The sequence below is a fragment of the Flavobacterium chilense genome, assembly GCF_001602525.1.
Lineage (GTDB): Bacteria > Bacteroidota > Bacteroidia > Flavobacteriales > Flavobacteriaceae > Flavobacterium > Flavobacterium chilense.
Genome location: NZ_LSYT01000002.1, coordinates 288357 through 519042, shown reverse-complemented (window position 1 = coordinate 519042; position 230686 = coordinate 288357). Strand labels below are relative to the sequence as shown.

Annotated in this window: 196 protein-coding genes, 1 tRNA gene and 1 pseudogene (1 of these 198 running past the window's edge); 110 read left to right on the top strand and 88 right to left on the bottom strand. The window is 33.7% G+C overall.

The genetic code is table 11. The features are described 5' to 3' along the window. Positions 1–143 precede the first annotated feature (143 nt). The 9 genes from mgtE to A4F88_RS07315 form a co-directional block, all read right to left on the bottom strand. On the bottom strand, positions 144–1550 hold the full coding sequence (gene mgtE, locus A4F88_RS07360) for a magnesium transporter (RefSeq protein WP_068841931.1): 1407 nt from the start codon (positions 1548–1550) through the stop codon (positions 144–146). Continuing rightward, complete coding sequence (gene rsmA / locus A4F88_RS07355; protein WP_068842319.1) at positions 1540–2319, bottom strand: 16S rRNA (adenine(1518)-N(6)/adenine(1519)-N(6))-dimethyltransferase RsmA; 780 nt, start codon at positions 2317–2319, stop codon at positions 1540–1542. The genes mgtE and rsmA overlap by 11 nt, the downstream gene beginning before the upstream one ends. Positions 2320–2975: 656 nt before the next feature. Then, positions 2976–3287: a DUF4286 family protein gene (locus tag A4F88_RS07345; RefSeq protein WP_068841929.1), complete on the bottom strand. Its 312-nt coding sequence runs from the start codon at positions 3285–3287 to the stop codon at positions 2976–2978. Between the two features lie 86 nt (positions 3288–3373). Next, positions 3374–5155, bottom strand: a complete 1782-nt coding sequence (locus A4F88_RS07340) for a tetratricopeptide repeat protein (RefSeq protein WP_068841928.1) — start codon at positions 5153–5155, stop codon at positions 3374–3376. A 101-nt stretch (positions 5156–5256) separates the two neighbouring features. Further along, positions 5257–6090, bottom strand: coding sequence for a prolipoprotein diacylglyceryl transferase (gene lgt, locus A4F88_RS07335; RefSeq protein WP_068841927.1), 834 nt, complete (start codon positions 6088–6090; stop codon positions 5257–5259). A 76-nt stretch (positions 6091–6166) separates the two neighbouring features. Further along, complete coding sequence (serS, locus tag A4F88_RS07330; protein ID WP_068841926.1) at positions 6167–7438, bottom strand: serine--tRNA ligase; 1272 nt, start codon at positions 7436–7438, stop codon at positions 6167–6169. Between the two features lie 237 nt (positions 7439–7675). Further along, positions 7676–9085, bottom strand: a complete 1410-nt coding sequence (locus A4F88_RS07325; RefSeq protein WP_068841925.1) for a T9SS type A sorting domain-containing protein — start codon at positions 9083–9085, stop codon at positions 7676–7678. 54 nt (positions 9086–9139) lie between these two features. Beyond that, complete coding sequence (locus A4F88_RS07320) at positions 9140–10684, bottom strand: patatin-like phospholipase family protein (protein WP_068841924.1); 1545 nt, start codon at positions 10682–10684, stop codon at positions 9140–9142. A 198-nt stretch (positions 10685–10882) separates the two neighbouring features. Next, on the bottom strand, positions 10883–11425 hold the full coding sequence (locus tag A4F88_RS07315; protein ID WP_068841923.1) for a DMP19 family protein: 543 nt from the start codon (positions 11423–11425) through the stop codon (positions 10883–10885). A gap of 281 nt (positions 11426–11706) precedes the next feature. Between A4F88_RS07315 and A4F88_RS07310 the strand changes: the two genes are divergently transcribed. Then, on the top strand, positions 11707–12729 hold the full coding sequence (locus A4F88_RS07310) for a ComEC/Rec2 family competence protein (protein ID WP_068841922.1): 1023 nt from the start codon (positions 11707–11709) through the stop codon (positions 12727–12729). Between the two features lie 10 nt (positions 12730–12739). Beyond that, positions 12740–13318 carry a hypothetical protein gene (locus A4F88_RS25660; protein ID WP_068841921.1) on the top strand — a complete coding sequence of 193 codons (579 nt, stop codon included), beginning with the start codon at positions 12740–12742 and terminating at the stop codon, positions 13316–13318. 13 nt (positions 13319–13331) lie between these two features. Here A4F88_RS25660 and A4F88_RS07300 read toward each other — a convergent pair whose 3' ends face one another. Further along, complete coding sequence (locus A4F88_RS07300; RefSeq protein WP_068841920.1) at positions 13332–13667, bottom strand: hypothetical protein; 336 nt, start codon at positions 13665–13667, stop codon at positions 13332–13334. 174 nt (positions 13668–13841) lie between these two features. Between A4F88_RS07300 and A4F88_RS07295 the strand changes: the two genes are divergently transcribed. The 5 genes from A4F88_RS07295 (at position 13842) to A4F88_RS07275 (ending at position 16543) form a co-directional block, all read left to right on the top strand. Beyond that, the gene (locus A4F88_RS07295) at positions 13842–14237 is read left to right on the top strand and encodes a helix-turn-helix domain-containing protein (protein ID WP_068841919.1); all 396 of its coding nucleotides are present in this window, start codon (positions 13842–13844) and stop codon (positions 14235–14237) included. Between the two features lie 84 nt (positions 14238–14321). Next, entirely contained in the window at positions 14322–15089 is a 768-nt protein-coding gene (locus tag A4F88_RS07290; RefSeq protein ID WP_068841918.1) for an MBL fold metallo-hydrolase, read from the top strand. A gap of 173 nt (positions 15090–15262) precedes the next feature. Then, positions 15263–15715 carry a protease complex subunit PrcB family protein gene (locus A4F88_RS07285; protein ID WP_068841917.1) on the top strand — a complete coding sequence of 151 codons (453 nt, stop codon included), beginning with the start codon at positions 15263–15265 and terminating at the stop codon, positions 15713–15715. A 10-nt stretch (positions 15716–15725) separates the two neighbouring features. Beyond that, on the top strand, positions 15726–16007 hold the full coding sequence (locus A4F88_RS07280) for a hypothetical protein (RefSeq protein WP_068841916.1): 282 nt from the start codon (positions 15726–15728) through the stop codon (positions 16005–16007). A 65-nt stretch (positions 16008–16072) separates the two neighbouring features. After that, on the top strand, positions 16073–16543 hold the full coding sequence (locus tag A4F88_RS07275) for a hypothetical protein (RefSeq protein ID WP_245179053.1): 471 nt from the start codon (positions 16073–16075) through the stop codon (positions 16541–16543). Between the two features lie 16 nt (positions 16544–16559). On the opposite strand, the gene A4F88_RS25610 is transcribed toward A4F88_RS07275, so the two are convergent. Together A4F88_RS25610 and A4F88_RS07270 are read right to left on the bottom strand one after the other, a co-directional pair. Beyond that, positions 16560–16730 (bottom strand): hypothetical protein, encoded by a 171-nt coding sequence (locus A4F88_RS25610; protein ID WP_167349257.1) that lies wholly within the window; start codon positions 16728–16730, stop codon positions 16560–16562. A 285-nt stretch (positions 16731–17015) separates the two neighbouring features. After that, positions 17016–17210: a hypothetical protein gene (locus tag A4F88_RS07270; protein ID WP_068841914.1), complete on the bottom strand. Its 195-nt coding sequence runs from the start codon at positions 17208–17210 to the stop codon at positions 17016–17018. Positions 17211–17496: 286 nt separating this feature from the next. Between A4F88_RS07270 and A4F88_RS07265 the strand changes: the two genes are divergently transcribed. The 3 genes from A4F88_RS07265 to A4F88_RS07255 are packed head-to-tail and all read left to right on the top strand — an operon-like array spanning position 17497 to position 19894. Further along, the gene (locus A4F88_RS07265; protein WP_068841913.1) at positions 17497–18054 is read left to right on the top strand and encodes a YdeI/OmpD-associated family protein; all 558 of its coding nucleotides are present in this window, start codon (positions 17497–17499) and stop codon (positions 18052–18054) included. 51 nt (positions 18055–18105) lie between these two features. After that, complete coding sequence (locus A4F88_RS07260; RefSeq protein WP_245179052.1) at positions 18106–19032, top strand: PhzF family phenazine biosynthesis protein; 927 nt, start codon at positions 18106–18108, stop codon at positions 19030–19032. 43 nt (positions 19033–19075) lie between these two features. Beyond that, entirely contained in the window at positions 19076–19894 is an 819-nt protein-coding gene (locus A4F88_RS07255) for a hypothetical protein (protein WP_068841912.1), read from the top strand. Positions 19895–19930: 36 nt separating this feature from the next. On the opposite strand, the gene A4F88_RS07250 is transcribed toward A4F88_RS07255, so the two are convergent. After that, positions 19931–21061, bottom strand: a complete 1131-nt coding sequence (locus tag A4F88_RS07250; RefSeq protein ID WP_068841911.1) for a DinB family protein — start codon at positions 21059–21061, stop codon at positions 19931–19933. A gap of 130 nt (positions 21062–21191) precedes the next feature. Beyond that, entirely contained in the window at positions 21192–21419 is a 228-nt protein-coding gene (locus A4F88_RS07245) for a CDGSH iron-sulfur domain-containing protein (RefSeq protein ID WP_068841910.1), read from the bottom strand. Positions 21420–21937: 518 nt separating this feature from the next. On the opposite strand from A4F88_RS07245, the gene metG reads away from it, so the two are divergent. The 9 genes from metG to A4F88_RS07200 all read left to right on the top strand — a co-directional run bounded on the left by metG (position 21938) and on the right by A4F88_RS07200 (position 31111). Next, the gene (gene metG / locus A4F88_RS07240) at positions 21938–23995 is read left to right on the top strand and encodes a methionine--tRNA ligase (protein WP_068841909.1); all 2058 of its coding nucleotides are present in this window, start codon (positions 21938–21940) and stop codon (positions 23993–23995) included. A 126-nt stretch (positions 23996–24121) separates the two neighbouring features. Next, positions 24122–25009 carry a DMT family transporter gene (locus A4F88_RS07235; RefSeq protein WP_068841908.1) on the top strand — a complete coding sequence of 296 codons (888 nt, stop codon included), beginning with the start codon at positions 24122–24124 and terminating at the stop codon, positions 25007–25009. A 258-nt stretch (positions 25010–25267) separates the two neighbouring features. Continuing rightward, on the top strand, positions 25268–25975 hold the full coding sequence (locus A4F88_RS07230) for an HAD family hydrolase (protein ID WP_068841907.1): 708 nt from the start codon (positions 25268–25270) through the stop codon (positions 25973–25975). Further along, positions 25975–26604: a chloramphenicol acetyltransferase gene (locus A4F88_RS07225; protein WP_068841906.1), complete on the top strand. Its 630-nt coding sequence runs from the start codon at positions 25975–25977 to the stop codon at positions 26602–26604. The genes A4F88_RS07230 and A4F88_RS07225 overlap by 1 nt, the downstream gene beginning before the upstream one ends. 114 nt (positions 26605–26718) lie before the next feature. Next, positions 26719–27852 (top strand): OmpA family protein, encoded by a 1134-nt coding sequence (locus A4F88_RS07220; protein ID WP_068842317.1) that lies wholly within the window; start codon positions 26719–26721, stop codon positions 27850–27852. 137 nt (positions 27853–27989) lie between these two features. Next, positions 27990–29444, top strand: coding sequence for a hypothetical protein (locus A4F88_RS07215; RefSeq protein ID WP_068841905.1), 1455 nt, complete (start codon positions 27990–27992; stop codon positions 29442–29444). 94 nt (positions 29445–29538) lie between these two features. Further along, the gene (locus A4F88_RS07210; RefSeq protein WP_026727442.1) at positions 29539–30057 is read left to right on the top strand and encodes a ferritin; all 519 of its coding nucleotides are present in this window, start codon (positions 29539–29541) and stop codon (positions 30055–30057) included. A gap of 82 nt (positions 30058–30139) precedes the next feature. Continuing rightward, positions 30140–30325, top strand: a complete 186-nt coding sequence (locus A4F88_RS07205) for a hypothetical protein (RefSeq protein ID WP_068841904.1) — start codon at positions 30140–30142, stop codon at positions 30323–30325. Positions 30326–30418: 93 nt separating this feature from the next. Further along, entirely contained in the window at positions 30419–31111 is a 693-nt protein-coding gene (locus A4F88_RS07200) for a DUF2461 domain-containing protein (protein WP_068841903.1), read from the top strand. Positions 31112–31185: 74 nt separating this feature from the next. Here A4F88_RS07200 and A4F88_RS07195 read toward each other — a convergent pair whose 3' ends face one another. Next, positions 31186–31518 carry a single-stranded DNA-binding protein gene (locus tag A4F88_RS07195; protein WP_068841902.1) on the bottom strand — a complete coding sequence of 111 codons (333 nt, stop codon included), beginning with the start codon at positions 31516–31518 and terminating at the stop codon, positions 31186–31188. 175 nt (positions 31519–31693) lie between these two features. On the opposite strand from A4F88_RS07195, the gene A4F88_RS07190 reads away from it, so the two are divergent. Genes A4F88_RS07190 through A4F88_RS07170 form a run of 5 tightly spaced genes read left to right on the top strand, consistent with a single transcriptional unit; the run spans position 31694 to position 37303 of the window. After that, positions 31694–33223: a carbon-nitrogen hydrolase family protein gene (locus A4F88_RS07190; protein WP_068841901.1), complete on the top strand. Its 1530-nt coding sequence runs from the start codon at positions 31694–31696 to the stop codon at positions 33221–33223. After that, positions 33220–33567 carry a hypothetical protein gene (locus A4F88_RS07185; RefSeq protein WP_068841900.1) on the top strand — a complete coding sequence of 116 codons (348 nt, stop codon included), beginning with the start codon at positions 33220–33222 and terminating at the stop codon, positions 33565–33567. Before A4F88_RS07190 ends, A4F88_RS07185 begins: the two co-directional genes overlap by 4 nt. A 12-nt stretch (positions 33568–33579) precedes the next feature. Next, positions 33580–35973: a M28 family peptidase gene (locus tag A4F88_RS07180; RefSeq protein ID WP_082815716.1), complete on the top strand. Its 2394-nt coding sequence runs from the start codon at positions 33580–33582 to the stop codon at positions 35971–35973. A 42-nt stretch (positions 35974–36015) separates the two neighbouring features. Beyond that, positions 36016–36882: a tetratricopeptide repeat protein gene (locus tag A4F88_RS07175; protein ID WP_068841899.1), complete on the top strand. Its 867-nt coding sequence runs from the start codon at positions 36016–36018 to the stop codon at positions 36880–36882. Between the two features lies 1 nt (position 36883). After that, positions 36884–37303, top strand: coding sequence for an SRPBCC family protein (locus A4F88_RS07170; protein WP_068841898.1), 420 nt, complete (start codon positions 36884–36886; stop codon positions 37301–37303). Positions 37304–37349: 46 nt separating this feature from the next. Here A4F88_RS07170 and A4F88_RS07165 read toward each other — a convergent pair whose 3' ends face one another. Further along, entirely contained in the window at positions 37350–37745 is a 396-nt protein-coding gene (locus tag A4F88_RS07165; RefSeq protein WP_068841897.1) for a rhodanese-like domain-containing protein, read from the bottom strand. Positions 37746–37894: 149 nt separating this feature from the next. On the opposite strand from A4F88_RS07165, the gene A4F88_RS07160 reads away from it, so the two are divergent. The 10 genes from A4F88_RS07160 to A4F88_RS07115 all read left to right on the top strand — a co-directional run bounded on the left by A4F88_RS07160 (position 37895) and on the right by A4F88_RS07115 (position 47509). Further along, positions 37895–38797 carry a LysR family transcriptional regulator gene (locus tag A4F88_RS07160; protein WP_068841896.1) on the top strand — a complete coding sequence of 301 codons (903 nt, stop codon included), beginning with the start codon at positions 37895–37897 and terminating at the stop codon, positions 38795–38797. Then, complete coding sequence (locus A4F88_RS07155) at positions 38782–39231, top strand: GNAT family N-acetyltransferase (protein ID WP_068841895.1); 450 nt, start codon at positions 38782–38784, stop codon at positions 39229–39231. Before A4F88_RS07160 ends, A4F88_RS07155 begins: the two co-directional genes overlap by 16 nt. Positions 39232–39336: 105 nt before the next feature. Then, positions 39337–40173, top strand: coding sequence for an NAD-dependent epimerase/dehydratase family protein (locus tag A4F88_RS07150; RefSeq protein ID WP_068841894.1), 837 nt, complete (start codon positions 39337–39339; stop codon positions 40171–40173). A gap of 167 nt (positions 40174–40340) precedes the next feature. Then, entirely contained in the window at positions 40341–40817 is a 477-nt protein-coding gene (locus A4F88_RS07145; protein WP_068841893.1) for a methylated-DNA--[protein]-cysteine S-methyltransferase, read from the top strand. A 129-nt stretch (positions 40818–40946) separates the two neighbouring features. After that, a complete protein-coding gene (locus tag A4F88_RS07140; protein ID WP_068841892.1) occupies positions 40947–41660 on the top strand; it encodes a 3'-5' exonuclease in 714 nt (237 codons plus the stop codon). A gap of 105 nt (positions 41661–41765) precedes the next feature. After that, complete coding sequence (locus tag A4F88_RS07135; RefSeq protein WP_068841891.1) at positions 41766–42839, top strand: winged helix DNA-binding domain-containing protein; 1074 nt, start codon at positions 41766–41768, stop codon at positions 42837–42839. A 109-nt stretch (positions 42840–42948) separates the two neighbouring features. Continuing rightward, positions 42949–44388 carry a nucleoside recognition domain-containing protein gene (locus tag A4F88_RS07130; RefSeq protein ID WP_068841890.1) on the top strand — a complete coding sequence of 480 codons (1440 nt, stop codon included), beginning with the start codon at positions 42949–42951 and terminating at the stop codon, positions 44386–44388. 27 nt (positions 44389–44415) lie between these two features. After that, on the top strand, positions 44416–45090 hold the full coding sequence (locus A4F88_RS07125) for a hypothetical protein (protein WP_068841889.1): 675 nt from the start codon (positions 44416–44418) through the stop codon (positions 45088–45090). 15 nt (positions 45091–45105) lie between these two features. Further along, positions 45106–45834: a hypothetical protein gene (locus A4F88_RS07120; RefSeq protein ID WP_068841888.1), complete on the top strand. Its 729-nt coding sequence runs from the start codon at positions 45106–45108 to the stop codon at positions 45832–45834. 70 nt (positions 45835–45904) lie between these two features. Next, the gene (locus A4F88_RS07115; protein ID WP_068841887.1) at positions 45905–47509 is read left to right on the top strand and encodes a fumarate hydratase; all 1605 of its coding nucleotides are present in this window, start codon (positions 45905–45907) and stop codon (positions 47507–47509) included. Positions 47510–47646: 137 nt separating this feature from the next. On the opposite strand, the gene A4F88_RS07110 is transcribed toward A4F88_RS07115, so the two are convergent. Continuing rightward, complete coding sequence (locus tag A4F88_RS07110; protein ID WP_068841886.1) at positions 47647–48144, bottom strand: PAS domain-containing protein; 498 nt, start codon at positions 48142–48144, stop codon at positions 47647–47649. Between the two features lie 92 nt (positions 48145–48236). Further along, positions 48237–49319: a DNA polymerase IV gene (dinB, locus tag A4F88_RS07105; RefSeq protein ID WP_068841885.1), complete on the bottom strand. Its 1083-nt coding sequence runs from the start codon at positions 49317–49319 to the stop codon at positions 48237–48239. A gap of 141 nt (positions 49320–49460) precedes the next feature. Between dinB and A4F88_RS07100 the strand changes: the two genes are divergently transcribed. Both A4F88_RS07100 and A4F88_RS07095 read left to right on the top strand, forming a co-directional pair. Beyond that, the gene (locus tag A4F88_RS07100; protein WP_068841884.1) at positions 49461–50195 is read left to right on the top strand and encodes a metallophosphoesterase family protein; all 735 of its coding nucleotides are present in this window, start codon (positions 49461–49463) and stop codon (positions 50193–50195) included. A 48-nt stretch (positions 50196–50243) separates the two neighbouring features. Next, positions 50244–50765, top strand: coding sequence for a DUF6646 family protein (locus tag A4F88_RS07095; RefSeq protein WP_068841883.1), 522 nt, complete (start codon positions 50244–50246; stop codon positions 50763–50765). Positions 50766–50862: 97 nt separating this feature from the next. On the opposite strand, the gene A4F88_RS07090 is transcribed toward A4F88_RS07095, so the two are convergent. The 6 genes from A4F88_RS07090 to A4F88_RS07065 all read right to left on the bottom strand — a co-directional run bounded on the left by A4F88_RS07090 (position 50863) and on the right by A4F88_RS07065 (position 59887). Beyond that, positions 50863–53637 carry a M4 family metallopeptidase gene (locus A4F88_RS07090; RefSeq protein ID WP_068841882.1) on the bottom strand — a complete coding sequence of 925 codons (2775 nt, stop codon included), beginning with the start codon at positions 53635–53637 and terminating at the stop codon, positions 50863–50865. 369 nt (positions 53638–54006) lie between these two features. Then, positions 54007–54666: a 3-oxoacid CoA-transferase subunit B gene (locus A4F88_RS07085; RefSeq protein ID WP_068841881.1), complete on the bottom strand. Its 660-nt coding sequence runs from the start codon at positions 54664–54666 to the stop codon at positions 54007–54009. An 80-nt stretch (positions 54667–54746) separates the two neighbouring features. Further along, positions 54747–55448, bottom strand: a complete 702-nt coding sequence (locus A4F88_RS07080) for a CoA transferase subunit A (protein WP_068841880.1) — start codon at positions 55446–55448, stop codon at positions 54747–54749. Positions 55449–55754: 306 nt separating this feature from the next. After that, on the bottom strand, positions 55755–58061 hold the full coding sequence (locus A4F88_RS07075) for a penicillin-binding protein 1A (protein WP_068841879.1): 2307 nt from the start codon (positions 58059–58061) through the stop codon (positions 55755–55757). A gap of 10 nt (positions 58062–58071) precedes the next feature. Continuing rightward, positions 58072–58551 (bottom strand): gliding motility lipoprotein GldH, encoded by a 480-nt coding sequence (locus A4F88_RS07070; protein WP_068841878.1) that lies wholly within the window; start codon positions 58549–58551, stop codon positions 58072–58074. After that, positions 58535–59887 carry a PSP1 domain-containing protein gene (locus A4F88_RS07065; protein WP_068841877.1) on the bottom strand — a complete coding sequence of 451 codons (1353 nt, stop codon included), beginning with the start codon at positions 59885–59887 and terminating at the stop codon, positions 58535–58537. The genes A4F88_RS07070 and A4F88_RS07065 overlap by 17 nt, the downstream gene beginning before the upstream one ends. Positions 59888–60260: 373 nt before the next feature. On the opposite strand from A4F88_RS07065, the gene A4F88_RS07060 reads away from it, so the two are divergent. The 33 genes from A4F88_RS07060 (at position 60261) to A4F88_RS06900 (ending at position 90526) form a co-directional block, all read left to right on the top strand. Then, the gene (locus A4F88_RS07060) at positions 60261–61442 is read left to right on the top strand and encodes an ankyrin repeat domain-containing protein (RefSeq protein WP_068841876.1); all 1182 of its coding nucleotides are present in this window, start codon (positions 60261–60263) and stop codon (positions 61440–61442) included. 29 nt (positions 61443–61471) lie between these two features. Continuing rightward, the gene (locus A4F88_RS07055; protein WP_068841875.1) at positions 61472–62824 is read left to right on the top strand and encodes an ankyrin repeat domain-containing protein; all 1353 of its coding nucleotides are present in this window, start codon (positions 61472–61474) and stop codon (positions 62822–62824) included. Positions 62825–62978: 154 nt separating this feature from the next. After that, entirely contained in the window at positions 62979–63707 is a 729-nt protein-coding gene (locus tag A4F88_RS07050; protein ID WP_068841874.1) for a hypothetical protein, read from the top strand. Between the two features lie 176 nt (positions 63708–63883). Further along, positions 63884–64756 carry a hypothetical protein gene (locus tag A4F88_RS07045; protein ID WP_068841873.1) on the top strand — a complete coding sequence of 291 codons (873 nt, stop codon included), beginning with the start codon at positions 63884–63886 and terminating at the stop codon, positions 64754–64756. Between the two features lie 209 nt (positions 64757–64965). Further along, positions 64966–65412 (top strand): hypothetical protein, encoded by a 447-nt coding sequence (locus A4F88_RS25655; protein ID WP_068841872.1) that lies wholly within the window; start codon positions 64966–64968, stop codon positions 65410–65412. Positions 65413–65631: 219 nt separating this feature from the next. After that, positions 65632–66219, top strand: coding sequence for a hypothetical protein (locus tag A4F88_RS07035; RefSeq protein WP_068841871.1), 588 nt, complete (start codon positions 65632–65634; stop codon positions 66217–66219). A 504-nt stretch (positions 66220–66723) separates the two neighbouring features. Continuing rightward, positions 66724–67020: an Imm17 family immunity protein gene (locus A4F88_RS07030; protein ID WP_209442820.1), complete on the top strand. Its 297-nt coding sequence runs from the start codon at positions 66724–66726 to the stop codon at positions 67018–67020. Between the two features lie 252 nt (positions 67021–67272). Continuing rightward, entirely contained in the window at positions 67273–67938 is a 666-nt protein-coding gene (locus tag A4F88_RS07025) for a hypothetical protein (protein ID WP_068841870.1), read from the top strand. Positions 67939–68149: 211 nt separating this feature from the next. Continuing rightward, on the top strand, positions 68150–68698 hold the full coding sequence (locus A4F88_RS07020; RefSeq protein ID WP_068841869.1) for a T6SS immunity protein Tdi1 domain-containing protein: 549 nt from the start codon (positions 68150–68152) through the stop codon (positions 68696–68698). A 268-nt stretch (positions 68699–68966) separates the two neighbouring features. Continuing rightward, positions 68967–69854 carry a hypothetical protein gene (locus tag A4F88_RS07015; RefSeq protein WP_156062655.1) on the top strand — a complete coding sequence of 296 codons (888 nt, stop codon included), beginning with the start codon at positions 68967–68969 and terminating at the stop codon, positions 69852–69854. 220 nt (positions 69855–70074) lie between these two features. Continuing rightward, complete coding sequence (locus A4F88_RS07010) at positions 70075–71448, top strand: WG repeat-containing protein (protein ID WP_068841867.1); 1374 nt, start codon at positions 70075–70077, stop codon at positions 71446–71448. Positions 71449–71680: 232 nt separating this feature from the next. Next, positions 71681–72481: a hypothetical protein gene (locus tag A4F88_RS07005; RefSeq protein ID WP_068841866.1), complete on the top strand. Its 801-nt coding sequence runs from the start codon at positions 71681–71683 to the stop codon at positions 72479–72481. Between the two features lie 218 nt (positions 72482–72699). Beyond that, the gene (locus A4F88_RS07000) at positions 72700–73227 is read left to right on the top strand and encodes a hypothetical protein (protein ID WP_068841865.1); all 528 of its coding nucleotides are present in this window, start codon (positions 72700–72702) and stop codon (positions 73225–73227) included. Between the two features lie 12 nt (positions 73228–73239). Further along, the gene (locus A4F88_RS06995) at positions 73240–73887 is read left to right on the top strand and encodes a hypothetical protein (protein WP_068841864.1); all 648 of its coding nucleotides are present in this window, start codon (positions 73240–73242) and stop codon (positions 73885–73887) included. A gap of 122 nt (positions 73888–74009) precedes the next feature. Beyond that, positions 74010–74654: a hypothetical protein gene (locus tag A4F88_RS06990; RefSeq protein WP_068841863.1), complete on the top strand. Its 645-nt coding sequence runs from the start codon at positions 74010–74012 to the stop codon at positions 74652–74654. A 203-nt stretch (positions 74655–74857) separates the two neighbouring features. Further along, positions 74858–75355 (top strand): hypothetical protein, encoded by a 498-nt coding sequence (locus A4F88_RS06985; RefSeq protein WP_068841862.1) that lies wholly within the window; start codon positions 74858–74860, stop codon positions 75353–75355. 62 nt (positions 75356–75417) lie between these two features. Then, entirely contained in the window at positions 75418–76416 is a 999-nt protein-coding gene (locus A4F88_RS06980) for a hypothetical protein (protein ID WP_068841861.1), read from the top strand. Positions 76417–76739: 323 nt separating this feature from the next. Beyond that, complete coding sequence (locus tag A4F88_RS06975) at positions 76740–78446, top strand: hypothetical protein (RefSeq protein WP_068841860.1); 1707 nt, start codon at positions 76740–76742, stop codon at positions 78444–78446. A 232-nt stretch (positions 78447–78678) separates the two neighbouring features. Continuing rightward, positions 78679–79806 (top strand): hypothetical protein, encoded by a 1128-nt coding sequence (locus A4F88_RS06970; protein ID WP_068841859.1) that lies wholly within the window; start codon positions 78679–78681, stop codon positions 79804–79806. A 149-nt stretch (positions 79807–79955) separates the two neighbouring features. Continuing rightward, complete coding sequence (locus A4F88_RS06965) at positions 79956–80456, top strand: hypothetical protein (protein ID WP_143155010.1); 501 nt, start codon at positions 79956–79958, stop codon at positions 80454–80456. Between the two features lie 19 nt (positions 80457–80475). Further along, positions 80476–80835, top strand: coding sequence for a DUF3592 domain-containing protein (locus A4F88_RS06960; protein WP_068841857.1), 360 nt, complete (start codon positions 80476–80478; stop codon positions 80833–80835). Between the two features lie 126 nt (positions 80836–80961). Then, positions 80962–81717 carry a hypothetical protein gene (locus A4F88_RS06955; RefSeq protein ID WP_245179051.1) on the top strand — a complete coding sequence of 252 codons (756 nt, stop codon included), beginning with the start codon at positions 80962–80964 and terminating at the stop codon, positions 81715–81717. A gap of 68 nt (positions 81718–81785) precedes the next feature. Further along, positions 81786–82700 carry a hypothetical protein gene (locus A4F88_RS06950; protein ID WP_068841855.1) on the top strand — a complete coding sequence of 305 codons (915 nt, stop codon included), beginning with the start codon at positions 81786–81788 and terminating at the stop codon, positions 82698–82700. 37 nt (positions 82701–82737) lie between these two features. Beyond that, positions 82738–83781, top strand: a complete 1044-nt coding sequence (locus A4F88_RS06945; protein WP_068841854.1) for an XAC2610-related protein — start codon at positions 82738–82740, stop codon at positions 83779–83781. A gap of 118 nt (positions 83782–83899) precedes the next feature. Continuing rightward, the gene (locus A4F88_RS06940; RefSeq protein WP_068841853.1) at positions 83900–84166 is read left to right on the top strand and encodes a hypothetical protein; all 267 of its coding nucleotides are present in this window, start codon (positions 83900–83902) and stop codon (positions 84164–84166) included. Between the two features lie 59 nt (positions 84167–84225). Next, the gene (locus tag A4F88_RS06935; RefSeq protein ID WP_068841852.1) at positions 84226–84687 is read left to right on the top strand and encodes a hypothetical protein; all 462 of its coding nucleotides are present in this window, start codon (positions 84226–84228) and stop codon (positions 84685–84687) included. Between the two features lie 31 nt (positions 84688–84718). Next, positions 84719–85294 carry a DUF4240 domain-containing protein gene (locus tag A4F88_RS06930; RefSeq protein WP_068841851.1) on the top strand — a complete coding sequence of 192 codons (576 nt, stop codon included), beginning with the start codon at positions 84719–84721 and terminating at the stop codon, positions 85292–85294. Between the two features lie 115 nt (positions 85295–85409). After that, on the top strand, positions 85410–86348 hold the full coding sequence (locus tag A4F88_RS06925; protein ID WP_068841850.1) for a BatD family protein: 939 nt from the start codon (positions 85410–85412) through the stop codon (positions 86346–86348). 158 nt (positions 86349–86506) lie between these two features. Next, positions 86507–87067, top strand: a complete 561-nt coding sequence (locus A4F88_RS06920; RefSeq protein ID WP_068841849.1) for a hypothetical protein — start codon at positions 86507–86509, stop codon at positions 87065–87067. Positions 87068–87363: 296 nt separating this feature from the next. Further along, positions 87364–88425, top strand: a complete 1062-nt coding sequence (locus tag A4F88_RS06915) for a hypothetical protein (RefSeq protein WP_068841848.1) — start codon at positions 87364–87366, stop codon at positions 88423–88425. 220 nt (positions 88426–88645) lie between these two features. After that, positions 88646–88918, top strand: coding sequence for a hypothetical protein (locus A4F88_RS06910; protein ID WP_068841847.1), 273 nt, complete (start codon positions 88646–88648; stop codon positions 88916–88918). Between the two features lie 91 nt (positions 88919–89009). Further along, complete coding sequence (locus A4F88_RS06905; protein ID WP_143155009.1) at positions 89010–89720, top strand: hypothetical protein; 711 nt, start codon at positions 89010–89012, stop codon at positions 89718–89720. A gap of 335 nt (positions 89721–90055) precedes the next feature. Further along, positions 90056–90526, top strand: coding sequence for a DUF3995 domain-containing protein (locus tag A4F88_RS06900; RefSeq protein WP_068841845.1), 471 nt, complete (start codon positions 90056–90058; stop codon positions 90524–90526). Between the two features lie 89 nt (positions 90527–90615). On the opposite strand, the gene A4F88_RS06895 is transcribed toward A4F88_RS06900, so the two are convergent. The 10 genes and pseudogenes from A4F88_RS06895 to A4F88_RS06850 form a co-directional block, all read right to left on the bottom strand. Next, the gene (locus tag A4F88_RS06895) at positions 90616–90846 is read right to left on the bottom strand and encodes a ferredoxin (protein ID WP_042563582.1); all 231 of its coding nucleotides are present in this window, start codon (positions 90844–90846) and stop codon (positions 90616–90618) included. Further along, positions 90846–92087: a peptidase U32 family protein gene (locus tag A4F88_RS06890; protein WP_068841844.1), complete on the bottom strand. Its 1242-nt coding sequence runs from the start codon at positions 92085–92087 to the stop codon at positions 90846–90848. The genes A4F88_RS06895 and A4F88_RS06890 overlap by 1 nt, the downstream gene beginning before the upstream one ends. A gap of 217 nt (positions 92088–92304) precedes the next feature. Continuing rightward, complete coding sequence (gene trhO / locus A4F88_RS06885; protein WP_068841843.1) at positions 92305–93690, bottom strand: oxygen-dependent tRNA uridine(34) hydroxylase TrhO; 1386 nt, start codon at positions 93688–93690, stop codon at positions 92305–92307. Positions 93691–93934: 244 nt separating this feature from the next. Then, complete coding sequence (locus A4F88_RS06880) at positions 93935–94345, bottom strand: BrxA/BrxB family bacilliredoxin (protein WP_068841842.1); 411 nt, start codon at positions 94343–94345, stop codon at positions 93935–93937. Positions 94346–94496: 151 nt separating this feature from the next. Further along, the gene (locus A4F88_RS06875) at positions 94497–95669 is read right to left on the bottom strand and encodes a lycopene cyclase family protein (protein ID WP_068841841.1); all 1173 of its coding nucleotides are present in this window, start codon (positions 95667–95669) and stop codon (positions 94497–94499) included. Positions 95670–95687: 18 nt separating this feature from the next. After that, the gene (locus A4F88_RS06870) at positions 95688–96152 is read right to left on the bottom strand and encodes a thioredoxin family protein (RefSeq protein WP_068841840.1); all 465 of its coding nucleotides are present in this window, start codon (positions 96150–96152) and stop codon (positions 95688–95690) included. 217 nt (positions 96153–96369) lie between these two features. Next, positions 96370–98622: a TonB-dependent receptor gene (locus A4F88_RS06865; RefSeq protein WP_068841839.1), complete on the bottom strand. Its 2253-nt coding sequence runs from the start codon at positions 98620–98622 to the stop codon at positions 96370–96372. 254 nt (positions 98623–98876) lie between these two features. After that, entirely contained in the window at positions 98877–99794 is a 918-nt protein-coding gene (locus A4F88_RS06860) for an NAD(P)/FAD-dependent oxidoreductase (protein WP_068841838.1), read from the bottom strand. Between the two features lie 12 nt (positions 99795–99806). Continuing rightward, positions 99807–101012: pseudogene (locus tag A4F88_RS06855) on the bottom strand (GTP-binding protein). Next, positions 101009–101362: a MerC family mercury resistance protein gene (locus A4F88_RS06850; RefSeq protein ID WP_068841837.1), complete on the bottom strand. Its 354-nt coding sequence runs from the start codon at positions 101360–101362 to the stop codon at positions 101009–101011. Before A4F88_RS06850 ends, A4F88_RS06855 begins: the two are co-directional and overlap by 4 nt. 95 nt (positions 101363–101457) lie before the next feature. Between A4F88_RS06850 and A4F88_RS06845 the strand changes: the two genes are divergently transcribed. The 3 genes from A4F88_RS06845 (at position 101458) to A4F88_RS06835 (ending at position 104545) form a co-directional block, all read left to right on the top strand. Beyond that, positions 101458–101850 carry a Fur family transcriptional regulator gene (locus A4F88_RS06845; RefSeq protein ID WP_068841836.1) on the top strand — a complete coding sequence of 131 codons (393 nt, stop codon included), beginning with the start codon at positions 101458–101460 and terminating at the stop codon, positions 101848–101850. A 74-nt stretch (positions 101851–101924) separates the two neighbouring features. Then, positions 101925–103796 carry an Nramp family divalent metal transporter gene (locus A4F88_RS06840; protein WP_068841835.1) on the top strand — a complete coding sequence of 624 codons (1872 nt, stop codon included), beginning with the start codon at positions 101925–101927 and terminating at the stop codon, positions 103794–103796. Between the two features lie 95 nt (positions 103797–103891). Beyond that, positions 103892–104545, top strand: a complete 654-nt coding sequence (locus tag A4F88_RS06835) for a metal-dependent transcriptional regulator (protein WP_068841834.1) — start codon at positions 103892–103894, stop codon at positions 104543–104545. A gap of 174 nt (positions 104546–104719) precedes the next feature. Here A4F88_RS06835 and A4F88_RS06830 read toward each other — a convergent pair whose 3' ends face one another. The 6 genes from A4F88_RS06830 to A4F88_RS06805 all read right to left on the bottom strand — a co-directional run bounded on the left by A4F88_RS06830 (position 104720) and on the right by A4F88_RS06805 (position 110300). Continuing rightward, entirely contained in the window at positions 104720–105118 is a 399-nt protein-coding gene (locus A4F88_RS06830; protein ID WP_068842314.1) for a hypothetical protein, read from the bottom strand. Between the two features lie 142 nt (positions 105119–105260). Then, positions 105261–106043, bottom strand: coding sequence for an enoyl-CoA hydratase/isomerase family protein (locus A4F88_RS06825; RefSeq protein ID WP_068841833.1), 783 nt, complete (start codon positions 106041–106043; stop codon positions 105261–105263). 10 nt (positions 106044–106053) lie between these two features. Beyond that, on the bottom strand, positions 106054–107469 hold the full coding sequence (locus tag A4F88_RS06820; RefSeq protein WP_082815714.1) for a sensor histidine kinase: 1416 nt from the start codon (positions 107467–107469) through the stop codon (positions 106054–106056). A 130-nt stretch (positions 107470–107599) separates the two neighbouring features. Further along, positions 107600–108148 carry a CopD family protein gene (locus A4F88_RS06815; RefSeq protein WP_068841831.1) on the bottom strand — a complete coding sequence of 183 codons (549 nt, stop codon included), beginning with the start codon at positions 108146–108148 and terminating at the stop codon, positions 107600–107602. Positions 108149–108185: 37 nt separating this feature from the next. Then, entirely contained in the window at positions 108186–109199 is a 1014-nt protein-coding gene (hemH, locus tag A4F88_RS06810; RefSeq protein ID WP_068841830.1) for a ferrochelatase, read from the bottom strand. A gap of 228 nt (positions 109200–109427) precedes the next feature. Next, positions 109428–110300, bottom strand: coding sequence for an AraC family transcriptional regulator (locus tag A4F88_RS06805; protein WP_068841829.1), 873 nt, complete (start codon positions 110298–110300; stop codon positions 109428–109430). A gap of 227 nt (positions 110301–110527) precedes the next feature. Here A4F88_RS06805 and hemA point away from each other — a divergent pair, with 227 nt between their 5' ends. From hemA to A4F88_RS06750, 11 genes are all read left to right on the top strand, one after another. Then, complete coding sequence (hemA, locus tag A4F88_RS06800; protein ID WP_068841828.1) at positions 110528–111778, top strand: glutamyl-tRNA reductase; 1251 nt, start codon at positions 110528–110530, stop codon at positions 111776–111778. A 132-nt stretch (positions 111779–111910) separates the two neighbouring features. Continuing rightward, complete coding sequence (locus tag A4F88_RS06795) at positions 111911–112315, top strand: GxxExxY protein (RefSeq protein WP_068842313.1); 405 nt, start codon at positions 111911–111913, stop codon at positions 112313–112315. Positions 112316–112464: 149 nt separating this feature from the next. Further along, positions 112465–113391 (top strand): hydroxymethylbilane synthase, encoded by a 927-nt coding sequence (hemC, locus tag A4F88_RS06790; RefSeq protein ID WP_068841827.1) that lies wholly within the window; start codon positions 112465–112467, stop codon positions 113389–113391. Next, entirely contained in the window at positions 113391–114056 is a 666-nt protein-coding gene (locus A4F88_RS06785) for a uroporphyrinogen-III synthase (protein WP_068841826.1), read from the top strand. Before hemC ends, A4F88_RS06785 begins: the two co-directional genes overlap by 1 nt. Before the next feature lie 90 nt (positions 114057–114146). Then, on the top strand, positions 114147–115172 hold the full coding sequence (gene hemE / locus A4F88_RS06780; RefSeq protein WP_068841825.1) for a uroporphyrinogen decarboxylase: 1026 nt from the start codon (positions 114147–114149) through the stop codon (positions 115170–115172). A 76-nt stretch (positions 115173–115248) separates the two neighbouring features. Then, positions 115249–115953 (top strand): hypothetical protein, encoded by a 705-nt coding sequence (locus A4F88_RS06775; RefSeq protein ID WP_068841824.1) that lies wholly within the window; start codon positions 115249–115251, stop codon positions 115951–115953. Between the two features lie 6 nt (positions 115954–115959). After that, a complete protein-coding gene (locus A4F88_RS06770; protein WP_068841823.1) occupies positions 115960–116334 on the top strand; it encodes a hypothetical protein in 375 nt (124 codons plus the stop codon). A gap of 10 nt (positions 116335–116344) precedes the next feature. Beyond that, entirely contained in the window at positions 116345–117268 is a 924-nt protein-coding gene (gene hemF, locus A4F88_RS06765; RefSeq protein WP_068841822.1) for an oxygen-dependent coproporphyrinogen oxidase, read from the top strand. A 916-nt stretch (positions 117269–118184) separates the two neighbouring features. Then, the gene (tnpA, locus tag A4F88_RS06760) at positions 118185–118643 is read left to right on the top strand and encodes an IS200/IS605 family transposase (protein ID WP_068841821.1); all 459 of its coding nucleotides are present in this window, start codon (positions 118185–118187) and stop codon (positions 118641–118643) included. 96 nt (positions 118644–118739) lie between these two features. Next, the gene (locus A4F88_RS06755; protein ID WP_068841820.1) at positions 118740–119678 is read left to right on the top strand and encodes a DUF4421 family protein; all 939 of its coding nucleotides are present in this window, start codon (positions 118740–118742) and stop codon (positions 119676–119678) included. A gap of 81 nt (positions 119679–119759) precedes the next feature. Further along, positions 119760–120656 carry a fructose bisphosphate aldolase gene (locus tag A4F88_RS06750; protein WP_068841819.1) on the top strand — a complete coding sequence of 299 codons (897 nt, stop codon included), beginning with the start codon at positions 119760–119762 and terminating at the stop codon, positions 120654–120656. A gap of 74 nt (positions 120657–120730) precedes the next feature. Here A4F88_RS06750 and A4F88_RS06745 read toward each other — a convergent pair whose 3' ends face one another. Together A4F88_RS06745 and A4F88_RS06740 are read right to left on the bottom strand one after the other, a co-directional pair. Further along, a complete protein-coding gene (locus tag A4F88_RS06745) occupies positions 120731–122587 on the bottom strand; it encodes a hypothetical protein (protein WP_068841818.1) in 1857 nt (618 codons plus the stop codon). Positions 122588–122590: 3 nt separating this feature from the next. Beyond that, positions 122591–123223 (bottom strand): hypothetical protein, encoded by a 633-nt coding sequence (locus A4F88_RS06740; RefSeq protein ID WP_068841817.1) that lies wholly within the window; start codon positions 123221–123223, stop codon positions 122591–122593. 284 nt (positions 123224–123507) lie between these two features. On the opposite strand from A4F88_RS06740, the gene hemB reads away from it, so the two are divergent. The 3 genes from hemB to A4F88_RS06725 all read left to right on the top strand — a co-directional run bounded on the left by hemB (position 123508) and on the right by A4F88_RS06725 (position 125436). Continuing rightward, the gene (gene hemB, locus A4F88_RS06735; RefSeq protein WP_068841816.1) at positions 123508–124500 is read left to right on the top strand and encodes a porphobilinogen synthase; all 993 of its coding nucleotides are present in this window, start codon (positions 123508–123510) and stop codon (positions 124498–124500) included. 1 nt (position 124501) lies between these two features. Continuing rightward, positions 124502–124903, top strand: a complete 402-nt coding sequence (locus A4F88_RS06730) for a c-type cytochrome (RefSeq protein WP_068841815.1) — start codon at positions 124502–124504, stop codon at positions 124901–124903. A gap of 83 nt (positions 124904–124986) precedes the next feature. After that, a complete protein-coding gene (locus A4F88_RS06725; protein WP_068841814.1) occupies positions 124987–125436 on the top strand; it encodes a GyrI-like domain-containing protein in 450 nt (149 codons plus the stop codon). Positions 125437–125490: 54 nt separating this feature from the next. On the opposite strand, the gene A4F88_RS06720 is transcribed toward A4F88_RS06725, so the two are convergent. Then, entirely contained in the window at positions 125491–127551 is a 2061-nt protein-coding gene (locus A4F88_RS06720; RefSeq protein WP_068841813.1) for a M13 family metallopeptidase, read from the bottom strand. Between the two features lie 201 nt (positions 127552–127752). Beyond that, positions 127753–129813: a M13 family metallopeptidase gene (locus tag A4F88_RS06715; RefSeq protein WP_068841812.1), complete on the bottom strand. Its 2061-nt coding sequence runs from the start codon at positions 129811–129813 to the stop codon at positions 127753–127755. A gap of 202 nt (positions 129814–130015) precedes the next feature. Here A4F88_RS06715 and A4F88_RS06710 point away from each other — a divergent pair, with 202 nt between their 5' ends. From A4F88_RS06710 to A4F88_RS06690, 6 genes are all read left to right on the top strand, one after another. Further along, a complete protein-coding gene (locus A4F88_RS06710; RefSeq protein WP_068841811.1) occupies positions 130016–130939 on the top strand; it encodes a DMT family transporter in 924 nt (307 codons plus the stop codon). A 184-nt stretch (positions 130940–131123) separates the two neighbouring features. After that, entirely contained in the window at positions 131124–131789 is a 666-nt protein-coding gene (locus A4F88_RS06705; RefSeq protein ID WP_068841810.1) for an SCO family protein, read from the top strand. Between the two features lie 103 nt (positions 131790–131892). After that, a complete protein-coding gene (locus A4F88_RS06700; protein WP_068841809.1) occupies positions 131893–132132 on the top strand; it encodes a FeoA family protein in 240 nt (79 codons plus the stop codon). Continuing rightward, complete coding sequence (feoB, locus tag A4F88_RS06695) at positions 132132–134231, top strand: ferrous iron transport protein B (RefSeq protein ID WP_068841808.1); 2100 nt, start codon at positions 132132–132134, stop codon at positions 134229–134231. The genes A4F88_RS06700 and feoB overlap by 1 nt, the downstream gene beginning before the upstream one ends. Positions 134232–134237: 6 nt before the next feature. Then, entirely contained in the window at positions 134238–134360 is a 123-nt protein-coding gene (locus tag A4F88_RS25140) for a FeoB-associated Cys-rich membrane protein (protein ID WP_073075422.1), read from the top strand. A gap of 281 nt (positions 134361–134641) precedes the next feature. Then, entirely contained in the window at positions 134642–139336 is a 4695-nt protein-coding gene (locus tag A4F88_RS06690; protein ID WP_068841807.1) for a tail fiber domain-containing protein, read from the top strand. Positions 139337–139714: 378 nt separating this feature from the next. Here A4F88_RS06690 and A4F88_RS06685 read toward each other — a convergent pair whose 3' ends face one another. From A4F88_RS06685 to A4F88_RS06675, 3 genes are all read right to left on the bottom strand, one after another. After that, complete coding sequence (locus A4F88_RS06685) at positions 139715–140368, bottom strand: HD domain-containing protein (protein WP_068841806.1); 654 nt, start codon at positions 140366–140368, stop codon at positions 139715–139717. Positions 140369–140504: 136 nt separating this feature from the next. Further along, entirely contained in the window at positions 140505–141497 is a 993-nt protein-coding gene (locus A4F88_RS06680) for an acyl-ACP desaturase (protein ID WP_068841805.1), read from the bottom strand. A gap of 56 nt (positions 141498–141553) precedes the next feature. Further along, positions 141554–142294, bottom strand: a complete 741-nt coding sequence (locus tag A4F88_RS06675) for a lysophospholipid acyltransferase family protein (RefSeq protein ID WP_068841804.1) — start codon at positions 142292–142294, stop codon at positions 141554–141556. 125 nt (positions 142295–142419) lie between these two features. On the opposite strand from A4F88_RS06675, the gene rnpA reads away from it, so the two are divergent. From rnpA to A4F88_RS25880, 5 genes are all read left to right on the top strand, one after another. Beyond that, positions 142420–142824 (top strand): ribonuclease P protein component, encoded by a 405-nt coding sequence (rnpA, locus tag A4F88_RS06670; protein WP_068841803.1) that lies wholly within the window; start codon positions 142420–142422, stop codon positions 142822–142824. A gap of 80 nt (positions 142825–142904) precedes the next feature. Continuing rightward, the gene (locus tag A4F88_RS06665) at positions 142905–143702 is read left to right on the top strand and encodes a DUF4349 domain-containing protein (protein ID WP_068841802.1); all 798 of its coding nucleotides are present in this window, start codon (positions 142905–142907) and stop codon (positions 143700–143702) included. Between the two features lie 2 nt (positions 143703–143704). Further along, entirely contained in the window at positions 143705–145342 is a 1638-nt protein-coding gene (locus tag A4F88_RS06660; protein ID WP_068841801.1) for a S41 family peptidase, read from the top strand. 5 nt (positions 145343–145347) lie between these two features. Next, the gene (locus tag A4F88_RS25885) at positions 145348–145836 is read left to right on the top strand and encodes an OmpA family protein (protein WP_317041606.1); all 489 of its coding nucleotides are present in this window, start codon (positions 145348–145350) and stop codon (positions 145834–145836) included. Continuing rightward, a complete protein-coding gene (locus tag A4F88_RS25880) occupies positions 145764–146150 on the top strand; it encodes an OmpA family protein (RefSeq protein ID WP_317041608.1) in 387 nt (128 codons plus the stop codon). Before A4F88_RS25885 ends, A4F88_RS25880 begins: the two co-directional genes overlap by 73 nt. Before the next feature lie 154 nt (positions 146151–146304). On the opposite strand, the gene A4F88_RS06650 is transcribed toward A4F88_RS25880, so the two are convergent. The 12 genes from A4F88_RS06650 to A4F88_RS06595 all read right to left on the bottom strand — a co-directional run bounded on the left by A4F88_RS06650 (position 146305) and on the right by A4F88_RS06595 (position 179077). Further along, positions 146305–146751: a GNAT family N-acetyltransferase gene (locus A4F88_RS06650; protein WP_068842312.1), complete on the bottom strand. Its 447-nt coding sequence runs from the start codon at positions 146749–146751 to the stop codon at positions 146305–146307. Between the two features lie 130 nt (positions 146752–146881). Then, positions 146882–147523: a DUF1579 domain-containing protein gene (locus tag A4F88_RS06645; protein ID WP_068841800.1), complete on the bottom strand. Its 642-nt coding sequence runs from the start codon at positions 147521–147523 to the stop codon at positions 146882–146884. A gap of 120 nt (positions 147524–147643) precedes the next feature. Continuing rightward, entirely contained in the window at positions 147644–148612 is a 969-nt protein-coding gene (locus tag A4F88_RS06640) for a DUF4837 family protein (protein ID WP_068841799.1), read from the bottom strand. Between the two features lie 46 nt (positions 148613–148658). After that, positions 148659–150497, bottom strand: coding sequence for a LysM peptidoglycan-binding domain-containing protein (locus A4F88_RS06635; protein ID WP_068841798.1), 1839 nt, complete (start codon positions 150495–150497; stop codon positions 148659–148661). Between the two features lie 110 nt (positions 150498–150607). Beyond that, positions 150608–151795 carry a phosphoglycerate kinase gene (locus tag A4F88_RS06630; protein ID WP_068841797.1) on the bottom strand — a complete coding sequence of 396 codons (1188 nt, stop codon included), beginning with the start codon at positions 151793–151795 and terminating at the stop codon, positions 150608–150610. Between the two features lie 160 nt (positions 151796–151955). Next, positions 151956–152930 carry a PorP/SprF family type IX secretion system membrane protein gene (locus A4F88_RS06625; protein ID WP_068842311.1) on the bottom strand — a complete coding sequence of 325 codons (975 nt, stop codon included), beginning with the start codon at positions 152928–152930 and terminating at the stop codon, positions 151956–151958. A 44-nt stretch (positions 152931–152974) separates the two neighbouring features. Beyond that, positions 152975–170458, bottom strand: coding sequence for a T9SS type B sorting domain-containing protein (locus A4F88_RS06620; protein WP_073075421.1), 17484 nt, complete (start codon positions 170456–170458; stop codon positions 152975–152977). A gap of 130 nt (positions 170459–170588) precedes the next feature. Then, the gene (locus A4F88_RS06615; protein ID WP_068841795.1) at positions 170589–175169 is read right to left on the bottom strand and encodes a PorP/SprF family type IX secretion system membrane protein; all 4581 of its coding nucleotides are present in this window, start codon (positions 175167–175169) and stop codon (positions 170589–170591) included. A gap of 1 nt (position 175170) precedes the next feature. Continuing rightward, positions 175171–176553, bottom strand: a complete 1383-nt coding sequence (sprC, locus tag A4F88_RS06610; protein ID WP_280653964.1) for a gliding motility protein SprC — start codon at positions 176551–176553, stop codon at positions 175171–175173. A 71-nt stretch (positions 176554–176624) separates the two neighbouring features. Further along, a complete protein-coding gene (locus A4F88_RS06605) occupies positions 176625–177032 on the bottom strand; it encodes a hypothetical protein (RefSeq protein WP_068841793.1) in 408 nt (135 codons plus the stop codon). Between the two features lie 107 nt (positions 177033–177139). Continuing rightward, positions 177140–178432, bottom strand: a complete 1293-nt coding sequence (locus A4F88_RS06600; RefSeq protein ID WP_068841792.1) for a hypothetical protein — start codon at positions 178430–178432, stop codon at positions 177140–177142. A 192-nt stretch (positions 178433–178624) separates the two neighbouring features. After that, on the bottom strand, positions 178625–179077 hold the full coding sequence (locus A4F88_RS06595; RefSeq protein ID WP_068841791.1) for a hypothetical protein: 453 nt from the start codon (positions 179075–179077) through the stop codon (positions 178625–178627). A gap of 434 nt (positions 179078–179511) precedes the next feature. On the opposite strand from A4F88_RS06595, the gene A4F88_RS06590 reads away from it, so the two are divergent. From A4F88_RS06590 to recA, 4 genes are all read left to right on the top strand, one after another. Beyond that, a complete protein-coding gene (locus tag A4F88_RS06590; RefSeq protein ID WP_068841790.1) occupies positions 179512–180660 on the top strand; it encodes a DNA polymerase III subunit in 1149 nt (382 codons plus the stop codon). 7 nt (positions 180661–180667) lie between these two features. Continuing rightward, positions 180668–181051: a DoxX family protein gene (locus A4F88_RS06585; RefSeq protein ID WP_068841789.1), complete on the top strand. Its 384-nt coding sequence runs from the start codon at positions 180668–180670 to the stop codon at positions 181049–181051. A 106-nt stretch (positions 181052–181157) separates the two neighbouring features. After that, a complete protein-coding gene (locus A4F88_RS06580; RefSeq protein ID WP_068841788.1) occupies positions 181158–181670 on the top strand; it encodes an acyl-CoA thioesterase in 513 nt (170 codons plus the stop codon). Positions 181671–181830: 160 nt separating this feature from the next. After that, positions 181831–182838, top strand: coding sequence for a recombinase RecA (recA, locus tag A4F88_RS06575; protein ID WP_068841787.1), 1008 nt, complete (start codon positions 181831–181833; stop codon positions 182836–182838). 562 nt (positions 182839–183400) lie between these two features. Here the strand turns inward: recA and A4F88_RS06570 are convergent. After that, the gene (locus tag A4F88_RS06570) at positions 183401–184147 is read right to left on the bottom strand and encodes a lysophospholipid acyltransferase family protein (protein ID WP_068841786.1); all 747 of its coding nucleotides are present in this window, start codon (positions 184145–184147) and stop codon (positions 183401–183403) included. 199 nt (positions 184148–184346) lie between these two features. Between A4F88_RS06570 and trpS the strand changes: the two genes are divergently transcribed. Next, positions 184347–185321, top strand: a complete 975-nt coding sequence (trpS, locus tag A4F88_RS06565; protein WP_068841785.1) for a tryptophan--tRNA ligase — start codon at positions 184347–184349, stop codon at positions 185319–185321. A gap of 137 nt (positions 185322–185458) precedes the next feature. Here trpS and dprA read toward each other — a convergent pair whose 3' ends face one another. Beyond that, positions 185459–186559: a DNA-processing protein DprA gene (gene dprA / locus A4F88_RS06560; RefSeq protein WP_068841784.1), complete on the bottom strand. Its 1101-nt coding sequence runs from the start codon at positions 186557–186559 to the stop codon at positions 185459–185461. A 450-nt stretch (positions 186560–187009) separates the two neighbouring features. Here dprA and A4F88_RS06555 point away from each other — a divergent pair, with 450 nt between their 5' ends. Beyond that, positions 187010–187978, top strand: coding sequence for an HU domain-containing protein (locus A4F88_RS06555; RefSeq protein ID WP_068841783.1), 969 nt, complete (start codon positions 187010–187012; stop codon positions 187976–187978). Between the two features lie 41 nt (positions 187979–188019). Here A4F88_RS06555 and A4F88_RS06550 read toward each other — a convergent pair whose 3' ends face one another. The 9 genes from A4F88_RS06550 to A4F88_RS06510 form a co-directional block, all read right to left on the bottom strand. Continuing rightward, complete coding sequence (locus A4F88_RS06550; RefSeq protein WP_068841782.1) at positions 188020–188781, bottom strand: hypothetical protein; 762 nt, start codon at positions 188779–188781, stop codon at positions 188020–188022. Between the two features lie 178 nt (positions 188782–188959). Continuing rightward, entirely contained in the window at positions 188960–189718 is a 759-nt protein-coding gene (locus A4F88_RS06545; protein ID WP_068841781.1) for a hypothetical protein, read from the bottom strand. A gap of 72 nt (positions 189719–189790) precedes the next feature. Beyond that, on the bottom strand, positions 189791–192070 hold the full coding sequence (locus A4F88_RS06540; protein WP_068841780.1) for a helix-turn-helix domain-containing protein: 2280 nt from the start codon (positions 192068–192070) through the stop codon (positions 189791–189793). A gap of 100 nt (positions 192071–192170) precedes the next feature. Next, positions 192171–192746: an OmpH/Skp family outer membrane protein gene (locus tag A4F88_RS06535; RefSeq protein WP_068842310.1), complete on the bottom strand. Its 576-nt coding sequence runs from the start codon at positions 192744–192746 to the stop codon at positions 192171–192173. A gap of 246 nt (positions 192747–192992) precedes the next feature. Further along, the gene (locus A4F88_RS06530; RefSeq protein ID WP_068841778.1) at positions 192993–193841 is read right to left on the bottom strand and encodes a class I SAM-dependent methyltransferase; all 849 of its coding nucleotides are present in this window, start codon (positions 193839–193841) and stop codon (positions 192993–192995) included. A 97-nt stretch (positions 193842–193938) separates the two neighbouring features. Then, a complete protein-coding gene (locus A4F88_RS06525) occupies positions 193939–194400 on the bottom strand; it encodes a hypothetical protein (protein ID WP_068841776.1) in 462 nt (153 codons plus the stop codon). A 192-nt stretch (positions 194401–194592) separates the two neighbouring features. After that, positions 194593–196464, bottom strand: coding sequence for a tRNA uridine-5-carboxymethylaminomethyl(34) synthesis enzyme MnmG (gene mnmG / locus A4F88_RS06520; protein WP_068841775.1), 1872 nt, complete (start codon positions 196462–196464; stop codon positions 194593–194595). Between the two features lie 715 nt (positions 196465–197179). After that, positions 197180–197599: an rRNA maturation RNase YbeY gene (gene ybeY / locus A4F88_RS06515; protein WP_068841774.1), complete on the bottom strand. Its 420-nt coding sequence runs from the start codon at positions 197597–197599 to the stop codon at positions 197180–197182. After that, a complete protein-coding gene (locus A4F88_RS06510; RefSeq protein ID WP_068841773.1) occupies positions 197596–200979 on the bottom strand; it encodes a DUF4175 family protein in 3384 nt (1127 codons plus the stop codon). Before A4F88_RS06510 ends, ybeY begins: the two co-directional genes overlap by 4 nt. Before the next feature lie 163 nt (positions 200980–201142). On the opposite strand from A4F88_RS06510, the gene gltX reads away from it, so the two are divergent. After that, positions 201143–202648 (top strand): glutamate--tRNA ligase, encoded by a 1506-nt coding sequence (gene gltX / locus A4F88_RS06505; RefSeq protein ID WP_068841772.1) that lies wholly within the window; start codon positions 201143–201145, stop codon positions 202646–202648. Positions 202649–202844: 196 nt separating this feature from the next. Further along, positions 202845–203825 (top strand): SPFH domain-containing protein, encoded by a 981-nt coding sequence (locus A4F88_RS06500; RefSeq protein WP_068841771.1) that lies wholly within the window; start codon positions 202845–202847, stop codon positions 203823–203825. Between the two features lie 23 nt (positions 203826–203848). On the opposite strand, the gene A4F88_RS06495 is transcribed toward A4F88_RS06500, so the two are convergent. The 5 genes from A4F88_RS06495 to A4F88_RS06475 all read right to left on the bottom strand — a co-directional run bounded on the left by A4F88_RS06495 (position 203849) and on the right by A4F88_RS06475 (position 208777). After that, positions 203849–204103: a DUF6327 family protein gene (locus A4F88_RS06495; RefSeq protein ID WP_068841770.1), complete on the bottom strand. Its 255-nt coding sequence runs from the start codon at positions 204101–204103 to the stop codon at positions 203849–203851. Positions 204104–204105: 2 nt separating this feature from the next. Continuing rightward, a complete protein-coding gene (locus tag A4F88_RS06490; protein WP_068841768.1) occupies positions 204106–204456 on the bottom strand; it encodes a competence protein in 351 nt (116 codons plus the stop codon). A gap of 114 nt (positions 204457–204570) precedes the next feature. Then, positions 204571–204897: a YtxH domain-containing protein gene (locus A4F88_RS06485; protein WP_068841766.1), complete on the bottom strand. Its 327-nt coding sequence runs from the start codon at positions 204895–204897 to the stop codon at positions 204571–204573. A 91-nt stretch (positions 204898–204988) separates the two neighbouring features. Beyond that, positions 204989–205468 carry a hypothetical protein gene (locus A4F88_RS06480; protein ID WP_068841764.1) on the bottom strand — a complete coding sequence of 160 codons (480 nt, stop codon included), beginning with the start codon at positions 205466–205468 and terminating at the stop codon, positions 204989–204991. A gap of 1191 nt (positions 205469–206659) precedes the next feature. Then, positions 206660–208777 carry a glutamine--tRNA ligase/YqeY domain fusion protein gene (locus A4F88_RS06475; protein ID WP_068841762.1) on the bottom strand — a complete coding sequence of 706 codons (2118 nt, stop codon included), beginning with the start codon at positions 208775–208777 and terminating at the stop codon, positions 206660–206662. 107 nt (positions 208778–208884) lie between these two features. On the opposite strand from A4F88_RS06475, the gene folB reads away from it, so the two are divergent. Both folB and A4F88_RS25380 read left to right on the top strand, forming a co-directional pair. Beyond that, entirely contained in the window at positions 208885–209244 is a 360-nt protein-coding gene (folB, locus tag A4F88_RS06470) for a dihydroneopterin aldolase (protein WP_068841760.1), read from the top strand. Positions 209245–209339: 95 nt separating this feature from the next. Beyond that, positions 209340–209410, top strand: a tRNA-Cys gene (locus A4F88_RS25380). Between the two features lie 646 nt (positions 209411–210056). On the opposite strand, the gene A4F88_RS06460 is transcribed toward A4F88_RS25380, so the two are convergent. From A4F88_RS06460 to rnr, 3 genes are read right to left on the bottom strand one after another with little or no spacing between them, the layout of a single operon-like run. Then, complete coding sequence (locus tag A4F88_RS06460) at positions 210057–210734, bottom strand: LysE family translocator (protein WP_068841756.1); 678 nt, start codon at positions 210732–210734, stop codon at positions 210057–210059. Positions 210735–210748: 14 nt separating this feature from the next. Further along, on the bottom strand, positions 210749–211417 hold the full coding sequence (locus tag A4F88_RS06455; protein ID WP_068841754.1) for a head GIN domain-containing protein: 669 nt from the start codon (positions 211415–211417) through the stop codon (positions 210749–210751). A gap of 24 nt (positions 211418–211441) precedes the next feature. After that, complete coding sequence (gene rnr / locus A4F88_RS06450) at positions 211442–213622, bottom strand: ribonuclease R (protein WP_068841752.1); 2181 nt, start codon at positions 213620–213622, stop codon at positions 211442–211444. A 110-nt stretch (positions 213623–213732) separates the two neighbouring features. On the opposite strand from rnr, the gene A4F88_RS06445 reads away from it, so the two are divergent. Then, a complete protein-coding gene (locus A4F88_RS06445) occupies positions 213733–213966 on the top strand; it encodes a putative signal transducing protein (RefSeq protein ID WP_068841750.1) in 234 nt (77 codons plus the stop codon). Positions 213967–214724: 758 nt separating this feature from the next. On the opposite strand, the gene A4F88_RS06440 is transcribed toward A4F88_RS06445, so the two are convergent. The 3 genes from A4F88_RS06440 to A4F88_RS06430 all read right to left on the bottom strand — a co-directional run bounded on the left by A4F88_RS06440 (position 214725) and on the right by A4F88_RS06430 (position 218132). Beyond that, on the bottom strand, positions 214725–215561 hold the full coding sequence (locus A4F88_RS06440) for a thioredoxin family protein (protein ID WP_068841748.1): 837 nt from the start codon (positions 215559–215561) through the stop codon (positions 214725–214727). A gap of 151 nt (positions 215562–215712) precedes the next feature. Further along, positions 215713–216168, bottom strand: coding sequence for a hypothetical protein (locus A4F88_RS06435; RefSeq protein WP_068841746.1), 456 nt, complete (start codon positions 216166–216168; stop codon positions 215713–215715). Further along, a complete protein-coding gene (locus A4F88_RS06430) occupies positions 216156–218132 on the bottom strand; it encodes a hypothetical protein (protein WP_068841744.1) in 1977 nt (658 codons plus the stop codon). Before A4F88_RS06430 ends, A4F88_RS06435 begins: the two co-directional genes overlap by 13 nt. Before the next feature lie 169 nt (positions 218133–218301). Here A4F88_RS06430 and rpiB point away from each other — a divergent pair, with 169 nt between their 5' ends. Next, complete coding sequence (gene rpiB / locus A4F88_RS06425; protein WP_068841742.1) at positions 218302–218733, top strand: ribose 5-phosphate isomerase B; 432 nt, start codon at positions 218302–218304, stop codon at positions 218731–218733. 152 nt (positions 218734–218885) lie between these two features. Here rpiB and A4F88_RS06420 read toward each other — a convergent pair whose 3' ends face one another. Next, on the bottom strand, positions 218886–219155 hold the full coding sequence (locus tag A4F88_RS06420; RefSeq protein WP_068841740.1) for a DUF1294 domain-containing protein: 270 nt from the start codon (positions 219153–219155) through the stop codon (positions 218886–218888). Between the two features lie 112 nt (positions 219156–219267). Between A4F88_RS06420 and A4F88_RS06415 the strand changes: the two genes are divergently transcribed. Next, positions 219268–221391, top strand: coding sequence for a Tex family protein (locus tag A4F88_RS06415; RefSeq protein WP_068841738.1), 2124 nt, complete (start codon positions 219268–219270; stop codon positions 221389–221391). 85 nt (positions 221392–221476) lie between these two features. On the opposite strand, the gene A4F88_RS06410 is transcribed toward A4F88_RS06415, so the two are convergent. From A4F88_RS06410 to A4F88_RS06385, 6 genes are all read right to left on the bottom strand, one after another. Next, positions 221477–224065, bottom strand: a complete 2589-nt coding sequence (locus A4F88_RS06410) for a T9SS type A sorting domain-containing protein (RefSeq protein ID WP_068841736.1) — start codon at positions 224063–224065, stop codon at positions 221477–221479. A gap of 114 nt (positions 224066–224179) precedes the next feature. Further along, entirely contained in the window at positions 224180–225577 is a 1398-nt protein-coding gene (locus tag A4F88_RS06405) for a glycosyl hydrolase family 8 (protein WP_068841734.1), read from the bottom strand. Positions 225578–225700: 123 nt separating this feature from the next. Next, a complete protein-coding gene (locus A4F88_RS06400; RefSeq protein WP_068841732.1) occupies positions 225701–229723 on the bottom strand; it encodes a beta strand repeat-containing protein in 4023 nt (1340 codons plus the stop codon). Between the two features lie 26 nt (positions 229724–229749). After that, a complete protein-coding gene (locus tag A4F88_RS06395) occupies positions 229750–230049 on the bottom strand; it encodes a DUF6916 family protein (protein WP_068841730.1) in 300 nt (99 codons plus the stop codon). A 26-nt stretch (positions 230050–230075) separates the two neighbouring features. After that, complete coding sequence (locus tag A4F88_RS06390; RefSeq protein ID WP_082815712.1) at positions 230076–230570, bottom strand: GNAT family N-acetyltransferase; 495 nt, start codon at positions 230568–230570, stop codon at positions 230076–230078. 12 nt (positions 230571–230582) lie between these two features. After that, on the bottom strand, positions 230583–230686 hold the 3' end of the coding sequence (locus tag A4F88_RS06385; RefSeq protein WP_209442819.1) for a phage tail protein. 412 nt of this gene lie beyond the right edge of the window; the window shows 104 of its 516 coding nt (coding positions 413–516); its start codon lies beyond the right edge, outside the window; its stop codon occupies positions 230583–230585.

The following is a 230686-nucleotide window of genomic DNA, read 5'->3' as shown; positions in this document are numbered from 1 at the left end:
AGATTTTACAGATTTTAAATCACTGTAATCTATCAATTTGTGCCAAAAATTTAAAAGCCAAGAATCATCCCGGCTTTTTCAAAATTATTATTCGTTGTTACAATAAACAGATTTGCTGTAACAATTTGTAAGTTCGGTTTATTTTAAAGCAGTTTTCCTTTTAACAATAAAGAAGCAATGGTAAAATAAATAACTAATCCCGTTACGTCTACTAAAGTAGCAACAAAAGGTGCTGATGAAGTCGCGGGGTCCAGTCTAAGCTTTTTTAATAAAAATGGTATCATAGATCCTGAAAGTGTACCCCATAATACAATAAATACTAACGAAAGTGAAACAGTCATTCCAATTGCAAGCCAATGTTCTCCATATTCATAAAGTCCGCTTTGCTGCCATATTAAAATCCTGATAAAACCAACAATACCTAAAATAGCACCTAATAAAAATCCTGATGCGATTTCTTTTTTCATTACATACCACCAGTCTTTTAGTGTAAGCTCTTTTAATGCCATGGCACGGATGATAAGTGTCGCTGCTTGTGATCCTGAATTTCCTCCACTGGAAATAATAAGTGGAACAAATAAAGCCAAGACAACTGCTTTCTCAATTTCACCTTCAAAAAATCCCATTGCCGAAGCAGTAAACATTTCTCCAATAAATAAAACAACAAGCCAGGTTGCTCTTTTTTTAACCATTTCCAGAAGACGCGTCTGAACATACGGTAATTCAAGAGCTTCTAATCCCCCGAATTTCTGAATATCCTCAGTATCTCTCTTCTCTATCTCGTCTTTAATAACGTCGATAATATCATCAATGGTAATACGCCCTACCAAACGTCCTAATTCATCTACAACCGGAATGGCTTCCAGGTCATATTTATCCATAACTCTGGCTACCTCGACATCGGGAGTTTCGACATTTACATAGTTTAATTTTCTAATGTAGATATCTGAAATGTGGGTTTTGGTTGATGTGGTCAATAAATCTTTTAGTGATAATCTTCCTTTTAATCGGTTCTCATCATCAACAACATAAATAGAATGTACTCTGGAAACATTTTCAGCCTGAATTCTCATTTCTTTCACACAGGTAAGTACATTCCAGTTTTCGTTAACCTTCACTAACTCTTTATGCATGATACCTCCGGCAGTATCTTCATCATAACGCAATAAATCAACGATTCCTTTTGCGTGCTCAACATCCTGAAGTTCTGAGATAACTTCTGCTTTTCTGTCTTTTGAAAGTTCACCAATAATATCTGCCGCATCATTGGTTTCCAGCTCATCCAGCTCTTCTGCGATTTCTTTAGGAGAAAGTCGGTTTAATATTTTTTCACGCAGGTCATCCTCTAATTCCAAGAGAATTTCGGCTGTTTTTTCGCTATCTAAAACCTTAAAAATATAAGTAGCATCATCAATGTCAACTTCATCAAGGATTTCAGCAAAATCGGCATGATGCATGTCATTTAATAAAATTTCCAGCTCCTTATTATTTTTAGCTTGAATGAGTTGAGCAATTTGTTTAATTAGCTCTTTACTGATTTTAAACTCCATCGGCTTCTATTTTTTGAGTCAAAACAATAAATTCGTCAACACTTAGCTGTTCGGGACGTTTATCAAAGATAGTGTCTTCTCGCAATTGATCTGATAAATTTAATGTTTTCAAACTGTTACGTAATGTTTTTCGTCTTTGCTGAAAAGCGGTTTTTACAACTGTAAAAAACAACTTTTCTCCGCATGGAAGGCTATAATCTTCCTTTCGGGTCATTCTCATCACACCCGACTTGACCTTGGGCGGAGGAATAAAAACATTTTCATCTACTGTAAACAGGTACTCAGTATCATAGAAAGCCTGGGCTAATACGGATAAAATTCCGTAAGCTTTTGAACCTTTTTTCTCGCAGATTCGTTCTGCAACTTCTTTTTGAAACATTCCCGAAAATTCCGGGATCTGATGTTTAAATTCTAAAGTTCTAAAAACGATCTGAGTTGATATATTATATGGGAAGTTTCCAATAATCGCGAATTGTTTATTTTCATAAACCTCGTTGATATTGTATTTCAGAAAATCCTGAGAGATAATTTTATCTTTTAATTTTGGATAATTTTCACCCAAATACACCACTGATTCACCGTCGATCTCGATCACGTGTGTATTAATAGGCTTGTCAAGCAAATACTTAGTCAACACACCCATCCCTGGTCCTATTTCTAAAACCTCATCATATCCCTTTAAGCTTAAAGTATCTGCAATTGCTTTGGCGATACTTTCGTCTTTCAGGAAATGTTGTCCTAAATGTTTTTTGGCTTTTACTTTTTCCATTTTTTTTCTTGTTTTGCCTCGCGGGCGCAAAAGTATTCTTTTTGCCATGAAGGCTCAAAGCTTATTTTACTTTTTTTTGCCACAAAGGCTCAAAGGCACAAAGCTTTAGTTTTTCTTTTTTCACTTCTTCTGTCACAAAGACTCAAAGTACATGAAGAATTATTTTTTATTGATTTCGCGAAGTTGTGAATATCTAATAAATCTTTTGCCCTATTAGCTTTAATTTTACTTGTGATCAGATCTTCTAATGATAAGACATTCCATTTTAAAAATATTTTATCTTTAACTGTTATTTCTTCAATCTGCCGAATTTCTGATAACCATCAAAATTAACAGCTCCTCCACCAACCATAAGCTTTCGAACATCATACTTCATTACTAAAGCAATAAACTGATCAATGTTTTGGTATATTACTCTGATTTTATAATAATTACAAAATTGTCTTTATTTTGATCGACTTTGTTCTTTACAGGAAATTTACTGATTCTCTCACTTAAACGTAAAAAACTATAAAACCTTTCTGTTTTTGACAACTTTAGAAAATCTTCTTGTTGTTGTTTATTACTTTCTTCTTTCGTTTGAAATCGAATTTCCATATTTTTAGATTATAGAAAAAGTCTAATAATCCAAGTAGTCCAAAAATCTAACAATCTCTTTAATGTTCCGAGATCACTTCTAATTCTGTCCTGAACGAAAGCATTTTATCTGCGAATAATCCCAAAGCTTCTCTGTGAAATTCCGGTTCATCTTCTATATAATACTTTTCCAGCGTTTCTTTACTATCAGTAATATATTGTACAGAATAGGTAATTCCGCCCATTTCTTCTTCTACTAAAACTTTTACAATTCGTGCCGAAGAGAATTTTTGTGTTGCCAGAATTTCCGGTATGTGTTTTTCCTGCATCCATTTTAACCACTGGTCGTGAACGCTTTCATGTATATTGGTGGTAACGTTGTAAATAATCATTTTTTTTTAGATTGTTAGATTATTAGACTACTTAGATTGTTAGACTTTTCGAATAATCTAACGATCTAAAAATCCAATAATCTGAATTATAAATTCTTGTCTCCTCTTAATTCCCGGTATTTTTTTCTGGCATCAACAAAGTAAATACTGTCCTGATGATTAAAAATTACCTTTTCATATAAAGGCTTTGCCTTTTCTGTATCTTTCAATTCGTCATTGTAAATTTCTGCTGAAAAAAACAGTGCTTCATCTACATAAATTCCGTCGCCATGGTTATCTATAATCTGTTGATACTGGCTTAAAGCCGAATTATAATCTTTCAGATTTTCGTAAATTTTCCCTAATCGCAACAATGTTACAGCTTCAATTTCCTGTCCTTTAAATGTTTTTAAAATACTTTGAAACTGTGCAATTGCTTCTGGTTTCTTATTCTGATAGATTAAAAAATCACCTCTGGCAAACTGCTTTAATGCTGTTTGTGTCGAATCGGCAACGGTATTGTCATTAATCAGTAAAAAATATTCTAATGCATCATTGGCTATTAATTGTGTATTTGCTGCTTTCAGTTCTTTAAACTGTTTTAGAGCCCACTCAAAATCTCCTTTGTAATAACTTGTTTTTGCTGCTTTTAAACTTGCTTCATGTGCCATTACATCATTCTTTAAATCCAATTGAATTTGTGAATAGTAAATTAGCGCCTGATTGAATTTTTCTTCTAAAAGCAAAATATCAGCCAACTCCATTTTTGCATCTGCCTGCTGATAATCATTTAAATTTAATTCCAGCGCTTTTTTAATAATTGCCTTAGCTTCTTCTGTTTTTTTCAGATTAAAAGCCAGGAAATGCGCCTGAATTATTTGCAAAGATAAGGTAAAAGGAGTTATTTCATAGGTGGTGAGCAATTGTTGCAGCTCTGTATTGATAACAGGATAGTCTTTTTCCTGAGCTTTGTCAATTTTTATCTGCATTAAATACGCATTAGTCTGAATGAGTAAATCCAGATTTTTGGTATTTTGAAGTATAAAATTCAGAATTTCTTCTGCTGTATCGGTATCATCTTCATTCAGGGCAAACTGACTTAAATTTACAATACTGGAAAGCGATTCCGGTTCGCGTTTGTAAATCGCTTTTTCCTGAATAAAAGCTTTTCCGAATTCTTTTTGCTGTACATAAAACCAACTTAAATAATGGTTCCAGAATACATCCTGATCTTTTTGGGTTTTTAAAATCAGGGCTTTACGCATGGCATCTTTAAAAGCGGTATTATCTGTTTCGCCATTCATGAAACGAGACAATTGTGTCTGGATCAAATTAGCATTTTGCTGATTATTGTAGGATTCTGTCAATAACAAATCAATCATTAAATCTGTTTTCCCTAATTGTCCGTACAACATTCCAATCTGAAAATTAAAATTGTAATTGGGTTGTACCTGCATTGCTGTTTGGTAGGCTTTTAAAGCATATTCCAGCAATACTTTTTTCTCGAAAGAATTTCCAATTCCGTAAACATCATTAGGACTGGTTTTAATTTTCTCGATTGCCTGTTCGTAATAGCTTTTGGCTTTTGCATCGTTTTTCTGCAATTGAAAATTATATCCCAATTCAACTAAAAAAACGCCTTGCTTGTATCTGTTATAACGATCCTGAATAACTTTTTGTGCCAAATCAAATTGTTGCAATTGCTGATAACAGTCGATCGTTCTTAAAAAATACTGTGTGTTAGACGGTGAACCATTTAAAAGCTGTTCATAGCTGATTTTAGCTTTTTCAAAATCTCCTTTATCGTAGTAATATTGAGCGAGCTGCTCATTTTGTGCTAATGCAAGAGTAGACCACAACAAAACGATATAGAGGATGATGTTTTTCATATTTCAGTTTTTTTAAAGTTGTTGTTAGTCAAAGCACGATATACAGTATTTAGTAAGAGGATTTAATAGCAATTACAATCGTACAACTGTAAACCATAAAGTTATGAATGCATTTCGACATTTCCTTTCGATTTCCAGATAATCAGTACCAAACCAATTAAAATAAAAGGAATACTTAGTATTTGCCCCATATTAATAAGCATATTATTCTCGAAGCTTTCCTGATTTTCTTTAAAGAATTCAATTATAAATCTGGCTACAAACATTAACGTCAGGAAAGACCCAAAGATCAGTCCGTCTGTTTTTCTGATAGATTCTGATTTATACATGTAATATACAATTCCGAAGATCAGTAAATAGGCAAATGCTTCATACAATTGTGTTGGATGTCTTGGGATCATGTCGTCTCTTTGAAAAACAACACCCCAATTTCCGTTGGTTGGTTTTCCGTAGATTTCAGAATTCATAAAATTCCCGAATCTGATAAAGGCTCCCGTAACCGGAACTCCAATCGCCATTTTATCTAACAACCATAAGAACTTAACTTTATATTTTCTACAGTACAGAATCATCGCAATCAGCACACCTATTGATCCGCCGTGACTTGCGAGCCCCTGATATCCAACAAATTTATAAACTCCGGCTACTTTTTGAATTGGTAAAAGAATTTCTATTGGATGACTAAGAAAATAAGAGGGTTCGTAAAAAAAACAATGTCCGAGTCTTGCTCCTAAAATTGTTCCCACAATTACATATACGAGCAAACTATCCAGATTGTCCAGCGAAAGATTTTCTTTTTTATAAATATTTCGCACAATAAAATACCCTAACAAAAGTCCGCAGGCAAAAAGCGCTCCATAATATTTTAGAGGAAAACTATCTGTTATCATAAAAATAACAGGATCTACATTCCAATTTAATACTCCATTCATCATATTCAGTCGCAGTTTTTTTTAGTATTCAGTCGCAGTTCAGCTCTAATATAAACTGAAACTGCGACTGTAAACTAAATTAATTTATAATATCAAATCCACAGTAAGGACGTAAAACCTCTGGTATTACGATTCCTTCCGGAGTTTGGTAATTTTCTAATATTCCGGCCAATACTCTTGGCAAAGCCAATGAGCTTCCGTTTAGAGTATGTGCCAGTTGATTTTTTCCGTCTTTGTCTTTAAAACGTAATTTCAAACGGTTTGCCTGGAAAGTTTCAAAGTTAGAAACTGAACTAATTTCTAACCAACGATCCTGAGCTGTTGAAAACACTTCGAAATCATAAGTCAAAGCCGATGTGAAACCCATATCACCACCACAAAGTCGTAAAACTCTGTATGGCAATTTTAATTCCTGTAGAATATTTTTCACGTGTTCTACCATTCCGTCAAGTGCTTCGTAAGACTTATCAGGATGTTCAACACGTACAATTTCTACTTTATCAAACTGGTGCAAACGGTTTAATCCGCGAACATGCGCACCGTAAGAACCTGCTTCACGACGGAAACATGGTGTATAAGCAGTGTATAAAACCGGCAATTCAGTTTCAGTTAAAAGAACATCACGGAATAAATTTGTAACCGGAACCTCAGCAGTTGGAATCAAATATAAATCATCAATTGTTGAGTGATACATTTGCCCTTCTTTATCCGGCAATTGTCCTGTTCCGTAACCTGAAGCTTCATTTACCAAATGCGGCACTTGCACTTCATTATATCCTGCAGCAGTATTTTTATCTAAAAAGTAATTGATCAAAGCACGCTGTAAACGAGCTCCTTTTCCTTTATAAACCGGAAATCCTGCACCTGTAATTTTTACACCCAATTCGAAATCTATGATATCGTATTTTTTTACCAGTTCCCAGTGTGGTTGTGCACCTTCATGCAGAACCGGAATATCTCCTTCCTGAAAAACATTCAAATTGTCATCTGGTGTTTTTCCTTCAGGGACAATATCAGCCGGTAAGTTTGGTAATGTGTATAATTTATTGTTTAATTCAGCTGCCAAAGCTTCTGCTTTTTCGCCCAATTCTTTACTTTTCTCTTTTAATGAAACTGTTTTTTCTTTTAAGATTGCCGCTTTAGACTTTTCTCCGGCTTTCATTAATTCTCCAATATCTTTGGATAATTTATTAGATTCAGATAAAGTGTTGTCTAATTCAACTTGTGTTGCACGACGGTTTTCGTCTAATTGCACGACTTCTTCAACAACGCTTTTAGCATCGATATTTCGTTTTGCTAAAGCCTTGATTACTTTCTCCTGATTTTCTCTAATAAATGCGATTTGTAACATAGCTTGATTTTTATAACTATTGTATTTTTTTATAACGGAAGCAAATTTAAGGAAATGTTTTATAAGATCACGACAAAGTTGATTCTAAAGTTATTTCGGAGGTTATTCCGCAGAGATATGAGAAGGACTTAAGAGATGCTCAAAGTATTTAAGGTACTCTTCACTTTTCACTCTTCACTTTTCACTTTTCACTCTTTACTTTTCACTCTTTACTTTTCACTCTTTACTTTTCACTTTTCACTCTTTAATCACCCTAAAATTTTCTGTTGAATCCTTTGCAGTCACTTTCAGCACATAAAATCCAGGAGATAAAGTCGAAACATCTATTTTTCTATCTGTACTTTTTCCTTTTAAAACAGAAGCCGATTCGAAATTAAAAAACTCGTAATCAAAACTTTCAGCATCAAAATCTTTAATTGTAATTATAGTTGTTGCAGGATTTGGAAAAACATAAGATTTTTTTTGATTTACAATTGCAGGCTGAACACTATTGCAGGCACTTTCTAATAATGCAGATAAATCTGTTTCATCATAAACTAAAGCATAATTAAGATCTTTTGCTTTTTGAAATAATTCACAGGCTTTTTTGTATTTATGCTGATCTAAATAAATGATTCCGAGATTTTTCATTGCATACGAATTGTTTTTATCCGTTTCTAATGCGGCTTTCAAATCAGCAATTCCTTTGTCTGATTCTCCCAATTTATGGTAAATTAAACCTCGGGTAGTTCTTAAATCCCTTCCTCCATAAGCTGGATTTTTATCTGTAATTGTTTTTTCGTTTTTAAAAGCGACCAAAATATTTTCCATCGCTTTTTGATAATCTCCCGTATCACTATACAATCTTGCAAGTGCCCATCTGGCATAAACATGTTCAGGATTTCCCGCTATGATTTTTTCCAGATAAAAACATGCCAGATCATCCGATTTTCGCTGTTGCAAAAACAAAGCAAAGTTGTACAAAATGCGATAATCATCCGGAGCTTCAGTAATTGCTTTATAATAATAATGAAAAGCAAAAGATTCCATTTCGCGTGAAGCGTAAATACTGGCCAGTCTGTCGTAAAGTTTGCTTCGAAAAATATCTTTCTTTTTCTCTAAGGAATCCGCCAGGACTATATTCTTGTTTTTAGGATCTTTATCAATCGAATATTCTACTTTTTTCAGGTCTTCCAGCGCCAGAGTGGTATTGCCAAGACTAATACTCAATACGCCGCGATTGTACAAATCATTGACTTTAGTCGGGTTATAATTTGTTTTAATATTAATTTCGGTAAGCAGTTTGAGGACTTTTTTTACTGTTTCTTCTCTGTCTTTGCCAAAAGGCAATTTATGATCGGTTCTGCTGAGCAGTTTTCCATGCGAAAAATTCCAGGTTACCAGTTTTTCTCCTTGTGGATTGTACTGAAAACAATCTGAATCTTTTAATCCTTTTTCATCATAATAAAAAACCTCGTTTAGTTTTCCGTTCGAATAGTAGGTTTTGGTACTGTCCGGATTTTTATCAGCTCCGTACCAAATTTGTACCGAAACTACATGATCGTCATAATAATAACGGGTAACATTACCAGCTGTTTCTGTGTTTTTTACCTGAGCCAATAGCATTACAGGCAAAAGCAACAAGACAAAAGCTATTTTTTTAGACATGGAAATTTGTTCTTTCAAAGTTGTATTGATTCAGAAATGCAATTTGAGGTAAAATTACTTGTTTTCTACCAATAACTCTTTCAATTGATCGGTTTTCAAATAAGCTGCATAACGACCTGAAAGTAACAATACTTCTCTTTCTTCGGGAGTAATTCTTAATTTGGTTTCAACATGCGAAGCATATTCGTACAGCAATAAAATTTGTCTGGGCGTTAAATTCCTGAACTTTTCCTTGTCTAAAGTTGCCACAATAATTTCGCCATCTTTATCTTTTTTAAAGGAATCTTCGCCAAACTTGTCGATCAGATCCTGTTTAAAACCAGCAAAAAGTTTCACCCAGCTACTCGATTCGTCGTTTGTGTTTTTTAATTCGGCAACCAGATCTTCGTAATCTTTATCTTTTTCCAGCTTTTGTAAATGATCCCGAATAGTGGTAAAACCAATAATCTGATAATTGGTCACCGGAATTTTATAACGTTCAAAAGTATTTTCGACATCCTTGTCAAAAGTCATATATCGGGTTTGAACGGTATATAGAGAAGCCGTTTCAAATAACGAAATCAGTCTGATTTTTGCATCGGTTATGTAAGGTGTCTTTTTTCCTTGTCCAAGGCAATCAATAAAAAGTGCTTTTTTATTGACATCTTTTACTCTAGTGTCATCATGAAGTAATTCTACCAGGGTTTTATATCCCATATTGTCTGAAGCACCACCATCGACAATACACAAAATCTTATCCTGATTTTTTACTCCAAACTTTACTTTTGGAAGCACGCCCGGAAAAGCCGAACTCGCCGTGATAGCATATGTAACCGGAAAATTATAACCGTCATTGACCTTATTTTCATTCAATGCAATCGATGCTTTATTGGGCGCCAAAGACGAGTTTAGATTTAAACCCCGAATAATATGCGGCATAAACGGTATACGTTCGCCATTATTAAAAGCGGTTCCGTTTGCTACAAACATGGGTAAAGACGGGATTTGTTTACTGTCTTTGGGAAGAAAAAAATCAGACAACAGCATTTGAGAACTGAACTTATTCGTATTCTCCGGATTTGTAGCGTCATATTGCAAAATATCCGAATCTATTCGCTGTGTCATCGATATTTTATCGCCTTTTTCGTTTCGGCTGTTGTTTAACAATGACAAAATATTTGCCGATTTATCGACATAATCCTTGTAAGCATCTGCCTTTGAAAAGTAAAACTCGTTGAAAGAGCAATTTTCACTGTATAATTTATTCTTGAGGATCGTTAAATAATATCCTGCCGAAAAACAGCCTCCGGAAACGGTAGAAAAATAATCGATTTCTTTTAGAAAATTACGTTCTGTATTTCCTTCCTGAATTTCTTCGAGTCCTAAAAGCACGCCCATGCTAAAAAACTGTGCTCTCGAACCTCCGCCCGAAATGCCAATTCCTAAAGCAATATTGGGATTCTGATACCTTTTATCACGCTCCTGAACTGATTTGTAATCGCTTAATGAAACAGAAGGAATCGAACTGTAATTGATTTCTGAAAAAAGGTTTATTTTATTTTGAGAAAACCCTGTCTGAAGATACAGAAAAAGCAATACCAGGCAGTATCTATGTCTCATTTTTTGGATTTTTTAATCTACAAATTACTGATAGCTAAAATAATAAAGTTATTTCATAAAGTAATACGAAGACCTCACAAAGATTATTTAATAAAATGTGAATTGATATCATGAAATTTTAAAGTTCCCATTGAAAACCACAGATTAAAATAATTTTGCGGGCTTCGACTTCGCTCAACCTCACATTCTCATAAAACCTTAAGCGCGTTTTATCTCATGCCCTACATATTCTTCTAAAGTTGCAAACATATCATCGACAGACAGCACTTCGAAATCAGGATGGTTTTTTAAGAAATTAGCATTTAGTGTAACCAGATTTTCTTCTAATTCATAAAACATATCATTGTTCAGTAAATCACGTGTTGGGTTTACGCCTTCTAGTTTTCCGCTTACAAATTTATTCAGTTTTACACTGCTCATTAATCTCACCTTTTTGCTTTGTTGCTGAAATAATTCTAAATGTTTTTCGGCACCAATTAAAGCCAAGCCTTCTTCGATAAGTTCGTTTAATTCTTTGTTCCAACCCGATTTATAAACAAACTGGGCAAAATTCCCTTCGGCATATTGCGAATAGTAATAATCTAAGTAATAACTCATCAATGCATCTTCATGAATAAATTCGTCATCGACACCTTCTTCACGCATTAAATTAATTACCGAAATATTTGAGTGAATCACATCCTGAAGATTTTCACTGTTCATTGCCGTTTCAGAAACTATTATTCTACCAAATTCCTCCATTTTGATTTTTTTAGATTGATTTGCAAATTTCGGCGAAATAATAATAAGAATGAGAATAATTTTTTGATCTGCTTTTTAACAAAACAGGTATAAGTACTTATTGTTGAATTTTTATTTATTATTAATCTTGTTTAAAAAATAATTAGTTGAAATACGGTTATCCATAAAAAGCATAAGTATTTAATAATAATATTTGCCCATATAAATAATAAAAACTCAATCAATTGTAATCATTAAAGAATCAATAATAACTTTATTTAAAAATTAAACAACCAAAAACCATGTCCATAATCCATTTTTTAAACGTTTTAGAAGGCGATTGTAATATTATTCAACATGACTCAGGAAGAGTTTCTGTTATTGATGTAAGTAATGCTTATAATGATTTTGATACAGATGAAGAAATTGCTGTAAAAGAATCACAAATGAGGAAAGATATGCATGAAAGAACTCAAGTTCCTACCGACAAAAAAGACTATGGACAAAAAAAGACACCAGATAACCCAATTCTTTATTTAAAAAAGTTAGGAGTAAATGATATTTTTAGATTTATCATTACACATCCTGACATGGATCATTTAGATGGTATACAAGATTTATTTACAGAATTCAATATTACCAATTTATGGGATACAGACAATAAAAAGGAAATATCAGATAAAGCAGGTTCTGGTGGCTATAATATGCAAGATTGGGAATTTTACAAAAGTATTAGAGATTGCAAACATGTTCCTTGTAAAAGACTTACTTATTTCTCTAATGATTCAAATCAATACTACAATGAAGATTATATGGAAATATTATCTCCAACTTCAAAAACTTTAGACGAATGTAATAAAAGCTCAAACTGGAATGATTCATCATATGTCATTTTATACACACCTCCAAAGAAAAACGGTGGAAATTGGAAAATTTTATTCTCAGGAGATAGTGAAGATTTAACTTGGCAACATATTTTAGAAAATCACAGTGAAAAAATAAAAGATGTTGATGTATTATTGGCACCACATCATGGTAGAAATTCTGGAAGAAATTTTGATTTTTTAAGCACAGTAAATCCCAAAACAACCCTTTTTGGAAATGCGAACTCTAAACACCTAGCTTATGATAGATATAAGAGTGGTGTAAAAATAACTAACAATCAAGCTGGTTATGTAATTTTAGATATAACTGAAAATTATTTACGCATTTATGTTAAAAATCTTGAGTTCGCTAGAGATTTTAGACATAAAAGAGATTGGGAAGGAGAACCTACTTTTGCTGAAAGTCTTGACGCCTATTTCTTATGTAGGTATGATGCTTAAATAATCTTATATGAATTTTAAATCGTACGATATCTTATCTTCATTAATTCCAGGTTTTATTATGCTTTTAGCATATTTACCTTTCTTAGGATTTGAATATAACAAAGATTATATAATTGGATATACAACAATCGCGTTTGGACTCGGTTACTTAATCAATACAGTAGGTAGTTGGCTAGAGGACTTCTATTTTTTTACTTGGGGAGGAAGACCTTCTTCTAATTTACTAGATGGAAAAGGAATATGGAAGATAAGGTTATACAATCATACTGAAATTAAAAATAATCTTAAATCTAAATCACAAAATTCAAATCCTTGTAATAAAGAGCTTTTTAGTATTGCCATGAGGTATGTATGCACATCTAAAGACAATAGAATGGAAGACTTTAGCAATAATTATGCATTTTCGAGAACTATGTTAACATGTTCTGTTTTAAGTTCTATAACAATTTTCGCAAATTATTATTATGACTGGAGAGCTTATTTGTCAATTCCAATCATTATAATTTTTTGGTACAGAGTTAAACAAAGAGCCTATTATTTTTCTAAAGAAATATTTCAAATATATTCTAAAATTGAAAACATTTAAAATAATTCATTTATTAGCCCTTTTTAGAACCCGCTCCAACCATTTTACTAATTTCACTGAGCATTTCGAATTCATCAATTGGAAACATCCGGAGTACAGTTTCTAAAATAAGGCTCACATTTATAGAAGAATTTTTAATAGAATTTGAGATTCCATGCAAATCCTGATCTAATGTCACAATGCACAATTTTATCAGGTTGGTAATAATAGAGGCAAGTTCATTATAATCTATCAACTCAATTTGGGCAGTGTAAAACTCCTTTTTATCTGTAGAAGGATTTAAAGTAGTGCAATATTGGGCAGATAATTTTTTGAGATAGTCTAAATTTTTAATTTCGTTTGTTTCCATTATAATTTGAGTTTTTCAATTGTAATTATGCGAAAAATATTACTTTTGATGATTGAGCCGCAAGAAAGCAATAGATTGTTTTGTAACGAACCATTATCAATCGTATTTTACAAATGCCGTCTTGTATTTTACCAAAACAGAAAAAATTAAAAGAATTTTAAATATCTTTGAACTATGAGCACAGCGACAAAACCAAAACATATTGGCAGAAATATTAGCCGAATCAGAGAGCTTAGAGGAATGAAGCAAGAAGCTCTTGCTTTTGCCATTGGAGTAAGCCAGCAAACTGTTTCTAATATTGAAGGAAGCGAAAATGTTGATGAAGAAAAATTAAATGCAATTGCTGAAGTTTTAGGAGTTTCTGCCGAAGCAATTAAAAATTATAGTGACGAAACGGTTCTTAATAATATTCAAAATAATTATGAAGGATCAACTATTCACAGTGGACCAACCGTAAATCATAATTGTAACTTTAATCCTCTGGATAAAGTAGTTGAATTATACGAACGTTTGGTTGAAGCCGAAAAACAAAAAGTCGAATATTTAGAAAAATTATTCAAAAGCAAATAGCTTTTATTCAAAGTATATTAACTAAAAAGAGACTCGTGAGTCTCTTTTTAGTTTTAAAACAAGTTCAATCAAAAATAAATCATCATGATCCAAATACATCACTTAAACTGCGTAAAAATTGTTTCACCTGTTAATGACAATGTTTGCGGACATTGCCTTTTAATTCAGGAAAACGACAAACTCATTTTAATCGATACAGGAATTGGACTTTTAGACATTCAAGAACCATTAGAAAGAATTGGTCAGCAGCTTATCGATATGGTGGGTTATCGTTTTGATGAAAATCAAACTGCCATTAGACAAATAGAAAAACTCGGACTTGATCCTAAAAAAGTTACCGATTGTGTTATTTCGCATCTGGATAATGATCATATTGGTGGTTTGGCAGATTTTCCAAATGCCACTGTTCATGTTGGAATCGAAGAATATGAAAGTTTCCTTTCCGGAAATCCGAGATATTTAAAAATACCTTTATCGCATAATCCAACAATCAAAACTTATAACAAATCAGCTCTAAACTGGTTTGGATTTGAGGCCAGAAAAGTTAATACAAACACCGAAACTGAGATTTTTCTAATTCCGCTTTTCGGACATACTTTAGGACAATGTGGTGTTGCTTTTAAAACCGAAAATAAGTGGTTGTTTTATATCGCAGATGCTTATTATATGAGAGTTGAACTTACAAACAGTGATCACCCTGTAAATCAACTGGCTAAAATGAGGGCAGAAAACAATGATTTAAGATTAATAAACCTGGATAAAATTAGAAATTTAATAGCTGAGCATCCAGAAATTGAAGTTTTTGGATATCATGATATTGAGGAATTTAACTTTTATAAAAAGCAAGTTTAGACAATAAACACTTATGCTTTTTTCACAAAAACAAGATTAACAACAAACTAAACCACATTTTATTTTTCATAATATTTAGTAAATCAACGCAACCTTTTACAAAAAGCACAATCTGTTAACAAGGAGAATAGTACATGTACTAAAACCAATTCTCATAATTTAAAACTAAAACCATGAAACAGATTATTACCTTTTTTAGTATTATTATTTTGTTGACAGGTTGCAGCAATGACAACAATTCAAATCAGTCTAACATAACTTTTTCAGTAATTGCTCAAAAGGATCTTAGTCCGTCTGAGCAAAAACCTATTTCAGAAACAAAAGTTACAATCAAAGACGCCCAAAGCTGGAATGCTTTTACAACCAAATTAAATGTAGTTAATGAAGAAACTAAGTTTTTTAGTGAAACCAATATCGATTTTACAAAATACCAGATTATTGCCGTAATAGATCAAAAATATGGAAATGGCGGGCACAGCATTGATATTACCCAAATTATCGAAACCCGAAATAAAATATTTGTGAACGTTGAAAAACTACACACAGGAAACCTAACCTCGGTAATTACACAGCCTTACCATATTGTTAAAATAGCTAAGTCAGAAAAAAAAGTAGTTTTCAATTAAAATTAATTTTATGAATGACTTACCCAAAAACCTAACGTTGTTCTACGTTTTAGGTATATTTACCATTATAACCGGAATGGTTTATGCCATAATGCTCCTGGACGAAAATTCGGCATCAGACGGATTAATGGGAATTTATATTTTATTTTGTTTGCTTCCAATCACTGTTATTGTTATCGTTGATCGTTTTCTGGTCAGGAAGTTTGGCAACCAAAAAGTAAATAAAGTTCAATTCTCTTTTCTGGGATTTATTATAGTTTTATGGAGTCTAAGGGCGATTGCAAATTTGTGATTTCGTTTCTGGTTGTATATTAGACCAACATTTTTACATCAAAAGAAATTCACAAAAAAATTAAATTGAAACGAACAACTAACTCTGAATTTGAAAAAGCTTTTTCTGATTTGAAAAAAGTGGGAAAAATAATCCCGAGTGCAGCAACTACTTTCGAATTATTAAAAGGATTCAATTCTGAAACCACAGATGTACAATCAAATATACTAATAGATGAATTGAATAAAATTCAGTTTCCATCTAATACTAATAGCGTTTTTTACTTCTATTTTCCGCTAGTTAGTCATATTCTCTATTATAAACCTGAGTACGAAAAAGATCTTTTAAGATATTTAATAGGTCCAAACTTTGCCAACGGAACATCTGAAATTGGTGAAATGATTGCAATGATCAAAGGAGCAATGGAATTTAAACTCAAAGAAAATGAGTTTTATTTAACTCCGGAAAGTCAGTTTTGGGTTGTAAATGAACTTCCGAAATTAGAAAGTGAAATTCAGCGGGAAATAGATTTTTGCTGGAAAGAACTAGAGGAATAAAGAGCTATGATACAAATTACACAACATCAGGTTCGTCATTACTCTTTTTTTCATTCATTTTAGCAACCAAAGCTTTCAAACGTAATGCCTGCGCTTTTTTTTCTTCCTGAACTTTAGCCTTTTTTCGTTTTAGCAATTTGGTGTGCAAAGCCTTGTTTTTGCCGTTTTTTTCAGGTCCTTTTGCCATGATTTACAGTCTTCTTAATTTGTATCTGCAAAGATAAGAAAGTGGTCGTAAGTAAGAATTAAAAATTGTTCTGTTAAAAAATGCTTTAAAAATAAATTGATGTTGGTTTTCGTAAAACTGTAGTGATCTGTTAAAAAAATGGAATAATGATTGATAATCAATAAATAACGAGAAAATAAATTCTCATAACTAAAATACGATCAAAGCCATGAAAGAGACAATTTACAAGAGTTTAGTATTGTCATTACTTCTAACCAATATTTGGAGCGTAATTACATTTTTCATTTACTTTTTTGAAAGTCCGGGACTGTTTAGTGGTTTTAAAACGCTTGGCTTTTTCTTATACTCTTGCTGGATTTCTGCAGGTTTAGGATTGGCAATCATATTGCTTTCATTTATAAAAAGGTTTAAAATTAAATTTAAAATCTTTTCGCTTGCATTGATTTCCTGGGTTAATTTGTTCTTTTTTATTCTTCTCATTATTACACTAACATTAGAAATAATTCAATCAGAGGCATTTTTTGAAATCTTGTTTTACGCCAATATCATTGTTGCACCAATATCATTATTGATGATTAAGAAAATTATAAAACAACATAATAATCAATTAAATGAATAACTGGCCCTAAAAAACTGAACTTATTTTTTGGTTCGAAAGTTTATAAATCAAATAAGGTATAGAGTTCAATTCCTTCTTATTATTTATTATACTTTTATGGATTATTAGAGCCATTGCAAATTTGTAATTGATTTTTATTTCAAAAAAATGACACCAACTTTCTTCCCGACCCAAGAAAAATTCAGAACATGGTTAGATCAGCATCACCAAAAAGAAACTGAACTTTTGGTAGGTTTTTATAAAGTGAATAGTAAAAAACCATCTATGTCCTGGTCAGAATCTGTCGATCAGGCACTTTGTTTTGGCTGGATTGATGGTGTTCGAAGATCGATCGACGAAGAAAGCTATTCGATACGGTTTACACCCAGAAAAAAATCCAGTATCTGGAGTGCGATCAACATCAGGAAAATAGAAGAACTTACCAAATCCGGATTGATGAAAGAAGCAGGCATAAAAGCTTTTGCACTAAGATCTGAAGAACGTTCCGGAATTTACTCTCACGAAAAAGAACCTGCCGTACTCGATCCCGATTTCGAAAAACAATTTAAAGCAAACCCATTGGCCTGGAAATATTTTAATGAACAGGCACCATCCTACAAAAAAGTAATGATTCATTGGATTATGAGCGCCAAGCAGGAAAAAACGAGAATATCAAGACTGGAGAAAACAATACATATAAGCGCAGAACAAAAACGAATGTTGTAGTAACTATTGCTTTAATATACTAGAAATAGTAACTTTATTCCGTCTAAAAAAGTGTCAGCTAAAAAAGAAAAAGGAATGAATGGAAGAAAAGCATTAGAATATTACGTTTTAGATGTATTCTCAAACGAAAGCTATAAAGGAAATCCACTTTCTGTAGTTTTTACAGACGGTAATTTAAATCTGGAAACTTATCAGGATATTTCTAAAGAATTTGGCTACTCTGAAACCTCTTTTGTTTATTATTCCACTAAGGAAAAAGCACTAACCGTTCGTTCGTTTACCCCAACGGGAATCGAGATCGATGGCGCAGGGCATAATTTATTAGGTGCAGTCTGCGGTGCTCTGCTAAAAGGAATGCCCATTTTTGATGAGCAAAACGAAAGCGAGCCTTTTGTCATTATGAAACATTCGGCCATTCCGTTAACCGTAAGTTTTGATCCGGTTACTTTTTATCCTGTTGTTCAAATGCATCAAAAATCGGCAGTTATTAAACAAGAAATCCCAACTTATAGAATTGCGGTTGCACTTGGTTTAAAAATTGAAGATTTAGATGTAAATGCATTTGTTCCAACAATCGTTAAAACAGAAGTTGCCCACACCATGGTTCCTATAAAAAACAGCCAGTTACTCAATAGTTGTGTTCCGGACAATCAACTCCTGATCGAAATTTCAAAAGAATATAAATTTGAGGGATTCTATTGTTTCGCTCTCGCTGATGAAAATCAGGAACATATAGTCGAAACGAGATTCTTCAACCCGATAATCGGGATATATGAAGATCCTGCTACAGGAACCGCTGCGGGTCCTTTAATTGGTTTTTTAACACAAAAGAAATTCACTAAATCCGACAAAGAATACAAAATTCTTCAGGGTGTAAAATTAAAACAGGCGTCAATGATTGAAGTTATGAATCGCGAACAAGATATTCTGGTTGGCGGCTCTTCGATTATAACCATGAAAGGAGAACTGTACTTATAAAATCTTATTTTATAAATTATCTAAATCCTATAGAAAATCAAATATGAAGAAATTAATCGCCATTTTAATTCTACTTAGTGTAAACTGTTATTCACAAAAAAAATTAAATGATAAAATAGCTGAGCTTGTAACTGAAGGTAAAAAATTATACAGATCAGAAATGGCTTCCTGGTATGGAACAGATTTATTTCTTGAAAAATATAAAGAACGAGAAAAAATTGGCGGCTATTTTTCTTATTCTGAAAATGACGTTTCTAAATGTATCTTTTTCTCTAAAGACAGTAATCCTAAAGTCATTGGCACAATAATTTTTGATGCTACTTATGATATTAAAACTGCCCAAGTAGAGACAGAAGAACGAAGTTTTTCTAAAAATGAAAACGATCTGTATATCATACGTACAAAGGCATTAAACGCTATTAAAACCGATACTGTTTTCAAACATTATCCAAATTCCAGCCTGAATTTAATTCCTATAATATCTAATAATGAAAAAAAAGTATACGTTTTAACAGGACCTACTAACAATGGAGTTGTAATATATGGAAATGATTATCTTTTAAACTTTGATGAAAAAAATAATTTAAAAAACACCAAAAGATTACATGCGAACATTATTCCTGTGAATTTTGGAAACGAAGAAAACATTACTTTAGCCTCAATTCATAGCCATTTACCTCAAACAGGAGATTTAATTACAGCAACAGATATCTGTACAACAATGCTCTACGAAAAATTCACTAACTGGTCAACTGTATATGTAACTTCTCAAAAGTATGTTTCAATATGGAACTGTAAAACCGATGAATTAACAGTAATGAATACTGATGAGTTTGAGAAAATAAAAAATGATAAAAAATAAAAAAGCTGCATTTTCATGCAGCTTTTTTTAATCATTCTATTTCTTAATTTCAGGATTCAGGGTTTGTTTTTGCTGAGGCGGAATTCTCTTTTTCAAAAACAAAATCTGACCTAAATGACTCGACTGATGCTCCATAACATGAAACCAGCAATATTGGTTGGTCCAGTCATAACTTTTTTGAACTTCGGCAAACCAGGCATCGTCTCTCTTTTTTAATTCAGAAATGGTTTTGGCTCTTACTTCATTATAAATATCCAGATAATACTGAATATCATGACCTTTAAACTCATCACGCCCTGCCTGATCCAGATTTAAAGCGGCATTCCATTTTTTCTTTTCCTCTTCGTTAAAACCTCTGTTTTCGAAAGTAAAAACCTGATAGTACTTTTCGGCTGCAGCCAAATGCATGACTAAGGCTCCAATTCGGTTTGCTTCTTCATCATGAAGATAATCGATTTCATATTGATTCATATTTTTAACCGTTCTTTCAACACGATCTTTAAGATCTTCAAGCATAGAAATCATGTCTGCAATTTTTGGTGAAGCACCATCCACATTTCCAATTTTAGCTTCTAATCTTGGTTTTATTCCATTTCCTTCTAATAGTACACTATTTTTTCCGTCAACACTCGATTTATCAGAAGTGATTTTATACTCTTTCACTTTTACAATCGCATCTTTTGAAATCCCAAAATTCCATTTCGGAATTTCCCCATCCTTTACAGGAGTTTCAAAACTTGAATTTAAAATGGTAACAGGCTCAAAAACACCTTTGCTATTTTCAATCCATAATTCAAATTTATCAAAATAGAATTTTCCGTTATACAAACATAAACCTCCAAAACTTAATGATTTACTATTTGCATCTATTGTTCCTTCTACCGTATATGAATTCCATTCTTTTGATTTTACTGGCCTGTCACGCATATTATCAAAAAAACCATCTTCATCATTTTTAGTATCAACTCTTGCCCAGACTCCAGCCCATGCTTTGGGTTCTGTAGTTTCTACTTTAACAGAGGCAATTACCTTAAATTTTTTCTTTACAGAAGTTTGTAAATCAATTGTCTGATTGAAAGAAGTCCAATCACTGGAAACTGTTTTTTGTGTTTGAGCATTACTTATACTAAAAAACAAAAACAATAGTGGCATTATTAGTTTTTTCATTTTTTGGAAAATTAAAGTTAGAGTAAATGTAATATTGTTTTTTAGGTAATAACTTACTTTCACAAAAAAAACTGCACAAAAAAACTGCACCTTAAAAAATGCAGTTTTTATATCTAAACCAAAAAGAATCTTAGTTTGTTTTCATTGGAGGTAAATCAAATGCAACAGAATCATGTTCGAAATTATTACGGTGCCCGCCATCGCAAAATGGTTTATTTGCAGATAATCCGCAACGGCAAAGTCCAAGTGCAGATCTTCCTTGTAGTCCGTAAACTGTTCCTTCGGCATCCATGATTTCAAAATCGCCTTCTATTTTTATCGATCCGTTTTTGTTGATGATTAATTTTGTCTTGCTCATAAAATTTGTTTTTTCGAGTGCAAAGATTGCGAAATATATTCTGAAGATTTTGCTTGTGATGCTAGTTTAAACTGGTTCTATTTTAGGTTATTTCACAGAGATGTACGGAGGTTTTTGCAAAGATTCGCAAAAAATGTCAGACTAAGCGAAGTCGAAGTCCCGCAAAGTGATTTAGCATATGTGGCTTCGACTTCGCTCAGCCTGACAAACCGCGTGTTTTTTAGCCCCGATAGAAGTGAAAATCCTTTTGTGCCGGGGTTCGGCACAAAAGATTGTAACGGATAGCGGGATTAGCTCCTGAAAAAATGCATCCCCAAAGTCTGAATTAGGCTCTCGCAAAGTCGCAAAAGCGCAAAGTTTTTTAAAAAATTTACTTCTTTGACTTTGCGACTCGGCGCCTTTGCGAGATTAATTCACATTCTTTAAAACAAAAACTCGGCGCTTTTTCTCTGTGAAACTCCGTGAAACAACAAAATCTCAATTCTATTGCTTATTTTTGCACTCAATAAAATTGAGTTATGACACAGAATCCAAAGAGATATACGATTACGGCGGCATTACCTTACACCAACGGACCTATTCATATTGGGCATTTGGCGGGAGTTTATGTGCCTGCAGATATTTATTCGAGATATTTACGTTTGCAAGGAAAAGATGTTGCTTTTATTTGCGGAAGTGATGAACACGGCGTTGCTATTTCGATGAAAGCCAAAAAAGAAGGAGTTACACCACAAGAAGTTATTGATAAATACGACGGAATCATTAGAAAATCATTTGCTGATTTTGGAATTTCGTTTGATAATTATTCCAGAACTTCGGCTAAAGTTCATCATGATACGGCTTCGGAATTCTTTAGAACCTTGTATGATAAAGGCGATTTTATTGAAGAAGTTACGGAGCAATTGTACGATGCAAAAGCAAATCAGTTTTTGGCTGACCGTTTTGTAGTAGGAACCTGCCCTAAATGTGGTAACGAAGAAGCTTATGGAGATCAGTGCGAAAAATGCGGATCGACTCTAAATGCTACGGATTTAATTAACCCAAAATCGACGATTACCGGAGAGACTCCAATTTTAAAAGAAACAAAACACTGGTTTTTGCCTCTTGACCGATATACTGAGTTTTTGACCGAGTGGATTTTAGTTGGACATAAAAATGACTGGAAACCTAATGTATACGGACAGGTAAAATCATGGATTGATGGGGGACTTGAACCTCGTGCGGTAACTCGTGACCTTGACTGGGGAATTGATGTTCCGGTTGAAGGTGCCGAAGGAAAAAAATTATATGTTTGGTTTGATGCACCAATTGGATATATTTCGTCTACTAAAGAATGGGCTGCCCGTGAAGGAAAAGACTGGGAACCATATTGGAAAGATGAAGACACAAAACTGGTTCATTTTATTGGGAAAGACAATATTGTTTTTCACTGTATTATTTTCCCTGCAATGTTAAAAGCCGAAGGAAGTTACATTTTGCCGGATAATGTTCCTGCAAATGAGTTTTTGAATCTGGAAGGAAACAAACTTTCGACTTCTAAAAACTGGGCAGTTTGGTTACACGAATATTTAGAAGAATTTCCGGAGAAACAAGACGTTTTGCGTTATGCCTTAACATCAAACGCACCGGAAACTAAGGATAATGATTTTACCTGGAAAGATTTTCAGGCAAGAAACAACAATGAATTAGTAGCGATTTTTGGAAATTTCATCAACCGTGTGGTGGTTTTAACCAACAAATATTATGATGGTTTTATTCCGAAACCAAGCGAATTTACAGAAGTTGACGAAGCTGTTTTAACTGAATTAAAGGCATATCCTGCTGTAATTTCAAGTTCAGTAGAACGTTACAGATTCCGTGAAGCTTTGGGAGAATTGATGAATGTTGCCCGTTTAGGAAACAAATATCTTGCTGACGAAGAGCCTTGGAAAGTAATGAAAGACAATCCGGAACGTGTAAAAACTCAAATGTATGTGGCGTTACAAATCGCTGCTGCTTTGAGCATTCTTGCTGAACCATTTTTACCGTTTACCGCAGCTAAATTATCAAGAATACTGAAAAATGAAGGTAAACTAAACTGGAATGATGTTGCTGAAGATTCAGAATTAATTCCTGACGGACACCAAATTGGCGAAGCAGAATTGCTTTTTGCAAAAATCGAAGACGAAGAAATACAAAAACAAATAGACAAATTGGAAGCTACAAAAACCGCTAATATCGCCGAAAACAAAAAAGCAGAACCTCAAAAAGATTTAATTCAATATGAGGATTTTGCCAAAATGGATTTACGTGTTGGAACTATTATTGAAGCCGAAAAAATGCCAAAAGCAAACAAACTATTGGTATTAAAAATCGATACTGGAATTGACGTTCGTACCATAGTTTCGGGAATTGCTGAAAGCTTTTCGCCAGAAGAAATTATTGGTAAACGCGTTACCGTTTTAGCAAACTTAGCACCAAGAGCTTTACGTGGCGTTGAAAGCCAAGGAATGATCTTAATGACTACAAATGCCGAAGGAAAATTGGTTTTTGTAAATCCTGATACTGACGCACCAAACGGCGAGACGATAAACTAGCATTTTATAAATGCAATAAAATGGCGTGAATCGATTAATATCTTTAATTGATTCACGTTTTTTGCTTTCAAAGTATTCTCTTTGTGAAGTATCTTTGAAAAAATAATATAAGATTAAATACGTCCAATGAAAATCACCAAACCAAGATTAGCCTTAATCTGCGGCATACTTTGTATTTCGATATTTCCAATATTGGTTAAATTGAAACTAACCCCGGGATTAATCTCGGCTTTTTACCGAATGTTTTTCGCTGTTATTTTACTTTTGCCTTATGTTCTTTTAAGTAAAAGTTTTAAACTTCCAACGCTAAAATTTACACTTTTGGCAGCACTATGCGGTATTTTATTTGCCTCAGATGTTGCTGTTTGGAATATTGCCATTCAGGATTCGAGTGCTACACAAGCTTCGTTGCTAACCAATTTATCGCCGCTTTGGGTGGGTATTGGTTCTTTTTTCTTTTTAAAATCAAAACCTGCAACCAATTTCTGGATTGGAACTGTTGTTTCTCTTTTCGGAATGATAACTTTAGTTGGTTTTGAGTTTTTTATTGATCTGAATTTCAATCAGGCATTTCTGTTTGCTGTTTTATCCGGAATCCTATATTCGATTTATCTTTTAGTAAGTAAAAATGTCCTTTCGCAAGTTGATGTTTTATCTTTTATGACGATTAATCTAATTGCTTCAAGTATCTATTTAGGCATACTTTGTTATGTTTTAAATGAACCTTTTACAGGATTTTCAGATACAGGCTGGTTTGTATTGGTTCTTCAGGCAGTTATGTGTCAGTTATGTGCCTGGCTTTCGATTAGTTATGCCACACAACACATGCGCGCCACGAGAGTTTCGTTAAGTTTATTGAGTCAGGCTGTAATTACATCCATATTAGCTTGGTTGTTTTTGGAAGAACAAATAACTTTACAAATGGTTTTTGGCGGAATCATTTTACTCTTCGGAATCCGAATTACGTTTTACGATAAAACGATTTCTTTGAAAAGGCTTTTTTCTAAAAACTGAGATTAGAAAGTTTCCGCTCCGATAGCTATTGGGATGGCAGATTGAGTAGATTTTAAAATCATTTTAGTCTCAATAATCTGTGGCAAAAAAATTAGTATAATTCGTGGCTAAAAAAAATATCACGCAGATTCAGCAGATTTGAGCAGATTTTAAAATCATTTTATCTCAATAATCTGTGACAAAAAAATTAGTTTAATTCGTGAATTCGTGGCTAAAAAACCTGAAACAAAAAAACTTCAAACCTGAAATAAAAACATCATGTTACATAAAAACAAAATACCCAATTTAAAAGTAATCGCATTTGATGCCGATGACACTTTGTTTGTCAACGAACCCTATTTTCAGGAAACTGAACATAAATTTTGTGCTTTGATGGAAGATTATCTTTCGCATCAGGGTATTTCACAGGAATTATTCAAAATCGAAATCGAGAACCTGCCTTTATACGGTTACGGAATCAAAGGCTATATTCTTTCAATGATCGAAGCGGCGATGAACATTTCGAATAAAACTATTCCAATAGAAGTCATCGAAAAAATCATTCAATACGGAAAAGAATTACTCGAAAAACCAATCGAACTTCTGGACGGAGTTGAAGAAACCCTGAAATCTTTACACGGAAAATATAAATTGGTTGTTGCCACAAAAGGCGATCTAAAAGATCAGCACAGCAAATTACACCGTTCCGGTTTAGGGCATTATTTTCACCATATCGAAGTAATGTCAGACAAACAGGAAATTGATTATGGGAAATTATTAGGTCGTTTAGACATTCAGGCACACGAATTTTTAATGATCGGAAATTCCTTAAAATCTGATGTTTTACCTGTTTTAGGAATTGGCGGTTATGCCGTTCACATTCCGTTTCATACGACCTGGGAACATGAAAAAATCAATCATAAAGTAGAACACGAACATTTTAGTTCGTTTGAAAATATTACCGAAGTACTTCAGAACTTATCATAATGAAAACACTTTTAGACTTAGAAAACTGGAATAGAAAAGAACATTTTCTGCACTTTAGCCAGATGGAAGAACCATTTTTTGGCGCAACGGTAGAAATCGATTGTACAAAAGCGTATCAAACGGCTAAAGAACTGAATGTTTCTTTTTTCATTTTTTACTTACACAAAACATTAGTTGCCGTAAATTCGATCGAAAATTTTAAATATAGAATTTCAGAAAACAGCATTTATATCAACAATCGTGTCGATGTTTCGGCTACAATTGGTCGTGAGGATGGTACTTTTGGCTTTTCTTTAATCGAATATAGTCCTGATTTTGATGTTTTTGTACAAAATGCACAGGCAGAAATCAAACGTGTTCAAAGCACAACAGGTCTCTTTACAAGGTCTTTTGATGATGATAATGTTATCCATTTTTCGGCCATTCCGTGGTTAAATTTCACTTCGCTTTCGCATGCAAGAAGTTATTCGTATCCAGATAGTTGCCCTAAAATTTCATTTGGAAAAATGATGACTTCTGAAACCGGAAAAAGAACCATTGCCATGTCTGTTCACGTACACCATGGTTTAATGGATGGTTTACATGTTGGGCAGTTTGTAGACTGTTTTCAGGACTTGTTAAATAAATAGCATTTCTTTTACACATAAAATTTAATCTTATTCTGTTACTTAAATGTCCTTTTCTGGGTAAGCTTAGCTACAATAAATTCGTTGGTTTGGATAAAATTTAAAATTCAAATTGTAATGAAAAAAATTGTCATGACTTTGGCGTTTGCTTTAGCGCTGGCCAATGCAAATGCACAAACAGAAAAAAGTTCAACAGATTACAACAAATGGTCTGTAGAATTAGCCGGAGGAGTAAACAAACCTCAACGACCAATGACCTCCAATTATGCTACCAGCACTCCAAGTCCGTGGGTTGGTGATTTAGGAGTTCGTTATATGTTTAATAACAAATTTGGTTTAAAAGCTGACTTTGGCTATAACAGCTTTACCGGAAACAACAGTTCGGTAGATTTTGATTCAAAATATTACAGAGCCGATTTACAAGCTGTAGCCAATCTGGGACGAATCATGAATTTTGAAACCTGGACTAATACATTTGGTTTATTAGGACACGCAGGTTTTGGTTTGGCTCAGTTAGAAAACAAAGATTTACATGTTAAAGACAGGATGGGTAATTTTATTGCCGGTGTAACAGGTCAGATCAGATTATCAAACAGACTTGCCTTAACTGGTGATTTTACTACTATTTTAAATGCTTCTCAACAAGCTACTTTTGATGGTGCTACTGTTGGAGATTCAAGAGGTTTTACCGGAATTTTGTTTAACGGAACAGTTGGTTTACAAGTGTATTTAGGTAAAAATGCAAAACATGCTGACTGGACTGTTACTCCAATTGCAGACAATACTGATCTTTCGGCATTAGAAAGCAAAGTAGCAGATCTTGAAGCTCAGATTAAAAAAACTCCTGAGAAGCAAGTTATCGTAGAAAAACCTGTTACAACAACAATAGTAAATGACAAAGATGTTGTAAAAGAAATGATCAACGACAGATACTACAGTGTTTATTTCAACTTCAACAAATCGACACCAATAGCAAACTCAACAGGAGCAATTGATGTTGTTTTAAGTTATTTAAGAAAAAACCCTTCGGCTTCTCTTGATATAATTGGCCATGCTGATCAGGTTGGAACTTCTAAGTACAATGATAAGTTGTCAAGCAGCAGAGCAAATAGTGTAAAAACTATTTTAGAAAAAGCCGGAATTGCATCTTCAAGATTAAATGTAATTCCTGAAGGAGCAGATACTTCTATCCAAAAAGACTCAGACGAAGCGAGACGATTAGCGAGAAGAGTTACTTTTAAAGTAAAATAATTAAACCTCAAAAAAGGTGAAGCCCAAAAGGAATTTCTTTTGGGCTTTTTTTTATGATTTTACCCTTTACAATTGTTATTTCACTTTTATATAGTAACTTTAATAAAATTTGGAATAATATTTGTGCCCGTTAACTCATGAAAAAACTGTTACTTTTTTTTCTTTTAGCCTCTCCATCTGTATTGTTAAGTCAAACGATATTAAATACTTATCCGTTAGATTTAAAAACAACTGATGTAAACAATCAAATCCTGAATGCAGAAGATGCAAAAACTCACGATGTATATGTTTTTGCCGTTGATTCTAAAAACATCAACATTTTAAAATACAATAAAAACTTTTTCTTAACGACTCAGTTTACCGATTCTATAAACGATGCTTCAAATAGATGGTTAATTGGCAGCAGTATCAGTGATGATGGAAACCCATCACTTTACTGGAGTACAGGAAAATCAAATACGATTCTAATTACAAAGTATTATCTGGAGAATAAAACTTCTAAAACTCTAAACTTTACTTTTCCTGAAAATATTGAATCTGTCATAACAACATTTCAAAACAATAATACTTTTTACATTCTTGGAAAAGAAAAGAGCAATCAGCATCTTCTTCTTTATGAATTTAAAAATGGAAAATGTGAAATAAAAATGTTTGACTTCTCTACATTTTTGTTCCAAAATGAAAGAGGATTAAAATTTAGCTTAAGTTCATTACTCCGTTATTTTCCTATCCAAAAAATAGAGTCTGACGATTTTAATCCTCTGAGTAAAACCAGCAGTATAAACAAAATGTATGTCCTGGATAACCGAATCATTCTAACATTTGATTACAACTTAAAAAAGACACAGGTTTTTGATCTAGACATGGAAACTTCTGAGGTTACAGAAAAAAACTTTGATCAGCCTGTCTCTAAAACACCAACCAGAACATCAAATTCTTTTTACAACGAAAACAAACTCTTTCAAATCAAGGCGAGCAAAGATGAGTTTTTACTTAATATAAAAGATTTTGATTCCGGAAAAACGATTAAAAATATTGCTCTGTCAAAAAATGATACAATTCGTTTTAAAAATTCGCCTTTATATCTTCAGATAAACGACAACAAGCCACAAGAATTAAAAACTACGGGTAAGTTTTTAAAGCAATTATCTAATTTAAGTGCCGGAATTTCTGTTTTGAAAAGCAAAAATACAAACCTGATAACATTTGGCGGCTATATAGAATATATCGTTTCCGATTTTAATTACGGGCTAAATAATGCTTATGATGATTTTGGAAGACAAGGGCAGTATAGTCAAAGCAAAATGGTCTATTTTGATTCTGTACTAAACTCTGATTTAGAATTCATAACCGGTGAAAAGTCTGAACCTTTGGCTATTGACAACATTTTCTATTTCTTAAGCCTCAATAAAGATGTATCGTTTCAGAATATCCTGAAATTAAAAGACTATTCTGTCCTGACTTATTATGATACTGTTTTAAAACAATATACTATTCGAAAATTTACAGATGGTTTTATGAGAGAAGACAGCGGAAATCCGATTAGTAATAAGGCTGTTTTTTCAAAATCTTTCCCTTTAAAAAGGCCTTAAATTTATTGAGAATTAATCCAAATGTGTAATGTTTTCGCGGTTTCCAAAAAACGGAATGGATTATTTTTTCTAACTTTACCAAAAAGACATCATTATGCTATCAAAAAATATTGAAACGGCTTTAAATAAGCAAATACGCATAGAAGCAGAATCTTCGCAAACTTATCTTTCTATGGCTTGTTGGGCTGAAGTACACGGATTAGAGGGAATCGCTCAATTCATGTATACACAATCAGATGAAGAGCGTGCACACATGCTTAAATTGGTTAAGTATGTAAATGAACGCGGAGGACACGCTCACGTTACCGACCTAAAAGCACCAAAAACATCTTATTCTACATTTAAAGAAATGTTTGAGGAACTTTATAATCATGAACTTTTTGTTTCGAAATCTATCAACGAATTGGTACATATTACTTTTGAGGAAAAAGATTATGCAACTCATAATTTCCTGCAATGGTACGTTTCTGAACAAATTGAAGAAGAAGCTACTGCTAAATCTATTTTGGATAAAATTAATCTGATTGGAGATGACAAAGGAGGGCTTTATTTGTTTGATCGTGATATTCAGCAATTAACAGTAACTAGTTCGATTGCTATTAATCCAAAATAAAAAAAGTTAAAGTTTATTTAGAATATTTAAAAATAACTTTTTTGGTTTATATTTGCCTCTGTTTTTATAATACAGAGGAAAATTGGGCAAGAAAGAAAAAGACAAGGAGAAAAAAAAGGATAAAAAGAAAAAGAAAAACGCTGTTATCCTTGATAAGATTAAAAAGTTGGAAAACTGCAAATCTTCATGTTGTGAGAAATATAAAAAAAGCGAGAAGAAACGCTGTTCACGCTGTCCTATGTTTGATTTATTCAAAAAAACTGCTTAAAAATATATACATAAAACCCACCAAAAAATTGGTGGGTTTTTTAGTTTAAATTGCAGTCGTTTTAAAAACTTAAAAAAGCCTCAACGTTTTACTATGGAAAACAATGTTATTATACCCAAGTCTAGTCTTGACTTTTTAGTTCAGCTCAAAGAAAACAACAACAAACCCTGGTTTGATGAAAATAAACCCAAATATTTAATCGAATTAAATCACATTGAAAATTTCGCAGGAGCCTTGCTTCAGGAACTTTCTAAAACTGATGTTCTGGAAACCTCTTCGGGTAAAAAAAGTGTTTATAGAATTTACCGTGACATTCGTTTTTCTAAAGACAAAACGCCTTTTAAAATTTTTTGGGGCGGTAGTTATACACGGGCAACAAGTGCCAGACGTGGTGGTTATTATTTTCACCTGGAAAAAGGCAACAGTTTTTTTGCCGGTGGCTTCTGGGGACCAAACGCTGCCGATTTAAAACGCATAAGAAGTGAATTTGCCCACGATCCTGAATCATTCCAGAAAATATTACGTTCAAAATCTTTTATCAGCACATTTGGAACCCTGCAAGGCGAACAGCTTAAAACAGCCCCAAAAGGTTTTGACATTAATCATGAAACCATCGATTTGCTGCGTTACAAACAATTTTTGATTATTAAACGTTTTACAGACGAGGAAGTATTAAGTCCTGATTTTTTAGAACAGGCTTTAGACACATTCAAAAAAATGAGACCTTTTTTTGATTATATGAGCGAAGTTCTTTCAACCGATATAAATGGTGCTTCTGTTTTATAGTGGCATCTTACTTCAAAACATAAAACCCGATAGTTAAATCAAAAACTATCGGGTATATTAAATCTGTTCGAACCTTATTTACTTAGCAGCAAAATCTCGTTGATTACAACTTCGGTAACGTATCTTTTTTCACCGTTTTTATCATCGTAACTTCTGTGGGTTAATTTTCCTTCTACGGCAACTTCTTTGCCTTTTACCACATATTTTTCAATAATTTCGGCAGTTTTGCCCCAGGCAGTTACACGATGCCATTCGGTTTGTTCTATTTTCTCGCCTTTATCGTTTTTATAAGATTCATTTGTGGCGATACTTAAGTAAGCAAGCTTTCTTCCGTTTTCTAATGTTTTAACTTCCGGGTCACTTCCTGCGTTACCAATTAGTTGTACTCTGTTTTTCATTGCATTCATGGCGTATACTATTTAAATGTTCATATAAAGAATTCGTTCGTCAAATTCAACATTGCAAAGATGCGGGAGTCGGCAGAAAATATTCGGTTACCAACTGTTTACTTTCGGTTGTAATTATTTGTAAGCGTTTGTAAATGGATAAGTTATTTTGTATATTTGAGATAAACCTTACGATATGCAGACACAAATTAAAAAAGTTGAGTTACGAAATTTAGAGTTCGATGATTATCAACAATTGAAAAATTCAATGGTCGAATCGTATCCTGAAATGGCGAACTCGTATTGGAGATCTAATGATATTAAAAGATTACTTTCTATATTTCCCGAAGGACAATTGGTCATTCTCGTTGATGGTGTAGTTGTTGGCTCAGCATTATCCCTTATTGTCGACGAAAAATTAGTAGACAAAAGACATAATTACAAACAAATTATTGGTGATTATACGTTTTCAACTCACAACCCTGATGGTGAAATCCTGTACGGAATAGATGTTTTTATACATCCTAATTATCGCGGACTACGTTTAGGCCGACGTTTGTACGATGCCCGAAAAGAATTGTGCGAACAATTAAACCTGAAAGCCATTGTATTTGCAGGAAGGATTCCTAATTACAATCAACATGCTAAAAAGCTGACCCCAAAAAATTATATTGAAAAAGTAAAACACAAAGAATTACACGATCCTGTACTCTCTTTTCAGTTAAGCAATGATTTTCATGTATTGCGAATCATCAAGAATTATCTGGAAGGTGACGAAGAATCAAAAGAATTTGCCGTTCTCTTAGAATGGAACAATGTATATTATGATGAAAGCCCGAAGCTTATTAATCTCGAAAAAAGCGTTATACGTCTCGGATTGATACAATGGCAAATGCGTCAATTAAACAATCTGGAAGAATTTTTTGAGCAGGCAGAGTTTTTTATTGATGTTGTTTCCGGTTACGGAAGTGATTTTGCTCTATTTCCGGAGCTTTTCATTGCTCCTTTAATGGCCGATTACAATCATTTGTCTGAAGCAGAAGCCATTCGTGAACTTGCCAGATATTCTGATCCAATTCGAAACCGCTTTCAGGAATTCGCCATTTCCTATAACATCAACATTATTACCGGAAGTATGCCACTTTTAGAAAATGGTAATTTATACAATGTTGGCTTTTTATGCAAAAGAGACGGAACTTCAGAAATGTATACCAAAATTCACGTTACGCCAAACGAAGTACAGCATTGGGGAATGAAAGGCGGTTCACAGTTTAAGACTTTTGATACTGATTGTGGCAAAATTGGAATTCTAATATGCTATGATGTCGAATTTCCGGAACTATCCCGAATTCTGGCCAACGAAGGAATGAATATTCTATTTGTTCCGTTTTTGACCGACACTCAAAATGCTTACACCAGAGTAAAACACTGTTCGCAGGCGCGTGCCATCGAAAACGAGTGTTACGTTGCCATTGCAGGTTGTGTAGGTAACTTGCCAAAAGTAAACAACATGGACATTCAGTATGCACAGGCTTCTGTTTTTACTCCTTCAGATTTTGCTTTTCCAAGTAATGGCATCAAGGCTGAGGCAACGCCAAATACTGAGATGACCCTGATTGTTGATGTTGACCTGAATTTACTAAAACAACTTCACGAACATGGAAGTGTTCGAATACTAAAAGACAGAAGAACTGATTTATATGAAATTAAAAAGTTTGAATCATGAAAACATGCCTCGAGTGTTCTGAAAGAATTGTAGGACGAGAAGATAAAAAGTTTTGTTCGGATAGTTGCAGAAATGCCTACAACAATAAAATAAACAAGGATAGTAACAATTTCATGAGAAATGTAAACAACAAATTACGAAAAAATTACCGTATTTTGTCGGAACTAAACACAGATGGAAAATCTAAAGCAACACGGGATAAAATGATAAATAAAGGTTTTGATTTCGATTTCTTTACCAATATCTTGCACACCAAAACAGGAAACACCTACTATTTCCTGTATGATCAAGGATATCGATCTTTAGACAATGATTATTTTATGCTTGTGAAAAAAGAAATTTAGTACTTATTTATCATGAAAAAAAACCAGACCTCAATTCTAGCCATCGTATGCGTTTTAGCCATTCTTGGTATTATCTATGCCACCATGATGCCGCAATGGATTTCAAAAGATGAAGAGGCTCTTGCTGAATTCTCAACAGAAAGAGCCCTAAATCAAGTTGAAATTATTGCCCAAAAACCGCACTATGTTGGTTCACTTAACCATGAACTCGTAGCCAACTATCTTAAACTTGAACTCAACCGCATTGGATTAGAAACTTCGACACAGGAAGGTTTTACACTAAATGATAAAGGTCTTCTGGTAAAATCAAAAAACATTCTCGCCCGAATAAAAGGTACTAACAATACAAAAGCGCTTTTATTACTTTCTCATTACGACAGCGCACCGCATTCTTTTTCTAAAGGTGCCAGCGACGATGCTTCAGGAGTTGCTACTATTCTGGAAGGAATTCGTGCTTTTTTATATGCTAAACAACCGCATAAAAACGATATTATAATTCTGTTTTCAGATGCCGAAGAATTAGGTTTAAACGGTGCAGCACTCTTTGTCAATAAACATCCGTGGGCAAAAGATGTTGGTTTGGTTATTAATTTTGAAGCCAGAGGTTCTTCAGGCCCAAGTTATATGCTGATGGAAACCAATAAAGGAAATGAAGCACTAGTAAAAGAATTTTCGAAAGCAAAAACGACCTATCCTGTTTCAAATTCATTAATGTACAGCATTTACAAAATGCTTCCAAATGATACTGATCTTACTGTTTTTAGAAAACAAGGCAATATTCAGGGATTTAATTTCGCCTTTATTGATGGTCATTACAACTATCACACTCAGCAGGACGATGTCCAGCATTTAAACAAAACAACACTCGCGCATCAGGGAACCTATTTGATGCCTTTATTAAAATACTTCTCGAATACAGATTTAAATGCGACCAATTCTACAGAAGATGATGTTTATTTTAGCGCTCCGTTCTCCTTCATAAGCTATCCATTTTCCTGGGTTCTCCCAATGACTATTATCGCTTTAGGTTTATTGATTCTTTTTATCTTTATCGGAAAAGCCAAACGTGTTATCACATTCAGGGAAATTTTCAGAGGCTTTGTTCCGCTTTTGGGCTCACTGATCATTTCAGGATTGGTTACTTTTTTAGGATGGAAAATCGTTCTGCAGATCTATCCACAATATTCAGACTTACTTAACGGATTTACTTATAATGGTCATGCCTACATTGGTGCTTTTGTGGCTTTAAGTATTGCAATTTCTTTTGCCTTCTACCATCATTTTTCGGATGCAAAAATCACGATGAACCACTTTGTTGCTCCTTTATTGCTTTGGATCATCATTAATGCTTTTATTGCCAATAGCCTTACCGGCGCAGGATTCCTGATTATTCCGGTTTATTTCGGAGTTCTCTTATTTGGTGTTTTTGTACTCACACAACATTACAGCTTAGGTTTAAATCTATTATTTAGCATTCCCGCTTTAGCTATTATAGCGCCATTTATTGTTATGTTCCCAATAGGATTAGGACTTAAAATTCTTTTTGGAAGTGCTATCCTAACCGTTTTACTTTTTGGATTATTACTCCCAATATTTGGAAACTTCTTTAAAAAAGGGGCCTGGACAATGTTCTTTTTTGCTGTATCAATTGGCTTTTTTATTTATGCAGGTTATCATTCAGGTTACGAACACGGTAAAGCAAAATCAAACAGTTTATTATATGTTTATAATGCCAACACCAATTCTGCAGTCTGGACCACTTACGACGTAAACTTAGACGAGTGGACTAAAACATATTTAGGAGAAAAAAATCAAAAAGCTGTTGGATTAAATGCGCTGCCAATTGCCAGTAAATACAATTCCGCATTTACTTACAGTGCTATCGCTCCTGTAGTCGATATTCCAAGACCAACAATTGCCTTCCTGAAAGACAGTGTTGTAGGTAATAACAGATACCTGAAAATAAAAATCACCCCAAACAGAAAAGTAAACCGTTATGATATTTATGCCAATCCAAAAATGACGTTCTTTAACTTTAAAGCCAATGGAGTTTCAACTTCGGGACAAAAAGGGAATCAATTAGAACGTGAGGGCATGAAAATCTTATGCTATTATGTTGTGGCCAATGAACCACTTGTAATGGAATTTTACATCAACAAATCCTCAGTTTTTGATATGGATTTAATAGAAAGCTCTTTCGATTTAATGTCAAATCCTTTACTTAAAGTAAAACCACGAAGCGACTGGATGATGCCAACTCCTTTTGTTTTGAATGACGCTGTTTTAATTCAGGAAAAAATAAAAAGATATACGGCACCAGCAGCTGCCTTAACACCTGCAACGATAGTAAAAGATACTGCTACTGTTGTAAAAGACAGTTTAAAACCGGCTGTTAAACCAGAATAACAACATTTCAAAAAAGACCCGTTCTAACCAGACCAACTCATTATGAAAAAAACATTTCTGCTTTTAACCATTGTAAGCTTTTTCAATGCTAATAGTCAAACCTTAGAAGAAAAAATAGCAAAGAAAACTTGCGGTTGCCTGCAAAAAAGTAAAGACATAACCGAAACGATATATAGAGATTGCCTCACCAATTCTATGACTGAGGTTATTATGACTGATAAAGATGCCAAGGTTAGAGAAGGAATTAATACGGTTGAAGGAATAAAAAGCCTGCTTCAAAAATCAGACGAAGCAGTGAGCAAAACCTGCCCGCAGGTTCTGCCTAAAGCACCAGAAAGCAGATCAGATGTTTTTTATGCCGATTCTAAAAATAAAAATGCGCAAAACTCTTATATAATTGCAAAAGATTTTATGCGTGATAAAAAGTACAAACTCGCTATCGAAGGCTTGCAATTGTCATTAAACCAAGACCCAAACTTTGTTTTGGCACTTGATGATATTGCTGTTTGTTACAGACAACTGGAAGATTATGATAACGCGATAAAATTTTATAAAAAATCTTTGGATGTATATCCGGAAGGCGAATATGCCTTAATGAATATTGGCGTGGTTTACACCCTAAAATCAGATTATAAAACAGCGATTGAATATTATGAGAAACTCATAAAATATCAGCCTAATAATGCCGAAGGCTATTTTGGAGTCGGAAAAAATTACATGGCTCTCAACGAAGATGAAAAAGCACTGGATCAGATTTTTAAGGCACACCGAATTTATACCATTGACAAATCAGATTATGCAAAAGATACTGAAACCTTAATGGGCGCTATTTATCAAAAAATGAAGAAAGAAAACAAAGAAGAAATCTTCAGAAAAATTGCAGCAGAGAACAATATAAATATAGAATAAAATGGCAACAAATATTTCTACCGTATTATTGAACGCTCCAATAGAAAAAGTTTGGAACACACTAACACAACCAGAATTAGTCAAACAATGGCAATATGGAAGTGATTTAATTACAAATTGGAAAACCGGCAGTGAAATACGGTTTCGAAATGAATGGGAAGGTCAGGTTTTTGAACAATGGGGAACTGTACTTGAAGTTATTCCGAACCAGAAAGTCAAATATTCATTGTTTTTTCCAAGACCGGAATTAGAAGACAAACCTGAGAATTATTTCATTATGAGTTATGTTTTATCTGAAGAAAATAACAAAGTTAAACTGGAAATAATTCAGGAAGATAATCGTCCGGGAGCAGTTCAGGAAGAACCTCAAGGCGAAGAAAATCCAATTATACAGGCTTTAAAAACCCTGATTGAATCTTAAAATATAATTTAGGGCAAACTTTTGTATTAAAGTTTGCCCTTTTTCTTTAACAGGCACATTCAATTTTCAATCCTGCTTTTATTCCGTTTGTCCCTTCGGTTGCATAACCATCAAACTTCCACCACTCGATTCCTCCAATTAATTCTTTCACCTTAAATCCAAGTTTCGTCATATTCAGCGCACCTTTTGTTGAGGCATTACAACCAATTCCGTCACAATAGGTAACATACAAAACCTCTTTGTCCAAATGTTGGGTACTTTCTGATGTCATTTCACGATGCGGAATATTAATCGCTGTCGGGATATGTTCTGCTTCAAAACCAAATGCTTTTCGGGCATCAATTACGATCACTTTTTCTCCGTTGTTCAGTGCATCAAACAAATCAGACGGATCCATTTCGAAGGCTAATTTATTTTCATAGTATTTAATCTGTGCTTCCATTTTAATTCCGGTTTTAAAGTTTTATTTTCCAAAAGTAATTCAACACCATTTCGCATAAAAACGAAAAGAATTCATCAATCCGATTACTTTTTTTCATAGAAAAACCATTCTAAAATGTTGTTACTTTGTATTTCTAATTCCCAGAAAAAATGGAAATACGTCATTTACGATTAATAAAAGCAATTGTTGAAGAAGGAAGCATCACCAAAGCGATAGACAAATTGCATTTGACACAATCAGCATTGAGCCACCAGCTCAAAGAAGCCGAATACCAATTGGGAACTGCCATTTTTCTGAGAACAAACAAAAAACTGATTCTGACGAAAGCCGGAGAAAAAATCTATGAACTTGCTAATGAAATTCTGGATAAACTTACACAAACCCAATCTCAGATTAAACAAATGGTTTATGGAGAACACGGCGAAATCAGAATTAGTACAGAATGTTTCTCGAGTTATCACTGGCTGCCACCGGTTTTAAAACAATTTCATCTTTTATATCCCAATGTCGAGTTGAAAATTATGACCGAAGCCACTCATATTCCGTTACAAAAATTACTCGAAAATGTAATTGATATTGCGATTATCAGCGATCAGATCAAAGACAATAACATCAAGTATATTGAACTTTTTCAGGATGAAATGGTTATGGTGGTCTCTGAAAATCATGCCTGGGCAAATAAAAAATATGTTGTTGCCGAAGATTTTGTCAACGAACATTTACTGATTCATTCTCTTCCGATGGAAACAGTTACGATTCATCAGTTTCTTTTGGCTCCAGCCAAAGTAACACCCAAAAAAATTACGCCATTACCTTTAACAGAAGCTTCTCTCGAAATGGTCAAAGCCGATATGGGCGTAATGTCGATGGCAAAATGGGCATTATTACCACATTTGAAAACCAGTCCTATTAAAGCCATTAAAATTGGGAAAAACGGATTGAAAAGAAAACATTTTATCGCCATTCGCGAGAATCAGACCTATCCCGATTACTTTTATCATTTTATCACTTTTTTACAAAACGAAATCAACCTGCAATGGAATATTCAATAAGAAATTGCGAAATAACCGACTTGCCTAAACTGGTTGTTTTATGTGAGAAACATGCCGAATTTGAAAAAGCTGATTATTCTCCTATCGGAAAAGAAGAAGCACTTAAAAAAGCATTATTTAATGAAAATCCAAAATTGTACTGTTTAGTAGTTGCCACAAAAGAAACTATCATAGGTTATGTTTCTTATACTTTTGATTTTTCGACCTGGGATGCAGCAACATTTATCTATATGGATTGTTTGTTTCTGGAGGAAGAAGCCAGAAGTTTTGGAATTGGTGAGATCTTAATCGAAAAACTGAAACAAATTGGAAAAGAGCAAAACTGCATTAACATTCAATGGCAGACGCCACAGTTTAACGAAAGAGCCATTAAATTCTACAACAGAATTGGCGGAAAAGGGAAAGACAAAGTTCGATTTACATTAGATTTGTAAATAATTTAATCTCGCAAAGTCACGAAGAAGCAAAGAAAAAGTTTTATTAAGTATAACTTTCCCTTTGTCACTTTGAGCCTTTGCTTCTCTGAACCTTAAAAACAAATGACTCAAATAAGCATATTAGGTTGTGGATGGCTTGGATTTCCTTTGGCGAAAAAATTAATCCAAAAAGGATATTCAATAAACGGCTCAACAACTTCACAAAACAAACTTTCCACTTTAGAAAATAGCGGAATAAATCCGTTTATTGTCATCCTGAGCGAAGTCGAAGGAATGTTTGAAAGCGAAAGTGTTTCAGAAAGTATAAACTCCTTTTTACAGGAAAGCGAAATCCTCATCATTGATATTCCGCCTAAACTGCGAGGTGATAATGGAGATTCTTTAAGAAAAATTTTCGTCGAAAAAATTGAAAATCTAATTCCGTTTATAGAAAAATCAACGGTAAAGAAAGTTCTTTTTGCGAGTTCAACTTCTGTTTACGGTGATGAAAACGGAACGATTACGGAAGAAACACTTCCAAATCCTGAAACAGAAAGTGGTAAACAATTGCTTTTAGCGGAAGCTGTTTTACAAAAAAACCAAAATTTCGAAACGACAATTTTACGTTTCGGCGGATTGATTGGTGAAGATCGTCATCCGATAAAGTTTCTGGCCGGAAAAGAAAACCTCGAAAATCCGGATGCTCCCATAAACTTAATTCATCAAAACGATTGTATCGAAATAATTCAGGAAATAATTAGTCAATCAAAATGGAACGAAGTTTTTAATGCTGTTGCCCCTTTTCATCCAACCAGAGAGGAATATTATACACAAAAAGCCAATGAACTGAATTTAATTTTACCAAGATTCAGTATTGAGAAGTCGAATATTAAAAAGGTAATTTCAGGCGAAAAGATTGAAAACTTTTTAAATTACACGTTTAATCTGAAAGATTACTAATATTTTAAAAATCAAAGATTAAACGACGTTCTTTTCGTTTTTATAAGCCTTCGACTTCACTCAGGGTGACAATAACGTTAGCAAAGTAAAAACTTAAATTACTGATATGGTTTAAATAAAATTGCGAACTTTGCGATAAACCTTTACGCTTTTGCGGTTAAAAAACTATGGAAACAGTATTCATTAATTCACCTTTAGGAATCACCAAAATTGTTGGAGACGAAGATGGTATTGCAGTAATTTCAGTTTCTGATGTTGGTACCAATGAAGTTTCTTCAATAGTTCCGGAAGTTTTAAAAGAAGCTGTTTTGCAACTTGAAGAATATTTTGAAGGAAAACGAACCGATTTCGATTTAAAGCTAAATCCAAAAGGAACTGAATTTCAGCAAAAAGTATGGAAATCTTTACTCGAAATTCCATACGGAAAAACAGTTAGCTATATGGATCAAACCAAAAAACTGGGCGATATCAAAGCAATTCGTGCTGTAGCATCTGCAAATGGTAAAAATCCGTTATGGATTGTGGTTCCCTGTCATCGCGTTATTGGCACAAATGGTTCTTTAACTGGTTATGCCGGAGGCTTATCCCGAAAGAAATGGTTAATCGAACACGAAAATCCAACCACACAGCAGAGTTTGTTTTGAAAAAATAAAAAGTTTGCTACCAATTTAACGAATTAAAATCATAGTTTTATAAAACAAAATCATAAGTAATTACTTATGATTTATTCTTTATAAATATTTGCAAGTCTAAAAATCTAAGACGTCTAAATAATGATTGAAAAAATAAACTTAAATAACATTCTCTTTCTTGATATAGAAACTGTTCCTGAAGAAGAGAATTTTAACTTGCTTGATACAGAAATGCAATCGCTGTGGGATTTAAAAACCAAATATCAGCGAAAAGACGATTTTACACCGGAAGAGTTTTATGACCGTGCCGGAATCTGGGCTGAATTTGGAAAGATTATTTGTATTTCTGTAGGCTATTTTACCATAAAAGGTGATGTTCGAAATTTTAGGGTGACATCTTTTTTTGGAGAAGAAAAAAAGATTCTGAAAGACTTTAACAACCTGCTAAACAATCATTTTAATCAGCCACAACATCTTTTGTGCGGACATAACGCAAAAGAATTTGATATTCCGTTTATCGCACGCCGAATGATTATCAATCAGATTGCGATTCCGGATAAACTGAATCTATTTGGCAAAAAGCCCTGGGAAATTGCACATCTGGATACTCTGGAATTATGGAAGTTTGGGGATTACAAACATTTTACTTCTTTAAAATTACTAACAAAAATCCTGGGTGTTCCTTCTCCAAAAGGTGATATCGACGGCAGTCAGGTGGCGCATGTTTTTTATGTCGAGAAAGATATTGACCGGATTATAACCTATTGCGAGAAAGACACGATTGCTGTCGCACAGATTTTCCTGCGTTTACGCCGTGAAGATTTATTGATCGAAGAGGAAATCATTCATGTTTAATTTTGAGGTGCAAAGGTGCAAAGGTACAGAGTTGCAAAGCTTCTTCTTTGAGATCTGGCAGACAGAGTTTAACTGTACTTATATAACTCATATGGTTTAATAATTATGACACATCAGGAAATTTCACATCATCGTCTTGTTTCACAAAAATTGTACAAACCCAACCCTGCTTCGCCACAAGAAATTGTTCAGCATCTTGGTGCAATGCAGGCTCAGGATTATGCCATGGCAAAGTGGGCAGTTGGTTCACGTTGTGATGCGCCTGAAACTATGATTGAAGAAGCTGTTAATTCGGCAGAAATCATCCGGACACATATTTTGCGGCCAACCTGGCATTTTGTTTCGGCTGAAGATATTTATTGGATGTTGGATCTTTCGGCACCTCAGGTAAAAAAATTCACTTCTTCTGCCGCCAAAAAATATGGCTATGATGCCAAAAAACTGGATGAGCTGAATATTGCTATCGAAAAACTCCTGTCCGGAAATCAGCATTTAACACGTGATGAAATCATGCAGGAACTCAACATAAAAAAAACATCGGGCGAAGATTTCCTGAGTGCCGCCATTATGATGAATGCTGAGTTGGATGGTTTAGTTTGTAACGGGAAAATGAAAGGCAAACAAATAACTTATGCTTTACTTGAAGAACGCGTTGCTAAACCTAAAACAAAACTAACTAAAGAAGAAGCATTAGCAAAATTAGCGAAGCGTTATTTCGAAAGCCACGGCCCTGCAACGTTACCTGACTTTTCGTGGTGGTCCGGTTTTCCTCCAACTATCTGCAAAATTGCTATTAATGCAATTGAGTTGCAATTGAGCTCTATTGAAATTAATGATCAGAAATATTGGTTTGGAAATGAGTTGACTAATGAAAATAACTTCCGCGAAAGCGTACATTTTCTTCCCGCATTTGATGAGATTTTAATTTCATACAAAACACGTGAAGCTTCGATTTTACCAGAACATCAACCTAAAGCTTTTACCAATAATGGAATTTTTAAACCCATTATTCTGGAAAACGGAAAAGTAATCGGAACCTGGAAACGGACCATTAAAAAAGATCATGCTAAAATCGAAACACAGTTTTTTAATGAAACCGAAAGTGCTAAAAAAGAAATTCTGTTTGAGGGTATCACCGCTTTTCAGAACTATTTAGAAACTAAAGTGATTATTGAATAGCTTAAATTTCAATGAAAAATTACATTTTCTAAGAAATACTTCTCGTTTCAATAGCAAAATCTTTGTGCATATTATGGCTAAATAATTACATTTACAAAAAAATAGTATTATGGTATTAAGCAGATTTTGGTTAGTTATTTTTATTTCTTCAATTTTCTTTATTGTAGTCAGTTTGTTTACTGCCAACACTTACACTATTGATTCTATTTTGAATGGTAAGAAAGATGATCCTGTTTTAGTATCTGAAAAATATATCGAACAACTTCCGGCTTTTATCAAGGACAGTATTAAAAAAGCGCCTAACCAAACCATGATTATCAATCGTGACACACTAAATGCTGATACAACTTATGTTTACAAAAACAAAACAGTAAAAGTTTTTAGTGGTGTACAAAAATCGGATGGTTTATTGCCTACTTGCAAAACTACTTTACTCGATTTAATTTTGCCGCTTATGGCTTATCTGGCTTTCTTTTGCGGATTAATGGAGCTTTTAATTATTTCAGGCGCATCAGGAAATCTGGCCAAAGCATTGAGTCCGGTATTTGTAAAGGTGTTTCCTAGTATTCCTAAAAATCACCCTTCTATATCGTATATGACTTTAAATTTTGCGGCCAATTTTCTGGGATTAGATTCGGCTGCAACCCCTTTTGGTCTTAAAGCCATGGAAAGCTTACAGGAAATAAACCCTGACAAAGACAAAGCCAGTGATGCCCAAATCATGTTTATGTGTCTTCACGCTTCAGGTTTAACCTTAATTGCAACTTCTATTATTGGTTATAGAGCTGCTGCAAATGCCAGCAATCCTGCTGATGTTATGCTGCCTTGTATTATTACTTCTTTCATTGGTACAATTGCAGCTTTTTTAATCGTGGGAATTAAACAAAAAATCAATTTTAAAAGTGCTTCTCTTCTTATTGCCCTGATGGTATTAATCGCTGCAATTGTTGGTTTATTGATGTACGTGAATCATTTGGATTTAATTGGAAAAAACTACTTCACCTCTAACCTTTCGGGATTAATATTAATAGCTATTATTGCTTTTACACTGATTTTTTCATTCATACACGAGAAAAAATTCACAGATGCCAATACAACTGTTTTTGAAACTTTTGTAGTAGGTGCCAATAATGGTGTCAAAACAGGTGTTACTATTTTTCCTTATGTATTGGGAATGTTAGTCGCTATTTCTTTGTTCAGAAACAGTGGTTTGTTTGAAATTATAAGCGACGGAATTGCCTTTGTTTTCTCTAATATGGGAGTAAGTAAAGAAATCACAAATGCGTTACCTGTAGCAATGCTTCGTCCTTTTAGTTCTGCAGGATCCCGAGGATTTTTAATTGATTCTATGAATACCTTCGGAGCAGATTCTTTAACAGCTAGACTGAGCAGTATTTTTCAGTGTAGTGCCGAAAGTACTTTTTATGTAATTGCTGTTTACTTTGGTTCTGTAAACATCAAAAACACCCGTTATGCTTTGGGCACCATGCTTTTGGTTGACTTAATTTGTGTTATTACGGCGATTTTTGTGGCTACATGGTTTTTTTAATCCTCATCTAATCAAATTAATATAATTATGTTTAAAAGATTCTTCAGTAAAAAAAAGGAAACAGAAACTATTGAAAAAATTCAGTCTGAAGAGAAAAATCAGTTTAGTGAAGAAGTTGAAACTATTGAGGAAGTTAAAACAGAAGAAAATAAATTCGAACCCAACAAAATAGATTGGTTAATAAACGATTCTATCCTGACTTTTTTGCCTCGTGAATTGTATATGCATTATTGGGATAGCAATACTGAAAAAAACCTCCAGGATCCGTCCTGGCAAAATCAGGGTATCTTTTTTTGGGATAACAACGAGCCTTTTGAAAAAAAATCCTTACCTGATTTTTTTGAGAATTTTGAAAAAAAGCTATTTGTCTTTAATCAGTTTCCAGACTATATTTCGATGGTATCTGCAAAAGCAATTCCCTGGTTTGGAATGCCCGGTGGAGGTGATAAACTTTCTCTAAGATATGAGGACAACTCCATAACACTGGAAGAAGCTCAAAAACTGAATATTATAAATTATGTTGAAATTATAGATTTAAATTATGAAAATCTGAGCGTTCTGACCGATCGTGATAATTATTATTTTCTAATTGACCCTAATGAAGTTAAATTTCAAAATCAGCTTTTTTATCTTGACGGAGAAAGTATTTCGTTAGCTGAACTTTATCAAAAAAAGAAACTATTCGTTATAGCATTAAAATAATATCTATTTAAAATAATGAAACCACAAACCCTTTTATTTTTATTGCTTTTAATTGGCTGTCAGAAACCAAAATCTGAACCTCAAATTACAAGTACCACTCCGGAACCTAAAACAGAAACAGCTGTAATAAAAGAACATTTTTTAAAAACAGATACCATTTCGATTTCTGAAGATGAAACCATATCCAAAAATGCTTTTATACTGGCTCATTTGGTTGATCAAAAAGCAGATAAAGACAGTATTGTAACCGCAAAATACCGTCTCGATTTTTATTTGAACAAAACTAAAACTGCCGATTCAAAAATTACAATAAAAGGTATTCAAAAAGGTTCAGAATGGTCCGCTTCTTATGGGTTGACTTCGGCTACAGCCAAAAATTCGAATTTTATTCAGGTTAGTTTTGGATATCCTGCTTGTGGTTATGCCCAAAACAACTATTTATATTATTTAAAAAACAGCGATTTACAACTTGTTCATGAATGGGATTCTATGATTGACAGCGGCTGGGGAAGTTGGGTTGAGTTTGAAAATTCAACATCAAAAGCAAATCCGGAATCTTTTTATTGCAAAACAGTTTCTTTTGAACCGGATGATGACGATGAAAATATGGGTACTGTCTCACATTCAGATTCCATTGTTTTTCGCCTGAACGGAAATCAGTGGAAAAAGCAATTGGCTTCAACGAAAAACAAGACTTATTTTGAGAAAAAAATGTCTTTTGATGCCTTTCACGGGATAAAATAAACTCCCAAAACAGCCCTTATTCAAATTCTTTCTTAGGTAAATAATTTCTAACTTTGTAAAAAACAAAGCAATGATTGATTTTATATACCAAGACCCTTATCCTATTTTAAAGGATGATACACAGTACCGCAAAATTACTTCTGATTTTGTGAAAGTAGAACAATTTGGAGAACGTGAAGTTTTAACCGTTGATCCAAAAGGATTAGAATTACTGGCTGAAGAAGCTTTAACAGATGTTTCGTTCATGTTAAGAACAACACATTTGCAGAAATTAAGAAAAATTCTTGACGATCCTGAAGCTACAGATAACGATCGTTTTGTGGCTTATAATTTATTGCAAAATGCTTCTGTTGCTGCCGAAGGTCAGTTACCAAGCTGTCAGGATACCGGAACAGCAATTGTAATGGCCAAAAAAGGAGAAAGCATCTTTACGGGTGTTGATGATGCAGAATGGCTAAGCAAAGGAATTTTTAATACGTACCAAAAACGTAACTTACGTTATTCACAGATTGTACCGATCTCGATGTTTGAAGAAAAGAATTCTGGTTCTAATCTTCCGGCGCAGGTTGATATTTATGCCAAAAAAGGAGCTTCGTACGAGTTTTTATTTATGGCTAAAGGTGGTGGATCTGCTAATAAAACCTACTTATATCAACAAACAAAATCTTTGTTGAATGAGAAATCTCTGGATGCTTTTATTCGTGCCAAAATTAAAGATTTAGGAACGTCTGCCTGTCCTCCATATCACTTAGCTTTAGTTATTGGCGGAACTTCTGCCGAAGCGAACTTAAGTGCCGTTAAAAAAGCATCTGCAGGATATTATGATCACTTGCCAACTTCAGGAAACATGGCTGGTCAGGCTTTTCGTGATTTGGAATGGGAACAAAAAGTACAGCAAATTTGCCAGGAAAGTGCTATTGGTGCTCAGTTTGGCGGTAAATATTTCACACATGATGTTCGTGTAATCCGTTTGCCACGTCACGCAGCTTCATGTCCGGTTGGATTAGGGGTTTCTTGTTCTGCTGATAGAAATATTAAAGGAAAAATTACAAAAGACGGAATCTTTGTTGAACAATTAGAAGTAAATCCAAAACAGTTTTTACCGGAAACAGCACCACATTTAGAAGCACCTGTAGAAATCGACCTAAACCAGCCAATGGCTGATATGTTGGCGAAATTATCACAATACCCAATTAAAACACGTTTGAAATTAAACGGAACTGTAATTGTTGCCCGTGATATTGCGCATGCAAAAATCATGGAAATGCTTGAAGCAGGAAAACCAATGCCGGAATACTTTAAAAATCATCCTGTTTATTATGCAGGTCCTGCTAAAACTCCGGAAGGAATGCCTTCAGGAAGTTTTGGACCAACAACTGCAGGACGTATGGACGTTTATGTAGATGAGTTTCAAAAACATGGCGGAAGTATGATTATGCTTGCCAAAGGAAACCGTACTAAACAGGTTACTGATGCCTGCAAGAAATACGGCGGATTCTATTTAGGATCTATTGGCGGACCGGCTGCAATTTTAGCACAGGATAATATCCTGAAAGTTGAAGTGGTTGATTTTGAAGAATTAGGAATGGAAGCTGTTCGTAAAATAACCGTAAAAGATTTCCCTGCTTTTATCATTACTGATGATAAAGGAAATGATTTCTTTGAGAATTTATAAGTTTTTAGACTTAACGTTTTTTGCCACAAAGGCACTAAGACGCAAAGTAATTATAGTTGTAAAAAAATGAAACCGCCAAACAGGCGGTTTTTTTTATTATTAAAAGACTTTGCGTCTTAGTGCCTTTGTGGCAAATATCAGGCGCTTAAATCTCTTTCAAAGGCTATAAAATGTGTGATTTGCCCTTTTAGATTAAAAACAGGAGAACTTGTGATTTTACATTGGTATGTTCTGCCGTCTTTTCTGTAATTTTCGATTGTTTTCTCAAAGGGTACTTGTAGTTTGATCGCTTCTCTGATTTCTTTGAGAACGGTTTTGGATGTTGCCGGTCCCTGAAACATCTTGGGTGTTTTGCCCAGAATTTCTTCTTCTGCGTATCCTGTCATTCTTTTGATTCCGTTAGAAGCAAAAACAATTTTTAAGTCTAAATCTGTTACCAGAACCACTTCATTCTTTAGTCGTTCTTCAATTGCCAGATTTTTTTCGTTCCAGGTAAACTGATTCGAAATTTTTTTTACTTTCTTTAAATCTGTCAAAGCTGCTTTTAATTCCCGTACATATTCACAATGAAAATCCCAAGCTAAAATTGGAACTGAATTACGATTAGAAATCTCGTCAGATTTATTAGTTTTCATTATGCGTGATATTATATTCTTTTCTCTCAAAGGTAGAAAGAAAATTCATCACAAAAACAGAATTCTTGTGATTTAACCATAGTTTAATCAAATTAAAAGGAAAATTTTAGTTGTACAACAACTGTCTTTTTCTCTTCGGTATTTAAATTATTGAGAGAAATTCCGAGTAATCGAACTGAATCTTTCATTTTTTCCTGATACAATAATTCTTCTACTGTTTCAAGAATCAGGCTTTTATCAGAAATAAAATAAGCCAATGTTTTACTTCGCGTTTGCTGGGTAAAGTCGCTGTATTTGATTTTGAGTGTGACTGTTTTTCCTGAGATATTATGTCGTTTTAATCGTTTTTCTAACGAAGTTGCAATCCTGTCTAATTGTTCCAGCATAAAAATCTCTGAAGACAAATTGACATCAAACGTATGTTCTGCCGCTACTGACTTGGTTATACGATGTGATTTTACTTCGCTATTGTGAATTCCGCGAACTACATTATAATAAAAAGCGCCTGATTTTCCGAAATGTTTCTCTAAAAACTCTAATGATTTACTTTTAAGATCTGTTCCGGTAAAAATGCCCAATTGGTACATTTTCTCTGTTGTTACTTTTCCAACTCCGTAAAACTTACGAATAGGTAATTCTTCCAGAAAAGCCAGTACTTCATCAGGGTTTACTGTTTTTTGTCCGTTTGGTTTATTGTAATCACTCGCAATTTTTGCTACAAATTTATTGATCGAAATTCCCGCCGAAGCTGTAAGTCCAACCTCAGTAAAAATTCGGGATCGGATTTCCTGAGCCAGTAAACTTGCGCTTGGATTTCCTTTTTTATTTTGGGTAACGTCAAGATAAGCTTCGTCAAGCGAAAGTGGTTCAACTAAGTCTGTGTAATCGTGAAAAATTTTATGAATTTTACTGGAAATTTCTTTATACCGATCAAATCTCGGGCGTACAAAAATAATTTCGGGACAGTATTTTTTAGCCAAAACACCACTAATGGCACTACGAACACCAAACTTTCTGGCCTCGTAACTTGCTGCCGAAACTACTCCTCTGTTTTCTGAACCACCAACAGCAACAGGTTTTCCGCGCAAAGCAGGATTATCCATCTGCTCTACCGAAGCATAAAAAGCATCCATATCAATATGGATAATTTTTCGATATGTTGGTGCATCTGACATTATGCAAATTTAAACAGGAAACCAATAACTAGAACGCTTCTAATAGTTATAAATAGTATCAATTTTTAAAGATTAACAACTAAATGATTCCAGACAAATCATTTTATTTATTTTTGTAGTTACTACCCGAAATATTTAAAAATGCGAACATTTGTTATAGGCGACATACACGGAGGATTACTCGCACTTGAACAAGTGCTGAAAAAAGCGGAAGTTACCACACAAGATACTCTTATATTTTTAGGCGATTATGTTGATGGCTGGAGTCATTCGGCAGAAGTAATCGACTATCTGATTGACTTAAAACTCAAACAAAACTGCATTTGCATTAGAGGAAATCATGATCAGTTAACTTTAGACTGGCTCGAAAACAGACATGAAGATTTTGATGAGGAAATGTGGTACAAACATGGCGGAAAAGCAACTGTTGAAGGATATTCCAGACTTTCTGATGAGAGAAAAAAAGAGCATATTGCTTTTTTCGAATCGTTGAAAGACTATTATCTTGATGATGAAAACCGTCTTTTTGTTCACGCCGGATTTACTAATTTAAACGGCGTGGTTTGGGAATATTTTCCGAAATTATTTTACTGGGACAGAACGCTTTGGGAGTCTGCACTTGCATTAGATCCAAATTTAAAACCAGACGATTTATACTATCCTAAACGTTTTACCGTTTACAAAGAAATCTATATTGGCCACACTCCTGTTACCCGAATTGGACAAACTGTTCCGGTAAATAAAGCGTGTGTATGGAATGTTGATACGGGTGCCGCTTTTAAGGGACCTTTGACTATTATGGATATAAATACCAAGGAATTCTGGCAAAGTGATCCTTTGAACGAATTGTATTCTGATGAAAAAGGTAGGAATTAATATCTAAAAAGTTAAATTTGCAATCCAATATAATTAATATTTAAGTTTATGAAAAAGGTTATTACATTTTTGTTTTTAGTATCATTCGGTTTTACTCAGGCTCAGCAGGCATTTACAGGAAAAGGCGATGTAAAAGTAAACGTTGGTGCTAATCTTCAGGATGGTGGTTCAGGAATTCAGGGATCTGTAGATTTTGGTTTAGGAGAAAACTTCTCTTTTGGATTTGTTGCTAATTATTTACTTGGTGTAGATGACTATGTACCATACAACCAAATTGCGGGTCAAACTTATGGCAAACCAAATTTTGGCGAGCGTTTTGATGCAAAAGCAAGAATCAATGCTAATTTAAGCAGCGTTATAGGTGTAAAACAATTAGACGTTTATCCAGGTCTAAGTTTAGGTTTACACAATTTTGGAGGACATGTAGGCGGTCGTTACTTTTTTACTGACGGATTTGGTGTTTTCACAGAGGTTGGTTTCCCTATTGCAAAATACGGCAGTAACGATGGTGTATTTGATCATTTAAACAATCAGGCTACTTTTAGTTTAGGAGCTTCATTTAATTTGTAATTTTTTCTATCGCAGCGTTAAGCTTTCTCAACGTTCGGAGATTACATAAAAAAACCGCCCAATGGGCGGTTTTTACTTTTTAATTACAATTCTGTTTTTATTTTTTAGCGAATTTTTTAACAATTCTTTTAGCACCATTATTTAATTCGATAATGTAGATTCCGGTGTTTAGTGCACTAACATCAACAGGATTTCCGGAAAGTTCTCCCGTACTAATTTGCTGACCTAATGTATTTATAATTCTAAACGTATATCCTGTATTGTTTAAAAAGGAAATATTTAATTCGTCTGCTACCGGGTTTGGATATAATGCAAAACCTGAATTTTCAGTTGTTTCCACTAAACCTGCAACAAGTTCTTCGTTTACAATTGCTCCTGAAGCTGTAATGTTTATAGAATAATCTTCGACTTGTCCATAAGAAAAACTCTCACAAGAGGTTGGGATTCCGTTGTATTTCATAGAAACTCTAAGTCTTGTTGTTCCAAGAGTTGCCGTTGCCGGAATTGTGAAGGTTCCTGATACCGGAGTAGTCGTAGAAGTCGCTTTTGTCCAAACCGTTTCACCTGAGTCGGCAAAATCACCATCCTGATTATAATCTATAAAAACCGCATATCCTTCGCTGTAAACAGAAGAAGTCCAGCTTGGGGTAATCGTAATCGTATATGCTGTTCCTCTTGTTGCATTGGTAGAAATTGCAGTATAGTTTTCATAACCTGTTGTTCCGGTTGATGTATTATTGATTGTTCCCAATACAACTTTACCTATTCTCTCATCTGCTGCACTATTGCCCTGAGAAGTACAATATGTTACTGTAGCAGCGGTAGTTGTAACATTTACAGTATTACTTGCCGCTGAAACGTTTCCTGCAGCATCTTTGGCTTTTACACTAAAACTATACGCTGTTAAAGCCGTTAAACCTGTTACGGTATAATTGGTAGTTGTAGAGGATCCTTTTAATGTTGTTCCCTGGTAAATATCGTATCCTGTTACCCCTACATTATCTGTAGAAGCTGTCCATGATAAATTAGTAGTTGTTCCTGTAGTGCCTGAAGCAGCAAGACTTGTTGGAGCTGTTGGTGCAACAGTATCCGTTGATCCTACGTAGGCCGCACCAACTCCCACAGCATAAAACGCATTGGTTGTGGCAATCACTTCAGGAGAACCTGCTCCATACAAATCTATGGCAGATTGTATACCTGAAGTTCTCGCATTAGCATAAGTAGAATTTGCCGTCAGGTAAACACTTTCTAAACGGTAGGCAATTTTTGCAGCTTTTTCGATCGTAATACCAGTCACGTTATAAGCGCTTCCAATGTCATTAGTTCCGGATTTACCTACAGACAGGATATAAAACCAGTGATTTAAAACCCCTGAATTGGTATGTACTCCACAATAATCATTACTGCTGGTTGGTGTACAACTTACGTTAACCCAATATGTTCCGCCATAAGTATCCGGTTGTCCTTCTGTTTTTGGATTACTCATAGAACGTAAAGAAAGATGTCCTGATCTTCTTTCGATATCTTCTCCAATTAGCCAGGTAGATTTTGTAGGTGCGGCATTATACTCAATACATGCGCCCCAAATATCAGAAAAAGCTTCATTCATTGCTCCGGACTCTTTTTGATAAGCCAAGTTTGCTGTATAAGTACAAACGGCATGTCCTATTTCGTGTCCGGCTACATCAATAGCTGTTAAGATGTCAAAATAAGTTCCGCTTCCGTCACCGTAAGTCATTACGCTTCCATTCCAGTATGCATTATCATATGCGCTGCTGTAATGTACATAGCTTTTTATAATTGCTCCTGCGTTATCATAACTATTTCTGCCGTGTACCGCTGACCAATAGTCATATGTTTTTTCAGCTCCCCAATGAGCATCCAGTGCACCATTGTCTTTGTTGGTATTATTATATTCAGCGGCTGTCCAGTTATTATCAGCATCTGTAAAATTCACAGCGGCTGTATAACTTGTCCCCTTTTTCATGTTGTAGGTGTTTATTCCTAAACCTCTTGTTGCATCTGCAAGGATATAAGATGAACCACTTAGAGTAGTTTGTATTACCTGTGTTCCGCTATAACGGGTTGCTGCATTTGCGGCAACTATTGCAGCTTTAGAACTAACTGTTTGTTTTTGATTTATCGGATTTATTTTAGCCGATTTTAATTTAGCTCCGTGGCTATATTCTCCAAGATGTTTGATTGTGGCGTTATAAAACAGGACTTTTCCGGTTTCGGCATCGATATAAAGATCACCACGGCTTACCGGATTGGTGGCATAAATATCAAACTTATAAGCCAATCGTACTTTATCTGATTTTCTGTCTTCTCCCTGCTCTTCCATATCAGGCAGTAAGACTAATTCTCCTTTGGGTTTTTCGTAATTCATTGCAGCAGCATCTTCGGGTGTTTCCCATAAGTATTGTTTTGCTCCTGTATGAGCAATAGCTTTGGCAAATGCTGCCTGATTTGATAGTTTTGGGGTTGTTTTTACATTTTGAAGAGCATAAAATTCCCCGTTCATTGAAACGAGTTTTCCCTCTTTTGAATGTAGTGTGTAATTGGCAAATTCTACTTTAATTCCTTGTTCATACAACTGAAATTTTTCATGAGTAAAACCATCTTTATCAGATTCTGTTTTAACTTTCGAAAAAGACTGATTGTCTTTTAACCCCAATTGCTCTTTAAAAACAGTGTTGTAATCTGTTCCTTTGTAAGTAGATTTATCACTAAAGGTGATTAAACTTGGTTGTCCGTTTTCTGAGACACTTTTCTGGCTCACCCTCTTATCTGTATTTTGGGCAAATCCTGATACTGAAAATGTAAGAATAATAACGGCTGATGCCATGATTTTTGGTAATTTTCTTTCCATAATAATGTGGTATTTAAGTTTGGTTAAATGGATTACAAACAGAATATTAAAAGTAAGTAAATACTCTATTTTGAGATAAAAGTATTTTATTTACGTTATATAATCGATGAAATTTGCCTTTAATCGATAACATACAACATCTTTTATGTAAAAATCATTTTTATTTAACAAATTATAATTATTTCGTAAGAAAACGGCTTAAAAAATAATTATTCTATTGATTTATAATGGATTATCAGCAAAAACAGGCACTCATGCGGGTTTGATTTTAAAAATAAATACGATTAAAAACCTTAATTTATTCCTACAAAAAAGGCCAGCCCTTTTAAAAGCCAGCCTTGAGAGATTTTCAATAAAAAAATATTTTTTTTAGCTGATATCCATCTCCGGAATATCTCCTTCAATAATCAAATCAGCTTCTGTTGAAGCAATAATATGTTCTACAGAAACACCTGGTGCTCTTTCTAAAAGCTTGAAACCTTTTTCGGTTACTTCGAGAACAGCTAACTCTGTTACAACCTTTTTAACACAGCCTACACCTGTTAAAGGTAAAGTACATTTTTTCAGGATTTTTGATTCTCCTGCTTTGTTCACGTGCATCATGGCTACGATGATATTTTCGGCAGAAGCCACTAAATCCATTGCGCCTCCCATGCCTTTAACCATCTTACCCGGAATTTTCCAGTTGGCAATATCTCCGTTTTCAGAAACTTCCATTGCGCCCAGAATCGTCAAATCTACTTTTTGGCTGCGAATCATCCCGAAACTAAAAGCCGAATCAAAAAAACTGGCTCCCGGCAATGTTGTAATAGTTTGTTTTCCGGCGTTGATAATATCAGCATCTTCTTCTCCGGCAAACGGAAAAGGCCCCATGCCCAGAACACCATTTTCGCTTTGAAATTCAACGGCAATATCTTCTCTCACATAATTTGCAACCAAAGTCGGAATTCCGATCCCTAAGTTTACAAAATACCTGTCTTTTACTTCTTTTGCAATTCGTTTTGCTATATCTTCTTTATTAAGTGCCATATCTATAATGTGTCAATTAGAAAATTTGATAATTAGATAATTCAAAAACAATTATCTAATTGTCGCATTATCTTAATTATCTAATTTTTTACTCTAACAGTTCGTTGTTCGATTCTTTTTTCAAATTTTTCGCCCTGAAAAATGCGTTGCACCATAATTCCCGGAATATGAATTTGATTTGGATCCAGAGTTCCAACAGGAACCAGCTCTTCGACTTCGGCAATAGTAATTTTTGCTGCTCCTGCCATACATGCATTAAAGTTTCTGGCTGTTCCTTTAAAGATCAGATTTCCTGCTTCATCACCTTTCCAGGCTTTTACAATGGCAAACTCGGCTTTAAAAGCCTGCTCCATAATATGCATTTTTCCGTTGAACTCACGAACTTCTTTTCCTTCGGCAACTTCGGTTCCGTAACCTGCCGGTGTAAAGAAAGCCGGAATTCCTGCCTGAGCTGCGCGACAACGTTCTGCTAAGGTACCTTGCGGAGTTAGTTCTACTTCGAGTTCGCCTGAAAGCATCTGACGTTCGAATTCAGCGTTTTCTCCAACATACGAAGAGATCATTTTTTTAATTTGTTTTTTCTGCAAAAGCAATCCCAAACCAAAATCATCAACTCCCGCATTGTTTGAAATACAGGTTAAATCAGAAATTGATGTGTTTACTAATGCTGCAATGGTATTTTCGGGAATTCCGCACAAACCAAAGCCTCCAAACATAATAGTCATTCCGCTTTCGATTCCTTCAATAGCTTCCTGAACGTTATTTACTTTTTTTGTTATCATAACAAATTGTCTTTATTGCTGTATAATTTTGATAAAAATAAGATTTTTAGATTAAATTATAACGATTTCGTAAAAATAAAATATGCCTGGTGGTTCGGTATCAATTCAAGACCTATAAATCAACAAAACACCTTTTTACAAACATTATTAATGGTTTCCACCATTAAAGCAAATAGCACAATTATAATTCGTTTCCCAAGATTGAAACCTTGGGCTATATTCTATTCCATAAAAAAATCCTTTTGTATTCTTCCAGATTTTAGAAGATCACAAAAGGATAATTTATATTTAAACCTGAACTTTAAGTTACAGTTCGAACTCGTCTGTATTCTGATCTGTTTGTGTGGTATCTTTTACAACTGCAGGTCTGCTGTAGCAATCTACTTTGATAGAAAGATTTGCCGGACGTTCGAATTCTGATTTAGAAACCTGAAGTCCCGGATCTGCATAACACAGTTTCATGAAATAACCCCAGATTGGTAATGCAGCAGTTGCACCTTGTCCGTAAGTTAAACTTTTAAAACGTGCTGAACGATCTTCACATCCAACCCAAACTCCGGTTACTAAATTTGGTACCATTCCCATAAACCAACCATCAGACTGGTTTTGAGTAGTTCCTGTTTTACCAGCAATCGGGTTTTTGAACATGTACGGATATCCTGTCCAGCGGTTATCTCCACTTCCACCGCCTTGTGTACGTAAACGTGCACCAGAACCGGTTTCTGTAACTCCTTCTAATAATTTAATTACAGCAAAGGCAATATCTTTGTTTAAAACGTCGTGAGATTCCGGAATAGGCTCATAGATAACTTCTCCGCTTTTATTCTCTATACGGCTTAAAAATTGCGGTTTAACATATACTCCCTGATTCGCAAACGTACTGTAAGCGGCAACCATATCCTCAACTGTAATATCTACAGCTCCAAGAGCAATAGAAGGCTGTGGCGGAATTTCGGTTTTTACGCCTAATTTATGTGTTAATTCAACAACAGCTTCAGGACCCGTTCTGTCAATTAATTTTGCTGAAACGGTATTGATCGAATTCGCTAAACCTTGTTTTAAAGTTACCATTCCGCGGTATCTGTTGTCAGAGTTTCTTGGTTCCCAGTCTGCTGTAACATTATGACGTCCTTTATGAATCATGAATGGCCCGTCAAGAATAGAATCGCAAGGCGACATATTCAATTGTTCGATTGCAGTAGCGTAAACAAATGGTTTAAAAGTAGAACCTACTTGTCTTGCTCCCTGCCCAACGTGATCGTATTGAAAATATTTGTAATTGATTCCTCCAACCCACGCTTTAATATTTCCGGTTTGAGGCTCCATCGCCATTAAACCTGATTGTAAAAAGTGTTTGAAATAACGAATCGAATCAAGCGGTGTCATTACCGTATCACGTTCTCCTTTCCAGGTAAATACGCGCATTTTTGTTTTTACTTTGAAAGAAGCAATGATATCATCTTCGCTTTTGTCCATATCTTTCATGATAGCCCAGCGTGTAGAATTTTTCATTGCCTGCATCATGATTCGGTCTGTTTCGGCTTGTGTAATATTTACGAAAGGTGCATTTTTATTGGTTTTCATTTCAATAAAAAATTGCTGCTGAAGGTTTTTCATGTGTTCAGAAACTGCTTCTTCGGCATGCAACTGCATTCTTGAATCAATAGTAGTATAGATTTTCAGACCATCTTTGTAAATATCGTAATCAGATCCATCTGGTTTTTTGTTTTCAGTAACCCATTTTTTCATGTAGTCACGCAGATACTCTCTAAAATAAGTCGCTGTACCTTCACGATGACTTTCTAACTTAAATTTTAAAGCAATTGGCAAGGCTTGTAATCTCAATTTTTCTGCTGTAGTAATCATTTTTGCTTTTTCCATTTGAGAAAGCACCACGTTACGACGGTTTTTTACTCCTTCCGGATTACGAACGGGATTGTATAACCCTGAGTTTTTGAACATTCCGACCAAAATAGCCGATTCGTCCATGGTTAAATCTTTCGGGTCTTTAGAAAAATAGGTTTGTGCTGCTGAACTTACTCCCACAGAATAATTCCCAAAATCGTAAACGTTGCAGTACATCGCCAAAATTTCGTTTTTGGTATATTGTCGTTCCAGACGAATGGCAATAATCCATTCTTTTATTTTTTGTACAATCCTGAACGGAAGAAACTTAGATCCTTCTCCGTGAAATAATTGTTTGGCTAATTGTTGTGTTAATGTACTTGCTCCACCATTGGTTCCTAAGCTAAAAACAGCTCTTAAAGTTCCACGTCCGTCGATACCGGAGTGATCATAAAAACGGGCATCTTCGGTGGCAACCAAAGCTTCTACTAAACTTTTTGGTAAATCAGAGTATTTAAGCTGTGATCTGTTGGTTTTAAAATATTTACCAATCACTACTCCGTCAGATGATATAATTTCTGTAGCCAGATTAGAATCCGGATTTTCTAAGTCTTCAAACGAAGGCATGGAACCGAATAATCCCCACGATGCAAATAAAAAGAAAGCTAAAATACCCAATAAGGTATAAGCAAAAACTCTCCAGAATTTCTTTTTATAATAGTTAATATCTTTATTACTATTAGATTGATTGTTTTTTTTGGTGGCCATAACTATTTTTCTAATCTTTTTGTTCTATTCTAAAACCTACGTCTGTAATACCTTCTAAAGCCTGAACTCCCGGAATTTTACCTGATTCTCTAACGGCTTGTTTGATGTGTACTTTGTATTTTCCTCTAAACTTTACATCTTCTTTGTAGTAAAGTTTACTTTCTTTGATATCCGTAAAACCGTTCCCCAGCAAGGTTCCGTCAGGTTTTGCCATTTCATATTCTAAAGTATCTACTTTAGTGAAACCACTTGGCGTTTCGATAGCCACAATTAAAAACAAATTTTTGAACGGATAATTGTTATTGTCCCTCAAATTTATAAATAAATTGTATTTTTTGGTTGAATCTAAAACTGGCAGATCGAAGGTTACAACACTGTCTTTGTTCCAGGCACTTCCAACAGATTTGTATTCATCAAATACTCTTTTTTTATCACATGAAAAAAGAAGTATTGCTACCAAAAGAAGAATCGCACTATTTTTTATTCTCATTTTTAGTAATAATTATAGGTTTTCTAGGTTCAGTCGGCTTTTTATCGTTCGAATTGTTAGGCTTATTCGATTGGTTCGACTTGTTATGATTCGGTTTATTTCCTTTGTTCGGATTGTTTCCTTTGTTAGAATTTGCCCCGGCTGGCTTGTTTTGATTTGGAGCTGCCTGAGGTTTGGCCGGAGTTGCCACAACCGCTGCTTCTGCACTTGGTTTGCGTTTGCGATTTGGCTTTTTCTTTCTTTTTGGCTGATCAAAACGTGTTAAACTTTCCTGCCCCATTGCATTATTAAAGTCTTTTTCAGGTTCTGAAGTCACTTCTATTGCAAAATCTTCTAATGAAGAAACTTTGTTTTTTTGTTTATTTTCGGCAATGATCTCTTTTACCTGATCAATTTTCAAAACATGCCAGTTTGCAAAGTTGTTGGTATAAGCAAACCACATTAAGCCTTTAAAAATATCTTGTTTCTGACAGATTGCATCTCCTTTTTCGGTTACCAGCTTGGTATCGTAATCCGGAAAATCTTTTAAGGCGTCCATGTAAGTATCTAACTCATAGTTTAGACAACACTTTAATTTTCCGCATTGTCCAGCCAGTTTTTGCGGGTTTAATGAAAGCTGCTGGTAACGTGCTGCCGAAGTGTTCACACTTCTAAAGTCTGTTAACCAGGTTGAACAGCAAAGTTCTCTGCCGCAAGAACCAATTCCGCCCAAGCGAGCTGCTTCCTGACGGAAACCAACTTGTTTCATTTCGACTCTGGTGCTAAATTCTTTAGCAAAGTCTTTAATCAAAAGTCTAAAATCGACTCTGTCATTTGCTGTGTAATAAAAAGTAGCTTTTGATCCGTCTCCCTGAAATTCGATATCAGAAATTTTCATTTCCAGTTTATGCTGAATTGCGAGTTCACGAGCGCGAACTTTCATTGGTTCTTCACGATCACGCGCTACAGACCAGATATCGATATCTTTTTGGGATGCTTTTCTGTAAATTTTTGGAACTTCGTTACTCTCAGGATTTACTCCTTTTTTCTTCATTTGAATTTTTACCAATTCTCCTGTCAAAGTCACAATTCCAATATCATGTCCCGGTGAAGCAACAGTTGCTACTATATCACCAATACTTAAAGTTAATTTCTCTGAATTTCTAAAAAATTCCTTGCGTCCGTTTTTAAAACGAACCTCAACGCAGTCAAAAATAGCCTCTCCATTAGCCGGACTCATGTTCGCGAGCCAGTCAAAAACCGTCAATTTATTGCAGCTATCGGTGCCGCAAGTCCCATTATTTTTACAACCTTTTGGTGCACCACCATCTGAGGTTGAACAACTTGTACATGCCATAATTATATATGTAGTGTTGCAAAAAAGCAACTTAAGTTCATAAACGTTCGATCGGTAAAGATAGTATTTTTTTTAGTTTGCTTTTTATCGATTAATTCTAAAGGCTTGTTAAATAAAAAAACGCACTTTGTTTGCTGGAAAACAGATTTTATCTGAATTCTTTTTCAGTAAAAAATGATAGAAAATTCTTAAATAACACTCTGAAAAAATACCTTAATTTGTTTTTTTTATGTCCTGAAGGGTTCTTTTTGTCTTCTATTTTTAGACTACATTTATAAGTTTTACGTTTTAATCTTCGCCGATATTTTTTATTCAGGAAACGCACATAAATAATAATTAAGTTTTATCTTTCATTTTCATAATTTTTTTTCACATGTCTACACAAAACCAAATAGAACAATACATTTTTCAGGGAAATTTTGATGCTGCCAGAGAGTGTCTTAAAAACGGAGAAGCCTTTTCTGAGCAATATCTTAAGAACAATTTTTTTCAAATCACCTCTTTAATTTTTAAAGCAAAAGCTCTTGATTTAATAGACGCTCTAATCAAGGCGGGATTTATTGAAACGGATGTTTATGAACTTGATAATTTTGATAAATCCATCTTTAGCATTATTGATCAGAACTTTAATGACGATGACGAATCTGTTTCTTTTTTTAAAGAAGTAATGTCAAAAATGGACAATTTTAATGATGAAATCAGTGATCAGACGGTGCTGGGATATTGTATTACAAAGAAAGCCCCTGTAAAAATCATTAAAAGCCTCATTGAAGATTTTGGCTGTAATGCTTTATTTAAAAACAATGCAGGTGAAAGTTTTATTTACAATGTCTTAAATAATTATAGTTTAGATACAGAAAAAGGCAAAGAGTATATTCATTTATTACTGGAAAACGGTCTGGATGTTAACGAAAGAAACATTGTTGGCACAACACCGTTAATGTGGGCAGTAAAGAGAAATAAAAAAGAATATGTTGCAATATTTCTTGAAAACGGTGCTGATCCCAATGAAACTGATGATCTGGAAAACAATGCGTTTTTCTATGCCGTTGCAGAACAGATGTCTTTTGAATTGTATGATCTTTTAGCTTCTGCGGTTACAGCCAATTTTAACATTATAAACAAAAATGGCAGAACTTTACTAACCGAATTCATAAGTATGATGTCAGATTCTGAGAATAATTTGAAATTTTTAGAACGATTATTATCAGATGGTGCTGATTTGAATTTTTGTGCCGAATATTACGGAAAACCAAAATCAGGATTGGATTATATCGCAGAAAAAAAGGCAGGTATTTTAAATTCTGTTTTAAACACAGTATCAATTGATATTAATGAACAGGATAACGAAGGCAATACTTTGTTGCATAAAGTTTGTGCCTACAATGTAAATTATGATGCCGAAGCTGCCAAAGAAATCTATAGAAAAGTAAAATTATTACTTGAAAATGGTGCCGACAAAGATATTACGAATGATAAAGACGAAACTGCTCTTATGCTGGCATCCGGAGATAATCTGAAAGTTAAAACTGTTGAACTTTTAATGAAATCCTAACTACAAAATTTATATAAAAACAGCAACTTATGTCAATGTCATTTATAATTGCCTGTGAAAACGGGAACCGAAAAATAGCCGAGTTACTGCTTCAAAATAAAGAAGTCGACGTAAAATATACTGATGAAAGAGGAAGAACTGCCCTGCATTATGCCGCTCACAGAGGATATCTTGATATTGTCAAAATATTATGCGAGGATGGTGCCGATATCAACTACGAGGATCATCAGGGAGAAACGCCTTTGTACTTTGCCTGTCTGCAAAAACAAAAACAAACTGCATTGCATTTACTGGAAAATGGGGCAGAAATTACCAGGAATGATAAATACGGAAACAGTCTTTTGCATTTAGTGGTTCAAACCGCTCAAATCGAAATTGCAACAAAGTTGCTTGAAGCAGGAATTGACGTTAATCTTTTGAATAACAATGGAGAAACACCGCTTTTATTAGCTTCTACAAAATTAAACCGGGAAATTATTCAATTGCTTTTAGACAAAGGAGCCGATATTAATGTGACAGACAAGCAAGGAAATACACCATTACTTTATGCCTGTTATACTAAATCGATCCCAATGGTTACGTTGCTTTTGGATAATGGTGCAGCTATTAATCATGTAAATCATGCAGGCGAAAATACTCTTTTGATTGCCTGTTACGAAACCAACCGAATGCTGGCTAAACTTCTGGTAGAAAAAGGTGCCGATGTATTTACATCCAACAACAATGGCTATTCTCCAATTTGGTACGCCTGCGCGAATAATCAAAAGGAAATTGTGGCTTTGTTTTTAGAAAACGGTGTTGATGTAAATTACAGCAAACCTGTGGCGGGCGATACTTCGTCTATGAATGATTATTTGGATTGGGTGGTTAGCGCGTCCAACATTGCCAACGAATCCAGTTTCACATTAAACAGCAGTTATACTTACGGCGGAGAAAGCCTTTTGCACGTGGCGACTAAAAAAGGCAACCTAAGCATGGTAAAATTACTTATTGAAGCCGGAGCCAACATCAATATACAAGACGAATCCGGAAATACACCTTTACATTACAGTGCCACAAACGGCAAAAAAGATGTTGTAAAATATTTACTGGATCATAATGCCGATGCCTCAATTGTAAACATAAAAGAGCAAAAAGCAATTGATTATTCGAATGTAAAAGGCTTTAATGAAATTACTGAACTGATTCTGAAATATGCTCCATCCGGAACCGTTGTTAATCCAATACAAACTACTCCACAAACGGAAGCACCAAAAGCTGATACTTCAAATTCAATGGAAGCCAAGAAAAAAGCTTTATTAGATCTTAAAGAATTACTCGATGCCGGAATTTTGACTTCGGAAGAATTTGATGCTGAGAAAAGTAAAATTTTAAAAGGATAAAAATTCAGAACTGGTAGATTTTTACAATCTGTCAGGTCTAAAAATTTACAGATTTTTTAAGCATATGTCATAGTATTCTAATGCCTGAATTTCTTTTATGCTTTATTCCAAACATTATCACATAATACACAGCATTGCACAAAAGCTTTAAAACATGAAAACAGAATTAAGTTTTATACTTACCGTAATAGCCGTATTGACTTCGTGCAGCAAAAGAAACAATACTGTTGTTGTAAAACAAGTAGCAGCAGACACTACAACGGTAGAAAGTTATTTCAACTCAGATACAACTGTGTTTTCCAAAGGGCATTCCTTCTACATTGCAACTATTGATCCCGATTTAGAAAATAGTGATACGCTTTTGGTCCTGGTTAAGAGAGACTCTTTAAAAATTTTCACAACCTACATTGAAAAAGAGGGACTTTATAATCATGAATTTATAGATTTTAATAATGATGGTAATTTTGACATCCTGTTTTCTCGTGGAGAACAAAGGGGCGACCATGAACTTTATTTGTATGATTCATTAAATAATACTTTTGTAAAATCTATAGGTTTTGAACGTATCCGTGAACCTGTTCAGTTAAAATCCAATCCTAATTATTGGTACAGCTATTGCCGGGCAGGTTGTGCTGATATGAATTGGACAAGTAAACTATTTACGTTCAAAAATTTTGAGACCGTCGAACTAGGCTATATTTATGGAAAAGGTTGTGACGATGAAGAAGAACCGCAAAGTATTCAAATCTCCAGAGTGCTCAACAATGATGAAAATAATTTAAAACTGATAAAAAAACTTCCCTATTCAGTCTTAGATTCTAATACAGGCAAATGGAATTTCATCGAAGAATATTGGAACAAAAACTATCCAAAATTCAAATAATACAAAATACATTCTACCTAATCCAGATTTGGCATTAGATGTGGCTAGCCGTAAATTACAAGTTTATACAGTCTCCTGTCTCGTCCTGAAAAGTTTACATAGTTAGACTTGCTCCCAATATAGATTGGCAAAACAATCAAAAACAATCTTTCGATTAAATCCTTAAAAAGTAAAAAGTGACAGAATTAAAAATAAAATATGACGAACTTGATTGGGAAGATGAATGTGTTCTCTATGGTGCAATTTATAAGAAGAAAAAATTTACTGGTATAGCCATAGATGAATTTGATGATGGCTCATATGAAAAATGGCGTTTTTATAATGGAATTGTACATGGGCATACTTATTTTTTTGATAAAAAGAATAATAAAATAATGCGAGAAGGATTTTATCAAAATGGAGTTCCCGTAAGTACACACTTTTCATGGATCAGCGAAAACAAACACACCAAAACATACCATGAGGGAACATTACTCATGGTGAAAATTGAAGATAAAAACAAAACACTTCTTTTTGAATATGAGAGAGAAAAGATGAGTTTAACGGAGTGGTTTAACAATGGAAACAAGCGCTCTGAAAAGTTTTTAATTTCAACAGATAACTTATACCAATTTAAATCAGAAAAATTCTGGAACGAGAATGGAATCTGGTTAATGACTATTAACAACGACAAACTTTACGAATTTAATAGCTCTTACTTATCAGAACACTCGCATGATTTAAACTCAGAAGATGAAGAAAGAATTTTTATTTTATATGCTAAACAATTATTAGAGGAACAGTATAATATTGGTGTAAAATATCTACAGCTAAATACAACACATAAAAACCCATTTTTCAGATATCAATGTGCAAGGCTTTTAAGCAACACTAATAATCAGGAATCAATAATTTTTCTTGAAAAACTATTACTAGATGATCTGCACCCCGAAACAAAGCTTTCAATAGACTGGCATGGTCATGGAAGCTCAAAGAAAACCCAATATTCTATTTCAAAAATGGCTCAAATTGCAATTGAAAATATTAAAAATAGCCCAAAAACTGACTGAAAAAACATTACACTTTACATCAAATCTTAAAACAGATTGGCAAAATAATTAAAAATAATGTTTTGGTTAAAACTTATTTTGATACAGTAATGGCTTTTAGTAGCTATTTTTATTTTTGGTTTTTGATATTTTTACCTGCTTATAAAGCAATTAAACTTAGTAATGATTTATTAAGTTCACAATAGAGAAATGGAATTTACATTATAGAAATGAATATTAAAGCTGTTTTTTTAGAAAACCCATTAACGAAAAATGCAAATCTAAATGATTACAAATCTTATTTTTTAAATTATAAAGATGAGGATTGGGAATACTCAAATTCAGGATCTTTTGAGTATAATCGAAATGATGGACAAAAAATTATACTCTTCTTTGTAAATTATATTAATCATGGTTTTTCATTCCGTTATGATTATAATATCCCAAATGCCAGAGAAGGGCAAAGTTGGTATAGTGTTAATGATAAGTCCTCAATGGATATAATAGTTGATGCAGGAGATGAAACTTTAATTCCACAAGGGTCATGTTTATCTCTTAAATTGGCATGGGAAATTATTTGTGATTTCTTTGAAAATCCAAATCAAAAATCTAATAAAACATCTTGGATGAATAGCAATCAAATTGACTGGTCTGATGCCGAAAGCAAATACTGGTAATTATGTATAAGTACGAAGCAAAACTATTCCCTGTCTCGTCCTGAAAAATTACACATTTAGACTTATTCCCCAAATAGATTTACAAAACAGCTAAAATAATATTTTGTTTAAAACTTATTTTGATACAGTAATGGCTTTTAGTAGCTGTTTTTGGTTTTGGTTTTTGATATTTTTGTCTGATAATGAAGCTATTGCATTTTATTAATTCAACTAACATATATGAATTTCAAAGAGTATCAAAAAGATATTAATGACAATTATCCTAAAATATTAGACGAAAATTTGCTGTTCTGGGCTTTATGGAATGTAAACTACGCATATGACATATTTGAAAAATTTGAAAAAGAAACTCCAGATTATTCAAAAAAGATCAAACCAATCTGGTTTTTTTTATGGAGTTGCATCGAAAATAAACATGTTCATAAAGTAGAATTAGAAAAGGTGTATAGTAATTTTTATCCTATTGATGAGGAAGAAATTGGACTACTAAATGACTTTTACCTGCCACACGGGGCAATCAAGCAGATTATTATCTATCTGGATTTCATATATCAAGGTTTATCAAACAATATTCGATTCGGTTCAAATTTTGGAGAGATCACAATTCAAATAATGGATGTAATAATTGAAAATGAATCATTGGGATATTTTGATGATAATATAAATACTCCTTTAGTAAAAAATGAACTGGAAGCTCAAACAAAACTTATCGAAACACTTACTAAATCTCAAAACTTTACATTTAAAGATAGAAGTATTTATAGAGATCTTTCTCAATTGCACTACTATCTTAATAAGGTCGAATAGTTTATATTCTTGGTCATGCAACTGGTCGAAGTGTTATGCTCTCATCTGGCGTGAGCATCTTGCTCGTGAACGCAAAATGTCTAGTCCTGAAAAGTTTACATAATTTAAACTTACTCCCCAAATAGATTCACAAAACGGCTAAAATAATCTTTCGTTTAAAACTTATTTTGATACAATCATGACTTTTAGTGACTGTTTATATTTTGGTTTTCTGATATTTTTACCTGATAATGAAACTATTACATTTCATTAATAATTCGCGAAGTTCACGAGCAGGGCGCTCGCGCCAGCAGAAGGAAAAAGGGTCAGATAGTCAGGTTTTTTCACGCCCCAGACGAGTTTATGGTAATTGCTGATAGTTTTGAGGATTACCTAAAATACTAATAGAGGATAACTACAACTTTATCAATGAAGACACATTGGAAGAATAAAAACAGATAAGAAATTTTCCCTTTATAATAACACAATCCGTCACTCAATTTGTAAAATTTATTAATATTTTAAATGAAAAAAGACAATTTAGACTTTGGCAACTGGATAGATACCCACCAGAATACAGCAATGTTGATACTTGGATCAGCCTTAACCAGCATGGGTATATTAATGATTATTGGCGCCATTAAAGATTGGGACTGGTTATATGCACCCGATGGCGAGTATCACCATAAATGGACAATGGGCCAGATAAGTCGTTATCTTGGACGTGGTACTGCACGCATATGTGGCATTATAGGAGCCTTGTTTTTATTTCTACCATTAGGGTTAATGCTGGTTTATAGCTCATTAGTCAAAGAGCATTAATTAAGTAGTTATAAGTCTGTAACCCGCTCTGCAAAGTGTTCTTTAAAAAATAAACGTTCAAAAATTAAGAGATTGCTGTGCATGCTAAAAAATAACATTTGCTTGTTTCGGAAGACTTTAGAAGGCGCATAAATCAAAACTTATTTTGATACAATAATAGCTTTTAGAAGCTATTTCGTTTTTTTGCTTTTGATATTTTTACCTGATAACGAGATGATTATATTTCATTAAAAGCATAACGAACAACAACACATGAAACAATACTTTATAGCCCTGACAATTTTATTTTTCTTTAGCGGTTGCCATTCTCAGGAAACCGAAGTATTCAGGCTTTTTGACAAAGAGTTAAACAACACTATTTTGACAGCTAAAATAGAAAACAAAAAAAGCCTTGAAATAACATCTATTAATGACCAGACCAAAGAGAAAACTCAATTTATTGTCCCTCTGGAAAGCACTACGAAAGAAAACATCTATTTTTTTAAGCAGGATAAATTTAATGGTGCAAAAACTAAGGGCTTGGCAGTATTAGAATTTATTGAAAACGAAAATGCCTTATCTATGTACACTGACACCGTTTTTGTAAATAAAGAACAAGTAGAAAACTTTATTTCTAAACCTCTTAATTTAGAAAAAACAATGGGTTTTTATCTGGTAAAAAACATTCAGATAGAACAGGCAAATAAAATGCCTTCTATTAAAAATATATCTGCAGAAGATGTAAAAACACTAAAAAACAGAAACAATGAAAGAATAAAGAAACTAAAATTACTGCCTGAAAAGTTAGACTATACGATGCAATTTAAAATATTCATGAAACAACAAATGTGGCTCAATATGCAATGTTTGTTGTTAGGGTATAAATTTCCGCTAAGTAATGAAGAGCATGAATGGTTGGTAGATATATTGAATAAATAGTTTTCTGAAAAATAAAGTTGTATACGTACCCCACGAAAGGATACGTGCGGTAGCGGGGAGACTGACAAAAACATTAACAATGATAAAAACGAGACTGTCCTTACACTTGCTTTTACAGACAATTTTAAAATTAAAATTGTTGAGCTTTTAAGAAAAGCTTAAAATATAAAATCAAGATTCTCTATCAATGTCATTTAAACACTTAAGAACTATGAGTAACGATTTGTTTAATGATTTTCGATTTACTGAAAATCCATCGACAACCATAATTGAAAAATACAAAGGAAAATTAGATTCCAAAGTTCTGGATATTTGGCAAGAATATGGCTTTGGTGAAATTCTAAATGGCTATATAAAAATTGTAAATCCCGATAATTACAAAGATTTGTTGCAGAAATCCTGGTCAGATTATAATGAAAATTATTTTGTTCTTTTTGCAACAGGAATGGGAGACCTAATTGTAAAAAAAGATGACTTTCTCTATTTCTTAGACTTTCGTCATAGAAATATTGAGGTGGCAGGAAAGGATTATGATATATTCTTTACAAGATGTCTGCCTGATGAAGAATATTTACAAGACGAATTTAGTTGGGAACCATATAAGGACGCCGTTGATCTATTGGGTATACCTGCTCATGATGAATGTTTCGGTTATGAGCCAATTCTTGTGGCGGGCGGTAATAAGGATGTGAAAAAGCTAAAAAAAGTAAAGCTAATAGAGCATGTAGAATTGATAGTGCAGTTTACAGGTAAAATCTAATCTTTTAGTGAGGCGATTTATGAAACTTGTCTCTTTCCCCTCAGTTCGCGCGAGCGTCCCGCTCGTAAACGCAAGGATGTCTCGTCCTGAAAAAAGTTTACATTTCATCAAATCCTAAAATAGATTCACAAAACGGCTAAAATAATCTTTCGGTTAAAACTTATTTTGATACAGTAATGGCTTTTAGTAGCTGTTTTTGTTTTTGGATTTTGATATTTTTACCTGATAACGAGGCTATTAAACACATTATGTCTCTATGAAACGGCAAATGAAAATTATAAAGAAACAAAAAGTGGCAGAAACTTTTTTCTGTCTATTGATCACATTAATCACTATTACCGCCAATGCTCAGACATATAAAGAGATTACAACAGATAATTCTATTTATACAAACAACGAGTACGGCTTTACTATACTGAAGAAAAACAGCACATTTTTACGTGAAGGAGATTATAAAATAGCAGTAAAAAAACCTGAAGATTTAGTTATCAAATTTCACATCTCTAAAAATGGAAAAATAAACGGGCCTGCCATTTTCGAAGGAAAAGGGTTTTATGGAAACGTTTTCTTTAAAGATAATACTATAGACGGCTTAACAAAAGCCTATACAAATGATAGTATTTTAGTTGGCGAAAGTTTTATACACAATGTATTAGTATGGCGCCGCACATATGAATCCGGTATTAAAAAATCTGAAACAAAATACGGCATTAAACCGCCTCCCAATACGCCAATTCAGGATACAATTTATTATAGTAATACCGGAGAAAAAATAGAACTCAACTTCAATAAAAAAGGAAATGTTTATCAAAAAAGAAATATCGATAAAGAAGAAAGCTGGTTTTATTTAGATAATGGTAAAGTATATCAACATCAGTATCGTGATGAAGCGCAACAGGCAGACATTGTTCAAAAATACGATGAAAAAGGAAGACTATATGAAGAAAAGCAAACCTTTACAAATGCCGGATTTAATGAGGTACGCGAAATAGTGAAATCATATACATGGAAAGGCAAATTGTGTAAAGAAGCGGTATCAAAGGGGAATGAAAAAACAGAACAGACATTTGACGATGATGGAAAAGTGACTTCAACCACCTCTACTGAAAGTATTGACCCTAATACTATCGTTGCACCTTTTCCTTCAGGAAATTAAAAGTTTGCGACTATTAACTATTTCAAATACAGAGAAGGTAAAACATCCTCACTCTACAAAATGTTTTTAAAAAAATAAACGTTCAAAAATTAAGCGATTGCTGTGCATGCTAAAAATAATAGTTGCTTGTTCAGGAAGACTTAGCGGAGCAGGGTATTTTTCAGTAAAAAAAACAACACGATAGTAATTATAAATACCAGTCTTTCACTAAAAAAAAATTATGAAAAAAACATTTATAACCCTATTTGCTTTTTTACTACTCTTTATTGAAGCAGTATTTTCTCAATATGCACAAGCCATGCCCCATAACAAAATTGTTTCCACTTTTACGTCCCCAAACAACAAAGACACCTTGTTGATTCCTTATAGAAAAGGGAAAAAGTGGGGCTTTAGCGATGAAAAGAAACATATTATTATTCCCTGCAACTACGACGAAGTTATTCCGTTTAAAGAAGGTTTTGCCATTGTAAAACTTCACAACCTGTATGGTTTTATTGACAAAACGGGCAAGCAGGTTATTCCGTGCAAATACAACAACGCCCGTAGTTTTAATAATAGCTTAGCAAGAGTTGAAATCAATGGATGGTATTTTATAGATAAAACTGGCAAACAACTTATAATGAGTAAATATGGAAAGATTGAGGATTTTAGCGAGGGACTGGCTGAAGTATATTGCAATCCAAATGAGGGCTTTATTGACATAACAGGAAAAGAAGTAATTCCTTGTAAGTATGATTTTGAAAATTCTTTTTCCGGGGGCTTAGCAATAGTTAATATTGATAAAAAATATGGTTTTATTAATAAACAAGGTAAACTGGTTATAGCCAATAAATATGACAACGCAGAGAATTGCAATGAAGGTATTGCAAAGGTATGCCTCGATAAAAAATATGGCTTTGTTGACTCAACTGGACGGGAAATAACACCTTGTATGTATGAGAGTGCAGAATCATTTGATGGCGGAGTGGCATGGGTAAAACTTAATAATAAATGGGGATTAATAGATAGTACAGGAAAGGAAATTGTGACCTGTAAATATTCTTCACAAAATAGTCCATTTAGCGAAAGGGAAATGTTTTTTAATAGTGGTTTGGCAAGAGTTATACTTGATAATAAATTTGGATTCATAGACAAAACAGGAAAAGAAATTATTCCATGTAAATATGATTATGTTGAAAACTTTAGCGAGGGATTAGCATATATATTTCAGAACGGTAAAAGAAGTTTTATTGACACAACAGGAAAAGAAATTTTTTCAAGTGAATGCAATCCTGTTGATACTTTTAAAGAAGGCCTTATATTAATGATTGACAATAAAAATAAATATGGTTTTATGGATAAAACCGGTAAGCTTATTGTTCCCTGTATCTATGATTGGGCAGAATCCTTTAAAAACGGGTTGGCCAAAGTAGACTTAAAAGGCAAGCTGGGTTGTGTTGATAGCACAGGTAAATTGGTTGTTTCTTGTAAATATGATATAGTACACGACTTTGAAAATGAATTTGCTGGTGTTTTAGCCAAAGACAAATCATCTCCTGATTATATATTTCTTGGTTATATAAACAAAGCCGGAGTAGAATATTGGGAAAATTAAGTTAAGTAAGTCGAAAGTTTAAAAATCGTAAAGTCAAAAGGATAGTCACCTCCACTCTACAAAGTGTCCATAAAAAATAAACATTCAAAAATTAAGAGATTGCTGTGCATGCTAAAAAATAATAATTGCTTGTTCGGGAAGATTTTGGGGAGTGAAATTTTTGAACTTTTTTTTACGTTTACAATAGTACAAGCACAATAAACCTTATAAAATAAATCTAAAAACAGTGATAATGAATAGTATAAAAAATCCAAAAGTTGGCGACCTTTTTTATACAGAGGTTAACAAAAAAAATTTCTTTTTCCAGATTATTCATATTAGCACTGGTTTGCCTGCACCTTATGATGAAGGAAATTATGATTACGGCTATTTTATGGTGGTATTCGAAAAATCGTTTTCAAAACTTCCGGAAACAATTGAGGAATTAGATTTAATTCAGATTTACAACATAAAATATAAACCCAAAAAAACAATTTTATATGTAAGCCATTGGAACAACACTCCAGAAATTAAAGTAAAAGATGGCCGTACAAATTGTGAAAAATATAAAAAATATAAACTTGTTTATTTTGGAAACACCACAGTTTCTGAAAAATTTGAACCCGAAATTATCAGAGATTTTACTATGCCAGCACATTGGGATTGTGATAATAAAGGCGTTCAGATATCGCATTCGCCTGATGATATTAACTGGGTATTTAGCCGGCTTATTCAGGATGAGGAAAAGAAAAATGAAAAGAAAAAAGATATTGTTCCCCAATATTTTACTGAATGGCTTGAATTTGTTGAGGCTGATGCCATACTAAAAACCGAAAAACTGCTTACCACTTTTGAAACAGAAAGCCAAACAAAAGATTGCAAAAATGCTTTAAAAAAATGTGTAGTGGCACTTAATAAATTAGAGGATAAACTACATTTTATAACCACAATTGAGGCCGAAAATCTGTTTGATAAACTCATAGATTTAGCCATAAAATACGGACTTAGCGATGCCGATGCCGACGAAATAATAGAGAACAACAGGGATTGGTAGTTTGTGGAGTAGAAAATATTATTCTACAAAGTGTTCTTTAAAAAACAAACGTTCAAAATTTAAGAGATTGCTGTGCATGCTAAAAAATAACAGTTGCTTGTTCGGGAAGACTTCTCCTAGAGAGGCAATTTGATACAAAAAAGCAAAATCCTGAAAGGGTAATCTTTTTGTGCTTTGACAACAATTAGAATACATTAAAAACAATAAACTCTTATTCTATGACTCAAATTATTTCTAAAGAAAACCGTTTAAATGAGCTTTTGAACTTTGGGTTTCCAAAAGAATTTATAGAAAACATTGGAAAGATTCCAGAAATAGCCTACCGTGTAGAAGATGTCGAAGGAGCTTATTTTTATTTACCAACTATATTAAGCTATACAATTCTAAATGGCAAAAGCATTCTTCCCATTTACGGTTCTGGAGAAAGTTTTTGGGTTCTTATTGATGATAATGAATCCCAAAAAATTATAAAATTTGAATTAGAATGCGATCAAATTTATACCGATTATGGAGACAATTGGGAATTGTTGCTTATGGATATAATGATTGAATATTTTGATGACCATATTGATGATGAAATTGGTATTGAAAAATTCCAGTCTGTAGCGAATAAAATAGGATTCAATAAATCTGAAGCCTTGTTTGGATTAAGAAATCTTTCGATAGACGAATACAACGAAAAACCTGAAGATATGGAGCAATGGCGAAATGAAATAGCAAAAGAATTGAAAATACTCACCTCTTAATAAATGGCGAATATGAAACGATTACTTCTGCTTTATTATTTTCTCGTTTGTTTTAGTATTATTTCCTGTAAAAAAGAGGATTCTAAAACTGCGCAAAACAATGCCATTGCAACTGAAAAAAAATCAGAGAACAATAAAAAAACCGAAGATAAAAATGAGCCTCAAACAGTTGCTCTTGCATTCTACAAATGGTATCTAAAAAATATCTATCTAAAAAAATTTATAGAATCGCCAGATGTTGTATTATCTAAGGACAGTATCTACGTTTTAGATGCAACTGAGCACAAAAAATTCCTAAAAACCAGCGGTTATTTCTCTCCAAAGTTTTATGAAAATGAAATTGCCACTTTCAAAGACTGCCAAGACAAACTAAGAAACGTAAGCTGGAAAGCAGTTGAAGAATCCGGAGCCGTAAATCCTGCTGAATATGTTGAAGGAAACGAATGTGATTTTACCCATTACATGATCTGGACAAACGGTCAGGGCGAAACTTTAAATAAAGCACAAATAGAAAAATGTTCAGTCAAAGCTAATACTGCACTGGCTGTGCTTAAGTTGTCAGATTCACTGGGAGGCGGGTTTTATTCCAGACCGCATGTTTCTATGATTAAAGAAAACGGTAAATGGAAAATCTCAAAAATAGAAGTAGTCTTTGATTAGCATAATTCTAAAAATAGATCTACAAAACTGTTAAACCATTCTTTCGATTAAAACATATTTTAATACAGAAATGGCTTTTAGAAGCCATTGCTGTTTTTTGTTTTTGATATTTTTGTCTGATTATGAAACCATTACACTTTATCAACGATTCGCTAAATTCACAAGAAGGACGCTCCCGTCAGCAGGGTAAATATCATCCTATTGTATCGTTTCTAATCAGCCTGGCCATCACTATTATAATATTGTTAATCATTGGATTTTTTTACCTCATCTCTACCTTTAGTATTGAAGGAGGAGAAACTTTAAGTCAGATAGAAAATGAGCATATCCTGCAACTGTATATATCAATTCTGATTTTTGCTATTGCCGTTTTTATTGCAACACTTTACCTGCGAACCAACAAAAAATATACGGCATTGGGAATACTTGTTTTTCCTATACTATTTGTACTTTATACATCAGTTTATTTACTAGAAAACAACTTCAATCATACTACTTTTAGTAAAGTAATTTGGATGCAGTCAATGTATAAGCCTGAAAAAATGGCCAAGACTTTAGTTAGAGATAAAAAATTGATTGGCCTGACAAGAGCACAAGTGAAAGATATGTTGGGAAAAGGCTCAAAAGAATATGGAGATATAGGCACAGGTTATAGTAGAATAGAATATTGGGTTTTAAATCATTGGACATTAACTGTATTCTTTCAAAAAGATAAAGTAATTGACTCCGAACTAAGGCTTCCCTATAATAGCTTTTGGTCGCGTTAAATGTACTTCGCTCTACGAAGTTATCCTTAAAAATAAATATTCAAAAATTAAGATAATAGTGTGTAAAGTCTCTCTACTTCATACCTGCTCCAACATCACAAACCTGTTATTGACTATCGTTATTGCTATGAAGTCATAAGACTTCACATAGTGAGTTAACAATTTAAAAGATTGAAAAAAATACTAAAAAATTGTCATAAAAAATGGATTCGAAAATTATTCAGAAAATAAGTTTAGCCAGAATAGAGTTGGAGAAAAACCCTGCAAATATTACTTTCGGTCAATTAAAAAAGGGAATAGAAAACAGTGATGAGGAATTAGAAAAGAGAATTGGGGTTTATTCTGATTTTCTGAAAATTACAAATGGTGCACGTTGTGGATCTATTGACCTATGGAGCCACAATGACTTGCAGAGAAATCAATTTATACTTTTTGATAGGCAAAACTCTAAAAAATCATTAATATCAATAGGCCAAATTCTATACGAACCATTGATATTAGATATCAACAATCAAAATGTTTATACATTCAAAAGAGGTGATGAATCAAGTACTCCAATGACTTTTATCAGAGACTTTGAATATTTTCTAAATAATTATGTCTTTGGGGAGAAGTATGGTGAAATTATACCAGATTATGAAAATGACGAATGGTTTTTGTTTCTAAAAAACAAACATTCAAAAATTAAGAGATTGCTGTGAGAATCCCTTCACTCTAAGATCTGTAGAAAAAATTTTAGATTAATAATTTATTTAAAAACGATATGAAAAGATTTTTGTTGATTACACTTGGCTTACTTGTTTTTTGGTTTTTGTTTATTTGGAGCAAATACCATTTTTTTTACTCCAATCCTGATCAGAATGATATTGACAAAATATTCGCAAGCGAAAAAATGACTTCACCTCAATTTGACTCCATTTATTCAAGAGGTTACAACATAAAATACCTTACCAACAAAAAAAACTATACTACAGTTTCTGATCAAAACGGAAAAAGAAAACCCTATTTGGTATTGTTGCACGATGCCGGAAAAAATGCCACCTGTTTTTTAGATTACTTTAAAAATAAAGAACTTACAGACAAATTTCACATCATTGCTATTGACCGGTTAGGATTTGGGAAAACCAGTTTTAAAAAACCCGATAACAAAAATTACATTTTTGAGCAAGAAAAAACAGAGTTTGGAAATTTGGCCGATTATGTTTCAGGCTCAATGGTTCATGACATACTCGAAAAAGAAGGACATTACCTTGAAGAAATCCGTATTGTTTCAGAAGGCAGTTCCGGCATCGTTGGATTAGAAGCCTATAGAGGCGAATATTTAAGTACTTCAAAGGTTTTTCTGTTCAATTCAAGTTTGGAGAAACGCTTTTTCGTAAGTAAGATGTTTAGTAAAATAATAGTTTCCCGCTTGATATCATCCTTGCTTCCGAGAGCATTTGTCAGCAAGTATCAAGACCTTTTACTGTTAGATAAATCCAAAGAAGCTGATTTTGATAAATTGATAAATTTTGCAAAAGAGTCTGAAGACGATGTCAATAAAAATGATGGCTATATGTATCAGTCTATGGGGAAAAAGTTTAAGTCTGTTTTTTTTATCGGAATAGATGATTCCGAAGAAAAAAGAATCAAATCCATATCAGGCGATTCGAATTTTGTTTTTGAAAGCAAAGGATTCAATATTTATAAATATCCCGACCAAACATTACAAAAAATCATTCAATCAGATGCTTACACGCTTGATTTCAACAGAGTAAAATAAAAACGGCGCAACAAACAACATAATTTACCGCTCTATGAAGTATTCTTAAAAAAAACTAACGTTCAAAAATTAAGAGATTGTTGTGCATGCTAAAAAAACATTTGCTTGTTCGGGAAGACTTTGGGGAGCAGGGTTTATTAATCAGAAAACTAATTAAGTCTTGTTATGCACTATTGTCCAATAGAGAACAAACTGTTGAAGAGTTCGCCAGCTGGCGAAACAGAAGTTTCATAGTAATTCTGCTGCCCAGTTCATAATAAAAAAAGACCTAATCATGGCTTTGATCAATATATTCAATAATTGCACTGCACAAAACATTTTTTATGAAGATTTTCTTTTTTTTATTAATGCTTTTTCTTTCTTGTAGCGTGTTTGCGCAGCCAATTATTAAAGTAGATAGCGTAGATATTATTGAAGCAAAGGACTATGGTATTCGTTTCGCTAAAAAGCAGGGAGAGAAGTACAAACAGATTGAGGTTGATTTGCACAATTACAAAAGCTATGAAGGAAGCCTTCCCGAAAAATTTTCAGCGGAAGTTGACTATACATACAATTATAAGGATTCGGCAGACTTTTTTTATAGTGCAAAAAACAGACTTATCCCGGTTAATCAAATAAAGCAGATGAGCGAGCCGGAATTTCAATCCTACCTTACATCTAACGAATGGATAATAAAGGAAAAAAATGAAGGAAGCAATAAACAACAGCGGTTTATTAAATTAAAAGAATTTTCAGGGAATATTCTTATGCTACAGCATTACTTCCTGGAAGATAATTCGATTAAAGCTTTTGAAGTTCAGTATCATTACCAAAAAAGATACGAGAAAAAGATGTACCGGGTCAAGAGGGCAGACTTTTTTAATTATTGCATAGTTGATTTAGGTCATAACCGGCGCATAGTGTTATTGCTTTCTGAAAGTTCGGTTGGCGGATGTCTTATCCCTTTATCAGATTCCAATAATATTTATTGCAGTATTCCGGGTATTACTGTTTCATCTGTAGCAGAAAAAAAAGTTGATGATTCGTGGAAGCATTCGGCAAGGGAACTGCATGAAACAATTAGCTCATTTGAACCCCGCTCATTCTACTTTCCGGCTAAACTTGGCAACAAAAAATACGGCTTGATTAATCTGTTCTATGACACACTGCTTCCTTTTGAATACGATTCAATAAAAATTGAGAACGATTTTATTATCGCCAATAAAGAACACGAAACTATTGTATACAATATGATATTGGAAAAATTGAATATTTCCAATATCAAGACATACCATATTACAGATCGGATAATACATGTGATTAGCAAGAATAAATACAAGCAGTATGATGTGAAAGGAGAAAAACCATATCCTTTCAAAGTTACCAGAAGCGTTTGTGGAAGTACCAACGCCATGGGAGGATACGGTGAAAGCTATACGTTAAAGACAGATTCAGCCGGCTATAATTTTATTGATGTAAAACTATGGTCTTATTACGGGCAAAGGGTAGAAATGAAAAAAGTGTATTTCGCCAATACTATGAGTGGTTACAGGCTCTATTCTTTATCAGGAACAAAAAATATTCAGGATAATCATAAATATAAATATAAAGGGTGGCTCTTTGCATTTAATAAGGATAATAAGTTTGGCATAGTAAAATACAATTTTGCAAAAGTCGCTTCTTTCAATCCCAATATGGTAACATTAATAGAAGAAAAGAAAGAAGATGTTGACGATAAATATTATGCTAATGAGGATGACAGACCTATTAAGAAGATTAAATTAGATGGCGAGTTCAGGTATCAAAATCAATATGATACATTAACAGAAATATTACCGGTAGTGTATCATACAAAAACAAATATTGAAAAAATATCGCTTCCTGTAAGAATATATAAAGATGGACTTGTTGGGCTTTATCCAATAAACAGTGATGTGCAATATACTTATTTGGGAAAACTGAAAGGAGGATATTTTTTACGATTTGTTTTACCCGATGGAAAGAAAGGGTGGTTAAATATAGATGGAAAAGAGTACTTGGATAGTAAGTGAAAACCTAAAAACATTCATTAACAAAAAAGAAAAAAATTGTGCCCCCGCAATACAAAGTATTCTTAAAAAAATAAACATCCAAAAATTAAAAGATTGCTGTACATGCTAAAAACAACCCCGCTCCCGCACGAATCGTTTCGTGTGCTGGTATGCTTATTAAAGTTTTTTGAAAAAGAAAATAACCTGCAAATAAAATCAAATAGCTAATTATATAAATCTCAAAACCAGAGCAATGAAATCCATTCTCACAATATTCTCATTCGTTTGTTCAATCGGATTTTCTTTTGGTCAAAACCATCCAATTCCAGAAAACATCAAAACCCTTTTTGAAGGAAAATGGATAATTATAAGAAAATATTATACCAATACAGTCGAAATAAAATTTGAAAAAGGTAAAAGCTACGCCACCTTTATAGATATTGGTACTGGCGAAGCGCCTCCTATTATCTTGCATGCTTCCTTTGATGGGAGTAAATTGGTAATTCCGGCACAGACTCATAAAAATGATTATGTCGAAATGATGATAAAAAACGGCAAGTTAATCTTTAAAACAACTCCAACAATTGAAGATGAAGACAGCATCATTCAAAAACCAGATGAAAAATATTTAATAAGCAAGGTGTTTACAAAAGCTCCTTTGTCTGCGCAGGAATCTTATAACAAGAATTTTTTAAAAACACTCAGTGAATATGAAGAAAAAGCAACGACTTCTGCCGGGAATGACAGCCTTTTGCATTTGAATTTCGAAAAAGAATTCGAAAAACTAATTACAGGTTCTAAAATTGCGCAATTTTCGACAGGAGAACTCCAGCGAAAATGTGACACCAGCGCATTTTGTTTAAAAATTCAGAAATCAGAAGACAAAAATTTCATTCTCTATACGTATGCCAGCCAACTTTATCATTTTAATTATATAACGAGAGCTATAAAAGAAAACAATAAAATTAAGGGATACAAGATTATATTAAAAAACAATAAAGAACATGAATACTTTACACAGATTCATACTTTGAATCCTAACGAATTTCTATTGATCGAACAAAGAGACGATTTGGTCTTTTCATGCAATTATGCTTATGTTTATCAATTAAACAATGGTCAATACATAAAGAAAAAAGCCTTCGAGAACAGATTAAAACTAACCGTTTGCAATTTTACCGAAATTGAAAATCCTCCAAATTCAAATCCTGAACATCAGTCATTGCCCGCAAGAAAAATAACTTTTGATTACAAAAACAAAGTCATTTCTTATGGTAAATGTATTGATCCTGCGGCAGGAAAGACAACAACAGGAAAAGCGGTATACAAAAACGGAAAGTTTGCCATAAAAGACTGTGATGAGAGAGCAACTTTAGAATAACCATGGTTATATTAGAATTAACAACACTTCATTTTGTCTTATCTTATTGTTTATATGTCTTTTAAGGCTCTTTGTCACTTTTACAATTATTTATTTTTGCGTCAATAACTTTACCAAACCTTAAGTTTTTAGCACAAAAAAATTATAAATTGAAAACAGTAGAAACAAACAAAGTTACAACCAGATTAACAGCCTCTTTATTAATCCTGACCTTATTTTTTGCCGGATGTACAAAAGAACGCAAACCATCAAAACAAGGAGAGTTGCTCACCCTTGAGCAAATTAAATCACTTGAAAATGATCAATCCCGGAATGGTAAATTAATCGAGGTAGAAGGTTATCCTGCATTTTGCGGCATGTTTGCCAATGTAAGACTTGGTGAGAAAAGTAAAATGGAAATTAGGACAGAACAAGATTGTAAAGGAGAAAAACTTATTGAAGCAAATTTATATTTTGGAGGAAATAAAGTGATGCTTTTTGGAGAGAAGGAAAGAAATGTTGTTCTGGCCGAAAAGAACTTTTCTAATAAGACTTTAAAATTCTGCACAGATGATGGTCAGGAATTACCTAACGGCAAATTCAAATTCAGCGGAACATTAATTTACATAAATAATAGCTATTATTTAGATAATGTAACTATCCATAAATAACCCATTAAATCAAAAAATTATGCAAAGTAAAGCAGCAAAAATCGTTTTTATTGTTCTTGTAGTATTAGCAGGTGCAGGCGCATTCTGGATGTACAAATTTGGACCAGACTCATTCAGTCATAATGATACCCGAAAAAAATACGAGACTTATGTACAGGCCGAAGGAACCATTTTAACCAAAGAACAGCGAGGAAGTGCTATTAAAAAAAATACTTTCTGGACAGTACAATTTAGAGACAAAGATGATAAATTACAAACTGTAAAAATATTTGACAATACAGCTACAGGAAAAGAAATTGGCGAAAAGATAACCGTATATTATAATCCGTCAGATCCGTCAGAATGTATCGACGAAAAAGAATACACTGATGTAATGTAAATAAATCGCATTAAATTTAAGCCATCCTTATTATTTTAGGGATGGTTTTTTTAATTTCAGCTATACTATTTTCTACAAGAAAATTACAAGGCAAAAAACAAACAGCAAAAAGTCAACCAAACCATTATGAATAAAAACCTGATTTTAACCGGCATTTTGATAACGCTTACAACAATCATTAGTTGTAATGACACAAAAACAAAAAAAGAACCCGCAAGTACTGTAGAAACTTTAAATACTGTAGAAGAAACACCTGAAGATGTTGTGTCTACAACCGACACAAAAAAAAGCCCTGAAGATTTTGTTCCTGAAAACTACATCATCTCTGATACGATCTATGGTGATTTAAACAAAGATAATATCGAAGACTGTATTCTGATCATTAAAGGCACAGACAAAAGTAAAATTATAAAAGACGAATATCGTGGCAGGTTAGACCGAAACCGAAGAGGAATTATAGTACTCTTAAACAAAAACGACGGCTATGAACTGGCTGCTAAAAATTATGACTGTTTTTCATCTGAAAACGAAGACGGAGGAGTTTATTTTGCCCCGGAGTTATCTTTTGAGATAAAAAATGCAAAATTATATATCAATTACGGTCACGGAAGATATGGATATTGGCAATATACTTTTAGATATCAAAACTCAGATCTTGAGCTCATTGGTTATGATGCCAGCAACAATCACGGCCCTGTTGTTGAAAGTCAAACGAGTATAAACTTTTTAACAGGAAAGAAGATTGTAGACCACAACACAAACGATAATGCCGATAGCGGTGAAGAAGTTTTTGAAAAAACCGTAACAAAAATGAATAAAAGCAAACTTATTAAACTATCTGAAATTAAAGATTTTGATGAACTTGAAGTTTCAGGAGAATAAAAAAACAGCACTCATTTACCCAAACAAACTTTTTGACTTATCCATAAAAACAAAAACATTTAATCATTATGCGAATCAAATTACTTCTTTTTGTAACTGTAATAGGTTTAGGTTTTACAGGATCTGCCCAAAACCTGAACCTTCGTAAAGCAATCCTTAAAAGTGATTTTATTTTTGCAAGCGATGATTTTAAATACGATACTATCGCTAAAAATGATTTTACCACTGAGTATTACATTGCTGTAAATAAAATCGATACTATTCTAAAAAACAAACTTTCTGCAATACCCAAAAAACTTACTATTCGAAATTATACAGATGGCGAAGATTATTATTCGTCTCTTTTAACCAATGGCGGAGGCTGTGTACTAAATCCATCAATAGGGTATCAGGGAAGAGTTTACTATAATCTCTTTTTTGTTTGCAAAGTAGGGAAAGAATATCAGATACTTGCTTTTTTTAATAGTATAGAGTACAAAGAATATGCTAACTATATGAAGCAAATACAAACGATTAAAAATATAGAACAGATAAAAGATTTGAAAATACGATTTGATAAAAGTCTTGACTGGTTTATTGATAACGGGTTAATGCCAGATTATGATTTCATGGAATATTATAAAGAGAAAGAACTGATAACAGATATGATTCAATACACTGAAAAACAACAACAAAATGCATTAGTACAATTTGAAAAAGGCGAAGAAGCACTTCTTCCCATTGTAAAAAGTAAATACAAAAACAATGTAAAAAACTATTTTGTTACAAAATTAAAGGGCATCTTAGAGAAAGACAAACTGGATTACAATGACTATTATGAATTTTATGAAACAGTCAACAAAGCAACAGATGATTTTGGCAAAGACGGATACGATTCTACAGATTATCTCTTGAACAGTAATATCACAGCAGATAAATTTGAGGAATATGATAAGAAAAAAATCATGGAGCATTTATTACATGTAGTAAAGAATTGGGAGTAAAAATATAATTTTGATAAACCTCATCAATACAGCAATCATGAAACAAAAGATTTGTTTAGTCCTTTTTCTTTTAACAGAACTGTGCGCCGCTCAGGCACATAAAGCATATCTTATTCATGATTTTATGAAAGGGTACACCTTATATTTTGTTTCCCAAACCACAAACTCAGAAACAAAAGAATACTACAAGCTTACAGAAAACACCAGCAAAAAAACAGTATTAGAGTATGGCGAAAAAGAACTTTTAAAACCACAGATAAATAAAACTGTTCCAACTATTGCATTCAAAAGTATTGCTGACAAAAATATTGAGGTTTTGGGTGATGTAAATTTTGATGGAAAACAAGATATTCTCATTTATGAAACCATGATAAATGATGATGGCTGCTATAATCCGCAGGCAACAGCACATGTTTTTGTAAATACCGCAACCACATTTGTGTACAGTAAGAGTATCAGTGATGTATATAATGGTGCTCATTGTGTACGTGGCGGTTCTTTTGACATTGATACCAAAAACAAACGGCTTATAACATCCGGTAGTGGCGGAGCTGCTTTACATGTTTCTGCATACTACAGTGTGTCCGGAATAGAAGCCAAAGAAATAGCAAATTTTGAAGAAGAAGGATATAGCTCGATGCCTTTTTCGAAAATAACAGGCAAAAAATGGGAAAATAATAAATGGGTTCCTTTTACCTCTTTATCGCTCTATGAACCGGAAGTCAATAAATTGCTTTCATTCGACACAAAAAATGGCAAAGGACATATCATTTTATTTAATGCTGATAATACATTGTATTATGCTTTTCAACAAAATAATGAATACAAGTTTATTTCTTTTGCACATCCTTCCAGCGTCGAAAAAGCAGATAAAGCCATATTTAAATTCAGGAAACAAAATACAAATTACGAACTGCAATTTAATAGTGGCAGCATAAAATACCTAATCTATGATACACCAGATTCCGTTGGTATCAAAATTAATGTAAACGGAAAAATATCGGATTGGCAGGGTATCAATAAAAAAGGCAGTTTATCCGGATTAGAAACTGCTAAACTGGCAAATGTAACCAAAGACTGATTCCTTTAAAAAGCCAGCCTTAAAAATTGCCTTATTCTATTATCCTTTTGTCTTTCAAGGGCTTGATTAATATTTGAGAGCGAATAATTTTGGTAATTAAAATCAAAATTATATCAAAATGAACAAAATCTTAAATAACATAGTCCTAATCATAATTATCACAATTATAGGAGGTTATTATTTTAAAGTATCTGTTCTACCTTTTTTTCAAAATACCCGAAAAGTAACAAAAGGGCTTTTCAATAAAATTCATTTAAATAAAAATTCCACTTTATCGACTGCTCAATACAGAAAAATTGCTTTGGGAGCAGTTTATAGTGAGCAACAGGTTGCTTGTATCAATTCATTAGAAACAGGACCTGGAAACAACTGCCTTGGTAATTGATTTTATATCCAATTAATTCACTCAAAACAAAATAATACTGATAAAACAATTAATAAACTATGAAAAACCAACCTTTTTGTCTCCTTTTAGGAGAAGAGATTATTGTTACCTTATTCAAAGACGAAATTAATGAATTACAAGATTATGCCATGGATGCTGGAGACCCGTTATCGTATATTATGGGTACCGATGCCTGGCTCGAACTGCAGGAAACAGGAGAACAAACAGCTTTGGTAGGCAGAACTTATGATAAAACGTACTTTACATGTTTTATAGCTGATGGAATTACCCAAAAAATAAAAGAAAATGAAGAATGTGGTATTATCGTAATATCATCTTCAACAGAATTTACACTTGAAGATTTAAGCACAAATTTGGGTTCAAACTCAACTGTAGATGATATCGCCGAATGGATTGAAGACAAAATCGAAAATAATAGCATGGATATAAATGGTCTTATATTTTGTTATTATACCAAAGAAATAAGAAAAAAATACCATGGAGATGATTATGTTGATTAATCCTTAATGAAAAAACTTTAAAAACATGACTATGAAATTACAACCAACAGAAGTTTTAACCGAAGATAAATTCTGGCAAATAATCGAAAAATCCTTAAAAACTACCAATACACTTTATCCCACTCTGGATGAACAGCAGGAATTACTGGTATCAGAACTTAAAAAATTAAGCATAAAAGAGATTATCGCTTATGACTGCATATTTCGGGATTTAAAGCACAAAGCTTATAAGCAGGATTTATGGGCAGTAGCTTATATTGTTATGGGCGGGTGCAGTGACGACGGTTTTATGGATTTTAGAAACTGGCTGATTACAAGAGGTAAAAATGTATTTTATAAAGCCCTTGAAGATGCCGATAGTCTAAATGACGAATTTAATAAAATACAAAAAGAAGATATACCTGAATGGGAAGACGTTTCATATTTGCCAATGGGTGTAATTGAAGAAGAATTTGAAAAAGATTTTGACGAAGAGGCTACCAAATACGATTTTGAATACAGCAAAGAACCCGAAATAAATTTTGAATGGGAAGAAGATAACGAAGAAAGCATGAGAGCCGTTTGTCCTAATACATTTGACCAATGGTGGTGTAATGACAGGTTTTGATTTACTGAAACCAATCTCCTTTTCCACGAAGTGTTCACAAAGCATCAAACTGCTAAATGCTATTATAGTTCTATAGAAGACTTTGCAGAGCGAAAAACAATAATTGAACTATATAATGAAAAACATCATACCATTAGTGCTGATATTACTTACAACAATTGCTTCATGTCAGCAAAAGAAAAGCAATTCTTCTTCTACCATTAAAAAGACATCTGCGATGATAAACGTTATTATACAACCTGTTCTAGAAATGGGGAAATCTCAAGTATTTGAGATTCGGTTTAACCAGAAACCGGATATTGGTTCGTTTAAAATGATTAACCCTGATGGATTGACCTTAACAAATGGTATTGCTGAAGAGCATATTCATAAACAAGAAACAGGCTACTCTCTTTATGACTACGCAATGCCAACCCATTTAGGCACAATAGAAATCCCTGCTGTATCTATTAAAGTAAAAGGCAAAGAATACATATCACAACCTTTTTCTATTACTGTAGTTGACACAATACAATCCGGTGATAAAAATGCTGTTAAAATGGTTTGGGTACCAAATAGAGATGTATACCAAGTAAAAGATACTATTGTACTTACTTTATATGAGTTTTCAAAATTCAGTAATGTACAACATGAAGTACCGAGTACAATACAAACACCAGACAACAATATCTCTATAAAAAGTAAAAAAAACACCATTACTATTACAAAACACGTAGAGATAGATGATCTGACTGGCATAGACAATCTTCAAAAATATCTTGATAACAAATTTGAAATATTGGATGCAGGACCAATATTTTTTGGAGAAAAAGTAATCGAAAAACTGGATAGTAGTATGTATATAAAAACCCCTATTTGCAATATATATCTGCTTGCCAAAGAAAAAGGAAATTATGAATTCCCTCAAAGCTTATTTGAGTATACCATTTTCAAAAGCAATACAGATTATTTTAGCAGGTTTGAACATAATGAGGATGATAGCCACAGCATAGCCAACAACGGTTCATTTAAACTAAAAATCACTTCTAACAAACTGAATATCAAAATTGAATAAACTGACTAACATTTATCTTTTTTAAAATATGGAAATAAAAATGAATTTCTTTTCTCAAATCGATTATTCGTCTGTTGCCTTTCTGATACTAAACAACATAGCAAACTAACTGTTGGTAAACAAAAAACATGAGCAGAATAGACTTAAAACATCAGTAAATGGAACAAGTTGAAACAACAGGAAATATTTTTACAACTAAAAGCATAGGTGTATTTGTATTCATTTTTATTACCATAATATCAATTATTGCCGTATTATACTATTTAAAAGTACACGATCTTCTTTTTCAATTAATAGGATTTTGGCAACACACCCGATTCTATCTTGTTTTTATGATTGGAGGCGCTACAATACTTACTTTGTGGCTATCGGAATTGTTATACAACCGAATATTTGGAAATGTAATCACAATGTCTCTAAATGAAAAAGAATTGACTTTTAAAAACAGTAAACAAAATATAACGATTCCGTTACAGCACCTTCGTAAGATAAGAATAATTCAAAAAAACAACTTGGTATACCGGATTGATATTGTAGGATGCAAAAAATATTACATTAGTATTGGCACCATATTTCTGGGGCTGAAATTTGAAAACCTTACCATATTTATTGATAAATTAACTTCAAAGCTTCAGAATGATTTTAAATTTAAATTGAATATAGAAAAGAAATCGATTGAAGACAGCACAATAACTCTTACTCGAAATATCTCTCATTAAAATATCCAATTTACCTGATAATATGCAAGCAGGATTTTTAGATTAATTTGTTTATGATTTATAAGTAAACCAAATAACAAGCTTTTTATATAAAAAAAACAATTAATACTTATATGTTCTGTATATAAATTATTAGCGGGCTTATCACCAGCATTGTCATCAATTTTATATTGAATAATCTTGCTTAGTGATGAATGTAAAGAGAATTAGTCCATCTTTAAAAAATAATGATTTATCATAATATAACACCATTCTAAAATGTAATATATCTTGTTCAAAAACATGAAAATGTAACTATGAAAACTAAAAAAATGTTAATAGCTGTTTCATTAATTCTTGTAGTACTTATTGTTATATACAATATTTCCGATTTTTCGGTCAGAAATTTATTTCCCAAAGAGCAATTACCAGCACAATATCTTTCGTATAAAATACCCGAACAATCCCCGGCATCACCTAAATATCAAATGTCATTATTTTTTAAAACAAATACCCTTAACAATTTAGAATACCAAGCCCCTATATATGACAGTATCAATCATAATGTAATACTCTGCAAGTATACAGAACCCAACGACAGTACTGGCAATTCAGACAGATCAAATCTGACTACCTTTTATAAGCTAAACAAAGAAGGAAACCTTATTGATTCTCTCTCCTTTGACAATGAAAAACCAGAAATTGTAAACGGATATATGTTATTTGCAAATTATTACAATTCGTGGCCCTCAACTGGCAGTAAAATGCCACATTCTTACATCCCACTTAACACTAACAATGATTTTACCAGCCAAAATTTAAAGGAGGTTTTTAGGTCGTACTACAACGCATCCATTGCAGTACATTACGATGAAAACAACCAATATTATGCTACCGATACAGTAAAAAAGCAAGCTGAGCATATGATTTTTATAAAAGACGATAAATGCTACGATCTTTTTGGAAAAAATTTATTTGATTACACTTTTCATCCTCCAAAAAACGAATCGAAAAACTTCGAAAAACTTAAAAACAAAGCAAATAACGATAAGCCTGAAGTTGAAAACCCTTATCTGTACTTAGCTTATTTTCAAAAAAAACATTTTGAAAAAGGCAGTGGCCCCAAATGGGGAAGTCCTAATGGAAATTCCACTCAATCACATTGGAATGGTCTTGGTTATGTTAACCTAATGATAAAAAAAGAAAACATAGGCATAATACTGGAAATGACAAAAAACATTGATGATCCTGTGCCGGCTTATTCACAATACAGATATAATCATAAGCTCTATTATTTTAAGCATCCAGAATTGAATTTTGCCATTTTTGCAAAAGACGACTATTCCGTTTTTTTGGTAAAAGAAAAATCGAAAATTTAAATGTCAGTAAACCAAGACCGACAAAGAGGTCTTTAAAAATAAGTCTTCAAAAATTAAGCGATTGCTGCTAAAAAATAACATTTGCTTATTTAAGAAGACTTCAGGGAGCGGGGCATTCTGACTGTATTTTTATTACAATGGGAAATTAATAAAAGAGTCCCATCCGTTTATAAAAAATTATTGAACTAGAATATCATTATACATCCATAACCTTTTTAAAATGAAAAAAATTATAACTATTGGCATATTAGGAACAATCATTTTTGCAGCAATTACTTTCTTAACTGCAAATTTGGACTCTCGATATGATGGTAATGACGAATATGGTTTTCCGGTAACATTTTTTATTCGTTATGGCGGAATGGAGGCACCACCACCATCAGCAGAATTAACAAAAGTTCTTTATTTTAATCTGGCGTTTGATATTGTGATCTGCATTATACTTGCAATTTCGATTTTTATGGGTTGTAAGATTTTTTTAGGAAAGAGATAGACAAAAGCACGACTGTTCTGCCCAGTAAAACAAATTTCAACTTTCAATAATAAAAATATGATTCGTACATATTTAACAGAATGATTATAACATGAAAAAGTATTTTTTACTTGTTTTTTTAATATTAACCATGAGTATTTTTATCACTTCTTGTAAAGGACAGGAATACAATAACGGCATTTTTAATCTCCAAAAACTAAGTTTCGATCTAAATGCTGATAAATTCTATTCTAATGCTATGAAAAGAGAAAACATTAAATTTTCAAGTGATAAACAATATGTTGAAAAAGATACCATAAAGGAATATGATATTGATTGGAAAGGTGATAAGAATAAAATTTTTGGAATACAATATAATGTTACCAAATACTCTCCCAAGCAGGATACTGTTGCCCAGTATAAAGAATTCCTTTTCTCTAGGTTGGAATCAATGACAACTGAAAATGGAGAGTTAATGCTAATTAATGCTGTTGCGAAATCTGATAATAATACCATAAATAAATTGATTACGGAACTAAATGCAGAATTCGGAGTAGAACCAGTAATTTCAAAAAGTAATGCAGGTTTCATTCACTATAAAGTATTAAATTGGAGTAATGATAAAAAAATCGTCAAACTAGTAACTGAATCAGCGCTCAACTTTTCTAGTCCAAATAATGTTGTATCAGAAAAAGATAAAGCCTTTATAGAGAAAGTAGAAAAAGATAAGCTAACAGAGTCTGTTCTTTTTATCTGCAATCCAAAATATGAAAAAAAATTACTGGGGAAACTCAACTCTGGAAATTGGTCAAGATTTGAATAATACAATCTCTAAAACAACGGCAAACTCCATCTGGAAGAATAATATTAAAATAAGCATTCTTCTCTTCCTGCTATTTATCATTTCAGGACTCTTTACATTTTATTGGGTCTTAAATAATACATGGTTTTCTATATGTTCCTTATATTTTGCCTGTATAATGTATTTGTATGGTATTCAATTTATTATTTCTTTAATTCTATTGATTGTAAGGATCTTTCAGCACAAAAGCAATCAACATTCATTATTGTCCTTTATAACAATGATACTCTTGTCAGGAATTTCGTTTATGATCTATATGTTTTGTATTTTTATTACCTGGCCATTTAACTAACAAAATGAAAAACAATACTCTTCAAAAAAACATCTGGATTATTGCTGTTACTATAAACACTGTTGTTTTTACCTTGCTCTCGATAGTACATTTTTATTGGGCTTTTGGTGGTAAACTTTGGTATGATGACGTTTTACCAACAAGTTCAAACGGATTGCATAAATTAAATCCAAGCATGTCTGACAGTTTGATTGTAGCATCCGGATTGCTCCTTTTAGCAATTATAACGGTTGCCAATGTTGGTTTGCCTGACAAATATATCAAAAGAACCTATTTTCGATATGGTACATTGCTTATTGCAATTGTTTTCTTGTTGCGGGCAATTGGGGATTTCAAATTTTTCGGCTTTTTTAAAACCATAAAATCCACAAAGTTTGGAATAAATGATACACATTTTTTTTCTCCATTATGCTTATTTATTGCCTTACTCAGCATCCTGATTTTTATATTTAATAGCAATAGACATAAATCCTGATAGAAATCTAAAAAACAATCTTTATTCTATAATAAAACAAAAAAGAGCCACAAATATGGGGCTTTGAATTTATAATAAAGTAAATTACCCTAAGTTTCTTTAACTGTAATAATCTTAACCGGACAAGCTTTCGCGGCCAATTCGCAACTCTCGACAATTGTATGATTGGGAGATTTTAATGTAAAAAATCCTTTTGCATTTACCGAATGAATCAAAACCGATTTTCCGTCTTTTTTGGACATTTGAAAATGTACAGGATCCATCTCAACGCAGTAATTGCAACCAATGCATTTATCTCTTTGTAAAGTAACAATAACCATTATGCCTCAACAATTTTATATAGTTTATCAGACATTCTGATTCTAAACGGAAGTTTGAAAGTACAATCGTCGCCTTTAGTTGCTTTTTCTCCAGTGGCATCATTTACAAACATTTTGTCGATAATCATTTCCTGAGCGCCAGTACTTGGTCCTGTAACCAAAATTTTATCTCCAATTTTAATATCGTAAGCTTCAATCTTGAATTGACCAACTTCTGCTTTTGGAAAATAATGAGTCCCTTTTCCAACATAAACCTTTTTCTGCGTTGCTGCAGATCCCGGAATAGCACTCCACTCTCCTAGTTCCTGACCCAGATAATATCCTGACCAGAATCCGCGATTGTAAACTGTTTCTAAAGCCTGCATCCAAACTGTAACTTTTTCTTTTGAGAAAGTTCCGTCATAATAAGCATCAATAGCTTCGCGATAGGTTTTTATAACTGTTGCCACATATTCCGGCGCACGGCCTCGTCCTTCGATTTTTAAAACCTGAATTCCTGAATCTATAACCTGATCTAAGAAATCAAGTGTACATAAATCTTTTGGCGACATCATATACTCATTATCAAGTTCGATCTCAAAGCCGGTTTCCTGATCGATAACGGTATATTTTTTTCGGCAGTTTTGTTTACAGGCACCGCGATTCGCAGAGGAGTTATGTGAATGCAGACTCAAATAACATTTTCCCGAAACCGCCATACACAAAGCACCATGACCAAAAATTTCAATTTCAACCAAATTTCCGTTTGGACCTTTGATCTGTTCTTTTTCAATTTGGTCTGTAATATTCTTTACCTGACGCAAACTCAATTCACGACTTAAAACCATTGTATCGGCAAACAAGCTGTAGAATTTTATGGTTTCAATATTCGTGACATTCAGCTGAGTCGAAATATGAACTTCCATTCCTATTGATCTTGCCATAGCGATTACAGCCTGATCTGAAGCAATTACGGCCGTGAGATTAGCTTCTTTGGCTTTGGTCAATAATGTTTTTACAACAGATAAATCGTGATCGTAAATAATAGTGTTTAAAGTCAAATAGCTTCGAACGTTTTTTGTTTCACAGCGATTGGCAATCTCTTTTAAATTATCAATCGTGAAATTGACCGTCGAACGTGCTCGCATATTAAGTTGTTCAACACCAAAATATACAGAATCACAGCCATTATCTAAAGCAGCCTGAAGTGACTCAAAGTCTCCCGCAGGAGCCATGAGTTCAATTTTATTAGTAAGTGTCATTTTTGTTTTATTATTCCAATGATATGTTTTTCGAATCTAGTCATCTAACAATTGACAAAAATAATGCGGGTATAGATTAGATTCCTATGATTTATATCATAGTCTATATTTTAAAAATTATTCGCAGTATATTATTAAAAAAGCCCACGATTGAAACCGTGGGCTTTGTTCTATATTATCAAAATTTAACGTAAATGCCGCAACACTTATTTTAAATTCAATCTAAAATCTTGTATACTTTATCAGATAATCTAATTCTGAAAGGAACCTCAAAAGTAACTTTATCACCAATTTTAGCCGCTGTAGTTTCGGCTCCGTCAACAATCATTTTTTCTAAAATCAATTCCTGATTACCCGTAGTTGGTCCCGAAATTAAAATTTTATCACCGCTGTTTAACTCTTGGTTTTCAATCGTAAACTGTCCTACCTGAGCTTTTACATAATAATGCTCGGCTTTTCCAAGAAGTACTTTTTTTACTTTTACTTTTTGACGAATATCGGCTGGCTTTTGCTTCGCCTGTTCGCTTACGTTCGAGTGAGCTTCAGCTAATGGAGTATTTGATAATTCACCTGAGTGTTTGAATTTTAGATTTTCAGATTTCCCTTTTCTAAACACTTTGTTTCCAACTTGTTTTCCGGTTCTCAATCTTACCTGATCAACCAAAGGCATATGAATAATCTCTAAACATTCTGTAGAACAGCAGTTTTCCATTGCAGCTTTGCAATCATCACATTGAATAAACAACAAATGACAACCGTCATTTTCACAATTGGTGTGATTGTCGCAAGGTTTTCCGCATTGGTGACATTGCGAGATAATATCATCGGTAATTCTTTCTCCAAGACGATTATCAAATACAAAGTTTTTTCCAATGAATTTGCTTTCTAAACCTTCTTCTTTAAGTTGTTTAGCATAATTGATGATTCCGCCTTCTAATTGAAATACATTTTTAAAGCCCTGGTGCTTAAAGTATGCACTTGCTTTTTCACAACGAATTCCTCCGGTGCAATACATCACCAGATTTTTATCTTCTTTATGGTTCTGAAGCTGTTCGTTGATGATGGGTAAACTTTCTCTAAACGTTTCAACGTCCGGAGTAATCGCATTTTTAAAATGCCCAACTTCACTTTCGTAGTGATTTCTAAAATCAACTACAATCGTGTTTGGATCATCAAGAATTTCATTAAATTCTTTGGCTTTCAGGTGAACGCCTATATTGGTTACATCAAAAGTTTCGTCGTTCAAACCGTCGGCAACGATTTTGTGACGCACTTTAATAGTTAATTTTAAAAAGGAATGATCATCATGTTCTACAGCCTCATTTAAACGAATGCCTTTCATGAAATCATAAACTTCAAGAGTGGTTCTAAAAGCCTCTAAATTTTCGGCAGGAATACTCATTTGAGCATTTATTCCTTCATTGGCAACATAAATTCGGCCTAAAGCATCAAGTGCATTCCAGGCTAGAAATAAATCGTCGCGAAATTTTTTGGGATCTTGAATTTTGGCATACGCATAGAAAGACAACGTTAGTCGTTGTTTACCGGCATCATCGATCATGATGGCTCTTTCTTCTGCGCTCAAAGTGTTATACAGTTGCATGCTATAAACATTTTTAAGTTTAGAAATTATTTTTTTGAAAGTGCAAAAGTAAGGAAAAAGATTCAAAGTGGCAAAGGTTTTTGAAGGTGCTAAGTTACCAAGAAGCTAAGGCTCTACGTTTTTAGTTTTAGTCCATAAAAAAAGCACCAAACGGTGCTTTTATAAATCTTTGTTTCTTTGTCACTTTGAACCTTTGTTCCTAAACTTAGAACCTTAGCTTCTTAGTATCTGAGAGCTTAATGAATTAGCAATATTCGTTAAACGCATCCTGCAAGTTCTCAGCGATCATTTCAGCTGGACGACCTTCGATGTGGTGACGCTCTAACATGTGAACCAATTCTCCGTTTTTGAACAAAGCCATAGATGGCGATGATGGAGGAAAAGGAAACATATGTTGTCTTGCAGCATCAACTGCCTCTTTGTCAACACCAGCAAAAACGGTGATAAGGTGATCTGGTTTTTTAGCATTATCCAAACTCATTTTTGCTCCCGGACGTGCATTTCTTGCAGCGCAACCGCAAACAGAGTTTACAACAACTAAAGTGGTACCTTCGGCTTTGATAGCATTCTCAACAGCTTCAGCACTATGTAAATCTTGAAAACCAGCAACTGTAAGTTCAGCCTGCATTGGTTTTACCATTTCTTCTGGATACATATTCTTTATTTTTAAATTTTACTTTTGATCTGCAAAGTTACAAAGTTTACACGCAACTACTTAATTTGAAGTATAAAGTTTTGTTATAGTTCAATCGATAATGTCAAAAGTTGGAAAGTCATAAAGTCGAATGTTAACTCTAAACCGATTATTACTTAAATATAACCCTAAATAAAGCCTTTATAAACGGAACTTTTGGACATTTCATAATCACTTGAAAATCTTCGATTAAATTTGTTTCTTCATCTAAAAACTTAAAGATCAATTGTGGATTTCCTTTTTTAAATAAAGACGAAAAAATTGAACTTCCCAATTCATTATGACGATAAAGAATATCTAGGAGCAATAAATCATAGAACCAAAATCGGCTTTTTTTATGAAATGTTTTCATACTGAGCGGAGTCGAAGCACTTTTATTAGTGATAAATTCAATCAATTCTGAAGATTTTTTATCGGAATTTTTAAACGTATACCCTGTACTTGCTTTTGTCCAGCCGCCAGCAGTACCAATGTTTAAAACTCGCCTGGTATTTTTTTCCCAAAAAGGATAACAAGTCATTGGTATACTTCCCTGCTCTCTTTCGATAATTTCATATTGAAGAATTCCGAGTTGCTGCAAATAGAGCTGAATCTCCCCTTCATATTCTTCTGTAGCAAGCAGTTTTTCTGAAAACAACGTATATTCTACCAAAGCTTCTGTTGCAGAAGTGGGCAAAACATACATAAATCGTGTGTTTTCTTTTTGCTCTACCGAAAAATCCATGAATGTAACTTCATCCGCATTGAAAACTTCTGATGTTGATTTTACAAACCAACCCACAAAATGCTGTTGTAAAACGGGGTATTTTGTTTGACTTTCGGCGAAAGCTTTTGTATAAATACTATTGAATAAATAATTGCCTGTATATCTATTTTCTTCTGTACCAACAAAAACATGTGTTTCGAGTTCGTTGATATCGGTTACTTTTTCGTTTAAAAAAGTAATATTCGGCTGATTTGAGATCCTTTCAAAAACAAAATTGTAAAAATCTAATCCACTGATTTTATTATAGGTATAGGGTTTTAATTCAAGATCTCGTTTAAAATCTTTATTGGCAAACAAAGCCAGATCCCATTTTTTAGAAATAACAGGATTCCAAATTGATTCTTCTTTCTCCCAAAAACACCAGGTTCTGTCGTTTGTTTTCTTTGAATCCTGATCTAATAATAAAATAGATTTATCAGTGAATTTTCCAGACAAAACCATTTTATAAATCGTCATTAAGGATGCCAGACCTGTTCCGGTAAAAATGTAATCGAAATGTTTAATTTGCGAAGAGTTCATTCTCAAAAATAAGAAAATTTATTCTTCCAGTTTCCCTAAAAGAAGTTTAAAATTCTTTGGACTTAAATAGTTGTTGTACTGCAATATGATTTCGTTTTTCTCATTCAAAACACATAAAACCGGATATACAATTTGATTGTTAATCGTTCCAAGCTGCAAAGCCAGTTCGTGAACACCAACATTATTTCCCGAAGGTTTGTATTTAAAGGTTTGATTATTGAACATAATATCACGTTTTTCTTCGGCATTAAAATCAATGAAATAGAAATTGGAGTTTAGCTTCTCTATAATTTCCTGATTCCTGAAAGTCGTGGTTTTCATTCGCTGGCAAAACTGACACCAATTGGTATGAATGAAAACAATGATTTTTCGTTTTTGAATTAGTTGCAAACTGTCAATTTCTTCAAAAGTGCTGCTTTTCAATTGGGAAAATCCTGTTGAAGTTATTCCGAAGAAGAAGATTAATAGAAATAGTTTTTTCATGGTTGTATTTTTTAATCACAGATTTAACAGATTCAAGGGATTTCTTTTTTAAACATACAATTCAGATTATAAATTGAAAAGGATTGTCATCCTGAGCAAAGTCTAAGGTTCGTCAATTGGAGCGGGACTTCGACTTCGCTCAGCCTGACAAATAGTAATCAAAAATTTACAGAACAAACAAAATCCGTAGAATTAGTATAATCTATAAACCATAAATTTACCTCAAATTATACCGTAACCCGATAAACCCGCGAATCGTTTGATTTTGTCCGTAAACATAAGTAGTATCAAAAGTCAATCCGTATGGATTATCTGGCGTAACCATTACTTTTCCTGCCGCATCGTACTGCACATTTTTATCGAAAGGATCATTGGTTCTCGAAATCAAAAACGGATTATTTTGTTTTGGAGTAAAGTTCAGCAAGTTTTTGATTCCGCCATATAGTTCAAAATTCTTCCAGCCTGTATAGGTAAACTGAATATTCTGAATGCTGTACCAAGGTGAATTTGGATTTCTCGGATCGTATTCGTTCAGCAAAGGCAATTTCATCGGACTGTAAACATTTCCCGTATAATCCAACAATAAATTCCAGGGTTCAATTTTATACGATATGCTCCAGGTTCCGGTGAATCTTTCGGTTAAAAAAGGTCTTTCTGAAATTCCATCCTGAACGTTTTTATTATCTAAAACCGTTGCCCCCAGAATAAACTTTAAACCATTGGTAAAATTAACATCGACATTGGTACTGATTCCCTGACTGATAGCATAGCCATCGATATTATCATAAATGATTTTATTAGGATCAGTTTCGTAATCTGAAATGATCTTATTGCTGAAACGGGTATAAAAAGCCGTTGTTTCAATTCCCACAAAAGTTCCATTTCCGAAGTTAATTTTCTGAATATAATTCAAATTTACGTTAACCGATTTCTCCGGTTTCAAATCACTTTTAATCACAACATCCCGCGAACCTGTAAGCGCTGCATGATCTTCGGTAAACAAATTCACAACCCTAAAACCTGTTCCGGCATTTAATCTGAAAATCGTGTTTTCATTTGCTTTAAAGCGATACGCAAATCTGGGTGTAAAAATAGAACCGTGAATCGAGTTATAATCGTATCTCGCTCCCAGTAAAACCTGACTCTTTGGCGAAAACGTAATTTCGTCCTGAACAAAAACTCCCGGTAACCAGGTACTTTCGGCATTTTTTGTTGCCGGAGTATTGTCGTCATAATACGAATATCGATTCGCAATTCCGGCAAGCAAATCATTTCGGCCTATTTTTTTATCCCAGGTCAATTGCAGAAAACCTATTTTTTGATTCGCAATGTATGATGTCGTTCCATAACGACTATCCTGATAATGTACATTTCCGGAGAAAGAAAGCATCAGCTTTTCTTCAAATGGTAATTGATAACTCCCAATTAATTCTCCCCTTTTGGTATAAATACTTTCACCATAAATTTCGTCTCCTCCCCGATACTTTTTTTCCCAACGAATATCTCCACCCCAGCGATCTTCATACATTCCGCGTGCTGCAATGGTAAAAAGCCGGTTATTATTTCTATGAAAACTCCATTTATTAAAAACTGAGATGCGTTTAGAAAGTGTTACATCGGTAAAATTGTCTTTGTCTTTATCGATTATCTGATCGTAATTAAAGTAATTTACACCTAAAAGAGAGGTTGCTTTTTTACCGACATTAAACTTCATGCCCAAATCAAGATTATTTTCAAAATAGGTTGTTGTAAAATAATCTGCAGAAAAAACCGGAGCATTTGTTGGGTTTTTAGTGATAATGTTGATTAAACCTCCAACAGCCTCGCTTCCGTAAAGAGAAGATGCGGGACCTTTTACGATTTCTATTCTTTCAACCAAAGAATTCGGAATTCCGGACAAACCATAAACTGTTGAAAGGCTGCTTACAATTGGCATTCCGTCAATTAAAACCAAAGTATAAGGGCCTTCGAGACCATTTATGTGAATATCGCCCGTGTTACAAACACCACAATTTAGCTGTGGCCGAACTCCATTTATGTTTTGAAGTGCATCATAAATACTTGGTGTTGGATTTTTCTTGAAGAAAGCTGTAGAATAAACCTCAACCGGAACGGCACTTTCTAAACGTTTCACCGGTTTTAAAGTTCCGGAAACCACTACTTCGTTTAGTTCATTCTGATCTTCTTTTAATTCAAAATCCAGATTTAGATCCTGATTTTCTAAAAGAGATATTTTTTGGGTTTGAGGTTCGAACCCCTCCGCGGTCACGTAAATTTTATAAATTCCTTTTGGAATATTTTGGAGTTTATAAAATCCTAAAGAATCGGTTTGAGTTTTATAGTTCGTATTTAACAAACGAACATCTATTTCCTGCACAACAGGACTATCTGCAATTATTTTTCCTGATATATTTTGTGCACAAATGCTTTTTGTCGAAATTATTAATATTGTCAAAAATAAATATTTCATCGTTGTAAAATTAAATTTAGACAAAACTAAAAATTAAATTTGACAAACAATGATTTTAAATTTAAAAATTTATAACTCAATTCATGTCAATATGTTAGTTTTTTGTCATTCACACATAAAAACATAGTTTTTTGGTTTTTAGAATGGCGAAGAAGACCATTAAAAAGCTAGCTTAGAACATGGCAATGTGCATTAATGCTAGTGGAACGCTTTTTAACAGCCTTCGACAACTATGTCTCTATGTGTTTGAATAACTAGATTAAAGAAAAATACTCCTCGATGAGTTCTTTATTCATTACAGCTCCGGCGAAAGAGCCTGTAGAAACCGCTATTGCTACAGATCGCATTTGAGTAGTACAATCTCCGCTTGCATAAACATTCGCAATACTTGTTTTCTGCATGGCGTCAACTTTTAATAAACCTTGTTCGCTTACCTCACAACCTAAATCTATTGGTAAGGAACAATGCTGTTCAAATGATGGTCTTGCATAAATGGCTTTTACGGCAACTTTTACATCATTTTTGAAGATAATATTTTGGATATATCCCTCTTTGTGCTCAAAAGAATCGATTTCGTCTTCAAAAATCTGAACTCCATGTTTCGTAAGTATTTCAGTTTGTTCTAAAGTCAAAGTCGATTTTCCGTTGGTACACAATCTCAAATCCTTTGTCCAGTTCGAAATGAGTTTTGCAAAGTCAAATCCAATTTCACCATTGGCAATAATGGCTGTTTTTTCATTTTTAACTTCATATCCATGACAATACGGACAATGTAAAACCGAAATACCCCAACAATCTGCAAAACCTTTTATTTCCGGAAGCAGATCTTTAACTCCGGTTGCAAACAGGATTTTCCCAGCACTAAAAACTTCGCCCGATTCCGTTGAAATTTCAAATCCGTTTTCTTTCCTTACTGCTTTTACAGCAAGTCCGTTATAAAAATGGACTGTTTTATAAAGATCGACTTGCAATTTGGCTTTCGCCGAAATAACAGCAGGTTTTTCACCGTCTTGTGTGATAAAATTATGCGAATGCGGTGTTTGTCGGTTACAAGGCAAACCACTGTCAATAACCAAAACCTGGCGTAGAGAACGCCCTAAACTCATGGCCGCAGATAATCCGCTGTAGCTTCCGCCAATGATGATAACATCATATATATTACTATTTATCATGCTTTTAAATATTTAAAATGTTCCTGATATTGGAAAAAGATCATTTTTTGGAAATAATCCTTCCTGATAATCTATAATTTCATCTTCTGTACAAAGGCATTTTTTAAGCTCGTTGAGAATTTCAGTTTCTTTTATTTTTTGGCCAATAAAAACAAGTTCATTAAGCCTGTCACCAAAATTAAATGTCCAGCGTTCCTCTATTATATCCTGAAATTCAACAAAACTGTTAAATGTCATTCGTTCGCTTAGCGGCATACTTGCCCACCAGACTCCTGCTCCTTCTGCTTTCATAGATCCGCCTGCCTGACTCCAGTTAATAGCTTGCTCTGGTCGTGACGCCATCCATAATAATCCTTTACTTCGAATGATGTTCTCCGGAAAATCTGATGTAATAAAATTCCATAATCGACTGGGATGAAAAGGTCTCGGATCTCTAAATACAAAAGAGTTTATTCCGTATTCCTCCGTTTCAGGTGTATGAATTCCTTCTAATTCCCTAATCCAGCCTGCCGAATTTTCGGCTTCTTCATAATTGAATAATCCTGTATTTATAATTTCGTTCGGATTTACTTTTCCTAAAACCGAAGTGATTATTTTCGCCACAGGATTCAGTTTTTAAATGGATGCTTTAAGCATTTTTAATGACTCTGCATCGATGAGATCTGTTTTATTTAAAATAATAACGTTGGCAAATTCAACCTGATCTACCAAAAGATTGACTATCGTACGAGTATCATTTTCAATATCTGATATGTTTTGTTCCTGAAGGGTTTTGACTGAACCAAAATCTTTAAAAAAATTAAAACTGTCAACAACGGTAACCATAGTATCGATGTAACTAAATCGCGACAAATCGATGTTTTCATCTTCATTTACAAATGAAAAAGTTTGTGCTACCGGAATAGGTTCGCTGATTCCTGTACTTTCTATTAGTAAATAATCAAATCTGTTTTCTTTTGCCAGTTTTTCAACTTCAATCATTAAGTCTTCCCTCAGAGTACAGCAAATACATCCATTTGTCATTTCGACCAATTTCTCTTCGGTTCTGGATAAAGTGTGCTGATTTTTCACAAGTTGCGCATCAATATTAACCTCACTCATATCGTTAACGATTACAGCTACTTTTAATCCTTCTTTGTTATGAAGAATATGATTAAGAAGCGTCGTTTTTCCTGCTCCAAGAAATCCGCTTAATATTGTAACAGGTAGTTTTCTCATTTGTGCGTGTGTTTATGGTTTATATAATTGAGAAGATGTCCGATGATTATTCCGATTCCGCCAAAATAAATGAGATCCAAATGAATCTCTAAGAATAAATCTGTCAAAATACTAATCCAGATTAGAGCCATTGAAACAATCAAAATCGACGAAACCAAAAGACTTGATTTTTTCGTAATTTTGAGGATTGCAAATAAACCTATTGAAGCAAATAGTAAATCGATAACAGGATTGTGACTTATGCCAAACGGAAGGATCGTTAAAAGAGGAAAAATCAAGCAATGAACCAGGCAAACAGTCGCGCTTGAAATTCCTAAAATATCGTAAAAGGATGAGGTCGTTTTCTTCATTTCTTGTACTTTTGCTTAATGCAATTTTGTTGCAAATATACACATTAAATTCAATTGCAACATTGTTGCGTTAAAATTTTTTAATTCAGAACAAAATGAAAACTACACGTAACACCACAGCAAAGACGGCCGTTTTGGAGGTTTTTGAGAATTCGAAGACAGCACTGTCTCACACTGAAATTCAAAAACAATTGAACGATGTCTGCGATCGCGTTACCATTTACAGAATTTTAGATCGTCTGGTAAATGACGATATTATTCATAAAATTTCGAATCTTGATGGCACGGTAAAATATGCCAAATGCAATCATTCGCATCAAAGAGTGCATATTCATAATCATGCTCATTTTAGCTGTGAGAACTGTCATGAAATTACTTGTCTTGAAAATGTTAAGCCCAGTTATATTATGCCTCACAATTACAAAGTAAACGAGATAAATTTTACGTTATCAGGATTATGTCCAAAATGTTTGAATTCTAACATATAAATTTTAGACTCGCCTAAAAATATTGTTCCGCGAATATCATTTTTCTATATATTTGTGAAAACAATACTTTTACAATGACTAAATCTTTAGAAGAAGTACACGAATCAGTTTCTACAGAACATAAAAAAACAGGTTTCAGGAAAATATTAGCCTTTTTGGGCCCGGCATATTTAGTAAGCGTTGGATATATGGATCCGGGAAACTGGGCCACAGATATTGCCGGCGGAAGTCAGTTTGGCTATACTTTAGTCTGGGTTTTGTTAATGAGTAACTTAATGGCTTTGCTTTTGCAGAGTTTAAGTGCAAGACTCGGAATTGTAACACAACGGGATTTGGCGCAGGCTTCAAGAGAAACCTATTCAAAATTCATTAACTACATTTTATATTTTCTGGCTGAAATTGCCATTGCCGCTTGTGACTTAGCTGAAGTTCTGGGAATGGCGATTGGGATTAATCTGTTATTTGGAATTCCGCTATTTGAAGGTGTTTTGATTACTGTTTTAGACACTTTCATTCTATTATTCCTGATCAATAAAGGGATTCGCAAAATGGAAGCTTTTATTATTGCTTTGGTTGCGATTATTGGTTTTTCGTTCATTTTCGAAATGATATTTGCAGAACCGGAAGTTTCTAAAATTATCGCGGGACTTGTGCCTTCAATTCCAAATTCGGCTGCTTTGTATATTGCAATCGGAATTATTGGAGCAACGGTAATGCCTCACAACCTTTACTTACATTCTTCTTTGGTGCAAACCAGAAAATTTGACCGAAGTCCGGCCGGAATCAAACAAGCTTTGAAATACAATTTGATCGATTCAACGATTGCTTTAAATTTGGCTTTCTTCGTAAATGCTGCGATTTTAATTCTGGCAGCCGCGACTTTTCACAAAAACGGAATGTTTGAAGTTGCCGAAATTCAGGATGCACATCAATTTCTGGAACCTTTATTGGGTACAAAGTGGGCACCAATACTTTTTGCTGTTGCTTTGATCGCTGCGGGACAAAGTTCGACTGTAACGGGAACGCTTGCAGGACAAATTGTGATGGAAGGTTACTTACACTTACGAATTCAGCCTTGGGTTCGCCGCATCATAACGCGTTTGATTGCAATTGTTCCTGCCCTAATTGTGATTTGGATTTATGGAGAAAGTGTAACTGGAAAACTTTTGATCCTGAGTCAGGTGATTTTGAGTCTTCAATTAGGATTTGCCATTATTCCGCTGATTCACTTTGTGAGTGATAAATCAAAAATGAACGGTTTTCATATTTCGAGAACAACTCAGGTAGTTTCCTGGATTATTGCTGCAATTATTGTCTCTCTGAATGCGAAGTTGGTTTATGATGAAATCTCGTCCTGGCTGGAGAGCTCAAATCATCCCATAATTTTATGGATAACTGTAGTACCGCTTGCGATTGCTTTTTCTACATTGCTTTTATACATTGTATTGAAACCTTTTATTGCAAAAGCGAAATCGAACATTGCCAATCATTCTCCGCACAATTTAAAATTGCAATTTTCTCCAAAAGAGCATCAAAGTTTACAGAACATTGCTATTTCGGTAGACTTTTCAAATGCTGATGAAGCTGCTTTAAACAGGGCTTTTGAATTAGGCGGAATCAACACACAATATACGCTGATTCATATTGTAGAAACTGTTGGAGCGCTTATGTATGGGGTTAACATTCACGATCATGAAACTACAATCGACGAAAAATTATTACTGGAATACAAAGAGATGCTTTCTAAAAAAGGATTCAGGATTGAAACTGAACTTGGTTTTGGAAAACCCAATGTTGTGATTTCAAAAATTATAAACGAAGGAAATTTTGATATTCTCGTTATGGGAACCCACGGCCACACTGGACTGAAAGATCTTCTTTTTGGCACAACGGTAGACAAATTGAGACATAAAATTTCAATACCTTTGTTGATTGTTAAAAAATAGTTCTTTTTAGAGGGACAAAGATTCAGAGTGGCAAAGTGACAAAGGTTTCCTCTCAATCTAAAATCTAAAATCAACACTCTAAAATCTAAAATCGAATGACTTTCTCAGAAGAAAATTATCTAAAATCGATATATCATCTTACAGCTTCTTTAGAAACTGAAGTAAGCACAAATGCCATTGCGGAAATGATGGAAACTAAAGCTTCATCTGTAACTGATATGCTTAAAAAACTGGCAGATAAAGATTTAGTAAATTATAAAAAGTACCAAGGCGTTTCTTTGACCGAAAACGGAAAACTGGCTGCCAAAATGATTGTGAGAAAACATCGTTTATGGGAGGTTTTTCTGGTGGAGAAACTTAATTTCAGCTGGGATGAGGTTCATGATATTGCGGAACAACTGGAACATATTAAATCAGAACAATTAATTAACCGATTGGATGATTTTCTTGGTAATCCTACCGAAGATCCGCACGGAGATCCAATTCCGGATGCTAATGGCCGAATTATAAAAATCGAAAAATACTTGCTTTCTGAACTGGACGAAAACCAAACTGGGGTTTGCGTGGGTGTTAAAGATACTTCTTCAGAATTTTTGAAATATCTGGATAAACAGGAAATTGCCTTAGGGTCTAAAATTGAATTTCTTTCTAAAGAATCCTTCGATTTATCGGTAAAAATTAAGGTTGATGGAAGGGAATTATCGATTTCTAATAAAATCGCTTCTAATTTGTTTGTAAAGCTGGTTTAGAAGATATATTTCACAGAAATTCACGAAGAGTTTCGCTAAGGTTCACAAAAATTTTATTCTTTTGTTAGACTGAGCGAAGTCGAAGTTCCACAAAGTGATTCAGCAAACGTGGGCTTCGACTTCGCTCAGCCTGACAAGTCAATTATCTAATTGTATTTCTCCTAAAAATATTATTTACACAATTCCTTTCTCAATCATTTCCAGCATAACCGGTGATGCATTTTTAAATGTTGGTTGCTGTTCGATAATACTCCCGGCGTTCTTTTTGTTTACCTTAAAAGTTACATCGTTGTCTGTTGTAAACAATAATGCTGTCAAAAACGGATTTTTAATATAGGTGCCTAATACCAACAAAGCTTCGTCTAAAATATGAATGCTTTCGATTTCTTCTGTTTTGTATCGGGTAGTTAGCGAAATTGAAAAAGTATTATCTTCATTTAAAACTAAACGGAAATAGATGTTTTTGATTTCGGTATCGCCCATTGTTTTGGCCAAAGTCAGTTTAGCGAAAGTTCCCGCCTGGATACTTTCTTTAACTCGTTCACAAAAAAGGGCAAATATTGGTTCGTACATTTTTTTAAAGGTGCTAAGGTTCTGAGATTCTAAGGTTTTACAATCTTTGTCTGTAATTTTACCGCAAAGTTGCACAAAGATTTATATAAAATTTTCTTTGCGAACCTACGTGTTGTCTTTGTGTGACTTTGTGAAATATAACTTATTTTCCTGTAAATTCGGCTTTGCGTTTTTCTAAGAATGCGGTTGTTCCTTCTTTAAAATCCTGAGTTCCGAAACATTTTCCGAATGATTTTATTTCAGTGTCAAATCCGTTTTTCCCGTCTGTAAAGTTGGCATTGATTGCTTTTATTGCTTTACTAATTGCAAATGGGGCATTTTTAATGATTTTTTGGGCAATTCCGGCTGTAAAATCCAATAGTTCTGCTTGTGGTACAACATGATTTACTAAACCGTATTGTTTGGCTTCTTCAGCAGAAATCATCGCTGCGGTCATAATCATTTCCATTGCACGGCCTTTACCCACTAATTGAGGTAAACGCTGTGTTCCTCCATAACCCGGAATCAGTCCTAAGGTTACTTCCGGCAATCCCATTTTGGCATTATCTGAAGCTACTCTAAAATGACAAGCCATGGCTAATTCTAATCCGCCTCCAAGTGCAAAACCGTTTACGGCTGCAATGACAGGTTTCTTTAAATTCTCTATAAAATCAAATAATGATTCTTGTCCTTCGGCTGCTAATTGTGCGCCTTCAATAATCGTATAATTGGCAAATTCCGAAATATCGGCTCCGGCTACAAAGGCTTTTTCTCCGCTTCCGGTAATGATAATCACACGAACATCATCCTTTTTGCTTAATAGTTTTATGGCTTTACTCAAGTCACTAATCGTAGCTTTGTTTAAAGCATTCAATTTTGTAGGCCTATTAATAGTTACGGTTGCTATTTTTTCTTCTATCGAGATTAAAAGGTTTTCGTAGTTCATGACGTTGAATTTATGAGTTTGTAATGGGTAAAGAAACTCTAAATGTGGTTCCTTTTCCGTATGTTGATTCAAAGGTAATTGTTCCTTTGTAATTTTCTATAATGTTTTTTATAATTCCGAGTCCAAGTCCCATTCCACTTGTTTTGGTGGTAAATTTAGGCTCGAAGATTCTGCCAATGTCTTGTTTTTGAATTCCGATTCCGTTATCTTTTACTGCAATTTCAACATTATTGCTTCGTCTTTTTACAGTAACAATAATTGATTTGTGAAACTGACTTTCAGGAATTGCCTGTGTGGCATTTTTAACCAAATTGGTAATCACACGAATTAATTGCGTACGATCCATTTTAGAAATAATTTCTTCTTCATCACTTTGAAAAGAGATATAATCTTCGTTGAAAATATCCAAAGCCAGTTCGACAACCTCAACCACATTTAAGGTTTCATTTTGTTGCGCCGGCATCGAAGCAAAGTTTGAAAATGCCGAAGCTACCGCGGTCATCGTATCAATTTGCTGAATTAAGGTTTCGGAGTAATCATTCATTTTCTGTTTGACATCTGGATCATTTGGATCAAACTTTCGTTGAAAACTCTGTACAGTCAAACGCATTGGTGTAAGCGGGTTTTTGATTTCGTGTGCCACCTGTTTTGCCATTTCGCGCCAGGCCTCTTCACGTTCACTTTGTGCTAATTTAATCGCACTGGTTTCCAGTTTGTCCACCATTCCGTTGTAGGCTTTTATCAGGAAGTTGACTTCTTTACTGTTGGCTTCTAAAACAATTTTTTCGTTTTTCTGATCTAAGTTGGTTTCTTCTAATCTGTCTGAAATTGTTTTTAGTGATTTGGTAATATAAGTTGAAAGAAAATAAGCCAATGCAAAAGCCACAATCAACATAAAAGAGTAAACCTGACTTAAGCGAATCAGGAAAGTATTCAGCTCATTATCATAATAACCGTCATCTTCCAGATACGGAAGGTTTAAAATTCCGAGTGGTTTAAATTTTTCGTCTTTAATTAAACTATATGATGATCTGTTTTTAACGCCATCAATGGTTTTAATATCTACAAAGCGTTTTTCGATTGAGGAACGAACGAGTTTTAGAATATATTCAGGAATTGGCGGTGCTACTTTGTCAACCGCAAATGATTCTTTTGAGGATTTAAGTAATTTTCCGTCAAGGCCGTAAATGTTAATTTCGATTTTATGAATCTGAGCTAATTCGTGGATTTTATCTTTAAAAATTAAATCTAAATTTGCTGTTTTCAAAGGATATGTTGTGGTAGAAAGCACATAATTAATGTGTTCTTTGACCGCATTTTCTTTTCGTTCTAAACGTTCCTGATGATATTCTTTCGCCTCAGTTTTAAACTGAATTATCGAAATCGAAGCTAATAAAAAAGATGCTACAACAATCAATACTATCATCGATAGGAAAATCCTGGTACGAAGTGAAAGCATCGACATTTTGAAGTTGTTTAGCATTTTTTTGTGATTAGTGAATAGTAATTAGTGAATAGTAAAAGCTTAAGACTAATAACTAATCACTTTTTACGAATTACTTTTTTTCTCTTATTCTCTTGTAAAAACGGAAACCCAGCATAATTAAGACAGAGAATAAAATGATTCCGATTACGCCGAAAATCCAGTTGATAGCACTTTTTAAAACTACTAAAAACACGACAGCAAATAATATAATTGTTGCGCCTTCATTCCATAAACGCATAAAATTATTAGAATATTTTACCTCATCATTTTGTAATTGCTTAAAAATCTGATGACATTTTAAATGGTACAAGTACAACAGAAAAACGAAACATAATTTGACATGCATCCAGGGCATTTTGAGCCAGGCGTTCCCTAAATCTGTAAAAAGCAACATCCAAAAAGCAAAAATACTTGCCAAAACTGCTGATGGCCACGTAATAATGTACCACAAACGATAGGCCATTATTTTATATTGCGCCTGCAGGATTTCTTTTTCTGGTGATGGCTTTTCATTGGCTTCAATTTGATAAACAAACAAACGCACAATATAAAACAAACCTGCAAACCAGGTAATAACAAATATAAGGTGCAGTGATTTTAGATAATTGTAATATTCCATTTAAAAAGTCTTTTTTCTTTACTCTTTCTTCTTTTCTCTATTTAGCCCAATCGTTAATCCAATTTCCAACCGTATGACACCATTCATCATCGTCATTTAAACACGGAATTGCAAGGAACTCCTCTCCTCCATTCTTCTCAAAATCTTCTTTGGCACGCATGGCGATTTCCTCCAAAGTTTCTAAACAGTCTGAAACGAAAGCCGGTGTTACAACAGCCAGTTTTTTTATTCCTTTTGCAGGCATTTTATCAATTTCAATATCGGTGTAAGGTTCTAACCATTTATCACCCGCTAAGCGCGATTGAAATGTAAGACTGTATTTGTCTTCAGGAAGTCCTAATAATTTAACGACTTGTCTGGTTGTTTCGTAACATTGGTGACGGTAACAAAAATCATGTGCTGGTGAAGGTGTGTTACAACAAGAACCATCAATTTTGCAATGTGATTTTGTTACATCGGTTTTACGAATATGACGCTCAGGGATTCCGTGATAAGAGAATAACAAATGATCATATTCAAAACCAACCAGATGTTTTTGGATAGAGTCTGCTAAATTTTTAATGTAATCCGGTTTATTATAAAATGCCGGAACATCTGTAAAGGTCATGTGAGGAAACTTTTTCTTGCGAATTTCCTCTGCCTTAACTAAAATAGTCAAAGTCGAAGCCATTGCATATTGTGGATATAATGGAAAAAGCATTACTTCTGTAACACCTTTATCATTCAATTCCTGAAGTCCTTTTTCTATAGTCATGCTTCCGTAGCGCATGGCTAACGAAACCGGAACATTCACCAAAGGCTGTACTTTTTTCTGCATTCTTTCAGACAACACTACTAATGGAGAACCTTCTTCCCACCAAATTTTAGCATAAGCATGTGCTGATTCTTCTGGTCTTTTTCTTAAAATAATACCTCGAACCAGTAATGCTCTTAATAAATACGGAACGTCGATCACGTATTTATCCATTAAAAATTCATCTAAATAGGGTTTTACATCTTTTGTTGTTGGACTGTCCGGAGATCCCAGATTTACTAATAATACGCCTTTCATTATTGTTTTTTCTTGCTTTAGGCTTTAAGCTTTAGGCTTTAAGCATTTGTTTATTTTAATTTTCGTCAAAAGTATTGTTTGTTACTTTTTAGAAATATGATAATTATTACTTTTTAATTATTGTGGAATATTTAAAATCGATGAACAATTCGTGAAATTTTTCACGCAGATCTATACAGATTAAAGCAGATGCAGCAGATAAATCCGTGAGTTCGTGGCGAATAAAATTTAAACATTCGCATTTATCGACATCAAATATTTTTTTGGTGTTGTGGCAAACTTCTTCTTGAAAGCAGCTATAAAGTGACTTCCGGTGCTGTAACCAATTTTAAGCCCAACTTCGTTTACATTATAAGATCCGCTGTCAAGAAGCTTTCTCGCAAAATCCATTTTATAATCAAACAGGAAACCGTAAACTGTGTCACCATAAATTTGTTTAAAACCCATTTTGAGTTTCTTTAAATTCAAACCAATTTCATCTGCCAGTTCTTGTAATCCTGGCGGTTCTGCCATATTCGCAATAATAATTTCTTTTGCTTTTCGAATTTTAAGCACGTTATCTTCATCAATCAAAAACGGACATTGTTCAGCATTTGGATCTTCGGTTCTGTTAAAATACAAACTCAATAATTCGTATCCTTTTCCTTTATAATACAGGTTTTTTATGGATGGATGAAGATTGTAATGAAACAACTGACTCAGAACAATTGCCATTGACGGACTTATATTTCCTTCATTATAGTACTTTTTATCCTTATTATCAGGACTTAAAAACGTAATATAATCAGCTTCGGCAGAAAATAACGCGTGAAATTTTTTGATGGAAACTATTACTGAAATAACCCATGAATTTGGAGCGAGTTCTAAATTCAAAGGCAAATCTTTCTGCGGATTATATAAAAGCAGTGATTTTTCTTCTTTCAATTCTAAAGCATAATTACCCTGATTGAATAAAAATTTGGCATTGCCTTTTATCCCAAAGTGAAACTGTATCAGGCCTGTACCTATTTCGTGCTGTGCATAAAAAGGTTCAGAACCGTCGTTTTGAAAACGGATCAGCGTAAAGTCGTCTTCAATTTTTATAACTTCTTGAGAACTCATAGCGATATTTTTTTGAAACAAAAATCAGAACAATTGTAAAATATTATTTAGAATGACTCTAAACAAATCATTTCAAACGACTTGATTTTGCTACAAAAGTACTTCTTTTTGCATAAAAACAGACGTTTAGAATCAAAAAATCATACAGCGATACAAAAAGTACTTTTAGCGTTACTTTTATAAACACTATAGTAATAATTTTGTTGCACTTTTATGAAAGTGAATATATGGAAAACAATAACGTACCGAAACACCTTTACTTTTACTCAGTTGGTCTGAGTTATAAAAAAGCTGATGCTGAGGTCAGAGGTCAATTTAGTCTGGATGCAGTTGCCAAAACGCGTTTGCTGGAACAGGCTAAAAACGATGGAATAGAAAGCTTAATTGTCACTTCGACCTGCAACAGAACCGAAATCTATGGTTTTGCAGAACATCCATTTCAATTAATTAAACTTATTTGTGACAACAGTAATGGTTCTGTTGATGCTTTTCAAAAAGTTGGTTTTGTTTATAAAAACCAGGAAGCAATTAATCATATGTTTCGCGTAGGAACTGGTTTAGACAGTCAGATTCTGGGCGATTTTGAAATTATATCTCAAATTAAAACCTGTTTTGCCCACTCAAAATCAATGGGATTGGTTAATTCTTTTCTTGAAAGATTAGTCAATGCGGTAATTCAGGCAAGCAAAAGAATTAAAAACGAAACAGAAATTAGCTCCGGCGCGACTTCGGTTTCTTTTGCATCGGTACAATACATTCTTAAAAATGTTGAAGACATCAGTAACAAAAACATTTTACTTTTTGGAACTGGAAAAATCGGAAGAAATACTTGCGAAAATTTAGTAAAACATACTAAAAACGAACACATTACTTTAATCAACAGAACTAAGGACAAAGCTGAGAAATTAGCCGGAAAGCTAAATCTGATTGTTAAAGATTATTCTGAATTACATTTAGAACTTCAAAAAGCTGATGTTGTAGTTGTAGCAACCGGCGCACAAAACCCAACGGTTGACAAAGCAATTTTAAATCTTAAAAAACCTTTGTTGATTCTGGATTTGTCTATTCCGAAAAACGTACATGAAAATGTAGAGGAATTAGAAGGTGTAACTTTAATTCATATGGATTATTTGTCTCAATTGACAGATGAAACTTTGGAGAACAGAAAATTACATATTCCGGCAGCTGAAGCCATCATCGAAGAAATTAAAGAAGAATTTGTTATCTGGATGAAAGGCAGAAAATTTGCCCCAACGATTAATGCCTTAAAAGAAAAACTAAACGCCATTAAAAACTCGGAATTAGATTTTCAAAGCAAAAAAATCGCTGATTTCAATGAAGAACAAGCTGAAATCATCAGTAATAGAATCATTCAGAAAATCACTACACATTTTGCAAATCATTTAAAAGACGATGATACCATGGTGGATGAAAGTATCGAATGGATCGAAAAAGTCTTCAAAATAAAAGCATCTTAAATTTTTAAATTTTACCATTAAGGCATAAAGAGAATTAAGTCAAGCTTTGTCGAAGAAAATTAAGCCAAGCTATTTTTGAACACAAAACTTAATTAACTTAATCTCTTAATGGTAAAAACAATAATACGTTCTATGACAAAAAAAGAGGTAACACAATTGGCTTATGAAATTACAGGTTTTGCTATAAAAGTGCATAAAGCTTTGGGACCTGGACTTTTAGAAAGCATATATGAGAAGTGCCTCAAATATGAATTAGAACGAAACGGATATGATGTAAAACAACAATTATCAGTTAAAATTGATTATTATGATCTTGAATTTGAATCTGATTTAAAAATAGATCTATTGGTTAATGATTGTGTCGTTGTTGAATTAAAGGCAATAGAAAACTTATTACCAATTCACGAAGCGCAATTATTAACTTATATGAAATTATTACAAAGACCTCAAGGGCTATTGATAAATTTCAACACAACAAACATTACAAAATCAATGAAACCACTTGTGAATGATTATTTCGCAAGATTAATTGATTAAAAATAAAATATTAAACCATTAAGAGATTAAAATAAATTAAGTCAATCTTTGTTAAGAGAATTAAGCCAAGCTATAACACAAGCTTAATAATCTTAAATTCTACACAAAGGCTTAATTCTCTTAATGCCTTAATGGTAAAATAAAAAAACATGGCTGAAAAAACAATCAGAATTGGAACTCGTGACAGCGAATTAGCACTTTGGCAAGCACATACTGTCGAAAAGAAATTAAACGATTTAGGTTATAAAACTGAAATTGTTGCTGTAAAATCTACGGGCGATATTATTCTGGACAAACCGCTGTACGAACTCGGAATTACCGGAATTTTCACAAAAACCTTAGACATTGCCATGATCAATGGAGACATTGATATCGCAGTGCATTCTATGAAGGATGTTCCAACAGCTTTGCCAAAAGGAATTGTTCAGGCTGCTGTATTAGAAAGAGCAAATGTTTTAGATATTTTGGTCCATAAAGGAAACTCTGATTTTGGAGATAAACCAAGTACAATTGCAACAGGAAGCTTACGCCGACAAGCGCAATGGTTCAATAAATACCCAAACCATACAGTTGTTGATTTACGCGGAAACGTAAATACACGTATGCAAAAATTGCAAGATAACGATTGGGATGGAGCTGTTTTTGCGGCTGCAGGTTTGGAACGAATTAACTTAAAACCTGAAAATTACATCAATTTAGACTGGATGATTCCCGCACCGGCACAAGGAGCAATGCTTGTTGTGGCAATGGAAAATGACAATTATACCCTTGATGCACTTTCACAGTTAAATCATATCGAAACTGAAATTTGTACTTATATCGAACGTCAGTTTTTAAGAACACTTGAAGGTGGCTGTACAGCACCAATTGGGGCTTTAGTAACCTATAACGAAGATGAAGACACTTTGCATTTTCAAGGTGTTTTACTTTCTATCGACGGAAAACAAAAATTAGAAATCAACAAAACAGTTGATATTTCAGAATGGAAGAAATTAGGTTTCCATTCGGCGCAGGAGATTTTAAACAATGGCGGAACGGAGTTAATGCAAAAGATTAAAGAATCCCTGAAAAAATAATGGCAAAATCAATCCAGATATTATCTACTAAAATATTATCTCCTCTTCAAAAACAAGAGTTGACAAAAGCCGGTTTAGAACTAATTGAAGCCGATTTTATCAAAACCGAAAACAAACCTTTCGAACTTAAAAACCTCAACGAAAGTTTGATTTTCACCAGTCAAAATGCGGTTCACAGCGTTTTATCCCATCCAAAATCTGAAGAGCTTAAAAGTAAGAACGTGTATTGCGTTGGGTTAAAAACCAAAATTCTTTTATCTGAGAATGGCTTTAATGTGATTGCTTACACGGGATATGCTTCGGATTTAGCCGAAATTATCACTTTAATTTATCGTAATGAAAGCTATACTTTTTTCAGCGGAAATCTTAGAAGAGATACGCTGCCAAATGCTTTAAAGGAAGCCGGAATAAAACTCAACGAAATTCAGGTTTACGACACCTCATTACAACCACAAAAAATAAAAGCAAATCCAGAAGCTATTTTGTTTTTTAGTCCTTCTGGCGTTGAAAGTTATCTGAAAGACAATACTATAAATAAGCAACTTTGTTTCTGTATTGGCGAAACCACTGCAGAAGCTTTACATAAGATTACCAAAAACATCATTATTGCGGACCAGCCAACAGTTGAAGACGTGATCGAAGATGTTTTACAAGAATACAAATAGCAATACGCTTTAGGCTGTAAGCCATAAGCAAAAAATATAGACAAACACCGCTTAAAGCCTAAAGCTTAAAGCCTAAAGCAAGAAAGAACAATGTTAAAAAACGACCTATTTTTAAAAGCATTAAAAGGAGAAACAGTTCAGCGTCCGCCAGTATGGATGATGCGTCAGGCAGGAAGATATTTACCTGAATTTAGAGCACTTCGTGATAAATATGATTTTTTTACGCGTTGTGAAACTCCTGAATTAGCAGCCGAGATTACCGTACAGCCTATTCGCAGAATTGCTCCCGATGCAGCAATTTTATTCTCGGATATTTTGGTAGTTCCTCGTGCAATGGGAATTCACGTAGAACTAAAAGACAATTTGGGACCAATAATTCCAAATCCGATTCGTTCTTTGGCAGATGTTCACAAAGTTTTTGTTCCAGACGTTAATGAAACTTTAGGTTATGTTTTTGATGCTGTGAAATTGACTAAGGAAATGTTGAACGACGAAGTACCTTTAATTGGTTTCGCTGGTTCGCCTTGGACAATCTTCTGTTATGCTGTTGAAGGAAAAGGTTCTAAAAGTTTTGATACTGCTAAAGGTTTCTGTTTTTCAAATCCTGCTGCTGCACATACTTTATTACAAAAAATCACTGATACCACGATTTTATACTTAAAAGAAAAAGTAAAATCGGGAGTAAATGCTGTTCAGATTTTTGATTCTTGGGGAGGAATGCTTTCTCCGGTTGATTATCAGGAATTTTCATGGAAATACATCAACCAGATTGTTGATGCTTTAGCAGATATTACACCAGTTATTGTTTTCGGAAAAGGGTGTTGGTTCGCTCTTGGTGAAATGGGCAAAAGTAAAGCTTCTGCATTAGGAGTTGACTGGACTTGTTCGGCTAGAAATGCCCGTTATTTGTCTGGTGGAAATATTACATTACAAGGAAATTTTGATCCGTCAAGATTGCTTTCTCCAATTCCGACTATCAAGAAAATGGTTCACGAAATGATCGACGAGTTCGGAAAAGATAAATATATTGTAAATTTAGGCCACGGTATTTTACCAAATATTCCTGTAGATCACGCAAAAGCGTTTATTGACGCAGTGAAGGAATACGGACAATAGTAGTTGATAGTTTATGGTTGATAGTTGTTGAATAATCATATCATCAACCATAAACTAACAACCAACAACTCAAAATATGCTGGCAAACCTAAACTTTAACAGAAACACACCTTTTTCATTTATTGAATATGGATTTCAGGCGTATTATGCGTCTCTGTTTTTGATGGTTTGGATCCATCCGGAGCAATACAATGTTACTTTAATAAACGACTTAGCTGTTTTAATGGTTTTCGAATTTATTATGGTGCATTCGGGCGTTTTTATGGCAGTTATGCCTAAAAAAATATCGCTTTTTGTGTTTTTCCCGTTATATGGGTTATTTGCTTATAGTTTTAATCATTCTGTAATTAATGCAAATATTTTTTATATTTATTTGCTAACGGTTTTAAACCGAATGCGATTTGCTTTTTCTGATGTCAGCCTTGAAGTACGGGCAATACAAATAGGAAAATCTGTTGCCAAAGCTATATTTTATTTCTTTTTGATGTTTGCAGTAGCATTAGGAAATGACATTATTCCCAAACTAGGATTAACAGATCATTATTTAGAAAAATCTAATTATTTTGGAACTGTTAAATCAAGTGGGTTATTTATCGAAAAACCGTATGTTCCAATATGCATGGGTTTCATCTATTATGCATTACCGGTTTTGTATTTCATTTATAGGATGATTAAAAACATCGGCAATAAAAATACCGATAACACTTTGCAGGGAGAAAAATTAATATTTAGCCGATCCATTACAACATATAATCAGAAATTCAGATCTGATAAAATATAAGAAAAAATGCTAAACAAAGGACTTAGAGATGAAGAAAGTATCAGAATAGAGAATACTCTCAAAACTTTGCATGCCCTTGTTTTTGTTCCAAAATTCTGGAATGCCGAAGACACAAGTCTTATCGATGAACAATTAAAAAGCTTTGGCTTAAGCCTGGAAAGAACAATTGAAATTCCCGAAGAAGAACTGATTCTTATTTTGCAACAGTGCCATTTAGACTGGAATCAACAAGAACTGTTCGCTGATATTTTGGTTGGTTTATCTAAAGAAAGTCAATTCAATTTTTTAGGAAAAGCACTTGCCATTTACCAATATATTCAACAGGGAAGCAAGGTTTTTTCTTTTGGAATAAACATTAAAATTGCTTCACTCAAAGCATAATAATACTACAATGAAAGATAAATTTTACGCCTACATTCAACAATTACAAGACCAAATCTGCGCTGGATTAGAAGCTGTTGACGGAACTGCAAAATTCCGTGAAGATCTTTGGAAACGTCCTGAAGGCGGAGGCGGAAGAACACGCGTTATTGAAAATGGAAATGTTTTCGAAAAAGGCGGTGTCAACATTTCAGCCGTTCATGGTAAACTTCCTGAAACAATGCAGAAGATGTTTGGTGTAGGCGAAGCTGATTTTTTTGCCTGCGGATTAAGTTTGGTTTTACATCCTAAAAACCCAATGGTTCCTACTGTACATGCTAATTGGCGTTATTTTGAAATGTATGATACTTCGACTTCGCTCAGTACAGGTCCTGGAAAGGTAATCAATCAATGGTTTGGTGGCGGACAGGATTTAACGCCTTATTATTTGTTTGAAGAAGATGCCAAACATTTTCATCAAACCTGCAAAACAGCCTGCGACAAACACAATCCGGAGTTTTATTCAAAATATAAAAAACAATGTGACGCTTATTTCTGGAATGCACATAGAAATGAAGCACGCGGACTTGGCGGTTTATTCTTTGATTACTGCAAAGCAAATGAACAAATGTCAATGGAAAACTGGTACGATTTTGTAACCGAAGTGGGTAATAGTTTCCTTGAAGCGTATGTTCCTATTGTAGAAAGAAGAAAAAATTTATCTTATTCTCCGGAAAACAGAACCTGGCAGGAAATTCGTCGTGGTCGTTATGTCGAATTTAATCTCGTTCACGATAAAGGAACCTTATTCGGTTTAAAAACCAACGGGAGAATTGAAAGTATCCTGATGAGTCTGCCACCGCATGTTCAATGGGTTTATGATCATCATGCTGAACCGGGAAGCGATGAGGAAAAATTGATAAATGTGTTAGAAAATCCAATTGATTGGGTTTAATATTTAGATAAATTCATATCTACCAATTTTATGTCGCTCCTCTGGAGCTTTTGAACACTATCCTATAATTTTGCTATAGATATTTCGCTCCTCTGGAGCTTAAAATCTTTTTCGGCAATTTTCATAGCTATAAATATTCTGCTCCGATGGAGCATTTTAGGATGGAATAATTTAATTCTAAAAAACGAAATATTTATAATATATAAATATTTCATCACCCTGAAACCAACATTGGAGTAAATTTATATTAGCCATTAAAAGCTCCGGAGAAGCATTTTTAGGATGAAATAATTTTATCCTAACAAACGAAATATTTATACTATATAAATATTTCATCACCCTAAAACCAACATTGGAGTAAATTTATATTAGCCATTAAAAGCTCCAGAGAAGCATTTTTAGGATGAAATAATTTAATTCTAAAAAACGAAATATTTATAATATATAAATATTTCATCACCCTAAAACCGACATTGGAGTAAATTTATATTAACTATTAAAAGCTCCAAAGAAGCATTTTTAGGATGAAATAATTTAATCCTAAAAAACGAAATATTTATAATATATAAATATTTCATCACCCTAAAACCGACATCGGGGTAAATTCTATTAGCCATTAAAAGCTCCAGAGAAGCATTTTTAGGATGAAATAATTTAATTCTAAAAAACGAAATATTTATAATATATAAATATTTCATCACCCTTAAAACTGACATCGGGGTAAATCTATATTAGCTATTAAAAGCTCCAGAGGAGCGAAATATCTATAGCAAAATTTATCCCCAAACATAAAGCCCCAGCGGGGCGACATATTTTTATTCAATGAGGATATATTTATTTTACAAAAAAAGAAATATTTACCTTACAAATTAAAGTTTATTAATTAGATTTACAACTAATAAACTTTAATTAAATCATGGCAAACACTTATTCGCAGCTATATATCCAAATTATTTTTGCTGTAAAGGGAAGACAAAACTTAATTTCCAAAAACAACAAAGACGAAATTTATAAATATATCACGGGAATAATTACCAATCAGAAACAAAAACTGATTGCAATTAACGGAATGCCAGATCATATTCATATCTTAGTTGGTATAAAACCAGATATATCATTATCAGATTTAGTAAGAGATATTAAATCAAGTACATCCAAATTTATAAATGAACAAAAATGGATCAATGGAAAATTTGAATGGCAAACAGGGTTTGGCGCTTTTTCGTATGGACATTCACAATTGACCAATATTATAAAATATATCGAGAATCAGGAGGAACATCATAAAACAAAAACATTCAAAGAAGAATATATTCAATTTCTTCAATTATTTAATGTTGATTTTAAAAATGAATATGTTTTTGAAGAAGCCTAATTATATACTGCTTTACTGGAGCTTTAAATCTTTTTCGGTAATTCAATTGCTATAAATGTTTTGCTTCTCGGGAACACTATAAAACTGATTGTATAGATGAATTTAAGATTAATCGGCATAGTATTTTTGAATAGCATTTTTGGGTGTTTTGCTCAAAATGATTCATTACGAAATTCTTATTTTAAATCATATGATGACAAAATTACTGCCAGTGTTTATTATTTAGACACATCGAATAGTTTTCAGATTGCTTCGGGCGTCCAGGAGCCAAAAATATTTGTAAATCTTATTCCGAATCGAAGAGAACAGATTGGTTTTAATTTGAATTATAAAATCATTGATATTTCTCTTGGTTTCGCACCAAAATTTCTGAGCGGAAACAAAGGTGATTCTCATTCCAAGCATTTTAATTTCAATACCCGTTTTTATTATAAAAAATGGATGCAGTCGTTCACTTACATTAATCAAAAAGGATTTTACATCAGTGATGACAATATAACGGCACAACTGCCCAATATGCGTACGATGAAAATTGGCGGTTCGACTGCTTATGTTTTCAATGATAAATTCTCTTTTAAAACATTGGTAAGTCAAAACGAATGGCAGACCAAGAGTTCCGGAAGTTTTATTCCGACTTTCTCCTTTTATTACACCAATTTAGACTTAAACACTCCCGATTCATCTCCCGGAGATATTTATGTGTTTACTTTGGCGCCTTCTTACTTTTATAATTTTGTAATCAGTGACCGGGTTTTAATTGGAGCAGGAATCGCTTTGGGTGTTGGAGTTAACGATGTCGATGGAGATACATCTGCCTTATATCAGGCAGATTTCAATTTAAAATTAGCTTACAATAAAGATCGTTTCTTTGCTTTTGCAAGTCTTAATACCGTGAGTTTTGCTCAGGATGACAAAGTCGATCCAAGACTGAACGACAATATTGCCACTTTAAAATTTTCTATAGGCTATCGATTTGATCCTCCAAAAAAAGTAAAACAAGTCTATGACAAGGTCAATGAGAAAATCAAACTATGATAAATCTAAATCCTCACCATCGATAAGTTCTAAAAAATGCTTAAATTAACAGGGATTTATACAACCTAAAAAACCATTATTATGGGAAATGTAAACTTGAAACAATTAGATAGAATGCAATCCGGTAAAGGATTTATAGCCGCTTTAGATCAAAGTGGCGGAAGTACTCCAAAAGCATTGGCACAATATGGTATACAGGAAAACAGTTTCTCAAATGACGAGGAAATGTATACTCTTGTACACGAAATGAGAACCCGAATTATTAAAAGTCCTGCATTTGACAGCACATATATACTAGGTGCTATTTTGTTTGAAAATACAATGGACCGTAAAATTGACGGACAATGGACTGCCGATTATTTGTGGGAGAAGAAAAACATTGTCCCTTTTTTGAAGGTTGACAAAGGACTGGCTGATCTTGCAAATGGTGTACAGCTGATGAAACCTATTTCTAATTTAGACGAATTGTTATCACGAGCTGTGGAACGAAATATTTTTGGTACCAAAATGCGTTCTGTAATTAAAGAGGCAAATACGACTGGAATTCGTGAGGTTGTTGAGCAGCAGTTTGCAATTGGTAAACAAATCTTCGAAAAAGGACTTATTCCCATTATTGAACCTGAAGTTGATATTTACAGCGCTGATAAAGAAAAATCAGAAGAAATTCTAAAACAAGAAATCGTAAAACAGCTTAATGCATTAGACAAAGATGTAAAAGTAATGTTGAAATTATCCATTCCATCAGTAAATGACTTTTACAAAGATTTAATGTCTGATCCACATGTGGTGCGTGTTGTAGCGTTATCTGGTGGATATTCCAGAGAGGAAGCCAATGATAAACTGGCACAAAATCACGGATTAATCGCAAGTTTTTCAAGAGCCTTGTCTGAAGGACTCACTGCTGGTCAGTCTGATGATGCGTTTAATGCTGTATTGGGAACCACAATAAAAGCTATTTATGAAGCCTCGATCAAATAACAAATGAGGTTGTATCATATAAAAAAATCCCCGAAAATAGAAACTTTCGGGGATTTGTATTTTATGATTTATTGTTATTTCGCCGTTAATTCTTCGGCTAAATCCAATGTTTGCAAAATGATATTCTTATCAGATTTTAAAGCATTTAATTTAAATCCGAAGATCAGTTTATTGTTTATCATTTTTTTAGGCGATTCGAATGTAATGTCTGAAAACTGCTCCGAAAGTCTTTGTAAACTTTTTACTTCTGATGGTTTTGCCTCTCCGGATTTGCTGTATGCATTTATCAACTCCGCAATACTCAATTTTCCGAACATATAATTTTTCTTTAAATCTCTTTTGGCTTCATTCGCAAATGTTCCGTTTCCAGCATTAAAATAGTCCAGAGTATTAGCTATTACCACAACATCTTTGTCTTTTTTGATAAAAACATCGCCATATTCTTTCGTTCCGGTAATGATGTAATAATTGTCTTTTTGCACCAGTACTTTTTTACGAACTCCTAATTGTAAAAGTTTGTCTCCAAAAGTAGGATGGGTCGAGGTAAAAATCACAGAAAACAACGGAACTGATTTCTTTACTTTTTTATCGGTTACCACTTCTTCATAGTTTTCTCCATATTCATACGATTTGGTCATTACTTCAATATCTTTAAAACCGCATAAAAAGGCGCTTAAATCGCCATCAAAAAGTGTGGCCGTTGCTTCTTCATCGACTATAGTCGAAATCAGATCAGTTATAATCGAAATATCTTCTTTTAAGAGTTTTGGACTCTGAAACACATCAGCAGTCAATGACGGGAAATTTTCAAGAGCTGCTTTGGTATTGAGATGATATGACATATAACCTAACGGATTCTGAGCAGGGAAATAATGAAACACATTCTTGTTTATTTTTCTGTTTGTGATTTTACCCACAACTTCTGCCAACTGCTCTGAGTACTCAAAAACTTCTTCAATACGTGCGTTGTTATTGTCAAAATAAAAATCCAGATTGAGGCCTTTTATAAAATTTCCGAAGTTTTTCTGCATAGGCAAAAATTTATCATAACCACCAAATATTGCCATCGGATAACTATAGGCAGAATATAAACTTGTCATTGCAGCACTGTAATTTATCCATGACGATATATCAGCGTTTGCATTTATCTTTTCTGAGCCTGGAGCAGTAAAACCATTTTCGAATAATGTTTTTATGATACGATCAAGTTTTTCGGCTTGTTCGCGATCAAAAGTAGCCTGCTCAATAGTATATTCAGCGTTGGGTACAGCATCATATGGCACCGGAACTTCTTCTGTTGCTATTGGAGCTTCAATTGTGGTCGAAGATTTCTTCACTTTTGATTCTTCACCAGACATTGGCGTATCCAATTTTTGAGGTGCTTCTACGGCTTCTTCTTTATAAATTTCGTTAATATCAATAGAATCATTTAAAGTCTGAGAGCGCTTATCCGTATAAAAAACTGAAGGAAGCCTTTGCGTTAGTTCGAAAATTACCAGATAATTATCGTTCCATCCTATTGCTTTATTTTTGCCGTTTGTTTTTAAAACAGAATATGATCCTAAATCCTGAATTGTATTAGTTTTAGGCGAATCTTTTTTTGTGATGAGTTCTTGTGTCAAAAACTGCTTCACAGCTTCTCTGTTTTTTATCGGAATCGTAACCTGATAGTACGGAATACTGTCTGAGAATTTTCCGTGTATGGTGATTTTTTGATCTAATCGAATCAACGAGGTATATTTGGTAAAATCAAGATCAGGCTTTTTACTGCTGTACTTTGTTACGATTGGATGATTCAATATCTCGGCAATACTTACTTTTTTAGAAAGTTGATTTCCGTTAAACTGAACAAAATAATCGTATTGATTTTGATTTTGGCCAAATGTCAAATAGGTAGCGAATAAAAAAATGAAAGTATAAAACTGCTTCATAAATCAGGGCGTTAATTGGATTGTATTATTCATTAAAGTCGATTTTTTAAGTACGCTGTACATACTTTGTTTTAAAAAAACGGTCTTTTTGTTTTTTGAGATTTTACTGTTTGGATTCTCTACCGACACTACATCATTATCAAAAGTATAAATCGCAATAATGCTGGCTTCTTCAAGATCTTTCTTTTTCTTTGGGTCTTTTACCACTTTTTCAGGTACGGGATAAGATGCTATTCTTTCGAAATTTTTAGCATTACTGCTAAAGTGAATCTGATCGCGCTGATTGTTTATGGTATTAACAACGGCATTCAGGGCTTTTAGATTGGCATAATTGAGTTTGATAATAAAGATATAACTGTCAAAATCTGTTTTGGTCGTTACATTAGAGATTCCGTCAATTTTGGAAGCTTTCGACTTAAAATCTTCTAATTTTTGAGAAATTTCCTGTTCGTTTGGAATTTTTACGCCATCGACTTCTTCGAGAAAAATTGCGGATTTTGTTTTAAACCATGATTTAGAAAAATCGATCATCAATGTATATTCACCACTTTGATCGTCATGGTGTTTGATTCTTTCTGTTATCTCAAAACAACTCGTTAAGAGTAAACAGCAACATAAAGCAAGAATTTTCTTCATCCCGCAAATTTATACGGAAATATTTTAAAAACCTATGACCATGATTTACTAAAAATAAAATCTGCCAAAACATCAAATTTTTAGATAATATTAACGGATTCTACTCTATGCTAACCTCCTTATTCTGTTGATTTTTCTTTAACTTTGCAACACTTATTAAAAAGTGGAATAATCTTCAAAAAAACAAAAAATAACTACTTTTTTAGAAACAGGAATTAATCAATCTGTATTTCAAAAAAATCAGATTAAAATTCTGAAATCTAAAATTTAAAATTTAAAATTATATGTTCCCATTACAAAGAAATCGTCGTTTGAGAACTAATGAATCTATTCGTTCTTTAGTTCGTGAAACCAGTTTAAGTCCACAGGATTTTATGCTTCCTATGTTTGTTGCTGAAGGAAAAGATATAAAATCAGCTATTCCTTCTATGCCGGGAATCTACCGTCATTCATTAGATAATACAATTAAAGAAGTAAAAGAGGCCTGGGATTTAGGAATCAAAGCGGTGAATATCTATGTAAAAGTAAGTGACAACTTAAAAGACAATAAAGGAACTGAAGCCTGGAACAAAGATGGTTTGATGCAGCAGACAATTCGTGCGATTAAAGATGCTGTTCCGGAAATGATTGTTATGCCGGATGTGGCTTTAGATCCGTATTCAATTTACGGACATGACGGAATTATCGAAAACGGTCAATTGATCAATGATGCAACGGTTGATGCTTTAACCAGAATGAGTTTAAGTCACGCCGAAGCCGGAGCTGATTTTGTAGCTCCTAGTGATATGATGGACGGACGTGTTCTCTCTATCAGAAAAGCATTAGAAGAGAACGGACATCACAATGTGGGAATCATGAGTTATAGTGCAAAATATGCTTCGGCATTTTACGGGCCTTTCCGCGATGCTTTGGATTCTGCTCCGGTAGATTCTCAAAATATCCCAAAAGACAAGAAAACTTATCAAATGGATTATGCTAACAGAATTGAAGGAATTCGTGAAGCATTATTAGATGTTGAAGAAGGTGCAGATATCGTTATGGTAAAACCGGGAATTGCTTATTTAGACATTGTTCGTGAGGTAAAAAATGCTGTTCATGTTCCTGTTGCAGTTTATCAGGTATCTGGTGAGTACGCTATGGTAAAGGCCGCAGCCGAAAGAGGATGGTTAGATCATGACAAAATCATGATAGAGCAACTTTATTGCATTAAGCGTGCTGGTGCCAGTATTATCTCAACTTATTTTGCTAAAGAAGCGGCAGTAATTTTAAACAAATAACATGAAAAAACTACTATTTTTATCTGCTGTTTTAGCATTGACATCGTGTAAAAAAGAAGCAACTGAAACTCCGGTTCAGGATCAGACAGAAACATATTCTGAAGGACATTCGGCAGAAGCCAAAACTCCGGAAGCTTTAGGAAAACAAATTTTTGAAGGTCAGGGAAATTGTGTTTCCTGTCATCAGCCGGATCAAAAAGTAATTGGACCAAGTCTTCAGGAAATTGCTAAAACGTATAAAGACAAAAAAGGTGATATTGTAACATTCTTAAAAGGAAATGCAGAACCTATTGTCGATCCAAGTCAGTTTGCGGTTATGAAGACTAATTTTCCGATTACACAGGCCATGTCTGATGAGGAACTAAAAGCAATTGAAACTTACATTTACAGTCATCTGAAATAATGATCAACGTTTTGTTTTATTGCTGACATACTGCTGTCACCGCTACGGTTTAAATTTGTGGCTTAATAACTAATTTTTTAAAGATGAGCATTCAAAAATTTAATGTAATTGGGATTTCGGTACGAACCACAAATGAAAACGGACAATCAGGACAAGATATTCCGGCACTTTGGAACAAGTTTATGTCTGAAGGGATTGCTGAACAAATCCCGAATAAGGCAAGTGACGCTATTTATTGTATTTATACAGATTACGAAAAAGATCACACACGTCCTTATACAACAATTTTAGGCTGTGTAGTGGAAACTTTAAATGTTATTCCGGAAGGAATGATTGCAAAAACAGTTTCTGGTGTTCATTATAAAAAATTTACAGCCAAAGGCAATCTTAAAGAAGGTGCAGTTTTTAATGAATGGGTAAGAATCTGGAATTCTGACTTAGACAGAATCTATACCGAAGATTTTGAGATTTACGGAGAGGGCGCTCAAAACCCAGAAGATGGAGAAGTTGATATTTACATTGCTATTAAATAATACCTATAAACAAAAACGGCGCTAAAATTAGCGCCGTTTTTTATGGTTTTTATATTACCAGATTTTAACTCTCTTTGCAGGATCAAGATACATCTTATCCCCTTTTTTAATGTCGAAAGCCTGATAAAAAGCATCTACGTTCTGGATTGGCACAACTGCTCTGTACATTCCCGGAGAATGCGGATCAGTTTTAACCTGACTCTTAATTGCTTCATCTCTGGATTTTGTTCTCCAAACAGTAGCCCATGAAATAAAGAAACGTTGTTCCGGAGTAAATCCGTCAATTAAACCAGGGTTTCCGTTTGCTTTTAAGTACAATTGTAATCCGTCGTAAGCAGCGTTGATTCCGCCTAAATCTCCAATGTTTTCTCCTAAAGTAAATTTACCGTCTACGTGAATTCCAGGTAGAGGCTCTAAAGCGCTGTATTGATCTGCTAAAGCAGTTCCAAGAGCTGTAAATTGTTTTAAATCTTCAGGTGTCCACCAGTCAACAAGGTTACCATCTGCATTGTAACGTGCTCCTGAATCATCAAAACCATGAGAAATTTCGTGACCAATTACAGCACCAATTCCACCATAATTAACGGCTTCGTCAGCCTGATAATTATAGAAAGGAGGTTGTAAGATGGCTGCAGGGAATACAATTTCGTTATAAGAAGGGTTGAAATAAGCATTAACCGTTTGCGGAGACATTCCCCACTCTGTTTTATCAACTGGTTTACCCAATTTAGCTAAATTTTCTGCATAAGCCCATTTTGATATGTTTTTCATGTTTTCAAAATAGGTTCCGCCTTCGTTAACATTTTTAAGTTCTAATTTAGAATAGTCTTTCCATTTATCAGGATATCCGATTTTAATGGTTAGTTTCTTTAATTTTTCGATTGCTTTTGTTTTAGTTGAAGCAGACATCCAAGGCAAAGCATTGATTCTGTTTTCGTAAGCCAACATTACATTCGCAATCATTTTCTTTGCTTTATCTTTTGCTTCAGCAGGGAATAATTTCTCTACATACAATTTTCCTAAAGCTTCTCCGGTTGCACCGTTGATCACCTGTAATGCTACTTCTTCACGCGGACGTTGTTTTAAAGCACCAGTAAGTGTTTTTCCGTAGAAATCGAAATTAGCATTTTCGATATCAGTTGTTAAAGTTGAAGCAGTTCTGTTTAATAATGACCATTTCAAATATTCTTTCCATGCTTCTACTTTCTTTTCATTTAAAGTTTTTTCTAAAGCAATCATGTAACGTGGCTGCGCTACATTTACAGAATCCAGTTTCATCATTCCGATTCCGGTGAAATATTTCTCCCATTGAATCGAAGGTGTATTTTTCTTTAAATCAGCTATAGCTGTTGGGTTGTATTGTTTTCTGCGGTCTCTTCTTTCAACACGGTCTAATCTTGGAGCAGACAATTCGATCTCTAAAGCTAAGATTTGTTTTGCACTTTCTTTTGCTTTTGCAGGAGACTCGCCAATATACTGTAACATTCTAGCAACGTGTACTTCGTATTTTTCACGTTTTTCTTTTGAATCTTTATCATCAGAGTTGTAGTAATCTTTATCAGATAATCCTAAACCTCCCGGTCCTAAGTTTACAGTGTTTTTGTTACTGTTTTTAGCATCAGCTCCAACATATACTCCAAAGAAACCAATACCACCCTGAGGTTGCATTTCGATAAAGAAATTTTGCAAATCAGTTACGTTTTTAATCGCATCGATTTTCTTTAAATAAGGCTGAAGTTGTGTAATACCTCTTTTATTACGTCCTACAGTATCCATGATTGTATTAAATAAAGCAATTGCTTTACCCTGATCTGTATTCGATTTGTACTTAGGATCTTTTGATGCTTCTTTTAAGATAGCAAGTGCATCGTTATCAGTCTTTTGACGTAGTTCATTGAAACTTCCCCATGCATTTCTGTCACTTGGAATTTCTGTTTTGTCTAACCAGGTTCCGTTTACATAACGAAAAAAGTCTTCTTTTGGACTAACCTTTGGATCCATATTGGAAAGGTTAATTCCCGGTTCTTTCTTTTTTGCATCTTGTGCCTGAACTGCAGCAACACTAATCATTGCAGAAACAACACAAAACATTGGTTTTCTTAGTTGTTTAATCATTTTTATTTATAGTTTTTAGTATATCCACAAACATATTGCAATTATTTCAAACTGTGTGTTAAATTTATCAAATAATTAACTGCAAGAAAAACAACATTTATTTTAACCAAAAAGGGTCTACAAATCAACAAACCGATTTCGTAATTTATACAAATAAAAACGGCGCTGATAAAGCGCCGTTTTTTATAATCTTACTGGATATTACCAGATTTTAACTCGTTTATCAGGATCGATATACATTTTATCTCCTTTTTTAATTCCAAAAGCCTGATAAAAAGCATCTACATTCTGGATTGGTACAACTGCTCTGTACATTCCAGGAGAGTGCGGATCGGTTTTTACCTGATTTTTAAGTGCTTCATCTCTGGTTTTCGTTCTCCAGACTGTTGCCCATGAAATAAAGAAACGTTGTTCCGGAGTAAATCCGTCAATTAAACCAGGGCTTCCGTGTGCTTTCAGGTACAATTGCAAACCATCGTAAGCTGCATTAATTCCGCCTAAATCACCAATGTTTTCTCCTAAAGTAAATTTACCATCTACATGAATCCCAGGTAAAGGCTCTAAAGCGCTGTATTGATCTGCCAAAGCCGTACCAAGTGCCGTAAATTGTTTTAGATCTTCAGGAGTCCACCAGTCTACTAAATTTCCTTCGGCATTATAACGTGCTCCTGAATCATCAAATCCATGAGAAATTTCGTGACCAATTACAGCTCCAATTCCACCATAATTAACCGCTTCGTCAGCCTGATAATTATAGAAAGGCGGTTGCAAGATTGCTGCAGGGAACACAATTTCGTTATAAGACGGGTTGTAATATGCATTTACCGTTTGTGGTGACATTCCCCACTCTGTTTTATCAACTGGTTTGTGTAATTTTTCTATTCCTTTTTTAAAGTTCCATTTATTCAGATTACGGGTATTTTCGAAATAACTTCCTCCTTCTGCTACACTTTTAATTTCAAGTGCTGAGTAATCTTTCCATTTATCCGGATATCCTACTTTGATCGTGATCTTATTTAATTTTTCTATCGCTTTTACCTTTGTAGCAGCAGACATCCAGCTTAAATTATTGATACGGTTTTGGTATGCCAAAATAACATTGTGGATCATATCGATGGCTTTGGTTTTTGCTTCAGCAGGGAATACTTTCTCTACATATAGCTTACCCAATGCTTCACCAATACTGTTGTTTACAACCTGTAACGCTTTTTCTTCACGTGGCAATTGTTTTAATGCACCTCTTAAAGTTTTACTGTAAAAATCAAAACTTGCTGTTTCAATATCTGTCGATAGTTTTGTTGCAACTGAATTTAATAAATCCCATTTCAAATATTCTTTCCATAGTCCTACTTTATTTTCAGTAAAAACAGTTTGCAAAGCTTTCATATACTTTGGTTCCATTACCACCACTGTATCTAGTTTTGCCAATCCGATACCTGCAAAATAAGCTTCCCATTTAATTGCCGGTGTTATCTTTTGAAGTTGGGCAATTGTCATTGGATTATACTGCAAACGACTGTCTCTGCTTTCTACTCTGTTCAGTCTTGGTTTAGACAATTCTGTTTCTAATGCTAAAATTCCGGCTGCACTTTGTTTGGCCTGTGCAGGAGTTTCGCCAATAAACTGCATCATCTTCTCCACATGAATCTGATATTTTGCACGTTTTTCTTTAGAATCTTTATCTTCAGAAGTGTAATAATCTTTATCAGGTAATCCTAATCTGCTTACGCCAAGGCTTACTGAATTTTTAGAACTGTTTTTTTCATCAGCTCCAATGTATATTCCGAAAAAGCCAGAACCACCTTCCGGTTCCATTTCAACCAAATATTTTTGAAGATCAGCAACGTTTTTTATGGCGTCAATTTTCTTAAAATACGGTTTTAAAGGATTTATCCCAGTTTTATTTCTTCCTACTGTATCCAAAATAGTAGCGAATAAATTAACTGCTTTTCCCTGATCTGTATTTGATTTATATTTTGGATTTTTAGATGCTTCTTTCAAAATAGACATTGCATCTTTGTCTGTCTTCTTAATCAATTCATTAAAACTTCCCCAAGTTGTACGATCACTTGGAATTTCAGTTTGACTAAGCCAGGTTCCGTTTACATATTGAAAAAAATCCTGAGTTGGACTAATTTTAGTGTTCATGTATGAAACATTAATACCGGGTTCTTTTGAAGTTGCATTCTGAGCTTTGATTGCTGTAAATGAAACTGTTAAAAAAAGTGCGCAGAACAAGGGTCTGCCGAGTTGTTTTTTCATTTATATTTAATTTTCTGGTCCTTATACAAACGTATTCTTAATATTTGGAACGCTATGTTAAAATTTTTGAAATAATCATGAAAAAATAAATTTTAAATACCATTTGATAGATACTATCAAATATTTTCATGTATTTAACGGGGGCATTTTACGAATTATTAAAATAGTTTTCGAAATATTTGCCTATCAAATTAAAGTCAAAATGAGAGCAAAAATTCAGAATGCCGTTTCAGGAAAAATTGATGCCATCGGATTACCGATTTTGGCTTTATGCTGGGTAAGTTTTTTTTGGGGAACTACCTGGTTAGCATCAAAAGAAGGTGTAAAACATATGCCTGCCTTGCAATTGGCCACTATTCGTCAGGTTTTAGGCGGGGTTTTGTATGTGGGTTATTTTATCTTAAAAAAAGAACCCTGGCCAAAAGGCAAACAATGGCGCACTATTATCATATTAGCTATTTTGAATTTTGTTTTAAGCAATGGCTTAAGTACCTGGGGCGTAAAATATATCAGCAGCGGACTGGGTGCTATTATCAGTGCACTTTTCCCAATCTGGATTATTATAATCAACTTTTTTAATGGTCAGAAAATTGCCAGAATGGCTTTGATGGGAATTCTAATTAGTTTTGGCGGAATCTGTATCATTTTTATAGATTATATCACCGATTTTTTAAAGCCTGATTTTCAATTCGGAATTATCCTGATGACAGCTTCAACTGTATCCTGGGCATTTGGGATTCTGGAAACTAAAAAAAAGGCCGCCAGTTTTAATCCTTATTTTAGTTTAGGCCTGCAAATGTTGATTTCAAGTGTTTTCCTTATCGGAATTACTGAGGCTTCAGGAGTCAATATTCCATTAAGTGAAATTCCTTCTGCATCCTGGTGGGCTATTATTTATTTGGTACTCATTGGTTCTGTCCTTACGTTTATTGCTTTTATCTATACATTACAACATCTTCCTACAGAAATAAGCAGTATTTACGTTTACATCAATCCTATTGTAGCAATGATTTTGGGATCTTTTATTTTTGGTGAAACGTTAACGCAGGCCATTGTAATTGGTGCTGCTGTAACTTTGGCAGGAATATATCTTGTAAATAAAGCAATTAGAAAAAATAGGGTTTAAATTGTTTTTCATCACAAGTTGCACGAATTTTCACTAATTAATTGCTTGTTGATGTCTCCGGCGATTTGATTTGTCGAAATTCTTGTAATTAGTGGCATAAACTTCAATTGATTTAAGCTGTTAAAAAGATGATAATTTCAGCTTTTAAAATGCCCTTTTTGTATTTTTGCGCCAAATTATTTTTATGAAATCGTTTCTATACAAATACCGAAAATTTTTTATTGTTCTAATTGTATTTTCGGCTGTCACCATATCTCTATTTTATTCGGCTTTAAAGCCACAAAAAACATTACCTATTTTCAATCCTGCTGATGTAAACCCTGAATTGGTAGACAGTACAGTACAGTACAAAAGTAAATACCATACTATTGCAGATTTTAAGTTTGTAAATCAAAATGGAGACACGATTACTCAAAAGAATTATGAAGGAAAAATTTATGTTGCCGACTTCTTCTTTACAACTTGCGGATCTATCTGCCCAAAAATGACTACAAATCTGGAAGATGTTCAAAAAGCAGTTTTAAACAATCCAAAAGTAATGTTGCTTTCTCACACAGTTTTTCCTGAGGTTGACAGTATTCCGGTTTTGAAAGCGTATGCGATAAAACATGGTGTTGTAGACAGCAAATGGAATTTGGTTACCGGCGATAAAAAAGAGATCTACACTATGGCCAGAAAATCATATCTGGCAGTTAAACTTGGTCGTCCTGATCAATTGTATGATATGGTGCACACGGAGAATTTTGTTCTGGTAGATCAAAAAAGACGTGTTCGCGGATTTTATGACGGAACAAATAAAGAAGAAATCAAACGTCTTTTAGAAGACATTAATTTCCTTTGTCAGGAGTAAAATCCCTTATTTTTAGAAACATTTAGCATTTCCCTTAGTGTTAAATGCCTTGAAATAAAGAATAATTGTCTACTTTTGCAATCTAAATTCAATCTAAATAAGCTTGCAAAATACAATCCACACCCTGAAAAAAGGCGAGAAAGCCATTATCAAAGATTTTGATATCGATTTGATTCCCCTAAAATTATTAGAGATGGGTTGTTTGCCGGGCAACGTAGTAGAATTGCTTCAAATTGCTCCTTTTGGAGATCCATTATATTTAGATATTAATGGTTCACACGTAGCCATTCGTGTTGAAACTGCTCGTGAAATTGAAGTTGAACTTATCAAAACCAATTTGTAATGAGCATTCAAAATATCAATGTTGCCCTTATTGGGAATCCAAATACAGGAAAAACTTCTGTTTTTAATCAGCTTACAGGTTTAAATCAACAAGTGGGAAATTATCCCGGAATTACGGTTGAGAAAAAAATTGGGTTCTGTAAATTACCTCACAACATCAAAGCCAACATTCTGGATTTACCGGGAACTTATAGTCTTAACGCCAGTTCTATGGACGAAAGTGTGGTAATTGAACTTTTACTGAATAAAAACGACAAATTATATCCGGATGTTGCAGTAGTTGTAACAGATGTTGAAAATCTGAAACGAAATTTACTGATTTACACACAAATAAAAGACCTTGAAATTCCAACAATCTTAGTGATCAACATGTCTGATCGTATGGAAAGCAAAGGAATTACTCTGGATATCCCATATTTGGAGGAAAAACTAAAAACTAAAATTGCTTTAGTAAGTTCTAGAAAAGGTTTAGGAATTGAGGAATTAAAAGAACTTATTGTTTCATACAAAACCATTCCTCATGAACCTTGTTTAAATGCTTCTGTAATGGATCCTGAATATTTTCAAAATTTGCAACAGGCATTTCCAAATCAGTTATTGTATAAATTATGGCTGGTGATTACGCAGGATGTGAATTTTTCGAATCTGGACCGAAATGAAATCAGAAGTACCTTTACCAAATCACATTCTGAATTAAAACGCTTACAGCAAAAAGAAACTATAAAACGTTATCAGTTTATAAACGATGTTTTAAAACAGGGTTTACAGGTAGATGCTTCAATGGCAAAAGATATCAGAGCTAAACTGGATCGTATTTTAACCCACAAGGTTTGGGGTTATGTAATTTTCTTAGCGATATTATTTTTGATTTTCCAGTCGATTTTTAGCTGGTCAACCATTCCGATGGATTTTATCGATAGTACTTTTGCTTCTTTAAGCACCTGGGTTGCAGCAGAACTACCAAGCGGAATTTTAACCGATTTACTTTCACAGGGAATTGTACCGGGAATTGGCGGTGTAATTATTTTCATTCCGCAAATTGCCTTTCTGTTTTTATTTATTTCCATATTGGAGGAAAGCGGTTATATGAGCCGTGTGGTTTTTTTAATGGATAAAATCATGCGTAGATTTGGTCTTTCCGGAAAGAGTGTTGTGCCTTTAATTTCAGGAACTGCCTGTGCTATTCCGGCAATTATGGCAACCCGAAATATCGAAAACTGGAAAGAACGTTTGATTACCATTCTGGTAACTCCGTTTACAACCTGCTCGGCAAGATTACCTGTTTATACTATTATTATTTCACTGGTCATTCCTAACGAACGTGTTTTTGGTATTTTAAATATGCAGGGACTGGCTTTAATGTTGTTGTATTTATTAGGTTTTGGAACTGCAATTCTTTCGGCTTATGTATTAAACAAAATATTAAAAATCAGCGCAAAAACCTATTTTGTTGTTGAGATGCCAAGTTATAAACTGCCGTTGTTTAAGAATGTAGCGATTAATGTGGTAGAGAAAACCAAAGCTTTTGTTATGGGGGCGGGTAAAATTATCCTGGCCATATCTGTTATTTTATGGTTTTTAGCGTCATACGGACCCGGAAAAGATTTTAACGAAGCTGAAACTATCGTAAAAGAACGATTTGCTGATACGCCGTTGGATGAAACCCGATTTGAAAACGAAGTGGCTTCTCAGAAATTAGAGAATTCCTATATCGGGATTATGGGAAGAGCAATTGAACCTGCTATTTCGCCATTGGGTTACGACTGGAAAATTGGAATTGCGATTATCAGTTCGTTTGCTGCCCGCGAAGTTTTTGTGGGAACATTGGCAACTATTTACAGTGTTGGAAATAGTGATAACGAAGCTACTATAAAAAGCAAAATGCAGGAAGAAATAAATCCTGAAACCGGACATAAGATCTTTAATTTTGCTTCAGGAATTTCTTTATTGTTATTCTATGCTTTTGCCATGCAATGCGCCAGCACACTTGCTATTACCAAAAAAGAAACCAATTCATGGAAATGGCCTGCCATGCAGCTTGTCTTAATGAGTGGCCTTGCCTATTTTGTCGCGCTTTTTGCGTATCAACTCTTAAAATAAACGATTATGGTACAAGAGATTATTGCCTTTGTCATATTATTTATCGCTGTAGGTTATCTGATTAAGAAATTCTTTTGGAAATCTAAGAAGAAAAAAGATTGCGGTGACGGAAATTGTGGTTGCAGTTAGATTTAATTTCCCTGTAACATTATTCATACAACTTTAAATAGAAATAGACATTGTGGTTAACTACTGCAATGTCTGTTTTATTTTTAAAGCATTTCAAAAAACAGCACACGAAAAATTAAAAACCTGTTTTTCAAATAGATATACAATACTTTACAGATACACGAAAGTCTTAATCTGTTACATTTAAGACGTTTAGGTCCTGTCTTGGTGATACAGAAGAAATAAATTTGCAAAAAAATAAGTCATTCAAAACTTGCTTATTTAAGACAAAAACATTTCAGATGAAAAAGATAGTATGTTTGTTATTATTAGTTCAAAGCGCATTTATAATAGCACAAACAAAAACAGTAGTTACTCCTTATGGAGAAAAAGTAACCATAAATATAAACACTGTTAACACTGCAGATAATGGTTTAACCAAAACTGATGAAAATGTTCAATTGGGAGGAACCCTACTTAAGCCCACTACTATTGAAACCGATGCTGATAATACATTAGCCATCTCAAATCTGCAGGCAGGCGTTATAACAGACGATATATTGGTTGCCAATGCTGCAGGCGTATTAAAAAAAATATCTTCAGAATTACTCACCAATAATTGGAGCTTGTCAGGGAATGCCGGCACCATACCAGGCACAAATTTTCTTGGAACAACCGACGATAAGTCTTTGATGTTTAAGTTAAACAATCAGATATCCGGTATGCTTACCAGTCCAACTAATGGAGCCAACACTTCATTTGGGTATTTATCATTGATGAATCCTGATGTAGAGAATGGTGGAATAAGCAATTCGGCTTTTGGAGTAGGTTCACTACTCGCCAATACTACCGGGACAAACAACACTGCGATGGGGATGACTGCACTTCAGAACAATAAAACAGGTAAAAACAACGCTGCAATAGGCAGCAGTGCTTTAGGCAGTAATGAGATAGGAAATGACAATACATCAATGGGGGCATGGGCGCTATATGCTGTAAAAAACGGTTCTGGAAACACTGGTGTGGGGCTGTCTGCCGGGTATAACGTGCTAGGAGATTTTAATACATTGATTGGTTATAAGTCTGGTTTTCATATCGAAACAGGTTCAAATAATATAGTAATAGGAGCAAACTCAACTGGAGATATAAATCCTTCTACACCAACTGCAAGTAATGAATTGAACATAGGAAACACCCTGTTTGGGACTGGAATAAACGGTGCAGTTGGAGGAACAGCAGGTAAAGTAGGTGTTAATACTAATAGTCCTCAAGCAGAATTAGATGTAAATGGAAAAGCTAAAATACGTAATTTACCAGCAGGTGCAACAGCAGACAAAATCGTTACTGCTGATACAGATGGAAATTTAAGAACCCTTTTGCCTGCAGATTTAGTTCCTGCTACAACAGTATCCAACACTTCATTAGTAAATACTCTAACAACAACAGTAAACGACGTGACTGGAACTGCTGTTAATATTATCAATAGCAATACTTTAACAGCTACAAACGGAAGTTTAATATCAACTATAAATGGCGTAGAAACAACACCTGCAGTTTCTGTACTCATTTCTGCGAACAATGGCTTAACAGCAACTAATGGCAATGTGCAATTAGATGGTGCATTAATAAAACCAACTACAATAACTACTGATGCTGCCAATACATTGGCAGTTGCAGGCTTACAATCGGCAAGTCCTACTGGTACTGATAATATAGTAGTTGTGAATTCATCTGGAGTTTTGTCAACACTTGACCGCTCAATTTTAAACAACGGCTGGCTGTTAAAAGGAAATGCAGGTACAAACCCGGCTAATAACTTTTTAGGAACCACTGATGATCAACCATTATTTTTCCGCATAAATAATAATTATGCAGGTCACATAGCGGAAAATAATACCTCATTGGGTAACAGTTCATTAAATCCTTTTGTTACGGGTCAATTTAATACAGCTATGGGCAGCAATAGCCTCTCAGCTCTTACAGATGGTACTAACAATACGGTTACAGGTGTTCAAAATTTTCAGGGTCTTACTTCTGGTAGTTATAATGTAGCTATGGGTGTTGAGAATATTGGAGCCCTCACTAGTGGTTGGAATAATATAGCCATAGGTGCTGGTAATCTTTCAATTGAGACTGGTAATCAAAATATAGCTATAGGTGCAGGTGTAGGCCAGGGATTGTTAAATGGTTCCAGTAATATCTTGATAGGTGGAAGTACCAGCTACAGGATAGATGCTTCTGGCCCAGATAAAAGTAATGAGCTGAACATCGGTAATGCCTTATTTGGTAAGGCGATAAATAGTGCCATTGGTACAGCCAGTATCGGTATCAATACCAACAATCCCGGCAACACATTTGAAGTTAAATCTGCTGCAGCAAATACATCGGGCCTTAGGCTAAGCAATTTAACATCAACAAGCCCAGCAACAGCGGCAAGTGTTGCAACGCTAGGTATAAATGCTACCGGCGATGTTGTTGTTGTAAATAGTGCTCCGGCTACTACAACCAATACTTTAGTTGCTGCGAATGGGAACTTGGTATCTACCGTAAATGGGGTGGCAAGCACGCCTGCGGTACCCGTATTAATTTCAGCCAATAATGGCTTAACAGCAACTATTGGCAATGTACAATTGGGTGGTACATTGACACAAACACCTACAACAACCATTACTACAGATGCAACCCATACATTAGCAATTGCTGGCTTGCAAACAACAACTACTCCTGTTACAGATAATATAATACTTGCAGATCCAACAACGGGTGTTTTAAAAACAAAGAGCTCAAATTTGTTTGCGTGGAATTTGTTGGGTAACGCTGGCACAAACCCGGCAATAGGAGGAACAGGTACCGACTTTTTTGGCACTACTGACAGTAAGTCTTTAATGTTTCGAGTTAAGAATGTTGCGGCTGGTATGGTTGGTATTGATGTTAGTGGTAATTATAACACTGCATTAGGTTTACAAACACTCACTAATTGGACAGGTATAGGAACAACATACAACGGTTCATCAAATACAGCTTTAGGATATAACGCCTTAGCTATAGGTGGTACTGTTAGTGACAATACTGCTGTTGGAGCTAATGCATTGAAAAAGGCAACAGGTAGTACTTTTGCTGGTAATACAGCTGTCGGTTCTGCAGCACTTGCAAATGCTAATAGTAGCACTCTTTTAGGACGAAATACAGGTATAGGTTTCCTTGCGCTTACTGCTAATACTTCTGGTTCTTATAATACAGCTTTAGGAGCAAGTTCAATGAATTATAATACAACTGGAGGATACAACGTAGCATTAGGTAATCTAACACTTCAAAATAGCACTACAGGAAGCTACAATATAGCTATAGGTAATGGCGCTGGTATGGCTGCTGGCATGACTGGTAGCAGTAATATTATTATTGGTGGCACACCTGATGCCACAACAGCTATTAATACTTCTTCGGCCGCAGCCAGTAACGAGTTAAACATTGGGAATACGTTATTTGGCACTGGCATTAATGGTGCTATTGGAAATACAACTAGTAAAATAGGTATTAATACCAATGCTCCTATTGCTACATTAGATGTACGTGGTGCTGTAAGAACAGGAACACCAGATATAGCTCTCGCTATAGGCACAAATTCTTTTGCAGGAGGAAATGGAGCGGAAGCTTCTGGACTAAATTCCTTTGCATTTGGTGCTGCTTATACAAGCCCAGTTTCAGGAGCTACATCTCCCGCAGGTAAAGCAACGGGTGAGGGTGCCATAGCTTTTGGCACCTCAATTGCAAGTGGTGGTTTATCATTTGCTGTTGGTAACAGCAATACTTCATCAGGGGAACTTTCTACTTCTTTTGGACAAGGTAACACAACAGGGGGTAGATTTTCAGCAACAATAGGACAAAACAATAACATTGCCCCAACAGTTGATCCTGCCGGTGGATTCGTATCACCCTATAGACTGTCCGCCTCGTTTGCCACTGGTTACAACAACCAAATAAACGCCTCTAATTCTGCAGCATTTGGGTCTTCTAATACTATTAACTCCACCAAAGGGGGACAAAATGGTGTCGCTATGGGTACATTAAATGTAATAGACGGTAATAGTTCTGTTGCAATGGGGCGAGAAAATACTACTACATCTTCTTATTCAGTGGTTATAGGATATCAAAACAAGATTAATGATAACGTTAGTACTTACAGTGTTGCTGCGGGTAATGGCAATAATATTTACAATAGTAAACAAGCTTTTGTAGCCGGATCTGGAAATATTATCGGGTCGTCAATACCTACTAATATTGGAGACTATAGTGCTGCATTTGGCAACACTAATAAAATAGGAACCACTACTCCTGCTTCAGCTGCCTTTGTTGCAGGACAAAATAATACTGTTAATGGTAATTATTCTGCTGCAATAGGCTATACTAATTATGTTTATGATCAATATGCCGTTGCTATGGGCTCTAATGCTACTGTAGCCGCAACACACAAAGGAGCATTTGTTTTTGGTGATAATTCAAACAGTTCAGCTATTGCATCTACTGCTAGTAATCAATTCACAGGAATGTTTAATGGGGGATATCGATTATTAACTAACAGATTAGACCTTACAAAAGGCATGACTATGGATGTATTGGGGAATGTTGTTCTGAGTGGTTCAATAACTGCAACAGCAGCATTTACTCCTTCTGATATACGTTTGAAAAAAGATATTCAGACCTTAACTGGTGTACTAAATAATATCAAACAATTACGAGGTGTAACCTATTACTGGAAAGACGCTGCAAAAGGCACCGACCTACAGCTTGGTATGATTGCTCAGGAGTTAGAAAAAGTATATCCTGAATTGGTTTTTACCAATAAAGAAACAGGTTTTAAAGTTGTAAATTATGCTCAGTTTACCGGCGTATTACTTGAAGGTGTTAAAGAACAACAAACACAAATTGAAGATCTTAAATCTGAGGTCGAAACTTTGAAAAAACAAGTACAGGAAATTAAAGATTTATTGAAAAAATAAAACAACATTTAAGAGGTTACCAAAATAAAACTCCAGTAATTCAAACCTGACAGATTTAAAAATCTGTTAGGTTTTTTATTAATGAATATAAGATGATTATCAGTAGCCTTGCTTTTTATAAAAACAGATACAGTCTGTAAAAAATTATCAATAGAAAATTTGTCTTTTATTATTACATAAAAAACTTTTAAGGCCTATTTGTCCTTTTTTTATCAGTTAATTTTGATAAATTAAATTCGAAGAAAATGTCACAAGAAGAAAAATTAGAAATTATAAGAGACAATAGAGTTGCAAGATTACTATGGTTTACATTAGGTTTTTTATGTGCTGTTGCAATAACTTACTTGTTCGTACAACGTTAGTCTCAAACTAAGTTATTTACTTCACTCCTTCCCACTCTGCATAAAAATGAGCCAGAAAGGTTTCCATAAAGCGATGTCTCTCGGCAGCTATTTGCTTTCCTGTTTCGGTATTCATTTTGTCTTTTAGCAGCAAAAGCTTTTCATAAAAATGATTTATCGTTGGAGCGTTATTCTTTTTATATTCCTCTTTGGTCATATTGGTAATAGGTGCAATTTCCGGATTATACAGAGCCCTGTTTTTAAATCCTCCATAATTAAATGCCCTTGCTACACCAATTGCCCCAATTGCATCTAAACGATCCGCATCCTGAACAATATCTAATTCTACAGAGGAAAACTTCTTTTCGAAATTTCCGCCTTTAAACGAGATGTTTTCAATAATATTTACCACATGCTGAATAGTATCTTCAGAAGCCTTTTCAGATTCTAAAAATAAACGTGCCGTTCTTGGTCCGATAGTTTCATCTCCGTTATGAAATTTACTATCTGCAATATCATGAAGTAAGGCTCCTAATTGTACAACTGTAGTATCACAATCTGTGTTTTTTGCAATCAAAAGTGCATTTTTATAGACACGTTCAATATGAAACCAATCGTGCCCGCCTTCGGCATCGTTTAATTTCTCTTTTACAAAAGCAATAGTTTTATTTATAAGTTCAGGATTATTCATAGTTTTACTTTAAAAAAAATGTTGATTGCTAAAGAAAACCTTAGCAATCAACAAAATATTATTTTTTAATGTGAACATTAAGAATCAATTGCAATATCAATCTAAAGTCTACATTTTAAAATCTGCGATCAGAAATCTATAATTTCGCTGGTTCAACCCATTTAAAGATATGACCTTCAGCAGGAATTACCAGTCTTTCAGAAATTTTTGCCATACGAGCTGGTAGTTTCATTAAGTAATCACGGGCTTTTTCGGCTTCATCTGTCAAATTCGAAATTTTATCAATTTCCCATTTGTTGATTAGTTTTTGCATGATGTCTACATAATCGTTTGCTGTATAAACCCCAATACGTTGCGCAGAATCTGAAAATTGCTCAAAAGCTGAACTGATCTTCTGACCAGATTCTCTTAAGAAATGAGCCGGCATCACGATTTTTTGTTTCATCATGTATTGAAACGCTAACATCATTTCGCTTGGATCTACTGCAAAAATACGGGTAACAAATTCGCTGTAGGCATGGTGATGACGCATTTCGTCTCCTGCAATCATTTTACACATTTTAGACAACTTGTTATCACCAAATTTCTTAGCCATTTGTGCTACTCTGTTGTGCGAAACATAAGTTGCTAATTCCTGGAAGCTGGTGTATACAAAGTTTTTGTATGGGTCAGATCCAGTTCCAATATCAAAACCGTCGTTGATTAAATGCTGTGTCGTCATTTCAATTTCACGCATATTAACACGACCGGACAAATACAAGTATTTATTAAGCAAGTCACCATGACGGTTTTCTTCTCCGGTCCATTGTCTGATCCATTTTGACCAGCCATTTCCACCATTTTCTACCTGGTTTACTCCTTCTACATCCATTAACCACGATTCATAGGTTGGCAAGGCTTCTTCGGTAATTGTATCACCAACAAGCGTTACCCAGAAATCATATGGCAATTCTTTAGCAATTTCACGTAACTCTTTTACCTCCTCAAAGAAATTTTCTCCTTCAGAATTAGGTAAAAAGTCTGACGGCTGCCAAATTTTTTCCACTGGAATTAAATACTGTTCAACGAAGCTATCCACGTTTTTTTCCAAAAACTGCATTACTTCTAATCTAATGTTTTTTATAGACATTACTTATTTAAGATTTGGGATTTAGGCTTTTAGTTTATTTTACTAAAAGCAAAAATCTATTTATACTCGTTTACTCCTTCTACAACTGCCTTCTCTGTTAAAGCCATTAACTCGGCAAAATCATAATCTTTTACTGCCATTGCTTTATGTGCGGTAAAACTAAGACGGTTTCCTAAACCAACCGGGAACATGCCATAACGTACCATTTTCCATGAATTATTTATACTTACCGGTACAACATAAGCTGAGGGTGCATATTTACATAGGATTTTTAAGCCGCTTTGTGCAAATTCTTTTGGCTTTCCTGTTTTACTTCGTGTTCCTTCAGGAAAAATTACAGCAGATCTGGTATTTTTTTCGATATATTCAGACAAGCCTTTGATTACAGGAATCGCTTGTTTAGGGTCTTTTCGGTCGATTAAGACAGATCCTCCGTGACGTAAATTAAATGATACACTTGGGATTCCGCTTCCTAACTCTTTCTTACTTACAAATTTACAATGAAAACGTCTAAAGTACCAAATCATTGCAACGATATCGTACATACTTTGGTGATTCGATACAAATATTACCGGAACTCCGGTTGGAATGGTATCTGCACCTTGTATTTTATAGGTAGTTCCCACAAGATTGGTGCATTTTAAAAGGCAAAAATTGAGATAATCAACACTTTTTTTGTGCGCCTGATAACCAAAAACATTTAGGCAAATCCATTGTATTGGGTGAAAAACCGCCAGACACAATCCAAAACATAAATAGTAAATAACTGATATCGGATACGAAATTATCTTTTGCATGCTTAAAAAATTAATTGCCAAAAGTAGTAAATATATTTTTAGCCTTATAAAAATTGAAAACAATAAGCGTTTTTATGGTTTAATTGTACCTTTGCTCCATAATTTGCAATTTTTTTCTGAATTAAATGAACTTCACCTACCCTAAAAATGAACGCTTAAAGAGCAAAACTACGATTGGATTACTATTTTCTGAAGGAAAATCGGTATCAAAATATCCGCTTCGTCTGGTTTATCGTCAAGCGGAAGATGATGCTGAAGAAAAAATTAAAATTGGGGTTTCGGTTTCTAAAAAATATTTCAAAAAAGCCGTTGACCGTAATTACTTTAAACGAGTTTTAAGAGAAACTTACCGACTGAACAAACATTTGCTTCTGGATAACATTCAGGAGCCTTATTCTATCATGTTTTTTTATCAGACCAAAGACAAATTATCCTACCAAGAAATCAATACCAAAACGATTCAGTTGTTTGAGAAATTCCTGCAACAAGTAAATAAAACTCCTGACTCTGAAAACAAATCAGAATTGTAATCCACGTTAAGCAACTTAATTTATCAAATTGAATAAAAAATTATAAAAAAATTGTAGTTTTAACTTTAATTTGAAATATTATGCGGTATATTTTCTTTTTATTCTTTGCCTTTTTGACTCTTTCAGGTTGTGCTAAAAAAGAAGCTAACCAAGTTGTCAATGATTTATCTATTTCTGCAGTAAAGGTTTCTTCACCCGCTCAGCCTAATGAAGATGCTGTTATTGAACAAAAAATTATAAAACAGGCTTATCTTAAATTTGAAACAAGTGATCTGGAAGATACATATAATCAGATTCAAACTGCGATTAAAGCAAACAAAGGAAATATTCAAAATGACTCTCAATCAAAAAACTACAACAATATTACCCGTAATATAACGATTCGTATTCCTAGCCAGAATTTTGACTCCTTTTTACAAGCCATATCTAAAGGTGTTTCTTATTTTGATCAAAAAGATATTTCTTCTCAAAATGTTACGGAAGAATATATTGATCTGAATTCGAGATTAAATACAAAACGGAAACTGGAGGCACGCTATTTAGAGATATTGCAAAAAGCCAATAAAATCAGTGAGATTTTAGAAATTGAAAAACAGATTTCGGCTATCCGTGAAGAAATTGAAGCCAAAGAAGGACAGTTGAAATACCTTGAAAGCCGTGTTTCTGAAAGTACTGTTTCGATTGAGTTTTATAAGACGATTGCACAAAAGGAGAGTGTTAAAACTTCGTACGGATCAAAAATATGGACTGCTATTCAATCCGGTTTTTTTAGCCTGTCAGAATTTTTAATTTCAATCATTAGCGTTTGGCCATTTATTATAGTATTTTGCATCCTTGCTTATTTTATTAGAAAAAGATTTAAAAGAAAAAAACAATAATCATGTATCCTTATTTCAAAAAGAAATTCATTATACCCGCTGTTGCTGCAGGATTTTTATTTATTGGAACTAGTTTCAAAGACGATTTTTTTGAGATTGCCAAGCAAATAGAAATTTTCACCACTTTGTTTAAAGCCGTAAATACAAACTATGTCGACGAAACAAATCCCGGCGATTTGATGGATAAAGCCATTAAAAGTATGCTGGGAAGTTTAGACCCTTATACGGTTTATTTTAACGAGCAGGATGTGGTCAATTTTAAAATTAACAATACTGGAGAATATACCGGAATTGGCGCTTTGATTTCAAGAAAAAAAGATCGCTTAATTGTGCGTGAGCCTTATAAAAATTATCCTGCTGATAAAGCCGGACTTAAAGCAGGTGACGAAATTATTCAGATTGGTGATGTTATGATTGCCGATTTTAAAGATGATGCTTCTCAATTATTAAAAGGAACCAAAAACACTAAAATCGCCATTAAATATCTTCGTCAGGGAAAAACTTTTACGACTGAACTGGTTTTGGATGAAGTTGATATTAAATCGGTTCCGTTTTATGGAAAAATTGATGATAAAACGGGTTATATTGTTTTGGCACATTTTAGCCGAAAAGCTGCTACTGAGGTAAAAGACGCTCTTGAAAAGCTTAAAGCCGATGGTGCGAAACAAATTGTACTTGATTTAAGAGGAAATCCGGGTGGTTTATTAAATGAAGCTATTGATATTTGTAATTTATTTGTTCCGAAGAATGAAGTAATTGTAACAACAAAATCAAGAATTGAGAAACATAATAATACTTACAAAACAACGAAAGAGCCTGTAGATACTGAAATTCCGTTGGCTATTTTAGTAAATGGAAGAAGTGCATCGGCATCTGAAATTGTATCGGGCGCTTTACAGGATTTAGACCGTGCTGTGATTTTAGGAAGCCGCAGTTTTGGTAAAGGTCTGGTTCAGCGTTCTGTTGACCTGACTTATGGAACTCAGCTTAAAGTGACTATTTCAAGATATTACACTCCTTCCGGACGTTGTATTCAGGCATTGGATTATGCGCACAAAGATAAAAATGGTGTTGCGCAAAGAACTGATGCTAAAAACTTTAATGCTTTTAAAACACGAAAAGGAAGAACTGTTTATGATGGCGGAGGTGTTTTGCCGGATATTGAATTAGACGAAGCTAAAATGAGTCCGATTACAAGTGCATTATTAAAAAATGACGGGATTTTTGATTATGCTACCACTTATTACTACAAGAATCCAAACCTGGGAGATAAGATCCCAACTATTACAGATGCTGATTATACAAGTTTTAAGCAGTACTTAAAAACGAATAAAATTAATTTTGATACTGAAACTGAGGTTGCTCTGAAAAATACTCTGACTGCCGCCAAAAACGAAAAAATCGACGAAACAATTGCTCCTGAATACCAACAATTACTGGCTGCTCTTGAAAAAAGTGAAACTACTCTATTAGACAAAAACCAGAAAGAAATCAGAAATCTTATTCAGGAAGAACTGATAAAAAGATATCAGTATCAGGAAGGTTTATATCAATATTATATTAAAAACAATTCAGAAATTAAGAAAGCGGTAAGCGTTTTAAATAATCAGACTGAGTATAAAACGATTTTAAAAATGTAAACAAAATGAAGCTTTGTAGCGCCCTATTTCTGTTTATTATTTACAATTTATCGGCACAACAAAAGAGCATTGAAACTATTTATTTCGAATTCGACAAATTCGACCTTACACCAAAACAAACCGAAATTGTAAACCAATTTATTAAAAGTATTGACAGCTCTAAGGTAGAGTCTATACAAATTTATGGCTATTGCGATGATCGCGGAAACGATGATTATAACTTTCGCTTATCAAATAATCGTGCCAATACGATTCAGAAATTGTTGATTACCGCAGGATTTAATCAAAGTAAAATCGTGATTTTAGAAGGTAAAGGCCGTGTTGTTTTAAGACTTGACACGGTTGAGAACTTACATGAAACTCGTTCTAAAAACCGGCGGGTTGATTTGATTGTGGTTAAAAAAACAGCTTCGGGAAAGGAATCCACAATTCGTTCACCAACAAAATCAAAGTTGGTGATAAGATTTTCCTGGATAATATACTGTTTGACATAGGAAGTGCGAGACTTACCTGGGCTTCTAAAAAAGAGTTAGATAAAGTCGCAACTATTTTACAAAATCAGAAAAATGTGCAATTTGAAATAAGAGGTCACGTTTGCTGTACTCCTGAAATATATAGTGACGGAATTGACAAGGACACTAAGGAAAGAAGACTTTCGTGGAACCGAGCCAAAACCGTTTTTTATTATCTTAGTTCTAAAAAAATCTCTAAAAACCGAATGTCTTATCAGGGCTGTGGCAATAAATTTCCTTTGGGAAAAGGTGATAATCTTGATCGCCGTGTTGAATTTTTGATTACTAAGATTTAATTTATTTCTCTAATAACATTAAAAAATAAGTTTTTATTTTTCTTAAAGTTTTACTCTAAAACAAATTACTAAACGTTTATTCTAAAGAGAGTTATAAAAAAAGATAAAATACATTTTTTGTTATCGCAACTTTATGACTTTACGTTTTTTTTCGTTATTCACGAACCATTTCAATATGCGGAATATCATCTTCCAGGTACATCTCGCTGGTTTGTATGAATCCGTGGCTTTCGTAAAATTTCTTTAGATACAATTGAGCTCCAATAGTAATTTTATCTTTATTGAAGTTTGATTTTATGGCGGCAATAGCTTCACGCATTAAATCATGTCCCCATTTTCGATCACGATAATTAGCATCTACTACAACTCTGCCAATCGAAGCATTATCAAAACTAATTCCGGCATCAAACAAACGTACATAAGCAACAATTTTACCCTCATATTCTCCAATTAGGTGTAATGCTTTCTTGTCTTTGCCATCAAGGTCTAAATAAACGCAATTTTGCTCGACTACGAAGATCTCACTTCTTAGTTTGAGCAAATCATATAACTCATGAACTGTTAGTGCCTCAAACGGCTTTATTTTCCATTTTAATTCCATTTGCCTCTTGTTTGTGGTTTTGGGATTCTTGTTTATTTGTGTTAGAAGCAAAATTACACGAAATATTATCAAATGAAAATCCCGATTGCAATTTGACAATCGGGATTTTTATTTTGTTGTGTTTTTTTGATTACTTCTTCTTCATTATAATTTCCATGCTTTTGTATTCTTTACCATTTTTAACATCAAACATTTCCATTTTACGGGTTTTAGGATCAATGATGGTGTAAAGCTCACGATATGGAGTTTTGATTCCGTTCATTGGGTTTACAACATCTCCTTTTAGTTCGATACTTTTTGTCTTATCATCGTACTTGCCATAAGCGACCATCATTCCGGTGCCCATATTGTCGATAAAAGTGGTTGTATATTCCTTGCTTGCATTATTATAGGCAAGTGTGCTTCGTCCAACAAATGGCTGACCCATCATTTTTCCCTGATAGTTGGCTTCCTGATAACGTCCGCCAAGAATCATTTTAATATCTGCAACAGAACTGGCTTTTTCAGGTTTTCCATTTGGTTCAGACCAAAAGGTCATATCACAGTTCCATGTTCCTATTTCATCTGCCATCAATTTATGTGGAGCTCCCGGTGTTGCATAAGCCTGCCAGGCTTTCATTTGTGCTACAGAATCTAATGGTTCTTCGGCAACTTGTTCTTTCGATTGAATACTATCAGACTCTTTTGTCGTAACGGTATCAGTCTTTACTTCTTTTTTACAAGAGATAAAACATAGCGTTACTAATACTAATGTTGTGGCTAATTTTTTCATAACTATTTGTTTTATTGTTTGTTATAAAACAAAAGTATGAAATATAATGATGTCTTTCTTTCAGCCTAATGTATAAGTTCTTTTGTGATAATGTTTTGTAAATTTCAAACACCTGAATGCTTATCTCTTATCGATTTTAACTGATTTGATAATTGCTTCAAGATCGAACATTAAATCTCTTTCTTCATTTGAAGGTGAATAACAAAATCCTTCTATGACCAAAATTCTATTGTACATTTCGTCTACAATTGCATAATTGATGAATGGTCCGGACATAAAATCATTCTTTAGCTCCCAGGTTCCTTTGGTTTCATAAGCTTGTTTTCCGTCTAATGTAATCGTAGAAAAATAAGGTGCATAAGCTTCACCAGTGATCATTCGTGTATTGGGTTCACGACCTTTTATATAACTTCCGACAGAATCACGCATTTTAATAATGTTACCTACAACGGTTGCACTTTTTTTAAAACTGTGTATTGGAATCTGATAGATCAACAGGCTTGTATTACCACTTATAATATCCTTTTTAAGCCAGATAAAATTCTTTTTGTGCAACATGTACTCGTAACCTGTTGGGATTTGTAAATCGATATGGAATTTGTTTTTTATAACAGTGGGATTTAATAAGGACTTACTGTTGTCTTCCTGAACTTTTTTAATCTCGGCATCTCGGATGATTTTGATAATTTGTGAAGAGTTCAGTTCGATGCTGCAAATGATATCATCGATTGATTTTCCGTAAATACGAAATGTATTGTGGGGTAATGATTTGCTATGGGTAATTTCGAATTTATCTGCAGCGGCTTTTTTTACTACAATAATGCTTCGGCTATCTGTAACGAAACCTTCAAGTAAACGTGCGGGATATTGGTTAATAGTAAATAAAGGCTCTTCCTGAGTGAGGCCTAAAACGGGTGAAGCAAATTTATTTCGAATACTGTCTCCTACTTCTCCATACCATAACTGATCGTCTATTATAACAGAAATAGAGTTTGTTTTTCCGGATACGGGCTGGTCTTGTTTTTCGTTTTTTAAACACGACAGCAGTAAAAACGGAAGTAGTAATAATAAAAAATGGGTTTTATTCATTTTCTCAAGTTATGAAATAAAACCCAAATTTAGGTAAGATTTTTTATTATCCGTTTATTTTAAGTTTCATTCCGGGTTTAATATCTCCGTCTTTAATATTATTCCATTTTTTAATATCTGAAATTGTTACTCCCGGATATTTTTTAGAAATACTATACAACGAATCTCCTTTTTTAACGTAATAATCTTCTCCGATATCTTTGGTTGAAGTAGCTTTTTTCTTGAATGAATCGATTGAAGAATTTGAAGCTATGGCTGTTGTTACAGCATTTTCGTCAACAATTTCAGGAACTGCTTTAGAAACTATTAAAGTTTTTCCTAAACCAATATTGTTTGAAGTTAGACTATTAAGCTCTTTTAACTCCGCAATAGTCGTACCGAATTTTTTTGCAATGCTTCCTAAATTATCTCCGGCCGCTACAACATATTCCTGAGATGGTGTATTGTTTTTATCTTTATCGTCATTAGCAGCAATTGCTTCTTCTGATTTTTTCTCTACGGCAATTGTTGATTTTATGTCTTTTGTCGCTTTAGCAATCGGATCTGAATCCAACTTAATTTTTAAGCTTTTACCAAGTGCAACAGCATTTGTTTTAAGGTTATTCCATTTTTTTAAATCGATAACATTTACATTATACTTTGCTGCAATGGCTCCAAGATTATCTCCTTTTTGAACTTTATACCACTTAACATCTGTATCAATAGTTTTCTCCAGTCTGGCTTTTGTTTTAGAAGTAATTTTTAAGGCTAACTGAGTAGGTATCGTTTTGTTTTTTGACTGATAGGCTACGTAGTCATAAATTTTATCTTCGTTTGAAACAAAAGTGGCTATTTTATCTTTTGGCAAACGCAGAAAATGGGGTTCTCCCTGATAAAAAGGAACTACATTTAATTTGTAAGAAGGATTTAAAAGCTGAATTTGAGATTGTGGCATGTCCAGTAAATCTGCAAGCTGCTTGAATGTCATTTCCTTTTTAATGTTAACCGTATCTGTTTCGAAGTTTTTAACAACGGCTCTTTCCGGATTAATTCCATGTTCTTTATGGTATTCAAAAAGATACATTGTAGCGTAAAAAGCCGGAACGTAACCCTGGGTTTCTTTTGGAAGTTGATTACGAATGTCCCAATAACCTGTTTTTCCGTTAGAACGTCGGATTGCTTTGGTCACATTTCCCGGTCCTGAATTGTATGAAGCTAAAACCAGTTCCCAGTCTCCGAAAATATTGAACATTTTAGTCATATATTCTGAGCATGCTGATGTAGCTTTTAGAGGATCGCTACGCTCATCGATATATGAATCTATTTTTAGTGCGTATTGTTTACCGGTTCCGTACATGAACTGCCAAAGTCCGGTGGCGCCCATTTTAGAAACTGCTTTAGGATTTAAAGCAGATTCTACAACGGCTAAATATTTAATTTCTAATGGAACGTTTTGTTTGGCAAAAGCGTCCTCAAAAATTGGGAAATAATATTCTGAAAGTGCCATTAGTCTTGAGAACGATTTTTTACGATTCTTAAGAAATGACTTTATTATGTTTTCTAAACCCTGATTGTATTCAATATTAAAAGGCGATTTCTCATTCATGGCCTGAAGACGCTGTTTTAACAAATCTGTTGGCAACTCTTCATCAACTGTAACATCTGTGTTGATGGTCTGAATGTCTTTTGTCAGGTCATTGTAAATATCCAAACTTGTTAATTCGTTCATCCAAAGGCTGTCAACCCGTGTGGCAGCTACATCTTTCCTGAAGGAATTTTTAACAGAATCTAAATACGATATCTTTACAATTGGCTTTAATTCAACTTCGGTTTTTGCAGTTTCCTGCGCAAACATCGACATAGAAAAAAGAACCGAAACGACTATTGATATTTTTTTTACAATCATATAACATTTTTTTAAAATTCTATAATTCAAACAATTACAGAAACCTTACTTTTGCAAACTTAAACAGATTACCGATAAAAAATATGCAAAAAAATGTTAATTGTGATATTTTAGTCTAAAATCGCAGCGATTCCAGGCAAAACTTTTCCTTCTAACATTTCAAGCATTGCCCCACCACCAGTAGAAACATAGCTCATTTTATCTTCTAATCCGAATTGTTTTACAGCAGCAACTGAGTCTCCTCCTCCTACTAATGAAAATGCTCCGTTTTTAGTAGCTTCGGCGATATAATCACCTAATGCGATTGTTCCTTTTGAGAATGTTTCCATTTCAAAAACTCCTAATGGACCGTTCCATAAAATAGTTTTTGACTCTAAAATTACTTTTTTGAAATTCTCTAAAGATTTTGGACCTGCATCAAGACCTTGCCATCCATCAGGAATTTCTCTTACATCAACTACTTTTGTATTTGCTGTATTTGAGAAATCATCTGCAGCAATTACATCAACCGGAATATGTACCTGAACGCCTTTTTCTTTGGCTAATCTTAAAATTTCAAGTGCTAATTCCTGTTTGTCATCTTCACAAATAGACTCTCCAATTTTACCACCTTGTGCTTTAATGAATGTAAATGTCATACCACCACCAATGATCATATGATCTACTTTGTCTAAGATGTTTTCGATAACTGTAATTTTAGATGACACTTTAGATCCTCCAAGAACTGCTGTTACCGGTTTTTCGCTATTTTTAAGTACTTTGTTTAAACTTTCAATTTCTTTTGCCAACAATGTTCCGAAACATTTTTCTGTTGGGAAGAACTGCGCAATAATAGTTGTCGAAGCGTGTGCTCTGTGAGCTGTACCAAATGCATCGTTTACATAGATATCTCCTAATGAAGCTAACTCTTTTGCAAAGGCTACATCACCGGCTTCTTCTTCAGCATGAAAACGTAAATTTTCAAGTAATAAAACTTCTCCCGGTTGTAGATTTTTAGCAGCTATCTGAGCTACTTCTCCAACGCAATTTTCAGCAAATTTTACCTGAACTCCTAAAATTTCAGAAGCTGTTTTTAAAATATGTTTTAGTGAGTATTTTTCTTCTACTCCTTTTGGTCTTCCTAAATGCGACATTAAAATTACGCTTCCGCCTTGTGCTAAAATAGCATCAATTGTTGGTTTTGCAGCTTCGATACGTGTTGCATCTGTAACATTAAAATTCTCATCCAATGGCACGTTAAAGTCCACACGAATAATTGCTTTTTTATTTTTAAAATCGAAATCGTTTAGAGTTTTCATCTTGATATTTTTTTTAATTTTTTGGATCGAAAAACAAATATAGAACTTTTAGGGTAGTAATAAATTCGAAAAATGTAAAAATAACCTAGCTATAACAACGAAAACGATGTAATTTATGAAATAAAACAAATTAAGTATTAATAATGCTAAAAATACTTGTTTAATCGTGAACCGGACTTTGTGTACAAGGACAGTTACTGATCGATTGTAAGAAATCGAAACCAATTGTAATGGAATGTGTTCCTGTATTGTAATTTCCAAGCTGATTAAACATTACCTGATAGGAATATCCAAAATAGAATTTAGACTTCATGAAACCAACCATTGGTCCAACTGATAATGGTTTTGGAAACTGATCGTTTAAGAAACGGTATGAAACTCCTATCCAGTAGTAATCTTCGTAACGGTTGTAACGTCTGTACTTAAAGTTAAAATCGGTTGTTGAACGTTTATCACTTGCAAAATACTGGTAGTAAACTGATGGTTCATATTCGATACGGCTATTTTCTCCGTCTTTAAAAACAAATCCAGAATATATCTGATAGTTTGAAAGCAATGATGGTTCAACTCCTCTGTATTTATCGGTATTTTTCTTTAACACGTTATTCGCATTAAAACTCACATAGAATCCTTTGTTACGGTACAATGCACTAATATCGAAGTTACTGTTTGCGGTATAACGATTGTCTGTAACGGCAGGGTCTAAAATAGGATGTTCGATCGTATTATTAAACTCGTCTATATCGATACGGAAACTATTAAAGTTATACGAAAGTCCAAAGGATAAATATTGTTTTGAATAATAATCTAAAATGATATGGTGTGCAAACGAAACTTTTGCTCCGGTTTGACGCGTATAACCATTTTTATCATTATAAACATTGATACCAACTCCAGATCGGTCTAAAACTCTAAAATCAGCATAAAGCGATTGGTTGTCGGGCGCATCTTTAATTCCAACCCATTGTGTAAGTCCGTTGGCTCTAATTCTAAGGTTATCTCCAATACCGGCAAAAGCTGGTGAAATAACAAAAGGATTGTCCGCTAAATATTGCGTGAAAACCGGTAGGTTTAACTCTTGGCTGTAACTTGTTGTTACAGCCATGAGTACTAAAGATAAAATTAACTTTTTCATTGTAATAATTTTTTTAGATAACATCATTCGGGGCTCTTATTTTGTTATCTGTATAAAGTGAAATGTCCTACAAACTCTCTGTCATCTTTCGCATCATTCAATTTAAGAACATACCAGTAATCTCCTGAAGGTAATTCTGCGCCATTATATCTACCATCCCATTTTTGACCGTAGTGGTATTTGGCAATTACACGACCGTATCTGTCGAAGATTGAGAACTCCAGGTTGTTGTAAATATTAGTACAACCAGGACCCCATGTATCGTAAACACCGTCTCCGTTAGGAGTAAAGTAATTATCAAGACAAACATCTATGTAAACTGCAGGAACTGTGATAGTAACTGTACATCCGTTTTTATCTCTTACTACTACTACGTAATCTCCAGATTTGTAGATTTTGTATTTGTTAGATGATGTAAATGGCTCTCCGTTGAAACTGTACTCGTAAGCAGGTGCTCCACCAGCAGCAGTTACAGAAATTACATTCATCTCTTGTTGTCCTGATGACAATGTAAGCGTTAATGGATCATAAGGTTTAATTACAAAACTAGCCGTTGGAACTTCACAACCATTAGTATGTCTTACCATTACTGTATGTGTACCTGGTGCTACATTTGTAAAAATGTTAGCTGGCTGATATGTTCCTGTTCCGTCAAGTGAATAATCAATTTGAGTTAGATCTGTATTGCTTGCATCAACTGTAATTGTTACCATATTAGATTGTGAATTGTTTACACAATCGTAGTTAACTTCTACAGTTGGATCAAGGGTTACTGGTAGAGGCATGTTTTCTACAAACTCATTCGTACATCCTTGTGCATCTACAACATAAACTGTATGAACTCCTCCTGAAAGATTAGTAAAGTCGAATATGGTTTGAGTCGCTGTACCTACAGTATAAGTTCCTTTTTTATCGTCAAGACTTACACTATATGGTGCAGTACCACCTTTAATTTCGATACTAAATGCTCCATCTTTGTCTCCTTTACAAACTTCAGGAATCATAGAGTTTGCAAGTTCTGTTACGATTAGAGGTTTTGGTTGTGTAATTTCTACCTCATCGATAACGTAACAACCATTTTCATCCTGAGCAATTACAGTGTATTTACCTGGTGCAAGTTTATCAAAAGTGTTTTTAACATCAAAACGATCTAAATCTGGTGATATTGAATATTTAATTGTTCCTGTACCGCCTGTTGCTGCAACTACAATCTGACCATTGTTTTCTCCAAAACAAGAAACATTGGTTGGTGTAAATGTTGCCTGAATAGCTGTCGTTGGTTGTTTAATTTCGATTGGACCTGATGCTGCAGGACAATCACCACTAGCAACTTTTACAACATACGTTCCTATTGGAAGATCTTCGAATCTGCCATTAGCTTGTGCTGGTCGAACAACACCACCTGCAGTATTTTCTAAGGTATAAATATAGTTTCCTAAACCACCTTTTCCAGTTGCTACAATAACTCCTGTAGCTTCTCCCATACATTTTACTACTGCATTGGTAACATCTAATTCTATTTCTAATGGCTCTAATGCATCGATTTTAACTTCGTTAGAAATTTTCGCCACACAACCTTTAGCATCTTTTACATAGTATTGGTATTTACCAACTGGTACCGGGAAGGTAACAGAAGTTGCAAATGAACCAATTGTTGTTGTAAAAGTCTTATCAGCACTGTATGTATATGGTCCTGAACCTCCTGTTGCACTTAATGTAAGTGTTGATTGTGTATTACAAGTCTGAGTAGATGTAAGTACTAAACTTGGAATTACTTCTGTTGGCTCAGTAATCACAACATTTGCAGATGTTGCAGAACATGTAAATCCGTCAGTAACTGTTATACTGTAAGTTCCGGCAGGTAAGCCTGTGAAAACAGGATCACTTTGTGGACCAGATACAATAACCGGTGTTTCTGATAGAATATTTAATGTATACATATAGTTACTTCCCTGACCACCTGTTGGAGGGTTTACTGTAATTACTCCTGATCTGTCGCCAAAACATGGTAACACTGAAGCATTTGCCGAAGCTGTAACCACAATTGGATCCGGTATTTTCAATGATTCTGTTGCTGATGCCGGACATCCCAGACCATCTTTAACGTTTATTGTATAATTACCCGCAGATAATCCGGCGAAATTACCATCTGTATTTTGCGCAATAACCGCTCCGTTTAATACCAGTTCGTATTGGTAATTATTATCCCAGCCACCAGTTGCAGTAGCTGAAATTTCTCCATCATTATTACCTGCCACACAAGTGATTTCAGATTTTGTTGTTGTCACTGTTAAAGCAGCAGCAGGTTGTGAAATATTGAATACTGACTGAACAGTACATTCAGGATTGTTAACCAACTTAGCCACTACAGTATATTGACCCGCCACTAAACCTGTTACTGACCAAGGACCAGCATTAGGACTTGTACCTGTAATAGGAGCTGGACCTCCAGTGATTGTATAATTGAAAGCTCCAGCGTCATTTGTTGGAATTAATTGATTATCTACAAAAGTTAAATCAACACTTCCATCTGCAGTTCCAAAACAAATTTGAGCATTAACTGGAGTTGCTTTAATTTCAAATGTATTTGGATCAAATACATAATGAGCTTCCTGAATTGTACATCCTGTTGCAGGATTTACAACCGTAATTAAATAATTACCTATTGGCAATCCTGTAAATACACCTGTTGTATTATTAGCTGTAAAAGTACTTCCGCCTACTCCGGCAATACTATATAGTAATTGTGCCGGTGTACCACCAGTTGTAGCAACTGTAACAGTAATATCCTGATTGTTTACACAAGTAATATCTTTGTTAATTGTTACTGTGATATCGTCTAAGCTAATAAAAGGTTTAATATCAATTATTGATGTAGATGCACCTGTACATCCTTTATCATCATAAACATTTACAGAATAAATTCCTCCTGTAAGATCAAATACTGTATAGGTATTTGAAGTACTTTTTTGAACCTCAACACCGTTTTTCATGAATTGATACAGAACGTACTTACCTGATCCTCCTGTAACTGTGTTTACTGTAATGGTAGCATTCACATTTGTATTTGTTCCTGTTGTACAACCAAATTGAGTAAATACAGGATCTGCAACAGCGATTGGATCTGGCTGAAGAATTTCAACATCTTCTAAATCTTTACAACCTCTTCCTGATGTTACTGTTACAGTATATTGACCTTTTGGCAATCCTGTAAATACATTTGAAGTCTGATTAGGTCTAAGAACTGGTCCCGCAGTAATACTGTAATAGTAAATTGGGTTGTTGTTTTTACCTGTTTCATCAATAGTTGCAGTGATCGTTCCATCAGTAAATGTGTTACAAGTAACATCTGTATGAGTCAGAGTAAATCCGGCAATTGGAGTTGCAGGCAGAATATCAAATTCAACAGTTCTCTCACAATTTGTTGTTAGATCAGTTACTGTAATTGAATGGTGTCCTGGACCAACATTTGTATTAAATATTCCTGTTGGCTGACCAAAGTTACCATTTAAACTATAGCTATAGTTTGCAGGAGTTGAACCTCCGGTAGCTGTAGCTGTAATAACTCCATTGTTACTATTACAATCTGGTAAAGTTGTTATTTTAACATCTAAAACCAGAGCTGGTGAAATATTAATTACTGCTGTCGTTGTTACTTCACAATTATTTCCATCTTTTACTGTTACATCATAAGAACCAGATGTATTAACTGTAAATGTTGGACTAGACTGGAAGCCATTACCAATGCTATACTGAATTGGTGCTACACCTGTAACTCCTGTAATAGTAAATGTATACGTTCCGTTTAATGGATCCGGACATTGACTAAATGGTGCTACTGATGGAGTTGTTGGTAATGCATCTTCGATGATGGCTTGAGATTTCATCAATGGACATCCGTTAAGGTCTTGTACATAAATATCCCAATTCATATTTGCACCGTTGTTAGTATCAACAGTAATAACATTATTTGTTCCAAAAGTAGTAGGAGGTGCTGATGTTGCAACAACAACAGCATAACGATAAGCAGGAGTTCCTCCAGTAGCTGTAATTGTTATTTCAGCCGTTTTATTATTACAATTTGTATTCGTTGCAGTAGATGTAAAATCTAAAACCGTTGGTTGGTTAATAACAAAGTTTGCTATTTGGCTCTGACATCCAGAAGTATTGTCTACTACTGTAAATGTATATGTACCTGCAGTTAAACCTGTATATGTTATAACATCTCCTGTTTTAGTAGCTGTTCCAGTAACTGGTGACAATGCATATGTATAATTAGCAGGAGTAATATAGTTACTTACTACAAATGATGCAGTACCTGTGTTTCCTCCATTACATAATACATCTGTTAACAATTGAGTCGCAGCTTTAATTTTATCAGATTCTTTAATCACGATAGCTTTAGTTGTACTACAACCATTAGCATCCGTAACTTTAATTTGATAATTATCTGGCAACAATCCTGTGAAAATACCCGTTGTATTGTTCGTTACGGCCGTTGCAGGTGAAACTATTTCGTATTTATAAGGACCTACACCACCTGTTACTGTATTTACTGTAGCAGTGGAAACTCCTCCAGCAGTATTACAATAAATTGGTGTTGCTGTAATATCCATATCTGTCGGCGGTGTATAAGGATTTACAATGGTATTTCCTGAAACTCTACATCCGTTAGCATCGATTACTACATAGTAAACTGTTTTAGGTGCAACTATGGTACTAACGGTTAATGTTGGTGAATCACCAAAAGTAACCCCATTGTCAAAACTATATTTATAGCCTGGTGTACCATTCTGAGCTGTTAAAGTTACTACAGCATCTTGTGGTGCATTAGTTACACTACATCCAAATGGAGTAACTGCAGCAGTAGCAACTAAAAGAGTTGGTTCTGTAATAAAAACGGTCTTATTAACAACACATTTTTTAGCATCTCTTACATATACTGTATAGGTACCTTGTGTTAATCCCGCAAAAATATTTGATGCCTGATATGCTATACCATCGATACTATATTCGTAAGGAGCAAGTCCGCTACCGGCAGTAATTGTAATACTTCCGTTGTTACCACCTTCACAATCTACGTTGAATTCAGAAGTAGAAATAGTAGGCATCACAATAGGGTTTACCACTACAGGTTTTGAAACTGTCTGACAGTTTTTACTATCTGTAACCTGGAAAACATATGTTCCTGGAACGTTTGTTGTGTATGGAGATGTTGTTGGTGTAAAACCACCTCCATTAAATGAAACTTCATAATTAGTATATGTTTTAGATCCCTGAGTAGCTGTTAATGTAACTGTAGCTAAGTTAGGAGCGGCACAAGTTAAATCCTGAAGTGTCGCATCTAATAATAATTGCTGATCAAGTTCATAAACATACGGAGTAGTTGCATCACAATTGTTAGCATCTCTTACGTAGAAAGTATATGTACCTGGTGCATTAAGAACAAAATCAGGGCTTGTTTTAAATCCATTACCAATACTGTATGTTAATGGACCTACCCCATGACCTACCAATGTAACGTTTACAGGAGAACCATCATAACAAACACCAGTAATTGGGTCGATTGTTGGTTTAGGATCTGTAACGATAGTCAATGGTAATTGAGCAATACATCCGTTTGCATCTTTAACATATGCAATCCAAACTTTAGATGGATCTAAAACAGCATTCGGACTAGCTTTGTAAGCTGTAGCTAATGGTGCAGTTGGGCTTTCAGCATAAGCATATGTATAACCAGGAGTTCCTCCTGAACCTACAACACTTACTTTTGCACCAAAATTACAATTTGCATTAACATTAGAAACTAGTGTTAATAATAATGGTGTTGCCGGTTCGCTAACATTTACATCTGCAAATGCAACGCAACCAGTAGCCACATCAACAACATCTATTTTATAGTTACCTACCGCTAAATTAGTAAGCGTAACTTTAGGATTAGTATGTGTTCCTGCAACTGCAACCCCGTTAATAGAATAAGTATAAGTTGTTGCAAAGTTACCTACGGTAAACTCAACAGAACCATTAGGTGTTGCTGCTGTTTCATTACAACTTACATCTTTTATTAATTGACCAGAAACTGTAATATTTGTTACTGGTTTTATTGTTAATGATTTCTGGAATGAACATCCATTTGCATCTGTTACTTTGAAAACATATGTACCTGGTAATAATCCATTGAAAACATTTACAGTTCCGTTATCAACCGCATTGGCGATTGGTGAAACGATTTCATATTTTGTAATTGCATATCCACCCGCTACAGTAACTGTAATACTTGTTGCAGGAGCGTTACAAGTAATTGCAGCACCGGCAAAAGTTAAATCTGTAATTTTTTGGTATGGATTAACTATAACTGTATCATCAAATGTACAGCCTTTAGCATCTTTTACATAAAAATGAATCGTTTGTGCTGCACCATTATCTAATACTGTTAAAGTATTAGCGTCATAGTAATTTGAAGAACCATCAAAATTGTATTTGTAAGGTGCTGTTCCTGTTCCAGCAGTAACATTTACTGTTACAACAGCTGGCTGAGCAACATTGTTTACGTCACATGAATAAGCAGCAACAGAAGCAGTAGCTGCTAATATAAGTGGCTGGTTAACTGTGTAAGATTTTGATAATGAACATCCTCTACCTGAAAATACCGTAATTGAATAAGTACCCTGAGGAAGATTTGAGAACACATTATTTGTTTGTACATATCCTGCCGGAGCTGGTAAAATTGAATATGTATACACTGGATTATCACTTCCAGCTGCTAAGTTCACTGTAATAGTTCCGTCACTTGCACCATTACAAGAAGCATCAGTTACTACAGCATTAAAGTCTACTGGTGTTGGAGCAGAAAGCTCAACTGGAGCTGTTGCAGTACATAAAGTATTCGTATCTGTAATGGTAATCGTATAAGATCCTGCCGGAACTCCAGAAATAACATTACTTACAACAGTACCCACATTAGGAGTAATGCTATATGTAAATGATCCTGAACCACCAATTGGTGTTAATGTTATAACTCCATCATTGTTTGCACAAGTAGGTAATGCAGTAATTACTGGTGTTACTCCTAGTGGTTTATCTATGGTAATTGATTTAGTATCAATACATCCATTTGCATCTTTAATGCTGATTGTATTTAAACCAGAATTAAGACCTGTAACATCGTAAGGTAGACCAGGAATACTTGTGTATACCCCACTTCCGTTTACACTAATCGAGTATGGAGCAATTCCAGCTGTAACTTGAGTAACTTTAACTTCATATGCTCCTTCAGCTGCACATTTATTATTAACTGATAATGCGATTTCAGGACTAGGATCTAAAGCTATTGTTATGTTAACTCTATCTGTACAGCCTTTTGCATCTTGTACAACAATATCCCAATTTTGTCTTGTAGCATAATCTAATACTAAAACATTATTAGTTCCAAAAGTTGTTGGTGTAAATCCAACAGGTCCGGCTGCGTAACCGTAAGGTCCCGTTCCTCCGGTAGTTGTTAAAGTAACCTGTGCACCTGCATTACAAGTAGCATTTACAACATTTGAAATTGTTGTTTTAAGTGGCTGTGCCGGTTGTGATACATCAAAAGTAAATGCATTAGAACAAAGAGTTCCACCAACCTCAGAAACTTTTAAAACATAATTTCCAGCTTTTAGTGTTGATATAGAACCTGAAACAGGACCTCCTAACGGACCAGTTAATGTTCCGCTAATTGCTGGTGTAACTGGTAATAAAGTTAAAGCATTTAATACTACATAATTTATTGTTGTTACTGCCGGATCATAATCTCTAACAGTAAATGTCAGTGTTCCTGTTGAAGTTCCGTTACAAGTAGCATCTGTTATTGTTGTTCCTGTAACTTTAATATTCGATGGAGGGTTTGGTGTTTTAAATTCTAAAATAGAGATACACTCATTATTATCCTTCACTTGTAAATAGTACGTTGTACTATGAGCTAACCCAACAAAAGTATAGCTTGCACTAGCCATTGGTGCAGTTTCTGTTAATGGCTGACCAAAAATAGAATATCTATAATTTGGTGTACCTCCAGATGTTGTTACTGTAACATTTACTCCTGTAGCACAATTGTTTGAGTCAGCAACAGCTGTCATATTCAAATAAGGAGGTGTTTCAATTCTTAATTTACCACTTCTGTATTCACAACCTTTTGCATCAACGACAGTAATATAATAATCACCAAAATTCAAGCCTGCAAATTTATAAACCGGCGTTGGATTTGCTGATGTTTCCGTATAATTAGCTATTTCCGTAAATGTATTATCGTATAATCTATATACATAAGGAGCTGTTCCTCCTGATATTACATTAATATCAAAACTACCAGGTGTATTCAAATTACATAAAATGGCATTACGAACAATGTTAACAGCAATTGGAGCCGGATTAACTAGAGTAATTGGAGCCGCAACTGAAGTACATCCTTTTGCATCTTTTATAACATAATTGTATGTTCCAGAAGCTAGTCCTCCAAAAACGTTAGTACTAACAAAAGTAACACCGTTGTCAATGCTATACGTAAATGGAGATACTCCAGACGTAGCTGTAAGTGTAATAGAACCGTCAGTGTATCCATTACATGTAGGATCAACTTTAGAAGCTGTTACTAATACAGTTTGTGGCGATGTAACTGTAACTTTATTTGTTATTTTCTCACAACCACTTGCATCTGTTACTTTGAAATAGTATTCTCCCGCAGTATTTGTTGTAAATGTATTTCCTGTCAAATTAGCAGATGTAGTAAAAGTTACACCGTCTGTAGAAACTAGATATGTATAAGGTGCTAAACCACCACCAGCATTAATAGTAATTGTTGCATTTGTAGGATTTGCACATGTAATATCTTTAACTAAAACAGCGCTTGCTGTTAAAACAGCATTTACTGTTACGCTAACATTATCAGTACAATTATTAGCATCTTTAACAGTAATAATATAAGTACCAGGAGATGCAACTGTAAATGTGTCAGCAGGACTAGGCGCAACACCTGAGCTGATAGAATAAGTTAAAACTCCAACTCCACCAGTTCCCACAGCTTTAATTATAAATGAAGTTCCTGTAGAAGTACATTGGTTTGTAACCGAAGCTGTAACATCCGGAGCGATATCTTTAACAAGGGCAGCATCTAATTTTGTTGTACAACCATTAGCATCTTTTACCCAAACATCCCAATTAGCAATAGCCGGATCAAGATTAGCTGTATTATTTGATTTATAATCTGTAGATAGAGGAGTTACATTGTCTTGTACAAATGCATAAGAATAAGTTGGTGTTCCTCCAGTAACATTTACCGTTACTTTTGAAGTTGGAACATTACAATTAGCATTTACAATAGTAAGGGTAGCTCCTAAAACATTAGCTGGTTCTGTAATGTTTACAGTTTTGCTGGCAGAACAATTTGTTGTTTTGTCCTGAACTGTCAAAGTATAATTACCCGCAACTAATCCGTTTAGGGTAATTACATCTCCAACGGTTGAAGTTGTATAAGGTAATCCTGCAGGCGTAGATGTTACTGCTACTGTATAATTTCCTGTAGCACTAAATCCAGAAATACTGAATTTTGCAGAACCGGTATTTCCTCCATTACATAAAACATCGCTTAATTTAGATTCAGCAACTGCAATTGGAGTCAATGGAACTACTGTATAAGACTGGATAGCAAAACATCCGTTTGCATCTGTTACTTTAAAAGTATAAGTGTCTGCCACTAATCCTTTAAATTCTCCTGTTGTAGCACCTGTTACATTTGAAGTAGAAGAAGCCGGAGCTGTAATCACATAAGCTAAAGTACCTACTCCATTTGTTGTTGAAACTGTTACAGTACTTGTAGTACTCGCAGCTGGTGAACACAAAATCGGAGTACCTGATATTGAAACAATAACAGGAGGATCAAGCTTGTTAATTATAATTTGTTGAATTGGAGTTGTACATCCTTTAGCATCTTTAACAGAATAATTAATCGTTTGATTTGTTCCGTTATCGTTTACTGTTAAGGTATTATTATTAGTGTATCCACTTCCGTTAAAGCTATAAGTATATGGAGCTGTACCTGTTGTTGGTACTGCAATTGTAACCGTAGCTGATTGTTTAGTGTTGGTAACACTACAAGTAAAATTAGTAGCAGAAGCAGTTGCTGTTAATGTAGTAGGCTCAGCTATTGTAACATTAACGCTTCCTGTACATCCTTTACTGTCTTTTACATAGAAAGTATATGCACCTGCAGCTAAATTTTCGAATAATGAAGTCGCTACATAAGTAACATTGTCTTTACTGTATGTATATCCACCTGAACCATTAGCTCCTGTTAACTGAACAGTTCCTGTTGCTGAACCATTACATGAAGCATCTACTTTTACAGCAGTTACTGTAGGAGGTGCAATAGGAGCTACAATAGCAGATGTTGTTGCAGGACATCCGTTTGCATCTGTAATTACAAATGTATAAGTATCCGCATTAGCCGGAGCAACAGAAATTGTAAATGATGTTCCAGCAACAGTAACAGATCCACCAGGTGTTCCTGAGCCTTTTGTTACTGTATAAGTATATGGAGTTTTTCCTCCAGTAATATCAACTTTAATAGTCGCATCAGGAGTTGGAGTACAATCTAATTCTTTAGTAACACCTGCTAAGGCAGAAACTTTAGGATAAACCACTACAGGTGTAGCTGCAGCTGTTGTACATCCATTTTTATCTTTAACCGTTACTGTATAAGATCCTGCACTAACTGTAAAAGTATTGCTTGATTGGAAATTAGTTCCATCAATACTATACGTTAAAGGTACTAATCCGGTAGCTGTTGCTGTAATTGTAAAACTAGAAGTTGATCCTGTCTGACATTGATTATCAACAACCACACTTGAAATAACCGGTTTAGAATCTACTACGATTGTTATTGGGAAATTATCCGTACAACCATTAGCATCCTTCACATAAACCACCCAGTTTAATACTGTTCCGTTAACTGTATCAACTGTTAAGACATTATTTGAAGCATAAACTGTAGGAACCGCAGCGCCTTGTTTTGCTACTGCATAAGTATAATTTGGAGTTCCTCCTGTTGAAGATGCTGTAATTTCAGCAGTAAATTTGTTACAATTTACTGTAGTTGCAACAGCACTAACATCAACACTTGCAGCTGGCTGCGTTAAAGTTACTGTATAAACAGACTGACATTTAGTTAATCTGTCTGTAGCTGTAATAGTGTATGAACCTACTGGCTGAGCAGTAGGAACTGCAACAGTTGTTGTAGCTGCACTTACCGCAGTAGCTTGTTGAATGATTGTATTAGCAGCATTTCTAATAACATAATCATATCCGTTTGCTTTAACACCATTTACAGTAAATTCGATAGTTCCGGTAGAACCAAAACATTGAATACTTGTAAGTACTGAACCACCTGTAATAATATCTGAAATTGCTTTTATTGTATATCCTTTTGTAAATAAACAATTTGTAGCAGTGTCAGTTGCCTGGAAAATATAATCTCCAGGAGTCAATGATGCAAAGTTTCCGGTTGTATTTGTTGCAGGGTTAAATCCTGCAGGACCAGAAATGATCTGATAAGTAATGTTTGCTAAACTTCCAGATTTCACCGCCGTTAAAGTTACATGTCCTCCGGCAGGAACTGTAGAACAATCATATCCGCTATCTACAATAGTAATATCTGTAATTGGATCTAAAGTACCAATTGAAATTGATAATGGCCCAAATTGACAATTATTAGCATCTCTAACATATGCCGTAACTGTTCCGGCAGTTGTTGTTGAGTATGTATTTGTTGAAGTAAAGTTTGTAGTTCCGTTGAAACTATAAGTATATGCTCCTGTTCCTCCAGAACCAGTAACTGTAACTACAGCTGGTACTGTACCTGTAGTACTACATTTAATAACTGTTGCAGAAATTGATCCTGACACAGCAGTTGGCTGAGTTAATGTAATATTTCCAACAGCAGATGTACATCCTTTATTGTCTCTTACCTGATAAGGGTAGCTAATATTTGGGCTTAAATTAGAATATAACGAAGTTGATGACCAACCTAAATTATTAAAGTTGTATTCGTATCCTCCTGAACCTCCTGCACCAACTAACTGAACACTACCATTTGTAAGACCATTACATGTAATTTGTGTTGGGTTAGCAGTTACTGTTGGATTTGTAATTGGACTAATTGTCGCTGTAACATAAGCTTTACATCCTTTAGAGTCTGTAATTTCAAAAGTATAAAGTCCAGCTTCTGTTGCAGGGTAATTAAATGTATTACCTGTAACATTTACGCTAGCTCCATAAATACCTGCATCTTTTTTGACTTTATAAGTATATGCTGCAACTCCATCGGTAATATCAACTTTGATAGTTGCATTTGGAGTAGTACAGTCTAATGTTTTTGTAATAGAAGCTGCTGCTTTTAATTCCGGAGCAATTACAATTCCGTTTATTGAAACCGGACAATTATTACTATCTGTAACAGTAATACTATGCGTTCCTGCTCCTACATTTGTAAATGTATTACTAGTTTGTGCAGGTGCACCATCTAAACTATAAGTTATAGCTCCTGTACCTGTAGCAGTAACTACAAGAGTAGCACCTTTAGCAGCAGTATAGCAATAATCTGTAGAAGCTGCTAAAGTCGCTGTTGGCTGCGTTGGCGCAACAACTGTTACTTGTGCAGATGCGCTTGAAGAACATGCATATGCATCTCGAGTTACAACTGTATAAGTTCCGGTAGGCACATTTGTAAATACACCTGAATCCTGGAATGCAGTTACTACTGTAGTACCATTTGCTGCTCTCAATTCATATTGATATGCAGGTGTTCCTCCTCCTGCAACAGCTGTAATAGTTGCTCCTGTAGTACAAGTTGCTGTTTTTGTAACACTTGCTGTAATTGTTAATGCAGCAGGAGTACCTATTGGCTGATCAAATGGGAAACTACAACTTGCAGCTGTATTATCATAACGTATTAAAATCTTATATGTCTTACTTGTCAAACCACCAACGGTAACTGGTGAAGTTTTAGAATTTGTCCAGGTTGCCCCATTATCTAGAGAGTAATCAAAACCATAAGTTGTATTGAAGTTTTGAGCAGCTAATGTAATTTCTCCATTATTAACACCATTACATGTTAAGTCTTTATGACCTACAATTGAAGCTGAAAAAGCTTTATTGGTATCAATGACAATTGGGAAATCTTTTTGAGCAATACAAGATTTTGGAATCTGACGAACCCAGATATCATCTACAAGTAAATCGTTTCCACTAAAGTTAGTATTATAAGAGCGAATAACAAAACTAAGATTGTTATAAGCTCCAGGGTTTAAAGACAATTCTTTATACTCCCATTTTTCATTTCTTGGAACTCTCCAAGGATTTGCAGTATCTGTAGTTGCAACAATAGTTTCTGTTCCGCCTACTCCATTTAAATTATTAACTAATTGAATCGTTAATTCAGGATCAGAATAACCAGATCCGGTAGTACTCTTCATTAAGTTCTCTGCCCATAACGAAATAATTACCGGCTGATTTACAATAACATCCTTAATTGGTTTACTGTATATAATTCCTCCAACGCCTGCTGAACTTCCAATATTCACACATAAAAATCTTCCTAATGGATCAGAAGGTGTCGTGTGATCTTTAGCCACTACCCATGTACCACCAAAAGTGGTTTTAATAGAACTTGCAACTGCATATTTTCCATCATTAATTTGGTAATCATTAATATCTCCACATAATTTTGACCAACTTGCAGGGTGCGGTGTTGATTCATCTTCAAAACAATATACCGGACTAATTCCAGGAGTTGTGGTGTAACCTCCTTTTCCAAAATCTTCCTGTAATAAATTACTATAAGTAGAAACTGTACTTACATTATATTTTACAGAAACAGTATGTGATCCAGAAGGTACATTTGTAAATACATTATTTGTAATTGGAGTATTTGGTTTACCATCTAAATAATACTCATAAGTATAAGTTCCAGAAGTACTGTTTGTTACAGTTACCTTACTTGTAGCTGTACCATTACAGTTAAAAACAGGATCTTCGACTTTTATAGTCGGATCTGCTGGTTTTGGATCCAGAATAATATTATAAGGAATAGTATATTCACAACCTAAAGCATCTTTTATCTTTAAGATATAAGTTCCCGGTAAAACATCTTTTTCATTAGAAGCTTGCCAGTTTGCGCCTCCATCAAAACTATATTGATAAGGAGCTGTTCCGCCTTGTGCGTTGTTAATTCTTAATTTACCTCCTAAACCAGTTAATGTACATCCTGCCAATTCAGCAACACCAGCTGAAGCTGTAACTGCAGAAGTTGGTCCTGAAATAATTACTTTTTGTGCCGGATCTGTACAATATTTTACTGCTGGCTGTCCATTCACATCGGTATAACTCATACCGTATCTTACAACTACGTTATACGTGCCTGGCTGTAAATTAGAAAATACAGGATTCGTTTGAAAAGTCCCTCCGTTGTTAATGCTATAAGACATTATATATCCGTTAGCATTCGTAAGGTTGATTTTTATTTGTGCATTATCATTGTAACAATTACTATTTGTATTAGTAACGGTATAAGTTGGTTTTGCATTATCCGGAACTGTAATAGTTCTTGTTAGTGTACAGTTGTTCTTGTCTACAATTTTAATAGTATAAACTCCCGGAGTTGTAAAAACAAATTCATTCTCTGATTGAAAAACGGTATCACTGTTTATAAAATAATTATATGGTGAATTCCCTCCTTCGGTAGTAATTCTGATTTTTCCGTTACTACATGCTGTTAAAGGTTCTATTAAAGCAACGGTAGCTTTGTACTCATTCCAAACCTTACCAACATAAATATATTTAGTGTCTTTACAACCATCATCTGTAGAAACTTCTACAACATAATTCTGATCTGTATTTAAATTATCAAAAGTATATTCAGAATCCGGTACTGGACCAACGCTCGACAATAAAGTTCCATTATTATAAAGTTTATAATAATATTGAGCATTTGCATCATTTACTGCAACTCTAATTTTTCCTTTCTCACCATAACATAATGGTTGTGTTACATCCTGTACTACATTAAAGTTTCTTTGTCTGATCTGGATATTAGGAACAGTAAAAATACATGTGTTTCCTGTTACACCAGCTAGTCTAACATAAACCGTATAAAAACCGGCAGTAGTAATATTATTAAAGATATTACTAGCCTGATAAGTTGTACCATTAATACTGTACTCATATCCTGCAGGAACGCCTCCAACTGTAATAGTACCAGGTTTACCACAAATAATATCAGTATGTTTTTCTGTAGGATTTAATGAGTTCGTAAATACATTAAAGTAGAAACGGTTAAAACAACCTCCTGCATAATTTAACGTTAATCGATATTGTCCAGCAATTTTAGCATCATAATTTGGTCCGGTTGCAACCTGAGTCCATGAACAAGATGTACCTTCATTAGCACAACTTGCACTACTTGGAGCAGTACAGCTTGTCTCATCTAATTTTTCCCAAACAAGAGTAGAACCATCTGATACGTGAGTTTCAATTAATCTGGAATCATTTGCACCGCATAAGAAAAGATTAGGTAATTCTTTTCCGTTATTTGGACAAATTAAAACTTCTCCTTTATATGGCGCTTTCGCATAAGGAAGTACAGGGTTTGTGTTTGTACTACCAAATCTGGTTACTGTAATAGCCTGGTAAATTGATCTACAAGGTGCCGCAGCCAAATTGTATACATAATAAGTACCAGGATCTTTAACATTAAGTGTTTGTCCTGTACCAATTTGTTTTGTGCGTGCTTCGTCACTATACCAGGTATAACTTGTATATCCGTTTGCAGCAACCAAGTCTACATTGTCTTTACACAAAGTAACATTTGCTGTGTATTTACAACCATCAACACCAACTAAAAAGTTAGTCGCTTTTGGAGTTAATATACATCCTGTATTGGTATTAACACTTGGATCATCTGAAATTTGAAAATCAGGATTTAAAGTTCCTTTATAAGTGGCGTATGCTGAGTTATCGATACTGTTAGAACATGCTTCACTCAACGAATTACAATCAGGCACAACCTTAACTTTAAAGCTTATCACTTTTTCTGTTAATGTATTGGCTTTAACTACAGAGTCATCTATTTTAAAAACAATACTTCTGGTCGCAGGATCGTAACTTTGTACCGTTACACCAGCTGGTAATGGGTTTAAATCTCCAGGGTAATTAAATATAATATTGATTGGTAACTGGTCTCTAATCGTTAATGATTTAGCATCATCATTACCTGTGTTTTTAAAACCAATTTCATAATTTAATTGTTGTCCTAATGTTACATTTTGATTTCCAATATTAGTTCCGGCAGAATTTTTAACGATTTTGGTTAGTACGATATGAGGCTCAATAATGTCAACCGCAAAGGCATTAAAATAGTAAAAGTAAACATCCTGAGTACTTCCTAATCTAATATTTGCCGAAGTCGCATTATTATCAATAACGATACCCCCGGGTTTTAAAATCGTTCCGGGATTATTAATATTCAGAATACCCGCATCATAACCAAGGGTATTGGTACTGGCGGGATTTCGATTGAGAAAATCTTCTGTTTTATCGGTAGCAGGATCAACATAAGTCACACTACTATTAAAAAAGTTATTACCGGCCCTGATAACCTGATTAGCAGCATTTGTGGCACTAATAGTTGAACCGTTAATTTGCAGATAATCTCCTGCAAGAGAATAATCTCCCTCTAAAGCTGCAAAAGCAAATTTTACACGAACAGGACCAGTAGGGATGGTCTTAAATCCGGAAACAGGAATATCTAAAGTAGTAGCACCTCCAATTGCACTAAACCCATCAAATGAAGTGATATATTTTGCTGGCAGAGTAGGATCTTCGTAAACTACATAAATAGACCAACCAGCAGATAAACCTGTTCCGCTATTTGTTCCTTCACTGGATTTAACATTCGCAACTGTATAAACTCCCTGAGCATCAGTTTGGCCTGCAACTAAAGAAGTAATGTCTGCATAACAGGCGTATGTTTTATTATTATCACTACCAATAGGTGTTGTATTAGCATCATAAATAATCTGACCTGTGATATCATTATAACCACCACCGCTAGGCAACTTAAGCTTTACCTTATCAATACCTGTACGATCATTTTGCTGAAGAATTGCACCCCAATACAAACCTGCATAAACGATTTTATAACAAGCCGGTTTTGGTACGGTCAAAGTTGCACTACTGGAACTGAAGGTCGTATTATCATTATCGATATCAATATATTTCATATCGAAATCAGAATTAAGATTAGGCCCGTTATAAGCAACATTTGGCCTAGCATTTCTTCCTCCATCTCTGTTCAGGATATTATTACCAATAAGCAACATGTCTCCTTTTAGCCTCTTGTCAAATCTTGGCGTAAATGGCTTAAGATTCTGAGAAATTACAAAGTAACTTTGAAAGAAAATCAAAGCTAATAAAATCAATCTTAGGTTAGTAGGTTTTTTCATAATCATTTTTTTGTTTACTTACATCTTATCCTCTAAGGGGCATTAAAGAATAAGACTATTAGTATTCTATAACATTTATTATTTTGTCCTTCTTATTGCTAAGAAGGACCGACTTTTAATCCTGTGTATATTAATTCTCTACTTTTACGATGGCCATTTTTCCATTGTATGGTTTATTCCCTTTTGCCTCTAAAGCTTTTGTTGCTTCAGATAAACCATCAAATTTCTCGTAATAGATGTAATACTTACTTGTTGTTACATTGTAAAAGAAATTAACATCTGTACGTCCTGCGGCAACTGCCTTGGTCAGGAACTGGTCACGTTTTTCGACACTACTGTGAACTGCAATAATTAAATAATATCCATTATCAGCGTTTTTAATATTCTTGATAATTTGCATATTCGACTGGTCTTCACCAAAATCAAAATCACTAGCAGTCAATGGTGTGCTACTTAATTTTGTTGTTTCCTTAATACGTTTAAGAGCCGCAACGTCCTGTGCATATCTTCCCTGATCATTTTCATAAGCTGCACGCTTAATTCTACGTTTTTTCTCAATTTCAGTTTCCGCTTTAATACGTTCTAAATTCGATAGTAGTACGGCACTGTCCTGCTCCATTTTTAATTGTGCCGCCTTCAACTGATTGATTTTTTCCAGATAAGCTTTGTTTAATTCATCATTTTTATTTGGGAATTTTTTAAGCCTTTCGTTATATAAATTTGTCAGTTTTGCAATTTCATCACTTTGAGCTCTGTTCGCTTCAGCAAGCTGTAGTTTTAAAGCTTCTAACTGACTATTTTCTGCCGCAACACTTTTAAACGGTTTTGGCTCTTTATAAATTCCTTTTTCGCTCAAGTCATTCTCTTCTCTCAAGTCATTCAAATCTCTTTGTTTATTTGCTACAGTCGTATTAAACTGTGATAATAAATCTTTTTGATTTTTAGTTGAACTCTCTATAGACTGAGTTAAATTTTCAATCGCTTTTGCTGTATCATCTTTTGGTGCTGAAGCCGCTTTTGCAAGTGCATCTGCAGCCAATTTAGCCTGAAGAGCTTCTGCATCGGCTTTTGCTTTAGCGTCTGCAAGTAATTTTGCTTCACGCGCTTCTTCAGCCAGTCTTAATTGTCTTGTTTCTTCTTCAGCTCTTAATCTTTCTGTTGCTTCAGCATCGGCTTTAGCTTTTTGATCAGCCAATAACTTAGCTTGTGCTGCTTGCATATCTGCTTTTGCTTTGGCATCTGCAGCTAATTTTGCTTGTAAAGCTTCTGCATCGGCTTTCGCTTTGGCATCGGCAGCTAATTTCGCTAAACGTGCTTCTTCATCAGCTTTAGCTTTGGCGTCTGTAGCTTGTTTAACTCTAAGTGCTTCTGCGTCGGCTTTTGCTTTGGCATCGGCAGCTAGTTTTGCTTGTAAAGCTTCTGCATCGGCTTTCGCTTTAGCATCGGCAGCTAATTTCGCTAAACGTGCTTCTTCATCAGCTTTGGCTTTAGCGTCTGCAGCTTGTTTTACTTTAAGCGCTTCTGCGTCGGCTTTTGCTTTGGCATCCGCAGCTAATTTTGCTTGTAAAGCTTCTGCATCGGCTTTCGCTTTAGCATCGGCAGCTAGTTTGGCCTGTAATGCCTCTTCATCAGCTTTGGCTTTAGCATCTGCAGCTTGTTTTGCTTTAAGTGCTTCTGCGTCGGCTTTCGCTTTAGCATCCGCAGCTAGTTTTGCTTGTAGAGCTTCTGCATCGGCTTTCGCTTTGGCATCAGCAGCTAGTTTGGCTAAACGTGCTTCTTCATCAGCTTTCGCTTTTGCATCTGTAGCTTGTTTTACTTTAAGCGCTTCTGCATCGGCTTTCGCTTTTGCATCGGCAGCTAATTTTGCCAAACGTGCTTCTTCAGCATCTTGAAGTTGTTTTGCTTCAGCATCGGCTTTCGCTTTAGCTGTTGCTTCTGCATCAGCTTTTACTTTTGCATCAGCAAGTAATTTTGCCTGTAACGCTTCCATGTCTGCTTTAGCTTTAGCGTCAGCTGCCAGTTTTGCTTGTAAGGCTTCAGCATCCGCTTTTGCTTTTGCGTCTGCAGCTAATTTAGCTAAACGCACTTCTTCATCAGCTTTAGCTTTAGCATCAGCAGCTTGTTTTACTTTAAGTGCTTCTGCGTCGGCTTTGGCTTTTGCATCCGCAGCTAATTTTGCTTGTAATGCTTCTGCATCAGCTTTAGCTTTGGCATCAGCAGCTAGTTTAGCTAAACGTGCTTCTTCGTCGGCTTTTACTTTAGCATCAGCAGCTTGTTTTACTTTAAGTGCTTCTGCATCGGCTTTCGCTTTAGCATCCGCAGCTAATTTTGCTTGTAATGCTTCTGCATCAGCTTTCGCTTTTGCGTCGGCAGCTAGTTTTGCTAAACGTGCTTCTTCGTCGGCTTTTAATTTGGCATCAGCAGCTTGTTTTACTTTAAGTGCTTCTGCATCCGCTTTCGCTTTAGCATCGGCAGCTAATTTTGCCTGTAATGCTTCTGCATCAGCTTTAGCTTTGGCATCGGCAGCTAGTTTTACCTGTAAGGCTTCTGCATCTGCTTTAGCTTTGGCATCAGCAGCTAATTTTGCTTGTAATACCTCTTCATCGGCTTTGGCTTTTGCATCAGCAGCTTGTTTTATTTTTAATGCTTCGGCATCCGCTTTAGCTTTTGCTTCAGCAGCTATTCTCGCTTCTCTTGCTTCAGCATCGGCTTTCGCTTTGGCATCGGCAGCTAATTTTTCTTTCAGGGCTGCCTCTTCTGCGGCTTTTGCTTTTGCATCGGCAGCTAGTTTGGCTTTATTTGCAGCATCAATACTTGCTTTTGTTTTTGCAGCAGCAGCAGCAGCGGCTTTTGCTTCTGCAGCTAATCTTGCCTGATAAGCATCTGAATCTGCTTTAGCTTTGGCATCAGCAGCTAATATTGATTGTAAATCTGCAGCTTCAGCTTTGGCTTTGGCATCGGATTTACGTTTCGCTTCAGCAGCATCGGCTTTGGCTTTGGCATCTGCAGCTAGTTTTATTTTTAATGCTTCAGCATCAGCTTTGGCTTTTGCTTCTGCGGCCAATCTTGCTTTAGCAGCAGCTTCAGCATCAGCTTTCACTTTATCAGCAGCTAATTGTGCTTGTGTTTTTTGTGGTGTAGCAGGACTTGCAGCAGCTACTTTAGCTTTTGCAGCAGCTTCGGCATCAGCTTTTGCTTTCGCATCGGCAGCTAATTTCAGTTTCAATGCTTCAGCATCGGCTTTTGCTTTATCAGCAGCTAATTGTGCTTGTGTTTTTTGTGGAGCTGCTCCTGGTTTATTTGCATTAGCAGCTTGTGCTCTGGCAGCAGCAGCAGCATCAACCCTTGCTTTATTATCTGCAGCTAATTTTATTCTGCGCGCTTCGGCATCAGCTCTCACTTTGTCTGCAGCCAATTGTGCTTGTGATCTTTGCTCTGCACCGGTTGCTCTGTTTGTAGTAGCAGTTTGCGCTCTTGCAGCGGCTGCAGCATCGGCTTTCGCTTTTGCTTCTGCAGCTAATTTTATTTTAATAGCTTCTGCATCAGCTTTAGCTTTATTGTCTGCTTCAAGTTTTGCTTTTGCAGCAGCTTCGGCATCAGCCTTCACTTTTTCTGCAGCAGCAAGTCTTGCTTGTTTTGCTTCGGCATCAGCCTTTGCTTTGGCTTCGGCTGCCAGTCTTGCTTTTTCAGCACCATCGGTTCTGGCTGCTGTTGTAGCAGTTGATGGTTTTGCCATTACCGGTTTTGGTTTACTTGGATCTATTAAAGAACCTTCTTCGTCATCTCCGTAATAATAGTTTTTGCTTTTGAACTTGTATGCAATAGCAAATTCATGAGAACCTCCCAAATTGGTGAAGTTACCCATACCTCTTTCATAGTTATATTCAATGGCAATACTAGGCGAAATGTTGAATCCTAAACCGGCAGAGATTCCGTATAAACTATTATATCCGGCTTGTGCCCAAACTCCTTTTGGAATAGCAATCATCGCCAGTCCGGATAAAACTGTTTTGTCTTTTTTAACTTCAGTTTTTACTATGGCAGAAAATTTACTTCTGTCAAAAAAGCCATAACTATCGATGTATCCCGTGTACATGGCATGCAATTCGATCGCTCTTTCTGGATCTTCTTTTACTATTCCGGCTCCGAAATTGTAAAGGACTAAGTTGTTTACAGAAACTCCAAAATCAAGAAATGCTGTTCCGTAGTTGATACCCGGATTAATTGTAAGCATGGTGTTTGAAGGGTAATCACCATTTAAAACATTTGGATCATCAGATATAATTTTCCCTTTGTTTAAGCCACTTTGATAAATGCCAACGTTCATACCAAAGGTTAAGTTACTATCCTGCTCTAAAACGATGTTATGTGCAAAGTTTCCTATTCCGCCAAAAACAGTCATTAAACCATAATTTTGCTGGAATAAGCCAAAAGCAAATGCTTCGTTTTCTCTAAAACGACCAGAATAATTGGCTAAGTAAGTATTAGGGGCATTTTCAAATTGTACCCATTGTCTTTTATTATAGAAACTTGCATAAGCATTGGTTTCACGAACAAAACTAAAAGTAGGGTTGATTAAATATCTATTAAACTTTAAAGAATTTCTTATAGGTAATGAAAACGAAACAACTCCATTCTCATTTTTGTCCTGAGAATAGAGTGTATTTGAAAAACCGTAAAATAAAGTTATGAATAGTAAAATTTTCTTCATATTATTTTATCACAGTTATTGATCCTTTTTTTTCACCTGTGTCGGATTGAATGACATAGTAATATACTGGATTTACATTTTTAAAATCTATTGAAGTCTGTGGCCAGTCACCCTGATAATCGACAACATCTAAAACCATATCGCCGTTGGAACTTATAATCATAACTTTGGTGCTTGCATTTTTGTATTCATCCGGTATATTCCAATACGGACTTAAACCACTTAATTTTATAATATTAGGAATTGCTGATGCCGGACCGGCTTTTCCTTTTGCTTTAAACGTAAACTCTTTTGAAGCCAGACATCCTGAAGCCTGTGAAATTTTCACTTTATAGGTTCCAATTGCAGCTACTAAGTAACTATTTGTGGTTGCTCCCGAAATTAAATTATTGTTCAAATACCACTCATAAGTTGGTCCTGTAGCATCTGTTGTAACTGAAACGCTTACTGTTTCTCCATCTTTAAGTTCAAACTCATCTGCAACATCAATACTGGCATTAAAACTATTGCTTTTCAGATCGATTGACCCTGTTGCTTTACAACCACCAAAATCAACATCAACAGTATAAACTCCGGATTCAGTTGCATTAATACTACGAGTAGTTCCGCCTGAAATTACGGTTCCGTCTTTTTTCCACAAATAAGTATTTCCTGAAGTAGCTGTTAGTACTGTACCTGATCCTCCGGCACAAAATGGGTTTCCTAAACTTGAACTAATTGTTGCAGATCCGCCTCCAGAACCTGAAGTAGTCACTGTAACACGATTAGAACTATAGTTTACATCTGAACATGAACCATAATCAATCTCAGCATAGTATTTACCCGGAGCATTTACAACTAACTCTTTAGAGCTTTGTCCTGCAATAGCTACATCATCTTTGTACCATTTGTATTTTATTTTTGAATAATTTACCGGAGATGAGCCTGGAACAGTTGGAGTGTCGTTATTAATCGAAAGAGTCAGGCTGCCGCCTGAGCATAGCATTGCTACATCATTTTTATTATTGATAAAAAAAGATCCTTCGTATTCTTTAAAATATACCGGAAAAGAAGTATTTCCTAGTGTATTTTTGAATTTAGCACTAGGCTGAGCGCTTGCCAAAGAACTCTTAACCCTGAAACTATAAGTGTCAGCACCAACTATTGTAGTTGGTACTGCAAATTTTATAGTTTGCGAAGTGGCAGAAACATCTGTAGCCAAAAGCTTCGTTGTAGCAATAGGAGATGCAAAACTACCCTGACTGTCTGAAAGCTCAATCACAAAGGTAGTTCCGGCAGGAAAATCTATATAACTAAATGTTGCGTAAAATTCGTTGAAATTATTACCCGCACACAACTTTTCGAGACCATCAAGAGTTTGTGGCACGATAGTTTGTGCTTGCATTTTTGAATTTACAACAAAAAAGATACTCAAAAAAACAAAGCATTTAGTTAAAGATAACGTAGTTCTTTGAATCATATAGTGCGTTTTCTTGCCAAATCTATATTCTCAAAAAACAAAATATCAATAAATGTTTCCGAAAAATCATATTTATAGTTCTCAATAATATCTTTTGCAAGAATAGAATAAGAAGCTGTTACAGATATGTTTTCGTCGCAATTTGAAGTCTGATCTTTCGTATTTGTTGCCATAACAAGGCTATCCTTGGGGTTGGATAGCCCTACTATAAACTGATTAGAATTATCTAATTTGCTGATGTTTTCAGCTGTTGCTTTACTTTGGATATCACATGCATCTATACTGCTGTTTAAATCAATAGAAACGATAGGTTTTTCTACTGAACTCTGAGCATATAGACTTAACGTAACAGGTGAAACCAAAAATATTATATATACTAAATATTTTTTTCTGGATAGTGCCATTATGTCTTGATCTTTATTTGGGGTCCGGTTTAAGACGAATACATAAATTGTGTCTGGGGACTTTATTAATAATAAAATTTACGCTTTAAAATAAAAATCGAAATCTATTATCTGTTGCTGCTAGACGCTGTGATTTTTCCTAATTGTAATCTGAAATCCGGTTTCTTAGCGTTGAAAATATCGATGAATGTCTCTCTGTTATTACTTTGTGAGTAAACATTGAAAAACACGCTATTTCCGTACCAGCTTTCCAGATCTTCATTGTTAGAATTGTACTCTGTAAAGATATTTCCGTTACATAGGTTGAAGTACATTTCTTCAAATTTGATTTTCTTAAGATTAGCATCATTAATCTCAGTTTTACTGTCTAATAAAACAGCCGGATTAAATCCTGAGATTACACTACGTTTCATTTCAAGTGAAGAGCTTTCAGCTACATATACAGCCTCTTTTACTAAACCAGACTGGATATCAGCTTTAATATTTTCACTATCATTAAGCATAGTAATATTAGTTGCAACAACTAAAGTTTGTTTTTTAGTAAAATCAGTTTCGTTTTTCTTTTCGTAAGATTTTACTTCCATACAACGAGAACCGTCTTTATTACTAGATAAATAAGAAGATCTAACGGCTAATGAGTTGTATAAACGACATTGAACACCCTGAGTGAATTTAAAGTCGTCATTGATAGATTTATAAGATACAAATTTTGTAGCATTTACATCACCACCAAAGAAAGCAAATGAATCACCTCCTGAGTAGCTTACCATAATGTTTTCTAAAATCGTTTTAGATCCAACACCAGCAATAGTTAAACCATTGAAAGTATCAACTCCTTTAACTTTTTTACCTGCAAATTCGATTCTCACAAATCTTAAAACTCCTGAATTTCCGGCAGCATTGTCACCACCATAAGTAGTTAAAGTAGGATCAAGATCTAAGTTGTAAGAACCAACATTTCCAAATTTATTGATTGGAGCATCTCCAAGGATTACTAATCCACCCCAGTCACCAGCTTTTTTCTGGCTACGGTTTGAGGTAAATACAATTGGATCAGTCTCAAGACCGTCAGCAATAATTTGAGCTCCTTTTGTAACTACCAATGTTCCTTTAGTTTCGAAATCACCAATAATTAAAGTTCCCGGCTCGATTGTCAGAACAGCATTGTTCGTAACATAAACATTACCTTGCAAAACATAAATATTCCTCTTCAGCAATTTGGTATTAACAGAAATGTTTCCTGCTAAAATTTGGTTTGCTTCTCCATACTCTACTTTGTTAGGCTTAAATTCGGTCCAGTTGTTTAACCAATTGGTGTAGCCCATAATTCCTTTCTCTTGTTGAGCACTCATACTCGTAACTGTCAAAAGAACGCAGATCATTTGAGTAATTTTTTTCATGATAAGGGGGGTATTACAGTTAATAATAAATTTGGGTATGCGTAAATGAAAAAACTCATCTCGAGTTTTCCGATTAAAATCAGAACACATCGAGAAAGAGTTGTTTTTTTATCTTTTTTTGAAAGTGCCGAGTGAAATCTCATCCATCTACGTAAACACTTTTAAAAAGGTTTTAAAAAATATAATTATATATTACATTTCATTCAATTCGTTGAACTCATGTAAAGATTTCAATGTACTTTCATAGAATAAAATTGCAGCGATCAAGTTGCCTTTATCAGAATAAGGCATCATTTTTCTTTGAAATTCTACTGTTGTATCTAAGAATGTTGTTGTACCAACAGCCTGAGCATCTAATACTTTTTTGTGTTCGTTATCGTCCGGAATACCTAAGTCAGCCATTGTAACTCCAGGTTTAGTAACCAAAGCAATGTAAGGAAGGGTTTTTACTAATACTTTAATACGCTCAATGTAAAGTTCCAAAAGTTCTCCTTTTTGCATACCACTTAATTCTTTTTGATCATGGTATTTACGAATAAGAGCTGTTGTACTAATAATACTTCTTGGAGCATTTTTTGCCTGGGCTGAAATTGCCCCGGTAGTCATTAAAAAAAGTGCACTAAATAAAATAATTTTCCCTTTCATAAATTCTTAATTATAATTGGTTGTTGATGAAAACAAAAATATAGAAATTAACTTAAATTGCAACTTTATTGATTTTTTTTTTCAAAAAAAAAGCTTAAAAAAAGCTTAAAAACCAGCGTTATGTCGAGAAAATGTGCGTTTTAACGGGCTTTTTGTTAAAATTGTTAAAACCAAAGCCGTAAGATATTCGCTATAAAAAAATTTAATTTTTCTAAATTAATAACCAAAAAAAACTTACGTTTGTCGTTTTTCAAAAAAAAATATTAACAAAAAAGTCTTAATATCTCCTTCGGATCGCCTCTTTATTAACAAAAGTTGGTTAATAAACTGCAAAAAACAAAGTCCAAAAGTTCAATAACATCATAAATGATTCGCTCTTGATAAACTTTTAATCGAAAATTTTTGACTACATCATTTTCTTCTATCTTTGCTACATGCAATTTTCACAAATTTTAGGTCAGGATTACATCAAAAGTCACTTGATAAAAAGTGCAACTTCTGGGCGAATTCCACATGCGCAATTATTCATTGGTCCCGAGGGAAGCGGTACATTATCAACCGCAATTGCTTATGCGCAATATATTTTGTGCAAAAATACAGGAAATGAAAACGAAAATGGAAATCATGCCTGCAATTTAAAATTTCAGAATATTTCGCATCCTGATTTGCATTTTATTTATCCAACCGTTACTACCGAAGATGTAAAAACCAAACCCAAAAGTTTAGACTTTATTCAGGATTGGCGCACATTTATACAGGAAACACCATATGGCGGTTTATTTGACTGGTACAAAATTCTTGGCGTTCAAAACAAACAAGGAGAAATCAGAGTCGAAGATGCTCAGGAAGTTTTAAAATCGCTTTCGCTGAAATCATACGAAGGTGGTTATAAAATCATGATTATCTGGATGGCAGATAAAATGAATATCGCCGCATCTAACAAACTTTTAAAACTCCTCGAAGAGCCTTCTGATAAAACCATTTTTATTCTGATTTCTGAAAACGAAGAAGATATTATACAAACCATACGCTCTCGTTGTCAGGTAATTCACTTTAACGGATTACCGGAAAAAGTTATTGCTGATGCTTTGGTTTCACAAGAAAATATTGACGCCAATCTGGCAAAAAAAATTGCCCATCAGGCACAGGGAAATTTCAGCAAAGCTTTGAATCTTTTAAAAGAAGATGACTCTGAATATCCCTTTGAACAATGGTTTGTCAATTGGGTCCGTGCAGCTTTTAGGGCAAAAGGAAATGCTGCGGCAATTCAGGATTTGATTTCATGGAGTGAGGAGATTGCCGGACTTGGACGTGAAAGTCAGAAAAAATTCATCCAGTTTTGTATCGAAATGTTCAGACAAGCTCTTTTGCTTAATTATCAGGCACCGTCTTTAGTCTATATTGAACCAAAAGTAGACAAGTTTAAACTCGAAAACTTTGCTCCTTTTGTAAACGGAAATAATATTCATGAAATTTTCAAAGAACTTTCAGATGCCATGTATCATATTGAAAGAAACGGAAATGCAAAAATAATCCTAACCGATTTATCTATAAAACTGACTCGTTTAATTCATAAAAAATAGTTTTCAAATGAATAATGTTGCCTCCATTTTACTATTAGCATTTTTAGCCTTAACGTTCTTACAATCAGGATATGAAAAAATATTTTATTGGAAAGATAATGTCGAATGGCTTAAAGGGCATTTTGCCAATACGCCTCTAAAAAATCAAGTACCACTTGCCTTGCTCCATCTATTAATTTTAGAATTAATTTCCGGAATTTTATCTGTTGTAGGAGCCATACAATTATTAACAAACAGTGGTCGTGAATTTGGTTTTTACGGTGCCATTTTTTCTTGTATTAGTTTGTTAATGATGCTTTTCGGACAAAGATTAGCCAAAGATTATGATGGTGCAAGAACCATTGTTATATACTTTATTCCTGCTGTAATGGCAGTTTACTGGCTGAATTAAAATATATCACAGATTTATCGGGTTAAAAAGATTTTAAAAACGGTAAAAATTTGTGGCAAAAATGGTCTGTATGACAGACAAAAAATAAAATTTTATTATTAAAAAAATGAATCCAAAACATCCTTCAGAGTCCCTAACCATATTAACCGATTTAGTTTTACCAAGCGAAACAAATCCTTTAAACAATTTATTTGGTGGCGAATTATTAGCTCGTATGGATCGTGCAGCAAGTATTGCAGCACGCAGACATTCACGTCGAATTGTAGTTACGGCATCTGTAAATCACGTTGCTTTTAACAGAGCTATCTCTCTGGGAAGCGTAGTTACTGTCGAGGCAAAAGTTTCAAGATCTTTTAAAAGTTCAATGGAAGTTTTTATTGATGTGTGGGTAGAAGACCGTGAATCCGGAAGCAGAACAAAAGCAAACGAAGCTATTTATACTTTTGTTGCTGTTGATGATACCGGAAGACCTGTTGAAGTTCCGCCAATTGTACCGGAAACAGAATTAGAAATTCAGCGTTTTGATGCTGCTTTGCGTCGTAAACAACTGAGTTTGGTACTTGCAGGAAAAATGAAACCTTCTGAAGCTACTGAATTAAAAGCTTTATTTATAGAGTAAATTTGTAGCAATTTGTAACAATTTGTGAGAACCAAACTCCAAAAAAAAGAAGTAGTTTTGCAATTTACAAGTCAGCTAAATGACAATAATAAAGTTATTTCTTACTTTTGAGTTGTGTTTTGAAAACCAAAAAATAACAATTAAGATAATTTAAAAAAATATGAGTTCAGACAAAGAAGCCAAATTAAAAGCGTTACAATTAACGCTTGATAAACTTGACAAAACTTACGGTAAAGGAACCGTAATGAAAATGGGCGACAGAGCCATTGTAGAGGTAGAAACGATTTCTTCTGGCTCACTTGGCGTTGATTTAGCTCTTGGAGTAAATGGATATCCAAAAGGAAGAATTATTGAAATATACGGACCGGAATCATCTGGTAAAACTACGCTAACATTACATGCAATTGCTGAAGCTCAAAAAGCAGGCGGAATTGCAGCGTTTATTGATGCGGAACATGCTTTTGACAGAAACTATGCTGAAAAATTGGGTGTTGATATCGAAAACTTAATTATCTCGCAGCCAGACAATGGTGAGCAGGCTTTAGAAATTGCCGAAAACTTAATTCGTTCAGGAGCTATAGACATTGTTGTAATTGACTCTGTTGCTGCATTAACTCCAAAAAGTGAAATCGAAGGTGAAATGGGAGATTCTAAAATGGGACTTCACGCACGTTTAATGTCACAAGCTTTAAGAAAACTAACAGGAACTATCAGCAAAACAAATTGTACTGTTTTCTTCATCAACCAGTTGAGAGAGAAAATTGGTGTAATGTTCGGAAACCCTGAAACTACAACGGGTGGTAACGCATTAAAATTCTACGCTTCGGTACGTTTGGATATTCGTCGTTCATCTCAAATTAAAGATGGTGAAAACGTAATTGGTAACAGAACTAAAGTTAAAATCGTAAAAAACAAAGTGGCTCCGCCTTTTAAAACTGCCGAATTCGATATTATGTATGGAGAAGGTGTTTCTAAAACAGGTGAAATTCTTGACTTAGCGGTTGAATTTGAAATCGTTAAAAAAGCGGGATCATGGTTTAGCTACGGAGATACAAAATTAGGTCAGGGACGTGATGCTGTAAAATCTTTAATTAAAGATAATCCGGAATTAGCTGAAGAATTAGAAGTAAAGATCAAAGCACATATCAAAGAATTAGCAAGTGCTTAAGACACTCAAAACCTGCAAATTGCAGGTTTTTTTATACTACCCGACAAACAATTATTGTTCTGTCGGGTTTTATTTTATTAAAAATGACGCAACCATTTTAGAAAAATCTCATCTTATAAAAAGACAAAAGAATTTGCTGGTATCGACCAAATACCCAAGTCTTAGGTTTTTATAATAAATTTAGATTGGTTTGTTCATATAAAAATCCGTTAGTTTACTGGTACTAACGGGTTTTTATTATTTTTATTTGGAGATTTTTTTTACATCTCACGCAACCTTTCTGCTTTTTTGCTCTCTATTAAAGTGTGACATTAACTGGAGTTTTAACCAAACTCTTTATTATCAATCCTTAATATTTTTAACCATGAAAGAGAAAATAGAAGTGTTGTACAATAAAAACCGCCGAAAAACGAAATTAAAATTTAAGAAAGTATTGCGTTTTATTTCTGAAAAAATAATTCATCGATAATCTTTTTGAATATAAAATGGGGGATTTTTAATTCAAAACAAAGCCCGACAATTTCCAAAAAATTTGTCGGGCTTTATATTTTAAATATCTTAACTACTCTTTCTTTTTAAATTCAAGTAATGCTTTATAAATCAACTGTCTTACCTGATCTCTAAGCTCTTTTCTATGGTCACTTGTTAAACCTTCTGTTTCTACAAAAGGTAAAACTTTTGCACGCATTATGCCCGGACTTCCACTTAAAAAAGTATATGAAAAACGTTTTTTATTGTCAGCAAAAACAATTGGTACAATTGGAATTTGATGATCGATTGCCAGACGAAAAGCGCCATCTTTAAACTCATCCAGTAAAATAGATTCATCATCCGGAACGCCGCCTTCGGGAAAAATACAGATACTCAATCCCTGATTAAGTCTGCTCTGAGCTCTTTTAAAAACTTCATTTTTACTTCTTGATGAATTTCTGTCGACTAAAATACAGGTTCTTTTATAGAAAAAGCCAAACAACGGAATTTTAGAAAGTTCTTTTTTTCCAACAAAAACAAACGGATTTTTAACTAATGCAAGCATCAGCATAATATCAGTCATCGAAGTATGGTTGGCCACAATCATGTAGCTTTTTTTTCTGATCAGCTTTTGTTCGCGTTCGACTTTATAATAAAAACCCATCCCGAAAAGGATAAATTTAGCCCAAATGCGGGCCATTTTAAAGAAATAGGGATAACCACTCTCAGAGATTATAGAAATCAGCAAAAACGGCAGCATAATCAATATCGGAATGGCCATTAAAATGTAAAACCAAATGCGCCATAAAACCCAAAAAACAATTTTTAATCCTTTCATGGTTTCAAATGTAAGAAAACAGAAGTGAAATTAGATTTTTAGATCATTAGATTTTTTGAAATTAGACTTTTCTAAGAGTAAAATGCTGAATTAGAAAAGATCTTTTTAGAAAACTTTCTACTTTTAATACAAGAAAAAAAATAAACCTTGTGAACTTTGCGGTAAAAAAACGAAATTTGCAATATTAAGAAAAACTAGAATGGCAAAAATACTTACTGGTGTTCAGAGTACTGGAACGCCACACTTAGGCAATTTATTGGGAGCAATTATTCCTGCTATCGAACTATCAAATAATCCTGCAAACGAATCATTTTTGTTTATTGCTGATTTACATTCGATTACACAAATTAAAGATGGTAAAACATTAAGAGAAAACACATACAGCACCGCTTCTGCATGGCTTGCCTGCGGATTAAATCCTGATAAAGTTACTTTTTACAGACAATCTGATGTGGCTCAAACTACTGAATTGACCTGGTATTTAAGCTGTTTTTTTCCGTTTCAGCGTTTGACTTTGGCACATTCTTTCAAAGATAAAGCAGATCGTTTAGACGATGTAAATGCCGGACTTTTTACATATCCAATGTTAATGGCTGCCGATATTTTATTGTATGATGCTGAATTTGTGCCGGTTGGAAAAGACCAAATGCAGCATTTAGAAATTACACGTGATGTCGCTTCTCGTTTCAATCATCAAATGGGTGAGATTTTTGTTATTCCCGAAGTTAAAATTCAGGAAAACAGTATGCTAATTCCGGGAACAAACGGCGGAAAAATGAGTAAATCTGCCAATAATATTATTAATATTTTCCTGGACGATAAAGTGCTACGTAAACAGGTTATGAGCATCGAAACTGATAGTACTCCTCTTGAGGAACCTAAAAATCCGGATACCTGCAATGCATTTGCAATCTATTCTTTATTGGCTACAGAAGAACAAATTGCTCAAATGAGAGCCAATTATCTTGGCGGAAATTATGGTTATGGTCATGCCAAACAAGCTTTGTTTGAATTGATTACCGAGAAATTTAAAACTGAAAGAGAAAGATATACTTACTACATGAATAATCTTGACGAAGTCGATGCACTATTGAAAAAAGGTGCTGCAAAAGCTTCTGTTATCGCTGATGGTGTTTTGGCGAAAGTTAGAGATGTTCTTGGATTTCAAAAATAGAGATTATAAACGCGGCAATACTAAAAAATGCCGCGTTTTTATTTTACAGGCAATTAACAATTGAGCAGGATTAATGACCAATTCAAGATCTTAAATGTTATTTGTTCTATTGAAATTTCAAAATATTATCCAAAATCTTAAATCGCTTCAAATAACTTACCGGGTAAAGGTCTTATCACCCCTTTCAATTCCATATTTAGCAAGATTCCGGAAATTTTATAAATGGGGAAATCGCATTTTAAAGCTATTATATCAAGCAATTCTTTTCCGTTTTTTAGCAGAAAATCATACAGTTTTTGTTCATCGGGTGCCAACTCTACAAACAATTGTTTTTGAACAGGTTCAGATTTTCTTGTAACATCCCAATTCAAAATATAAATCAAATCAGCAGCACTGGTTAAAACATTTGCTTTCTGGGTTTTAATTAAATTATTACAACCCTGACTGTACTTATCAGTTACTCTTCCCGGAACAGCAAAAACATCACGATTATAATCATTAGCCAGATTTGCAGTGATTAGCGATCCGCCTTTATCTGCAGATTCTATTACAATTGTGGCTTCGGTCATACCGGCAACTATACGATTTCGACGTACAAAATTTTCTTTATCAGGTTTAGATGAACTCCAGAATTCTGTTATAAAACCGCCATTTTGTTCCATTTGGCTCATGTATTTTTTATGGGATTTTGGATAAATCTGGTTTAAACCATGTGCCAGGACTCCAATGGTTTGCAGATTAAAATCCATTGCCAGCTGATGTGCAACAATATCAACACCATAGGCAAAACCACTTACAATTACAGGATCAAGTGGCACTAAATCTTCAATTAGTTTTTTACAAAATTCTGTTCCATATGAGGTAATTTGACGGGTTCCGACAATGCTTATTATTTTCTTATTTTTTAAATTTATATTCCCGGCAGAAAAAATCAAAACGGGCGAATCAAAGCAATGTTTTAATCGTTCGGGGTAATTTTCATCCTGAAAAAAAGAAACTTTTATATCATTTGAATCGATAAATTTCAGCTCTTTTTCTGCTTTTTCAAAAACTGATTTATCTTTTAAATTATTCAGTAAAACTGTTCCAACTCCATCAACAGCAGCTATTTGATTTATTTTAGTTTTAAAAATAGTCTCTGCGTCACCAAAATGATTCAGTAGCTTTTTTGCCATTATATCCCCCACTCCATCGATTTTTAATAAGGCTAATAAATAAAATAAATCTTGATCTGACATGGCTTATAATTTTTTTAAAGGAAGATAAATTCTTAAAAAAAACAGTATTTTTAAGAAAGACAAATATAGTAATTAGAAGTAAATTCTTTCAAAATAAATTAGGCCAACAATTTATATAAGTTTCCTGTAGTAATTTCGGAAATATTATAAATACTGAATATTTCATAGATTTTATTTCTATCCTGATTGTAGTTGTAATAAAAAATAATTCGCACTAGACATTTCGAATAAACATTATGTAAAATAGAAATAAAAAACGAAACGAATTTGTATCTAAAATAGATGTTATTTCTTAATAAAAATAACTTTTTATGCATCTGTAAATTTCAAAAATTTAACAAATAAACAATTAAATTACTGAATATTAATTATCTATAAAAAAACCTGAATTGTTAATAAAAACTGTGAATAAAATTTTGATAACTATATTCATTACATAACTTTGTAAACATGAAAATCGAAAATTACATCGCACAGTTATTGTATCGTTATCAGTGTGTAACGGTTCCAGGGTTTGGAGCATTTTTAACAGAAATTCAATCGGCACAGCTGAATGAAGGCACAAATTCGTTTTTTCCACCCAAAAAAATGATCTCTTTTAATAGCCGCTTGAAAAACAATGACGGACTATTGGCAAATCATATTGCAAATGCAGAAAAAACATCTTATGGTTTTGCTGTTAGTGCTATTGCTTTTGAAGTTACAGAATGGAAAAAAACTTTGGAACAAAATGGCGTTATAAGCCTTAAAAACATAGGTGAAGTTCGTTTAAACGCTGAAAGAAATATAATTTTTACACCAAACGATCAGACCAATTACTTAACATCATCTTTTGGACTAAGTCCGTTTGTTTCTCCTTTGGTTAAAAAAGAAATGTTCGAGAGAAAAATCGAAGAAATCTCAGAAAGAGAAGCCATTTCTCTGTATGAAAATGAAGACGAAGGAAAATCAGTAAATCCGTTCTTAAGATATGCTGCAATCCTTGTTTTAGGTCTTGGAATTACGGGTAGTATTGGATATCCATTATACCAAAACCAAATCGCAAACAAAACTTTAGTCGTTGAAAGTGCTGTTCAGAAAAAAGTGCAGAATAAAATACAGGAAGCTACATTTTTCATTCAGAATCCATTGCCTGCTGTTACACTTTCTGTAGATTCAGCAAAAGTTGAAACTGTTGAAGTAAAAACGATGCCTTATCACATTATGGCAGGAGCTTTCAGAAGTGAACAAAATGCACGAAAAGCTTACAATCAATTAATTAAAGATGGTTTTAAAGCGAGAATGCTGGGCGAAAACAAGCATGGATTATTTCCGGTTTTATACGGAAGTTATGCTACGATGTCTGAAGCAGAAAAAGCACGAAAAGAAATTCAAAAAGGCGAAAATCCTGATGCGTGGATTCTAGTCGAAAACTTATAATACTCTCAAAATCCTATTCTTACGAATAGGATTTTTTTTGTTTATCGTGGAACAATTTTCGCATCCTGAACAAGTGTTTTTTTAGTTCCAAGATAAATTGTTAGCCTTGCCGGAGGCGAATTTTTTTCGCCCAAAACTATAATAGCACATTCATAAGTATATTTATCTTTTTTAAACTCATACTGATGATTTCCTCCAATTCCCTCTACTATAAGTTTACCACCATTAATAACTAAATCAGGCTTTTCACTCATTTTTTTATCAATAGACCATGAAGCAAAACGGTAATTATTATTCCCTAAATTATCAATTCTGATTTTAAATTTAGCTGTTTCCAAAATGCAAATCGGAGTCTGGAAAAAAGCAATACTTGGATCAAGTTCTTTTTTTTGAGAAGCTATAAGTTTATTTTTAAGATCAGTTTCAAATTTTGATTGGTAATTTATGGCTGTCAAGCGTCCGTCTACATCCAGCCAGATAATTCCATGATTAAGCATTACACCACGTAAACCCATATCAAACCAGTCTTTTACGGGATTCGATTTAATGATTTCATTTTTTAAACCTGTATCAAAGATTTCATCAAAACGCTTTATAAAATCTGATTTATTATTAATATCCGGTATTGGATATTCTCGTTTTAACGGATAGACAACCAGATCTCCGAGGGCTTCTTTGTTGTTGTTTTTTACGTTTTCAATTAACTTTTTCGCAAATACCTGATATTCTGATTTTGCTTCCTGAGCAGTAATAAAGCTGCTACAAAGCATCAATAATATTAAAAATACAGTGTTTTTTTTCATCTTAAAATATTTTTAATTAATTACTAATCTGTTCATTACAATCAAATATAATCATTATTTATTTATTGCATATTTCCCTGATTCTGTCTTGAAAAGAATAAAACTTATGTTGAAAATCTACAGAAAATCAGATATGAATTGCAAATAAAAAATCCTATTCTTTCGAATAGGATTTTGTTTATCGTGGAACAACTTTAGCATCCTGAGAAAGAATTTCTTTCTCATTTTGATATATTGTTAAAGTAGCCGGAGCAGCATCTTTTGGCCCCAAAACAGTGATATAACATTCGTAAAGAAAATTACCTTTTTTAAAATCAAAGTGACTGTTTCCACCGCTTCCATCAGGAATCCATTTTCCGTTTGTAAGCACTAAATCAGGCTTTTCGCTCATCGATTGTTTTATTGACCAGGAAGCATACCGATAGTTCTCGTTCCCCAAATCATCAATTCTAATTCTAAATTTAGAAGTTTCCAAAATATAGAGCGGCGCTTTAAAAACTGCAATTGATGAATGTAGTTTTTCTTTTTCTGCAGCTATTAATTTGTTTTTCAGATCTGCTTCTGCTTTCGATTGATAATTAATACCTCTTAAATGGCCGTCTTCATTAAACCAAAGCGTTCCCTGATTGAGCATAATTCCGCGCCAGCCCACTTGTGACCAATCTTTTGCGGGATTCGATTTAATAATTTCGTTTTTTAAAGCTGCATCAAAAATCTGATCGTATCTTTTTATAAATTCAGCCTTATTCTTAACAGACGGAATTGGGTACCCTCTCTTAAAAGGATACTGCACAATATTGGCTACAGCCTCTTTTTTATTGTTTTTTACATTCTCTATGAACGTTTTAATAAACTTTTGATATTCGGGTTTTAAATCCTGACCAGAAATATTACAGATCGAAAAAGTAATAAATACAATACAAATGAGCTTTTTCATATTTTCTATTTTACATAATGTTTTTATGAAATAAAACGAAACTAAATCACTAAGTTACAAAATACCCGGAAATCAATTAATACTGGCTTTAAACATTTTAAGTTCATCCCAGGTAAATTCATCCCCATGTTTTTCTTTTAAACCGTTTAATGATTCTTCCTGATAAAACTCAAAAGCTTCGCGGAGTGCCAGGATTTTATCGTAAGGCAGAATATCTGAAATCTCAACTTTCTTAGCCTGAATCAATTTAACCAAATGCATTTCAATAGTTTGTACAGTTAATTTACGGATTCTCGCAATATCCTGAATTGAGTTCTTTTCAAGCCACAAATCATGCGTTTCTTCCACAGTAGTTTTCTTAACTGTTTTTGCTTCGTTCTTATCTAATTTTCTGGCTGTATAACGAACTACAGGCTCTTCAGATTTAAAAATATCGGTATTTGCAATGTTAAGTTCCTCGCGGATCTTCTCGACCTTGTCGGATTTATAGTTTTTAATCGCTGTAGACGACAATTTTTCTTTACAGATGGTTTCACCTGCAACGACAATTTCTATGAGCAATTTGGCCTTCATTAAGCGTAAAACAGCTTTTGTTTGCAAATCATCCAAAAAAGCCAATTCTTCATAAAATTCTTTTACTTTTTTAAATTTCTGAATTTCAGCCATTTTATTCAAAAGATCCGTAACCAGCTTGTCCATTGGCTTAAAAAAATAATCGTAAGCCGCCACTACTCTTTCCTGAACAAAATACAAATCAACTGTTTCTTTACTAAATATTTTATTAAGCTGATTCACGAATTTCTGAGAGGGATCGATTAGTGTTTCGATAGTTTCTAAACGTTTATGTGCCCAAACAGCATGTTTTGATTTTTCTGAACCTGCAGCATTTTCGTTATAACTAAAACGGTGATTACGCCATTCCTGAGATAAATCAGTCCAGTTAAAACTGTTTATCAAATAGTTATGAATAAAGTTTTTAGTTTCGAAGTGCAGAGAATGTTTTAAAACTTCTTCGGTTGCTTTGTTTAAAGCATAATCCATGACATCCTGATCATTCGAAATGCCATTCATTTGTATCGGAGAAAGCAAAATAAGCCCGTTTAAGGAAGTTAAACGCGATAATGCTACGTATGCCTGTCCGGGCAGAAAAACTTGCGATACATCGAGCGCTGCTTTCTCAAAAGTTAAACCCTGACTTTTATGAACTGTAATTGCCCATGCCAATTTTATCGGATAATGTGCAAATGTTCCTAAAACTTCTTCTTCGATTTCTTTGGTAAGCTCGTTTACTTTGTATCGGATATTTTTCCATTCGTATTTTTCTACCTCAATCGTTTTGTTTTCTTCTGGAAAATGTATGAAGATTTCTTCTGGTGAAAGGGATTTTACAACTCCCATTTTTCCATTGAAATAACGCTTATCAAAAGACAAATCGTTTTTAACAAACATAACCTGAGCGCCAACTTTGAGTTTCAAATTCTCTTCTACCGGAAATATTTTTTCAGGAAAATCGCCCACGATAAAAGGTTGGTAAGAGAATTCATTGCCTGCTAAATCACTTATTGCCTGTTCGTTAATCGAATCGGCTTTGGCATTATGTGTTGTAAGTGTAATATATCCGGGATTGTTTTTTAAGTCGAAATCCGGCTGTACATATTCGTTTAAAACCTGAATATCCTGCGGTGTAATCTGGTTATTTCTAAGGTTGTTTAAAACCGAGATAAAAGTATCATCAGACTGACGGTAAATTTTTGATAATTCGATGTAAAGTGGCGGAAATTGCTGAATAACATGCGAATGAAAAAAGAATTTTCCTTTGTAATAATTTCGTAATGTTCGCCATTCTTCGTCTCTGATAACGGGTGGAAGCTGCAACAAATCGCCAATAAAAAGTACCTGAACTCCACCAAAAGGACGCGAATTTTTACGAACTGTCTGCATCATAAAGTCAATAGCATCCAGTAAATCAGCACGAAGCATACTGACTTCATCAATAATCAAAAGCTCCATATTTCTGATTACATTACGCTTAACATTGTTCATTTTGAAATGTCGGCGCAAGGTTTCTTTATTCTCAAATTTCACAGTTTCGGTAAACTGCGAAGCTTCCGCATATGACGGAATAAAGGCAGAAAAAGGCAGTTGAAACATGGAGTGTATGGTAACACCACCGGCATTTAGTGCCGCTATTCCTGTGGGAGCCACAACAACTGTGTTTTTGTGGGTTGTAGCAATGATTTCGCGTAAAAGCGTAGTTTTCCCTGTCCCTGCTTTACCGGTCAGGAAAATAGACTTTTGCGTTTGATTGATGAATTGTAAAGTGTAAGCAGCTGCTTCTGAAACGTTTTGCATTTGGCGTATATTGAAAAACTAAAAGTATGGCATTTTTATAAAAGAAAAAACCTAAATCTTTACAGACTTAGGTTTTTTAATTTAGTTAGTTAGTTTGGTATTATTTTTTTGCTTCTTCTTTAGCAGCTGGTTTATCATCTGTTTTTGGTGTAGCTTTATACTTGTCGTTCAAAGCTTTAATGACATCTTTTGTAATATCATATTTTTCTTCAGCGTACAAAATTGAAGCTGCATCACCAGTACCATAGATATAAGAATAACCGTTTTTCTTACCGTAATCTTTGATGAATTTTTTAACTCCGCTTACCAGAGAATCCATTTCAACACCACTTTCCTGTTGCAATTGTTGAGATAAAGCTTGTTGTGCATAACCCAATTGTTGCTCTCTTTTTTGTAACTCAGCTCCTTTTTGTTGAGCCCATGCCTGCCCATTTGCCTGTGCCTGACTTTGAAAATTAGCAGCGTCTTGTTTAAAACGTGTAATCTCAGCTTGTAGTTGTCTTCCTTTTTCTTCTGCCTGAGCTTTGTATTTTGCCTCAAGGTCTTTTGCTTCAGTGTATTCTTTCATTAAAACTGAAGTATCTACGTAAGCTGTTTTTACTTCCTTTACTTCTCCAGTTTTATTACATGAAACGGCGAAAATTGAAAGTGCGATAATTACTAATGCTTTTTTCATTTTTTGAATTTCTATTTTTTTAATGTATTGAAGACAAAAATATAAAAAAATAAATAGCATCAACATAAAGTTTAAAAAATGCTAGAATTTTATCATATTGTTTTTATTTATCGAAAGAAAATTGTCAATAATTTAACGCTATTAAAAGTGACTTTCATAGCTTTCATTAGAGCGATCTTCTCAAAAAAGACATAATTTCCCCTCACCAGACCTAAAAAGATATCAGAAACGTGCTTAAATTGCGTTTTACTTGTTTTTTAAGACATAAATGTGCGATGAATACTCTTTTGTACTGCTTGCTTTTAAATTTGATTTTAAGCCAACCAAAAATGCACTGATATAATTCATTTTTCCGGTTTTATATTTTTCAGATAATAAACTCACATAAAATGAATCAAATTTCATTGGAAGTACTTTTTCTAATTTGATATCTACTTTTTCAAAAAGAGACTGAATGGCTTTTTTTGAAAAATGCCAAAAGTGAATTGGCACATCATAAGCTGCCCAAAAAGTTTTGTAATGTTGCGCGTCGTAGGATTTAAAATTTGGAACCGCAACAATTAAAGTTCCAGTTGGTTTTAGTAAACGCTTTAATTCCTGAATTTGAAATTCTAAATTTGGAACGTGTTCCAAAACATGCCACATCGTAATTACGTCAAAGGAATTATCCTGAAGATTTCCAATTTCAGATACAAATGAAATTCCTTTTTGGATTGCAATATTTTTTGCTCTTTCGCTTGGTTCTACTCCAACAGTTTCCCAGCCATCATTTTTTGCTGTCAATAAAAAATCTCCGGTTCCGGCACCAATATCTAAAATTCTTCCTTTTTGAGATTGCTCAGCATTGATTAAATTTAGTTTATTTTTTAAAGCTATATTTTTCACAAAGTGATACGCTTTTTCAAATAATGAACGTTTGTTATCTGTATGAGAAATATAATCTTCACTTTCATAATATTTTCCCAGATTTTCTAAATCCGGTTGTGGTGAGGTAATCAACATATCTAAAGTTTCATCATAATATAAATCAAAAGTTTCTTTAGATACAGAATGGTCTTTTACAGTAAGAAAATGTTTTTTGTTTAAAACGTCCATTTTTAATTATAGGGATTTGGGTTTAATTTCATAGTAAACCCTAAAAACGAAATTTTCCATTTTTAGGGTCCATTGTGCTTATATATTTATTTTTTCTTTAACGTGTCCAATTTATTTTTACTGCAGATATTTTTTCGTTTTCGATTCTTGTTTTTTCGCAAACGGTAAAACCGTTTTTGAGATAAAACAATAATGGCGATTTATACTGCTCTTTATTTTGTTTTACATCATTTTCATGGTCAACAACCCAGCCATTCAAAATATCATTATTCTTTTTTAATTCTTCAATTAACAACGAACCTTTTCCTGTTCCGTGAATTTGATTGTCAATTATGATTGCAAACCAGTTTTCATCTTCTCTCAAAAAATCAAATGCCCAGCCTTTAATTTTATTTTCATCTATTAGTAAATGATGTTTTGCATTTATCAAACCATTTAAATACAAATCAAAATCATGAATTGTTTCATAATTTAATTTTCCCGGATATTCAGTATTCCAAAGTTGCATTAAGGATTCTTTTTCATCTATTGACAAAACTTCTTTCTGAATAATCTTCATATCGCAAAAAAATAAAATTAAAACAATTTACGAAAATAAATTTCTCATCATATAGTTTCACGTGGAACAATTCTCTGTTGTTTTTTAATTTTTATTTATTTCTGCTTTTAGGTTTCACGTGGAACCAAAAAGCAAATAAAAACAAAATTTCAGATTTCAACAACAACCTGAAATCTGAAATTTAAAACTTTTTTATCTTCCCATATAAATCAATAATACCGAAATATCACTTGGAGAAACTCCACTTATTCTTGAAGCTTGAGAAATCGTAACCGGACGAATTTTACTCAACTTTTGTTTTGCTTCAATCGACATAGATTTGATTTTATTATAATCGAAATTTTCCGGGATTTTCACTTCTTCCAAACGAGTAAGTTTATCTGCATTATTTCTTTCCTTTTCTATATATCCGGAATACTTCACCTGGATTTCGGCTTGCTCTAAAATTTCCTGATCCAGATTATGTTCTTCAACATATGCTTTAACTTTTTCAAATTTCAACATATCTTCTAAATCAATTTGAGGGCGTGAAAAAACTTTAAACATTTTATCACCTTGAGTAATCGGAGCAGTTTCTTTTGCTTCCAAAATTGGATTTGTTTCCGCAACCGAAACACTCGTCTCTCTGAAGAAAGCAACCATCTTTTCAGATTCGTTTAATTTCTTCTCCATTCGGCGTAAACGTTTTTCAGAAGCCAAACCAATTTCATGAGACATTGGCGTTAATCTAAAGTCGGCATTATCTTGACGCAACAATGTTCTATATTCTGCTCTTGACGTAAACATACGATAAGGTTCTTCCGTTCCTTTCGTAATCAAGTCATCAATCAGAACTCCAATATAAGCTTCATCACGTTTTAAAATCAACGGCGCTTTTTCATGCACTTTTAAATGCGCATTTATTCCAGCCATCAATCCTTGCGAAGCTGCTTCTTCATATCCTGTTGTTCCGTTTATTTGTCCGGCAAAATATAAACCTTCAACTAACTTCGTTTCCAAAGTATGTTTCAATTGCGTTGGTGGGAAATAGTCATATTCGATTGCATAACCTGGACGGAAGAATTTCACTTTCTCAAAACCGGCAACAGAACTCAAAGCTTTAAACTGAATATCCTCCGGAAGCGAAGTTGAAAATCCGTTTACATAAACTTCACATGTATTCCAACCTTCCGGCTCAACAAATAACTGATGACGTTCTTTATCTGCAAAACGATTAATCTTATCTTCTATCGAAGGACAATATCTTGGACCGAGACTTTTGATTCTTCCATTAAACATTGGCGAACGATCAAAACCTTCTCTCAAAATATCATGAACATCCAATGACGTGTATGTCATGTGACAAGATCTTTGATGCGTTAACGGAACGGTTAAATCCGAATAAGAAAACTTATCCGGTTTCGCATCTCCTTTTTCTTCGTTCATTTTAGAATAATCTAAAGAACGTCCATCAACTCGTGGCGGCGTTCCTGTTTTCATTCTTCCTGATTCAAATCCGGCTTTCACCAAATCTTCGGTAATTCCTGTTGCAGCACTTTCGCCTGCTCTTCCTCCTCCGAATTGTTTTTCTCCGATATGAATCAAACCATTCAAAAAAGTTCCGTTTGTCAACACTACAGATTTAGATCGAATCTCCACTCCTAACGAAGTTCTGATTCCTTTTATCTTTCCGTTCTCGATAATCAAACCTTTCACCATCTCTTGGTAGAAATCCAAATTTGGAGTTCCCTCCAACATCATTCTCCATTCTTCAGCAAAACGCATTCGATCACTTTGAACTCTTGGCGACCACATTGCAGGTCCTTTTGATTTGTTCAACATCTTAAATTGAATTGCCGTGCGGTCGGAAACAATTCCCGAATATCCACCAAGCGCATCAATCTCACGCACAATCTGTCCTTTTGCAATTCCTCCCATCGCTGGGTTGCAAGACATCTGTGCAATGTTCTGCAGACTCATGGTAACCAATAAAGTTTTTGATCCTAAATTTGCGGCCGCTGCCGCGGCTTCAGATCCAGCATGACCTGCACCAACTACAATAACATCGTATTCTTCTAAAAACATTTTGTTTTATTATTCTCTGCAAACCGTTTAAGGCGATTCTCAGAATTACTTTTTAATTCTTTTTTTGTTCCACGTGGAACGGCGCTAACGCGCAAAATTCAAATTTTCAAATTCAAGAACACAATCCACAAAACCCAGATTCCTTCTTAAACGACATAAATCTGTTCCACGTGGAACAGACTAAACAAACACATTCTCCAATCTTTCGATTAAAATTTTCGAAACAGAACTCCTGTTCCACGTGAAACATTCTTGATTCTTTCGAAAGAAAACTCAACTTGCCAATTCAAAACTCAGAATAAAAATTCAAAATGTGGTAATTCCAAAACCTCAATTTCAATCGTCAAAATTCTAAAAACTGTTCCACGTGAAACATCATTTTTACAATTTCGATTTTTCAAAATCTAAAATTTCAACCTTTCTTATACATCTTGTTCCACGTTGAACGATTTAAAAATGAATTTTCGAACGATAAAAATCAAAATTAAAACCAAATATTCATGTTCCACGTGAAACACTTTATACTAAATCTTAAAAAAAACAATATTAAATCCTTATCAGTTTTTCTAAAACTCCACTTGGAAAGTTCCACGTAAAACATTTTAATTTCAAAATCTCAAATATGTTTCACGTGGAACGCTTGTAAAAATCTATCAATTTAGATAAACATGTTTCACGTGGAACAAAGAATTCTAAACATTTAAAAGTGGTTTAATTACTGTTCCACGTGAAACATTGCAATTTTTTCATCTTCTTTTGAACGCATAAGTTCGGCTTCAGAATCACTCTTGTCTTTATATCCACAATAATGAAGTATACCGTGAGCCAAAACTCTTTTTAATTCTTCTATAAAAGAAACATTAAAATCCTTAGCATTGTCCTCTACTCTTTCAACAGAGACAAATATATCTCCGTTTAATTCATTCCCAACTGTATAATCAAAACTGATAATATCTGTTAGTGTATCATGATTTAGATATTCTACATTTATCTTATGAAGATATTCATCATCACAAAAAATATAATTTATCTCTCCTTCGTTTTTATTTTCAGAAACGATTACAACACTTAACCAATCAGCAAAGGCTTGTTCGTTGTCTAAAGAAAATTCGGTTTCGTAATTAAAATTGATCATTTTGTATTAAAATATTCTTGAACCTTTTGATTAAAATTCGAGCGCAAAGGTAGTGATTGTCTGTTTAATATCTCTACACTGTTTAAATAATCCAAAAGCGAACTTGGCAAAGCATTCGTTCTATTAGAAAATTCGGCCTTATTAGTTTCAGACTGACGCTTTGTATCTTGACCTTGTTGCTGAACAGCGTTATTTAATTTTAATAATTCTTGTTGAATATTAAGTATTCTTTGTAAGTTCTCATTCTTAAAACCTTTATTCAAAAGTTGTTTTTCTGAAGCTTTCATTTGATCAATTACAGATTTTCCCTGAGAATCTAAACCTTGTTTTGCTAACTCTTTTTGTAATGCTTCACGAAGTTTTACTTGCTCTTTATAAATTTCCATAATGGCTTCAGCATCTCCTTCTCCATCATTACCGTCTTTTCCGTCTTTATCTTTTCCTCCATTTTTATTTCCCTGTCCATCTTTACCATCTCCATTTTTACCTTGTCCGTCTTTTCCCTGACCTTGTTTAGCAGAACCCGATTTATCTTGTTGACCATCTCCGGGTTTATCACCAGGTTTATCTCCCGGCTTCATTCCTGCTTTCATTTTATCAGCCAGGCCTTTTTGTTTTTGAATAATATCTGGTAATTGCATTCCTTGTCCATCTCCTGGTTTTGGTTTTCCTGAACCTGGTTTAGACATAGACATTTGCATATTGTTTAATAAATCACTTAAAAAATCAGCCAGTTTATTAGCAGATGAAACTGCATATTGCTGATGCGAAACTCCTTTTGGAACCTGAACGTCACTTAAACTTTCAATAGCTTTATCAATATTGTATTGTACATTACCTATTTCCTTAGTTACATCTTCGGCTACTTTTGGGTTACGAAGAGACAATGCAAACAAACTATCATCAACATATCTAAACTGTTGTTTTAAATTTTGCTGAACTTTAATATTCTTAGTATAGGCTGACGAACCTAATTTCATAGATTTAAATTGTTTCATCACATCTTCCTGAGATAATGAATAAGCCAAAAGATTATCTAAGATTTGACGAAGCATTGCAACATCTTCTTCAAGTTGTTCCTGCTCTCCGCCTTCCATACTTGAATCCATTTGTTCTGCCATGCTTTTCATTTTCTTAGCTGCACTTTTTTGCTTTGGCTTAGCCGAAGATGAATTCTTTTTACTTAATTCTTCAGAAGCTTTTTGCAAATCATTCTTCAAATCTTTCTCTTTTGAAGCATCATTAGGAATATCTAAAGGAGATTTTAATGTCTTGTTTTCTTCTTTCAAGTCCTTTAAGTCATCTTGAATTTTATCAAAATCTTTATTAATATTCTCTTGTTTGTCCTGAGTGTTTTCTTTTTCTTTATTGGAAAGTTCCTCTTGCTTGTCTGCAAGTTTCTTTAATTTGTCTGCTACTTGTTCTGCTTTTTTAGAAACATAAAAACGTTTCGTTAATTCAACCAATTGCTCTAAGTTTCGAGATTGGTTCTTACTGATTTGTTTGAACTTTTCCATTTTATCAAACAGCTCTTCACTGTTTAATTTATCGTTTAAGTTCTTCAATTCATCCATTAATTTTTGATTCTTTTCTAAATCTTTCTCAGCATTATCCAAACGCTTTTGCAAATCATCAGCAGTTTTATCTTTCTTTTCAGATTGAAATTTATCAAGATTCTTGTTCATTTTCTCTGCAAATTGTTTCATCAATTCGTCTTGTTGTTTCTGACGTTTGATAAAATCATTTACTTTTTGCTGGTCTTTAAACTCTAAATTATCTTTCTCTTTTCCTGCTTTCTGAATCTTATCCATTTCAGAAAATTGCTTGGTTTGATTCTTTAAAGACTTTTCTAAACTATTGATGTTCTCATTTTGTTGTTGTAATTCCATGTCGTGAATTTCATCTGTAGTAGAAACACGATCAGAAAAAACAGAAGATTTTGTACTCTTAAAACCATGTGGTGCATCATTATCAAAAACCTCAAAATAGTATTCGTAAGATACTCCTTCCTGCACAGCAAGATTACTTGGAAAGTTAAAAACAAACTGATCAAATACTCCTGACTTCACCGGAATCGTTCCACGCTTTGCAGTGTTTGGTTTGTTGCGTTCGTAATAAACAACTTGTAATTTAGACAAACCATAGTCATCTCGTAACCTTCCTAAAACATAATTCTTATCCAACTTCAAACTATCCGGAGCAGGTGAAACTGTAATAGTTGGATGCTGATCTTTGATAACAGAGAGCTGATAATCCAGTATTTCGTAGTTTTTGACCTTATTATTTGAAGTAAGGATTTGATATTCTGTATTTTGACTGATATTTTTAGCCAATTTAAACTCGTTTTCCGCTTTATTGAACTTAAAAACTGAGTTTTCATCCTTCCAAACAATCTCCTGAGTCGATTGCGTATTCATTTTCCAGGTCACCAAAGTACCTTCTGGTACAATAGCATTTCCGGTTCCCTGAATAGTTTCAGATTTCTTTTTAAGATAAGACGGAAAATTTAATATCATTTCGAAGTTGGCAATTGAAGGAACTGTGATTACTTTTAACTCGTATTCTTCAGATGAAACAGAATTTCCTTCGAATGAAAATTGAACATTTTCTACCGGCTTTTCAATCTTGAATTCAAATTTTCCAGGTTGAGATGATTCCATAAAATAACTTTCATTACCAATATGAATCATCACATTTTCCGGAACAACATTCCCAACAGATTCCATTTTGATCACGAAATCTTTATTTTGTTCTGTTTGCAAATTCTGATTTAGAACTACAAATTTAAAAGGTGCTGGTGGTAAAAATGTCGCATTAAAGTGTACTACTCTGTTTAAACTTTGAGAAATGACATTGCTATTTCCAGAAATATAAAACACTGCAAAAAGTAAAATTGGAATAATTGCTAATGGCAAATACTTTTTATTTGTTTTAAAATTGATTGCATTTCCAAACGGAATTGGCTGCAAAGAATTTGCTTTTTGTTCTATCGAAGCCAACATCAACTCTGAACTTTCTGCTGAATTTTCAGAAGATGACAACTGCAAAAAGTTAGTTAACTTATCACTTACTTCCGTAAAATGATTTCCAATTATAGTTGAAGCCTGGTTATAATCGATTCCTTTTTGAAGTTTGAACAACTTAAAAATAGGAAACAAAATAAAACGAAACAGCAGAAAAACTTCTACTCCTATAAAAATCCAGAATAATAATGTTCTTCCTAATGGTCTTAACCAAAGAAAATATTCGATAAAAAGCGTAAACAGAAAGTACAATAATCCAAAACCTATAAAAAGAAGTGATCCTTTTATTAATTCGTTAGTATAATATTTCTTTATAAATGCTTCTAATTTTTGATATATAGCAGATGTTGTTTTCAATGTGAATCTGTTTTATTTATAACCCATAAAAGTAGTAATTATAACGATAAGTCTGAAAGTCAAAAGTCGAAAGTCAAAAGTTTAGCACACAGCTAAAAACCTTTCAGACTTTCGACTTTAGGCTTTTGACTAATATCGTATCTTTGCATCAAAATTTAAACAAATGTCAAAGCAAGTTCGTGTGCGTTTTGCACCAAGTCCAACCGGACCATTACATATTGGCGGAGTTCGTACTGCCCTATTTAATTATTTATTTGCCAAAAAAAACAATGGTGTTTTTTACTTAAGAATTGAAGACACAGATCAGACTCGTTTTGTTCCGGGTGCCGAAGCTTATATTATGGAAGCGCTGGAATGGTTAGGTATTTCGCCAGAAGAAACTGTTGGAAAAAATGAAAAATTTGGTCCATACAGACAAAGTGATCGTAAGGAATTATATCAAACTTATGCTGATCAACTAATCAATTCTGGGTGGGCATATTATGCTTTTGATACTCCGGAAGCTCTTGATACTTTGAGAAAAGAACAAGAAGCTGAAGGAAAAACATTTATTTATAATCATACCAATCGTGAAAAACTAGATACATCTTTAGTAATTTCTGCTGATGAAGTTGCTAAAAGAATTGCAAATGGAGAACATTATGTAATCCGTTTTAAAACTCCTGTTGATGAAACTTTACATTTAAAAGATATCATTCGTGGTGATGTAAAATTTGAAACAAGTTTACTTGATGATAAAGTATTGTTTAAAAGTGACGGAATGCCAACTTATCATTTAGCCAATATTGTTGATGATCATTTGATGGAAACTTCACACGTAATTCGTGGTGAAGAATGGTTACCATCTATGCCTCTTCACGTTTTATTATACAGAGCTTTTGGTTGGGATGCTCCTGAATTTGCACATTTACCTTTGATTTTGAAACCAATTGGAAACGGAAAATTATCTAAAAGAGATGGTGATAAATTAGGATTTCCTGTATTTCCATTAGAATGGAAAACTAAAGAAAGCATTTCTTCCGGTTACAGAGAGAAAGGATTTTTCCCGGAAGCGGTTGTAAATTTCCTTGCGCTATTAGGCTGGAATGACGGAACAGACAAAGAATTATTTTCTTTAGAAGAATTAGTAGAAGCTTTTGACCTGAACAGAGTTCATAAATCAGGAGCTAAATTTGATCCGGAGAAAAACAAATGGTTCAATCACCAATATCTTATCAAGCAAAATAATGAAGATTTAGCGAAAAGTTTCTCTCCAATTTTAGAAGAAAAAGGCTTCTCTCCTTCTCTTGAATTGACAACAAAAATCGTTTCATTGATTAAAGAAAGAGCACATTTTGTTTCTGAATTTTGGGATTTGACTGATTTCTTTTTCCAGGCACCAACATCTTATGATGAAAAAGCAAGCAAAAACTGGAAGGAAGAAACTCCAACTTTGATGCAGGAATTGATTTCTGTTTTAGAAAATATAGAAAATTTTACATCTGCAAATATTGAAACTATTGTAAAAGACTGGTTGACTAAAAATGAAATTGGAATGGGTAAAGTTATGCAGCCTTTCCGTTTAAGTTTGGTTGGAGCATTAAAAGGTCCTCACCTATTTGACATTGTTGAGATCATTGGAAAAGAAGAAACTATTTCGAGAATTCAGAAAGCAATTGCTACTTTATAATTTTTTTACCTTTAAGATATTAAGTTCATAAAGCAAAACTTAATTTTCTTAATCTTTTAGTGGTAAAAGAATAAATTTTAAATTAAACGCTAAGTATATGATAAAATAAACTTAGCGTTTTTTTTATACTTTTAAAAATTGAAATTGGAAGAATATTCGTAATTTACGAGATCATAAAAACTAAATCAATATTACCATGAACACAGCATTTATTATCATTTTAGTTCTTGCATTCTTTATTTTAATGTCTTCCTTTTTTACGGTGAAACAACAATCATCTGTAATTATAGAAAGGTTTGGTAAATTTTTGAGTGTCAGAAATTCAGGTTTACAATTGAAAATTCCGTTGGTTGATCGATTGGCCGGACGCGTAAATCTTAAAATTCAACAGCTGGATGTTATCATTGAAACTAAAACCAAAGACAACGTTTTCATCAAAATGAAAGTTTCGGTTCAGTTTAAAGTGATCCAGGAAAAAGTATATGATGCTTTTTATAAACTGGAATATCCTCACGATCAGATTACTGCTTATGTATTTGATGTTGTTCGTGCTGAAGTTCCTAAGCTAAAACTGGATGATGTTTTTGAAAGAAAAGATGATATCGCAATTGCTGTAAAAAGAGAATTGAACGAAGCTATGACTACTTACGGATATGATATTATCAATACTTTGGTAACTGATATTGATCCGGACATTCAGGTAAAAAATGCCATGAACAGAATTAATGCTGCTGACAGAGAAAAAACAGCTGCTGAATTTGAAGCTGAAAGTTCAAGAATTAGAATTGTTGCAAAAGCAAAAGCTGAAGCAGAAAGTAAACGTTTACAAGGACAAGGTATTGCAGATCAACGTCGTGAGATTGCAAGAGGTTTAGTAGAAAGTGTTGAAGTTTTGAACAATGTTGGAATTAATTCTCAGGAAGCTTCTGCCCTAATTGTGGTAACTCAACATTATGATACTTTACAAGCTATTGGTGCTGATGCAAATTCAAATCTAATATTGCTACCAAACTCTCCACAAGCCGGAAGTGATATGCTAAATAATATGGTTGCTTCATTTACTGCATCTAATCAGGTTGGCGAAATGATGAAGAAAAACAATAAGAAAATTGTGAAACCAAAACCTATTGAACCTCAATCTGGTTATGAAGATGACATTCAACCGGAAATAAAATAATTACAGAAAAACAAAAAAGAGGCTTATTTGCCTCTTTTTTTATTGATAAACCAATTGATAATATAGGGTAAAATCGATTGTAAAATTTGTGGATATGAGTTCAATACATATTCTTTATAAGAAGAAAAAACGCCACCAACAATATATTGTGGAGTAATAATCTCTTTTGTTCGTTGAACATTTAAAACTAATTTTTGATAATTAATCTCTTTCTCCAGTTTTAAAATTTCTAAATCTCTTTCGATTTCTGCGTATGATGAGTATTTTTTTGTCTCCATAATTAGTCGTTAAAAAAGATTTCTGAGAATTTTTCTAATATAGGACCTTCAACAAACTTGTCTTTTATAAAGAAAAGTAAAATGGTAAATACTAAATAGATCCCTCCTACTGCCAAAAATCCAAGTGCATTACTTTCAAACAAAGATCCAAAAGCATAAGCAGCGGCAAAAGATCCAAAAATCATTACCATACTAAAACACAACAAAATCAAAGTAAACTTAAAAATTAAAGTTGTTGATTTCATTGCAACCTTAAATCCCCAAAGTTTATAATATGCCAGATGACTGTCCAGATAAACTTTAGCCTGATCCTGAATATTTTCAGTATTTTCTTTTAATTCTTCAAAAGCCATAATGGTTATTAAAATTAAAAAAGCACAAAACTTATGAATTTATAATTGAACTAAGATTATACTATAATCAAAGTAATCATCAAAATCACATTAAGCTTTGTGCTTTATGTATTATTATTTCTGAAGTTTAGCGTTTTGCGCTTTTAAGTCAGCTAGTTTAGATTCTAAAAAAGTAATTACTTCTTCTGTTTTATAACTCATATTAGAAAGTAATTCATCATAAGTTCCATCAAGATTTTTCTTTGCGTGAGTAAATTTTTCACGTAAAACTTCAGAACTTGCTGATAATGAATCTTTCAGATTATGTGCAGCATCATCTATACCTTCTTTTAATTTTGCACGTGTTTTAGATCCTTTGTCCGGAGCAAATAAAATCCCAATAGCTGCTCCTGCTGCAGCTCCCGCCAGGATTGCTGCAATAGTATTTAAATTTTTTGACATAATATTAAAATTTAATTGATTAATAAAGGTAGTCTTTTTTTGAATTATAAATTATTGATTAATCGTAATTTAATTTAAATTAACAATAAATTTAATACGCATAAGCAACTGCCTCATACTTACCATCACCTTTTTCTATGATGCTCACAAACGGATATCCATTTGAAGCTGATTGTGTTTTGATTCTCATAGCTGTTTGATTTTGATTTGCAATTGGCGGTTCACCTTTTGTTTTTGTCGAAACTCCTGAAAAATTAGCTACTTGTTTTAAACCTATTGTCTTGTCCTGAGATAAAACTGTAACGAATTTATAATCTGATTTTGAATCTACTATTACTTTATCAGAAATTTTCTGAGTTTGATTAGTTTGTTTATTGGTTAATTGTGAAACAGCATATTTACTGATTTTATGTTCTTCAGAACTTCCGTTAAAAGAATAATAAACCAGATCATTTTCTAATTTTATAAAATTAACATCCAGTTGTTCCCCATTGTGTTTTGTAATTTGGTGCGTTTGAGAAATTGCTACATTAGCAAATAAAATCGATAGCGTAAAAAATAAGATTTTCATAAGATTAAAATTTAAAGATTGAAATTGTTTAATGCCAAAACAAAAGACAAAATTTCTAATAACCCATAAAACTAATTTTATGAAATTTATAAATTATGAAATACTTTAAAAAAAATACTTTTACGCTACAGTATTATCAAAATGCAATCACAATTCAAATTGACCATAATATCAATTTTTAGAATTCAGATTTAGAATTCTATCTAAAATCAAAAATTACACATTTTTTAAATTTTAGAAAAACTCAGATTCTATTCTTAAGTGTATTTCGAAATTTGACACTTTAGATTTGACCTTTTTATAAAAATACCAACTTTATAAACAATTGTATGTTAACAACCCGTTAAACTAAGAAAAACAAGGTCAAAAATTAAAATAAAGATCAAAAATCAACAATAATTCAAAAGATGATTAATGACATAGAAGAAGTAAAAAAATGTCTTAAAATCGATTTATGAAGGTTGATTTTAATAAAAATAATTTATTAAAATATATTTTTAAATAAAAAATATAAATAATAATAAAAAACTAATCAAATATTATTTTACATCATTAAAATTGATTCAATAAACTCTCTGGTAAAAATTCTATAAAAGTAAATCAGAATACGATTTTAGAAGAAAATCTTTCCTGAAAAGCATAAAAAAGATAAAATAAAATCGAAAATTAAAATAAAGACTTCTAATTAATGATCTTTTTAAAGATGATTCATAAGGTCAAAGAAATAAAAAAATAGCTGAAATTTAATCTATAAAAGCCTATTTTAATCGTTATATATTATTAAAAATACAAATTCAATAGTTTTATTAAATAATAATAATAAATTACTATAAATAATTTTTCGATAATTATAATTTATTAATTATAAAAATAATTGTCATCAAATTAAAAAAGTCAAAAAACGGGTAGAAATTTTAATTGACTTTAATTTAAAATTCACTTTATAAACAATTCTATGTTAAAAACTGGAAAAACTACTTAAAATGATAGCTAAAACTAAAATAAAAGCTTGTATTAAACGATTTTTTAAAAGATGATTAATGAGTTAAAAGAAGTAAAAAATAAGCTTAAAATAAGTTTATGAAAGTCACTTTTAATCTAAAATATTTATAAAATTATATCTTTTAATAGAATTCATATATAATAAAAAAAAGCGCTTATAAAAGCGCTTTTTAATAGATTCTGATTATATTATTTCTTTACCATTTCAGAAAGAATTTCAATTTCTCTTTCAGAAGCATTTTTTGGAGGATTTGAATATAATTTCAAAATTTCGTCATCAAACTGATTTCTGAAACTTTCGTTTTCAATATCTCTTAAATTTAAAAGTGCTTTTGATCGAACGTAAGTTGATTCACTTTTTAAAGACATTGAATATAATTTCTTCACATCATCAGCTTCAAAATCATCAGATTTCCAGTTTGAATATTTTAAAATAAACTGAGAAAACAACAACGAAGCCTTATTATTGTTGATATTCTTCTTTAATGAATTTTGTAATAAAGAAAAGCTTGAAACATTTTTGATGTTCTCCCCTATTGCACTTTCAATCGCAATACGTTCCGGTTTTGTTTCTACTTTAAAATATTTGTTGATTTCTTTTAAAGAATTATTGATACTGTTTTCTTCTTTTTTACCTTTTTCTTCCCAGGCATCTTTCAATCCAACAGTTTTGTTAAACACTAATTTTGAAAGAGTTGAGTCTTTATCAACAGTAAAATAACCTAAACGTTGAAACTGAAATTTATCTTCATTTTGAGCAGTTGCTAAACTTGGTTCAACAAATCCTGTCACAATTTCTAATGAATTTGGATTAACAAAATCTAAGAAATTTTTCTCTTTATAACTATCTGGTGCTTCATCTATAAACAAACGATCATACAAACGAACTTCTGCCTGAACTGCATGAGGGATAGAAACCCAATGCAAAGTTCCGGACACTTTTCTTTGGCTTGCTTCGGTTCCGCTTCCACTCAAAGAATCAGTATCATAAGTTACATGAATTTCAGTAATATTGCCTTCAGCATCTTTTATAACACTTTCACCTTTAATGATATATGCATTTTTAAGGCGTACTTCTTTTCCTAAAGTCAAACGGAAATATTTTGCCGGAGCTTCTTCTAAAAAGTCTTCTCTTTCGATATATAATTCACGTGAAAAAGGTACTTTTCTGAATCCTGCATTTTCATCTTCCTGATTATTTTCGGCTTCAAGCCACTCTTCTTTTCCTTCTGGATAATTGGTAATAACCAATTTTACCGGATCTAAAACTGCCATTACACGAGGTGCAATTTTGTTCAAATCTTCACGAATACAAAATTCTAAAACTGATACATTGATTAAATTATCACGTTTTGCAATACCAATTGTGTTAGCAAAATTACGTAAAGATGCAGCTGTATAACCTCTTCTTCTTAACCCAGAAATAGTTGACATTCTTGGATCATCCCAACCGTTAACATGCTTTTCTTTAACTAGTTGCTGTAATTTTCTTTTACTAACAACAGTATGTGATAAATTACGTCTGGCAAATTCTCTTTGCTTTGGACGTAGTTTATTTTCATCTAAAATCTGATCTAAAAACCAATCGTATAATTCGCGGTGAGGCAAAAATTCAAGTGTACAAAATGAATGTGAAATACCCTCTAAATAATCACTTTGTCCGTGTGCCCAATCGTACATTGGATAAATTTTCCATGCATCTCCCGTTCTATGATGATGCTTGTGTAAAATCCTGTACATGATAGGATCACGCATCAACATATTAGTTGATTTCATGTCAATTTTAGCACGAAGAATATGAGTTCCGGCTTCAAATTCACCATTTTTCATTCTTTCAAATAAATCCAGATTCTCTGCAACAGAACGATTTCTATACGGACTATCAGTTCCTGTAGTTGATGGTGTTCCTTTTTGAATCGCCATATCTTCAGAAGACTGACTGTCTACATATGCTTTATCTTTTTTAATTAATAAAACAGCCCAATCGTACAATTGTTGAAAATAATCAGAAGCATATCGTTCTTCAGACCAGTTATATCCCAGCCATTCAACGTCTTTTTTAATTGCATCAACAAATTCCTGTTCTTCTTTTTCAGGGTTCGTATCATCAAAACGTAAATTTACAGGAGATTGATAATCAATCCCTAATCCAAAATTTAATGCAATAGAACTTGCATGTCCAATATGTAAATATCCGTTTGGTTCTGGTGGAAAACGAAAATGAAGTTTAGTTTTAGAAAGACCTGATTTTAAATCTTCTTCTATGATTTGTTCAATAAAATTGAGTGATTTCTCTTCTGATGCCATTATTTTATAGTAATTTTAGCAAAGATAAAAAAAAGGTTTCAGGTTTCAGGTTTAAAGTTATTTAAGTGGCACAAAACCTGAAACTTTAAGTCCTAAATAATAAGAAAATGGGAGTTATAAAATTAAAAAACATCCGTACTTTTTCGTACCACGGATGTATGATTGAAGAAGGAAAAATTGGATCTGATTATACAGTTGATCTAAAAGTTAAAACTAATTTGCAGAAATCAGCTCAGACAGATCACTTACTGGACACGGTTGATTATGTTCATTTGAACAAAATTGTTACCGAAGAAATGGCAATTCGTTCGCATTTATTAGAACATGTTGCCAAAAGAATCAATATTCGTGTGCTTGAAGAAATAAAAACAGTAGAAAAAACAACGGTTTGGGTTTCTAAAATAAATCCTCCTATTGGTGGTGATGTTGAAACAGTTACCATAAAAATGACGGAGATTAGAGGGTAATTATTAAAGTTAAAAAAACTAAATTTTTAAAATAGTTACTTTTAAACTTTTGAAATTTAAAGATTTTAGTTACTTTTGCCATCCGTTCAAGCAATGGCGTCGTGGCCGAGCGGCTAGGCTGGGCTCTGCAAAAGCTCCTACTCCGGTTCGAATCCGGACGATGCCTCAAAAACCTTCAAGGAAACTTGGAGGTTTTTTTATGAATAATTTTTAGAAAAAATTAGATAAAGATTTACGTTCGAATCCGGACGATGACTCAAAACCTTCAAGGAAACTTGGAGGTTTTTTTATGAATAATTTTTAGAAAAAATTAGATAAAGATTTACGTTCGAACCCGGACGATGACTCAAAACCTTCAAGGAAACTTGGAGGTTTTTTTATGAGTAATTTTTAGAAAAAATTAAATAAAGATTTACGTTCGAATCCGGACGATACCTCAAAACCTTCAAGGAAACTTGGAGTTTTTTTTTATGAGCAATTTTTAGAAAAAATTAGATAAAGATTTACGTTCGAATCCGGACGATACCTCAAAAACCTTCAAATTGCTTTGGAGGTTTTTTTTAATGGTTAATTTTTATATTTAAATGAAGAATTAAACACAATCTTGTCATTTCGACGAAGGAGAAATCTTCGCAAGTAACTCCGCAACAATTGTCCAATCTTTGTCGAGCATATCGCGGAGATTTCTCCTTCGTCGAAATGACAAACTATACGTAAATAACTTTGCAAAAATTTCAAAATCAACAATTATAAACACAAAAAAACCTCTGAAATTCAGAGGTTTAATTTTATAATTTTGAGTTATTAACAGACTACTTATCCATTTTTTCGAAAGCATTTTTAACCATTTCTTTTTCTTTTGGAAACCATCCCTGAGTTATTAACACTACTCCAAAAATCATTAAAACGATACTAATTCCTTTTTTGATTTTTAAGATGTTAGTAGGTGTCATTTTTGATTTTAATTGTTTGGCTAATAATATTTTAAGACAGTCTACTACTAAATAAGTTATAATTACTGACGTAAAAAAAGTAAACATTCTGGAGTTCTGCATTTCTAATTTTGGTCCTACAGAAATAATAACTGCCAGCCAGAAACCTAATACACCAATGTTGATAACGTTGAGTAAAAAGCCTTTTATAAACAAACTACCATAGTTTCTTTTGATAATGTCACGATCAATTTCTTCGTCGTTAATTTTCTCTTCTTTTTTTAATTTCACAAAAGAAATAATACCGTAAGCCAGCATAATAATTCCGCCAAAAATAAAAAGTGCAGGTTTATCTTTTAAGCTCTGAATTAATCTGTAACTTCCTAAATAAGCAATTGCTATAAAAAAAATATCACCTAATACTACACCAAAATCAAAGACTATTGCAGCTCTGAATCCTTTTGTAATACTGGTTTCTAATAGTATAAAAAATACCGGACCTACCATAAAACTTAAAAAAAGTCCCCATGGCAGTCCAGCCAAAATATCATTTATCATTCAAATAGCATTTCTTATTTTACTTCTTCAATTTTACCTCCAAAAACGGTTTTCTGATTAATTTGTTTTGGTTTACCATAAATGTAAATAGAGCCTCCTGCGCTCACTTTTGCATCTACAAGGGTAGAAGCATTCACATCTGCTTTTCCGCCCGCAGAAACGCTTACTTTAGTTTGAGAGGTGCTTAATTTACTTGCCAGAAGATATCCGCCGGCTCCTAAGCTTGCATCCTGGTTTGAAGCTTTACCGGTTAAAGTAATTTCTCCTCCTGAAACTGAACTTACGTTAAGCTTATCAACATCTAAAGCAACATTAATTTTACCACCTTCCTGAGCACTTACTTTAAAAACTGTAGCTTTTATGGCTTCTTTGCTTTTTACTTCTGCACCTTCATTAACATCTATAAGTTCTAAATGTTTGTAATATACAGTAATATCTAAATCGTTTCCGGATAATAATTTAGGAAAAGGCATTCTTAATTTTAATAAACCTTTCTTGTTAACAACTTCAACTTCTGATTCGCGTGCTCCTTTAATCACAACCTTATTCTCTGAAGACTGTACTAGTTTTACACTTAACTTATCAAATACTTTAACTGAATCAAAATCACCTACATCTTTGGTAACCTGACCAAAAGACATTTGAACAAATAAAATTGCAGCTCCTATCAATAACTTTTTCATACTTTTATTTTTTAAATTAAACTTCTATTCTGCTCGTCGTAAAAAATGAAAATCCAGTTGTTTCTTCACTAAATCGGCATTTTTTACTTTAACATAAATTTCGTCTCCTAATTGCAAGATACTGTTTGAAGTGGCTCCAACTAAAGCATATTGCTTTTCATCGAAGGTATAATAATCATCTTTTATCTCTCTGATTCTTACCATTCCTTCACATTTATTAGAAACAATTTCAACATAAATTCCCCATTCGGTAACACCGGAAATAACACCAAGGAATTCTTCATCCTGATGATCCTGCATGTATTTAACCTGCATGTATTTGATACTGTCTCGTTCAGCATTTGTCGCTAAACTTTCCATATTAGAACAATGTAAACATTTTGTTTCATAAACTTCTTCATCTACAGAAGCTCCTCCATCGAGATAATACTGCAGCAATCTGTGTACCATAACATCCGGATAACGACGAATTGGCGATGTAAAATGACTGTAATAATCAAAAGCTAAACCATAATGTCCAATATTTTCTGTCGAATATTTGGCCTTACTCATACTTCTAATCGCGAGAGTATCAATTAAGTTTTGCTCTTTTTTACCGTTTACTTCTTCCATCAAAGCATTCAGTGATTTCGAAATATCTCCTTTGTTTCTAAAATCTATTTTATAACCAAATTTAGCAATTACGGTTTGCATTGCAATTAATTTGTCTTCATTTGGTTCATCGTGAATCCTGTAAACGAATGTTTTCTTTTGTTTTCCTATGTATTCAGCCACTTTTCTATTGGCTAAAAGCATAAATTCTTCAATCAGATGATTCGCATCTTTTGATACTTTGAAATACACTCCTTCAGGTTCACCTTCTGCATCCAGATTAAACTTTACCTCTACTTTATCAAAAGAAATAGCGCCATTTTGCATTCTTTTCTTTCTTAAAATCTTTGCTAATTCATCCAGTTTCAAAGTTGCATCAACAATTTCATCTGATACGACATAAGAATCTCCTGTAATTGAGATATCAACAGGAATTGTATTGTCTTTTGTTTCAATGATATATTGTGCTTCTTCATAAGCAAAACGCTGATCTGAGTATATTACTGTTCTACCAAACCATTGGTTAATAACTTGTGCATTGGGAGAAACTTCAAATATTGCAGAGAAAGTATATTTCTCTTCATTTGGACGTAATGAACAGGCAAAATTAGATAAAACTTCGGGAAGCATTGGCACTACTCTATCTACCAAATAAACCGAAGTTGCTCTTTGATATGCTTCATCATCCAGGATTGTTCCTTCTTCAAGATAATAGGAAACATCGGCAATATGGATTCCGATTTCGAAGTTTCCATTCTCTAACTTTTTGAAAGACAAGGCATCATCAAAATCTTTTGCATCTTTTGGATCTATCGTAAACGTAAGTGTATCACGCATATCACGACGTTTTGCAATCTCAGATTCCTGAATCGAGGTATCTAGTTTTTGTGCAAAGACCTCTACTTCTACCGGAAAATCAGATGGTAAACCATATTCTGCCAGAATAGCATGAATTTCTGTATTATGTTCTCCGGGTTTTCCTAAAACACGAATCACAGATCCAAACGGACTATCGGCTCTTTTTGGCCAGTCTTCAATGGTAACCAGTACAACATCACCGTTTTCTGCTTCACCAATTTTATCCTTTGGAATAAAAATATCGGTATACATTTTAGGGTTTGCAGTTGCTACAAAAGCAAAGTTTGCCTGAATATCAATTACTCCAACAAACTCTGTTTTATTTCTTTCTACAACTTCAATTACTTCACCTTCAGGTCTTTTTCCTTTTCTTCTGTTATAAACGTAAACTTTTACTTTGTCTTTATCTAACGCACGATTCAAATTATTGGTTGGAATAAAAACATCTTCTGAAAATTCAGGACAAATAAAATAAGCCGTTTTTCGACTGGTCATATCTATTGTTCCTTCATAATAATCCTGACTAATGGCTTTAATTAAATATTTACCAGGTTCAGATTCTATAATCTTTTTTGAAGCAGCCAGAATTTTTAAATCTTTTATAATCTGATTTCTGCTTTTTGTATCATCAAGTTCAAGCTTTGCTCCTATCTGTTTATAATTGAATGCTTTATTAGGGCTTTGTGATAAAATTTTTAGTATTTTTCCAGAGAAATCTTTCTCATTTTTTATCGGCTTTCTAATTTTCTTACTCATATATCTTTTCTTATAAGGCTTAAAATTACAAATAAGATATTAGATAACACTTTTTAAAAATTAGAATTATTAAAAATATAACTTTTCGTACATTTACAAAAAGACCTCATATGGAAAGCTTTAAAACCATTGCAGTATTCAATTATCAGCATGAAACGGTTGTTCTCAAACACTTACTGGAACAAGAAGAAATTCCATATTTTTTTGAAAACGAAATAACACTTTCTGTGGTTCCTTTTTATTCTGCAGCACTTGGCGGAATCAAACTCAAAGTTCATCCAAACGATTTCGAACAAGTTCAGGAAATTCTGGACAATCTAAATAATCCACTTAAAATCGTTTAAACTCTTCTATTTTTTTCAATTTCAATTTTTTTTTTCTTTTTAAACTTTCAAAGTTGTCAACATATATTAAATACAACAAAAAGAAAAATTTAAATTAAATTAATTTTTGTTTGTTATTATAGCTTGTTAATATGTGCTATAAATTTATTTTTAAAAGTATTGAAATGAAGTTTCTCTTAGTTATTGGGAGTTATTAACATAGTTATTTTTAGCTAAAAGATTAATTTATAAGACTTTTTGTATTTTAATTAACAACGGTTGACAACCAAAAATGAATTCATTTTGTAGATAAGTTCATATGTTGATATTTGTTGAAAATGGCATTTTTGATATTGATAACTTTTCCAAAAATTCCTGAAACTTTATTAGGTTATTTCATTCCGATTTTGGATTAGGCTTTTTTTCGATACAACCAAAAAAAACTTCTAATTTTCTTTTCGAACTTATTAACAAATAATGTTAACTTAAAGTTAACTGAATATCAACGAATTAGGTTTTGGTATTAACACTCTAAAATTTTAACAAAATTAATGCGTATTATATATTGATTATCAGTTTCTTATAGAGATATTAAAATTGTTAATAACTGTTAATGTTTTGACAGTAAGTTAGTTGTGAAAAATGAATTTTTGCTGTCGATTTCGCGAATTTACACGAATTATATTTGAGTTGTTTTGAAAACTGGTTTTAATAGTTAATAAGTAAAAAATTAGTGAAATTATTGTTTAACGAACTATTTAATGTCTCAGCGATTCAATTCATTTTTTACAGAATGAATAGAGTTGATCAACTTTGTTTATAACATTTCCTAAATCTTTGTTTTTCAGATTTTCCTCTATTTGGGTTGTTGTTTTTGAAGTTCCTTTTACAGCTAAATACTTTAAAAACCAGTATGTAAACTCGTTTATAGGATCTATTTCTTCAATTTTAAATTCTGAAATTTTTTTATTCAATTTATTAAATTCGAAGTTATATGCTAAATCATATAACTTATACAGATCTAATTTTTGTTTCTGTTTGATAAAATCTTTATCTTTTTTATCCAATGTTATTTTATAATCATTAAGATATTCTCTGGACGTGTTTAATATTTTCTTTTTTACATTTTTATCTACTAATAAAGAATAATCATAATATTTTTGAGTTATTTTTATAGTAGTACTAAAGTTTTTAGTTTTATAATAATTCAATAAATCTGTCGATAAAAACTCAGTAGATAAATTGAATTTTTCTATTTCAGATTTTAAATTTTGTACATTTTGATATCCTAAAAAATTATGAATAACTTTACCATTAGCATCTATAATTAAGATATTTGGAACTCCGTTTACCCCATATTTGTTGGCTAGCTCTCTATTTATATCGATATCAATTTTCAATTTTACAAATCCCTGTAATGTTTCTTCAAGTTGATCATCATTCCATATATTTTTATCCATTTCTAAGCAAGGAGCACACCAGGTTGCCCAAAAATCAATAATAATAAATTTGTTAGTAGTTAATGCCATTTTTTGAGCATCTTCGTATGAGGTAAGCCAATTAGCATGACTAATTTGAAAAGTAAATAGAATTAGTATAATAGTATATTTTTTCATTGTAGTTTTTAGGTTTCGTTAATAGTTTAATTCATGTTTGAAAAATTTTTATACTGAGATTAATCTTATATTTATGTAATGTTTTTCCAGTTGTTATTAAGTAGGTTAAGACAAGACAGGTATAAAAATTAATATCTTCTTTTTCAGAAATCTAATCATCTGGAGTTTGAAAATAATCTATTATTTTGACCTCTTTTAGTTTTATAGTAAAACAATTGATGTCTTTATTATCAATTATGTAAATTTTCTTTTTATTTAGAAAAAGTTGTTGAGCACCCTGAAAACTAAAGAGATTAATTAAATGATCATAATCTATTAAAATATCCTTTTTCTTTTTTAAAAATGATTTTTTTTCTGTTTTTTCTTCAGGAGTTTTAGGGGTATGATAGAACAAAACAGGAGTGAATCTAGAATTTTTAAAAACAAAATGATACTCTGCCCATTTTTTATTGTTTGTTGGTATATATATTTGTTTGTTTTTGGTTTGTTTAAATAATACATATATAGTATCGGTTTCTATAATTTTATTTAGATTTTGCGAATAAATTTTTAAACCTAAAAAAAAATGAAAAAATATAAATAGAGTCATTTTATTTAATGTAACCATATATCACATAGTTTTAAATATTGATTGTAATTATTCATTTTTACTTTGTCTACTATTGTTTCTGGTTCTCCATTAGGAAAAAATGTTCCTATTTCATTTTGGAAAAAAGAACAGTTTTGTAAACCATTTAAAACAATATTATTCAAACAGTCATTCCAGTCAAAACTTATACGTGTAGTTACGTCTGGATAATTTGGATATATGGAATTGTCTGATATATTTGAATCATCTGTTTCTGAAACAAAAAAAGCCTTTATATCTGCAAGAATAGTTCTCATAGTGGGTAACATATGATTATATATAAAATTATGTTGATCCTGATTTCCGTTAAAACCATTATATTGACTATTTATAAGCTCAGAAAGATCTTTATTGTTTATATTTGGTATACTCACACCTGCTCCCGAGTTTTTAAGTTTAATATCTAAGTATGCATGTATACATTCGTGCATGATGGTCTTGGCAATTAATAATTTACTTTGGCTTTTGGTCATACCAGGAAGAATTATTTGTTTATTTATTTGTATAAGAACATCGTTGGTTCCTGCTATTAGTTCTGTATTTCCGTTTACTTCTCCATTTACTGAGTTATTACCTGAATAAACATGGTCAAGAATTTCAAATTTTACATTAAATCTATCACTATTCTCAAACAAATCAACAAATAATTTTTGAAATGAAGGAGATTGAGTCAAAGCATTATAAATACTATTAAATTTTCTTCCTTCAGGAGTATCATTATTAATACTGGTACGATCTACATTTACAGGAGATCTTAACGATGCCCAAACATCAGTAAGAGAACCTTCAAAAGATCCTGATGGTCGATTTGCAATTGCTGCATCAAAAACATTGTTTACCAAATTTATCGTTTCTATATCATATACACCCATATAGTTTTTATGACTATCGAGATATTCATCGATTACAGTTTTGATATCTTGATTTTCAAACCTTGTTAAAAGATCTACCTTGTTTCTATCAAAGACATTGATATAATAAAAATAAGGATCTGTCATTGGCATTGTTAAAATTGGTGTATAAGGTATTACTTTGGTGCAATTACCTCTTTCCATTGCTACACAAATATATTCTGGTATCCAATTGGGGTTCTGACTATCTGGCGGAAAAAATTTTGTATTATTATTTGAGTTATCGGCAGGTTCTGTACAACCAGTACACCCTCCTGGTGGAGGACCTATTGGTACTGGTGGTACCGGGGTTGGTATGTTAGTACAACTAACTGTTACTACCCAGCCTGCGCGCTGACTACCTGTACCCTTACAAGGTTGACCAGGTAAATGATTCTCTCCTGCAGTACATCTTGTAGGAGTATAAGTTTCTACACAAATTGTATATGGTTCATCTATATTATCATCTGGAGCTATTTCATTTGTCGTTTTTCTTGTTTTAGAATCAGAAGCTTTTTCTTCAATATTTACTTTTCGTTTATAGTATAGATATTCTATTTTTTTACTTCCGGTATAATCAATATCATCATTTATGTTTACAAGATGTTTTTTTATAGCTTCTTTATAATTTTCATCTGGATAATAGGTAATTAAATATACTGCATCTCTTAATATATCTTTTTCAATAACAAGGTTTTGAAAAATATCAGAATTTTTAGAGTTATTAATAATTGCCATTGTGTATGAACTATAATCATTTAAAACATATTTTTTTACCTGATTGGATAAATCTAAATTGTATGATTCAGTATTTAAATTTTTAGAAGTACTTCTATTCTTTTTAATATTTTTAGTTGCTTTTTGTAAAATAGAATTTAAATAAGAGTCATTTTTAATTTCATCAAGAGTTGTATTTTCTTGTTTTATATTGGACAATAATTTTGAAGCTTCACTTAGTTCAATATTGTCTCCTAAAGGTTCATTATTACAATTGTAGAAAAGGAGAGAAGTAATAAGAAATAAAAATAGATTGATAAATTTACTTTTTTTCATGGCGTATAATTTTGGTTATAAAATGGTTAATTTCGCCAAAGTAATATAAAACTTACATATAAACAAATCTTTATTTTTTGTATTACCAGAAAAATAAACAAATCAATAAGTAAAGTATATTTCATATTCTTTGGTTAAATTTGCAATACACAACTTAATAGTATTAAAAATGAAAATTTCGATAGGAAACGACCACGCAGGACCAGATTACAAAAAAGCAATTGTGGCGATGCTTGAAGCAAAAGGATATGAAGTAACAAATTACGGAACAGATACAGATGCTTCTGTTGATTATCCTGATTTTGGACATCCGGTTGCAAATGATGTATCTGAAGGAAAAGCTGATTTTGGAATTGTAATCTGCGGTAGCGGAAACGGAATTGCCATGACTGTTAATAAACACCCTAAAGTAAGAGCTGGTTTATGCTGGACTAAAGAAATTGCCTATTTAACCCGTTTACATAACGATGCTAATATTGTGAGTATTCCGGCGCGATTTACTTCAATTCCGCAAGCAGTTGAAATTGTTGAAACCTTTTTAACAACTGCTTTTGAAGGTGGAAGACATCAAAACAGAGTAAACAAAATTGCTTGCTCATAATAAGTCAAAAAAATCGGGTGCTTCGCACCAATGTAAATAAACACACCGGGCGGATTTTTAAAATTCATCCGGTTTTTTATTTAAAAATCTAAAAATCAATTAATTGTGTTGTTTAAAAAAACTCTTTTTAAGGTTATTAACATTGTTAATATCTATATTTTACCCACTAATTTGAGATAAACTAAAACAATCTGAAGAAATAAAATAAATGAGAATTTTACAATAAAAGAAGATTTACTCGTTTTATGTCTAAAGAATAACATGGCTATCAATAATCCAATTGTTCCGCCAACAGCCTCAAGGAAAAATAAGGTATTTTCCGGAATTCTTTGTTTGTTTTTTCGGGCTTGATATTTATCATATCCGGCAAGAATAAAAACAATGATATTTACAAATAAAAAATACAGTAATAAAACTTCCATAGGCTTAAAATTAAAAACAAAGATATTATTTTAGCCGGGTGATTATTAATCTGCCAAGATTTAAAAGGCAGATTATCTCATTTTGTAATCAAGAAATTATTTCATTAAAAGTATGACTAATATTCAATTCATTGCCAAGTCTGTACAAACAGCAGCGATTAACATTCAAAATACAGTAAAATTATTAGAAGAAGATTGTACGATTCCGTTCATTTCCCGTTATCGAAAAGATACAACCGGAAATCTTGATGAAACTGTAATTGAGCAGATTGCAAAATTGCAAAAAGAGTATGAAACGATTGTAAAGCGTAAAGAATCAGTTCTAAAATCAATCGAAGAACAAAAAGCGCTTACACCTGAATTGAAACAAAAAATAGAACAAAGTTTTGATCTACAGGAAATAGAAGATTTTTACCTTCCGTACAAAAAGAAGAAAAAAACAAAAGCAGATGTTGCGCGTGAGTTTGGTTTAGAACCTTTGGCTAAAATCATCATGTCAGAAAATGATGTTGATGTTGATTTTATTTCAACTCAATATATTAATGAAAATGTTATCAACGAAGAAGCTGCGATGCAAGGTGCAAGAGATATTGTGGCGGAGTGGATTAACGAAAATATTTATGTTCGTAAACAGTTGCGAAGACTGTTTCAGCGAAAAGCAACTATTGCCACTAAAGTGGTTAAAAAGAAAAGTGAGGAAGAAGGAGCACAAAAATTCAGTCAGTATTTTGATTGGGAAGAACCTTTGACAAAAGCACCTTCGCACAGATTGTTAGCAATGCTTCGTGCAGAAAATGAAGGTTTTGTAAAGATGAAAGTAGATGTTGATCTTGATGAGGCTTATGACGTAATTGATGAAATTATCATTAAAAAGCAAAATGGTACTACGGCACATTTACAATTAGCAATCGAAGACAGTTATAAGCGATTATTGAATCCGGCAATTGGAAATGAAACGTTACAAGAAGCAAAAGCAAAAGCTGATGCCAATTCGATTCAGGTTTTTGCTAACAATTTAGGCCAGCTTTTATTAGCTCCGCCTTTGGGTGAAAAACGAATTCTGGCAATCGACCCTGGATTTAGAAGCGGTTGTAAAGTAGTTTGTCTGGATGAAAAAGGTGATTTATTATACAATGAAACGATTTATCCACACGCACCTCAAAATGAGGAAACAATGGCAATCAAGAAAATTCGTTCGATGGTTAATGCCTATCAGATTGATGCGATTTCTATTGGAAACGGAACGGCTTCTCGAGAAACTGAATTTTTCATCAAAAAAATCGCGTTTGATAAACCGGTGCAGGTTTTTATTGTTTCTGAGGCAGGAGCTTCGGTTTATTCAGCATCTAAGATTGCAAGAGAAGAATTTCCTAATTATGATGTAACGGTTCGTGGTTCGGTTTCTATCGGCAGACGACTTTCAGATCCGTTGGCCGAATTGGTAAAAATCGATCCAAAAGCAATTGGAGTAGGGCAATATCAACATGATGTGGATCAAACGAAACTAAAAGAAGAATTAGATAATACGGTAATTCGCTGCGTGAACTCGGTTGGAATTAACATTAACACCGCAAGTAAACATTTGCTAAGTTATGTGAGTGGAATAGGAGAGAAGCTGGCGGAGAACATTGTACAATATCGTTCTGAAAATGGTCCTTTTGAAGACAGGAAACAATTGAAAAAAGTGCCACGTTTGGGTGATAAAGCCTATCAGCAAGGTGCGGCGTTTATCAGAATTTCGAATGCTAAAAATCCGCTGGATAATTCGGCTGTGCATCCCGAGGCTTATCCGGTTGTAGAGAAGATGGCAAAAGATTTAAAACTTTCGGTAAACGACCTGATTGCAAACAAAGAGAAAACAGCCCTTATTAAGGCCGAAAACTATATTACACCTGAAATAGGCTTACTCACACTAAAAGACATCATAAAAGAGCTTGAAAAGCCCGGATTAGACCCAAGAAAGTCTGCAAAGGTTTTTGAATTTGATGCCAATGTAAAATCAATTAAAGATTTAAGAACCGGAATGATTCTTCCTGGAATTGTGAATAACATTACCAACTTTGGTTGTTTTGTTGATATTGGAATCAAAGAAAGCGGGTTGGTTCACATTTCGCAGTTGAAAGCTGGTTTTGTAAGCGACGTGAACGAGGTGGTTAAACTACATCAGCATGTTGATGTAAAAGTGACTGAGGTTGATGAGGATAGAAAAAGAATTCAGCTGACAATGGTATTGTAGAAAATTCCAAACTGGAAAGTAGAAATAAAAAAACTCCCAAATTACAAGTGTAGTTTGGGAGTTTTTAGTTTTACGAATTTGAAAACTATATTTTTATGAATTTTTGAGAAGTTTCTCCGTTTTCGGCTTTTATTTTAATTAAATATAAACCTGATTTAAAAGAACTTACATCTATTGACGTATTTACATTCTCTTTTTCGTAAATTAATTTTCCTAACAAATCATAGATTTTCAAGGAGTAATTAGATTCATTTAATGAATTGATGTTTAATGTATTTTTTACCGGATTTGGCCAGAGTGAAAATGATTTGTTTTGTTTGATAAAATCTTCGTTTGATAAAGCAATCTCAGTTCCTTTTAGTTGAATTAAAGAAGCAGAATTACTATTTCCTCTGTAAGCAGTAAAATCTCCGCCTATTATTATTTTACCATCGGATTGCAGATTTATAGAATTAACAGAAGTAGAAGAAGAACTATCAAATTCTGATGCTCTAGTGTCTATGCTCCCATCAGTATTTAAACGAATTAAGTGTACAGATTGGTATCCTTGGTAGCTATAAAAACTACCGCCAACTATTATTTTTCCGTCTTTTGGCAAGGCTATAGATAAAACAGAATTGCCAAATCCTGATCCAATGTTAAAGGAGTTGTCTTTGCTTCCATCAGCATTTAAACGAATTATATAATTTTGATTTGCCCCTTGAAAGTAACTAAATTTACCACCCACAATTATTTTACCATCAGCTTGTACAACGATAGAATGAACATCGCCTATTGTATAAAGACTACCAAACCCAGTTCCAATATTAAAAGAACTGTCCTTGCTTCCATCAGAATTTAATCGAACTAAATAGTTTTGGCTAACTCCTTGGTAGTTTTTAAATTTACCACCAACAATCAGTTTACCATCACTTTGCAGAGCTACAGATAAAACAGGAGCATCAAATCCAGTTCCAATATTAAAGGAGGTATCTACAGTTCCATTAGTATTTAAACGAATTAGATATTTAGAAACAACCCCTTGATATTGAGTTATATCACTTCCTACAATTATTTTTCCATCAGGTTGAACTACAATTGAGTTAACACTGTCTGAGTCATCATAACTACGGACGAAACCACTTCCTGTGCTAAAAGAGGTATCTTTGCTTCCATCGGCATTTAATCGAATCAAGTTTTTTTGATTAATACCTTGATAAGCATTAAAGTAACCGCCCACCATTATTTTTCCATCTGTTTGAATAGCTATAGATTTAATGATACCTTGAGTACCATTATAAGAATAATAAAAACCGGAGCCAGTATTGAAAGATGTATCAATTGAATTGTCTGTGTTAAAGCGTATAAGATTACTTTGAAGAGTTTGTTGATAATTAGTAAATTTACCACCAACTATTGTTTTACCATCGGTTTGTTGCGCAATTGCATAAACAGCATTGTTAAATCCATCTCCTGTTCCAAAAGTAGTATCTCTGCTTCCATCACTATTTATAGATAAAATATTATTTACTGTAATACCTTGGTAATCTTTAAAATATCCTCCTGTGAATATTTTTCCATTTTGCTGCACAACAATAAAATTAATACGATCTGTTTGTCCGATTCCATAACCAGTTCCTATATCAAAAGAAACATCTTTGGTTCCGTTAGAATTTAGACGAATCAAATGATTTTGAGAAATTCCTTTATAGTAAAGAAATGCACCCCCAACAATTATTTTACCATCAGGTTGTAAACCTAAAGCGGTTACAGACGGAGCAAATCCAAACCCTGTTAATATATCAAAAGTTTTGTCTCTTGAACCATCAGGATTTAATCGTACTATTCCATTTTGAGTGTCATTAACATATCTCGTAAAATAACCACCTGCTACAATTTTACCATCAGGTTGTAATACAACACTATTTACTGTAGCATCAAATCCTGAAGATACGTTAAAAGAAGCATCTTTACTTCCATCTGTATTCAAACGAATTAGACGGTTTTGTGATAATCCCTGAAATTGAGTAAATTCTCCACCGACGATTATTTTTCCATCATTTTGTAAAACTATAGTTTTTACAGTAGAATTAAAACCAGTTCCAATATCAAATGAAGTATCTTTAGTTCCATCAGCATTAAGACGTATCAAATATTTAGTAGCGATTCCCTGATAACCTAAAAAACCTCCTCCAACTAAAATCTTACCATCGTTTTGTTTTACCATGGTAAGTATGGTAGAACTGCCATTTGGATTATCCATAAAACCAGTTCCGTAATTAAATGTAGCATCTTTGCTTCCGTCTGAATTTAAACGAATTATATAATTTTGAGGTGATCCTTGAAATTTTGTAAAAACACCTCCAAGAATCATTTTTCCATCATCTTGCAGAATAATAGAAGATATATAATTAGAGTACATTGAGTTACTAAAACCAGAACCAATATTAAAACTTGTATCTTTTGTACCGTCAGGATTCAAACGAATTAAATTATTTGAAGAATTGTCTCCTCTATAGGAGCTAAAGGCACCTCCTACCAATATTTTTCCATCTGGTTGTGTAGCTGTACAAAAAACATTACCATTTGAGAATCCCGGATATGATCCATATTCATGTTCAACATCAATTGAATTTTGGGCATCAATTGTTAAAAATTGTAAAAAGAAAAGTAAAAAAAGTAGAGTTTTTTTCATAGAATAATTTTTTAATCAAATATATAATAATTTTCTTCCAAGATGCTTTTAAAAAAATAGAATAAAAAAACTCCCAAATTATAGATTTTAATTTAGGAGTTTCTATGTTTAAGATTATTTCAAAATCACTTTTTTGGTAATACTTTTAAAATCATCATTAGATATTTTTATAAAATAAATTCCGGATGATTGATTGACCAGATTTATTTCGGTGGTTTCAGAAGTTGTTTTCTGTTGATAAATAATACTTCCCGAAAGAGAAATTACTGAAATAGTTGATTGCTGAGGTGCGTTAACTGTGATTCGATCAGCACTCGGATTTGGGAAAAGCGTAACAGTAGATTTTTCAATATCAAAAGTATCATGGGAGAGATTGGCATTTAATGGTAAATAGAAATTACCTGTTAACAGAAAAGAATACAATGTTTTTAGGGTATGATTAAAGTAACTATTGGGTTCATTAAGATTTTTTAAATCGGTATAAGAAGCATCCAGATGTGTTTGATTTTCTCCCGCCATTGCTGCACAGGCAAATGCACCAACAAAAGTAGCATTGTGCCATTGTCCGGTTAAAGTTCCGTTTTGGTTATAGCCATCTTTAATATTTGAAGATCCGCCAAGATTGACACGAACAAAATCAGATGATTTTTTGGCATAAGTTTTAGCATCGGCAGTTCCAAACCATAAATAATCAACAGCAATTCGCCAAGGCGTTCTTGCAGCGTCATATGAATAACTTTTTCCTGCGTTATTATAACCTCCGGCCTGAGACGAATATGCCCCAGAAGCTTCGCACCAGTCAGAAACCAATCCGCCTACGGCATTATTTTGTGTTAGATTGTTGTTGATAACAGTATAAGCTTTTGCAGCAACCTGATTCCAAAAAGCAGCATCATTTGTAAAAGTTCCAAATGCCCTGTAATAAGCAGGGGAGAAATAAGACGGATTTGTGATTTGGCTTCCGCCGAATTGATCTCCGGGTTTTAAAACATAGGTATTGGCTTCGACTTCATAGTTTTTTATGGCAGAAATTAAAGCAGTGGCATCATTTTTATAATTGATAGTCCCGGTGCTTGTCCATTGATAATCGGCAACTATAAGTGCAAAAGCAGCATCAAGTTCAGCATCAGTGGCTCCGTTTTGACCAATAGCTCCGGAACAACCGTTTATTTTCCAGTTCATTACTTTATTGCCATTTACATTGTCTTTGTAATATAACCAAAGACCATCAAAGAGAGACTTATCTGCCATGTATGCAGAAAGAAGCATTCCGTAGCCAATTCCTTCAGAAACAGTTTCCCATGAAGAATCGAATTTTACCCGATATCGTCCATTAGAACAGGCTTCTACAAAATTGGTTTTCCAGGTATCATAATTGTTTTTAGCATCCTGACTGTTTTTGACAGTTGGCATCAAGCCATTATTGAATACAACATTGGCGGGAAATGGCTGCTTTTGTGCGTTACTTTTGAGACACAAAAAAGCAACAGTAATCAGAAGTAGGTTTTTCATAATTATTGTTATTTGATTTAGGGACTCTAAAAGTAAGATTTTTTAGATATAAAAAAAATCCAAATTACAATTGTAATTTGGATTTTGAAATGTTGGTTTTAAAGATAATTAGTTTTTAAAACTTTATTTTTTTATGAAAAATTTCTGGGCTTTTACTTTACTGTCGCTTATGCTTTTGATAATATAAATCCCATCAGAAACATTTTCCAAATGTATAGTATTCACCACATTTTCATCAAGATTTACTGATTTTATCTTTTTCCCTGATTGGTCAATAATGATATAGTTTCCTTCATAAGAAGTAACAATATTTACTGTTCCTTTGCTTGGGTTAGGATAAATTTTAAATTCGTTTTGGTTAAATTGTTCTACCGCAAGACTGCTAACAGTAATACAATTAGAAGTTACAGTACAGTTACCAACAGTAATTTCTACCTTATAATCGCCCACTGTCAAAGGAGTATACGATTGGTTTGTTTCGTTGGTAAGTAAAGTATTAGGACATTTATACCATTGGTAAGTAGCACCTAAATGATTTGAAGTTAATAAACCTGAATTTAAGCTTACAGTATTATCAATTGCTGATGAATTGTTTATGGTAAGATTTAAAGTTTTGGTATTACAACCTACAGTATGAGTATAAGTTCCTGAAGTAGTGTAAGTGTTTCCATCTTCAGCCCATGTATAAGTATCACAAACTGATACCGTTTGAGCAGATGAAGTTGATGGAGTTATAGTTAAATTTAAAGTTTTGGTATCACAACCTACTGTATGAGTATAAGTTCCTGAAGTAGTGTAAGTGTTTCCATCTTCAGCCCATGTATAAGTATCACAAACTGATACCGTTTGAGCAGATGAAGTTGGTGGAGTTATGGTTAAATTTAAAGTTTTCGTATCACAACCTACCGTATGAGTATAAGTTCCCGATGTAGTGTAAGTGTTTCCATCTTCAGCCCAGGTATAAGTACCACAAGCTGTAACAGTTTGAGTGGATGAAGTTGATGGAGTACCTGTAACTGTTTTTACTAATACCCTGTCACTTGCACAATATGCTGTTTCACAAGCTACACAATACGTAGTATTGTTTACTGTAGGTGTTGCAGTTACAGATGATCCGGTTGCAAAACTAGTACCTCCGGTTAACGAAGTATACCATGTAGCAGTTGTTGCTAAAGGACAGGTGGCATTTAAAGTCACTGTTGTACTTCCTAGACAAGTAATATTTTGTGTATCAGTAGTAACCGTAGCATTTGCAGGTTTTATTGAGGTTGTGGTAATATTAGAATTAACGGTTGCAAAATTAGAACCACTTACAGATGCCTGATTGGTTACTGAACAAGTATTTGCTGGTAGTGTGTTTGCAGCATTAATGGTTGCACTAAAGGTTATTACAGTACTTTTTCCTGCCGGTAAAGTAAATGGCCCTGCAGAAATTGTTTCTCCAGATGCGTTTTTAGCAGTACTATTTTGAGTAGCAGGTTTATTCGTAAGATTATTAGTGTTTTGAGCTTCAGTTATTAATGGAGTTTCTTCAATATTTACAGGTGGTGCCATTTTTGAAGCCAATGAGTTGTCCGGAATTAAAACGATTCCTGGCACTATTGTGCCTCCACCTTGCTCGTCTATAGCTGTCCTTGGTCCTGCACCGTTATTAGCATTCCAATAGGTAGTAAGTGCTGCGGTTCTATCACCGGATCCACTTGAATATGGAGTAGTTGGACCTTGTAAAATAACCTGACTGTTTGCACCTTGAGATAAAACATCAAAAGTTGCAGCTCCCAGACCTGTTACAGGACTATTGGTTGTATTGTTACCAACATTAGCAGCACTGATTAAAGTACTTGATGGAGAAAAAGCAACAGAAATTACGGCAAGATGTGCATAACCATTTGTTACTAAATTAATTGTATTGTTTTGAATAGTAGCATCCATTCGGGCGTTACCATTCGTAATATTATTATCATTAGATTCAGAAACAATACCATAGGTACTAACATTAGTAATCGTATTGTTTTTTATCTCTGTAATATGTTTTGTTTTTTCGTAAGCTGCTACAGATATTCCATTACAGGAAGAACCAATTCCTGCTCCGTCAATGATATTAGAATTTATTCTTCCTTTCATTGTTCCCGTTCCCTGATTTCCAATATTACATGTAAAACCCGCAGAGAAACTTGATTTAATAATATTGTTTATTACATTGTAATTTACCGTTGCTGCTGAAACAGCCTGCAATGAAAGTCCATTACTACCAGGACTTATAGTAGCAGCATTTATAGTATTTCCTTCTGTTATAATGTTTCCTCCAACTTGTATTGTATTGATTGATGTACCGCCAAAATTTAGTTGTAATCCATACTCTTTAGCATTAGAAAAATCATTTCCTTTTAAAGTTAGAGTAGTAGATGAACTTCCGTAACCCTGAAAAATAAAATTGCTGCCACCGTTTGCTTTATTAAATGAATTTTTAAATTGACAACCGGTTACCGTCATATTTAATGTTGGATTTTGAGATAATATACCATTGTAGGCATAAAAACCACGTCCCCATGAATCATTAATATTCGTATTGGTTATAGAACTTGTACCACCCAAATTTAAGGCGTATATACCACCAACATCAGAACCAGTAGTATTGCTTCCACAATTTGTCAAAGTACTATTGCTTAATGCAAAATTGGTTACATTATTAATATTAATACCTACAGCATTGTTAGTACCAGTAATTGAAATATTATCTAATGTTACACCTGTAACCGCTTTTAGGTGTATGGAACCATTACATGAAGAATTATCAACTGCCGGAGAAGAACAAATAGCTGATGAGGTAGTTGAATTGGTAAAATTCATATTTTTTAGGGAAATATTGCTACAGGATATAAACTCGGCACCTCTGTTAGTTATATTTTGAATTGTACCTCCAGATCCTGCTGTTGTACCTGTTCCGGTTACCTGAAAACTACCAGTCGAATTATTGACAGATATTCCTTTAGGAGCTCCGTTTGCAGAAATACTTTTAAAAATACAATCCAATGCACCTCCGGAACTAATATTTACCGCAACAGCACTTCCGCCATTAATTGAAGCATCTCTTACCTTTAAAGTTCCAACATTTGAGCCTGCAATAGTGGCATTTGTACCGGAAAGCGTTATACCTTCAATATCATTATTACTGTTAATATTTAAAACCGAAAAAGTTGGATTTGTACCACCTGTCGATGGCAAAGCATTACTGTATGTAGGGACTACAATATTTAATATAGATATTAAGCTGGCTGTAGCTCCCTGACCAACCAATTTTTGATTTGCTGATAAAGTCAAGGTAGTACCGCTGCTACCTGTTCCGGTATAAATAAAAATTGGATTTGAACCTGTTCCGGTAGCATTATCAAGAGTCTTAAAAGGTGAAGCCAAAGTACCGTTTCCGTTTGTGGCTACTGAACTATTTACAAAAAATATTGGCGCTGATATTATTATATTTACAGTTCCCGTACCTGTTTTTCCGCTGCCACTTGTTAGGGTATAAGTAAAACTGTCTGTGCCGGAATAACCTGCAGTTGGATTGTATGTAAAAGAGCCATTTGCAGATAAAGATACTGTTCCGTGTGTTGGATTTGCTAATACAACTGCGGATAATGGTGTTCCGTCAGGACTAGCATCATTAGATAAAATACCCTGAGCGGCATTTAAAGTAATTCCAACATTTCCGATACAATTATAAGTATCATTCGCAGCAATAGGAGTTGCTTTAAGAGAACCGGGTACTAAGGTTAAATTAGAGTCTAAAATATCCTGAAAAGTAGTTCCTGTCGCATCATCAATTCCTGTATTAGTCAGAGTGAGAGTAAAGTCAAGCTGAGATCCTGGTAAAGCATTTCCTCCACCGTTTACAGCAACTGCATTTGTAAGACTAATAGTTGCTGCTACTACAGTTTTATCAATTGATTTTTCTTTAGCCGGAAATGTGTTGCTTTTATTTTTAGTTATTTTATCAGTAGATATTGTATTGACAGATTTTTTTTCTGATTCTGCCAGCTTTTTCACTAATGGAGCAACAAAATTTTCCTTAATAAGACTACTATATGACATTCCGAATGATAAGAATCCTAGTAGTATTATAACAATTAAGAGTTTATTTTTTTTCATTTTTTTTACTTTAATGATTAACAGAATTAAGAAAATATGGCTTCATATTTCATCCCTACATTATCAAAACCCAGAGGAGAAAGAAACAGTTCTAAATTGCCTTTTTGAGGATGTACAATGGTAAAAATACCCTGTTCGTAATATTCGTTTTTTTGTTCTGTACGGAAAGTTATTGAAAAAGGATTCCTTTCTAAGGGTGAATAATTATTCAGCTTAGTAAGTTCGATTAATTCTGCATCAAGCTGAATTTCATCAGAAATCTTAATTGTAAAGACTTTGTTTAAGAATGCATTAAAATCATCTAAAGTAAGTAAAGCTATATCCATACATTATATTTTTTATTTTATGAAATTCAATTAGGACTCCACTCCATTAAATGGTATATACCATTAGTTTCGCTAATTTTTATAAAGCCTAATTTTTTATATAAATTCATGGCAGGATTAAAACTTTCTACATGAATAGTTACTTTGAGTTTCTCTTTGGCTGCCTTTTCTAAAATTTCTTTCAAAATTGAACTTCCAATATTTTTATCACGCCAATCCGGTAATAAAGTAATGTCTATAATTCGTATTCCTTTTTTTTCAAAAAAGAAATCAATATACAATCTGCCAATTGTAACATTATCTTTTTCAATTATATAAAATTTTGCACCAATATAATTTTTTTGATAATATTCATGCTGAGCCGAAAATTGATGTTCAATAAAAATATTTTTTTGTTCATCGCTCCAATTAGTTCCTTTTTCTAATTCTTCAGTTCGGGTGCTGCCATATATTTTACATAAAACAGCTAAATCACTATCTTGTATGTCACGAAGACTAATATCTTTTACTTCTAAATCCAACAAAATAATTAATTAAGTTCTTGGTGGAAAAACTCCCTGAAGTGCAATACAAAAATTCATTGTCATATAAGGCATCATATTATTATGAGGCAAATTACCACCAGTTGGTGCAATTG

Coding starts and splice junctions, on each gene's coding strand:
- mgtE (WP_068841931.1), bottom strand. CDS start 1,550: ATGGAGTTTAAAATCAGTAAAGAGCTAATTAAACAAATTGCTCAACTC.
- rsmA (WP_068842319.1), bottom strand. CDS start 2,319: ATGGAAAAAGTAAAAGCCAAAAAACATTTAGGACAACATTTCCTGAAA.
- A4F88_RS07345 (WP_068841929.1), bottom strand. CDS start 3,287: ATGATTATTTACAACGTTACCACCAATATACATGAAAGCGTTCACGAC.
- A4F88_RS07340 (WP_068841928.1), bottom strand. CDS start 5,155: ATGAAAAACATCATCCTCTATATCGTTTTGTTGTGGTCTACTCTTGCA.
- lgt (WP_068841927.1), bottom strand. CDS start 6,090: ATGATGAATGGAGTATTAAATTGGAATGTAGATCCTGTTATTTTTATG.
- serS (WP_068841926.1), bottom strand. CDS start 7,438: ATGTTACAAATCGCATTTATTAGAGAAAATCAGGAGAAAGTAATCAAG.
- A4F88_RS07325 (WP_068841925.1), bottom strand. CDS start 9,085: ATGTCTAAAAAAATAGCTTTTGTCTTGTTGCTTTTGCCTGTAATGCTA.
- A4F88_RS07320 (WP_068841924.1), bottom strand. CDS start 10,684: ATGAGACATAGATACTGCCTGGTATTGCTTTTTCTGTATCTTCAGACA.
- A4F88_RS07315 (WP_068841923.1), bottom strand. CDS start 11,425: ATGGAGGAATTTGGTAGAATAATAGTTTCTGAAACGGCAATGAACAGT.
- A4F88_RS07310 (WP_068841922.1), top strand. CDS start 11,707: ATGTCCATAATCCATTTTTTAAACGTTTTAGAAGGCGATTGTAATATT.
- A4F88_RS25660 (WP_068841921.1), top strand. CDS start 12,740: ATGAATTTTAAATCGTACGATATCTTATCTTCATTAATTCCAGGTTTT.
- A4F88_RS07300 (WP_068841920.1), bottom strand. CDS start 13,667: ATGGAAACAAACGAAATTAAAAATTTAGACTATCTCAAAAAATTATCT.
- A4F88_RS07295 (WP_068841919.1), top strand. CDS start 13,842: ATGAGCACAGCGACAAAACCAAAACATATTGGCAGAAATATTAGCCGA.
- A4F88_RS07290 (WP_068841918.1), top strand. CDS start 14,322: ATGATCCAAATACATCACTTAAACTGCGTAAAAATTGTTTCACCTGTT.
- A4F88_RS07285 (WP_068841917.1), top strand. CDS start 15,263: ATGAAACAGATTATTACCTTTTTTAGTATTATTATTTTGTTGACAGGT.
- A4F88_RS07280 (WP_068841916.1), top strand. CDS start 15,726: ATGAATGACTTACCCAAAAACCTAACGTTGTTCTACGTTTTAGGTATA.
- A4F88_RS25610 (WP_167349257.1), bottom strand. CDS start 16,730: ATGGCAAAAGGACCTGAAAAAAACGGCAAAAACAAGGCTTTGCACACC.
- A4F88_RS07270 (WP_068841914.1), bottom strand. CDS start 17,210: ATGAGAAGAATAAAAAAGAACAAATTAACCCAGGAAATCAATGCAAGC.
- A4F88_RS07265 (WP_068841913.1), top strand. CDS start 17,497: ATGACACCAACTTTCTTCCCGACCCAAGAAAAATTCAGAACATGGTTA.
- A4F88_RS07255 (WP_068841912.1), top strand. CDS start 19,076: ATGAAGAAATTAATCGCCATTTTAATTCTACTTAGTGTAAACTGTTAT.
- A4F88_RS07250 (WP_068841911.1), bottom strand. CDS start 21,061: ATGAAAAAACTAATAATGCCACTATTGTTTTTGTTTTTTAGTATAAGT.
- A4F88_RS07245 (WP_068841910.1), bottom strand. CDS start 21,419: ATGAGCAAGACAAAATTAATCATCAACAAAAACGGATCGATAAAAATA.
- metG (WP_068841909.1), top strand. CDS start 21,938: ATGACACAGAATCCAAAGAGATATACGATTACGGCGGCATTACCTTAC.
- A4F88_RS07235 (WP_068841908.1), top strand. CDS start 24,122: ATGAAAATCACCAAACCAAGATTAGCCTTAATCTGCGGCATACTTTGT.
- A4F88_RS07230 (WP_068841907.1), top strand. CDS start 25,268: ATGTTACATAAAAACAAAATACCCAATTTAAAAGTAATCGCATTTGAT.
- A4F88_RS07225 (WP_068841906.1), top strand. CDS start 25,975: ATGAAAACACTTTTAGACTTAGAAAACTGGAATAGAAAAGAACATTTT.
- A4F88_RS07220 (WP_068842317.1), top strand. CDS start 26,719: ATGAAAAAAATTGTCATGACTTTGGCGTTTGCTTTAGCGCTGGCCAAT.
- A4F88_RS07215 (WP_068841905.1), top strand. CDS start 27,990: ATGAAAAAACTGTTACTTTTTTTTCTTTTAGCCTCTCCATCTGTATTG.
- A4F88_RS07210 (WP_026727442.1), top strand. CDS start 29,539: ATGCTATCAAAAAATATTGAAACGGCTTTAAATAAGCAAATACGCATA.
- A4F88_RS07200 (WP_068841903.1), top strand. CDS start 30,419: ATGGAAAACAATGTTATTATACCCAAGTCTAGTCTTGACTTTTTAGTT.
- A4F88_RS07195 (WP_068841902.1), bottom strand. CDS start 31,518: ATGAATGCAATGAAAAACAGAGTACAACTAATTGGTAACGCAGGAAGT.
- A4F88_RS07190 (WP_068841901.1), top strand. CDS start 31,694: ATGCAGACACAAATTAAAAAAGTTGAGTTACGAAATTTAGAGTTCGAT.
- A4F88_RS07185 (WP_068841900.1), top strand. CDS start 33,220: ATGAAAACATGCCTCGAGTGTTCTGAAAGAATTGTAGGACGAGAAGAT.
- A4F88_RS07180 (WP_082815716.1), top strand. CDS start 33,580: ATGAAAAAAAACCAGACCTCAATTCTAGCCATCGTATGCGTTTTAGCC.
- A4F88_RS07175 (WP_068841899.1), top strand. CDS start 36,016: ATGAAAAAAACATTTCTGCTTTTAACCATTGTAAGCTTTTTCAATGCT.
- A4F88_RS07170 (WP_068841898.1), top strand. CDS start 36,884: ATGGCAACAAATATTTCTACCGTATTATTGAACGCTCCAATAGAAAAA.
- A4F88_RS07165 (WP_068841897.1), bottom strand. CDS start 37,745: ATGGAAGCACAGATTAAATACTATGAAAATAAATTAGCCTTCGAAATG.
- A4F88_RS07160 (WP_068841896.1), top strand. CDS start 37,895: ATGGAAATACGTCATTTACGATTAATAAAAGCAATTGTTGAAGAAGGA.
- A4F88_RS07155 (WP_068841895.1), top strand. CDS start 38,782: ATGGAATATTCAATAAGAAATTGCGAAATAACCGACTTGCCTAAACTG.
- A4F88_RS07150 (WP_068841894.1), top strand. CDS start 39,337: ATGACTCAAATAAGCATATTAGGTTGTGGATGGCTTGGATTTCCTTTG.
- A4F88_RS07145 (WP_068841893.1), top strand. CDS start 40,341: ATGGAAACAGTATTCATTAATTCACCTTTAGGAATCACCAAAATTGTT.
- A4F88_RS07140 (WP_068841892.1), top strand. CDS start 40,947: ATGATTGAAAAAATAAACTTAAATAACATTCTCTTTCTTGATATAGAA.
- A4F88_RS07135 (WP_068841891.1), top strand. CDS start 41,766: ATGACACATCAGGAAATTTCACATCATCGTCTTGTTTCACAAAAATTG.
- A4F88_RS07130 (WP_068841890.1), top strand. CDS start 42,949: ATGGTATTAAGCAGATTTTGGTTAGTTATTTTTATTTCTTCAATTTTC.
- A4F88_RS07125 (WP_068841889.1), top strand. CDS start 44,416: ATGTTTAAAAGATTCTTCAGTAAAAAAAAGGAAACAGAAACTATTGAA.
- A4F88_RS07120 (WP_068841888.1), top strand. CDS start 45,106: ATGAAACCACAAACCCTTTTATTTTTATTGCTTTTAATTGGCTGTCAG.
- A4F88_RS07115 (WP_068841887.1), top strand. CDS start 45,905: ATGATTGATTTTATATACCAAGACCCTTATCCTATTTTAAAGGATGAT.
- A4F88_RS07110 (WP_068841886.1), bottom strand. CDS start 48,144: ATGAAAACTAATAAATCTGACGAGATTTCTAATCGTAATTCAGTTCCA.
- dinB (WP_068841885.1), bottom strand. CDS start 49,319: ATGTCAGATGCACCAACATATCGAAAAATTATCCATATTGATATGGAT.
- A4F88_RS07100 (WP_068841884.1), top strand. CDS start 49,461: ATGCGAACATTTGTTATAGGCGACATACACGGAGGATTACTCGCACTT.
- A4F88_RS07095 (WP_068841883.1), top strand. CDS start 50,244: ATGAAAAAGGTTATTACATTTTTGTTTTTAGTATCATTCGGTTTTACT.
- A4F88_RS07090 (WP_068841882.1), bottom strand. CDS start 53,637: ATGGAAAGAAAATTACCAAAAATCATGGCATCAGCCGTTATTATTCTT.
- A4F88_RS07085 (WP_068841881.1), bottom strand. CDS start 54,666: ATGGCACTTAATAAAGAAGATATAGCAAAACGAATTGCAAAAGAAGTA.
- A4F88_RS07080 (WP_068841880.1), bottom strand. CDS start 55,448: ATGATAACAAAAAAAGTAAATAACGTTCAGGAAGCTATTGAAGGAATC.
- A4F88_RS07075 (WP_068841879.1), bottom strand. CDS start 58,061: ATGGCCACCAAAAAAAACAATCAATCTAATAGTAATAAAGATATTAAC.
- A4F88_RS07070 (WP_068841878.1), bottom strand. CDS start 58,551: ATGAGAATAAAAAATAGTGCGATTCTTCTTTTGGTAGCAATACTTCTT.
- A4F88_RS07065 (WP_068841877.1), bottom strand. CDS start 59,887: ATGGCATGTACAAGTTGTTCAACCTCAGATGGTGGTGCACCAAAAGGT.
- A4F88_RS07060 (WP_068841876.1), top strand. CDS start 60,261: ATGTCTACACAAAACCAAATAGAACAATACATTTTTCAGGGAAATTTT.
- A4F88_RS07055 (WP_068841875.1), top strand. CDS start 61,472: ATGTCAATGTCATTTATAATTGCCTGTGAAAACGGGAACCGAAAAATA.
- A4F88_RS07050 (WP_068841874.1), top strand. CDS start 62,979: ATGAAAACAGAATTAAGTTTTATACTTACCGTAATAGCCGTATTGACT.
- A4F88_RS25655 (WP_068841872.1), top strand. CDS start 64,966: ATGAATATTAAAGCTGTTTTTTTAGAAAACCCATTAACGAAAAATGCA.
- A4F88_RS07035 (WP_068841871.1), top strand. CDS start 65,632: ATGAATTTCAAAGAGTATCAAAAAGATATTAATGACAATTATCCTAAA.
- A4F88_RS07030 (WP_209442820.1), top strand. CDS start 66,724: ATGAAAAAAGACAATTTAGACTTTGGCAACTGGATAGATACCCACCAG.
- A4F88_RS07025 (WP_068841870.1), top strand. CDS start 67,273: ATGAAACAATACTTTATAGCCCTGACAATTTTATTTTTCTTTAGCGGT.
- A4F88_RS07020 (WP_068841869.1), top strand. CDS start 68,150: ATGAGTAACGATTTGTTTAATGATTTTCGATTTACTGAAAATCCATCG.
- A4F88_RS07015 (WP_156062655.1), top strand. CDS start 68,967: ATGAAAATTATAAAGAAACAAAAAGTGGCAGAAACTTTTTTCTGTCTA.
- A4F88_RS07010 (WP_068841867.1), top strand. CDS start 70,075: ATGAAAAAAACATTTATAACCCTATTTGCTTTTTTACTACTCTTTATT.
- A4F88_RS07005 (WP_068841866.1), top strand. CDS start 71,681: ATGAATAGTATAAAAAATCCAAAAGTTGGCGACCTTTTTTATACAGAG.
- A4F88_RS07000 (WP_068841865.1), top strand. CDS start 72,700: ATGACTCAAATTATTTCTAAAGAAAACCGTTTAAATGAGCTTTTGAAC.
- A4F88_RS06995 (WP_068841864.1), top strand. CDS start 73,240: ATGAAACGATTACTTCTGCTTTATTATTTTCTCGTTTGTTTTAGTATT.
- A4F88_RS06990 (WP_068841863.1), top strand. CDS start 74,010: ATGAAACCATTACACTTTATCAACGATTCGCTAAATTCACAAGAAGGA.
- A4F88_RS06985 (WP_068841862.1), top strand. CDS start 74,858: ATGGATTCGAAAATTATTCAGAAAATAAGTTTAGCCAGAATAGAGTTG.
- A4F88_RS06980 (WP_068841861.1), top strand. CDS start 75,418: ATGAAAAGATTTTTGTTGATTACACTTGGCTTACTTGTTTTTTGGTTT.
- A4F88_RS06975 (WP_068841860.1), top strand. CDS start 76,740: ATGAAGATTTTCTTTTTTTTATTAATGCTTTTTCTTTCTTGTAGCGTG.
- A4F88_RS06970 (WP_068841859.1), top strand. CDS start 78,679: ATGAAATCCATTCTCACAATATTCTCATTCGTTTGTTCAATCGGATTT.
- A4F88_RS06960 (WP_068841857.1), top strand. CDS start 80,476: ATGCAAAGTAAAGCAGCAAAAATCGTTTTTATTGTTCTTGTAGTATTA.
- A4F88_RS06955 (WP_245179051.1), top strand. CDS start 80,962: ATGAATAAAAACCTGATTTTAACCGGCATTTTGATAACGCTTACAACA.
- A4F88_RS06950 (WP_068841855.1), top strand. CDS start 81,786: ATGCGAATCAAATTACTTCTTTTTGTAACTGTAATAGGTTTAGGTTTT.
- A4F88_RS06945 (WP_068841854.1), top strand. CDS start 82,738: ATGAAACAAAAGATTTGTTTAGTCCTTTTTCTTTTAACAGAACTGTGC.
- A4F88_RS06940 (WP_068841853.1), top strand. CDS start 83,900: ATGAACAAAATCTTAAATAACATAGTCCTAATCATAATTATCACAATT.
- A4F88_RS06935 (WP_068841852.1), top strand. CDS start 84,226: ATGAAAAACCAACCTTTTTGTCTCCTTTTAGGAGAAGAGATTATTGTT.
- A4F88_RS06930 (WP_068841851.1), top strand. CDS start 84,719: ATGAAATTACAACCAACAGAAGTTTTAACCGAAGATAAATTCTGGCAA.
- A4F88_RS06925 (WP_068841850.1), top strand. CDS start 85,410: ATGAAAAACATCATACCATTAGTGCTGATATTACTTACAACAATTGCT.
- A4F88_RS06920 (WP_068841849.1), top strand. CDS start 86,507: ATGGAACAAGTTGAAACAACAGGAAATATTTTTACAACTAAAAGCATA.
- A4F88_RS06915 (WP_068841848.1), top strand. CDS start 87,364: ATGAAAACTAAAAAAATGTTAATAGCTGTTTCATTAATTCTTGTAGTA.
- A4F88_RS06910 (WP_068841847.1), top strand. CDS start 88,646: ATGAAAAAAATTATAACTATTGGCATATTAGGAACAATCATTTTTGCA.
- A4F88_RS06905 (WP_143155009.1), top strand. CDS start 89,010: ATGAAAAAGTATTTTTTACTTGTTTTTTTAATATTAACCATGAGTATT.
- A4F88_RS06900 (WP_068841845.1), top strand. CDS start 90,056: ATGAAAAACAATACTCTTCAAAAAAACATCTGGATTATTGCTGTTACT.
- A4F88_RS06895 (WP_042563582.1), bottom strand. CDS start 90,846: ATGGTTATTGTTACTTTACAAAGAGATAAATGCATTGGTTGCAATTAC.
- A4F88_RS06890 (WP_068841844.1), bottom strand. CDS start 92,087: ATGACACTTACTAATAAAATTGAACTCATGGCTCCTGCGGGAGACTTT.
- trhO (WP_068841843.1), bottom strand. CDS start 93,690: ATGCAACTGTATAACACTTTGAGCGCAGAAGAAAGAGCCATCATGATC.
- A4F88_RS06880 (WP_068841842.1), bottom strand. CDS start 94,345: ATGTATCCAGAAGAAATGGTAAAACCAATGCAGGCTGAACTTACAGTT.
- A4F88_RS06875 (WP_068841841.1), bottom strand. CDS start 95,669: ATGAACTCTTCGCAAATTAAACATTTCGATTACATTTTTACCGGAACA.
- A4F88_RS06870 (WP_068841840.1), bottom strand. CDS start 96,152: ATGAAAAAACTATTTCTATTAATCTTCTTCTTCGGAATAACTTCAACA.
- A4F88_RS06865 (WP_068841839.1), bottom strand. CDS start 98,622: ATGAAATATTTATTTTTGACAATATTAATAATTTCGACAAAAAGCATT.
- A4F88_RS06860 (WP_068841838.1), bottom strand. CDS start 99,794: ATGATAAATAGTAATATATATGATGTTATCATCATTGGCGGAAGCTAC.
- A4F88_RS06850 (WP_068841837.1), bottom strand. CDS start 101,362: ATGAAGAAAACGACCTCATCCTTTTACGATATTTTAGGAATTTCAAGC.
- A4F88_RS06845 (WP_068841836.1), top strand. CDS start 101,458: ATGAAAACTACACGTAACACCACAGCAAAGACGGCCGTTTTGGAGGTT.
- A4F88_RS06840 (WP_068841835.1), top strand. CDS start 101,925: ATGACTAAATCTTTAGAAGAAGTACACGAATCAGTTTCTACAGAACAT.
- A4F88_RS06835 (WP_068841834.1), top strand. CDS start 103,892: ATGACTTTCTCAGAAGAAAATTATCTAAAATCGATATATCATCTTACA.
- A4F88_RS06830 (WP_068842314.1), bottom strand. CDS start 105,118: ATGTACGAACCAATATTTGCCCTTTTTTGTGAACGAGTTAAAGAAAGT.
- A4F88_RS06825 (WP_068841833.1), bottom strand. CDS start 106,043: ATGAACTACGAAAACCTTTTAATCTCGATAGAAGAAAAAATAGCAACC.
- A4F88_RS06820 (WP_082815714.1), bottom strand. CDS start 107,469: ATGATAGTATTGATTGTTGTAGCATCTTTTTTATTAGCTTCGATTTCG.
- A4F88_RS06815 (WP_068841831.1), bottom strand. CDS start 108,148: ATGGAATATTACAATTATCTAAAATCACTGCACCTTATATTTGTTATT.
- hemH (WP_068841830.1), bottom strand. CDS start 109,199: ATGAAAGGCGTATTATTAGTAAATCTGGGATCTCCGGACAGTCCAACA.
- A4F88_RS06805 (WP_068841829.1), bottom strand. CDS start 110,300: ATGAGTTCTCAAGAAGTTATAAAAATTGAAGACGACTTTACGCTGATC.
- hemA (WP_068841828.1), top strand. CDS start 110,528: ATGGAAAACAATAACGTACCGAAACACCTTTACTTTTACTCAGTTGGT.
- A4F88_RS06795 (WP_068842313.1), top strand. CDS start 111,911: ATGACAAAAAAAGAGGTAACACAATTGGCTTATGAAATTACAGGTTTT.
- hemC (WP_068841827.1), top strand. CDS start 112,465: ATGGCTGAAAAAACAATCAGAATTGGAACTCGTGACAGCGAATTAGCA.
- A4F88_RS06785 (WP_068841826.1), top strand. CDS start 113,391: ATGGCAAAATCAATCCAGATATTATCTACTAAAATATTATCTCCTCTT.
- hemE (WP_068841825.1), top strand. CDS start 114,147: ATGTTAAAAAACGACCTATTTTTAAAAGCATTAAAAGGAGAAACAGTT.
- A4F88_RS06775 (WP_068841824.1), top strand. CDS start 115,249: ATGCTGGCAAACCTAAACTTTAACAGAAACACACCTTTTTCATTTATT.
- A4F88_RS06770 (WP_068841823.1), top strand. CDS start 115,960: ATGCTAAACAAAGGACTTAGAGATGAAGAAAGTATCAGAATAGAGAAT.
- hemF (WP_068841822.1), top strand. CDS start 116,345: ATGAAAGATAAATTTTACGCCTACATTCAACAATTACAAGACCAAATC.
- tnpA (WP_068841821.1), top strand. CDS start 118,185: ATGGCAAACACTTATTCGCAGCTATATATCCAAATTATTTTTGCTGTA.
- A4F88_RS06755 (WP_068841820.1), top strand. CDS start 118,740: ATGAATTTAAGATTAATCGGCATAGTATTTTTGAATAGCATTTTTGGG.
- A4F88_RS06750 (WP_068841819.1), top strand. CDS start 119,760: ATGGGAAATGTAAACTTGAAACAATTAGATAGAATGCAATCCGGTAAA.
- A4F88_RS06745 (WP_068841818.1), bottom strand. CDS start 122,587: ATGAAGCAGTTTTATACTTTCATTTTTTTATTCGCTACCTATTTGACA.
- A4F88_RS06740 (WP_068841817.1), bottom strand. CDS start 123,223: ATGAAGAAAATTCTTGCTTTATGTTGCTGTTTACTCTTAACGAGTTGT.
- hemB (WP_068841816.1), top strand. CDS start 123,508: ATGTTCCCATTACAAAGAAATCGTCGTTTGAGAACTAATGAATCTATT.
- A4F88_RS06730 (WP_068841815.1), top strand. CDS start 124,502: ATGAAAAAACTACTATTTTTATCTGCTGTTTTAGCATTGACATCGTGT.
- A4F88_RS06725 (WP_068841814.1), top strand. CDS start 124,987: ATGAGCATTCAAAAATTTAATGTAATTGGGATTTCGGTACGAACCACA.
- A4F88_RS06720 (WP_068841813.1), bottom strand. CDS start 127,551: ATGATTAAACAACTAAGAAAACCAATGTTTTGTGTTGTTTCTGCAATG.
- A4F88_RS06715 (WP_068841812.1), bottom strand. CDS start 129,813: ATGAAAAAACAACTCGGCAGACCCTTGTTCTGCGCACTTTTTTTAACA.
- A4F88_RS06710 (WP_068841811.1), top strand. CDS start 130,016: ATGAGAGCAAAAATTCAGAATGCCGTTTCAGGAAAAATTGATGCCATC.
- A4F88_RS06705 (WP_068841810.1), top strand. CDS start 131,124: ATGAAATCGTTTCTATACAAATACCGAAAATTTTTTATTGTTCTAATT.
- feoB (WP_068841808.1), top strand. CDS start 132,132: ATGAGCATTCAAAATATCAATGTTGCCCTTATTGGGAATCCAAATACA.
- A4F88_RS25140 (WP_073075422.1), top strand. CDS start 134,238: ATGGTACAAGAGATTATTGCCTTTGTCATATTATTTATCGCTGTAGGT.
- A4F88_RS06690 (WP_068841807.1), top strand. CDS start 134,642: ATGAAAAAGATAGTATGTTTGTTATTATTAGTTCAAAGCGCATTTATA.
- A4F88_RS06685 (WP_068841806.1), bottom strand. CDS start 140,368: ATGAATAATCCTGAACTTATAAATAAAACTATTGCTTTTGTAAAAGAG.
- A4F88_RS06680 (WP_068841805.1), bottom strand. CDS start 141,497: ATGTCTATAAAAAACATTAGATTAGAAGTAATGCAGTTTTTGGAAAAA.
- A4F88_RS06675 (WP_068841804.1), bottom strand. CDS start 142,294: ATGCAAAAGATAATTTCGTATCCGATATCAGTTATTTACTATTTATGT.
- rnpA (WP_068841803.1), top strand. CDS start 142,420: ATGAACTTCACCTACCCTAAAAATGAACGCTTAAAGAGCAAAACTACG.
- A4F88_RS06665 (WP_068841802.1), top strand. CDS start 142,905: ATGCGGTATATTTTCTTTTTATTCTTTGCCTTTTTGACTCTTTCAGGT.
- A4F88_RS06660 (WP_068841801.1), top strand. CDS start 143,705: ATGTATCCTTATTTCAAAAAGAAATTCATTATACCCGCTGTTGCTGCA.
- A4F88_RS25885 (WP_317041606.1), top strand. CDS start 145,348: ATGAAGCTTTGTAGCGCCCTATTTCTGTTTATTATTTACAATTTATCG.
- A4F88_RS06650 (WP_068842312.1), bottom strand. CDS start 146,751: ATGGAATTAAAATGGAAAATAAAGCCGTTTGAGGCACTAACAGTTCAT.
- A4F88_RS06645 (WP_068841800.1), bottom strand. CDS start 147,523: ATGAAAAAATTAGCCACAACATTAGTATTAGTAACGCTATGTTTTATC.
- A4F88_RS06640 (WP_068841799.1), bottom strand. CDS start 148,612: ATGAATAAAACCCATTTTTTATTATTACTACTTCCGTTTTTACTGCTG.
- A4F88_RS06635 (WP_068841798.1), bottom strand. CDS start 150,497: ATGATTGTAAAAAAAATATCAATAGTCGTTTCGGTTCTTTTTTCTATG.
- A4F88_RS06630 (WP_068841797.1), bottom strand. CDS start 151,795: ATGAAAACTCTAAACGATTTCGATTTTAAAAATAAAAAAGCAATTATT.
- A4F88_RS06625 (WP_068842311.1), bottom strand. CDS start 152,930: ATGAAAAAGTTAATTTTATCTTTAGTACTCATGGCTGTAACAACAAGT.
- A4F88_RS06620 (WP_073075421.1), bottom strand. CDS start 170,458: ATGAAAAAACCTACTAACCTAAGATTGATTTTATTAGCTTTGATTTTC.
- A4F88_RS06615 (WP_068841795.1), bottom strand. CDS start 175,169: ATGAAGAAAATTTTACTATTCATAACTTTATTTTACGGTTTTTCAAAT.
- sprC (WP_280653964.1), bottom strand. CDS start 176,553: ATGCAAGCACAAACTATCGTGCCACAAACTCTTGATGGTCTCGAAAAG.
- A4F88_RS06605 (WP_068841793.1), bottom strand. CDS start 177,032: ATGGCACTATCCAGAAAAAAATATTTAGTATATATAATATTTTTGGTT.
- A4F88_RS06600 (WP_068841792.1), bottom strand. CDS start 178,432: ATGAAAAAAATTACTCAAATGATCTGCGTTCTTTTGACAGTTACGAGT.
- A4F88_RS06595 (WP_068841791.1), bottom strand. CDS start 179,077: ATGAAAGGGAAAATTATTTTATTTAGTGCACTTTTTTTAATGACTACC.
- A4F88_RS06590 (WP_068841790.1), top strand. CDS start 179,512: ATGCAATTTTCACAAATTTTAGGTCAGGATTACATCAAAAGTCACTTG.
- A4F88_RS06585 (WP_068841789.1), top strand. CDS start 180,668: ATGAATAATGTTGCCTCCATTTTACTATTAGCATTTTTAGCCTTAACG.
- A4F88_RS06580 (WP_068841788.1), top strand. CDS start 181,158: ATGAATCCAAAACATCCTTCAGAGTCCCTAACCATATTAACCGATTTA.
- recA (WP_068841787.1), top strand. CDS start 181,831: ATGAGTTCAGACAAAGAAGCCAAATTAAAAGCGTTACAATTAACGCTT.
- A4F88_RS06570 (WP_068841786.1), bottom strand. CDS start 184,147: ATGAAAGGATTAAAAATTGTTTTTTGGGTTTTATGGCGCATTTGGTTT.
- trpS (WP_068841785.1), top strand. CDS start 184,347: ATGGCAAAAATACTTACTGGTGTTCAGAGTACTGGAACGCCACACTTA.
- dprA (WP_068841784.1), bottom strand. CDS start 186,559: ATGTCAGATCAAGATTTATTTTATTTATTAGCCTTATTAAAAATCGAT.
- A4F88_RS06555 (WP_068841783.1), top strand. CDS start 187,010: ATGAAAATCGAAAATTACATCGCACAGTTATTGTATCGTTATCAGTGT.
- A4F88_RS06550 (WP_068841782.1), bottom strand. CDS start 188,781: ATGAAAAAAAACACTGTATTTTTAATATTATTGATGCTTTGTAGCAGC.
- A4F88_RS06545 (WP_068841781.1), bottom strand. CDS start 189,718: ATGAAAAAGCTCATTTGTATTGTATTTATTACTTTTTCGATCTGTAAT.
- A4F88_RS06540 (WP_068841780.1), bottom strand. CDS start 192,070: ATGCAAAACGTTTCAGAAGCAGCTGCTTACACTTTACAATTCATCAAT.
- A4F88_RS06535 (WP_068842310.1), bottom strand. CDS start 192,746: ATGAAAAAAGCATTAGTAATTATCGCACTTTCAATTTTCGCCGTTTCA.
- A4F88_RS06530 (WP_068841778.1), bottom strand. CDS start 193,841: ATGGACGTTTTAAACAAAAAACATTTTCTTACTGTAAAAGACCATTCT.
- A4F88_RS06525 (WP_068841776.1), bottom strand. CDS start 194,400: ATGAAGATTATTCAGAAAGAAGTTTTGTCAATAGATGAAAAAGAATCC.
- mnmG (WP_068841775.1), bottom strand. CDS start 196,464: ATGTTTTTAGAAGAATACGATGTTATTGTAGTTGGTGCAGGTCATGCT.
- ybeY (WP_068841774.1), bottom strand. CDS start 197,599: ATGATCAATTTTAATTACGAAACCGAATTTTCTTTAGACAACGAACAA.
- gltX (WP_068841772.1), top strand. CDS start 201,143: ATGTCAAAGCAAGTTCGTGTGCGTTTTGCACCAAGTCCAACCGGACCA.
- A4F88_RS06500 (WP_068841771.1), top strand. CDS start 202,845: ATGAACACAGCATTTATTATCATTTTAGTTCTTGCATTCTTTATTTTA.
- A4F88_RS06495 (WP_068841770.1), bottom strand. CDS start 204,103: ATGGAGACAAAAAAATACTCATCATACGCAGAAATCGAAAGAGATTTA.
- A4F88_RS06490 (WP_068841768.1), bottom strand. CDS start 204,456: ATGGCTTTTGAAGAATTAAAAGAAAATACTGAAAATATTCAGGATCAG.
- A4F88_RS06485 (WP_068841766.1), bottom strand. CDS start 204,897: ATGTCAAAAAATTTAAATACTATTGCAGCAATCCTGGCGGGAGCTGCA.
- A4F88_RS06480 (WP_068841764.1), bottom strand. CDS start 205,468: ATGAAAATCTTATTTTTTACGCTATCGATTTTATTTGCTAATGTAGCA.
- A4F88_RS06475 (WP_068841762.1), bottom strand. CDS start 208,777: ATGGCATCAGAAGAGAAATCACTCAATTTTATTGAACAAATCATAGAA.
- folB (WP_068841760.1), top strand. CDS start 208,885: ATGGGAGTTATAAAATTAAAAAACATCCGTACTTTTTCGTACCACGGA.
- A4F88_RS06460 (WP_068841756.1), bottom strand. CDS start 210,734: ATGATAAATGATATTTTGGCTGGACTGCCATGGGGACTTTTTTTAAGT.
- A4F88_RS06455 (WP_068841754.1), bottom strand. CDS start 211,417: ATGAAAAAGTTATTGATAGGAGCTGCAATTTTATTTGTTCAAATGTCT.
- rnr (WP_068841752.1), bottom strand. CDS start 213,622: ATGAGTAAGAAAATTAGAAAGCCGATAAAAAATGAGAAAGATTTCTCT.
- A4F88_RS06445 (WP_068841750.1), top strand. CDS start 213,733: ATGGAAAGCTTTAAAACCATTGCAGTATTCAATTATCAGCATGAAACG.
- A4F88_RS06440 (WP_068841748.1), bottom strand. CDS start 215,561: ATGAAAAAATATACTATTATACTAATTCTATTTACTTTTCAAATTAGT.
- A4F88_RS06435 (WP_068841746.1), bottom strand. CDS start 216,168: ATGGTTACATTAAATAAAATGACTCTATTTATATTTTTTCATTTTTTT.
- A4F88_RS06430 (WP_068841744.1), bottom strand. CDS start 218,132: ATGAAAAAAAGTAAATTTATCAATCTATTTTTATTTCTTATTACTTCT.
- rpiB (WP_068841742.1), top strand. CDS start 218,302: ATGAAAATTTCGATAGGAAACGACCACGCAGGACCAGATTACAAAAAA.
- A4F88_RS06420 (WP_068841740.1), bottom strand. CDS start 219,155: ATGGAAGTTTTATTACTGTATTTTTTATTTGTAAATATCATTGTTTTT.
- A4F88_RS06415 (WP_068841738.1), top strand. CDS start 219,268: ATGACTAATATTCAATTCATTGCCAAGTCTGTACAAACAGCAGCGATT.
- A4F88_RS06410 (WP_068841736.1), bottom strand. CDS start 224,065: ATGAAAAAAACTCTACTTTTTTTACTTTTCTTTTTACAATTTTTAACA.
- A4F88_RS06405 (WP_068841734.1), bottom strand. CDS start 225,577: ATGAAAAACCTACTTCTGATTACTGTTGCTTTTTTGTGTCTCAAAAGT.
- A4F88_RS06400 (WP_068841732.1), bottom strand. CDS start 229,723: ATGAAAAAAAATAAACTCTTAATTGTTATAATACTACTAGGATTCTTA.
- A4F88_RS06395 (WP_068841730.1), bottom strand. CDS start 230,049: ATGGATATAGCTTTACTTACTTTAGATGATTTTAATGCATTCTTAAAC.